Raw genomic sequence first — 228,950 nt, forward strand, 5'->3', positions numbered from 1 at the left:
GGCATAACTGCAGTTGCAGTGTTCTTTGCATTGGGCCCCATCTAAGGGCGGGGCCAATCAAAGTTATAGGGTCAAGCCGCACGAGCAATTAGTATTGGTTAGCTTAACGCATTGCTGCGCTTCCACACCCAACCTATCAACGTCCTGGTCTAGAACGACTCTTCAGGGGGGTCAAGCCCCCGGCAGATCTCATCTTGGAACGAGTTTCCCGCTTAGATGCTTTCAGCGGTTATCTCTTCCACACATAGCTACTCGGCAATGCCACTGGCGTGACAACCGATACACCAGAGGTGTGTCCACTCCGGTCCTCTCGTACTAGGAGCAGGCTTCCTCAAATCTGCAGCGCCCACGGAAGATAGGGACCAAACTGTCTCACGACGTTTTAAACCCAGCTCACGTACCTCTTTAAATGGCGAACAGCCATACCCTTGGGACCGACTACAGCCCCAGGATGAGATGAGCCGACATCGAGGTGCCAAACACCGCCGTCGATATGAACTCTTGGGCGGTATCAGCCTGTTATCCCCAGAGTACCTTTTATCCGTTGAGCGATGGCCCTTCCATACAGAACCACCGGATCACTATGTCCTGCTTTCGCATCTGCTCGACTTGTCAGTCTCGCAGTTAAGCACGCTTATGCCATTGCACTATCGTCACGATGTCCGACCGTAACTAGCGTACCTTCGAACTCCTCCGTTACGCTTTGGGAGGAGACCGCCCCAGTCAAACTGCCTACCATGCACTGTCCCCGATCCAGATAATGGACCAAGGTTAGAACCTCAAACACACCAGGGTGGTATTTCAACGTTGGCTCCATGAGAACTAGCATCCTCACTTCAAAGCCTCCCACCTATCCTACACAGATCTGTTCAAAGTCCAATACAAAGCTACAGTAAAGGTTCATGGGGTCTTTCCGTCTTTCCGCGGGGAGATTGCATCATCACAAACATTTCAACTTCGCTGAGTCTCAGGAGGAGACAGTGTGGCCATCGTTACGCCATTCGTGCAGGTCGGAACTTACCCGACAAGGAATTTCGCTACCTTAGGACCGTTATAGTTACGGCCGCCGTTTACTGGGACTTCAATCAAGAGCTTGCACCCCATCATTTAATCTTCCAGCACCGGGCAGGCGTCACACCCTATACGTCCACTTTCGTGTTTGCAGAGTGCTGTGTTTTTATTAAACAGTCGCAGCCACCTATTCTTTGCAACCCCGTTTAGCTCCGTTTGTACAACTTCACTTACTGAGGGCACACCTTCTCCCGAAGTTACGGTGTCAATTTGCCGAGTTCCTTCTCCTGAGTTCTCTCAAGCGCCTTAGAATACTCATCTCGCGCACCAGTGTCGGTTTGCGGTACGGTCGTGTGTAGCTGAAGCTTAGTGGCTTTTCCTGGAAGCTGGGTATCACTCACTTCGTCTGCAAGCAGACCCGTTATCACCCCTCATCTTAGCCCGGCGGATTTGCCTACCGAGCACGACTACAGGCTTGAACCAACATATCCAACAGTTGGCTGAGCTAACCTTCTTCGTCCCCACATCGCACTACACATCGGTACGGGAATATTGACCCGTTTCCCATCAGTTACGCATCTCTGCCTCACCTTAGGGGCCGACTTACTCTACGCCGATGAACGTTGCGTAGAAAACCTTGCGCTTACGGCGAGCGGGCTTTTCACCCGCTTTAACGCTACTCATGTCAGCATTCGCACTTCTGATACCTCCAGCATCCGTTACCAGACACCTTCACAGGCTTACAGAACGCTCTCCTACCACGCACAGTAAAACTGTGCATCCGCAGCTTCGGTAACTGGCTTAGCCCCGTTACATCTTCCGCGCAGGACGACTCGATCAGTGAGCTATTACGCTTTCTTTAAATGATGGCTGCTTCTAAGCCAACATCCTGACTGTTTTAGCCTTCCCACTTCGTTTCCCACTTAGCCCGTTTTAGGGACCTTAGCTGGCGGTCTGGGTTGTTTCCCTCTTGAGTCCGGACGTTAGCACCCGGTGCTCTGTCTCCCAAGCTGTACTCTGCGGTATTCGGAGTTTGCATAGGTTTGGTAAGTCGCCATGACCCCCTAGCCTAAACAGTGCTCTACCCCCGCAGGTAATACTTGAGGCACTACCTAAATAGTTTTCGGAGAGAACCAGCTATTTCCAAGTTTGTTTAGCCTTTCACCCCTATCCACAGCTCATCCCCTAGTTTTGCAACACTAGTGGGTTCGGACCTCCAGTACCTGTTACGGCACCTTCATCCTGGCCATGGATAGATCACTTGGTTTCGGGTCTACACCCAGCGACTTGTCGCCCTATTCGGACTCGATTTCTCTACGCCTTCCCTATTCGGTTAAGCTTGCCACTGAATGTAAGTCGCTGACCCATTATACAAAAGGTACGCCGTCACCCCTAAGGGCTCCGACTTTTTGTAAGCATGCGGTTTCAGGATCTATTTCACTCCCCTCCCGGGGTTCTTTTCGCCTTTCCCTCACGGTACTTGTTCACTATCGGTCGATGATGAGTATTTAGCCTTGGAGGATGGTCCCCCCATATTCAGACAGGGTTTCTCGTGCCCCGCCCTACTTGTCTGCAGCCTAGTACCACCAATGCGTTTTCACATACGGGGCTATCACCCACTATGGCCGGACTTTCCATTCCGTTTTGTTAACACACTGACTATCACTGCAAGGCTCTTCCGAATTCGCTCGCCACTACTATCGGAATCTCGGTTGATGTCTTTTCCTCTGGGTACTTAGATGTTTCAGTTCTCCAGGTTCGCTTCGACAACCTATGTATTCAGTTGCCGATACCTATTGCTAGGTGGGTTCCCCCATTCAGAAATCTCCGGATCAAAGTTTATTTGCCAACTCCCCGAAGCTTATCGCAGGCTATCACGTCTTTCGTCGCCTATCATCGCCAAGGCATCCACCACATGCTCTTAGTCACTTGACCCTATAACTTTGACATCTATCTCTAGATCTCAAGCCAAGAACCCAAGCAACTGCTTTGCGAGGTCTCTCACCTCGCGCGTTATGCCGTAATGTGAATATCTTTGCTGTAGACCTGGTCGCCCAAGTCCACATTCTTGAAGAATATTCGTCATTACTGAATAAAAATTGCTCTCGCAAAGTTTCATTCGTTTTGACGCAATCAAATTGTTGCTGGTGGCACGGTCTGCACTAAACCTTTACGAATGTGCAGTTTCCACCAGCAACGCTGATTTTCGACTCTATGAATTTTTAAAGAACAGCCGTGTTGATCCGGGAATCCGGAATCAACAACAAAACAGTCTCTTGCGAAACCGCTTTGGTGTTGAGTGATAAGTTATCAGTAAAAGTATTGGTGGAGGATGACGGGATCGAACCGACGACCCCCTGCTTGCAAAGCAGGTGCTCTCCCAGCTGAGCTAATCCCCCTGATTGCCTATAGCCGGCGCATTGCTTCGTTGCCCGCTGCTCACACACATCAGTGTGCTTCGCATCAGACGCCTCGCACTGCTTGGCTCTAGTCAATCAGAATCTACTCCGATTAACCAAAGCGGCATAAGCTCAACCTCTAAATCCGTTGGAATCTAATGGTGGGTCTAGTTGGGCTCGAACCAACGACCCCTGCGTTATCAACACAGTGCTCTAACCAGCTGAGCTACAGACCCATTCCACGCAGCGAGCTCTTGTGAGCTAGCCACCTGGCTTGTGTTCCAACAACCGATAAGTGTGGGCGTTCAATCTTGATTGCTTTTTTGGCTCCTGCCGTGCCGATGGCACTTAACTTTGTTTGCACAAAGTTAGCATCCACCGAAACAGCGAAGCTGTTTTCCAGAAAGGAGGTGATCCAGCCGCACCTTCCGATACGGCTACCTTGTTACGACTTCACCCCAGTCACGAACCCCGCCGTGGTAAGCGCCCTCCTTGCGGTTAGGCTACCTACTTCTGGCGAGACCCGCTCCCATGGTGTGACGGGCGGTGTGTACAAGACCCGGGAACGTATTCACCGTGACATTCTGATCCACGATTACTAGCGATTCCGACTTCACGCAGTCGAGTTGCAGACTGCGATCCGGACTACGACTGGCTTTATGGGATTAGCTCCCCCTCGCGGGTTGGCAACCCTTTGTACCAGCCATTGTATGACGTGTGTAGCCCCACCTATAAGGGCCATGAGGACTTGACGTCATCCCCACCTTCCTCCGGTTTGTCACCGGCAGTCCCATTAGAGTGCCCTTTCGTAGCAACTAATGGCAAGGGTTGCGCTCGTTGCGGGACTTAACCCAACATCTCACGACACGAGCTGACGACAGCCATGCAGCACCTGTGTTACGGTTCTCTTTCGAGCACATGTCCATCTCTGGTCACTTCCGTACATGTCAAAGGTGGGTAAGGTTTTTCGCGTTGCATCGAATTAAACCACATCATCCACCGCTTGTGCGGGTCCCCGTCAATTCCTTTGAGTTTCAACCTTGCGGCCGTACTCCCCAGGCGGTCAACTTCACGCGTTAGCTTCGTTACTGAGAAAGTTAATTCCCAACAACCAGTTGACATCGTTTAGGGCGTGGACTACCAGGGTATCTAATCCTGTTTGCTCCCCACGCTTTCGTGCATGAGCGTCAGTACAGGTCCAGGGGATTGCCTTCGCCATCGGTGTTCCTCCGCATATCTACGCATTTCACTGCTACACGCGGAATTCCATCCCCCTCTACCGTACTCTAGCTATGCAGTCACAAAGGCCGTTCCCAGGTTGAGCCCGGGGATTTCACCTCTGTCTTACATAACCGCCTGCGCACGCTTTACGCCCAGTAATTCCGATTAACGCTCGCACCCTACGTATTACCGCGGCTGCTGGCACGTAGTTAGCCGGTGCTTATTCTTACGGTACCGTCATCACTCTCCTTTATTAGAAGAGAGCTTTTCGTTCCGTACAAAAGTAGTTTACAACCCGAGGGCCTTCATCCTACACGCGGCATTGCTGGATCAGGCTTTCGCCCATTGTCCAAAATTCCCCACTGCTGCCTCCCGTAGGAGTCTGGGCCGTGTCTCAGTCCCAGTGTGGCTGGTCGTCCTCTCAGACCAGCTACAGATCGTCGGCTTGGTAAGCTTTTATCCCACCAACTACCTAATCTGCCATCAGCCGCTCTAGTAGCGCAAGGCCCGAAGGTCCCCTGCTTTCATCCTTAGATCTCATGCGGTATTAGCTACTCTTTCGAGTAGTTATCCCCCACTACTAGGCACGTTCCGATGTGTTACTCACCCGTTCGCCACTCGTCAGCATCCGAAGACCTGTTACCGTTCGACTTGCATGTGTAAAGCATGCCGCCAGCGTTCAATCTGAGCCAGGATCAAACTCTATAGTTCGATCTTGAATTTAAAGTCTCTCGACTACTCACTCACTTGACGGAATAAAAAAGATCCTAAGATCTTCATCATTACTGTTTAAAGTGAGCGCTTGTTTTGCTCCGAAGAACATATGGCAATCGCCACCAAACGCCCACGCTTATCGGCTGTTAATTTTTAAAGACCTGACCCAAGAGCCTCAACCCTCAGATCCCCTTCGCCGCGATCAGCGAAGCCTTGTATTGTAGCACAGCTTTTTGAACTGCTTGACAAAGTTTTTAGCGTTTCCGCTAGCCCCTTGTCAGCACCTCAAAAAAGCAAACCTTGCGAACCGCCCTCTTTCGAGTCTGGCAGCTTTGCAAGGCATCGTGCTGTCGATAGACGCTATTGTATAGGCGTTTTCCCGAGGCGTCAGGAAAACGTCCGTCTTTTTTGCAGGCGTGTGTCAGACGGCGCCTGCAACGGCCTTTTCCAGCGCTTCGATGAACATGTCACCCACCGGGAATCCGGCCTGCTGCTCGATCTCCTGGAAGCAGGTGGGGCTGGTGACATTGATCTCGGTGATGCGGTGGCCAATGATGTCCAGACCGATCAGCAGCAAGCCGCGCGGCGCAAGACGCGCGCCGATGTGCTCGGCGATGGCCCGGTCCTCGGGCTCCAGCGCTTGGGCCACGCCTTTGCCGCCAGCGGCCAGATTGCCACGCACTTCATTGCCCTGCGGGATGCGCGCCAAGCAGAACGGCACGGGCTGGCCGCCAATGATCAGCACGCGCTTGTCGCCCTTGGTGATTTCAGGCAGGTACTTTTGCACCATCACGCTCTGGGCACCGTCCAGGTTCAAGGTTTCGATGATGCTGCCCAGGTTCATGCCATCGGCACCGACGCGGAAGATGCCCATGCCGCCCATGCCGTCCAGGGGCTTCAAGATGATGTCCTTGTGCTCGGCGTGGAAGTCGAGGATATCTTGCGCGCTGCGGGTGACCAGGGTCACGGGCGCGTATTCGGCAAATTCCATCACGGCCAGCTTTTCGGGGTGGTCGCGCAAGGCGGCGGGCTTGTTGAAGACCTTGGCGCCTTCGCGCTCGGCCTGGCCGAGCAGGTGCGTGGCGTAGAAGTACTCGCTGTCGAAGGGCGGATCCTTGCGCATGACGATGGCGTCGAATTCGGCCAGCTCGGCCCGGCGGCCAGATGCTTCGTCAAACCAGCGCGTCTCGTCACCGGTCAGCACAATGTCGCGCACCTGGGCCGAGACCTTCTCGCCGCTGATCCAGCGGATGTGCCGCGGCTCGCAGACGGTGATGCGGTGGCCGCGCGCCTGGGCGCTGCGCATCATCGCGAAGGTACTGTCCTTGTAGATCTTGAAGGACTCAATCGGATCGGCAACAAAGAGGATATGCATGGTGTGGGTCGGCGGCCTGGGGGCCGCCCTGTGTATTCAATGGCCTTGCCTGCCCACCAGAGGGCCACGCAAGCAGAAACGAACAGAACTGGGCGCGCTCAAGCCGAGCGGCGCTTGCCGTAATGTTGCACAAAAAGCGCAAGGCTGCCTGCGGCCACGCCCCAAAAGGCCGATCCCACTCCGGCTATTGTTACGCCGCTCACCGCCACCAGGAAGGTGATCAGCGCCGCTTCGCGGTACTGCTCGCCTTGCAAGGCCGTGTGCAGCCCGCCCCCGATGGTGCCCAGCAGGGCAATGCCGGCGATCGCCACCACCAGCTCATGCGGGAATGCGGTCAGCAGTCCCGCAATGACGACCCCGAACCAGCCAATCAGCACATAGATGACACCGCAGACCACAGCGGCGGCATAGCGCCTGGCCTTGTCGGGGTGGGATTCCGGCCCCATGCAGATGGCGGCGGTGATGGCCGCCAGGTTGATGCCAAAGGCGCCAAAGGGTGCCAGCAGCAAGGTGGCCAGGCCCGTCATCGTGATCAGCTTGGAGATAGGCAGGTCATAGCCCGAGCCCCGGATGATGGCCACGCCCGGCAGGTTCTGCGAGGCCATCGTAACCACAAACAGCGGCAGCGCCAGGCTGATGGCGGCCTGCCAGCTGAAGCTGGGCATGGTGAACACCGGCATCGTCAGGCCCGGCTGCACGGCAGACCACTGGATCTTGTGCTGCAGCAGCGCCACCACAATGCCGACTGCCAAGGTGAGCATGACCGCATAGCGCGGCAGCAGGCGCCGGCCCAGCAGGTAGGTGACCAGCATGGCCACCACCAGCCAGGTATTGGTCTGCGCGGCGGCAAAGGCATCCAGGCCAAAGCGGGTCAGCACGCCCGCCAGCAAGGCCGAGGCAATCGCAATCGGGATGCGGTTCATCAGCCGCTCAAACCAGCCCGTCATGCCTACCAGCGCAATCAATACCGCACTGATGATGAAGGCGCCAATGGCATCACCCATGCCAAACGCCCCGGTGGCGCCGGCCGTGGCCAGCACCGCGGCCCCGGGCGTGGACCAGGCCACGACCACCGGCTTGCGCAGCAAGATGCTGGGCACCCAGCAGCACAGACCGACACCGATGCCCAGCGACCAGACCCAGGACGAGACCTGCGCCGGCGTGGCGCCAAAGCTTTGCGCCGCCTGGAACACAATCGCAATGGAGCTGGTCAGGCCCACCAGCACCGTGACAAAGCCTGCGATGAGCGCCGATGCGCTCATGTCCTTGAAAAACCGCATACACCCTTTCGCGCCGCCAAGGTGTTCGCTGGCCCGGGGTGCGCGCAGCGGGTGAGCAGCCCTGGCTGGTTAAATTTCGAGTTTCGAGCCCAGCTCCACCACGCTGTTGCTCGGCAGCAGCAGGAACTCTGCCGCACCTGCTGCATTGTGGTGCATCTGGGCAAACAACTTCTGCCGCCAAGGTGCCATGCCAGCGCTGGTCTTGTCCGTGGGCACAAACACATCGCGCGAGAGGAAGTAGCTGGTCACCATCTGCCCGGTATCGCAGCCATGGCCGCGCAGTTGGTGCAGCGCATTGGGCACATCCACATCGTTCTTGAAGCCGTAGTTCAGCTGCACGCGCCAGCAGTCGCCGCCCAGCGGCTCGATCACCGCGCGCTTTTCCAGGCCGATCCAGGGCACCTCGTGGTAGACGATGTTGACGAACATGTTCTGCTCATGCAGCACCTTGTTGTGCTTGAGGTTGTGCAGCAAGGCCGTGGGCACCACATGGGCGTCAGACGTCATAAACACCGCCGTGCCCGGCACCCGCGTGGGCGGCGCCTGCAGCACCATCTGCAGGAAGGACTGCAGGTCGATGCCATCGGCATGCAGCTTTTGGTAGACCAGCTCACGCCCGCGCTTCCAGGTCATCATCACGACAAACAGGCACAGACCGATGGCCAGCGGGAACCAGCCGCCATCGAACAGCTTGAGCAGATTGGAGGCAAAGAAAGTGATGTCTATACAGAAGAAGAACACCGTCGGCGCCAGCGCCATCCACAGCGCATATTTCCAGCCATAGCGCAATACAAAGAAGGTGAGCACCGTGGTGATGGTCATGTCCAGGGTCACCGCAATCCCGTAGGCCGCCGCCATATTGCTGCTGGATTTGAACAGGATCACTGCCAGCACAATGGTCAGGAACAGGCTCCAGTTCACAAAGGGGATGTAGATCTGCCCCGTGTCACGCACGCTGGTGTGCAGGATCTGGATGCGCGGCAGGTAACCGAGCTGGATGACCTGCTTGGTGACGCTGAACGCGCCGGTGATCAGCGCCTGCGATGCGATCACCGTCGCCATCGTCGCGAGCAGCACCAGGGGCAGCAGCGCCCAGCCGGGCGCCAGCATGAAGAAGGGGTTCTTCACTGCCTCGGCGTTCTCCAGCACCAGCGCGCCCTGGCCAAAGTAATTGAGCACCAGGGACGGCATGGCTACACTGAACCATGCCAGGCGAATCGGCTTGCGGCCAAAATGGCCCATGTCGGCATACAAGGCCTCCGCCCCGGTCACGCAGAGCACCACGGCGCCCAGAATGATGAAGCTGATGCCCGGATGCCGGCCGATAAAGCCCAGCGCATGGTGCGGGCTGAGCGCCCACAGCACCTGCGGGTGGTCCACAATGTTCCAGACGCCCAAGGCGGCAATGCAGATGAACCAGACCACCATGATGGGCCCGAAGAACTTGCCGATGCCCGCCGTGCCCCGCTTTTGCACCCAAAACAGCAGCAGCAAGACCACCAAGGTGAGCGGAATCACCCAGGACTTGAAGCCGGGCGAGACCACCTCCAGGCCTTCGACGGCCGAGAGCACCGAGATCGCAGGCGTGATCACGCCATCGCCGTAGAACAGGCAGGTGCCAAAGATGCCGACCAGCATCAGCACCGAGCGCAGCTTGGGCTTGTCCTTGACCGCTTGCGAGGCCAGTGCCAGCATCGCAATCAGCCCGCCCTCGCCGTTGTTGTCCGCCCGCAGCACCAGGACCACATATTTGAGCGAGACGATCAGCGTCAAGGTCCAGAACAGGATGGACAGCACGCCATAGACGTTGTCGTGGGTGAAAGGCACATGGCCTGAGCCAAACACCTCTTTGAGCGAATACAGCACGCTGGTGCCAATATCGCCATACACCACCCCGATGGCGCCTAGGGTCAGCGCGGGCAGTGCGGATTTATTGTTGTGTTGCACATCAAGCCTTTGTGCCATGCCGCATCAGGCATGCTTGTAGTGGATTGGTTTGCATTGTGCGCCTGTTGTTGCGCCCGCAGTGAAGCCGCGCATCCGGACAAGCCCGAATGGCGGATCAGGAGCGGGCGGCAATCAGAGGTTGTAGGAAGGCCGCAAACGGCTCAGTCGTAGATTTCGGCGTCCGGATCGGTCGCCTCGAGCTCATAGCTGGCCGCCAGCATCGCCAGCCGCGCCACCACGCCATACATATAGAAGCGGTTGGGTGCGCTGGCCCCCACCGAATCGCCCGGCGAGATGCCGTGCTCAAACGACAGCGGGATGAAATGCGCGCCGGGCACATTGAGGTTGTCCTCCGCGCCCTTGTCCGAGTGGGCGCGGTAGTAGCCGCCCACCACATAGCGGTCAATCATGTAGACCACCGGCTCGGCCGCTTCCTTGTCCATGCGCTCGACGGTCTGCACACCCTCCTGGATGATCATGTCGTGCACCTGCTGGCCGTCCTTGACCAGCGACATCTGGTTCTTGGTCTTGACCGACAGCTGCCGCAGCTCCTTGGCGTCATGCACGCTCATCACGCCCATGCCATAAGTGCCGTTGTCGGCCTTGACCACGACAAAGGGCGTTTCCTTGATGCCGTATTCCTTGTACTTGCGCCGTACTTTGGTCAGCATCACGTCGACATCTTCACGCAACTCATCGAGTGCATGCTCACTGCCGTCGGTGAAGTCCACGCCCTTGCGGCTGCTGAACATCGGGTTGATCAGCCAGGGATCGATCCCCATCAGCTTGCCAAAGCGCTTGGCCACCTCTTCATAGCTTTGAAAATGGCGGCTCTTGCGGCGCACGCTCCAGCCCGCATGCAGCGGCGGCAGCACAAACTGCTCGTAGACCTCTTCCAGAATGCCGGGTGCGCCGGTGGACAGGTCATTGTTCAGCAAGATGGTGCAGGGGTCGAAATACTTCAGGCCCACGCGGCGGCCATGGCGCAGCGCCGGCTCGATCACCAGCTCCTTGTTGCCCACCTTGAGCTTGATCGTCTCCTTGACTTCCGGATCGATCGAGCCGATGCGCACATTCAGCCCCGCCATCGAGAAGATATGCTGCAGCTGCACCAGATTGGCCAGGTACTGCGGGTTGCGCGTCTGGTTCTCGGGAATGATCAGCAGGTTGCGCGCCTCAGGGCAGATCTTTTCAATCGCAGCCATCGCCGATTGCACAGCCAGCGGCACCATCTCTGGCGTCAGGTTGTTCCAACCGCCAGGGAACAGGTTGGTATCAACCGGTGCGAGCTTGAAGCCAGCATTGCGGATATCCACCGACGAATAGAGCGGAGGCGTGTGCTCCATCCACTCCAGACGGAACCAGCGCTCGATCGCGGGCATGGCATCGAGCATGCGCTGTTCCAATTCGTTGATGGGCCCCGTTAGGGCTGTTATGAGATTCGGGACCATAAATGAATACTGTTTGAGGGCTCAAAAAAAACGAGCAAAAAACAATTGAGTACCAATTGTAGAGAGTTGAGGGCCAAAGTCACCAGAACTTTGCTGCCGCCCTACCTAGCAAGCACTCACCTTCTCCAGAAAGCCGGCGTCAACAGGGCCAGAAAGCTGAGAATCTCCAGCCGGCCCATCAACATGCCCAAGGTGGTCACGCTCAGCTGAAAGCTGGTCAGGCCGGCGAAATTGTTGCTGGGGCCCAGATCGCCCCAGCCTACACCGGCGCAGTTCACGCTGGCAAGCACAGCGCCCAGCGCGTTTTGCAAATCCATATCCGTGAACAGCAAGGCCATGGTCAGCACAGCGATGGTGGCGCAGTACACCAGCATGAAGGCGAGCACCGAAAAGATCACCCGCTCATCCACTGCCAGGCCCCCCACCGTCACCGGTTGCACCGCATTGGGGTGCACCAGGCGCCGCATTTCACGCCGGGTTTGCTTGAGCAGCAGCAGCATGCGGATCATCTTGATGCCGCCGCCGGTCGAGCCGGCGCTGGTGGCCACGCCTGACAGCAGCAGCATGAAGACGGGCGCAAAAGGCGGCCACAGCCCGAAATCGACGGCTGCATAGCCGGTGGTGGTCGCAACCGATACGGTGTGGAAAACGCCCATGCGCAGCGATTCCAGCGGGCCATACACCCCCTTGAACCACAGCAGTGCCGCCACCAGCAAGCCGCCACCCAGCAAGGTGCCGATGGTGGCGCGGAACTCAGGCTGCCGGTACAGCACCCAGACATTGCGCTTGCGGATGGCCACAAAATACAGCGCGAAGTTGCAGCTGGCCAGCAGCATGAAGACGGTGCAAATGCCCTCGATCAGCGGTGAATTGAAATAGGCAAAGCTGGCGTCATGGGGGGTGAGACCGCCCAGACTCACCGTGGTGAACATGACCATCACCGCGTCCAGCGGCGTCATGCCGGCCAGCCAGTAGGCCAGCGCGCAGAGTACGGAAAACAGGCCGTACACACCCCACAGCCCCTTGGCGGTTTCGGCCATGCGCGGCGTGAGCTTGGTGTCCTTCACCGGGCCGGCGGCCTCGGCGCGGAAGAGCTGGCTGCCGCCCATGCCGATCATCGGCAGGATGGCCACGGCCAGAATCAAAATGCCCATGCCCCCCATCCACTGCAAGAAAGTGCGCCAGATGTTGAGCGACACCGGCAGGGTATCCACATGGTTGAGCACGGTGGAGCCGGTGGTGGTCAGGCCCGAGACCGCTTCAAAATAGGCATGCTGCCAGCTCAGCGCCCGGTCGATGCGCTCAAAGCCCAGGTAGAGCGGCAGCGCCGCAAACAGCGGGAACACCATCCAGACAAAGGCGACCAGCATGATGCCGTGGCGCGCCTGCAGCTCGCGCTGCTCATGGCGCGCCATCCACCACAGCACCAGGCCGCAGGCCCAGGTGATGCCCATCGTGAGCGGGTAGACGCCAAACACCCCGTCATCGAGCCACCACGAGGAGATCGCGGGCACGGCCATCGTGCCGCCAAACATCAGCAGCAAAATGCCCAATACGCGCAGCACGGGTCGAAGATCAGTCATCGGCCGTGCCTAGAAAAAGGTCACCCCGACACGGAACAGGGCCTCGACCTCATGCACCAGGCGCTTGTTCGGCAAGAAGAGAATGACATGGTCATTGCTCTGGATGATGGTGCCGCTGGTGGGCACGATCACCTCCACCTTCTCGTCATCGCGCTCGTCTTCATCGCGCTCGGCCGCCTCGCTGCCATTGGTGTTGCGCGCATCGGGCGCGGGCAGGCCGCGCACAATCATGCCGATGTGCACATCGCGCGGCAGGCGCAGGCTGCCCACGCGCCGGCCCACGGCCCGCGAGGTTTTCGCATCGCCACGCGCCACAATCTCGATCGCCTCGGCCACGCCCCGGCGCAGGCTGTGCACGGCCTGCACATCGCCCTGGCGCACATAGGCCAGCAGCTCGCCCAGGGTGGCCTGGGCGGGCGACAGCGCAATATCAATCTGCGTGCCATGCATCAGGTCGGCATAGGTGCGGCGGTTGATCAGCGCCAGCACCCGGGTCGCGCCCAGCTTCTTGGCCAGCAGGCAGGACATGATGTTGTCTTCGTCATCATCGGTGATGGCCACGAACAGGTCCACATCCTCGACGTTCTCGTTCTCCATCAAGGTCTCGTCGGTCGCATCGCCCTTGAGCACCAGCACATCCGACGGCAGGCGCGAAGCCAGATAGACGCAGCGGTCCTCGCTTTTCTCGATGATCTTGACCTGGAAGCGCCGGGATTCCTTGGTCAGCGCGCGCGCCAGGCGCATGCCCACACGCCCGCCGCCGGCCACCATCACGCGGCGCACCACCTCGGCCTGTTCACCCACCTGGCGGTTGAAGGCTGCCAGCACATCGCCCAGTTGCTCCTTGTCCGACAGCACAAACACCTCGTCGCCCGGCTCGATGCGGGTGCTGCCCTCGGTCGGCACCAGGCGGTCGGCCTCGTGGTGAAAGCGGCGGTAGACGCCCACCACACGCACGGTGCCATGGGGCAGGTTCTGGCGCACATCGGCCACGCTCAAGCCCACCACCGGCGCGCCGCCGCGTGCGCGCACTGACGCCAGCGCCACATGGCCCTGGGCAAACTCGCGCACCTGCAGCGCCTCGGGGTAGGTCACCAGCTTGCCGATGTAGCCCATCAGCGCTTCTTCGGGGCAGAAGGCATGCGTCACCCCAAAGCCGGTGTCGGACAGCAGCTCGGCATGGCTTTTGAGTGCCACCGAGCGCACGCGCACAATGCGGGTGGGGATGTTGAACAGCACCTGCGCGATCTTGCAGGCGGTCAGATTGGTCTCGTCCTGGGAGGTACAGGCGATCAGCATGTCCGTGTCCGCCGCACCGGCCTCGGCCAGCACCTCGGGGCTGATGCCATTGCCCACCACGCCACGCAGATCGAAGCGGCCTTCGAGATCGCGCAGGCGCACACCATCCGTGTCGATCACGGTGATGTCGTTTTTTTCACTCAGCAAGCTTTCGGCGACACTCTCGCCCACGCGGCCTGCGCCGAGGATCAGAATTTTCATAGCATGAGGCGCCAGCCGCTAGGGAGCGGCCTGGCATGGCCGCATCATAACGTGGGCAAGAGGCGGCCGGTCAGCAAAGATCACCGACCAGCGAGCCAGAGCAGCTGGGAGCGACCGGCATCAGCCGCGCACTTCACCTTCGCCCAGCACAATGTATTTCAGCGAGGTCAGCCCCTCGATACCCACCGGTCCCCGGGCATGGAACTTGTCGGTGCTGATGCCGATTTCGGCGCCCAGCCCGTACTCAAAACCATCGGCAAAGCGCGTGCTGGCGTTGACCATGACGCTGGCCGAATCCACTTCGCGCAAAAAACGCTGCGCATGCATGTGGTCGCGCGTGATGATCGCATCGGTATGGTGGCTGGAGTAGTGGTTGATATGGGCAATCGCCTCGTCCACCCCAGCCACCACCTTGATGCTGATGACGGCGGCCAGGTACTCTTCGGACCAGTCCTGCTCGGTCGCCGCCTGCAGGCGGGCACCGGGCACGCCCTGCAGCAGCGCCAGCGCTTCGGCATCGGCACGCATCTCCACGCCCTTGGCCGCAAACACCGCGCCAATGCGGGGCAGAAAATCTGCCGCCACGGCGCGCGCCACCAGCAGGCTTTCGGTCGCGTTGCAGGGGCTGTATTTCTGCGTCTTGGCGTTTTCCGTCACCTTGACGGCCATGTCCAGATCACTAGGCGCATCGATATAGGTATGGCAGTTGCCGTCCAGGTGCTTGATCACCGGCACCTTGGCTTCGCGGCTGATGCGCTCGATCAGGCCCTTGCCGCCGCGCGGAATGATCACATCGACAAATTCGGGCATCGCAATCAGCTGGCCCACGGCCTCGCGGTCGGTGGTCTGCACCAGCTGCACGCCTGTGGCGGGCAAACCAGCCTCCTGCAATGCCTGCTCGACCAGGCGTGCCAGCGCCTTGTTGGAGTCGATGGCTTCGGAGCCACCGCGCAAAATGCAGGCATTGCCGCTCTTGATCGACAGGCTGGCCGCCTCGATGGTCACGTTGGGGCGGCTTTCATAAATCATGCCGAAGACACCCAGGGGCACACGCATCTGGCCCACGCGAATACCGCTGGGCATCTGCTTCATGCCCACCACCTCGCCCACCACATCGGCCATGGCCGCCAGTTGCTCGCAGCCCTGGGCACAGGTCTCCAGCACCTTGGGCGTCAGGCGCAGGCGATCGACCATCGGCGCAGACAGGCCGTTGGCCTGCGCGCGCGCCAGGTCCTTGGCGTTGTCGGCCTGCAAGGCCTCGGTCTGGTCGCGCAGCAAACGTGCCAGCGCCAGCAAGGCCTTGTTTTTGATAGCAGAAGGCGCTTTAGCCATCTGGGCAGAGGCTTGTTTGGCCTGGAGCCCCAGGGCCTGCATGGTTTCCGAAATGTTCAGGGCATTCATGGGGGCTATTGTCGGGCATTTGCGCCCGGGCGGCGAGGCTGCACGGCCAATGGCCCCTGGCAAATCCCAGGCTCGGCCGGCACAAAGGCCTCTACACTGCAGCCATGTTGAGCCACCAGGAGACCCCCATGCAATCCGCTGCGCTGCGCCAGTTGGGTGCCTTACAAGACGGACTGGACCATTTCGAGGCCGGCCACATGGATGCGGCGGCCCTGAGCCAGCAGGCACGCGGCTACACCGATTTGCTCGGCGCGCTGCCTGCGCAGTTCCAGGAGGTGTTGCTGCAGCTGCTCGACCGGCTCGAATCGAGCGCGCTGTTTGACGAGGAAAGCTGCTCGTTCAGCCGCAAAGACCTGGTGGACAGCCTGCGCCTGTGGCTGAAAAAGGCAGACGCTAGACTGAGCGCCACGGCCTGAGCGGGCCGCAGCACATACCAGCCTGCGGGGCCATCAGGCCCCCAGCCGTCAGGCCGTCAGGCCGTCAGGCGCTCCAGCGCTTCGCGGTACTTGGCCGCGGTCTTGTCGATCACTTCTTGCGGCAGGCGCGGTGCCGGGGCCGTCTTGTCCCAGGGCTTGCCATTGACCTTGGCCTGCTCGAGCCAGTCGCGCACAAACTGCTTGTCATAGCTGGGGGGGTTGGCGCCGGTCGCCAGCGCGTCGGCATAGCCTTCCACCGGCCAGTAGCGCGAGCTGTCGGGCGTCAGCACCTCGTCCATCAGCACCAGCTTACCGTCTTCATCCAGGCCAAACTCGAACTTGGTGTCGGCAATGATCATGCCCTTGGTCAGCGCAATCGCGGCGGCCTTCTTGTAGATAGCGATGCTGATGTCACGGATCTGCGCGGCCAGCTCGGGGCCCACCATCTCGACGGTGCGCTCAAAGGTGATGTTCTCATCGTGCTCGCCCGCTTCGGCCTTGGCCGCTGGCGTGTAGATGGGCTCGGCCAGCTTGGCGGAGTTGATCAGGCCAGCGGGCAGGGGCACGCCGCAGACCGCTTGCGATTCCTGGTATTCCTTCCAGCCGCTGCCCGCCAGGTAGCCACGCACCACCGCCTCGATCGGCACGGGCTTCAGGCGCTTGACCAGCATGGAGCGCAGATGCACCTGGGCCACTTCATCGGGCTGCACGGCGGACTCGGGCGCCTCACCGGTCAGGTGGTTGGGGCAGATGTCGCCGAGCTTGTCGAACCAGTACAGCGCCATCTGCGTCAGCAATGCGCCCTTGCCCGGAATGGGCTCGCCCATGATCACATCGAAGGCCGACAGACGGTCCGAGGCCACCATCAGGATGCGGTCGTTGCCGACGGCGTAGTTGTCGCGCACCTTGCCGCGGGCCAGCAGGGGCAGGGAATGGAGCTTGGAGGTATGCAGTGCAGAAGGTACGGGCTGGGTCATGGTGATGCAGAACTATGGACAGGCACCCTGCGGGAAAACGGAAGGCACGGACAGCCGCGCAACCTCGGCAAGGCAAGCGCTCGATTGTAGTCGTCACCCCCCATGACCTCGCCCGGGTTGCCGGGATGCCTTGGATTGCAGTGCAGTATTGGGCGCCGCAGCGCCTCGAACACGTAGGCCCTTACGTGCTGGCGCACCAAGTCAGCGCTGCTTGCCACTGGTTGCAATTGCGCCCAAAGCGCCATGCGCCGCGCATGGGCCCTCCATTTTTTGCAGCACGGCGCGGCGCATTTGTAACCAACGCGGCGGCCTTGCGCGGCCATCCCGGCCCAGAAACCCAGTGAACCGGGTTGTCATAGACTTGCAATTTTGCAGGTCCGGGCGCATCATGGTTTACACGCATGCATGTGTTTCCCCCTCGGGGTGGCTTGGGTTTTAAACGGCCTCAGTCACTTTTCTCGGTTTGCAGAAGGAGACTTATTCATGAACCTGACGATCAGTGGTCACCATTTGGCGGTGACCCCGGCGCTGCGCGAATATGTAACATCCAAGCTGATGCGCATTACGCGACACTTTGACCAGGTGGTGGATGCCAAAGTTTTACTTTCGGTGGAAAAGCAGAAGGAAAAGGAGAAACGGCAGCGTGTGGTGTGCAATCTGCGGGTGAAGGGTGATGAACTCTGTGTTCAGTGCTCTCACCACGATTTGTACGCCGCGGTAGATGCTTTGGTCGACAGGCTGGACCGTATGGTGGCCCGTCACAAGCAACGTGTTCAATCCCACTACAGCGATGCGTTGCGGCAAGCAATGGCGTAAACCCTCTGCTTTTTGCTGAGGAAAAAGATTCTGTTTGAGTACTGACCGATAATACGTGCAGCAACACCTGCATCCAGGTGTTGCTGCGTTCGTTTGATCATGCTCTCCAGTAGCTAGCCATATAGCCGCACTCCACTATGAACTGTCTTGCCTCTATCTTGCCTCCAGCTCAAGTGCTAGTGAGTGTGGATGTTTCCAGTAAAAAACGTGCATTTGAAGAAGCGGGCCTGCTGTTCGAGAGTCTGCACGGCCTCTCGCGCGCCTTGGTCACCGACAGCCTGTTTGCACGCGAGCGACTGGGCTCGACCGGTCTGGGGCATGGCGTGGCCATTCCGCATGGGCGTATCAAGGGCCTCAAGTCCCCGATGGCGGCGGTGTTCCAGCTCGAGCGCGCCATTGGCTTTGACGCCCCTGATGAGCAGCCGGTCAACCTGCTGATCTTTTTGCTGGTGCCCGAAGCGGCCACCCAGCAGCATCTGGAGATCCTCGGCGAGATTGCCGAGCTGCTGTCCAATGCCAGCCTGCGCGAGCAGATGAAGGCCAGTACCAATGCCGAGCAGCTCCACCAGATGATCGACACCTGGCAATCGTCTACCAACAACACCTCGACCGCCCACGCCTGAACGCCGCACGCCTGCGCCAGCAGGCCCAAGCAAGCACGCGTATCTGCCTTGAACCCCGTTTTTCCTGCTAGTCTTTCACACTGGCGGGTGGCTTTGCTGCGCGCTCTGGCTTTGAAAGGACTGCACCGTGAAACCCAATGTCGTAAGCGCAGATGTGTTGTTCGAGGAGTTCCGTGCCTCGCTGCGCTGGGAATGGCTGGCGGGCCTGGGGGCCTCCGAGCGCCGCTTTGACGAAGTGGCGGTGCGCAGCGCCCGCTCCAGCGCCGACCTGGTGGGCTACCTCAACTACATCCACCCCTACCGCGCGCAGGTGCTGGGCGAGCGCGAGATCGCCTACCTCACCAACTCCACCACCGAAGACTGCCGCCGCCGCATCGCCCGCATCGTGACCCTAGAGCCGCCGGTGCTGGTGCTGGCCGATGGCCAGGGCGCCCCTGACGAGCTGCTGTCCATGTGCGAGCGCGCGCACATCCCGATGTTCTCCACCAAGGAGTCGGCCGCCTTTGTCATCGATGTGCTGCGCGCCTTCCTGTCCAAGCATTTCGCCGACCGCACCACCATGCATGGCGTGTTCATGGACATCCTGGGCATGGGCGTGCTGATCACCGGTGAATCCGGCCTGGGCAAGAGCGAGCTGGGCCTGGAGCTGATCACCCGTGGCAACGGCCTGGTGGCCGATGACGCCGTGGACCTGTACCGCATCAACCAGACCACGATCGAGGGCAAATGCCCCGACCTGCTGCAGAACCTGCTAGAAGTGCGCGGCATCGGCCTGCTCGATATCCGCGCCATCTTTGGTGAGACGGCCGTGCGCCGCAAGATGCGGCTCAAGCTGATCGTGCACCTGGTGCGCAAGGAAACCATGGAGCGCGACTACGACCGGCTGCCCGCCGCACCGCTGACCCAGGATGTGCTGGGCATTCCGGTGATGAAGGTGGTCATCCAGGTGGTGGCCGGCCGCAATATCGCCGTGCTGGTGGAAGCGGCGGTGCGCAACACCATCTTGCAGCTGCGCGGCATTGACACCTACCAGGAGTTTGTCGACCGGCACCGCAAGGCCATGGCCAGCGGGCGTGAGTTTTAAAACCACCGAGGCCTGCAGCCTCAAACCAGCCGCAGGTCCTTGACCGCGGCCTGCGGAAACACCTGCTGCAGCTGCGCCGTTGACAGGCCGTACATGCGCGCAAACAGGCCGCCCAGCACGCTGCGGTACTCGTTGAGCACGGGGTAGTCGCGGTTCTGGAACAGATTCGCCTCGCTCACCTCGATCTGCTCGCCCACAATGCGCCCACCGGCCTGCGCCGACAGGCCGCCGCCCAATATCCAGTACGCGGTGCCATGGCCGTGGTCGGTGCCCTTGTTGCCGTTTTCACGGAAGGTGCGGCCAAACTCGCTGACCACCGCGACGACGGTGTGGCGCCAGGGCTCGGCGCCCATCTCCTGCGCAAAGGCGGCCAGGCCCCGGCCTAGGTCATCGAGCCGGTTGGCCAGGTTGCCGCTGGCATTGCCCTGGTTCACATGGGTGTCCCAGCCGCCCACATCGACAAAGCCCAGATCGAACTGGTCACGCATCAAAGTGGCCATGCGCTGGGCCACCAGGCTGAAGCCCTTGGCGCTGATGGCATCACGCCCGGCCTTGTCCATCTCCTCCTGCATGCCGCGCAGCACGGCCGCGCGCACCTCAAAGCCTTCGTTGACGGCAGGCGCCAGTGCGGTGCCGGCATACATCGCGGCAATGGCGCGGCTGCGGTTGGCATCCACGCCGCCCTTGCCGACATTGGCCAGCGCGGTATTGGCAATGCGGGCCGGCCCGCGCATGCACAGCGGCAGTTGCGCGGTAAACGCCATCGGCGCCAGGTCGCTGCGCCCCTGCAAGGTTTGCGCCAGGCGGTTCATGAAGCCGCTGCGCAAACTCGGGTGGGCATCGAGCGGCTGGCCCAGCTCGATCGAGTCCTGGGTTTCAAAATGGCTGCGGGAGAGGTCGTCGGTGCCGGCAAAGGGCACAAAGCAGGCCTGCTTGCTGCGCCACAGCGGCAGCACGCTCCCTTCCATCGCCGGGTGCAGGCCCCAGCGCGTATCCAGCGGCAGCGCGCCATTGGCCTCGCCCGGGCGTGCGATGGCGATCGTGGGGCGCGCGGCGTAGTAGAAGTCGCTGTGCGTGGGCACCAGCAGGCTGTTGCTGTCGTAGGCGCCGCGCAAGAACACCAGCAAAAAGCGCGGTGTATCGCTGCGGGGCGCTGCTGCGCGGGCCCGTGCCAGGCTGAAGGCCAGCGGCAGGCTGGCGGCGGCAGAGAGAAAGTGGCGTCTTTGCATGGCGTACCTCGTCAGCGAACCATCATTTCGGGGGCGGAGAGAAAGTAGGTATTCCAGTCGGGCACATTGCGCGCCTTGGCCAGCGCGTCGCGCGATGCCGCGCTCCACTGGGCCACGCGCGCCTGGGCGGTGGCACGCTGCGCCAGGTCCGGGTACGGCGGCTGCTCCAGCGCGGCCTGAGGTTCGGCGCGGAACAGCACGGCACTGCGTGTCGCAATCTGCCGCGCCACATCAAAGCGCGCGGCCATCTGTCCGGAACTGGCCCAGTCCGATTGCGATACGGGGTAGCCATCGGGCGTTTCATGGCCGTAGAGGGGCTGGCCCAGGCGGTTGATCCAGCCGATCACCGGGCGCACATCGCTGGCTACGCGCTCGTCATAGCCCAGGCGCACGGCGCCCAGCACATAGTGCATGGGGTCCTTGAAGCGCTGGCCTTGCTGGGCCAGCGCCTCGGGCGCGGTCAGCAGCGCACGCAAGGTGGTGGCCATATCGCCATGGCTGCGCGAGAAAGCCGCTGCCGTGCGCTGCACCAAGGCGGGTGGCGGGTTGTCGCTCATGAAGAACACTGCCAGCTTGCGCGCAATGAACTGCGCCGTGGCGGGCGAGGCCACGATGCGGTCCAGCGCCTCGTCCACCGCCGCCATGCCCTTGGCTCGCAGCGGCTGGCCCAGCAAGACCTGGGGCGCATAGTCGTGCCGCTTGGGGTTGAACTCGAAAAAGCCATCGCGCAGGTAATCGGCCTGCAGCTCGGGGTCCATCCGCGGCGGCGGTGCATCGGCATCGCGGGTGCTGAAACCCACGCCCGTCAGCACATGGGCCATGGCCTGCACATCGGCCTGGGTGTAGCCGCTGCCCACGCCCATGGTGTGCAGCTCCAGAAGCTCGCGGGCGTAGTTTTCGTTGATGTGGCCCTTGGCGTTGCTGGCGTTGTTCAGGTAGAGCAGCATCGCCGGGTGGCGCATGCTCGCTTCGAGCAGCGTGCGGAAGTTACCCAGGGCGTTGGGGCGGATCGCCCGCTCCTCGTAATCTGCTATCCACAGCCGCGTTTCGGCCTTGCGCGTGCTGACATTGAAGTGGTTCATCCAGAACCAGGTCATCTGCTCCTGCAGCTGGGCGGGCGAGTACAGCGCACGCAGCACCTGGCGCTGCTGGGCCTGGGCGGCGAGCTGGTTCAGGTGGCGCTGCACTTCCTGGCGCAGGCGCGCGCCTTCGCCCTCTCCCTGGCCTTGCTCGGTGGCGGTGCGGGCAGCCAGGCGCTGCGCAGCAATGTCGCGCTGCAGCTCCAGCATGCTGCGCTGGCTGATTTCCAAGGCCGCAATCTGCTGCTCGGCCTGGGCGGGCAGGCGGGGCGGCTGGCGCGGCGCGAGCTGCGCATCCAGCCAGCGCTGCAGGCCCAGGCGCTGGAGCTGCTGGTCGGCGCTGTCGCTCGCGCCCCAGCTGACGCGGTCCAGCCATTGCAGGCGCTGGGTGGCGCTCAGCGGCACCGCTGCCGTATCGGGCAACGCCGCCTGCGCGCTGGCCGCATCTGGCGGCGCATGGGAGGCGCAGGCGCCAAGCCACAAGGTGCCCGCCAAGGCGGCGGCGCTGAGGGTGAGCAGTCGGGGCAGTCGGTTAGGGCGCATGGGGAGTCTGGAGCCTGGTGCAGAAGGCCCCATGGTGCGCCTGTGCCGTCGCGCTGCTGTAAAGCTATGTGTGCAAAACGTAAAAAGCGAAGCGTTTTCGGCGCTTCGCTTTTCAGGTTCTGGCGGGCAGCGGTGGGATGCTGTGCTTATTTGGCCTTGACCGCGCACTCCGCGCATTGGCCGTACAGGGCCATCGAGTGGTCATGCACGATCCAGCCCTTGCTCTTGGCAATGGACTGCTGGCGCTTTTCGATCTCGGGGTCATAGAACTCCTCGACCTTGCCGCAGCTGGTGCAGACGAAATGGTCGTGGTGCTGGCCTTCGTTGAGCTCGTAAACCGCCTTACCGCTCTCGAAGTTACTGCGGATCAGGATGCCGGCCTGCTCGAACTGGGTCAGCACGCGGTAGACCGTGGCCAGACCGATGTCGGAGCGCTCTTCCAGCAGCACGCGGAACACATCTTCCGCCGTCATGTGGCGCTGAGCACCATTCTGGAAGATATCCAGAATCTTCAGCCGAGGCAGCGTTGCCTTGAGGCCAGTGCTTTTGAGTTCTTCAATATTTTTCATAACAAGGTCTTTCAAGTGGGCCCGATTGGTATACGGACTTCTGGAGAAGGCCTGGAGACCAGCCGCTACAATGGCCGATCATATCGCTATGTCTAAAACCATGCCTGAATTTGTTCGTTCCGGTGTCCGCATGGCGGCGCTGTTGGCCCTGGGCGCCAGTGTGGCCGCTTGCGGCTCCTTCAATGAAGCCAGCCGTAAGTTCGCCAGCGCCATCACCCCCTACAAGGTGGAGGTGGTGCAGGGTAATGTGATCACCAAGGAGCAGGTCGACGCGCTGCAAAAAGGCATGAGCCGCCAGCAGGTCAAGGATCTGCTGGGCACCCCGCTGCTGGCCAGCGTGTTCCACGCCAACCGCTGGGACTACGTGTTCACCATCAAGCGCAAGGGTGTGCCCGAGCAGGAGCGCCGCTTTACCGTGTACTTCAACGACACCGGCCTGGAGCGCTTTGAAGGCGATGAGATGCCCAGCGAGCAGGAGTTCGTCGCCTCGGTCACGACCTCGATCAAGAACCCCAAGGTGCCGCGCCTGGAAGCAACGCCCGAGGAGCTGGCCAAGTACAAGGCCGATCAGCCAGCCCCCGCCCCCAGCGCCGACACCAGCAGCAGCGACACGAGCACCGCCACGCCGCCTGCCAGCTACCCGCCGCTGGAATCGCCCCAGCGCTGATGCCATGGCGCTGGCATGCCCCCGTCCTGCACTGGCAGCGGGTGGCCAGCGCCGTCTTTGGGCCGTGTCCGATGTTTGCTGAGATGCCGCCCGTTTGAGCCCCAGGAAACTACCCATGACCGCCCCCCTCTCCCCCGACAACAGCCCCCGTATTGCCGTCGCCATTGCAGGCGCCAGCGGCCGCATGGGCCGCATGCTGATCGAAGCCGTGCTGGCCAGCACGGACCTGCAGCTGAGCGGCGCGCTCGATGCCGCCGGCAACCCCAGCCTGGGCACTGATGCGGGTGCCTTCCTGGGCCGCCACACCGGCGTGCAGATCACCGCCGACCTGGCCCAGGGCCTGCAAGGCGCCGATGTGCTGATCGATTTCACCCGACCCGAAGGCACGCTGGCCCACCTGGCGCTGGCGGCCGAGCGCGGCGTGGGCGTGGTCATCGGCACCACGGGCTTTAGCGACGCGCAAAAGACGCAGATCCGCCAGTTTGCCGACAAGACGGCGGTGATGCTCTCGCCCAATATGAGCGTGGGCGTGAACGTGACTTTCAAGCTGCTGGAGATGGCGGCCAAGGCCTTGCAAGAAGGCGGCTACGACATCGAGATCGTCGAAGCGCACCACAAGCACAAGGTCGATGCCCCCTCGGGCACGGCGCTGAAAATGGGCGAGGTGATTGCCGAGGCCCAGGGCACACAGCTGGCCGACCGCGCCGTCTACGAGCGCTTTGGCCACACCGGCGCGCGCGTGGCCAACAGCATTGGCTTTGCCAGCATGCGCGGCGGCGATATCGTCGGCGACCACACCGTGCTGTTTGCCGGCGATGGCGAGCGCATCGAGATCTCGCACAAGTCCAGCAGCCGCGCCGGTTACGCCAATGGCAGCCTGCGGGCAGCGCGCTACCTGGCGCGCCAGAAGACCGGCCTGTTCGACATGTACGACGTGCTCGGCCTGAAATAAACCCAGCCCGGCACACCCACCCCGCTATTACAAGGACGGCCAACCATGACGATGGGGCAATGGCTCTCGCAAGCAGACGGCGTCGCCCGGGCCACGGCCCTGGTCTTGTTGCTCATGTCCGTCACCAGCTGGGTGCTGATTCTCTACAAGGCCTGGTGGCTGGGCCGCGCCCATGGCGCCACCTTGCGGGCCACCGATGCTTTCTGGCAGGCCAGCAGCTGGGAGCAGGCACGCCTGGCGCTGCCAACCATTGACCGCGCCGCCTTGCTGACCCCGGTGGCCGATGCGATTGCGCACATTGTGGCGGCCGAGCCCGCAGCCAACCACAGCCTGGCTGTGGCCAGCGGCGCCCAGGTGCAAACCACCCGCGTGCTGCGCGAGGCGCTGCATGGCGCCAGCCACCGGCTGCAGTGGGGGCAGACGGTGCTCGCTTCCATCGGCGCCACCGCCCCCTTTGTCGGCCTGCTGGGCACCGTCTGGGGCATCCACCAGGCGCTGGCGGCGCTGGCTGGTGCCGAGCATGTCAGCCTGGAGCAGCTGGCCGGCCCCGTGGGCGAGGCGCTGGTGATGACCGCCGCCGGCCTGGCCGTTGCCTTGCCGGCGGTGCTGGCCTACAACCTGCTGGGCCGCAAACTCGCGCAGGTCGAGGAGCTGCTCGAAGGCTTTGCCCACGACATGCAGACCTGGGCCTTGCAGCAAGCCGCCCAGGCGCCACAGGCCTACGCCGGCATGCAGGCCCACAATGCCGTGGATAGCATCGCCCTGGTGGGCAGCCGCTGAGCCGCCGCCAACCCAGGCCCTTCGCACCATGGCATTCGGTCGCTTCAACAAAACCCCGGCCAGCGCGCCGATCAGCGCCATCAATGTGACGCCGCTGGTGGATGTGATGCTGGTGCTGCTGGTTATCTTCATCATGGCAGCGCCCTTGCTGGCCGCCTCCATCCGCCTGGACCTGCCCCAGGCCGCCAGCGCCACCCGGGCCAATCCGCCGGCGGCGATTGCGGTGCAGCTCAATGCCCAGGGCGCGCTGTTTGCCGATGGCCAGCCCACCGACATGGAGGCCCTCAAAGCGCTGTTCAAGCAGCAGGCCGAGCGCAATCCGCAGACCGAGGTGCAGCTGTCCATCGACCAGAGCCTGCCCTATGCCCGCGCCGTCGAACTGATGGATGCGGCGCAAAGCGCCGGCCTCAGCCGCATGGGCTTTGTGGCCCAACCCCAGGCTGCCGCCGCACGCTGAGCACCCCGGCCCGGTCTCGCCTGGCGGGCTCCGGCAGTATCGTTTGAAGCTACCTGAACTGGCGCATGCCCTGGCCCAGAAGCGTTTGGTTATATTGCAGGCTGTGTGCAGGCTGCCTGGGGCGGCTGCACCAGGGCCACCGCTGCACCGCCGTGCAAGCGGCCCACCAACGAGGAACAAACGCATGGACTCCACCCTGTACCAGGTCAGCGCCCAGTCGGCGCCAGGCGACCCGCGCATCGCGCCGCTGTATGCACTGGCTGTCTCAGCCGGTGCCCCGGCCGATCTGGCCCGCAAAATCCGCGCCGGCCTGCTGCTGGTGGCCGCGCTGCTGGTGGCCAGCGGGCTGATCTTCTGGGTGGCGGCCAACTGGCAGGCGCAGTCGCACTGGTTCAAGCTGGGCCTGATCGAGGGCACGCTGGCGCTGTCCGTGCTGGCCGCCTGTCTGTGGCCGCGCCTGCGGCTGGCGGCGCTGCTGTGCGCCACCCTGGTGCTGGGCGGCCTGCTGGCCTATGTGGGCCAGACCTACCAGACCGGCGCCGATGCCTGGCAGCTGTTTGCCGCCTGGGCGGCGCTCTCGCTCATCTGGGTGGCACTGGCTGCCAGCGATCTGCTCTGGTGCGTCTGGGTGCTGATCGTCGCAGCCGCCATCGTGTTCTGGACCGGCAAGCTCGACCTCTGGCAGGTCCTGGTCGCCGACCGCGATACCCTGCCCCAGCTGCTGCTGCGCCTGGCGCTTTGGCTGGCGCTGGCGCTGGTGCCGCTGCTGGTGTACTGCGTGCCGGCCCTGCGGGTGCGCGGCGGCATGGGCTGGTGGTCGCAGCGCCTGGCGCTGGGCGGCGCGCTGGCAGCCTGGTCGGCCATTGCCACCGTACAGCTATTTGACGAGGCCACGCGCCAGACCCTGGCGGCCTTTGCGCTCAGCGGCGCCTTGGTGGCTGCCAGCTTGCTGGTGGCGCTGTTCAGCCGTTTTCGCGACTTTATCTGCACTTGCCTGGCCACCTTGGCCGCCAATGTGCTGGTGCTGTCGCTGATTGCCCGCTGGATATTCGAGTGGCATGAGACCGAGGCCCTGCTCGCCTTTGCCGTGGTGGTGATGGTCTGCCTGGGCGCTTCGGTCAAGGCCTTGATGGCAGCGCAGCACTACCTGCATGCCCAGCAGCGCGACCACCAGGAGGTGCTGTGATGGCTGCTATCCGTCCTCTGTCATTTCTGCGCACGCAACCGGCCTGGTGGTCCCCGGCCCGCCAGCAAGGCCTGGTGCAAGGCGATGCGCCTGTGCAAGATCTGGATGAGCCCCCGGTCCTGGTGCTGGCGTTGGCCATGCTGGGTGCGCTGGCCAGCCTGGTGCCGCTGGCGGTATTTCTGGCGCTGGCGCTGGGCGAGCGTTTTGTCTTTGGTGCCGGCGGCGTGGTGCTGGGCCTGGTGTTTCTGGCCGCAGCCGGTGGTTTGATGCGCCAGTCCCGCCATGCCTTCCTCAACTGCGTGGCGCTGGTGCTCTGGTGCGCGGGCGGGCTGCTGGTGCTGGTCAACCTGGGCGATGTGGCTGACTCACGCCTGGGTGTGCTGCTGATTGGTACGGTCTCGGCGCTGGTGCTGATGCTGGGCGCCGCGCTGGCGCAGATGCGCTGGATCCAGTCGCTGATGGGCCTGGGCTGGGGCATGGCCGTGGTGGTCAGCCTCATGGCGCTGCAGTCCTGGCTGCCGGCCTTGCTGCCGCTGCAGCTCGATGCGCTGCTGCCCGCGCTGCTGTGGTGCCTGTGGCTGCGTGCCGAACCCGCGCGCCTGGCCACGCCGGCGCAGCGCTGGTCCCGGCCGCGCTGGGCCGCCTTTGCCGATGCGGCCATCGTCGGCGTGCTGATCAGCAATTTCGCCTCGGGTTATGTCGCCCGCGCCATCTTCTGGGAGCAGAGCGGCGACTTCATGCCCTGGGCCATTCCTGCCGGGCGCGCGCTGGCCGTGGTGGTGGTGGCGCTGTCGGCCTGGATGCTGGCCCGCCAATGGCGTGCGCGCGGCACCACCAACCGCCAGGGCGAGCACAGCCTGCTGCTGGCGGGCGCAATGCTGGCGCTGGCCGCCTGGTTCAGCACCGGGCTGGCCGTTGTTGGCCTGGTCGCCGCGGGTGCCTTGCTGGCGGCGCGCTGGCGAATTGCCGTACTCTGCGCGCTGCTGGCGCTGGTCGCGCTAGGCCAGTTCTACTACCACCTGGGTTGGTCGCTGGCGGCCAAGGGCCTGGGCCTGGCGCTGGCTGGCGCGCTGCTGCTGGCCTGCCTGTGGGCGCTGCGCCGCGCGGCCGATGCCGGCGCTGGCGCAGACACGCCGCCTGCAGCGCCGCAGCGCCGGCTGCAATGGGTCGGTCTGGTCGTGGGCGCGGTGCTGGCGCTGGGCCTGGTCAACTGGGATGTGCGCGGCAAGGAGCAGGTCATTGCCCATGGCCTGCGCATTCTGGTGCCGCTGATCCCGGTGGACCCGCGCTCCTTGATGCAGGGCGACTATATGGCGCTGAACTTTGCGCTGCCCTTTGAGATGCGTGAAAAGCTCAAGGACATCGTCAGCGCCAGCCAGCTGGTGCGCGCCAGCGTTGACGACCAGGGCGTGGCCACCATCTTGGGCTTGCTGACCGCGACCGAGCCCTTGCAAAAAGGCGAGGTGGCGCTGCCGCTCAAGCGCCTCAAGGGCCAGTGGGTGCTGGTGACCGATGCCTACTTCTTCCCCGAAGGCCAGGGCCGGCATTTTGAGCAGACCCGCTATGGCGACTTCCGCGTGCTGCCCGATGGCCGCGCGCTGCTGGTGGGCCTGGCCGATGGCTATGGCCAGCCGGTGCTGCCGCTGCCAGGCCGCTCGATCTGGGAAAGCCCGCTGGGCATCACCAGCCCGGAAGCGACCGGTGTGGCCAGCGAAGCGCCCGTGCCAGAGGCCGACGAGCCGGTGGCCGTGGCGCCCGAGCCGCTGCCCGAAGCGGTAGCGAATGTGCCCTCATCGTCGCCGTCACCCGTGCCAGCACCGGCCCAGGGGGCGCGGCGCTAGGCAACAGACACGATCAGCGCTGCAGGGCCTGCACTTCGTGCTGGCGCAGCGCCACCTGCATGTCATTGCCCGAGGGCACCTGGAACACGCGCAGGCCGAACTCCGGCAGGATGGCGATCAGGTGGTCAAAGATATCGCCCTGGATCGCCTCGTACTCGAGCCAGGCGGTGGTATCGGTAAATGCATAGATCTCGAGCGGCGAACCCTGGTTGGTCGGCTCCATCGCGCGGGCCATCAAGGTCATGTCCTTGCGCAGCTTGGGGTGGGCCTGCAAATAGGCATTGCAGTAGGCGCGGTAGGTGCCGATATTGGTCAGCTGGCGCAGGTTGACGATCTCGTCGGCCATGTCCGGCGCCTTGGCCGAGAAATCCTGGTTGTAGGCGGTGATCTCAGCGACCTTGCCTTCCAGGTAGGGGCGCAGCAAGGCGATGTGGCTGAGCTCAGCGATTTCGGCGCGGGTCAGAAAGCGCACCGAGGTGGTGTCGATGCACAGGGGCCGCTTGATGCGGCGGCCGCCCGATTCCGACATGCCGCGCCAGTTCTTGAAGCTGTCGCTCATCAAGCGCCAGGTGGGGATGGTGGTGATCGTGTTGTCCCAGTTGCGCACCTTGACGGTGTTGAGCGCCATGTCCACCACGGCACCATCGGCGCCGACCTGGTTCATCTCCAGCCAGTCGCCCACGCGAAGGATGTCATTGCTCGACAGCTGCACGCCAGCGGTAAACGACAGGATCGTGTCCTTGAACACCAGCATCAGCACCGCCGACATGGCGCCCAGGCCGCTGAGCAGAATCAGCGGCGAGCGGTCGATCAAGGTCGCCACCATCACGATGCCCGCGACCACCATCACCAGCATCTTGCCCAGCTGCACATAGCTTTTGACCGAGCGCGTGCTTTGGGCCGATTCCAGCTGGCTCTCGTTGGCCTGCTGGATGCCGTCCATGATGGCGCACAGCAGGCGCGCCACCTGCAGCGCCGTCACCGCAATCGCCACATTGCGGATCACCGTGCTGGCAATGACTGGCAGGTGCGGCACCGCGGCAATGCCCGTCTGAACCACCAGCGAGGGCACGATCTGCGCCACGCGCACCAGAATGCGGTTGTCCAGCAAGGTGCGCAGCCAGGCCGCGCCCAGGCTGGAGCGAAAGCGCGGCACGATCTGCAGCAGCGCCATGCGCACCACCAGGCGCAGTGCATAGGCCAGCAATACCAAGGCCGCCAGACCGGCGGCCGTTTGCATCCAGGGTTCGTATTGGTCCAGGGTTTCCCAGGTCACGAGGCAGAGTCCTTTCAAAGGGGGGATAAATCGGTTGGAAATGGGGGGATGCGGCCGGCGCCGCCCAGGGCGTCCCGCCAAGGGCAAGCCACCACCATATTGGCTATCAATAGAGAGATATTCATTTATTTTTACATGGCATGTATAACCGCACCCCAGCGTGCGGCACTCGCCATCCACGGGCAATGGCGATGGGCCTACAATCTTTGCCCAATTGACCTCGCCCCGGAAAGCCCGTGGGCGGCCGCTTTTTCCTGACCAGTTCCATGCAAGAAAAATACAACCACTCCGACGTAGAAGCCGCCGCGCAAAGCCAGTGGCAAGCCCAAGATGCCTACCGCGTGTCCGAGGACGCGGGCAAGAAAAAGTTCTACGCCTGCTCCATGCTGCCCTACCCCAGCGGCAAGCTGCACATGGGCCATGTGCGCAACTACACGATCAACGACATGCTCACGCGCCAGCTGCGCATGCAAGGCTACAACGTGCTGATGCCCATGGGTTGGGATGCCTTTGGTCTGCCGGCCGAGAACGCCGCGATCAAGAACAGCGTGCCGCCTGCGCAGTGGACCTACGACAACATCGCTTACATGAAAAAGCAGATGCAGGCGATGGGTCTGGCGATCGACTGGAGCCGCGAAGTGGCCACCTGCGACCCCGACTACTACAAGTGGAACCAGTGGCTGTTCCTCAAGATGCTGGACAAGGGCATCGCCTACCGCAAGACCCAGACCGTGAACTGGGACCCGGTGGACCAGACTGTGCTGGCCAATGAGCAGGTGATCGACGGCCGCGGCTGGCGCACCGGCGCGCTGGTGGAAAAGCGCGAGATCCCGGGCTACTACCTGGCCATCACCCAGTACGCGCAAGAGCTGCTGGACCATGTGCAGATGGGCAACGACAAGGCGACCTTGACTGGCTGGCCCGACAAGGTGCGCCTGATGCAGGAAAACTGGATCGGCAAGAGTGCCGGCGTGCGCTTTGCGTTCACGCATGGCGTGAAGAACGCCGATGGCAGCTTGATCGGCGAGGGCAAGATGTATGTCTTCACGACGCGTGCCGACACCATCATGGGTGTGACCTTCTGCGCCGTGGCCCCTGAGCACCCACTGGCCACCCATGCCGCTGCCTCCAACCCCGAGCTGGCGGCCTTCATCGAAGAATGCAAGAAGGGCGGCACCACCGAGGCCGAACTCGCCGTCAAGGAAAAGGAAGGCAAGCCCACGGGCCTGTTCGTCACGCACCCGATCACTGGCGCGCAGGTCGAGGTCTGGATCGGCAACTATGTGCTGATGAGCTATGGCGACGGCGCCGTGATGGGCGTGCCCGCCCACGATGAGCGCGACTTTGCGTTTGCCAACAAGTACAGCCTGCCGATCCGCCAGGTGGTGGCCGTCGAAGGCGAAGGCCCCTACGACAAGCAGCAGTGGCATGACTGGTATGGCGACAAGGAGCGCGGCGTCCTCATCGAATCCGGCGCCTTTGATGGCCTGCACTACAAGGAAGGCGTGCAAGCGGTGGCCAAGGCGCTCGAAGCCAAGGGCCTGGGCGAACTGAAAACCACCTGGCGCCTGCGCGATTGGGGCGTGAGCCGCCAGCGCTACTGGGGCACCCCCATCCCGATCATCCACTGCGAAGACTGCGGTGCCCAGCCCGTGCCCGAGAAGGACCTGCCGGTCGTGCTGCCCCAAGACCTGGTGCCCGATGGCTCGGGCAACCCGCTGATCAAGAGCGAAGCCTTCCACGCCGGCGTGGTCTGCCCCTGCTGCGGCAAGCCGGCCCGCCGCGAGACCGACACCATGGACACCTTTGTGGATTCGTCCTGGTACTTCATGCGTTATTGCGATTCCAAGAACAGCGAGAAGATGGTGGCCGACGGCGCCGACTACTGGATGCCGATGGACCAGTACATCGGTGGCATTGAGCACGCGATCCTGCACTTGCTGTATGCACGCTTCTGGACCAAGGTCATGCGCGACCTGGGTCTGGTCAAGGTCGACGAGCCCTTCACCAAGCTGCTCACGCAAGGCATGGTGCTCAACCACATCTACAGTCGCCGCACCGCCAAGGGTGGCAAGGAATACTTCTGGCCCAAGGATGTGGAGCAGGTGTTGGACGAGACCGGCAAGGTCGTGGGCGCCCAGCTCAAGGTGGCCGTGGACAGCGCCGATGGCCTGCTGCCCGTTGGCACCGCGATCGACTACGAGGGCGTGGGCACGATGTCCAAGTCCAAGAACAACGGGGTCGACCCGCAGGACCTGATCGAGAAGTACGGCGCCGATACCGCGCGGCTCTACACCATGTTCACCGCGCCGCCCGAGCTGACCCTGGAGTGGAACGAGTCAGCCGTCGAGGGCAGCTACCGCTTCCTGCGCCGTGTCTACAACTTCGGCAGCAAGCTGCATGCGCCTGAGTTCGATGCCGCCCGCGCCCAGGCGGCCAGTGCTGCGAACGCCGCCTTTGGCAAGGAAGCCAAGGCGCTGCGCCTGGAGATCCACACCGTGCTCAAGCAAGTGGCCTATGACTACAGCCGCATGCAGTACAACACGGTGGTGTCGGGCGCGATGAAGATGATCAACGCGCTGGAAGACTTCAAGGCCGTGGACAGCGAAGGCGGCCGCGCCGCGCTGGTCGAGGGCTTTGGCATTTTGCTGCGCGCGCTCTACCCGGCCACGCCCCACCTGACGCAGGTGCTGTGGGATGCGCTGGGCTACCAGCAGGCCTTTGGGGGCCTGCTGGACGCCGCCTGGCCCGAGGTCGATGCCCAGGCGCTGGTGCAGGACGAAATCGAGCTGATGCTGCAGGTCAACGGCAAGCTGCGCGGCTCCATCATCATCGCTGCCGGCGCCGACAAGGCCACGATTGAAGCGGCTGCTCTGGCCAATGAAGACTTCCAGAAAATCGCCAATGGCGCGACCCCGAAGAAAGTCATCATCGTGCCGGGCCGCCTGGTGAACGTGGTAGTCTAAGCGCCATGCAAAAACGCACGCTGCTTACTGCCCTGGCAAGCGTGCCGCTGCTGGCGGCATGCGGCTTCAAACTGCGCGGATCGGTGGATTTCGCGTTCAAATCGCTGTATTTGAACGGCAACGCCAATTCGGGCTTCCTCAAAGAGCTGCAACGCCACCTGGAGGCTGCCGGCAGCCTGCAGGTGCTGCGCGACCCGAGCCAGGCCACGCAGGCTGAGGCCATCTTCGATGACCTGGGCCAGCGCCGCGAGCGCGTCGTCGTCTCGCGCAATGCGGCCGGCGAGGTGCGCGAGCTGCAGATCCGCCTGATCACGCGTTTTCGGGTGCGTGATGCCAAGGGCGCCCTCTATGTGCCCGATTCCGAGTTGATGCAGTACCGCGAGATCAGCTACCTGGAAACCTACGCACTGTCCAAGGCGAACGAAGAGGACATGCTCTACCGCAACATGCAGACCGACATCGTTCAGCAGATCGTGCGGCGCCTGGCCATCGTCAAGTCCGTCACCCCTACCGAATGACAAGCGCTGCGGCCACGCCGCGCTGGAAGCGCCACCAAGCATGCAAGTGCCGTTGAATCAGTTGAGTGCCCAGTTGGGCAAGGGGCTGCGGTCTCTGTACACCGTGCATGGCGACGAGCCCCTGTTGGTGCAGGAGGCCGTGGATGCCATCCGTGCCAGCGCGCGCGCCAACGGTTACACCGAGCGCAGCAGCTTCACCGTCGCTGGCGCGCATTTTGACTGGAGCGCAGTGCTCGCTGCCGGCGGGAGCCTGAGCCTCTTTGCCGACAAGCAGATCATCGAAGTGCGCATCCCCAGCGGCAAGCCTGGCAAGGATGGCAGCACGGCGCTGCAGCAGCTGGTCAGCAGCAGTGTGGACAACGACAGCACCTTGACCATCGTGGTGCTGCCGCGCCTGGACAAGGCCACCAAGACCGGCGCCTGGTTTGCCGCGCTGGAGTCGCATGGCGTCACCCTGCAGGTCGACAGCATCGAGCGCGCCGCGCTGCCCGCCTGGATCGCCCAGCGCCTGCAGCGGCAGGAGCAGCATGTCAAAGCCGGCGAGGAAGGCCAGCGCACACTGGCCTTTTTTGCCGACCGGGTCGAGGGCAACCTGCTCGCCGCCCACCAGGAAATTCAAAAGCTCGGCCTGCTCTACCCGGCAGGCGAGCTCGGCTTTGAGCAGGTCGAACAGGCGGTGCTGAATGTCGCCCGCTACGACGTGTTCAAGCTCTCGGATGCCGTGCTCTCCGGCCAGGTGCTGCGCACCGAGCGCATGCTCAACGGCCTGCAGGCTGAGGGCGAGGCCGAGGTGCTGGTGCACTGGGCGCTGGCCGAAGACATCCGCGCGATGAAGCGGGTGAAAGACGCGCTGCGCAACGGCAGGCCCATGCCAATGGCCCTGCGCGAGAACCGCGTCTGGGGCAACAAGGAGCGCCATTTTGAGCGCGTGCTGCCCCGCATCAGCGATGCCACCGTCGCCCGCCTGCTGCACTCGGCCCACGCGGTCGATGGCATCGTCAAGGGCCTGAAGGTGCCCGAGTGGCCGGCCAATGGTTGGCAGGCACTGCACCGCCTGGCCCTGCAAACCTGCAAGGCCTGCACCAGCCGCTAAAGTCCCTCAGCCCCACTCCCTGCCGTGGTCTGAACACGGTCTCGGGCGTTCGGCAAGCGTGGCCCGCTGGTGCGGGTCCAGGAATATGTTCTAAAAAAAGGGCGCCCACCATGCAAGCACTGCAGTTCGGCTACACCATCGTCTATGTGCCCGATGTCGCGGCATCGTTGGCTTTTTTCTCGCAGGCCTTTGGCCTGGCCACCCGTTTTCTGCACCCCTCGGGCAGCTATGGCGAGCTGGAGACCGGTGCCACCACCTTGGCCTTTGCCGACCATGCGCTGGGCCATGCCAACTTCAGCGGCGGTCATGTGGCCGCGTCCGAATCGGCCCAACCGCTGGGGGTAGAGATTGCGCTGGTCAGCAGTGATGTGGCCCAGGCCTATGCCAGCGCATTGGCGGCCGGTGCTACGGCGCTCGCTGCCCCCACCACCAAGCCCTGGGGCCAGGTGGTGGCCTATGTGCGCTGCCCGGATGGCAGCCTGGTGGAGCTGTGCTCGCCGGTGGCCGGCGCCTAGCTTATCGCCTCCACCAGCGGTTGCGCATCAAACATCGTGCGCCGGGTGTTGGTGAAATGCGGCCGCACCCGCGCGCTCCAGGTGGTGCCCCGCACCGCCAGCCAGGCCGGGCAGCCCATCACCTCGGCATCGACCAGATCATAGCAGGCCAGCGACAGCGGGCCATGGTCCAGGTTCAGGTAGCGAAAGGCCTGGGCGGTGCCGGCCACGCTGGCCAGGCCGGGCAGATGCTCCTGGTCATACCAGGCAAACAACTCGTCCTGCCAACCGGCCTCGGGGTCCATCTCGACGGCGTAGTGCACGGGAGTGGCCTCGCCCTGGGCGGGGCCGATGCGCTGCATCACCAGCTGCAGGCGCGATAGCTCGCAGGCCGCCAGGCCGGTGCTGCCTGCGCTCTGCAAGCGGCGCTCGGCCTGCCGCGTTTGATCGGCGCTCAGCGGCTGCGGGCTGCCGAGTGCAAAGTACAGATAGGCGATGCCTTGGGGTTGCTGGGCCACACGCACCAAGCGCAGGTCAAGCTGCAGATCGGCCAAGTCCTGGCGCAGCAGCGCCAACGCGGTCTGCGCCAGCGTGGTGGCGGTTTCATGCACCACTGGCGTGCAGCGCAGCAGCAGGCTGTCGATGACAGGTGTGGACATCAGTGGCCAATCTCAAAGGCGTTCAAGAAGCGCGATACCATGTTGTAGGCGCCGATGGTGGCAAACAGCTCCACCTGCTCTTGTGCATTGAAGCGCGCAGCCACCTGCGCAAACAAGGGTTCGGGCACCTGCAGATCGCGGGTCAGCGCATCGGTCACCGCAATGGCCAGCTGCTGCAGGCCATCCCAGGCCGGGCTGGCGGTGGTGCCGGTATCGCGCGTTGCATCGATGGCGGCCTGCGTCACGCCGGCCTTGAGCGCATGCGGCACATGGGCCTCGAACTCATAGGCGGCCTGGTTGAGCATGGCCACCCGCAGGATGATCAGCTCGCGCAGCCCCGCATCGATGCTGCTGTAGTTGCGCACGGCAGAGAGCATCTGCTCCCAGCCCTTGGCAATGGCGGGGCTGTGCAGCAGCACCTGGTAGAGCGGCGAGATGCGGCCACGCTCGGCCTGGATCTGTTGCTCCAACTCCGCCAGGGCACTGCGGGTGCCTGGCTCAATCGCTTCAATGCGCATGGCAGTCTTTCAATCTCAATCGGGGGTGATGCGGTTGCGGCGGATGATGGCGGTCCACTTTTCCGTGTCGGTCGCCAGCTGCTGGGCCAGCGCTTCGGGGCTGGAGCCCACCACTTCGGCACCCGAGGCCTCGATCTTGCGCTGCACATCGGGTGCATGCAAGGCCGCATGGATGGCGCGGCTCAAAGCGGCTGCCACCGGGGCGCTGGTGCCCTTGGGCGCAAACACCGCATACCAGTTGTTCGAATCCACGCCCTTGTAGCCCAGCTCGTCAAAGGTGGGCACGTTCGGGTAGCGGGCGCTGCGCTTGGCAGCGGCAATGCCCACGGGCCGGAACTTGCCGCTGTCAATGGCGCCCACCAGGCCGGGAATATCGCCAAAGAAGCCATCGACATGGCCGGCCATCAGGTCAGTAATGGCAGGGGCCGCGCCCTTGTAGGGCACATGCATCAGATTCAGGCCGGCCGATTCATTGAGCTGGATGGCTGCCAGATGCGGCACGCTGCCGGTGCCGGACGACGCCATCGTCATCGGCTTGTCCTTGCGCTGGCTGGCGGCCTGCACAAAGTCCTTGGCGTCCTTGAAACTGGTCTGCGCATTGACCACCATGATCTCCACGTTGTTGACCACCAGCGAGACGGGCACCAGGTCGCTGGCGGGCTTGTAGTTCAGCTTGGGGTAGAGGGCAGGGTTGATGGCGACCGCACCCACGCTGGTCAGCCACAGGGTTTTGCCGTCGGGTGCTGAGCGGATCACGCTGTCGGCAGCAATCGCGCCGTTGGCGCCTGGCTTGTTTTCCACAATCACCGGGTGGCCCAATTCCTTGGCCAGCTGCTGCGACATCGTGCGCGCAATGAAGTCCACCGGGCCGCCGGGCGGAAAGGCCACCAAGAGGCGCGTCATCTCGCTTTGCGCCATGGCGCTGCTGGCGCAACCCAGCGCGGTGCCGAGCACGGCAGCGTGCAGCCACTGGCGGGCTGCGGGAAAGGCTTGGAATCTCATCGTTGTCTCCTTCAATAATCTTGCTTTATCCGCAGCGCACGGTCATACCGCCGTCCACCACAATCTCGGTGCCCGTCACAAAGCGCGATTCGTCACAGGCCAGAAACAGCGCCGCATTGGCGGTGTCGCGCCCATCGCCCATGAAGGGCAGCGGAATACGCGCCTGGCGCTGGGCCAGCAGCGCCTCGACATCGCCACCAGCGCGCTGGCCGGCCAAGCGGGTCTCGACCATCGGCGTGTGCAACTGGCCCGGCACGACGGTGTTCACGCGGATGCGGTGCGGCGCGTACTGCACGGCCAGCACCTTGGAAAACTGGATCACCGCCGCCTTGCTCGATGCATAGGCAATCTGGGCCGCACCGGTCCAGCGCATGCCCGAGGTCGACGAGATATTGACGATGCTGCCCGCGCCCTGCGCCTGCATCAGCGGCAGCACCGCCTTGCAACACAGGAACACGCTTTTGAGGTTGTAGTCCAGCTGGGCATCCCAGACCGCTTCGTCCATCTCGACCGGCCCGCCCTTGGCCGAGCCGCCCACGTTGTTGACCAGCACATCGATGCGCCCGAGCGCCGCCTGGCAGGCCTGCACCGATGCCGCTATCGAGGCCGCATCCATCACATCGCAGTGGCCGGCGACAAACTGGCCGCCCGCACTGCGGATGCTGCCCTCGGTCTCGCGCAGCGCCTGGGCATTGCGGTCCACACCAAACACCAGTGCGCCTTCCTGCGCAAAGCGGATCGCCGTCGCCCGGCCATTGCCCCAGCCCGCGCCAGCGGCCCCGGCACCGGTGATATAGACCACCTTGCCGGCGAGCCGGCCTTGCGGGTTGACGGGGGTATGGGCATCAAAAATCGCCATGCTTTTTTCCTTGCGAATATCTCAGGCTGGGAAGCGGTAGAGGCGCTGGGGGTTGTCCACCAGCAGGGCCTGCAGATGCGCCGGGTTGGGGCTGAACCGCGCGAGCGCATCGACCAGCACACCGTCATCGGGCACATGCGTGTGGTTGGGGTGCGGCCAGTCACTGCCCCAGAGCACGCGCTCGGGCGCATGGGCCACCAGCTCCTGCGCCCGCGCAATGCCGTGCAGGTAAGGCGGCGTCGCATCGATGCGGTCGATGCCGCTGACCTTCACGTAAAACAGCGGCTGCTCCAGAAGCCGCAGCAGTGCCTGAAAATCGGCGCCCTCCCGGCCCAACGCGGCATCCACACGGCCCATGTGGTCGATCACCACCGGGCAGGCCGATTGCTGCAGCACGGGGCCCAGGCTGTGGATCAGTGCGCTCTCAAAATGGATCTGCAGGTGCATGCCCAGCTCGGCGAGCATCGGTGTCAAGGCCACCACGTCCTCAACGGAAGCGCCAGTGTTCAGGTGCTTCATGAAGTTGAAGCGGATCGCCCGAAAACCTGCTGCGGCCAGACGCTGCAGCTCGGCACGCGTTACCGACAGTGGCACCAGCGCCACCCCCAGGTAGCGGCCGCCGCCATGCGCAATCGCATCCTCGACCACGCGGTTGTCATAGCCATGGCAGGCCGATTGCACGATCACGCAGCGGCTGATGCCCAGATGGCGGTGCAGCGCAAACAAGGTCTCCTTGCCCGCATCGGCGGGGGTGAAGCTGCGCGGCTCCGCATACGGAAATTCGTTCACCGGGCCAAACACATGCACATGGCTGTCGCAGCTGCCGGCGGGCAGCACCAGACTGGGGCGCGAGGGCGCCAGCGTATAGGTCTGTACGGGCTGCTGGAGGTGGGGGGTCGGGGCGTTCATGCAAGGCCATCAAAGAGTCGTCTTGAGCGCATTGTGGAACTGCCAGTTTTTTGATCGCCTATAAAATCCAAATATCAGATATAGAGGTGATGCATGGATTTTGTGCGCTTGCAGTACTTCATGGCGGTCGCCCAGGCACAGAGCTACAGCAAGGCCGCTGCGGCGCTGAACCTGAGCCAGCCGACCCTGAGCCGCCAGGTGCAGCTGCTGGAGGCCGAGCTGGGCCAGCCGCTGCTCGAGCGCCATGGCCGGGGCGTGCGGCTGACCGAATCGGGCAAGGCCATGCTGGCCCATGGGCGCAGCATCAGCGCGGCCGTCGATGCCGCCAAGGCCGACATGGCGGCGCGTCTGCAAAGCCCGCGCGGCAAGGTGCGCCTGGGGCTGCCGCCTTTGGTGGCCAGCCTGGTCACGCCCGATGTGGTGCAGCAGTTTTTGCAGGCCTGCCCCGATGCCTCGATCATTGTCGAAGAGAGCCTGAGCATTCGCCTGCGCGAATGGCTGCTGGCCGACCGCCTGGATGTGGCCGTGCTGTTTGACCCCAGCCCCACGCCGCAGCTGTTGACCGAGCCGCTGGCGCGCGAGCCCCTGGTGCTGATCAGCACCCGCCCCCTGCCCGAGCGGGTCAAAGTGGCCCAGCTGGTGGACTACCCGCTGGTGCTGCCCAGCCGCCCGCAGGCGCTGCGCATGATTTTTGACGACGCAGTCGAAGACCAGCAGCTGCCGCTACGCATCGTCGCCGAGGTCGATTCGATCAAGATGGTGCTGTCCCTGGTCGCCCGCAATGTGGGCTGCTCGGTCGTGCCCGCCAGCGCCGTGAAGACCTGGCCAGGCAGCGCGCCGGTGTTCACCGCCCAGGTCAGCCACCCTGTGATCCGCAACCGCATCGTGCTGGCCACACCGGCCGCGCGGCCGCACAACCGCCTGGTCAAGGCCGTGCACGGCATCCTCAAGCCGCTGATGAAGCAGCATTTCAGCGCCTGAATCCACGCCGCTTCAGCGCGCGCCCCAGCAGCATTTGCGCCAGCCCATGGCTGCTCGGCGGCTATTTGTTTCAGAAGTTCTTGAAATATCCGGTACACATCAGGCAGCGATGGACTTTATTTCTCACCACAATGGACATTTTTTCTCACACAAGACAAGGTCTGTAGCAGCGACTGCTTCGGGCCCTCTGCACAACGCCCCATCCCGGGCCTGGTGCAGAGGGCTGCTGCGCCTGCCAGGCCCAAGACAGATTCGAGGATCGATATGACACAACAAGCGCGTGTACCGTCACTGGCCGTGCGCCTGCTGCTCGGCGTGCTGGGCGCAGTGCTGGCCATCGCCGGCCTGGCCTTCCTGGTCGGCGGCGGCAAGCTCATCAGCCTGGGCGGCAGCTGGTACTTTTTGCTGGCGGGCCTGGGCCTGCTGCTGTCGGGCGTGCAGGTGCTGCGCGGCCGCCGCTCGGGCTGCTGGCTGTACCTGGCCACCTTTGCCGCTACGGTGCTGTGGGCCCTGGCCGAAGTGGGGCTGGACTACTGGAGCCTGGTCTCGCGCCTGCTGGCGATGACCTTTGGCGCAGCGGTGGTCAGCGCCTGCCTGCCGCTGCTGCAGGCGGGCGCCCCGCGCGCGCGCAGCAACAAGGGCCCGCTGGCTTTGGCGGGCGTGCTGCTGCTCGTGGGCCTGGTGAGCTTTGCATCCATGTTCCAGATCCATCCTGAGGTGCAGAACCAGGCGGCCATCAGCCGCAAGCCGGTCGATGCAGCCAGCGCGCAAAAGGACTGGAGCCATTACGGCAACGGCACGAACAACGACCGCTTTGCGGCGCTGGACCAGATCAATGTGGACAACGTCAACCAGTTGCAGGTGGCCTGGACCTTCCACACCGGCGATGTGCCCAAATCGACTGGCGCCGGTGCCGAAGACCAGACCACGCCGCTGCAAGTGGGTGACAAGGTCTTTGTCTGCACGCCCAGCAACAACGTGATTGCGCTCGATGCCGATACCGGCAAGCAGCTGTGGCGCCACGACACCAACTCGCATGTGGGCGGTGTCTGGGAACGCTGCCGGGGCCTGGCCTACTTTGATGCCAATGCGCCGCTGCCGGTGCCGCAGGTGGCGGGATCGTCGCCGGTGCAGCCCGTTGCGCTGCCCGCAGGCGACCAGTGCCAGCGCCGCATCGTGATGAACACCATCGACGCGCGCCTGTTTGCGATCAATGCCGACAACGGCGAGCTCTGCGCCGGCTTTGGCAACCAGGGCATTGTCGATCTGAAGCAAGGCCTGGGCGCCATTGCCAACCCCGCTTACTACACCCTCACATCGGCCCCCACCGTGGCCGGCACCACCATCGTCGTCGGCGGCCGTGTGGCCGACAACGTCCAGGTCGATATGCCCGGCGGCGTGATCCGTGGCTTTGACGTGATGACCGGCGCGCTGCGCTGGGCCTTTGATGCGGGCTCCAACACGCCCAACGAGGTGCTGGCCCCCGGCGCCACCTACACGCGCTCGTCCGCCAATGTGTGGGCCGGTACCACCTACGACCCCAGCTCCAACACCGTCTACCTGCCCATGGGCTCGCCCTCGGTCGATCTGTACGGCGTACCCCGTTCCGCAGCCGATCTGAAGTACGGCGCCTCCATCCTGGCGCTGGATGCCACCACCGGCCATGAGAAATGGGTCTACCAGACTGTGCACAACGACCTCTGGGATTTTGATATTCCGATGGCTCCGACCTTGATCGACTTCCCCAAAAAGGATGGCAGCACCACGCCCGCCCTCGTGGTGGGCACCAAGGCCGGCCAGATCTTTGTGCTGGACCGCCAAAGCGGCCAGCCGCTGACCCAGGTGGACGATGTGCCGGTCAAGCCCGCAGGCATTGCCGGTGAGAAATATGCCGCCACCCAGCGCGTCTCCGTCGGCATGCCGCAGATTGGCACCCGGACCCTGACCGAAGCGGACATGTGGGGCGCCACGCCACTGGACCAGCTCATCTGCCGCATCAAGTTCAAGTCGATGCGCTATGAAGGCCTGTTCACCGCCCCCGACACCGATGTGTCGCTGAGCTTCCCCGGCTCGCTGGGCGGCATGAACTGGGGCGGTATCTCGGCCGACCCGAACAACCACCTGATCTTTGTCAACGACATGCGCCTGGGCCTGTGGGTGCAGATGATGCCGCAAAAGCCCAAGGCCGCGCTGTCCGATGGTGGCGAGCAGCCCAACACCGGCATGGGCCAGGTGCCGCTGGGCGGCACGCCTTATGCCGTCATCAAGGACCGCTTCATGTCGCCGCTGGGCATCCCTTGCCAAAAGCCCCCTTTTGGCACGCTCTCGGCGATTGACATGAAGACCCAGCAAGTGGTCTGGCAGGTGCCCGTGGGCACCGTGCAGGACACCGGCCCGATGGGCATCAAGATGCGCATGCCGATGCCAGTGGGCCTGCCCACCCTGGGCGGCAGCCTGTCCACCCAGGGCGGCCTGGTGTTCTTTGCCGGCACGCAGGACTACTACCTGCGCGCCTGGAACACCGCCAACGGCCAGGAGATCTGGAAAAGCCGCCTGCCCGTGGGCAGCCAGGGCGGCCCGATGACCTACCAATCGCCCAAGACCGGCAAGCAGTATGTGCTGATCTCCGCTGGCGGCGCGCGCCAGTCGCCCGACCGTGGCGACTATGTGATCGCCTACGCGCTGCCTGACAAGGCCCAGTAAGCACCTGCATGGGGTCGGGCCACCAGCCCCTTGACCCACAACCCGCCATGGCCTGCACTGCAAGCCATGGCTTTTTTGTTGCCGACGCTCCGCGAAGGGCGCGCATGGTACGCTTGCCCGCTTGTGTCCACGGAGATCCGGCAGTGAGCAAGCAGCAAGGCCAGCAAGAGCCAACCTCTCAACCCCCCCAGACCGATGAGCCCGGCGCATCGGCAGGCATGCGCCAGGCCCTGCTCGACGCCGGCAAGACCGAGTTTGCCAACTATGGCTATGACGGCGCCCGGCTCGAACGCATAGCGGCCAAGGCCGGCTGCGCCAAGCGCATGCTGTACTACTACTTCGGCAACAAGAAGGATGTGTACCTGGCCGTCATCGAGCAAAGCTACACCGATATCCGCGCCTCCGAAGAAAGCCTGAACCTCGACGCGCTAGAGCCGTTGCAAGCGCTGCATGCACTGGCCCAGAAAAGCTTTGACTACCACGCCAACAACCAGGCCTTCACCCGCCTGGTGCTGCAGGAGAACTTCCAGGGCGGCGAAATGCTGGGCCAGATCTCCAACACCGAATCATTGCGCCGCGCGGCCCTCACCCCCCTGGAGCGCATCCTGGAGCGCGGCGTGGCCCAGGGCCTGTTCAAGCCCGAGGTCACTGCCACCGATGTGCACTACCTGATCTCTGCGCTGAGCGGCTTTCGCATCGACCACGCCGCCACCTGGCGCAGCCTGCTGCAGGTGGACCTGCTGGGCGACAGCTTGCGCGAGCGCCATCTGCAGATGCTGCTGGACCAGGTGGAAGCGCTGGTGTGTGTGCGGGCAGCGCAAGGCTGAGGGCGGACGCAGAAACACGGGCCGGTGTGCCGTGTTGTGCAGCAGATTTTGCACCGGCCTCAGCTTGGGCCAGTGCAACAACCATTGCCCGCTTGCGTGTGGAACCCAAGCACCGGGCAAGCGCAAGCAGCGATCACTGCGGACGTTGGCGTGGAGCGACGCGTGTGGACAGTGCAGGTGAGGTGTAGCTCGCATCAAAGCTACAGCCCTTGCCGTAGGTCGCTTCCAGGGCCAGGCAGGCACTGGCGATGCCGGAAGGCGTGGGCTTGGTGCCGGTGTTCACCCACTGCAGCAGCGCGTCCATCAGCGCGGGATAGGTTGGATCGCTGATAAAGCTGTGGGTGCCGTTTGTCGTGAAGGTCTGCACCAGACGCGCAGCACTGCCGCCTTCTTGCATCACCTCGCGGAAACGAGAATCGAGCTCTACAAATGCGGTCGGGTCGCTGATCCATTTGGTGGACAGCACCGGCACAGGGATCTTGCCGACCGGGTCGGTGTCGGTGGCGAACGTCTGGTAGGCGGCAGGGTTGGCTTTGTAGCGCAGCACGCCGGCGTTGAGGGCCGCATCGTCGGTAGAGCCGCTGTAGACCGCGCCTTCATTGCCGAACGGGCTCTCCCCGCCGGTGCGCTTGGCGGAGATATCCTGGAAGTGCATGGTCGCCCAGTTCATGTGCGACTGGATGGCGCTCTCCGGAATCTTGATCACATCGACGATGGTCTGGATCTTGGCCTTCTGCTCGGGTGTGCGCTCGGCAGCGGGCTTGTTGAGCGCCAGGCATTCGTTGACACGCAGCGCCACGTCCGCCTGCTTCATCGTGACATTGGCGGGCAGGCCGAGGTTGAGTGCGTAAGGCTGTTCGCTGGGACGTGGATGGTTACCACACAGGTACTGGTAGACCACGCGCAGATCAAGCCGGAAATCGTAGGAACGGGTGCCCCCGCCCAGCACGCCGCTGGTCAGCAAAACGCCATCGTAGGGACGCTCGCCGACGGTCTCTAGCGTGAACATCTCCGCGCCCTTGGCTGCCACGCCAGCGCCCCAGGACTGACCATGCAAGATGGTCTTGCTGGGGATCGCCACATGCTTGCGGAAGATGCCGCGCAGACGCTCCGTGTCTTCGGCGGCAGCGCGCACTTCCACTCCGCCCTGGCGGTAGGAGGAGCCCGCCCATGCGTAGCCTGACTTCACCATGATGGACCAGCGGGTCAGGTCTTCCATGGAGCGGTCCAGATCGGGGGCGGCCAGATCGGGGCCTCCATGCGCATGCATTACCAGGATGCCATTCCACTTTGCCGGCACTGCAATCATGTAGAACGCGCCCTTGGAGTCGCGGCCAGACAGGCATTTCGCGTCGCTGGGCACATCGGCAGGGCAAGTGGCCGTCACCGGCGCTGCCTCGTTGGAGGTGGACGGCCCTTGCAGCACCAGGGAGCCGTCGCCGCAGCCGCTGAGCGCGAGCAGCGCCAGCAGGGGCAGGCCGAGTTTGGAAAGAGGCGATTTCATGGTTTGTCTCCTATCAAGCGTTTTTTATGGGTGCGGCTCCCCGCAAGGCTGGCGGACCAGCGCTTGGTTGGCGAGGGCCTCCCTATTCTTGGTCGGCTTGCGAAATATTTCAAAGATTTCTAAGATATCAACTGCATACTTTTCAAATATATGGAACTGCGTCATCTCCGGTATTTTCTTGCGGTGGCCGAATGCGGCCATATCACGCGTGCCGCAGAGCGCCTGGGCATCCAGCAGCCGCCGTTGTCGCAGCAGATTCTGGCGCTGGAGAACGAGCTGGGCAGCGCGCTGTTTCGTCGCCATCCCAAAGGCGTGGATCTCACCGATCTGGGCCATGAGCTGCGCGCAGAAGCCGAGCGGCTGCTGGGCGACTTTGGCGCCATGCAGCAGCGCATCGAGGCGTATGCGCGCGGTGAGCGGGGCCATCTGCGCATAGGCTTCACCAGCTCGGCGGCGGCGCATGCCTTCACCCCGGAAGTGCTGCGCACCTGCCGCAAGTCGCACCCCGACATCTTGCTGAGCGTCAGCGAAAACAACGCCGCTGAAATCACCGAAGCCGTCGCGGCGCAACGTCTGCATTGTGGCTTTTTGCGCGTGCCGGTGGCTCACCCGGATGGATTGGCGTTCGAGCCCCTGCTCCGGGAAGAAGCGCTGTTGGCCATCCCGGTGGACCACCGGTTGGCGCACAACAGCGCCCAGCCCGTCATGCTGGAGGAGCTCGATGGCGAGAAACTGGTGCTGGTGCGCAGACCCGGTGCGCCAGGCCTGTATGCCAATCTGCTGGCGCTGTGTGCACAACGCCATGTCCATGTGGAAGTGGCCGCCGAAGTCGAGCGCATGATGACCAATGTGAACCTGGTGGCAGCAGGCGTGGGCTTGTCCATTGTTCCGGCGTCGATCAAAGGATCGCATCGCCATGCGGTGGTGTATCGCTCACTCGATCCGTCCCTCGACCTTTGGGCGCCGTTGACCTTGGTGTACCGCGCGCATGACTGCGATGGCCCGTTGGGCACGGTGATCGCCTTGGCCAAGAAGCTGGCCAAGCGCCATGCCTCCAAAAGCAGGTGAACCTATGTCCGAATGGCCCAAGCTGACCCCGGCAAACGCCCCACGATGGTCGCGAAGAGCCATGCTACTGAGCGGCTGGATGGGCGCATCGCTCGTGGCCACGGAGGGACTGGCCGCCCAGAAAAGGCCAGGCGCTGCGCTGAAGATGCTGGTGGCCTATCCCCCCGGCGGTGTCAGCGACCTGGTGGCGCGCGCCCTGGCCAAGGAGATGGCCGATCAGCGCCAGGCGCAGGTGATCGTCGAGAACCGGTCTGGCGCCAGTGGAACGCTGGCGCTAGAGCTCTTGCAACGCAGTCCGCCCGATGGCCAGATGCTGGTCTTTACCGCCGCCGCCGCATTGGGCCTGCTGCGCCACGCGGCCGCGCGGCGTGCCCGAGCGCCAGGGGGTGCAGCGCCATTGCCCCTGCAGCCCGTGGCGGGTGTCATGCGCACGCCGCTGCTGTTGGTGGGCACCTCCGCGCTCGCACCCACTGCGTTCGCCGACATGATCGACGAGGCGCGCAAGCACCCGGGCATGCTGCGCTGGGCAACGACAGGCGAAGGCACGACGGGGCACACCGTGCTGCAACGCGTGAGTCAGCTTGCGGGCGTGCGCATCAGCCATATTCCGTACAAGGGCGGCGGGCAGCAATTGACCGATGCGCTCGGTGGCCACTTCGAGCTGCTGTCGACCAACGTCGCACCGAGCCAGCTCGCAGCCTTGCGTGACGGGCGCTTCAAGGCCTTGGCGGTTGGCGCACCGCGTCGCCTGCCAGTGCTCCCAGAGGTGCCGACCCTCGCGGAACTAGGTTACCCATCCGCGAATCTGGATTCCCTGTTCGGGCTCTTCGCCCCACCGGGTACGCCCTCCCAGGTGGTGGTGCATCTGCATGCATTGATCGAACAAGCCCTTCGCTCGCCTGCCATTCGCCAGATCCTGCTCGATGCCAACAACCAGCCCTACGAGGGATCGGTGCAGGACTTTGCACGGCAGGTGGAGCGCGAAACCGATCGTTGATTCAAGCCGGTTGGAATGAAATGTTTGCACCAATAGATAGGGGCTGCACATCCGGATCGTTCGAGGTTTACACGCCCTCCGCATGGGAAATCCTTGCATTTGATCCGCAGACGCCTGCATAAGAAAGGCCTGCTTTTACAACTGTCGTTTCTCACTGAATTTTGAACTCCGCATTACGGTGAATCAAGCACTTGCGCGAAGATGGATCCTCAAGTTTTGAACTCGCTGATTACTGAGTCTTGAATTTTCAGGTCCACCGATCACTGAGTTTTGAACTTTGCGATCGCCTGACGACCTCGTTCGACCCAGAGTGGGAGCTACATATGGATGTTCTGGGATCCTCTGGTTGCCGCCTCTATCCCTGTCATAGACCTACTGAAGCTTGCTTTGGACCAGTTTTGATATCGCGAATAGACTCACTTTGGGCACTCCAAGGGCTGCCTGCAGGAAGCTATCGCACAGAATGATGCGCTGGGAATCAGGATCATGAAGACCATTCGTCTCAATGTAAGCGTAGACCCTACGCACCGCCTCCGCATGACTGATTCGCTCATGACCAATTATGAGAGCGAGGGATTGGGTCGGTGACAGCAGTTTTACTGTTGGTGCCGGAGAGGGCTCTCCTTCTTCATCTGCATCCAGGGAGCTATCAAGGCTCTCGCATGGAGAGTTCCCACAGCGCTCACACTTTTCCGAAGATGCGCCCTTGGGACTGACACGAACCTGCGAGTCCAGATGACCCTCAAAACACCCACGGCAGAGGACTCCAGACCAGTGCCATGGGCCATTCATTGCGCCATCGTCATCGTAGAAATCGCAGACCAAGTTGCTCATTCTTTCGCCTTCCTTTCGTGTGGGAACTTTACACGAGCCGGCGACAAGCAAGCATTCGCCCCGGCAACCACTCTGGCCGATCCTGATTTGTCTCCGAATTGAAATTTCAGTACGAAAATTCAAATCTCACGAAGAAACAACACCGTTTGTTCAATTAAACTCCGACTTATACTTTAAGTACATTGCTCTTGCCCTATCCACAATACTTCCAACAATTGGCTGGCCCTCCTCATCCAGCATTACTTCTACAAAAGAGCATTTACACCCTTTTATATTTTCTTCGTCACTCCAGAAGATTCGTAACTGGTCACCAGTAAAAAGCTGCCCATGACGCTCTGCATGCGATCGTCTAGTCGTAGCACTCAGTGCAGACAAATGCATAAATCGGTATCTATGCCCATACTTGCCTAAGTTCCTTTCAGTCTCTTCAATCCGTCTCATGCGTCGCTGATGAAGCCAGGCATCGCGTTGCTCCTGGGGGAGGCTGGAAAAATCCCTCGGTGCTGGAGAAATGGAGGCAGTGTTCGTGGGATCTACGCCTAGCTGTTGGACTTTTTCTTGCCAAGTCACACTCGGTTTTTTTGGGGGTGCCGGTGGAGGTGCCTGCAGCTGCTCGACTTCCCTCGAAGGTGCAGCCTTTGGGGTGGCTGAGTTTCTGAAAAGTGTTCTGAGTCGTTCGAGCATAGAGTTTCAAATTTATAGCTATTGACCAGGCGTTGTAGTGAACCAAGCGGCTTACCGCTACTGGCCATAAGGCGTCATCCTACCTTCGAATTTGCAGGCGCAACACCCCTGAAGCTACACGGGCCGGCGACAGGCTGGAAGCAGCCCCGGCCCCCCTAGGGCTCAGCTCAAAGCGCCCCGAGTTCAAAACTCAGTGAGAAAAATTCAAAACTCGCGGAGAACAGACAAGAACCGACACCTGCCCCCCTAGGGCTCAGCTCAAAGCGCCCCGAGTTCTCTAGGATCTCATTGATCTCGCAAATTCGGGTCCATGTAGATCAAGGACATTTGCAGAATCAGTGAGAACGATTGATCCAGCCATTCTCACACTCTTGCAAAGATCCTACAGGCCAATCCAAGCGTGCTCTGCGAACAAGCTGCTCGATGCCAGCTTGCGCAAAGATCTACGCCCCTGGCCAGCTGGCCGAGCTCGCTCTGATGGCGGCTTGCGACCCGTAGCAGCCATTCAATTGAACTGCTGATCTACCCACGCACTAAGACGCCTTGACGTAAGGTTGCGCCCTCCATTTGCCAATAGAGCTCTTTTGTATTCCATGGAATTCATCGTTGGACATGCATTGACTGCAGAAATGAATACTTCCGGCGGAACATACCAGTGCGTTGAGATGTAATGAACAATAGCCACAGGAGCCACGTAAATCTTGCCTTGGTATGGAACGAAGACGTTGTCAGAAAATTCGGGAGCGTCGTACTGGCATAGGCTGCAAGCATGCCTACCAGCAGCCACGACGGGTTGCCAAGGTTCTTTGCACAGCGATTTCAAGCGTTCAAGAAACTCGCGACTCACATGTCCATGCTCGATGTCCGAACTCAAATCAAGCCACCCGACAGCGACCAATTTCTCAGACGGCAACGGCAAATATGTGCATGGTTCCAAATCATCAATTCTGCTCATGCAAAAACTCCAACAGTCGGTTTGGCCAATTTGCAAGCGAGCATATCCGAAGCTAGAAAATCTCAGTTGAACTTCCGCTTCTGGCCGATAGCCGCCATCCTACCTTCGAATTGACTAGGCGCACCAGCAGCCTCACGGGCCGGCGACAGGCTAGAAGCAGCCCTGGCACCCCCTCGGTCTGAGCTCGAAGCGCCCCGAGTTCTGTAGGTTCTCAATGATCTCGCGCAAGCTTGTAGCGGCGAGCCATAGCACGCACGAAACTTGGTCGTAGTTCGGATGTCACTAGTCGAGCAAGGTAGTTTTCAGTGCTGTGCTTCCAGAGCAGCATTGAGCTCATTACGAAACAGCCGTAGGTGTGCTCGAAGCGCGTAATCCTGTTCGTCGAAGCATTGTTTCAGGATTTCCAGGTAGTTGTTCTGTTCCCTGAAACCATTGGGTTCGATGAGGTGCGATCGCATCACCCTGGCTAACGGCGCCAGGTGTGCAGTCACCTCCAGGTCCCGCAGGGTAGTGAGCGCCACACCAAGCAACTCTTCCTTGAGTCGGCGGGTCACGCGCGAAGACATCAGGATGGGTTTGATGACACCACCAATGGCTCCAGCGGCTTCGAAGGAAATGTATACGTGATTGCCTTCGCGTTGGCTGGGGGACAACACGTCGCCAGGCTTCGTCAGGTCCTTAGCATCCCTCACCCACACCGCAGTAGCGTCAACTACTTCGTATAGCAGGTAGGCCAGCGGCGTTGGGAACTCATGGTTCTCGTCATCCTGTCGAACTTCGCGAGCTCGGTCGATTAAGCGGCTAGCGAAATGAGGCATGTAGTGGAGCCATAAGTGGTCAGCAATACGTTGATGCAGCCCCTCCAATACCATGATCCTGAAGAACCAGATGCCGGCATATACCGGGTCGTGGTGCTTTCCAACATCTTGGAAGGTCAGCAACCGCCCATTGAGCTTCTTCTCAAGAACTTCATCCGCATCAATCCGCGCGAGGACGGCCTCACCAACGGAGCGGTAAACCCCGATACGTGCAGCGACACCTACGTCGGCACAATAGAACCGCAAGAGACGGTTCTCATCAGGCAGTGCCAAACGGTGCCCACCCTCACCAAAATTGTCGTTGTTATTGAGCTCGCTGTAGAAAATGCTGGACTCATTCCCTAATAGAGCGTCGAAGAACTCGTCTTGGAAGCCATCTACGACGAACGCTGCACGATCCATCATTTCTATACACTGATAGGGCCGAGCGATTGCAAGGTGTGCGATCAAGCGACGAGAGGACAGCAGCCGCTTAACGACGATGGTCGCGTGGCGCTGTACCCGCTGGGAAGGGCCAACTAGGTCGGCAAGCCATTCCCGAAAGCCAAACCAATTGCGTACTAACCAGTTCGACGGGGCGCCTTCTCCAAAAGTGATCGCCCCGTCAGATCGGAAGACAACTCGGAAGTCGGGACGGGCTGGGCGAAGGCTATTTGCAACGCGGTTTCGCACGCTCTTCGACGCTGCCAAGTCCAGTGCCGATTCGAGATGACGTTGTAGCAACTCGGCGAGTTCATCGAACTTCCCTACATGCAAGAGCGACGTGGTGAGGTCATCGAAAAGTCCAAGGTTCCACCGCGTCAACCTCGTCCTGCGCGACCGCCAGTAAACGAATGCGACGAGTAGCAAGAACAGCAAGTACTGGGTGGAACTCTTGTCGAAGCCCCACAACCAGGGTCCCAAATTAGGGAACCCAAGTGTGGTGAGTACAGGTTCGAAGAAGAACCCATTGATTATGAGCAACACGCCCCAGATGACCAGCCAGTCCAACCAGTTCAGACTTAAACGAAAGCTAAGCCTGGCGGTGCTTGGCACGACCGCCCACACCGCCGCAATCAAGCCCAGCATGGTGAGTAGTGCACTAGTGTCGATGCCTGCAGAGTTCATAGCGGGATGAATTTTGGGTAGAGCTGAAGGGGACAAGGGCTCTGCAGAAGCTCTTGTGGCAAGTACGGCGCAGCACCTTCGTCAAGGCAATGCAGATGGCAGAACCATCCTACCTTCGAATTGACCAGGCTCATCAGCAGCCTCACGGGCCGGCGGCAGGCTGGAAGCAGCCCTAGCACCCCCTCAGTCTGAGCACCAAGCGCCCCGAGTTCAAAACTCAGTGAGAAAAATTCAAAACTCGCGGAGAACCGACAACAACAAACTCCCGCCCTTTCCCATCTGCATTTTCCCCAAGTCTGCACAAATTAGAACGAGTGTGCTTTTTTTGCTGAAATTCAGCGCTTACCCTGTCGACATGGGCTGCCAGGCTTCCTATGCTCTGTCTTCGAGACAAGCCAGATTTGACGATCGTTCAAACAGCAACCCAAGGAGACAAAGCAATGAGACAAGCCAAGAAATGGATGTGGCTGGCGGCCACCGCCTTGCTCGCAAGCAGCGCTTATGCCCAAAAGGCAGGCGACTGGGTGTTAGGGGCCGGAGCGCTCAATTACTCGCCCCAGGACAAGAGCAAGCCGCTGACCTTTGTCGAGCCCTTTGAGCGCCAGATCCCTGGCTCGGGTGCCGATCTCAAGAGCGCCACCACCTTGGGCTTGAACGTGCACTACTTCCTGACCGACAACTGGGCAGTCGAAGGCGTGCTGGGCATTCCGCCGCGCCTCAAGCTCAACGGCGCCGGCACCCTGGAGCCCATTGGTGAGCTGGGCAATGCGCGCCTGTATGCGCCTTCCTTGCTGGGCAAGTACTTCTTTGGCAATGCCGATGACAAGTTCCGCGTCTCGCTGGGCCTGGGTGTCACCTACTCGCAGTTCCGCAGTGTGCGGCTGACCAGCGGTCTGCAAAACACGCTGGGCAGTGTGATCGGCGCGCCTCCAGGGGTTGCCAAGACCACGGCCAAGATCGACAGCCAATGGGCGCCGGTCTTCAACATCGGTGCCAACTACGCGATCGACAAGAACTGGGGCATCACCTTCTCGGTGTCCTATGTGCCGATGAAGACCGACGCCAAGCTGACCACCACGGTCAATGGCAACAAGGTGGCGGTATCGCAGACCCGCCTGACGCTGGACCCGATCATCCCGTTCCTCTACGTCACCTACAAGTTCTGATTTTTCCGAGAGGAGAAGCCCGTAGCGCCTGCGCTGCGCCCAAGATGTGGCCTGTATCCATGAATGCCACAGCATGCGATGGCTCCAAGCCATCTTTTGCCACCCTGCTCCACGAGCAGGGTTTTTTTTGCCCGCGCGCGCCGCCCTTGGCATCCGGGCCCGCCCGGCCCACAATGGCGCAGGCAGACCCGCCTGAACCCAACCTTTGGAGACCCTATGCCGGCCAAGAAAATCCTGATGATCTGTGGTGACTACTGCGAGGACTACGAAACCATGGTGCCCTTCCAGACCTTGCTGGCCGTCGGCCACCAGGTGCATGCGGTCTGCCCGGACAAGAAAGCCGGTGACCATATCAAGACGGCGATCCATGACTTTGAAGGTGCGCAGACCTACAGCGAAAAGCCCGGCCACAACTTCACGCTGAACGCAAGCTTTGCCGACGTCAAGGCAGAGGACTACGACGCGCTGGTGATCCCCGGTGGACGCGGCCCCGAATACCTGCGCAACAACGAAGCGGTGCTGGCCGCCGTGCGCCATTTCTTCACTGCCAACAAGCCCGTCGCCGCCGTCTGCCACGGCGCGCAGCTGCTGGCCGGCGCTGGTGTGCTCCAAGGCCGAACCTGCTCGGCCTACCCGGCCTGCAAAGCTGAGGTGGTGCTGGCCGGCGGCACCTATGCCGATATCGCCGTGGACCAGGCCCATACCGACGGCAACCTGGTGAGCGCCCCCGCCTGGCCTGCCCACCCGCAGTGGCTGGCGCAGTTCCTGGCCTTGCTCGGAACGCGTATTTCGCACAGCTAAACCGCGCGCGGTGGCAAGTGCTGGGCCGCCTGCAAGCCCTTGCCATCGCTGCTACCATCGCAGCCCCATGACCGCAGACAGCTACAGCCACCACCTCGCCACCGGCAACCAGTTCGTTGCCGAGGCACAAAAGATTGCCACCACCGATTTCGCTGCCGCCCGCGCGCTGTGGCAGCAGGCGGGCCAGGCGTTTTACCGCGCCCACCAGGCCGACCGCAACCAGCCCGAAGCCGCGCTGCGCCTGGCCCAGGCCTGGATGGCCGAGGCCCATGCCTTGCACAAGGAAGGCTCGCCCAATGCCACGGTGATGTGGCAAAACGCCGCCGCCCAGAACGAGCTGGCCTTTGACCTGGATCCGCGCAATGCCCGCATCGCCATGGCTGCGGCCAGCTGCCACCACTTTGCCGGCGATGCCGAAGCCGCCCAGGCCTGGATGCAGATCGGCCAGCACTTGGCATCGGGCGGCGACCAAGCCCCCGAACCTGGCGACCCAACAGACGACTGACCAGCTCCATATAGCGAATGGCGTCTTTGGTTATTCGATAATATTATTTTTTAATCTGAGCGATCGAACGTAGCATGTGGGCCCGTCTACCTGTTTCTGACTGCCCTCCATGCTCAAGCGCCATTTCACCCTCGCCGCCCTGCTGGCGGTTTCTGCCACCTTTGCCGCGCCTGCCTTTGCGCAGGACAAGCCCCTCAAGCTGGGCGTGACGGCGGGCCCCCATGCGCAGATTGCCGAGGCCGTCAAACAAGCGGCCGCCAAAGAGGGTCTCAGCATCCAGGTGATCGAGTTCAGCGACTTCATCCAGCCCAATGCCGCGCTGGTCGCCGGCGATCTGGATGCCAATGCCTACCAGCACCACCCCTATCTGGACCAGCAGGTCAAGGACCGGGGCTACAAGCTGGTGGCAGCCGCCAACACCGTGGTGCTGCCCATTGCGCTGTACTCCAAGAAAGTGAAATCGCTGGCCGACCTGCCCGCCGGCGCGCAGATCGGTCTGCCCAATGACCCCACCAACGGCGGCCGCGCGCTGCTGCTGCTGCAAGAGCATGGCCTCATCAAGCTGCACGCCTCGGCCGGCATCAAGGCCACACCGCTGGATGTTGTTGACAACCCCAAGAAGCTGCGCCTGCGCGAGCTCGATGCCGCCCAGCTGGTGCATGCGCTCAATGACCTCGATGCCGCCGTCATCAACACCAGCTATGCGATTGCCGCCAAGCTCAACCCCACCAAGGACGCCATTGCCCGCGAGTCGGCCAAGTCGCCCTATACCAATCTGATTGCCGTGCGCCAGGGCGACAAGGACAAGCCCTGGGTGGCGCGCCTGGTCAAGGCCTACCATTCGGACGAGGTGCGCCAGTTCATCGACAAGGAGTTCCAGGGCTCCATCGTCCCCGCGTTCTGACAGGGGCTGACACGAGCCTTGATACGTCGTTGCGATGCCTTGTCGTACCCTTGTACTGCCTGCGGTATCGCGCCTCGTCTCAACCGCAAACCTTGGGTTTGCTGGGCCGTCTTAGCCCCTCCGCAACCGTTCACCCCAGAGGCGCGCAAACGGGCGCGCCTTTTCCATCCTCCTCTTTCATAAAGCCAGCCCATGAGCGGACAGATCAGCTTAAACCGTGAAGGCCATGTCGCCACCTTGTGGATCGACAACGTGGCCAAACGCAATGCCATCAGCCACCAGATGTGGGTCCACCTGGCCGAGCAACTGGACGCGCTGGTGCAAGACAGCGATCTGCGCTGCATCGTGCTGCGCGGCGCCGGCACCCAGGCCTTTGGCAGCGGCGCTGATATCGACGAGTTCGAATCGCTGCGCTCATCCAAGGAAAAGGGCATTGCGTTTGCCGAGCAGGCGCACCGGGCCATGGCCCTGCTGCGCCACTGCCCCATTCCCACCCTGGCCGCGATCCGTGGCGCCTGCGTCGGCGGCGGGCTGGAGTTGGCAGCCTGCTGCGATCTGCGCCTGGCCAGCGACGACGCCCGCTTTGGCATTCCCATCGGCCGCCTCGGTGGTGTGCTCGCCTACCCGGAGCTCGAGGCGCTGGTGCATGTCGCCGGCCCCCAGGTGGCGCTGGAGCTGCTGCTCGAAGGCCGCCTGCTCGATGCCCAAGAGGCCCTCAGCAAAGGCCTGGTGACCCGCGTGGTGCCCCAAGCTGCCTGGGACGAGGAGCTGGCCCAGACCATCGCCCGCATCAGTGATCTAGCGCCGCTGTCGGCGCGCTGGCACAAAAAATTCATCGCCCGGCTGCAAAGCGGCACCCCATTGACGGATGCCGACCAGCAAGAGGGCTACGCCTGCTTTGACACGCAGGATTTCATCGAAGGCTACCGCGCCTTTTTGGACAAGCGCAAGCCGGTATTCACAGGAAAGTAACAGCGTTCATGCAGCCCTCCCCTACCCCGCGCACAGGCCCGCTGTCGGGCCTCGTTGTTGTTGAGCTCACCAATGTCATGGCAGGGCCCGTTGGCGGCTTGCTGCTGGCCGACATGGGCGCCGAGGTGGTCAAGGTCGAGCGCCTGCCCGGCGGCGACGACACCCGCCGCGCGATCCCGCCCGAGATCCAGGGCGAGTCCGCCACCTTCATGATCGTCAACCGCAACAAGCGCGGTATTGCGGTCGACCTCAAGCACCCCGATGGCCTGCAGGTGGTGCGCCGCCTGATCGACAAGGCCGATGTGGTGATCGAGAACTTCCGCCCCGGCACGATGGAAAAGCTCGGCCTGGGCTACGACGTGCTGCGCGCGAGCAACCCGGGCCTGATCTACTGCAAGATCACCGGCTTTGGCCTCAATGGGCCCTATGCCAAGCGCGCCGGCTATGACCTGATTGCGCAGGGCATGTCCGGCATCATGAGCCTGACCGGCGAAGGCCCGGGCCGCCCGCCCGTCAAGGTCGGCGTGCCGATTGGCGACGTGACCGCCGGCATCCTGGCCTCGACCGGCGTGCTGGCTGCCTACATCGAGCGGCTGCGCACCGGCGAAGGCCAGTATGTCGACACCTCGCTGTACGAGGCCTCGCTGGTCCACACCTACTGGCAGGTGGCCATGGCCTTTGCCACCGGAGAATCGGCCGGCCCCATGGGCTCGGCCCACCCGGTGGCCGCGCCCTACCAGGCGATACCGACGCAGGACGGCTGGATCAACATCGGCGCGGTGAGCCAGTCCACCTGGGTCGGCATGACCCGCGTGCTGCAGCTCGAGCACCTGCTCGAAGACGAGCGCTTTGCCAGCAACCGCGAGCGCATGGCCCACCGCGATCTGCTGATCTCGATCATCACCGAGGCCATGCGCAGCAACACCACCGACTACTGGGTCGAGAAGTTCGAGCAGGCCGGTGTGCCTGCAGGCCCGGTGCGCAAGATCAAGGACATGCTCGAAGACCCGCAGACGCTGGCGCGCGACATGGTGATCGAGGTCGACCACCCCGTCGCCGGCCAGGTGCAGGCGCTGGGCCTGCCGATCAAGTTCTCGCACGGCAATGGCGTCACGCGGCGCGGCGCGCCGCAGTATGGCGAGCACACCGCCGAGGTGCTGCAGGAGCTGGGCTACAGCAGCGACGACATCGCGGCGCTGGCCGCCAGCCAGGCGGTGCAGTTGCAAGGCCGCTGAGACTGTGCCGCAGCCCGGCCGCCACAGCGGCGGGTCTGGGCGCTAGGGATGCTCTGCAAAACCCTCGCCAAGCGGGATGGACGCGGATTGGGATGAGCCGCAAGGCGTCTTTTGCAGTCAATAGCCGTAGGTATTGACAAGGAAGACAACGCAGCGGATCGCCCGAGACCGCGTTCAGACCACGGCAGGGAGTTTTGCAGAGGGTCCCAAGGGCGCGGTGAATGATGCGCGGTATGCCCTGGGGGACACCCCCAGGCTGCGCTTGAACTGGTCGCGCAGCACCTGCACGCTGCGGTAGCCTGCCTGGTCGGCAATCTGCTCCACACGCAGGCTGGTGCTCTCCAGCAGCCGCCGCACTTCCTCCATCCGCGCCTGCGCCAACCAGGCGCTGGGCGCCATGCCGGTGCCTGCCGTGAAACGGCGCAAAAAGGTGCGCCGGCTCATCGCCAGCACCTCGGCCATCGCGGCCACCGTCCAGTCCCGCCGCAGATCGGCGCGCACCTGGTCCAGCAGCTGCGCCAGCTTGCCCGATGTATCGGCCACCAGCGGCTGCTCGATGAACTGCGCCTGCCCACCGCTGCGGTGCGCAGCAACCACCAGGCGCCGCGCCACGCTGTTGGCCGCCTGCACGCCAAAATCGCAGCGCACCAGATGCAGCATCAGGTCGAGCCCCGCCGCACTGCCCGCCGAGGTAAAGATGCGCTCATCCTGCACGTACAGCACCTGGGCATCCACGTCGATGGCAGGGTAGCGTTGCGCCAGCGCCTGGGCGTAGCGCCAATGGGTGGCGGCACGGCGCCCGTCAAGCAAGCCGGCGGCGGCCAGCACAAACGCGCCCGAGCATATCGATGCCAGGGTGGCCCCGCGCCGCGCCGCGCGCCGCAGGGCTTGTTGAAGCGCGGGCGGGACCGGCTCGTCCATGCCGCGCCAGCCGGGCACCACGATCAGGTCCGCCTGCTCCAGCAAGGCCATATCTGCACTGGCCTGCACCAGCAAGCCCCCCTGGGCCCGCAGCGGGCCCGGCTCAACGGCCACACTCGCAAAACGGTACCAGCCCTCACCCATCTCGGGCCGCTCCAGGCCAAACACCTCGGCCACCATCGAGAACTCAAAGGTGCAAAGACCGTTGTAGACCGGTGCGACGACCAGCGGGCCCAGCAAGCGTGCAGACATTGGCGCAAATCCTTCCCTTTATGTCTTCTGCGCCAATTGTAGGCAACAGGTTCGATCCGCAAAATCGCTGGCATGTTTACCAGGAGTACTTCATGAGCCGCTATGTCAGCCAGATTCCCGCTGCCGCCAGTGCCGATGCCGTGGCGCATTTTTCCCGGTCCTTCACGTTCGAGACCGACTGCTGGGATGTGCACGATGCCCTAGGCCATGGCCAGCCCGACTTTGTGCTGCTCGATGTGCGCAGCGCGGCACTGTATGCACAAGGCCATGTCCCTGGCGCCCTGCATCTGCCGCACGGCAAGATCGTTGCGAGCAAGCTGGCGGCCTGGCCCGCCGATACGCTGTTTGTGACCTATTGCGCCGGCCCGCACTGCAATGGCGCGGCCCGGGGCGCCTTGCGCCTAGCGCAACTGGGCAGGCCCGTGAAGATCATGGCCGGCGCATCACCGGTTGGCTGGATGAGGGGTTTGCGCTGGCAACCGCATCCTGACCGCCCGTCGCAAGAAAGGGGAGGCATAACATGCCGCCCCCTGAAAGCGTCTTCCCGCGTCAAGACCTCAGCGTGGGCTCCAAACGGCCTTCAGCTGCGCCGTCGTATGCAGCATCGCCTGCGGCCCGGCCACACCCAGCAGGTACCAGACCTGTGGATCCAGGAACACCACCCGGCCCTGCTGGCCCGCAGCGCTGTTGCGGATAGCGTCGTTGTTGAACAGCTCGGTGCTGGCGACGACCGGTTTGCCGTCGCGCCCGGTGGTGCTGCCGGTGCCGGCATTGCGGTCGATCACATAGAGCCAGGCGGGGTTGAGCTGGCGGATCTCTTCCATCTTCATCGGCACGCCGCGCGGCTTGCTGGCATCGGCGGGCAGGGCAGGTTGGACGCTCAGCACATCGTGCAGCAGGCCAAAGCGCGCGCCGGGAGGCTGGGCATTGAGCATGGTGCTGATGGCCAGCACCAACAGGCCCGGCGCTTGCTGCTGGGCCAGCGCGCGGGTACTGTCCACCTCGGCGCGTACGCGCTGCATCAGCTGCTCGCCCTGGGCCTCTTTGCCCCACAGCGAGGCGAGCGTCGTCACATTGCGCTGCATATCGGCCAGCAGCTGCTGGTTGTTGACGCTCAGGTCCACGGTCGGCGCAATCTTGCTCAGAATCTCGTACTTGCCGGCGCTGCGGCCCGCAACGACGATCAGGTCCGGCTGGATGTGGCTGAGCGCATCAAAATCGGGCTCGAACAAGGTGCCCGCTGGCAGGTAGCGCGCATCGGCATAGGCCTGCATATAGCTGGGGAAGTTGGCCTTGGCCAAGGCGGTCACTGGCAGGTTCAGTGCTTGCATGGTGTCGAGCGATGCCAGGTCGTAGACCACCACGCGCTTGGGCGCCAAGGGCACCACGGTGCTGCCCTTGGCGTGTTGCACGGTGATCGTTGCCGGGGCCTTGGGGGCGGGGGCTTGCGCAAAGGCTGCCGGGGCAGCAAACAGCGACGTGGCGAGGGCAGCACCGGCGCTGGCGCGCCAGCAGGCCGTGGTCAATGGCTGGGTCATGTCTTTCTCCAATGCATGTCAATCAAGTTGAGGCGGCGCCCGCAGGCATGCGGGGCGCCGCGCGGTGGTTTAGAACTTCAGGTTCATGCCGACCCAGTAACGGCGCCCATCCTGCACGGTGGCGTAGTCTTCGTAGTACACGTCCTTGTCGAACAGGTTGTAGATGCCGGCAAAGAAGGTGGTGTTCTTGTTGTAGTGGAACGAGCCGCCCACATCGAACATCGCATAGCTGCCAGCGACCCAGGTGCGGGCCGAGCGGCCGCCAGTGGGCTGGCTTTCCTTGCCCCGGTAGGACAGCTTGGTCCAGCCGTTCCAGCGGTCCGACGGCTTCCAGTCGAGCGCAACATTGAGCATGTGGCGCGGCAGCTGCGACAGCGGCTGGCCGGCGAACTCGCCGCTCTTTTGCTCGGAGCGGGTAAAGGTGTAGCTGGAGTTCAGGTCCAGGCTGCGCGCCAGCGGCATGGTCAGCGTTGCCTCGATGCCGCGCGTCACCGCCTTGTCGATATTGACATTGGTGGTGGGCGTGTTGCCGGACGAATTCAGCGGCCCACACTCGGGGCAGGCAATGCGGGTGATCTTGTCGCGGAAGTCATTGTCAAACACCGTCAGGCCCGCCGACAGGCCGGCGCCATCGTTGTAGAGCACGCCCACTTCCTTGGACAGCGATTTCTCCGGCTTCAGATCCGGGTTGCCATAGATATTGCCGCCTCGGCTGGCCTGGCCCCAGTCGCCCAGGGTCTGGCGCAAGGATGGGGCGCGGAAGCCGGTCGAGACGCCGCCCTTGACAGTCCAGCGCGGGCTCAGGTTCCACACGCCATACAGGCGCGGGCTCCATTGCGAGCCGCCCTTGCTGTCGTGGTCATAGCGCAGCCCACCGGTCAGCGCAAAGTCCTCGCGCAGGCGCCATTCGTCTTCGGCAAACCAGGCGTACTGGGTGCGGTCGGCGGTGGTGCGGTTGCTGCCGGGCAAGGTGTTGGTGGTGGTGTCGGTCAGGTCCTGCTTGTTGTAGTACAAGCCGGTGCTGACGATGTGCGCGTCGCCCACCGGAATCACCCAGCTGCTGTTGGCCACCGTGTTCTTGATGGTCATCTCGCGCGAGATATTGCGCGTCTTCTCATGCTGCACATAGGTATCGGACGAGGCCCAGCCCCAGCGGCCCTTGTGCTGCAGCGAGTAATTCTCACGCTCGAACTTGCGGTCCGACAGCTCGCCGGTCTCCAGCAAGGTCTTGCCGGGGGTGGAGATGAAGTGCTGCCTGGCCGAACCCACTTCGGCAATGATGTCGTGGTCCTTGTTGGGCGTGAGCGCAATGCGGGCATTGAGCGCCTTGGTATCGCTGTCGTTGTAGCCCTGGTAGATGCGGTCTTCGTCGCGCTTGCTGTAGTTGCCGTAGAGGCTGATGCCCAGCAGCTCGTCCTTGATCGGGCCCGAGAGGTAGAAGTTGCTCTGGTAGGCATTGCCCGATGCCGAGCGCTCCTGCAAGGTGGCGTCGGCACGCAGCGAGCCATGCCACTCTTTGGCGACCTTGCGCGTGATGATGTTGACCACGCCGCCCATCGCGTCCGAGCCGTAGAGCGAGGACATGGGCCCACGCACCACCTCGATGCGCTCGATCGCTTCGAGCGGCGGCACCCAGCTTTGGTCGGTCCCCGTCGAGCCATTGGTCTGCGTCTCGCGCGTGCTCATGCGCTTGCCATCGACCAGGATCAAGGTGTAGTTGGCACCCATGCCGCGCAGGCTGATGTCGTTGGAGTTGTTGTCCGAGGGCGTCATGATGACGCCGGGCACATCGCGCAGCGCGTCATGCAGGTTGCTGTACGCGCCCTGCTCGAGCTTCTCGCGCGGAATCACGGTGATCGAGGCCGGCGCCTGGGTCACTTCCTGCTCAAAGCCTGCAGCTGTCACCACCACGGTGCCCAGCGTTTTGTCGCTGGCAGCTTGCCCTTCGGCATCGGCCGCCTGCGCGGCCGCTGCGCCATGGACCAGCATGCCGGCCACCACGCCCGCGATGGCGCGCAGTGCATGGCGCTGGGGTGCCGATGGCAGTGGGTGGAAATCAAGACGCAGAGGCCGTGCTGGCGCGCGACCCGCTGCCAACGGGGCAGAGGAGGACATGGGAATAATCGGTAATCAGGTAGACAACAGCTCGCCCCAGGCGCCTGCAGATGGAGACCACCCGCAGGCACTGGCGGCGGGCCAGCGATGCTTCGCTTGTTGTGCAGGTCTGCGGTCACGGCGCTTGTCAGGGCGCCGTCCCGGGAAGGCATGGCTGCGCTATCGCGCGATAGGCAGCAAGAGGGACGCGAGACGTTTATATGCGAATAGTTCTCATTATATAGATTGATGAAGAATTGTTACGGTTTGCGAAGTTTCGCGACTGTAAAGTTATTTCGGGCGCAACCAATTCACCCCCTGTGCTGCCGCGTGACAGCCAGGCGGGGCGCGGGTTTGCGGCTGCTGGCGCCCCTGCGGTGGCGCCAGCAATTGGCTATGGTTTAAAAGCTACAGCCTTAGAACCTGTTCAAAGTCACTACGCAGCCGCGTTGGAGTGCAATCGGGATGAGTTCGAAGGGATGGAACGCAGCTTGCACCGGGGTGCAAGCAAGGGCCAGCGCGCAGAAATCGCCCGATTTCACTCCAACCCGTAGGGACAGTGGCTTTGCGGGCGCCCGGCTAGGGCCGCCCGGGCAGGGGCGGTCTGCGTTGTTGCAAATCCTCGCAATAGCGCGGCTATTGCTGCGGTGTTGCGCGGCTGGGCGCCCCCTAGCATCCCATCCCGCAAAGACACTGTCGCGGCGCGAGGATACTTTGAACAGGTTCTTAAAACCCGACCGTCACCTTGGCCCAGTACCGGCGGCCGTCATAGACTGCGTCATAGGTGGCGCTATCGACCCGCTTGTCAAACAGGTTGTAGATGCCGGTGCTCAAGCGCACATCCTTGCTGTAGGCATAGTTCAGGCCCAGGTCCATGAAGCTGAAGGACGGAGTGCCCTTGGCCATCGAGGTGCGGCTGAGGTAATCCGAGCTCTTGCCCCGGAAGTTGAGGCGGCTCCAGACGCCCAGCTTGTCCGTGCCCTGCCAGTCCAGGGTGGCGTTGAGCATGTGCTTGGGCATCTTGTTGAGGGGCTGGCCGGCAAAGCGGCCGCTCTTTTGCTCCGAACGGGTGAAGGTGTAGTTGGCCGCCAGGCGCAGCGCTTCGCTGGCCTTCCAGGTGGCGGTCGCCTCCACGCCGCGCATGGTGGCCTTGTCCACATTGGTGCGGTCGCTGATGAACTTGTAGGGCGTGCCCAGCACCGTGCAGTTGCCAGTGACGATGGCGCGGCCGCCGCCCTCGGTGTCCTCGCAGCTGCGCACCTCGGTGATCTTGTCCTTGAAGTCGGTGTTGAAGAGCGTCAGGCTGCCGGTGAAATCGCGGCGGTTGTCCCAGATCACGCCCAGCTCCTGGCTGGTGCTTTTCTCGGGCTTGAGGTTGGGATTGCCTCGGATGATGGCCGGGTCGCCGCCGCCGCCAGTAATCTGGCCCCAATCGGCCACCGCAGCGCGCAGGCTGGGCGATTTGAAGCCGGTGGAGATACCGCCCTTGACACTCCACTCGGGCGTTGCATGCCAGACGCCATAGACGCGCGGCGTCCAATCGGTGCCGTAGTTCTGGTCATGGTTCATGCGCAGGCCGGTGGTCAGCGCAATCGCATCGGTCACCTTCCATTCGTTTTCGGCAAACAGCGCCCACTGGTAGCGCTTGAGCGTGTTGATCGGGTTGTCGACCTTCATCTGGTTGCCGTTGTCCACGAGCTTTTCATGCTTGTAGCTCAGGCCCAAGGTGGTCAGGTTGCGCTCGCCGATCGGCACCACGATCTGGCTGTTGAACTCGGTGTTCTGGAGGTTCATCTGGCGGCCTGGGTTGTCGATCTCCTCGTGCTGCAGGTAGGTGGTCGAGGTGCCAAAGCTCCAGCGCCCGGTGTGCGAGAGGGCGATGTGGTTGCGCGCATAGTCCGAGTAGCTGGAGGCGCGGCTCGCGCTCTTGCCGGCCGTCGCATAGCGGTCCTGCAGGGTGCGGCCCACTTCGAGCGCCAGGTCGTGGTCCTTGTTGGGCGTGAGCGTGAGCTTGGCGGTGCCCGAGCTGCTGTCTTGCTCGTTGAAGCCGCCGACGAACCTGTCCTCCAGCCTGCGCGATTTCTGGCCGTAGATCTGCAGGCCCAGCACCTCGCTCTTGATCGGGCCGGCCAGGTAGAAGTTGCTCTGGTAGATATCACCCGACGATGAAGACTCCTGCTGCGTGGTCTCGGCGCTCAGGGTGCCGGTCCACGCTTTGGCCACCTTGCGCGTGATGATGTTGACCACACCGCCCATCGCATCCGAGCCGTAAAGCGAGGACATGGGGCCGCGCACCACCTCGATGCGCTCGATGGCGCTGAGCGGCGGCAACCAGCCTTGCTCGATGCCGGCGCCATCGCTGTTGGGGCGGGTCTCGCGCGAGTTTTGCGGCTTGCCATCCACCAGGATCATTGTGTAGTTCGAGGCCATGCCCCGGATGCTGATGTCGCTGGAGCTGCCGCCGCCGGTGATGACCACGCCGGGCACATCGCGCAGCGCATCGGTCACATCGCGGTAGGCCTTTTTCTCCAGCTCCTGGCGCGGAATCACCGTGATCGAGGCCGGTGCATCTTCTACCGCCTGCTCAAAGCCCGAGGCCGTCACCACCACGGTCGACAAGGTCTTGTCAGCCTCCGCCTCGGTCTGCGCCAGCGCAGGGCCAGCGGTTATTCGCGGGGGGTTGGCGCGGTCAGTCGCGGCGCGGCAGGGTCAGGACGGGCTGAGCCTGGGCCGCCCTGGCGTGCATGCCGGGCTGTGCGGCATGGAGATGGCTGGCGCCACCTGGCTGGGCAACGAAGAACGTGGATTGACGCTTAGCAAATGCGAATGCTTCTTATTATATAGAACAATAAAGAAGTGTTGACTAATGTGAAGCTGGCGTGAAGCATAGACGCCGCCCACTGTTGCGGTTTTACCTACACGGAGCCCGCACCCAGGTGGTTCACCAGCCAGCCCAGCCAGAACAGCGCAAAGCCGATCAGCCCGCCCACCAAGGTGCCATTGATGCGGATGTACTGCAGGTCGCGGCCAATGTTCCACTCGATCAGCTCGCCCAGCTCGCGCGCATCCCAGCGCTTGACGGTGTCGGCAATATGGGTGCCGAAGAACTGCGAAATCTCGGGCGCCAGCTCCCGCACCCACAGCTCCATGCGCGTATTGAGTGCGGTGCGCAGCGCCGCGTCGCCCGCCAGCGACTTGCCCAGCCACAGACCCATGCCGCGCACATTGCGCGCCATCGCCGAATGCTCGTTGGCCAGGTCGGCCTGCAGGCTGGCGCGCAGGCTTTGCCACAGCTCCTGCACATACTGGCCCACAGCAGGGTCGTGCTGCAGGTAGCGGCGCACTTCCTCGCCCTTGGCATGCCAGGCGGGGTCCTGGGCCAGCCGCTCCACCCATTCCTGCATGGTCTGGTCAAACTTGGCGCGCAGCACATGGCTGGGGTTGTCGGCAATGGCGTCGAGCAGGTGCTCCAGGCTGCTGGCAATCATCGCCGAGCCCTTGTCGCTGAGCCAGCCAGTGGGCAGCATCTTTTCCTTGAGCGGATGCTCGGTCTTGAGCCAATGCGCAATGGTCTGCGCGATCAGGGCGCGGGTCTCGGCCTCGTGCAGCAGCTCGACGAGCTTGTCCAGCGCCTGCGCCAGCAGCACCTGGTGGCGGCCGTTGTGCGTCAGCACCGCCAGCACCTTGGACAGCGACTGCGACAGATCGATCTGGCCGAGCAAGGTGCGCAGCGCCAGCTTGATGAAGCGCTCGACCTGCGCATCCTGCACCGTGGCCAGCGCAGCGGCGGCCAGGCGCGCCACCTGGTGGCCCAGCAGCTCGGCGTTGGCGGGCGACTTGAGCCACTGCGCCAGTTTGTCGGCCGGCTGGTGCGTGCGCACCAGTTGCACCAGCGAGTCGCCATCAAGAAAACGCTCGCGCACAAAGACGGCCAGGTTCTCGCCAATGCGGTCCTTGTTGCGCGGAATGATGGCCGTGTGCCGCGAGATCCACGGTATCGGGATGTGCTTGAAGAGCGCGGCCACCGCAAACCAGTCGGCCAGTGCGCCGACCATGCCCGCCTCGGTCATCGCCCGCAGGCAGCGCAGCGCCAGCTGCCAGTGGCGTGACTGCGCAAAGGGCTGGCCCAGGCACCAGCTGGCCACGATGAACAGCAAGGCCACCAGCAGCAGCAGCAGCAACGGGGTGAGCTTGGCGCGGCGCAGCAAACGCTGCTGCTCGTCGGTCAGTAGCAAAGGCATGGCGACCACTGTAGCGGCAAGCAGCGGGGCTTGCCAAGTCAGCCAACTGCGCGGCTTGCCTGCCATGCCCGCGGGTTTCCCTCCACCGGGCGAGGTGCCGACAAAGTGTGGACAATGGCGGCCTGTGCGGCCCAGGGCCGCGTTCTCTTCTGCACCCAACCATGACCGATACCACTGCCCGCCCCGAACTGCCCGACCACCTGTCCATCGACCCCAAGAGCCCGCACTTTGTGCGCGAGGTCTTCAACCATGACATCGGCATCCGCTTCAACGGCACCGAGCGCGTGGACGTCGAGGAATACTGCGTGAGCGAAGGCTGGGTCAAGGTGCCCGCCGGCAAGACCGTGGACCGCAAGGGCAAGCCCCTGCTGATCAAGCTCAAGGGCAAGGTCGAGGCCTATTACAAGGACTGAGTCCTGGCCTGACCGCCCCCGCTGGGCTGCATAGAATGCGGCCCGGTAAAACGAAAACCCCAGCCACGCTGGCCTTTCAAGGCGAGCATGGCTCGGTTTTTTGCATGTGGCGCGGTCGATGCCGCGCGCCTCAGCGCTTCAGAAGCTTGCGATCAGGCCAGCGCCTCGGCCGGGCCAAAGAACTCATAGCGCACCTGGGTATCGGGCACGCCGAGCTTGCGCAGCGAGGCCTTGACCGAGCGCATAAAGGGCTTGGGGCCGAGAAAGTAGACATCGGCATCGCGCGAGGCCGGCAGCCACTGGCCCAGCAGGTCCTCGGTCAGATGGCCCTGGGCAGCCACCGCCTCGCCGTCGGCCACCTTGTCGTACACATAGAGTGGCTGCAGCTGGCGGTGCGCCTGGGCCAGCGCATCGATCTGCGGGCGGAAGGCATGCACGGCGCTGTCCCGGGCGCAGTGGATAAAGGTGATGGGGCGCTCGGTCTGCAGCGCGGCTTCGAGCATCGGCAACGTGGGGGTGATGCCCACGCCGCCGCTGATCAGCACCAGCGGGCGCTCGCTCGCCTGCAAGGTGAAATGGCCGGCCGGTGCAAACAGCTCCAAGGTGTCGCCCACTTGCAGGTCATGCAGGTAGTTGGAGACCTTGCCACCGGGCTCGCGCTTGACGCTGATGCGATAGCTGCGGCCATTGCTCGGGGCCGACAGCGAGTAGTTGCGGCGCTGCTCGGTGCCACCCACGATGGCGCGCAGGCCGATGTACTGGCCCGGCTGGTGGGCAATCACGGCCTGGCCGTCGACCGGCTCCAGGTAGAAGGAGCTGATCTCGGCGCTCTCGGCCACCTTTTGCACCAGCTTGAAAGTACGCGCACCGCGCCAGCCGCCTTCCGTATGGGCAATGGCGTCATAGGCCTTGGCCTCGGCAGCGATCAGGATGTCGGCCAGCTGGGTGTAGGCAGCAGCCCAGGCATCGATCACCGCATCGGTGGCAATCTCGGCGCCCAGCACCTCGCGGATCGCGCGCAGCAGGCAGCTGCCAACGATCTGGTACTGGTCTGGCTGCACCTGCAGCGCCACATGCTTGTTGATGATCTGCGCGGGCAGGTCGCCCAGGTTCTCCAGCTTGTCGATGTGCTTGGCATACATCAGCACGCTATGGGCCAGTGCGCGGGGTTGGGCACCGCTTTGCTGGTGGGCCTGGTTGAACAGTGGGCGCACCTCGGGGTACTCGCTCAGCATCATCTGGTAGAAGTGCGTGGTCAGCGCCTCGCCGCCGGTCTCCAGCAGCGGGACGGTGGCCTGGATGATCTGTTTTTGGCTATCGCTCAGCATCTAACTCTCCTTGCATGTGGTTGGTTTTATCAATGCATGCAACGTGCCAACACCGAGTTTGTGGAATATCAATATCTTGCACAATGCATGCAGTCATACTGACAACACCTAAATGCTGTGTTTTTGACACCCCGAGTCGTTTTGACATCCTCCAAAATCCTCCACGCCGTGATTCCACTGGTGGCCGATCTGGCCCAGGAGCTGCCCGAGCGCGAGCGCCTGCGCCGCCTGCTCGCGGCCCTGCGCACCTTGTTGCCCGCCGATGCGGTGGCGCTGCTGCGCCTCAACGGCGAATGGCTGGAGCCGGTGGCCATTGATGGCCTGGTGCCCGATACCCTGGGCCGGCGCTTCAAGGTGGCCGAGCACCCGCGCCTGGCCCAGCTGCTGGCCGCCGGCCAGGCCATGCGCTTTGCGCCCGACAGCCCCCTGCCCGACCCCTATGACGGCCTGATCACCACCCCGGGCGAGCTGCATGTGCATGACTGCATGGGCTGCGTGCTGCAGACCGGCGGCCTGGCCTGGGGCCTGCTGACCCTGGATGCGCTGGAACCCGACCGTTTTGCCGATGGCAATGCGCTCGAACTGCTGCAGGCCTTCAGCAACCTGGCTGCCGCCACCGTGGCCACGGCCGAGCGCGTGCAGCAGCTGTCCCAGGCCGCCCGCAGCGCCAGCGCGCCGGCGCCGCGCAACCCGGGTGCGGATCGCAGCCGCCAGATCCTGGGCACCAGCCCGGCCATCCGGCAACTGCAAAGCAGCATTGCGCTGGTCGCCGCCAGCGACCTGTGCGTGCTGATCACCGGTGAGACCGGCACCGGCAAGGAGCTGGTCGCCCAGGCCGTGCATGCGCAGTCGCCGCGCGCGGCACAACCGCTGGTCAGCATCAATTGCGCAGCCCTGCCCGACAACCTGGTCGAGAGCGAGCTGTTCGGCCATGTGCGCGGCGCCTTCACCGGCGCGTTGAGCGAGCGGCGCGGCAAGTTCGAGCAGGCCCAGCACGGCAGCCTGTTCCTCGACGAGGTCGGCGAGCTGTCGCTGTCGGTGCAGGCCAAGCTGCTGCGCGTGCTGCAAAGCGGCCAGCTGCAGCGCCTGGGCTCGGACCGCGAGCACCAGGTCGATGTGCGCGTGATCGCCGCCACCAACCGCGACCTGGCCGCCGAAGTGCAGGCCGGCCGTATGCGCGCCGATTTCTACCACCGCCTCTGCGTCTACCCGGTCGTGGTGCCGCCGCTGCGTGCGCGGGACAGCGACACCCTGGTCCTCGCCGGCTGCTTTCTCGAAGAAAACCGCGCCCGCCTGCAGCTGGGCGGTCTGCGGCTCGATGCCGCCGCCCAGGCCGCCCTGCTGCGCTACCCCTGGCCCGGCAATGTGCGCGAGCTGGAGCACTGCATCAGCCGCGCCGTGCTCAAGGCGCTCAGCCGCACCCTGGGCCAGCGCAAGGACAGCAGCAAACCCCGCATGCTGAGCATTGGCGAGGAAGACCTGTGGGACGGCGCCGCCGCCGCGCCGCTGCCGCCCGGCCAGCAGGCAACGGGCCTTATCGCGCCTGTTCCCGCGTCCGAAATGGCCGAAGTGGCCGAAGGGCTAACAGCCAGTGCCGAGACCTTGGGCCTGCGCGCCCAGGTGGAACGCTACGAGCGCCAGCTGCTCAGCGCCAGCCTGGCCCGCCACAACGGCAACTGGGCGGCCGCCGCGCGCGAGCTGCAACTGGACCGCGCCAACCTGCAGCGGCTGGCCAAGCGGCTGGGGATTGAGCGACACTAAGCCGGACAGCATCCGCACATGAGGCACATGAAAAAGAAAAAGCACAGCCAGTCAACTGACTTTGTACCGCACCCGCGCTATGGAAGTGCACCCATGCCATCGCATGTGCAAGGCGTCTCAGAAGAGGCCATTTTGCAGTGCCATTGGTCCTATAAATCCGAGGAGATTTTTCCAGAATCGGTGCTGATGGCGGATACCAGCAAGCAGAATTTCAGCATCTTCCCGCGCGAGTGCTATGTCGACATGCGCAAAACCTGTCGTAGCTGCAAACGTCCCTTCATCTTTTTTGCGGCCGAACAAAGACACTGGTTTGAAGTGTTGCAGTTTTACGTAGACGCCGACTGCGTGCATTGCCCCGAATGCCGTGTGCAGCGCATGGCCGCCAAACGCGCGTTTCAACGCTATTCCGCTTTGACTCTGCTTGCCAAGCCGACCCCAGATGAGTTGCAGCAGTTGGTCGATGCATCGCTAACGCTGCATGCACAAGGCACGCTCAAGAGTCGTGATCGCTTAGGCCAGCTCAAAAATGCTGCGCTCCGGCTGATTCCGGACTACCCGGGCACCTTGGCCTTGGTGGAAGCGCTGCGCAACAAGGACGCATTGATGCCCACTGACAGTAAAAGCGACTAAATAAAAAGCCTCCGCGCCAGCAAGACGCGGAGGCTTTTTAGCTTGTGAGTAGCGGCGTTTACTGGCCCTTGATGCCCAGCAGTTCCACTTCAAAGTTCAGGGTGGCGTTGGGCGGGATCACGCCGCCCGCGCCACGGGCGCCATAGGCAATGGAGGCCGGGCAGGTCAGCTTGGCCTTGCCGCCAACCTTCATCAGCTGCACGCCTTCGGTCCAGCAGGGGATGACGCCTTGCAGCGGGAACTCAATCGGCTCACCACGCTTGTAGGAGCTGTCAAATTCCTTGCCGCTGTCGGGGAAGGTGCCTTTGTAGTGCACCTTGACGGTGTCGCTGGCCTTGGGGCTGGCGCCGGTGCCGTCCTTGATGCTTTCAAACACCAGGCCGCTCTTGGTCGTCACAGGCTTGCTTTGTGCCTGGGCAAAGCCGGCGGTCAGGGCGATGGCAGCGAACAGGGCGCTGGCGGTCAATGCTTTCATGGCGAAATCCAATCCAATGTTCTTCAGAAAAACCAGCATTCTGCACCCGGATAGCAGGCGCAGAACACGTTAAAAACACAAGTTAACCCTTGATACCCAAACCATCGAGCGCCTGGCGCAGATGGCCCACGGTGCGATCGACGTTATGCCATTTGTCGAGGCCAAACAGGCCGATGCGGAAGGTCTTGAACTCCGGCCCTTCGTCGCACATCAGCGGCACGCCAGCGGCGGTCTGCAGGCCCACGCTGGCGAACTTCTTGCTGTTCTGGATCTCGGGGTCGGTGGTGAAGCTGACGACCACGCCGGGCGCCTCAAAACCTGGCGCCGCCACGCTCGGAAAGCCGCGCGCCTTGAGCAGTGCGCGCACTTCCTTGCCCAGCTGGGTCTGTTCCTTGCGCAGCTTGTCCAGGCCATAGGCCTCGGCCTCCTGCATCACCTTGCTCAGCTGCACCAGCGAATCGGTGGGCATGGTCGCGTGGTAGGCATGCTGGCCCTTTTCGTAGCCTTCGGCAATCTGCATCCACTTCTTCAGGTCGCAAGAGAAGCTGCTGCTCTTGGTATCTTCGATGGCCTTGCGCGCACGCTCGGACAGCATCACCATCGCGCAGCAAGGCGGGCCGCTCCAGCCCTTTTGCGGCGCGGTGATCAGCACATCGACGCCTGTCTTTTGCATGTCCACCCAGATCGCGCCGCTGGCCACGCAGTCGAGCACCATCAGCGCGCCGACCTCATGCGCCGCGGCACTGATGGTCTGGATGTAGTCGTCGGGCAGCACAATGCCGCTGGCCGTCTCGACATGCGGGGCAAACACCACCTGGGGCTTTTCCTTGCGGATGGCGGCGGCTACTTCTTCGGCCGGGCATGGGGCCCAGGCATCTTGCGGGCCCGTGCCCTGGGGGCGGGCCTTGCAGATCACCGCACTGCCGCCCAGGCCGCCTTCGTCGAAAATCTGCGTCCAGCGGTAGCTGAACCAGCCATTGCGCACGATCAGCACCTTGGCGCGGTTGGCAAACTGGCGGGCGACAGCCTCCATGCCAAAGGTGCCGCTGCCCGGCACGATCACGGCCGTGTGTGCGTGGTAGGTGGTCTTGAGGATGCGCAGCACCTCGCCCATCACACCGATAAAGCGGTGCGACATGTGGTTGAGCGCGCGGTCGGTGTAGACCACCGAAAACTCCAACAGGCCATCGGGGTCAACGTCGGGTAGCAATCCTGGCATGGGGGTCTCCTGTCTATTTGAGGGGTACACAGAACAATCGGGGGCCAGCTTAGCACGCAGCTTCAAGCGCTGCTGCGGGGCTGGCGGGTTGGCAGAGGGGGCCCTTCAGTGGGCGCTGCCGTAGTCGCGCTGGCCAAAGATGCCGCTGCCCACACGCACCATCGTCGAGCCGGCCTCGACGGCGGCCTGCAGATCGGCCGTCATGCCCAGCGAGATGGTGTCCCACTGCGCCAGCTGCGGCAGGCCCAGTGCGGCGATGTCATCGAACACGGCCTTGACGCGCTGGTGCACGGCCAGCTGGGCGGCAAAGTCGGGCAGCACATCGGGGATGCTCATCACGCCGCGCAGCTGCAGCTGGGGCATCTGCGCAATCTGCTGCACCAGCGCCGCAGCTTCGGCCGGCGCGACGCCCGACTTGGTGATGCCGCCATCAACATTGAGCTGGATGCAGACCTGCAGCGGTGCCAGCTGCGCGGGCCGCTGGGCGGAGAGACGCTCGGCCGTCTTGAGCCGGTCCACCGTATGCACCCAGTCAAAGTGCTCGGCCACCAGGCGCGTCTTGTTGCTCTGGATCGGGCCAATGCAGTGCCAGATGAGGCCCTGGTCCTTCCAGCTGTCATGCTCGGCAAAATAGCGGATCTTCTCGACCGCTTCCTGGATGTAGTTTTCGCCAAAGGCGCGCTGGCCGGTTTCGGCCGCCTCGGCAATGGCGTCCACGCCAAAGGTCTTGGAGACGGCCAGCAGCTGCACGCTGCCCTCGGGCCGGCCGCTGGCACGACAGGCGTTGTCGATTTGCAGGCGAACCTGCTGAATTTTTTCGGGAATCGTGCTCATAATGTAAAAATATGCACGGCCTTGGAACTGGTTGACAACGAGGCCTTGCACGCAAAGCGTACCAAAACAACGAGGGAACTGCAGTGGATATCACCCAATTGCTGGCATTCAGTGTCAAAAATAAAGCGTCGGACTTGCACCTGTCTGCAGGCCTGCCGCCGATGATCCGGGTCCATGGCGATGTGCGCCGCATCAATGTCGATCCGCTGGACCACAAACAGGTCCATGCGATGGTCTACGACATCATGAGCGATGCCCAGCGCAAGCAGTATGAAGAGTTTCTCGAGGTCGACTTCTCGTTCGAGATCGAAGGCCTGGCCCGCTTCCGTGTCAATGCTTTCAACCAGAACCGCGGCTCGGGTGCCGTGTTCCGGACCATTCCGAGCAAGATCCTGACCCTCGAGCAGCTCAACGCCCCCAAGATCTTTGCCGACCTGTCGCTCAAGCCGCGCGGTCTGGTGCTGGTGACCGGGCCGACCGGCTCGGGCAAGTCCACCACCTTGGCGGCCATGGTCAACTACCTCAACGAAAACGAATACGGCCACATCCTGACGGTGGAAGACCCAATCGAATTCGTGCACGAGTCCAAGAAATGCCTGATCAACCAGCGCGAAGTGGGCCCGCAGACGCTGTCGTTCAGCGCCGCGCTGCGCTCTGCGCTGCGTGAAGACCCGGACGCGATCCTGGTGGGCGAAATGCGTGACCTCGAAACCATCCGCCTGGCGATGACGGCCGCAGAAACCGGCCACTTGGTGTTCGGCACCCTGCACACCTCCAGCGCCGCCAAGACCATTGACCGGATCATCGACGTCTTCCCCGCCGAAGAAAAGGAAATGGTCCGCGCGATGCTGTCCGAATCGCTGCAGGCTGTGATCTCCCAGACGCTGTGCAAGACCAAGGACGGCCAGGGCCGCGTGGCCGCCCACGAGATCATGCTGGGCACGCCCGCCATCCGCAACCTGATCCGTGAGGCCAAGGTCGCGCAGATGTATTCCACCATCCAGACCAGCAATAGCATGGGCATGCAGACGCTGGACCAGAACCTGACCGACCTGGTGCGCCGCAATGTGATCAGCCCGGCCGAGGCCCGCGCCAAGGCGAAGACGCCGGAGAACTTCCCGGGCTAATCGCCACAGTCACCAACTGACAAACGGTTGCACGAAGGGCACCAGCGGTCATTGCCAGTACCGCAGGTGCCCTTTATGCTTTGCGGGATCAAAGGAGACCCTGGGCCATGAACCGCTTGCATTCCGCATCCCCGGCAGACGATGCCGCCGAGGCAGACACCGGCTTCTTCCTCCATGGTTTCCAGCAGGCCAGCACATCGGAGGTCCCCTATGTGCTCTGGAGCCAGCGCCGCAAGGCCATCCACGCCCAGCTGCTGGCCCCGGCCGACCCGGCCACCGCGCTGCGCATGGTCTGGGCCCAGGATGCGGCACTGTCCTTGCTGCAATCGCCCTTTATCGACCAGATGGTGCAGTACCTGGAGTTCTACCAGGTGCCGGCCGGGCAAACCCTGATCCAGCAAGGCGAGCTGGGCGACTACCTGCTGATCGTGCTGAGCGGCCAGGTGCGGGTCGATCGGCAACTCGCCAATGGCCAGAGCGTGCACCTGGCCGACACCCACCCCGGCGAAGTGCTGGGCGAAATGTCTCTGTTTGACAGCAGTCCGCGTTTTTCTTCGTGCACCACCACCACCGACTGTGCACTGGCCGTGCTGAAGGCCGATACACTGGATGCCATGATGGAGTTGGACGCGTCCACGGCCGCCTATTTGCTGGCCCTGTTCACGCGCAAACTCTCCACGCGGCTGCGGCAGACCAGCGCCCGGATCGAACCCTGAGCCCCTCAGGGCGGCCGTTCCCAGGGCGCTTCTGCTGCATCCGCAACAATAACGGAGCGCAGAGAGGATTGTCATGGAACGGGATCAGGCCAGTAAGTTCATCAACGACCTGTTGAAGCTGATGGTGCAGCGCAATGGCAGCGATTTGTTCATCACCGCTGACTTTCCGCCGGCCATCAAGATCGATGGCAAGGTCACCAAGGTCTCCAGCCAGCCGCTGTCGCCCACCCACTCGCTGACGCTGGCCCGCTCGATCATGAGCGACAAGCAGGTCGCCGAGTTCGAAAAGACCAAGGAATGCAATTTCGCGATCTCGCCCTCGGGCATCGGGCGCTTCCGGGTCAATGCCTTCATGCAGCAAGGCCATGTGGGTCTGGTACTGCGGACCATTCCATTGACCCTGCCAACGATTGACGGCCTGGGCGTGCCCCAGGTGCTCAAGGACCTGGCGATGACCAAGCGCGGCCTGTGCATCATGGTGGGCGCCACCGGCTCGGGCAAGTCCACCACCTTGGCGGCGATGGTCGACTGGCGCAACGAAAACTCCTACGGCCACATCATCACCGTCGAAGACCCGGTGGAATTTGTCCACCCGCACAAGAACTGCATCGTGACCCAGCGCGAAGTGGGCCTGGACACCGACAACTGGGAAGCGGCGCTGAAAAACACCTTGCGCCAGGCGCCCGACGTCATCCTGATGGGCGAAATCCGCGACCGCGAAACCATGGAGCACGCGGTGGCCTTTGCCGAAACCGGTCACCTGTGCCTGGCCACCCTGCACGCCAACAGCGCCAACCAGGCGCTCGACCGGATCATCAACTTCTTCCCCGAAGAGCGCCGCGCGCAGCTGCTGATGGACCTGTCGCTCAACCTGCGCGGCCTGGTGTCGCAGCGCCTTTTGAGCAAGCAGGACAGCAAGGGCCGCGTCGCCGCCGTCGAGGTAATGCTCAACTCGCCGCTGATCTCCGACATGATCTTCAAGGGCGAAGTGGGCGAGATCAAGGAGATCATGAAGAAAAGCCGCAACCTGGGCATGCAGACCTTTGACCAGGCGCTGTTTGACCTCTACGAGGCCAACATGATCACCTACGAAGACGCGCTGCGCAACGCCGACTCGGTCAACGACCTGCGCCTGCAGATCAAGCTGGGCAGCCAGCGCGCCAAGCGCAGTGACCTGGCCGAGGGCACGGAGCACCTGACAATCGTTTAAGCTGTCAGCGTTTTGGGTTTTCAGCGACACGGCACCCAGGCCCGCCTTGGGTGCCGCTCTTTTTGGAGTCACCGCAATGGCATCGAGTATTCAAGCACGCAGCTATGACAGCACCCCTTCCCTGAACGTCGCCTTTTTGGGCCTGGGCGTCATGGGCTACCCCATGGCGGGCCACCTGGCCCAGGCCGGGCACGCGGTCACCGTCTACAACCGCACCGCGCAAAAGGCGCAAGGCTGGTGCGACGAATTTGCCAGCTCCAAGGCGCCCCGCCATGCGGCCACGCCGCGCGAGGCCGTTGCCGGCGCCGATATCGTGTTCTGCTGCGTGGGCAATGACGATGACCTGCGCTCGGTCGTATTGGGCGCCGATGGCGCGCTGGCCGGCATGAAGCCCGGCGCCATCTTTGTCGACCACACCACCGCCTCGGCCAATGTGGCCCGTGAACTTTATGCCGCGGCCCAGGCCCAGGGCCTGCACTTTATCGATGCGCCCGTCTCCGGCGGCCAGGCCGGGGCCGTCAACGGCCAGCTCACCGTCATGTGCGGTGGCGATGAGGCCGTGTTCAACACCGTCAAGCCGGTGGCCATGGCTTTCTCGCGCGCCTTCACCTTGCTGGGCAGCAGCGGTGCGGGCCAGCTGGCCAAGATGGTCAACCAGATCTGCATCGCCGGTGTCGTGCAAGGCCTGTCCGAGGCGATTGCCTTTGGCATGAATGCCGGCCTGGACATGCCCCAGGTGCTGGACGTGGTGAGCAAGGGCGCAGCGCAAAGCTGGCAGATGGAAAACCGGGGCAAGACCATGGTCGAGGGCAAGTTCGACTTTGGCTTTGCCGTGGACTGGATGCGCAAGGACCTGGGCCTGGTGCTCGACGAGGCCAAGCGCAACGGCTCGCGCCTGCCGCTCACGGCCCTGGTCGACCAGTTCTATGCCGATGTGCAGCAATCGGGCGGCAACCGCTGGGATACGTCCAGCCTGATCACCCGCCTGGGCAAGAAGGCCTGATACGGATCACCCTATGCAAAAAGGCCGCTGATGCGGCCTTTTTGCTGGAGGATCTGTGCAGATCAGGGCTTGGTCGTGAAACCATCATTGAGCGGTTGCACCGGCGTGGTGTTGACCGGCGAGGTGGTCACGCCCGTTGACACCGGCGCTGCCGCAGGCGCTGCCGGTGCGGCGGCAGGCGCGGGCACCACGGTCGCAGGCTGGGTGGTGATGGCCGATGCGCTGCTGTCGTTGACAACCGGGGCGGCATTGCCGGTGCTGCGGTTGTTGCTCAGCGACTTGAGCTCGTCCTCGCTGATCACCTCGAACACGCGCACCACCTTTTGCACATTGGCCACGCCCCGGGCGATTTCGGCCGCGCGCTTGGATTCGCGCTCGGTCACGCGGCCCATCAGGTAGACCACATTGCGCTCGGTCACCACCTTGATGGCGCTGGAGCTCAGGTCCTTGGCGTCGATGATGCTCGCGCGCACCTTGCCGGTGATGAGGGTATCGGTCGAGCGCTGCGACAGGCTGGAGTTGAACATCACGCCCACGTCGTTGACGACGGAGCGCACATTCTGCGCGGTCTTGGCGGCCTCTTCGGCCTTTTGCTTGAAGGCCTCGTTGGGCGCCTCACCGGTCAGCAGCACCTGGCGGTTGTAGCTGGTGACATTGATATGCCCGTCATTGCCGGCACGCTCGCGGATGGCGCTGGCCACGCGCATCTCAATGCTCTCGTCCTCCACCTGGATGCCGGCGGTGCGGCGGTCGATCGCCATCACCGTGCCGCCGACGGCAGCGCCGCCGATCACCAGCGGAACGCAGCCGGACACGGCCCCAGCGACGGCGCCGGTCGCCACCAGACACAGGGTCAATCGCTTCCAAGACACAGGCATCATTCCTCTTCTCCTAACAATTGGGTATCGATTCCGTCAATCAGACAGTGCAGCACCAGCTGGTGCACCTCGCGCACGCGGGTGCTGCGGTCATGCGGCACGCGCATCAGTACATCGGTTTCGCTCAAGGCATTGGCCAGCAGGCCGCCGGTGCGACCGGTCAGCACCACGGCCGACATGTCGCGCTCATGCGCCGCCTCGATCGCACCCAACAGGGCCCTGTCATGGCCATCGGCACTGATGACCAGCAGTAGATCGCCAGGCTGGCCCAAAGTTCGCACCTGGCGCGCCAGCGCCTGCGGCAGGCCTTCGGGCGTGAGGCTGCTGCCCAGCTGGGCCTGCGCCAGTGCATCGTTGTCGAGCACCAGGGCCGCCAGCTCGGGGCGCTCGCGCTCCATGCCGCTGACGCACATGGCGGCAAATTGCGCCGCCTGCGCCCAGGACAGGCCATTGCCGCAACACATCACCTTGTTGCCGCTGGTCACACAGGCGAGCAGCGCGTAGACCGCGCTGGCGACGCTTTCGCTCATCTCCTGTGACACCTGGTAGTGGAGATCGGCGCTATCGATAAAGTGCTGTTGGATGTGTTGCTCAAGCATGGAGGCCCGATGATAACCTTGGCCGGTTTCCCCCTTGGGTCGGGATGATGACTTTTCTCAGTCTCCATGCGCATGCAAAGCCCAGCAACTGCGCGCTTCAGGGCCCTTTGCACCACCCTCGCCCCATGGGATGGGCGCGGATCGGCCGAGCCCGCGTTCAGACCAAGCAGCGAATTTTGCAGAGGGCCCTAGCCCCCTTCTGGCACATCAAAGGCCGCCCGCAGCCAGACGATCTCCTGCTCGACCAGCACCGCATCGAAGCGGCAGGCCGGCTGCTGGCGCAGGCTGGCCAGGTAGTGGCGGGCGGCCAGTATGATGCGCCGCTGCTTGCTGCTGCCAATGCTGCCGCCCGCACCGCCAAAGCCGCTGTGCTGGCGCTGGCGCACCTCGACAAACACGACGGTACCATCGCGCTCCTGCATCACTAGATCGATCTCGCCGCCGCCGCGCCCGGGCGTGCGGTAATTGCGCGCCAAAAGGCGCAGCCCCTGTTGTTGGAGATAATGGAGCGCGGCATCTTCTGCCTGCTGGCCACGCAGCTTGCTTTTGTCTGCCCCTTCGCTGGTGGCGCCGGGCGATGCAGCAGACGGGCCCTGGCCGCGCCATTTTTCAAGGATCTTCCACGGTGTCTGCATCTTTCACCTCCGCTTTGCAAGCAGCCCAGGCTGCAGCCGGCACCCAGCACTACCCTGCCTCCACCCTGTATGTGGTGGCCACGCCCATCGGCAACCTGGCCGACATCACCCTGCGCGCGCTGCATGTGCTGGAGCTGGCCGATGCCGTCGCCTGCGAGGACACCCGCCACACCCACAGCATGCTACGCGCCTATGGCGTTGGCAAGTCGGGCGGCCAGCTGATTGCGCTGCACCAACACAACGAGGCCGAGGCGGCCGAGCAGGTCATCCACCGCCTGCAGCAAGGCCAGCGCATTGCCTATGTGAGCGATGCCGGCACGCCCGGCGTCAGCGACCCGGGCGCGCGCCTGGCCGCCGCTGTGGCGCGCGCGGGCCTGCGCGTGAGCCCCCTGCCCGGCGCCAGCAGCGTGACCGCGCTGGTCAGTGCCGCCGGTGCGGTGGCCGGTGAAGGCGCCAGCAGCGGCTTTGCATTTATCGGTTTTCTGCCCACCAAGGCGCAGGAGCGCCAGCAGGCCGTCGCCCAACTGGCGCAAGACCCGCGCACCCTCGTGCTGCTGGAGGCCCCCCACCGCATTGCCGACCTGGCCCAGGCGCTGGCCGTGCTGCAGGAGCGGCCCGTGACCTTGGGCCGCGAGCTGACCAAGCAGTTTGAAGACATTGCCACCATGGCTGCGGCCGATGTGCCCGGCTGGCTGGCGGCCGACCCGCACCGCAGCAAGGGCGAGTTTGCACTGCTGCTGCACCCGCAGGCGGTGCAAACCGATGGCCTGGCCGATGCCCACCGCGTGCTGGCGCTGCTGCTGGCCGAGCTGCCGACCAAGACCGCCGTCAAGCTGGCCGCCGACATCACGGGCGCGCCGCGCAATGCGCTGTATGACACGGCACTCGCCTGGAAGCGCGATGCCGAGCAAGGCGACGACTGATCGCCGCTGCTGCGCTGAGGTTTAAAGCGCCTGGCCGTGCACCAGGCCCGCCGCCACACCGCCAAACAGATCGCCCTCGACCTGCGGGGTATCGGGAAAAGCCTGCGCCAGCGCCGCGCGCAGCGGCTGCAAGGCCGATGAACCGCCGGTCAGGTAGATCGCATCGATCTGCCCCTGCTGCAGGCCGGCGGCCTGCACACAGTCCAGCGCGCACTGCGCCACCTGGGCCAGCAATGCCTGCAGGCATTGCTGCAGATCGTCGGGCCAAACCTCGGGGCTCAGGCCCGGCTCCAGCCAATCGACTTCGAGCTTTTGCACGCGCTGGTGGTTGGACAGGCCGATCTTGGTTTCCTCGACCGCGTTGGCCAGGCGGTGGCCCCAGTGCTCTTGCAAGAGCCGCACCAGCCGGTCATGCAGGGCCGTATCGCTGTAGCTGCTGCGCAGCGCCTGCACCTCGCGCTGGCGCTGCGGGCTGTACAGCCACTGGATCAGGTGCCAGGTGGAGAGGTCATGGAAGACCGCGCTGGGCACCTCGCGCCCGCTGGGCCCCACATGCTGCAGGCCCAACAGCGGCATGGCCGCCATCAGGCTCAGGCGCCGGTCAAAATCGGTGCCGCCAATGTGTACACCGGTGGTGGCCAGAATATCGCTGCTGCGCTCGGGCTTGTTGCGGCGCTCGGGGCCCAGGCGCACCACGGTGAAGTCCGAGGTACCGCCGCCGATGTCGACCACCAGCACCAGCGCCTCATTGGCAATGCGCTGCTCATAGTCCAGCGCTGCGGCAATCGGCTCCAGCTGGAAGCGCACGTCCTTGAAACCGGCTGCCTGCGCGGCATGCTGCAAGGCCGTTTGCGCCGCCTGGTCACGCCCCGCGTCCTCGTCAACAAAATGCACCGGCCGGCCCATGACGACGGTGCTGGGCAGATGGCCCATCTGGCGCTCGGCCGTAGCGGCCAGCTGCTGCACAAACAGCGCCACGATGTCCTGGTAGGCCACCAGCTTGCCGTGCACCACCGTTTTCTCCTGCATCAGCGCGCTGCCCAGCAGGCTTTTGAGCGAGCGCATCAGCCGCCCTTCAGTGCCTTCCAGATAGCGCGAGACGGCGTCGCGCCCATAGTGGGTGCTGTGGTCCTCGGTGTTGAAGAATACGGCTGTCGGCATGGCTTGCGCGGCGCCCTCGGCCTGCAACAGCGTCGAGGGACCGGGCGCGGCCAGGTCGGGCTTGAACGCCATGGCCGAATTGGAGGTGCCGAAATCAATGCCCAGGATGGCGGATGCAGATGACATAAAGACCAGATCCGACGCGGGAATCGGACGAAAAAATCAAGGCATGCCGGTTGCAAAAATGCAGATCCGGTGCCGGTATAAAAAGGGAAAAGCCTCTGTACCCTAGCGGATGCAGAGGCCCAAATGCGACTGGCCTGACACGGAGTCGGTTGACCCAGGCGTGCGCTGCAAGAACGGTCTTTGCGCGCCGCGACCGGAAAATTATAGGGCAAGCGCATGCAGCGACCGCAGGCAAACCATAACCCCTTAAGAACCTGTTCAAAGTCTCCTCGCGCCGCGACAGTGTCTTTGCGGGATGGGATGCGAGGGGGACGCCCAGCCGCGCAACACCGCAGCAATAGCCCAGCTATTGCGAGGATTTGCAACGACGCAGACCGCCCCTGCCCGGGCGGCCCTCGCCGGGCGCCCCTTCCCGGGCAGCGCAAAGCCACTATCCCTACGGGTTGGGGTGGAATCGGGCGATTTCTGCGCGCTGGCCCTTGCTTGCACTCCGGTGCAAGCTGCGTTCCATCCCTTCGAACTCATCCCGATTGCACTCCAACGCGGCTGCGTAGAGACTTAGAACAGGTTCTAATAGCCCTATACAAAGCCCATCGGCGTGCTGCTATGCTCTGCGCTCCCTGCACCACCGCTGGCAACGCCCATGCCCACCATGCAAGTCACCCATACCATCGCAGAACTCCGACAAGCCCTGGCCGAGCGCGGCCGGCCCGCCTTTGTGCCCACCATGGGCAATCTGCATGCAGGCCATATCTCGCTGGTGCATGAGGCCAAACGCCATGGCGCAGTGACGGTGGCGAGCATCTTTGTCAACCGCCTGCAGTTCCTGCCGACCGAAGATTTCGACAGCTATCCCCGCACCTGGGAGGGCGACTGCGCCCAGTTGCAGGCGGCCGGCTGCGACATCCTGTTTGCCCCGCGCGAGAAGGACCTGTACCCCGAGCCCCAGCTGTTCAAGGTGCAGCCCGACCCAGCACTGGCCGACATTCTGGAAGGCGAGTTCCGCCCCGGCTTTTTCACCGGGGTCTGCACCGTCGTGATGAAGCTGTTCAGCTGCGTATTCGCCAGCACCGGCGGGGGCGCGGCCATTTTTGGCTGGAAGGACTACCAGCAGCTGATGGTCATCCGCCGCATGGTGGCGCAGTTTGCGCTGCCCATCGAGATCATCGGCTGCCCCACCGCGCGCGCCGACGACGGCCTGGCACTGAGCTCGCGCAATGGCTACCTGAGCGCGGCCGAGCGCCAGCAGGCCATGGCCCTGTCCCAAGCATTGAAGGCGCTGGCCGCCGCCGCCCGCAACGTGCCCACCAACCTGCCTGCGCTCGAAGCCCAGGCCATGCAGTCGCTGCGGGCCCTGGGCTGGGAGCCCGATTACCTGACCGTGCGCCAGCGCCACAACCTGCTGGCGCCCGCCGAAGGCGAGCTGGCCAGCGCGCCGCTGGTGGCGCTGGGCGCGGCACGCCTGGGCAGCACGCGGCTGATCGATAACCTGGAGTTTTAAGGCGCTGCGCCAGCCCCATCGCTGTGGCCCATGGGCCAGCAGCCCGGCCGGGGTCTGGGCAGCCAGAGTGTGATGGGCGCACCCAACCTTAAAACGCTCCACTTTTGATAGCAATCAAGAAAGCACACAGGCGGCAGTGAAGGCTGCCTCTGGGCTGACAATTGTTTGCTGCATTCGCGCTGCAGTCGGGCAAAAACATACACGCCCAATCATCAATAGACAGTACATTCCCATTTAATTAATCAATACATTACCTGGATTGAACGTCCATGCATGGCTTTGTCGAGTGCCTGCATCGGCCATTACACGCCTGGTTTATGATTCATATTGATACATATAGCATCTACTAGTTACATTGCTGGATGAGGCTATGTGCTGCGTTTTGTGGCTGAGCAGATTCCATGGGAAGAGACATGACCAATCCATTGATGTTTTTCAGGCTGCTGCTGGCAGCTTTTTTGTTGAGCTTCGGCGCGCAGCATGCCCTGGCGCAAAAGGTGTTGCTGCTAACGACCAATATTGCAGGGCCCAATGCAGAGCAGGATGATGCAATCCGCGCATATACCAACCTGCAAAACGAGTTCTCTTCCCAACTCGCCAGCACCAGTGACCTCACTCGAATGTCCGTGCTGGGCAATGCCAATGCGATCTCGGCGACCACGTTCACCGATGCTCCTGGCCCTTACGACATCGTGATTGTCGCTGGCACCTACCGCTCGATCGATGATACCAATTGGGCCGTTCTGCAAAATGCAGTCGCCAACCGCTGGGCCAATTCCATAGTGTTCTTTGTCGATGGATGCTGTGAGGGACAAAATAGCGGCAATGCGAGAAGGATGGTGGCTACGCTGAACGCCGGTGCCCAGGCAAGTTTTACCTTGGGCGCCACGGTCAATGGATTTCAAGCCTTCTCACTGAACACCAACTCGCCCTATGCAAGCTCTTTTGCAGCGCTGAACCCTTTGCAAGGGGGCTACTACACCTATATCAATAACGTACCTGCCAACAATGCACTGTATGTACCCGGGGGCGCTCTCCCACCGACAGGATCTGCGCCATGGGACAACGTCTATGGCCTGCTGATTCCGACAGCCCAGTCCAATGCAGGCCGAGGCGCTTGCGTGTTTGCCGTGGTCGACATCTCGTTATTTGACGCTGCGCCATGGGCTGCCAACCAAGGAAAAATCGCTCCTGCCTTCCTGAGCGCCGCCACCTCCGAGACCGGTGCCTGCGGCCTGCCCAAGGTCAGCAAGAGCTTTGACAGGGCGGATGTCTATCTGGGCGGCAGCGATAACAACACGCTGCTGACCATCACCTTGTCCAACGGCACACCCAACCCCATCACCAACGTTAACCTGACCGACAACCTACCCGCGCCTTTGGTAGTGGCTGCAGGTGCGGTGGGCAACACCTGCACAGCAGGCAACCTCAGTGCTGCCGTGGATTCCAGCGTCATCAGCAACAACGGCTTTACCATCCCTTCCGGCGGTTGCACCATCACCGTGCCCGTGCAATGGCCCAACACCGATGCCGGCCGCCAGGCATGCATCAGCACCCCATCGGTGACCAACACCATCACGCCAGGTACCGACTTTGTCTCGCCCACCGGCCAGGTCAATACGCCAGCCACCGCAACACTCGCCTGCCATGCCGCGCAGCTTGCCATCTCCAAGCAGGTGGTCTGGCCCGCCAACGTCACGCCCGTGGATCTGACGGGCAGCAGCTTCCCGGTCTCGGTGGTCTGCACCGGCAGCGATGGCGTGGTCGCGCCAGCGATCAACACCTCGATCACGCTGGACACGGCCACCACCGGCAGCGTCTCCATCACGCCGGTGATCGCCAGCGGCAGCTGCGTGGTGACCGAGGGCACGCGCCCCACGCCGCCCGCCAACCATCTCTGGGAGGAAGACCCCGCGCCCAGCGTCTCCGTCACGATGGCAGCGCCCCCAGCGGCCAATAGCGCGCAGCTGGTCAACACCTTGGCACGCGCCAACACTGATATCACGATCAGCAAGACCGTGGCCGGCGGCCCGGCAGCGGGCATCAGCGGCAGCTTCAGCTTTAGCGCCAACTGCGGTGCAGACGGCAGCTTTACTACGGCAGTGAGCTTGAGCGGCAGCAACGCAGGCGCCATCGCCATCACCAACGTGCCCCAGGGCGCCAGCTGCACCGTGAGCGAAGCGCCCACCATGCCCGAGGCGCCAGCAGGCTACACCTGGAGCACCAGCCTGCCCGCGCCAGTGACGCTGGTCACCGCAGCCAATGGCAACACGGCCTCCTTCGTCAACACGCTGGTGCGCACGGCGCCTGCTGTGCCCGCTGCAGTGCCTGCGCTGGACACCATCAAGCTGCTGCTGATGGCCGTGGCGATGGCGCTGATGGGCATGCTGGTGCTGCGACGCGCGCAACGCCGCTGAGATGATGGCAGCGCGTGCCACTGACAGTGGTACAGCGCCCCACTATCAAAAAAAGGCCTGGGTTCGGCATGGTGCTGAACCCAGGCCTTGTGCCTTGGTGGCGGGACCCAACCCGGTGCTGCGCTGTCGCAGCGCGCCAGATCAGGCGCGGTTGCGAGCGGCGCGCAGGCTGGCAAAGCCTGCGACCAAGGCCGACAGCAGCAGCACGCCCCAAGGTGCATTGGCGGGAACCGGTGTTGGGGTGGATGGCGTGCTGGGCGCAGTGAAGGTCACGGTGGACACCTGCGGTGGGTTCAAGCCCGCCGATTCAATGTTGTCAGGCCCATTGGCATAGGCGCCAGCAGTGGCAGATGTGACGTTGACGGACACCGTGCAGGACTCCATCGCATCGGCCAGATTGCCGGTCACATCGATGCTGGTGGCACCGGCTGCTGCCGTCACGACGCCGCTGGGGCAGGTCGTAGCAGTTGCAGGTGTGGGCGCTACCACCAGGCCTGCAGGCAGGTTGTCGGTAAACGACCAGCCGGCCTTGGCGCCCAGCTCCGTCGTATTGGTGACCGTGAAGGTCAGCACGCTCACGCCGCCTACTGGCTGGGTCGCCGGGCTGAACGATTTGTCCAGGGTCGGGCTGACGTCCAGCAACTGGATATTGTCAAAGGCATGGTCATTACCGCCGCCACTGCCATTGGCATTGGTCATGCGGATGCCGACCGAGGCGCTGTTGACCAGTACACCGCCACTGGTATTGGTGCCCACCCGTGCACCTTGCCCCGCCGTCGCGGCGCCAGCAGCGCCCAGCGCTGGCATGTCCTGCAACGTGCCGCCACATCCATTGATCTGACCACCGGCAGCAACTGGGGTGCCGTCATCGAGCAAAGCAAACTGCAACTGCGGCGCGGGGGCCCGGTAGCAGTTGGCGGCAGCCACGTCTATACCCACGGCGATGAAGCGGCTGGGGATCGACAGCGTCAGGGGCGTCGCCGTTTCAAACTCCACATTGCCCGCGCCAGGATTGTTGGAGGTATAGGCCGACACGGCGAAATTGGTCGCGGGTGTCGCCTGGCCCTTGAAGGTGCCAATCGCCTGTGCCAGCTGCTGGGTCACATTCCAGGCCTCCTGGGTGCCACAGCTGGCGGTCTGGCCATCGGCTCCGGCAACCGGCTGGTCTGCCGAGGACATCAGCCCGTTGCAGCCTGTGAGCCAAGACGGGGCTGCCGTATAGGTTTGGCCCGTTACACCCACATAATCCGTCAGAATATCCCCGCTGGTGGCGGGCGAAATATTTTGAAAGTCTTCCGTGAATATTACGGGCGGCGCCTGCGGCACCCCTGGCACCGCATAACCAAATCCGATGCACCTAGCTACGGATAGGACAACATGGACAACCGCCCGATTAGCGGATTTTTCCGTTGCCTGGCGGCACGTAGCGCTGGCCTGGGAAGTAGACCCGTTCAATCTCGCGCAGCGAGCCCTCGCCCAGCGAGCGGATCTTGAGCAGTTCATGCGGGTAGGCCTGGCGCAGTTGCTCGGGGGTGGTGATGTCACCGCGCGCCAGTGCCCGGACAATGGCCACGGGCAGCGAGCCATTGAGGCAAGAGCCGGAGACAAAGGGCAGCTTGGGCCTCGAGTGCATGGGAACATAGGACTGGCCAGGCAAAAAGGCCTTTTCGATCTTGCGCAGCCGCAGCAGACCAATGCCCTTGATCGCGAGCAGCCCCAGCGGGTAGGCCTTGCGCACCGCCTCGACGCTATCGATGCCGTGGTGCACCAGAATCCGTACCAATGGCGCAGGCAGCTTCCCGTCTAGTGAAGTGGAGGGGTGGATCTCTGAACCATTTGCCATATTTATGAAATCATAATCATCTTTGCTTAATTGTGTTACTTATGGTTTTTCTTGATTTCATCGGCTCAAAGCGCTGCCCATCAAAAAACGTGGCCTCCACTTCGCGCAGCGCCTTGATACCAAAGCCCGTTATCTCCACCAGGCGCCGGGGATAGGCGGCGACCAGCTGCTGCACGGTCTTGATGCCATGCCGGCGCAGGGTGATCAATACGCGCCGGGACACCAGGCCTTCGAGTGAGGTGCCATCCAGATCTTCTGTCTCGATCGGTGCCAGCACAGGCACCTCATAGCGCCGCCCCGGAAAAAGCAGCGCCTCGATCTGCCGAAAACGCACGGGCCCCAGGTAGTGGATTTTCAGCAGCTTGGCCGGATACAGTGCGTCGACCTGGGCCAGCGTGGTGATGTCGTGCCTGGCCAGCAGCTTCCATAGATCTGGCGGCAGAAGATCCTGGAGCGGCTTATCAGGCCGGTCAGGCGGTGGGGATGGTGATGTAGTCATCTGTAACCATCGTAGCCCCTTGGCCTTGCAAAATATTACATGGGCGGCTGAAATTAGATTTGTTGACATGTCTTATACACAGAGCAGCATGTCCGCATGCCTTTTTTCCTGCCGCCATCGCTGTGGTTGGTGATGCCCAGTGCCAACAACCGCCTCATTCGGAGGGCGTGGAGGGCTTAGCGCTTACCGCTGCCTTGCGGCGCCCCATGGCGCCTGGCCACCTTGGCAATGTACATCGCCCCCAGAACGCACAGGCTCAGCGCCGGCCAGCCCACCAGGTACAGGCCCCACAGACCTTCCACAAAGAACAGCACGCAAATGCCTATCTGTATCGCGCCCCACCGGCGGCGCACGGGGGCCGCCGCCACGCCGGGAGCAGGCCTTGCCGCGGTGGTGCCGGTCTGTATCGCACCGTCGCTGCCTGCCCTCCCATCGGCGGCTGGGCTATGTCGCTTCTGCGGCCGGACCTGCTGCATGGCGCTGACTTCCTTTCATTGGGTGGTGTGAATGCTCGGATGCCATGGATCCGGGTCTGCATCGCCGCATGGCAGCGCCCGGCGGCCGCACCATATATAGCGAAATTACATTGGATTCCACATATTGCATTCTGGCCCATTCCACACCGGCACACAACCATAACTGTTGGATTTGAACTAGACAGATATGATCAATAAGAAGCTTGCCGAGAAGCCCCTGGCCCAACTGCTGGGCCAGCGCATTGCCCAGCTGCGCAAGTCGCGCCAATGGACGCAGGCGCAACTGGCAGAGCGCCTGCAGGTGGAGCCCGAGACCATCAGCCGCTTTGAACGCGGAGCCTCCGTGCCCTCACTGCATACGCTCGAAAGCCTTGCCTCGGTACTGCGCGTGGGCATCGCCGATCTGCTCGCCCACAGCTCCACCGCCCCCGATGACCAGGCCATGCGGATCAGCGCCTGGCTCTCCGAGCTGGAACCGGCCGACCGCGCCTTTGTGACCGGTATCGTGCAGCAGCTTTGTGAGCGGCTGCGTTCACACAGTGCTTGATCTAGGCGTCTTGTCGACCGCAGGACTGCAGCGTGCTGCCCACGCCCCCGGTTCAACGCAAGGCCGCACTCGTTTGCCATAGATCCATCGCTCACCTTTTGAGCGCCTTTCCCAAGCCATATCCTCCCCACCTCTCCATGTCACGTTTTTCGTGACGACAGCTTACCACAAAGTCACGAGACTCGTGACATGCCTTCCTTACTTACGCCTACCTCGACCGTTCTAGGCCGCCGCATGCGAGCCCGACGCGAAGACTTGGGTTGGTCGCAAGAAAAAGTGGGCGTGTTGATTGGCATCGATGAATCCGCAAGCCGTGCGCGCATCAGCCGCTATGAGCTGGGCACGCATGAGCCCCCCATCAAAACGGCACGTCTGATCGCCGATGCGCTGCAAGTGCCGCTGGCCTATCTGTACTGCGAGGATGATGACTCCGCTCAGCTGCTACTGGCCCTGGGAGCCATGAGCAAAACAAAGCGGGGCAAAGCGCTGGCACATTGGCTGAGTGAGATCGCCTGAATCCTTGAAGCCGAGATGGATAGATGAAGCGAATACCCCGCTTCAGCGTCCACACCTGCACGCCCTAGCCTTTAGCAAGAAACAAGCATGTCTGTCACCCCATGGCGACCACCCCAGCACATCAAAGTCAAAGCCCTTGGCCTGCACTGGCGCAATGGCCAATTGCTGGCGACCGAGGTCATGGATGATGCGGGCCGCCTGACAGGGGTGCGCCCCCTTGGCGGCGGCGTGGAGTTTGGCGAGCGCTGGCAGGCAGCGCTGCAACGCGAGTTCCTGGAAGAGCTGGGCGTGGAAGCGCAAGTCCAGGGACCACCCATCGTGATGGAGAACCTCTACACGCACCACGGGGCGGTAGGCCACGAGGTGCTGTTTATCGCCAATGTCGTGTTTGATGCAGCGCCCTTTGCGCACCTGGACCACATCTGCTTTCACGAAGACAGCGGCACCCTGTGCACAGCGCGCTGGTTTGACCTGGCGGCGCTCGATGCCCCGGGCGGCCCGGCGCTCTACCCGGCAGGGCTCAAGCAAGTGCTGCTTGACCGAGCTGCCGGCACGGCGCCGCCCAGCCGCTGAGCCCGCACCAGACGCAAAAAAGCCCATCACAGAGGATGGGCTTGGGAATGCGTTTGGTGGCCTGGCGCGGAATCGAACCACGGACACGCGGATTTTCAATCCAAAAAAAATCGATGAATTAAAGAACAAAAGCCAAAGATTTTTAAGAATTTTCTTCGCTTTATTTACCGGCAGTCCGAACTTGCTAACGAACCATTCAAAAATCGCGAGCTACCGATCTCATTTTCATCATGTATATCAACCAACTGGGGAGAGGTGCAGCCGATTTTAACCGAACTCCGCCAGCTTCAATCTTCTACGCTTCCGAAATTTTCGCTAGCGGCTGGAATGATAAGCTTAGCCACGATATCTCACAAAAATTCTTGAATATATGCAGGTCACATCCAAATAGCCTGAGACACAACTTCACGAATAGCTTGAATTTTTACCTCCCCAATATAGTCAATATCGTCAAGTTCTTTATCCGTAGCATTAGCAAGCTTCCCTACAGTTGTCATTCCTGCAGCTAGTAGCCGTTGAATGATAGGCTCGGTTAGTCCATAAGGATAAGCGGAAGACCTTCCAAGAACCTGAATATCTTTATCCAGTATTGCCAACCCAGTCTCAACCGGCAGTTCGGGCAACTTTATCGCACTAAATGAAGCTCCAGAAATATGCAATTCCGCAGGATCGGAGGAGGCTTGGAGCCACTCATCAATCATGTCAGATGTTAGACGTCGCGTTGGAGTTTCCTCAAGCAGACTGCATAAGTTGATCGCAAAGATAGGCCCTCTACCTCCGGATTTTAGCGCTCTAGATGCCTCACGTCTTGCGACGAAGCCAAGGTACTCCAAAATTTCAAATATTTTTAGATACGGGCTAACCATCTGCCTATGAATCAGAATACGGTCCTGCGCAATAGCTCGGGTGCTACTTTTAACTGTTTTTGTCGCATGGTCTACAATAACCTCAAAAACTTCTCTAGCAGGATCAATCAACGCCTCATAGATTCCTAACTTCGGCGCCACTTCATCCATCAACGGCCAAAAATAATCGGATGCCATTTCAAGCATACACTCGGTAACCTCGGGAATTCCTATTTTCTCCTTAGAATCAAATCGATTGCACGCCAATATAAATCCACGCAAATTTCCAACTACCGCACGCCCAATAATATTAGCAAATTGTGAAGGTGCTAATCGATCGGAAAAGGTTGTGCGCTCAGACAGTCGCGGATACCTAGCCTTAACTACATCGGGGAAAAATTCAGGTACAGACGCCGTATCGGATCGACCAATATCAATTACAGTAGAATCATTGAAGACATCAAATCGAACGCCAAATTTCGTGACACCGGGATATATTGAAGCCTTGCAAGATGTAAGATTACTCGACAAAGTTCGGTATAAATCAAAAAACACTTCAAGTGGCTTTTCGCGTCCAATGTGCGCTGCATCATCAAACAACAAAACAATTCTCATATTCAATGCTTGCGCAAGAGCTGTCAAGCTAAACTGAAGAGAAACTTGATCAGTTGCATCTGTAAAGTGATACTCCAGCTTCCGTTCGCGAAGCTCTTGCTGGATTGCCTGAGAAAGAAGAACACAAAAATGACCTATGTATTCGCTACCATCAGACTGAAGTAAAGGAAGGTAACGCAAACTTACATAAACTGGAAAAACATTCTCGGAGGCTCGCATCCGTCTAGACGCCTCAATCAATAAAGCACTCTTTCCGCTACCTCGTCCGCCTCTAACCAAAACTGGGCCGTGGGCGCTCAACTTGCGAATGATTACTTCGTCATGCGAAGAAAATTTATGATACTTTTCAAACTGACTTGATGGACATTCTTCAGCTGCGAGGATAAGCCCAGAGTCAAGGTTTATATTTTTATCTGCAATCAAGATAGGCTCCCTTTAATAGACTTATAGCAGTTGACCGCTTGATCAGGGGTGAGTGAGGCGTACGCAGTATGGACAAAATGGGAGACAAGGCCCAAATTCGCTGTAAGCAAAAATGTCTCTCTAATTGAGCTTTTAACAGTTGCCTCATCAAATACTAGGGCGGTTGTAAAGAACTCCCAATGTACACCTTTGGAAAGAGTTGAATACAGCTGAGCACTTTTACCCTTGGTTTCATCGATGAAACGATCTGGGTCTATATTGAGTAGATCAGATAGTAGAGGGTCGTGACCCAAACCAGAAATGTGATCAAGCATTTTGTTTAATGCAGGCTTCCAAAATATATGCTCAAAGTGTTTAGAAAAAAGTGCACGACTTATTTTAGGAAGTTCATGATCAATACTCCATAAAATTTGGGCACCTTTCTCATCAGGCATCACGTCACCTGACCAAGCAAATGCGGACTTCGCACGCTTACCCACCTCATACTGTGGCTGTGCTTGGAACTCGCTTAGATAGAGCATGCGGAATGAGTCGAGTCGTCCCACTAAAGCGGCACAGCCGTTCTCAAGGAGAACACGTGAGCAAAAAGGTCCAAAGCTTAAGGCTTCATCTGTGATTTCTTCATTCAGGAAGTGCGAGGCTTTTACGGAGAATTTTCGAAGCGAACTCGCTAGCTGATCAAGCGCAATTTTCCCAGTCCCTTCAGATTTGTCACCACAAAGGAGAAGTGCAATTTCATTCATTTTCTGTTGCTTTGCAAAACAAACCTAGCGAAGTTGGCAGTACTGGAAGTCGCGGAGCTTGTACACAATAAAATTCTGGTGAGATGGCAAATATCCAGTTTAGCAGCCCCGCCGATAGATCAACGAACATTTCTCACAATACTCTCCTCGCTTTATAGTTTAAAACTATCATTTAGGGTCTCTGCTTAGGCAGCTGACAACCCCGCTAAGACAGATTTCTGCACCGAACCTTTTAGAGTTCCCCTGACCGTCCACAGGAGGTCAGGGAGGATTGTTACCCTGAACAAGGGATGATCATCGAGCCCGCGTTCGATGCATCCTGCAATGTCTTAGCTGATAGATGTGCGTACCGCATTGTCACTTTGGGATCACTGTGCCCAAGGATCTGCTGCACTTCGAACAAGCTGCGTCCATTGGATACCAAAAATGAGGCAAATGAGTGGCGAAGATCATGAATGCGCAGATTCAGTCCGGCTAGCTTTCTAATTCGGTACCATTGATAAGTGAAAGCTGTGTACGGCTTGGCAGTGACTGGAGAGGGAAACAAATAGTCTGATTTTTCTTTACTATCCAGCTGGGCCAAGACCCACAAAGCAGAGTCGTTCAGGGGGATCGAACGGGACTTCTTGGACTTCGATCTTTTTGCTTCGACCTTCCATACTCGACCTTCCTCGCTGACATTTTTCCAGGTGGCCGTTAGTGCTTCATTCAAGCGGGCACCTGTGCTAAGCAGGAACATCAAAATGTGGCAGATCGGTCGGTTGTAGTCTGTTTTCAGGACATGCAGCAGACGCGCAAGCTGCTCGTCATCAAGATAGTTCTCGACTTGGTTATCAACGTTAAACAGCTTGATGCCCTTGAGCGCATTTTTCTCAATGAAGTCCCATTGCAAGGCTAAATTGAGAAACCGGCGCATTAGCTTGATCCCATGGTCCGCAGAAGCTGGGCTGAGCCCTTGAGAGCGCAGGTCAGTGTGGAACTTCTGCACCTCCAGCCGGGAAATGGACTGCAATGGCACATCCTTGAACCTGGGCGCGATGTGAACTCGGTACAGTGACTCATCTCGATTGATAGATCGCTTGTGCTGGGATGCATACGGCAGGTAGTAGTCATGAAAGAACTTGTCCAAGGTCATCAAGCCTGGGGTCTGCTTGATAGCCTCTTCCTCATTCTTCTCTATCTGATGCTCGCTTCGCACCTGAGCTGCCTTTTTCTTGGCCTGCGACAGGGTCAGGTCTTCGATCGTGCCCAGCTTCTTGTAGCAGTTGGTACCCTTTGGATTTTTCAGGCGCAAATACCAAGTTGGAATAGCAGTTTTAGATGTGCGGCACTCAACAAATAGGCCGGGTTCATCGGCCACGCTGTACTCGATCTTCTTCTTGTCTGAGGGGCATATCAGACCAGTAGCCATGAAGGCAGGGGTAAAACTAACGACAGGCATAAGGATCTCCTTTCGAAAATGGACATACATGCGGACACTGAGCCCGCAGTAAGGCGCAGCCATACCTCACCCCTGACAAAGGGGGCTTAATACGACTAGTGCGCCGTAAGGTATAGGGTTTAAAAAGTAGGGGCTTGGAGCAACGCTGCGTGATCCGATGCGAACCCCCACCAATGGCATTCACTGCCATCAAAAACATCAACTTAGTTAAAAAGCGGCGCTTCAGCGCACCGAAGAGGCGACGATAGACTTCTGCCTTTGCCAATGGACTAGATGTTTAAAAGTTTGGGATTGGCGGTTTACCCGTTTGCGGGGTGTTCTGTTTTGTCATCAACTTAGGAATTGCGAAGGGATCTTCGCTCGCAACAATTGAAGGTTTCAATCGCTCGTTGCTTTCGTCGCCGTCTGCAGAAAAGATTTGTTGGTATTCGTTTTCCGGCCGTGCTGGCGGAAACGACGAGGCGATTGGAGTTTCTTCCATCTCGTCTTGAGTGAGTAACACTGGCAGGTAACGCTCGAATGCCTGGAAAAAATGACGCATTTCGTATCCCTTTGGCGTATTGGATGGCCCGACACGTACAGTCTTTGGCTTAATTTCATAAGGTGCAAGGAACTTGGCTAACTGGCGGGCACTCAGTGGCTGTCCGTGGTTGTATCGGCACCAATCCATATCGAGATGATTGTGAAGTAATTCCAGCAGTTGCGCTGAGGCAATATACATTCCTTGATAATCTTGCAGTACTTCGCGTATATCCTCCAAGAGCTGATTAGAAGAGGATTTAGGCGGTTCAGTTTCAGCGGAAATTAACAATGCCGCTGCAGTTGCTTTTTCGCCCCATTCATGCCCCAATAGGTGAGCAATAGTCAATAGAGGCTCCCAGCAGTCTTGCTCTCGATCTCCAAGCTGTTCAGGTAACATAATAGTTGTACTTTCGAACTTCAGTGCGTTATCACGGATAAAGCGCAAGATACCTGATCGCAGATAAGCAACTTCTTCTTTATCCATACTGCGCAATCTTTGTACGGTGTCATCCTTGGTCTTGCGCTTCATTGGCACCTGAATTCCACGGCTCATCGTGGCTGATGGCAAATGCCGTTCCAAAGCTATACCCGCTAGTGCCTTAGGCCCAAAAACTTGGAACGCACAGCATATCTGCTCTCCACTTTTCGCATCAGACTCCATTCTCAAGACATAGCCTCCCTTTTCATATCCATTGTTTATAATCCCTGCCATTTCATCCTTACCTTTCATGAAGGTATCGGCCTCATCGATTAAAAGTGTTGGACGATGCTCATTGATTATCCTAAATAGCGATGCCGTACTAATATTCGCGGTTTCTAGCGGCGCAAAAGCCAATAACTTTATTAGTTTCAACAATTGCGTTTTTCCACACGCTCTTTCTGGAGCATTTATTAGCAGCAACGGAGATCTTTCAAAATACTCGTAACACCACGTATGAAAGATCCACAGTGCCGTGGCGAGAGCTGAGCTATCAGAAAGAAAAGCATATCTTTTTATGAAAGCAATCACTTCAGCTATAAGTTCTCGCGCTTGAAATTCGCCTTCCCGTGGTGCATCAATACCTTTAAATAAAAGATTGACAGTATTTGACTTGTGCTGAAGAATTTTTTTAGACATTGAAATTCCGAATGTTGAATGGTTAAACATGCCGCTTGCGAAAGACGGTTTGCACCTTACACACGGTTGGCCAACCTAATTTGCCTTGTGCAGACAGCAAATCTGAATCAATGATCGCACACATTTTTTTCGACCCGATTTGATGCGAATTCAATATTACTTACAAAATTTAACTCTTCAGAGATTTTTAAATGCCTAAGCCACTTCCAGAAGGAAAAATAAAAAATAAAGCTCATCCCGCTTTCGCTAGTAAAAAATAAAACTTACTAGCTAAAGCGCCTTCAGCAAGTAAAAAATAAACTCTAAGGAAAGAATTTCTTAAGGAAACTACCTATGCATGTTGATATAAAGATCTAAAGACCCCTAAAATACATAGACTTTTTAATTTGACATTCTTGGAGTTATGTGGTTGAACTTTAAGATTTCAGCCACAAGGTTTGCACCTGCAGCATTGCCTGGATTCGCTGTATGCAGACCGCGAATACACGCTCCATTTCTTAAAAAATTAAATATATATAGAGGATGTAAGGTCCAAGTCGCCCCTCATTGGTGAGTTCGCTCACCCGGATCTGCTCGCCACACACAGCCCCCTGTCCTCTTGTTGCCGCAACGTCCGCAACGCCGCAACGTTTCATGAAAGACATGGGATAGATCGTGGCGCTGTTGCGAGCGTTGCGGCACCCCGGGCGAGCCCCACCTCGCTTCCTGCACCCGGCGGAGGAGAGCGGGGGCGCGGCGCGGGCTCACACACCCGTAGCACCCTCGCGTGGTACCCAGGTTGGGCGCAGGCGTAGCGCACGTGGCGGGAGGATGGTCCCCCTACTTACCACCAGCCCGCGCCCGCCTGGGGCACACTATCGGAGCCGGCCAGCGCCGCCACCTCAGACAGGATGACCAGGGGCAGCAAGCGGTCAGGCAGGCCGTCCATATCCAGGGCACGTTGGGCGGCGTCAAAAATGCAGTCTTCGAAGTTCATGAGATTTCCTTTAAGTTATTAGCGCAGGTAGCGGTGCCAGACCGCCAGAGCTACGCCCGCGAGCACAAATACGAGAAGAAGTGGATATATAAAAGTGAGAGCTGCTGCTGCAGCAATAGCCATGGGCCGGGTGACGGTGAACCAGAGTCCCAGCACGAAGACAGTGACCAGGGCAGCGAGCAAGCCGACCGTCAAACAATCTCCTTTGCCCTTTTGCGCCGAGGTCGAGCGTCTTCTGGCTCTTGAATGCGCATCCGGGCTGCGACGACCTGCTCAAATGTGGCTTTGGAATTGTGTTCGTACTGGTTCCGATTGAATGGATTGGCTTGCACCAGTCCCAGATCAGCCAGTGCTGCCAAGATGAAGCCACCCGTGTTGACGGAGCGACCAGGGTGTAGATTGCAAAAACTCTTGGCGGTGAGACCTTGCTTGTCTGCCACCAAGGCTTCGATCTCTGAGGCCAAACTCCAGCCCTTGAACCACAGACCATTTCCTGTATTGCCAACGATGGCCAGATGCAAGGTGTTAGCTACTGCGTCTGTTCCGACCACATAGGTCAGGGTGCTTTTTCCTGACAGAGATGGGCAGTCATGGATGTAGAAGCTTTTGATGGTTGGTATTTCTTCGTCAGTTTCTGTCATTGATGTTCCTTCGTTAGTTGATGAGAGGGAAGCCTTTCAAATAAGGTGGCAAAACCCCCGCGTGCAAAAGAAAACCGCCCGGATGGGCGGCTGTGAGGGGGAAATTTCGTGGCTTGGCTCATAGCACGCCGATCTGAAAAATGCAGTAGTCCTTCAGTTCCTGACTGAGGTCTGGGTGCTTGGGCACATAGATCACGACACCGTATCCATCGTCGCTCAGGACCAGGGTCAGCTCATACCATTCAAGATGACTCTCAGCAGCATCGCAGGGGCGATCCAGCAGCGAGAAGCCCAGCACCCGGTAAACCTGCTCGGGGACGTCACTTGGCTCCAGCACGACGATCTTTACGAGGCCTGACAGATCCGGCATGCCATATCTCGCCAGCTCTTCAACGCGCAAGCCAATCAGGTCGCCCAGCTCAGACCCTTGGCGAGCAGCGCAGGCTCTTTGAAAAGATGCAGTGTTTGCATAAATGTGCATAGAACTCCTTCGAGTAGATAAAAGAAAACCCGCCGAGGATCGCTCCAGGGCGGGTCAATAAAGCGTCAATGACGCCATGCAATTGGTGCTATTAGTGATTGCGGGACTTGAGTGCTGCGATAGCAAACCCGGCCATAGAGACCAGAATCGGAGTGCCCACAAGAACGGCCAGTATGGGGTTCAGCTTGCCTGTGCCCACGATACCCACTCCCTTATCGATCAAAAAGTACGTGAGCATGTTGACCCAGTTGGCTTGGATAGAAATAACATGAAAAGCAAGTAGGCCGACAGCCAGCAGCAGCACCGTCAACCAGATCCATTTAAGTACCATGTAGCTAGGCTTGGGAAGAAAGGCACACCAACCAATTGCCGTCAGGATCAAAATTCCAACCAAAGTGCTTGGCCACAAGATCATCGGCACCAGCACCCAGACACACGCAGAGGCCGCCAGAGTGGTGACGATTCTTGCAAAGTATTCCGCTCTTGGCAGTTGATCGATAGCATGCCAGTAGCCCGTGTTCAGATGGGCTCCGAAAATCTTGAGCAGCAGCCCACACAGAGCTAATGCCAGGCTCAAGATGATGTTGACTAGTCGGTCATGCATCAGGCCCGAGTTGATCACTCTGCTGCCCCTCATACCCTCCACACTGACATCATTTCCTAGCGCCCATGTCAGCATGGCGATGCCGATGAACATGATTGCTGTCGAAACTCTTTTCATTCTTTGCCCCTTTGGTTTAATTCACCCTTGATCTGTGTCTCATAGCTCGACGTCACCCTGGAAAAGTAAATACCGCCAGCGACCCATAGGCCTAAGCCGAGCCACCACGCCTCAAAGAAGCCCCAGATTCCAGACATGAAGAAGATGGCGCACAACAGCTCCTGTACACCAGTGAATCTGGCTAGTGCTAACTTCTGGATATGAGCATCGACCTTCTTGTCCGCTTGCTCGCTCACTCGTTGCTCAGAGGCTGGGAACATAGGGGCACCTGATTTAGAGCCTGAGAGCTGGGCCTCAATAGCCTGGATGCGAGCTACTGCCTCTTTTGCAGCCAACTCCTCAAGCTCTTTAAGCTCAGTCTCCTTCTCGATGGCTTGTTGCCGCGCCTCTTCCCTCCTACGGGAAATTTCTGCAGCCTGTTCTTGCTGCAACTCGGCCCGCCGCTGTGCAATTTTTTGGTTCAGGTCCAATTTATTCCTCGCTGTTTAAAAGATTGCTAAGCACTGAACCAGCAACTGCAGATCCAGCGACCATTCCAGCCGCGCCGATGGCAGCATTGCGACCCTTTCGCTTGGCCAGTTCTTCGGCACGGATCACGTCATCGATGCAGCGCGATGATCTGGCCGCTCTTTCAGACTCGGGCACACGGCGCTCGAACGTCACCATCAAGGTTTCCCGGTCAGTAACAACGAGATGCCGCTGCATGACCTTTTCCATGAACACCAAGCGCCAGCCCTCTGAGGCCATGGCATTGATATAGGCCTCAAGCACCTCAGTCTCGATGCGGCCTTCGCCCAGTAGAAATGAACTGATCGCGCCATCCGCAACATCGATGACCTTGTATTCGTATTCCATTCAATTGACTCCTTAGTGGTTGGTGGATAGGTAGATGGACAGTGACAAACAGGGCGCCTTAGCGCGATGACGAAGTGCAAAGGCTGATGCAGTTCATGCCCCCACGTCTTTCTTCTCATCTCCCTGTGACGCCGACAGAGGCCTTCAGCATCAGCCATGGGTGGGAAAAGCCGTACATCAATGTCTCATCTGAGTTTTGCTGGCCTTGTAAGGGCTCCGCGGTCAATCAATCGTAATCTATTCAGTCGTGTTACGACTATTCCATATTCGACTAGACGATGCGTGGATGTCTACATCCCTGTATCACGCAGATTACGAGGCGCTGCGAGCAGCCCTTCGAGCCTTGCGCGTGCAGGCCGGACTGACGCAAACAGATATGGCAGCGGAGTTAGGAGTCGGGCAGTCTTACGTCTCCAAGTTGGAGCGCGGAGAGAACTACGTCGATGTGATTTTGTTTGCTCGCTGGTGCCAGATTTGCAAGGTCAGACCAGGGCTAGCACTGGATAGGCTGCTCAGGGTTTAGGCACATCTCAACTTGAGCGAGGATGTTGGCGGCTTTTCGAGTAGCTATGCCTACTCCAGCAGCGACACGTGGGGTGGAGTTGAAGGTCAGGTGGGCGGTCCGGTTACGGCCACAAGCAGACATCTGTTGTGAATGCTGCCATCCTGCAAACGAAGACTTGCTGTCAAAAATGAGTAAATCAATCATTCAACATTTGTTGTATGATTGATATATGGAAGAAGCTCAAGTTATCCGTTCCCTCTCTGCTCTGGCCCATGAAGCACGCCTGCGCGTTTTTCGTGCATTGGTCGTCGCAGGGCCTGAAGGTCTGACTCCCAGTGCATTGGCCGAACAGTTAGGTATAGCCCCCAACGCACTGTCGTTTCACCTCAAAGAGCTCTCCCACGCAGAGCTCGTGAGTCAGGAAAGACAAGGGCGCAATTTGCTCTATCGTGCAGCGTTTCCCGCGATGAATGGCCTGCTCGCCTACCTCGTCGAAAACTGCTGTCAGGGCAAGGTTTGCACGCCAAGTGCCTCGGCTTCGTGTCCTTGCTGAAGCTGTCTTTGCCAGGTGCAGTTCATCATGTTGACGGCAATTCTGATTTTCATCTTCACCTTGACTCTGGTGATTTTGCAGCCACGCGGCCTGGGCATTGGCTGGAGCGCCTCGCTGGGGGCCGGTATCGCACTGCTGTTGGGGGTTGTGCACTGGGCCGATATTCCCGTGGTCTGGAACATCGTCTGGAATGCCACGGCGACCTTTGTCGCGGTCATCATCATCAGCTTGTTGCTGGATGAAGCAGGATTTTTTGAATGGGCTGCGTTGCACTTTGCTCGCTGGGGTGGTGGCAGAGGCTTCAAGCTCTTTGTCTTGATGGTGCTGTTGGGCGCTGCCGTGTCAGCCTTTTTCGCCAACGACGGAGCTGCTCTCATTCTTACCCCCATCGTGATGGCAATGCTGGTCGCACTGGGCTTCTCCGCTGCTGCAACGCTGGCGTTTGTCATGGCGGCAGGCTTCATCGCCGATACAGCCAGCCTCCCGCTGATCGTCTCCAACCTGGTCAACATCGTCTCAGCCGACTTTTTCAAGATCGGGTTCAACGACTACGCATCGGTGATGGTGCCGGTCACGGTGGTATCGATACTGGCCAGCCTTGGTGTGCTGCTGCTGTTCTTCCGGGGAAGCATTCCTGCAAGCTACAAGCTCGATCAACTCAAGCAGCCTTCAGAAGCCATCAAAGACCTTGCCACTTTCCGCGCTGGCTGGATCGTCCTGGTCTTGCTGCTTGTGGGTTTCTTCGCGCTAGAACCCTTGGGCGTTCCCGTCAGCGCTGTGGCAGCGGTCGCTGCCGCGATCTTGTTGGTGGTGGCGGCACGCAGCCCTGTGATCAGCACGCGTAAAGTGTTGCGCGGTGCGCCTTGGCAGATCGTTGTGTTTTCGCTCGGTATGTATCTGGTGGTCTATGGGCTGCGCAATGCGGGTCTGACGGATTACATCGCGATGCTGCTGAACCAATTTGCAGCTGGTGGCGTGTGGACCGCATCACTTGGTACGGGAGTTCTGTCTGCGATTCTTTCCTCGATCATGAATAACATGCCAACTGTCCTGATAGGTGCCCTGTCTATCGATGCTTCCACGGCCAGCGGGGCAGTCAAGGAGGCCATGGTCTACGCCAATGTGATCGGTTGCGACCTCGGCCCCAAGATCACGCCGATTGGCAGCCTGGCCACGTTGCTTTGGCTGCATGTGCTCGCCAAGAAAGGCACAAGCATTGGCTGGGGCTACTACTTCAAAGTCGGTGCGCTGCTGACCATGCCCGTGCTGCTTATCACTCTTGCAGCGCTGGCCCTACGGCTCAGCCTGGCCTCATGAACCTTTGCAACGGAGATCAACCGCCATGAGCGATATCACGATTTACCACAACCCCGCTTGCGGCACTTCCCGCAATGTGTTGGCGCTGATCCGCAACAGCGGAGAGCAGCCTACGGTCATTGAATACCTCAAGACTCCGCCTGATGGCGCCACCCTCGTGGGCCTGATCCAAGCTATGGGAACGCCAGTGCGCGAGCTGTTGCGCCAAAAAGGTACGCCGTATGACGAACTTGGCTTGGGCGATTCCAAATGGACGGACGAGGAATTAATTGATTTGATGCTCCAGCACCCCATCCTGATAAATCGTCCCATCGTGGTCACCCCGCTGGGAACCCGCCTGTGCCGCCCATCAGAGGCTGTGCTGGACATCCTGCCGCAGCCTCAGCAGGCCTCATTCTCCAAAGAAGACGGAGAAGCCGTCATTGACTCAAATGGAAATCGAATTGGCAAACTCTGATCTACCGAACCTCGATGAACGAGCTTTCGAAAAGCCCTGCCTTAACGGCATATTGCCCGCACAGCGCGCGGCGCATGCGCCTCGCATTCTGCTGCTGTATGGCTCCGTTCGTGAGCGCTCCTACAGCCGGCTGCTGACCGAAGAGGCGGCGCGACTGCTGTGCAGGATGGGTGCCGAGACTAGGATTTTTGATCCAAGCGGTTTGCCTTTACCTGATGGTGCGCCGGATAACCATCCCAAGGTTGAAGAGTTGCGTGAGCTGGCCCAATGGTCAGAGGGTATGGTTTGGACTTCGCCAGAGCGCCATGGTGCCATGACCAGCATTCTCAAAGCGCAGATTGACTGGATTCCTTTGTCTGTCGGAGCTGTGCGGCCTACACAAGGGAAGACATTGGCCGTGATGCAGGTCTCGGGCGGCTCGCAGTCCTTCAATGCGGTCAACCAGATGCGCGTGCTGGGCCGCTGGATGCGCATGATCACCATCCCTAATCAGTCGTCCGTTGCCAAGGCATTCGCGGAGTTCGATGAGGCTGGCCGGATGAAGCCTTCCCCCTATTACGAAAGGGTGGTGGATGTGATGGAAGAGCTGGTTAAATTCACACTGCTCACCCGTGACTGTTCGGGCTATTTGGTGAATCGATATAGCGAGCGCCGCGAACGCGCCCAGGATCTGTCTAAGCGGGTCAACCAAGGCAGCATCTAAGACATATGGCAGATAGTCCCGAATTCCTTTGAGGCCAATCTAGCAGCCGCTTCGTTTCTTCTTGAAGGACGGCAATGGGTCGATTGCTGACCCTTTAAGAGCTCGCTACTGGAGGCAAGCAACTTGGACATTGAGTTGCTGCCCAACTTCTTGCGGAAAGCAAAAAGCCCATCGCAAGGGATGGGCTTCTGTGCATGAATCTGGTGGCCTGGGACGGAATCGAACCGCCGACACAAGGATTTTCAATCCTCTGCTCTACCAACTGAGCTACCGGGCCATCAAGCCAGCCATTATAGCGCGAAAAAGGAACTCGCCCAGAGATCAGCAGATACAAGAAAGCCTCCGCACCAGACTTGATGCAGAGGCTTGTTGTTTTGGTGGCCTGGCGCGGAATCGAACCACGGACACGCGGATTTTCAATCCGCTGCTCTACCAACTGAGCTACCGGGCCCACGAGTTGAATTATAGCCCGAAAAAAAGGGCGCTTTTTCAAAAAACTGAAATCAGTTCTTTTTATTGCGGCTCAGGTCCACGCCCAGCTGACGCAGCTTGCGGTAGAGGTGGGTGCGCTCCAGGCCGGTCTTCTCGGCCACGCGGGTCATCGAGCCGCCTTCGCGCGCCAGGTGAAATTCGAAGTAGGCCTTCTCGAAGCCGTCCCGTGCCTCGCGCAGCGGCCGGTCCAGATCAAAGCCCTGGTGGGCATTGGGCGCGGCGTCCGCTGCAGCTGCGGTGGCCACGGTGGCAACCACCGGGGCGCTGTAGCCTGTGGGGGTGAAAGTTGGCACCACCTTGCCCGGAACGGCAGCCGCCGGGGCTGCGGCGGGCGCGGGCACATTGCGCTGCAAGCCCTGCTCTACTGCCTTGAGCAGCTTTTGCATCGTGATGGGCTTTTCCAAAAAAGAGAACGCGCCAATGCGCGTTGCTTCGACGGCGGTATCAATGGTGGCGTGGCCACTCATCATGATCACGGGCATCGTGAGCAGGCCGGTCATCGACCACTCTTTGAGCAGCGACACACCATCGGTGTCGGGCATCCAGATGTCGAGCAGCACCAGGTCGTAGCCGCTTTCGTTGCGGGCCAAGCGCGCCTGTGTGGCGTTCTCCGCAACGTCCACGCTGTGGCCTTCATCGTTCAAGATCTCCGACAGGAGATCCCGAATTCCCAATTCGTCATCGACAACCAGAATATTTGCCATATTTTTTGAAAATCCAGTGCAGCAGGTGTGAGAGTTATTTCAAATCATCAACTCTTTTTCGATAGAGAATGATAACGACACTTGGGCACCTAAGATTTTTTCCCCCTCGACTCGATTAGAGATTTCTACGCGAGCGCCATGCTCGTCCGCAATTTTTTTGACGACGGCCAGGCCCAGGCCGGTACCTCGGGGCTTGGTCGTCACGTAGGGCTCAAATGCCTTTTGTAATATATGTTCTGGAAAACCGCAACCGCAGTCAGCAATTGTCAAACGCACGCGTTTGCTGTTGCCACTGAACCGGGTGGAGATCCGCACCGCCGGTGCTGATGCCTCCTTGCCCACCCAGGCCTGTTGCGTTGCATCCTGCGCATTTTGCAGCAAGTTATGGATGACCTGCCGCAACTGCTGCGCATCGCCCATGATACGTGGGGCCGCACTGTCCAGCTCCGCCTCCACCGGTACGACAGCATTTTCCGCGCCATATAAATGCAGCACGTCCATCACCAGCGCATTGAGGTCGATGGACTGCAGCTCGGCGGCCGGCAGGCGGGCGTAGTCGCGGAACTCGTTGACCAGGCGCTTCATCGCATCGACCTGGTCGACGATGGTGGTGACAGACTTTTTCAAAATCGCCTGGTCCTGGCCTTCGAGCTTGTTGCCCAGCTTGATCTCCAGCCGCTCGGCCGACAGCTGGATCGGTGTGAGCGGGTTCTTGATCTCATGGGCCAGGCGCCTGGCCACCTCGCCCCAGGCCTGGGCGCGCTGCGCCGAGACGATTTCGGAGATGTCGTCAAACACCAGCAGGCGGCGGTTGTCGGGCAAGGTGGCCCCGCGCGCCACCAGGTTGATGCTGTTCTGGTTGGGCAGCTGGCTGTCGCCATGGAGCTCATAGGGCTGCTGCCAGTGGTCCAGGTAGTGCTCGTCGGTGACATCGTGCAGGCGGGCAAACTGCCGGTCCACCTCTTGCGCAAAGGCCTGCAGGCCGGGCAGATCGCGCAGCGGGCGGCCTTCAAAGGCGGCCAGCGGCGCACGCAGAATGCGGGTGGCCCCGGGGTTGCTGGAGTGGATGACGCCCTGGGCATCAAGCACGATGACGCCGGCGGTAAGGTTGTCCAGAATGGTCTGCAGGCTCTGCCGCGCCTCATCGGTCTGGCGCATGCCGCGCTCGACCGCACGGCGCGCGTCGAGCAGCTGCTGGGTCATCTCGGCAAACGAGCGGGTCAGGCCGCTTAACTCGTCCTTGCTGGGCAGCACCGGTTTGGGTCGCAGATTGCCCGATGCCACCTCGCGCACGCCTTCGGCCAGCACCAAAAGCGGGCGCACCAGCTGGTTGCCCAGCAAGGCGGCCAGCACCACGGCGCCGAAAACGGCCAAGAACAGACTCAAGGTGAGCGTGCCGATGTACATGCGGCGCAGGCCGTCGCGCGCCAGCGCGCGTTCCTGGTACTCGCGGTTGGCCTCCTGCACCTTGAGGGCGTTGACCACCAAGGCCGCTGGCAGCGGCATGGTGGCCTGCAAAAAGCGGCCGTCGGGGATCACCCCCACATCGCCATTGGCGACCTGCACCAGGGTTTTGACGCGCACCTTGGACGGGTCGCCGGTGATGGCGCCGTTGATGTCGGCCACCTCTTCGAGGCCATCGATCTGATAGGCGCGCTGCTGCTGGGTGGCGGTGCGCAGCAACGCGGCCGAGGGCTTGTCGGGGTTGAGCACAAAGCGCGACTGGCCGGTGCTGGCAATGGCCTGGGAGCTGGCCGACCACAGCACCACATCATCGGCGCCGAGCTGGTCCTTGATGCGCTCGAGCACGAGGCCCGATGCGGCATCCGATATCTGGGACAGCTGGCTGCTGGCGGTGCGGGTGCGCTCGGCCATCGCCGTGGAGGTGGTGTCGAGCGTGATGCGCGCGAGGTTGACCCCGGCGTCCAGCGCGCCTTCGACCTTGACATCGAACCAGCTCTCGATCGAGCGCGAGACGAACTGGTAGGAGACGAAATAGATCACCACGCCGGGCAGCACGCCCACCAGCGCAAAGGTGGCAGCCAGCTTGAGCAGCAGCTTGCTGCCAAAGCGCCGGGCCACAAGGCGCCGCACCAGGATGACTACGCCCCACAGCACCACCATGCTCAGCACACAGGCCACGCCGATGTTCACGCCCAGCAGCACGCCGTAGTAGCGCTCGTACAGCACGCGGTTGTTGGTGGCGAAAGACAGCAAGAAGAGCAGCACCAGGCCGATGCCGATCATCGCCGACAGGCCAACGATCACCGACCAGCGCGCACGGCTGGGCGTGTAGGCCACGCGCATCGACGATGACTTTTCGATTTTCACGGCGCGCTCGCCTCGGGCAGCGGCAGCTGGCTTCTGAGCTGCAGGTTCAGGCCGCCATTGCTGAACGGCGCGAACTGGAAGATGCGCGGCAGCTGGCTGCTGTCGAGCCGGAAGCTGAACTTGACCAGGTAGTCCACATCGCTTGCGAGCTCATCGGCGCTGGCGATCTTCCAGTTGCGCACGCGCTTGACCACGAGCATCACTTCTTCGAGGCTGTCAAAGCTCTGGCCCAGCGAGGTCACCGCGCCGGCGTCGGTCAGCGGCATGCTCGAGACATGCAGGCGCCAGCGCCGGGTCAGCGGCTGGTAACTCACGCGCAGGTAGCGGGCGGTTTTCTTGACGGTCTTGTCGCGCCAGTACCAGCGCTCGGAGATGACCTCGGCCTCCTGCACAAAGTACAGCGCCACGCCTTTGTTGAGGGCATCTTCGATCTGGTCGGGCAGCGCAAACTGCAGCGCCACCGTGGCAAAGGCACCGTCGGCATTGCGCACCAGCTGCAGCTCGACCTTTTTCTCATTCTCCGACGCCATGGCCGGTGCCGCTGCGGCACAGCACAGCATCAGCGCAAGGAGGAAATGGTGGATCAATCGCATACGGACGGGCTCAACGAAGCGGCTTGTGCAGCAGCGCGTAGTAAAAACCGTCATGGTCGCGCGCCAGGCTGCCCAGGCTATTGTGACCGGCCTCGCGCAACTGTGGCAACAAATGCCCTGGCGCAGGCAGGCGTTGGGCATCGGCGTGGCGGCGGAGGAACTGCGCCACCTGGCCCTCGCCCTCTTCATGGAAGACCGAGCAGGTGCAGTACAGCAGCCGGCCGCCGGGCACGACCAGGGGCCACAGGGCTTCGAGCAGCTGGCGCTGGATGGCGGCGAGCTGCGCGATGTCGGTGGCGCGGCGCAGCCAGCGCACATCGGGCTGGCGGCGCACGATGCCCGAGGCCGAGCAAGGCGCATCCAACAAAATTGCATCAAATTGCTGCAACCCGTGGCGCGCTTGCACCGCCGGCAGCCAGCTGGCCACTTCGCTGCCGCTGGCCACCACCACATCGGCCTGCAGTGACAGCCGCGCCAAGGTATCGCCAATGCGTTCGGCGCGCTTGGCATCGATCTCCAGCGCCACCATGTCGATGGGGCGCTGGGGCGTGGCGGCTTCCAACAGATGCGCGGTCTTGCCGCCGGGCGCGGCGCAGGCATCGAGCACATGCAGCGCGCGGCCATCGTGCGGCTGCAAGCCATCGAGCAGCAGCGGCGCGGCCATCTGGGCGGCGCTGTCCTGCACCGAGACCCAGCCCTGCGCAAACTGCGGCAGCTGGTCCACCGGCACGCCGCGCGTCAGCACCAGGCCGGCCTCGCCCACGCCCACCACGGCCTCGATGCCCGCTTCATCCAGCAGCGCCAGGTAATCGGCGCGGCTGCAGCGCTGCAGGTTCACGCGCAAGGCCATCGGCGCCTGCGCATTGTTGGCCGCCACAATGGCCTGCCAATCTTGCGGATAGTCCTTTTGCAGGCGCCCCAGCCACCACTGCGGGTGGTTGTACTGCGCCACCGGCTCCTGGGCCACGGCGCGCAGCAGGTCATCGCGCTCGCGCAAAAAACTGCGCAGGCAGCCATTGATGAAGGCCGATTGCGACTTGGTGGCCGAGCGCTTCTTGGCCGCATCCACCGCCTGGTTCACCACGGTGAAGGCGTCGTAGCGCGGCACCTCGGGCAGCAGCAAGGCCAGCGCCGTGCACAGCAAGGCATCGACCGCGCTGGCAGGCTTGCGCGGGGCCAGCTCGGCACGCACGGCTTCTGCGGTGCCCAGCACGCGCAGCACATCCATCAGCAAGGCCTGCACGCCGGCGCGCAGCGCGGGCTCTACCCCGCCCAACACGGCGCGGGCAGATTGCCCCTGGCGCACATCCTGCAAGGCGCGCGCCACCGCCAGCAGCTGGGCGGACAGGCTGGGGCCCTGGTTGGTGTTGGGCGCTGTGGCGGCCCGGGAGGGTTGTCGTGGACGGGAAGGGAGGTTCATGCCGAAGGAGTGCAATGGCCTGGGTGCCGCTGCGGATCAAAAGGAATACTAATCGATATGCCCCAGGAGGCCTCTGCGCGTGCAGAGCCTGCCTGGTAAAGACGCTGTGCAAAGTGACCTGCTTCAGACACGAAATGGAGCAGAGGACTTTGCACAGAGCCATCATCAGGGCGCGTCAGCAGCCGGGCTGCCAGGCATTAAAAAACCCGTAATTCCGCGGCGCGAAATTACGGGTCTTGCTCAGCCCAACCTGACCGATAGGTATCGGTCAGGGATTGGCGGCTTAGTCAGCAGCAGGGTCTGCAGCGCTGTCGGCAGCGGCCACCGCTTCTTCCGACACACCGGCCAGATCGGCCGCTTCTGCATCGGCGATGGCGCGGCGCTCGGCCTCGTCCATCTCGTCCTTGGCCTTGCGTGCCTGGTGGTAAGCCAGACCGGTACCAGCGGGGATCAGACGACCCACGATGACGTTTTCCTTCAGGCCACGCAGCTCGTCGCGCTTGCCCATGATGGCAGCCTCGGTCAGCACGCGGGTCGTTTCCTGGAAGGAAGCGGCCGAGATGAAGGAGTCGGTCGACAGCGAAGCCTTGGTAATACCCAGCAACACGTTGGAGTAGACCGCTGGGATCTTGCCATCGCGCTGTGCAGCTTCGTTGGTGTTGAGCACTTCGGAGCGCTCGACCTGCTCACCCTGGATGTAGGAGGTATCACCTGGGGCTTCGATGACCACGCGGCGCAGCATCTGGCGAACGATCACCTCGATGTGCTTGTCGTTGATCTTCACGCCTTGCAAGCGGTACACGTCCTGCACTTCGTCAACGATGTAGCGCGACAGCTCTTCGATACCCAGCAGACGCAGGATGTCCTGCGGATCGGCTGGGCCGTCGACGATCAGCTCGCCCTTGTTGACCACCTGGCCTTCGTGCACCAGGATGTTGCGTTCCTTTGGAACCAGCTCTTCCCAGACCTTGCCTTCCAGATCGGTGATCTGCAGGCGCACCTTGCCCTTGGTTTCCTTACCGTAGGACACGGTACCGGTCATCTCGGCCAGCGCGCCCTTGTCCTTCGGCGTACGGGCTTCGAACAGCTCGGCCACACGTGGCAGACCACCGGTAATGTCGCGGGTCTTCTGGCCTTCCATAGGAATACGGGCCAGCACTTCGCCGGGGCCCACTTCCTGGCCATCACGCACCTGCAGCAGAGCGCCGACCTGGAAGCCGATCGTCACCGCGTGGTCGGTACCAGGAATCTTGACTTCCTGGCCGTTGGCATCAGCCAGCTTGACCTGCGGACGCACCACCTTGGCAGAACCACGGTGCTTCGGATCGATCACCACCAGGGTGGATAGACCGGTCACTTCGTCGACCTGCTTGGCCACGGTCAGACCTTCTTCCACATTCTCGAACTTCACCTGACCGGCGTATTCGGTAATGATGGGTCGGGTCAGCGGATCCCAGTTGGCCAGCACGGTGCCCGCCTTGATCTGTTGATCAGGCTTGATCGACAAGATAGCGCCGTAAGGCATCTTGTGACGCTCGCGCTCGCGGCCGTACTCGTCCTGGATCACGATTTCGCCGGAGCGGGAAATCACAACCAGTTCGCCCTTGTTGTTGGTCACATAGCGCATCTGTGGGTTGAAACCCACGATACCGTTGGACTTGGCTTCCACGCTGGAGGCCACAGCCGCACGCGAAGCCGCACCACCGATGTGGAACGTACGCATGGTCAGCTGCGTGCCAGGCTCACCGATCGACTGGGCAGCGATCACACCGACGGCTTCGCCGAGGTTGATCATGCCGCCACGGCCCAGGTCGCGGCCGTAGCAGGTAGCGCACAGACCAAAGCGGGTTTCGCAGGTCAGTGCGGTGCGCACCTTCACTTCGTCCACGCCAGCCGCTTCCAGATCTTCGATCAGGTCTTCGTCCAGCAGGTCGCCGGCCTTGGCCAGCACCGCGCGGGTTTCGGGGTGCAGCACTTCGTCCGCAGCGGTACGGCCGAGGATACGGTCGCGCAGCGATTCGATCACTTCACCGCCTTCCACCACAGCGCGCATCAAGGTGCCGTTGTGCGTGCCGCAGTCGAGCTCGGTGATCACCAAGTCCTGCGTCACGTCCACCAGACGACGCGTCAGGTAACCGGAGTTAGCCGTCTTCAGCGCCGTATCGGCCAGACCCTTACGGGCACCGTGGGTGGAGATGAAGTACTGCAACACGTTGAGGCCTTCGCGGAAGTTCGCGGTAATAGGCGTCTCAATGATCGAGCCATCGGGCTTGGCCATCAGACCACGCATACCTGCCAGCTGGCGGATCTGTGCGGCCGAGCCACGGGCGCCGGAGTCGGCCATCATGTAAATCGCGTTGAACGATTCCTGATCGACTTCGTTGCCATGGCGGTCAATGACCTTTTCCTTGGCCAGCTGGGCCATCATGACCTTGGAGACTTCGTCACCGGCCTTGCCCCAGATGTCCACCACCTTGTTGTAGCGCTCGCCAGCCGTCACCAGACCGGAGACGTACTGCTGCTCGATTTCCTTCACTTCCGCTTCGGAGCGGGCGATGATCTCGGCCTTTTGCGGTGGCACCAGCATGTCGCCAATGGCGATCGAGATACCGGAGCGCGTTGCCAGACGGAAGCCGTTTTGCAGCAGCTTGTCGGCGAACACCACGGTTTCCTTCAAGCCACACTTGCGGAACGAGATGTTGATCAGCTTGGAGATTTCCTTCTTCTTCAACGTCTTGTTGATCGAAGAGAAAGGCATACCCTTGGGCAGAATCTCGGACAGCAGCGCGCGGCCCACGGTGGTTTCCACCAGCTTGGTCGTCGGCTCGAACTCACCCGAGGCCTTGTTCTTGTTCCACTCGGTCAGACGCACGCTGATCTTGGTGGCGCGCTCGACCTGCTCGGCATCCAGTGCGCGTTGCACTTCGCCGATGTCGGAGAACACCATGCCTTCGCCCTTGCCGTTGATCCGCTCACGGGTGGCCTGGTACAGGCCCAGCACCACGTCCTGAGAAGGAACGATCGAGGGTTCGCCCGAAGCGGGGAACAGCACGTTGTTGGAGGCCAGCATCAGGGTGCGGGCTTCCATCTGTGCTTCCACCGACAGCGGCACGTGAACAGCCATCTGGTCACCGTCGAAGTCAGCGTTGAATGCCGCGCAAACCAACGGGTGCAGTTGCAGGGCCTTGCCTTCGATCAGGATAGGCTCGAACGCCTGGATACCCAGACGGTGCAGCGTAGGCGCACGGTTGAGCATGATCGGATGCTCGCGAATCACCTCTTCCAGGATGTCCCACACCACGGGGGTGCCGGTTTCCACTTCCTTCTTGGCGGCCTTGATGGTCGTGGCGATGCCACGCGCTTCGAGCTGCGCGAAGATGAAAGGCTTGAACAGCTCCAGCGCCATCAGCTTGGGCAGACCGCACTGGTGCAGCTTGAGCGTTGGGCCCACGGTAATCACGGAACGACCGGAGTAGTCGACGCGCTTACCCAGCAAGTTCTGACGGAAACGACCGCTCTTACCCTTGATCATGTCGGCCAGCGACTTGAGGGCACGCTTGTTCGCGCCGGTCATGGCCTTGCCACGGCGGCCGTTGTCCAGCAGCGAGTCGACCGCTTCTTGCAGCATGCGCTTTTCATTGCGGGCAATGATCTCTGGGGCCTTGAGCTCCAGCAGGCGGCGCAGACGCGAGTTACGGTTGATGACGCGGCGGTACAGGTCGTTCAGGTCGGAGGTCGCAAAGCGGCCGCCATCCAGCGGCACCAGCGGACGCAGATCGGGAGGCAGCACAGGCAGCACTTCCATAACCATCCAACCGGGCTTGATGCCGGACTTCTTGAACGCTTCGAGCAGCTTCAGGCGCTTGGCATTCTTCTTGACCTTGACTTCGGAGCCGGTCAGGTCGTTGCGCAGGCGCTCGATTTCCGAGTCGATCTCGATGCCTTCGAGCAGGTCCTTGATGCCTTCGGCGCCCATCTTGGCCACGAATTCATCACCGTACTCTTCGACGTTCTTGTCGTACTCGTCTTCCGACATGATGCTGAACTTCTTCAGCGGGGTCATGCCGGGGTCGGTCACCACATAGGCTTCGAAGTACAGCACGCGTTCGATGTCGCGCAGGGTCATATCCAGCACCAGACCCAGGCGCGATGGCAGGGACTTGAGGAACCAGATATGGGCGCAAGGCGCGGCCAGGTCGATGTGACCCATGCGTTCGCGGCGCACCTTGGTCTGCGTGACTTCAACGCCGCACTTCTCGCAGATCACACCGCGGTGCTTCAAGCGCTTGTACTTGCCGCACAGGCATTCGTAGTCCTTGATCGGGCCAAAGATCTTGGCGCAGAACAGACCATCGCGCTCGGGCTTGAAGGTACGGTAGTTGATGGTCTCGGGCTTCTTCACTTCACCGAAAGACCACGAACGGATCTTTTCGGGCGAAGCCAGGCCGATTTTGATGGCATCGAAATGCTCATCAGGCGTGAATTGTTTGAACAGGTCGAGTAGCGATTTCATAGACTCTTTCCCCCTTCAATTAAGAACGTTCCAGTTCGATGTCCAGGCCCAGGGAACGGATTTCCTTGACCAGCACATTGAACGACTCCGGCATGCCGGCTTCGATAGCGTGTTCGCCCTTGACGATGGATTCGTACACCTTGGTACGGCCCACCACGTCATCGGACTTCACGGTCAGCATTTCCTGCAGCACATAAGCGGCGCCATAGGCTTCCAGCGCCCACACTTCCATTTCACCGAAACGCTGACCACCGAACTGGGCCTTACCGCCCAGAGGTTGTTGCGTCACCAGCGAGTAAGGACCGGTGGAGCGGGCGTGCATCTTGTCATCGACCAAGTGGTGCAGCTTCAGGTAGTGCATGTAGCCGATCGTGGTGGGACGCTCGAAGCGCTCACCGGTGCGGCCGTCATACAGGTAGGCCTGCGTGCGTGGCTCGGTCAGACCCTTGCGTGCCTGGATGTCATCCGGGTACGCAAGCTTGAGCATGTCCTTGATTTCCTGCTCGGAAGCACCGTCGAACACCGGCGTTGCGAAAGGCACGCCGTTCTTCAGGTTCTCCGCCATGAACATGATCTGGTCATCGGACAGTTGCTTGAGGTCTTCCTTGCGACCGCGGCTGTTGTACACCTCTTCGAGGAAGGAGCGCACTTCAGTGGCACGGGCTTCGGCCTGCAGCATGTCACCGATACGCTGGCCCAGGCCCTTGCCGGCCCAGCCCAGGTGGACTTCGAGCACCTGACCGATGTTCATGCGCGAAGGCACGCCCAGCGGGTTCAGCACGATGTCGGCGGTGGTGCCATCGGCCATGAAAGGCATGTCTTCCACCGGCACGATCTTGGAGACCACACCCTTGTTACCGTGACGGCCGGCCATCTTGTCGCCAGGCTGCAGACGGCGCTTGACGGCCAGGTAGACCTTGACCATCTTGAGCACGCCAGCGGGCAGCTCGTCGCCTTGCGTGAGCTTCTTGCGCTTTTCTTCGAAAGCCAGGTCGAAGTTGTGGCGTTGCTGCTCGATGGAGTTCTTGATGGACTCCAGCTGCGCGGCGACGTCGTCTTCGGCAGGGCGGATATCGAACCAGTGGAACTTCTCCACGCCGTCCAGATAGGCCTTGTCGATCTTGGTGCCCTTGGCCAGCTTTTGTGGGCCGCCATTGGCCACGCGGCCGTTGAGCAGCTTGGCGATACGATCGAACGCATCGGCTTCCACAATACGCAGCTGGTCGTTCAGGTCCAGACGGAAACGCTTGAGTTCGTCGTCGATGATCTGCTGGGCGCGCTTGTCGCGCGTGATGCCTTCACGGGTGAAGACCTGCACATCGATCACGGTACCTTGCGAGCCCTGGTCCACGCGCAGCGAGGTGTCCTTCACATCGGACGCCTTCTCACCGAAGATGGCGCGCAGCAGCTTCTCTTCTGGGGTCAGCGTGGTCTCGCCCTTTGGCGTGACCTTGCCCACCAGCACATCGCCGGGCTGCACTTCTGCACCCACGTAGATGATGCCGGACTCGTCCAGACGGTTGAGTTGCTGCTCGGACAGGTTCGGGATGTCGCGTGTGATTTCCTCGGCACCCAGCTTGGTGTCACGGGCCATCACCACCAGCTCCTCGATGTGGATCGAGGTGTAGCGGTCTTCAGCCACCACGCGTTCGGAGATCAGGATCGAGTCTTCGAAGTTGTAGCCGTTCCAGGTCATGAAGGCGATCAGCATGTTCTGACCAATGGCGATTTCGCCCAGGTCGGTCGATGCACCGTCGGCAATCACGTCACCCTTGGCCAGCTTGTCGCCGCGGCGAACCACGGGACGCTGGTGGATGTTGGTGTTCTGGTTGGAACGCTGGTACTTGATGAGGTTGTAGATGTCCACACCCACTTCACCGGCCACAGCTTCTTCGTCGTTCACACGGATCACGATACGGGTCGCGTCCACGTAATCGACGATACCGCCACGGGTAGCCGTCACGACGGTGCCCGAGTCGACCGCTGCAACGCGCTCGATACCGGTACCAACCATGGGCTTTTCAGGGCGCAGCACAGGCACGGCCTGGCGCGACATGTTGGCACCCATCAATGCGCGGTTCGCGTCATCGTGCTCGAGGAACGGAATCAGCGACGCAGCCACCGACACGATCTGTGCGGGCGACACGTCCATGTACTGCACGCGCTCGGCGGACAGCAGGGTCGATTCACCGTTTTCACGGGCAGAGACCAGGTCACCGGTGAGGCGGCCTTCGGCGTCGAGCTCGGCATTGGCCTGCGCGATCACGTACTTGCCTTCTTCGATGGCCGACAGGTAGTCCATCTGATCGGTCACCTTGCCATCGATCACGCGACGGTAAGGGGTTTCGATGAAACCGTACTCGTTCAGACGCGCGTACAGAGCCAGCGAGTTGATCAGACCAATGTTGGGACCTTCAGGCGTTTCGATCGGGCAGACGCGGCCGTAGTGGGTCACGTGCACGTCACGCACTTCGAAGCCTGCGCGTTCGCGGGTCAGACCGCCTGGGCCCAGAGCGGAAACACGGCGCTTGTGCGTGATTTCAGCCAGGGGGTTGGTCTGGTCCATGAACTGCGACAGCTGCGAGGCGCCGAAGAATTCCTTCAGGGCGGCCGAGATCGGCTTGCTGTTGATCAGGTCGTGCGGCATCAGGGGCTCTTGCTCAGCCTGGCCCAGACGCTCCTTCACAGCCTTTTCGATACGTGCCAGACCGGTGCGGTACTGGTTTTCGGCCAGCTCGCCCACGCAACGCACGCGGCGGTTGCCCAAGTGGTCGATGTCATCGACTTCACCCTTGCCGTTGCGCAGATCCACCAGGATCTTCACGACTTCGAGGATGTCTTCGTTGGACAGCACCATGGGGCCGATCGCGGTGTCGCGGCCGATCTTGGCGTTGAACTTCATACGGCCGACACGCGACAGATCGTAGGTGTCTTCGTTGTAGAACAAACGCTGGAACAGCGCCTGCACGGCGTCCTCGGTGGGAGGCTCACCAGGGCGCATCATGCGGTAGATGGCAACGCGTGCAGCGAACTCGTCAGCGGTTTCATCGGTGCGCAGGGTCTGCGAGATGTAGGCGCCGTGGCTCAGCTCGTTCGTGTAGATGCAAGCCAGATCCTGGATGCCAGCTGCGCGCAGCTTCTTGAGCAGCGCTTCGGTCATCTCTTCGTTGGCCTTGGCGATGATTTCACCGGTGTCAGGGTCAACGATGTTCTTGGCAGCGACGCGGCCGAGCAGGAAGTCTTCAGGCACGCTGATGAACTTGGTGCCCGATTGCTCCATCTCGCGGGTGTGGCGCGCGGTGATGCGCTTGTCCTTGGCGACGACGACCTTGCCCGACTTGTCGGTAATGTCAAAGCGCGCGACTTCACCCTTGAGGCGTTCAGCCACAAATTCCATTTGCGCGCCGCTGTCCATCAGGCGGAAGTTGTCGTTCTCGTAGAACGTCGCCAGGATGGACTCGGGCGTCATGCCGATGGCCTTGAGCAGAATCGACACCGGCATCTTGCGGCGGCGGTCCACACGGAAGAACAGCAGGTCCTTGGGGTCGAACTCGAAGTCCAGCCAGGAGCCGCGGTAAGGGATGATGCGAGCCGAGAACAGCAACTTGCCCGAGCTGTGCGTCTTGCCCTTGTCGTGTTCAAAGAACACGCCTGGCGAGCGGTGCAGCTGCGAGACGATCACGCGCTCGGTGCCGTTGACGATGAATGAACCTTTGTCCGTCATCAGGGGCACTTCGCCCATGTAGACTTCCTGCTCCTTCACTTCCTTGACCACCTTGGATTGGGGCGTGGAGGATTCACGGTCATAGATAATCAACTGCACCTTGGCACGCACAGCGGACGAGAAGGTCAGACCACGGGTCTGGCATTCGCGCACGTCGAAAGCGGGCCTGGCGAGGTTGTACTCGACAAACTTCATCTCCACAAAACCGTTGTGCGAGACGATGGGGAAAGCCGAGTTGAAGGCAGCTTGCAAGCCTTCATCAGTACGCTTTTTGGGGGCCGAGTCTGCTTGCAAAAATGCGGTGTAAGCATCTTTTTGCATTTGCAGCAGGTAAGGCACTTCGAGCACGCTATCGCGGCTGCCGAAACTTTTGCGGATTCGCTTGCGTTCGGTGTAAGAATAGGCCATGAGATCTCCGGGCAAAGACATGAGTCCTGGGTCTTCGACGACACCCCCGCGAGGGGGTTGCAGCTTGGTGGGTTGGCCACTACCAACCATGGCAGACGGTGGTGCATTGCACACCACCCGAACCAAGGGGTTTTCTAGTGTCGGATGTTAGAAAACACTAAAAATCAGCCATCAACAGCCAGTTTTTGGTGTGCTCTAGCGAACGATATTCCAGAAGCGCCAAAGGCTGGAGCACCTTTTCGGGTACTCCAGCCTTGAAAAAGCCCTCAATTACTTGAGTTCGGCCTTTGCACCAGCGTCCACCAGCTTCTTAGCAGCGGCTTCAGCGTCAGCCTTAGGCATAGCTTCCTTCAGAACCTTAGGAGCGCCATCGACCATGTCCTTGGCTTCCTTCAGACCCAGACCGGTGATTTCACGCACGGCCTTGATCACGCCAACCTTGTTAGCGCCGGCTTCCAGCAGCACCAGGTTGAACTCGGTCTTTTCTTCAGCAGCAGCAGCGGCACCGCCACCACCAGCAGCAGGAGCGGCCATAGCAGCAGCGCTCACGCCAAACTTCTCTTCAATTGCCTTGACCAGGTCGTTCAGTTCCAGAACAGTCATGCTGTCCAGGGAGGTCAAGAATGCGTCTTTATCGAATGCCATTTTGATTTCCTAAATATATCGGTTGGTTTTGCCGCGCTTAAGCTGCAGCGACTTCGGCGACTTCCGCGCCTTCGCCCTTTTTGGCCGCCAATGCGCCCAGCACAACGGCCGTACGCGAGATTGGCGACATGAGCAAGCCACACAATTGGGCCAGCAGCACTTCCTTGGAAGGCACGCTTGCCAGTTGCTTAACGCTGTTAGCGTCCAACGCCTTTCCTTCGAATGCACCACCGCGAATCACCAACTTGTCGTTGGTCTTCGCGAAATCGGCCACTACCTTGGCAGCGGCGATTGCATCTTCAGAGAAACCGTAGATCAGCGGGCCGGTCATCTGGTCAGCGACCACTTCAAAGCTGCTACCAGCAACAGCGCGACGAGCCAGGGTGTTCTTCAGAACACTCAGCGTCACGCCTTGCTTGCGTGCTTCCACACGCAGCTTCGTCATGTCAGCGACCGTGATGCCGCGGTATTCCGCGAACACAAGCGTTTGAGCTTTAGCGGCGAGGCTGGTCACTTCATTGATGACCGCTTCTTTCTCACTGCGATTCAGACTCAAGGTCTACTCCTTCAAATGCGCATTAGGAGCGAACTCCACCTGCGCGCTCTTGTTGCAGCGACCAACTGTTTTGGAAATTCATCCATCTGCAGCGGGATCGCCATCTGCGTTGGCAAAAAGATTTAAGTGATCGAATCACACCAACGGTCTTGGATGGCCTGGCATGGCGTCTTTTTCAAAACCCCTTGCCAGCCCACCACACCAGACAGGTGCAAGCACCTGCCTGACGATTTTTTAGCAATTACGCTGCGATGGTCTGTGCATCGACGCGCACGCCGATACCCATCGTCGACGACACCGCCACCTTGCGCAGGTACAGACCCTTGCTGGTAGCTGGCTTTGCCTTGTTCAGAGCGTCGATCAGGGCTGCCAGGTTGCCTTGCAGCTTGTCGTTCTCGAACGAGCGGCGGCCGATGGTCGAGTGAACGATACCAGCCTTGTCAACGCGGAACTGCACCTGACCTGCCTTGGCGTTCTTCACAGCCGTAGCGACGTCGGGAGTCACGGTGCCCACCTTGGGGTTAGGCATCAGACCACGTGGGCCCAGGATTTGACCCAGGGTACCAACGATACGCATGGCGTCAGGCGCAGCGATCACGATGTCGAAAGGCATGTCACCAGCCTTGACCATCGCGGCCAGCTCGTCCATACCCACGATATCGGCACCAGCGGCCTTGGCTTCTTCAGCCTTGGCGCCTTGTGCGAACACGGCCACGCGGGTGGTCTTGCCGGTGCCGTTAGGCAGCACGACAGCGCCACGAACCACTTGGTCCGACTTCTTGGCGTCCACGCCCAGCTGGATAGCCACGTCGATGGATTCGTCGAACTTGGCCGTTGCTGCGTCCTTGACGATTGCAACTGCATCAGCGAATGCGTACAGCTTGGTGGTGTCCACCTTGCCTTGCAGGGCCTTTTGCTTCTTGGTCAACTTTGCCATCTTAGAGGCCCTCCACCGTAACGCCCATCGAACGGGCGGAACCAGCCAGCGTGCGCACAGCGGCGTCAACGTCAGCAGCGTTCATGTCCTTCAGCTTGGTCTTGGCGATCTCTTCCAGCTGAGCGCGGGTGATCTTGCCGACCTTCGTGGCCAGAGGGTTCGAAGAGCCCTTGTCCAGCTTGATCGCCTTCTTGATCAGCACCGTTGCGGGCGGGGTCTTGATGACGAACGTGAAGCTCTTGTCCGCAAAAGCGGTGATCACCACAGGCAGTGGCAGACCTGGCTCGACACCTTGGGTCTGGGCGTTGAACGCCTTGCAGAATTCCATGATGTTGAGACCACGTTGACCCAGCGCTGGACCAATGGGTGGCGATGGATTGGCTTTACCAGCTGGCACTTGCAGCTTGATGAAGCCGACAATTTTCTTTGCCATTTATAGCTCCTTACGGGTAAAAACGCCCGCACTGCATAGCGCGGGCTCCCCGGGGGTTAAGACTCTGTTTAGGCACCGAGTCCGTAAGTGCATGAAAATGAATCAGGTTTTTTCGACCTGCGCAAATTCCAGCTCAACCGGAGTTGAACGGCCAAAGATCATAACAGAAACGCGAAGTCGACTCTTTTCGTAGTTTACTTCTTCGACAGATCCGTTGAAGTCCGTGAACGGACCTTCCTTGACGCGGATGAATTCGCCCACCGTGAATTCGATCTTGTGGCGTGGCTTGTCCGAGCCTTCTTCCATCTGCAGAACGATCTTCTGAACTTCTGCTTCGGAGATGGGTGCCGGACGGTTCTTGGCACCGCCCACAAAACCCGTCACCTTGCTGGTGTGCTTGACCAAGTGCCAGGTGTCGTCATCCATGACCATCTCGACGAACACATAACCGGGGAACAGGCGGCGCTCGGTGGTCTTCTTCTGACCATTGCGCACTTCCACCACTTCCTCGGTAGGCACCAGGATGCGACCGAACTTGCTTTGCATGTCCGAGCGGTGAATGCGCTCCAGGATATTGCGCTCGACGGCCTTCTCCATGCCCGAGTAGGCATGCACGATGTACCAGCGCAGATCGGGATTAGCAGCACTCATAGGCGCCTCAGCGCCTGTGTTGGTTGTTTCGTCCGTGTTCGACATTACTTCCTCCAGCCCAGAACCAGGTCATACAAGACCCATTCCAGCGTTTTATCAGTCATCCACAAGAACAAAGACATGATGACCACAAACGCGAACACGTAGGCGGTCATCTGCAGCGTCTCTTTACGCGAAGGCCAAACAACCTTCTTGACTTCACGCCAGGAGTCCTTGGCAAAACCAACAAATTGCTTACCTGGTTCAGACACCAGAAAAACGGTGACAGCCGCAATGAGAGCCACAATCAGCACGGCCCACTGGGCAATCGCACCTTGTTTGGCCAACAGGTAAAAGCCGGCGATACCAGCTATGACCAATGCAGCTACGGCGAACAGCTTGAGCTTGTCCGCACCAGAACTAACAGTTTCAACTTGTGTAGCAGCCATGTCGACAATTCAGAGATGAAAATAGGCATCACTCAAGACGCCGAAGCCCGCCTTGTAATCAGGCGGGCTTGGTTGACCACTTATTCAGTGGCAGGGGCAGTAGGAATCGAACCTACAACCTTCGGTTTTGGAGACCGACGCTCTGCCAATTGAGCTATACCCCTACGAAATCAATACTTACGCAATGATCTTGGCAACCACGCCAGCGCCCACGGTACGGCCGCCTTCGCGAATAGCGAAACGCAGACCTTCTTCCATAGCGATGGGGTTGATCAGCTTGACGGTGATCGACACGTTATCGCCAGGCATCACCATTTCCTTGTCAGCTGGCAGCTCGATGGCGCCGGTCACGTCCGTGGTACGGAAGTAGAACTGAGGACGGTAGTTGTTGAAGAAAGGGGTGTGGCGGCCGCCTTCGTCCTTGCTCAGCACATACACTTCAGCGGTGAAGTGGGTGTGTGGCTTGATCGAGTTAGGCTTGCACAGCACTTGGCCACGCTCCACGTCTTCACGCTTGGTGCCGCGCAGCAGCAGGCCAACGTTGTCACCAGCTTGACCTTGGTCCAGCAGCTTGCGGAACATTTCCACGCCGGTCACGGTGGTCTTGACGGTATCCTTGATACCGACGATTTCGATTTCTTCGCCGACCTTGATGATACCGCGCTCGATACGGCCGGTCACCACGGTACCACGACCGGAGATGGAGAACACGTCTTCCACGGGCATCAGGAAAGCACCGTCCACAGCGCGCTCTGGCGTTGGGATGTAGGTGTCCAGCGCTTCAGCCAGACGCAGGATAGCGGGTTCACCCTTGTCGGATTGGTCGCCTTCCAGAGCCAGCTTAGCCGAGCCGCGGATGATGGGGGTGTCGTCACCTGGGAAATCGTACTTGTCCAGCAGTTCGCGGACTTCCATTTCCACCAGCTCCAGCAGCTCTTCGTCATCCACCATGTCGCACTTGTTCAGGAACACGATGATGTAAGGCACGCCCACCTGGCGAGCCAGCAGGATGTGTTCACGGGTCTGGGGCATGGGGCCGTCAGCAGCCGAGCAAACCAGAATAGCGCCGTCCATCTGGGCAGCGCCGGTGATCATGTTCTTCACATAGTCGGCGTGACCTGGGCAGTCCACGTGAGCGTAGTGGCGGTTAGCCGTTTCGTACTCAACGTGTGCGGTATTGATGGTGATGCCGCGTGCCTTTTCTTCAGGAGCAGCGTCGATTTCGTCGTACTTCTTGGCTTCGCCGCCGAACTTGGCAGACAGCACGGTTGCGATAGCAGCCGTCAGCGTGGTCTTGCCGTGGTCCACGTGACCAATGGTGCCCACGTTCACGTGCGGCTTGGTGCGCTCGAATTTTCCTTTTGCCATTCTAGACTCCGAAAAAACCTAAACCTAATGGGATATAGCGCAACAAGAACCGTGCGCACTTAAATATGGTGCCCATGGGCAGGATCGAACTGCCGACCTCCCCCTTACCAAGGGGGTGCTCTACCACTGAGCCACATGGGCAATTTTTTCAAATTGCAACAGGATCGCTTTACTGCAGACTGGAGCGGGAGACGGGAATCGAACCCGCGTCATTAGCTTGGAAGGCTAGGGTTCTACCATTGAACTACTCCCGCATCAACCGCGCCAGAAGCGCAATTGCTGCAAAGCTTTCTTCTTCAACCATTTCTGGTGGAGGGGACTGGATTCGAACCAGTGTAGGCGTAAGCCAACAGATTTACAGTCTGCCCCCTTTAGCCACTCGGGCACCCCTCCGAAGAAGAACTAGATTGTAGCATCATTTTTGGCTGTTTTTAGAAACTTCCGATTTCTCGCAAATTTCTTCAAGGGACGCAACCCGAACAAACCCGAAAACAATGCTTCACTCTATATAAAAAGCCCCGAGACCTGAATCTCGAGGCTCTTAACTGGTGCGGCTGGCAGGAATCGAACCCACGACCCCTTGGTTCGTAGCCAAGTACTCTATCCAGCTGAGCTACAGCCGCTAAGCTGCATATTGTAGGCGGTTTTTGAGTGCCTCAGACGAATCGGCCAGGTTTTTTCAAAAAATCGTGCGAAAGCTGTGCGATCCGTCGCAGCGATGGCGCACATGGGGCCTCTTTCCTCTTTAATACCTGCAGAGACACATAGCAATGCCCAACCAGCGACACGCAAAGGCCTGGTAGCCACCGCTGCGCAACGCCTCCCTCCGCAGAATGCAGCCCCATCTGCAGCCGGGCAACCCAACAACCGCACACCAGCAGCACCCAATAGGCACCAGGCACCAGGCACCAGGCAACAAAAAACCCGCACTGCGGCTCCACAGGCGGGTTGGCGCTGCTCTGGCAGCGCACAAAGAAGGCGTTGGTGCGGCTGGCGGGGATCTAAAAAATCTTCTCATCCCGCATAAAATCATGACTGCACTGAGAACTCATCAAAATATACCAACAAAAATACCAACACTTTTCAAAGTGCCCTACATCTGCTGCGACCCAGTTGATGTCTTGAGCTACTCACCCATAACCGACCTTCACAGCACATCGACGCGGGCGTTTAGCCAATGACAGGTTTCATGTGAGCAACTGACGGTAGCTGTCAGGCAGCCAGAGGGCGTTGTTGCACAAATACCGGTCATGGCTGCGGTAGGCTGAGAGGATGAGTGAGACGAACTGGGGTCGGCGCAAATACCGGACAACGAACTGGAAGGCGTACAACGCAGCGTTGAAGGCGCGAGGGGAGCTGACCATCTGGCTGGATAAGAACATGCAGTGGCTAGCCCCACCCACTGGCAAGCGTGGGCGCAGTCCCACCTTCTCAGATGCGGCCATTCAGTTTTGCCTGACCATCAAGTGCTTGTTTGGCCAGCCTTTGCGCCAGACGCTGGGCCTGGTGCAGTCGCTATTACGTATGGCGGGCCTGCCTTGGAGCGCTCCAGAGCGCTCCCGACTACAGCACGGTGTGCCGCAGGCAAAAGAGCTTGGAGGTGCAGGTGCACTACAAGGCAAGCACCAAGGGTTTGCACATGCTGGCTGACTCCACGGGCATCAAGTTCTTGGGTGAAGGTGAGTGGAAGACCAAGAAGCACGGCGCAGAGCGCCGCCGCCAGTGGCGCAAGGTGCATCTGGGCATCGATGCCCAGACGCTGCAGATTAGGGCTATTGCAGTGACCACCAATGAAGTGGGCGACTCGCCCATGGCCGTTGACTTGCTAGGTCAAATCCCTAACCATGAGCAGGTAGTCAGCTTTACCGGTGATGGGGCCTACGACACCAAGGATGTACATGAGGCCTGCTACCTGAGGGGAACCATACCAGTCATCCCGCCACGCAAAGGAGCGAAGCTACGCAAAGGCTTGGCATTCGCTCATCGCAATGAAGCGGTCAAGGCGTGTAGGCAATTGGGGCGGGCTATCTGGAAACGCTGGAGCGGCTACCACCGAAGGTCTCTGGTGGAGACCAAGATGAATTGCTTCAAGCGCCTGGGCGAGAAGGTGATGGCCAGGACGTTTGAGCGGCAGGTGGCCGAGCTCAATATCCGCGCATCTATTCTCAATCAATTTACCGCGCTGGGCACACCCCAGACGGTCGCTGCTGCGTAAATCCATTTGGGATTGGGGATGTCTTGCCCTATGGCCGATTTATGCAACAACGCCTTGCCACCCGGCTGTAAGCATCGCCGAACAACAGATCACCTTCCCAATGTCCCGGCACTGCACGATCCTCGATGCAAGCCGGGCGCTCGCTGACGGGTACGGCATCGAGCGGGACTACCACGTGAATCGATTGAAATTCACCGATGAGACTGCTGACTTCTTAAACGCAGTGCATTGAAGATCACAGACGCCGAACTCAGGCTCATAGCAAGTGCCGCGATCATGGGCGACAGAAGCCACCCTGTGAACGGATACAGAACTCCCGCTGCAATTGGCACACCAATTCCGTTGTAGATGAAGGCAAACAGCAAGTTCTGTCGCATATTGCGCACTGTGTCAGTTGAGATTTCACGAGACTGGGCAATGCCACGCAAATCACCCTTGACCAGCGTGATCTGACCGCTGTTCATTGCTACGTCGGTCCCTGTTCCCATGGCTACACCTACATCAGCTTTTGCCAAGGCCGGCGCATCGTTGATTCCGTCACCAGCCATGGCAACCACATGGCCTTCACTTTGCAATCGCTCCACGAGAGCTAGCTTGTCGACGGGCTTGACTTCGCCATGGACTTCATCAATTCCAAGCTTGGCACCAACAGCCTTGGCTGTGGTCAGACCATCTCCGGTTGCCATGACAATTCGCAAGCCGCTTGCATGAAGCGTTTGAATGGCATCCAAAGTGCTAGCTTTGATAGGGTCTGTTACTGCCAGGATGCCTGCGAACTTCCCATCAGCCGCTAAATGCATGATGCTTGCACCCTCTCCTCGCAGGCGTTCTCCGTCCGATTGCAAGGAAGATACAGAAACGCCTTCTTGAGCCATCAGTGTGGTGTTGCCTAATGCCAAGCGCCGCCCCTCAACGGTTCCACGTACACCAATACCGCTGGCGGAATCGAAGTCCACAGGTTTAGCGAGTTGCAAGCCTTGTTCACGTGCAGCTCGGACGATGGCATCCGCAAGTGGATGCTCGCTACCCTGATCCAAGCTAGCGGCAAGCCTCAAAACTTCGTCAGCGGTGAAATCTGGAGTAGGAATCGCTTTATCGAATGCAGGCCGACCTTCTGTAAGGGTGCCCGTTTTATCTACGATGAGCGTATCCACTTCACGCATCTTTTCTATGGCGCCTGCGTCACGGAACAAAACGCCTTGCTCTGCAGCGCGCCCTGTTGCCACCATTACTGACATGGGTGTGGCCAAACCTAGCGCGCATGGGCAGGCGATGATGAGTACCGCGACGGCATTGATCAACCCAAACACCCAACTGGGCTCTGGGCCAAAAATTCCCCAGACGAAGAAGGTCACTACAGCGACTAGCACGACAACCAGAACAAACTTTCCAGCCACTACGTCGGCCATTCGCTGCATCGGTGCCTTCGACCGTTGGGCCGATGCAACCATCTGAACGATCTGGGAAAGCATGGTGGCAGCCCCCACCTTTTCTGACCTCATGACCAGAGCTCCACTCGTATTGAGTGTGGCGCCGATCAGTTTGTCGTCAACGCGCTTTGTCACAGGTATTGGCTCGCCCGTGAGCATCGATTCATCAACGGCGCTTTGCCCTTCCGTGACAATGCCATCCACGGGTACTTTCTCGCCTGGACGTACGCGCAGCAGGTCTCCGACATGCACGTGGCTAAGGGGAACATCTTCCTCACTGCCATCTTCATTGATACGCCTTGCCGTCTTAGGAGCTAGGCTAAGCAATGATTTGATAGCGGCTGAGGTCTGAGAACGAGCCTTCAGTTCGATGATCTGTCCCAACATGGTCAAAGAAATGATGACCACCGCTGCCTCGTAATAAACCGCTACACGGCCCATGGATACGAACGAGTCGGGAAACACGCCGGGTGCCAGCGTCGCTACGAGGCTGTAGACAAAGGCAGCTCCCGATCCCAAGCTGATCAACGTCCACATGTTCGGACTGCGGTGGATGATTGACTGCCAGCCTCGAACAAAAAAGGGCCAGCCCGTCCATAGCACCACGGGCAGTGAAAGTGCCAACTCGACCCACGTTTGGGTCTGCATAGTGAACCAGCCGAACTTGTGTCCGAACATGGCCAGAGTGGTAACAATCAGCGTGAGTGGCAGCGTCCACCAGAATCGCCGTTGGAAGTCTTGCAACTCACTGTTGTCCTCTTCTCCAACCGGGATCAGTGGCTCAAGAGTCATTCCACACTTGGGGCAGTTTCCGGGATGATCTTGCCGGACCTCCGGATGCATCGGGCAGGTATAGATCGTTCCGGTCGGAACCACGCCCGATTCATCAAACGATTTCTGATCTGAATGACTTGCAGCCACATGAGCATGTTCGTGCGAGCTGAGCAACTGGGCCTCAGGCACCAAATGCATTTGGCACTTTGGGCAGCGCCCCGGATGATCTTGATGGACTTCAGGATGCATTGGGCATACATAGACCGTGTCCCCTCCTGCGTGATCAGCCTGTTCGTTACTCGATATGAATTGCGCGGGGCCATGAGCAAATTTTTGCTGGCAACCGTTACTGCAGAAGCGATAGATCCGTCCTTCGTGAACTATCCGATGGGGCGACTGTAGAGAGACAGTCATGCCGCAAACTGGATCCTTCAGAAGCTCGGCCTCAGTCTTGGTGTTTTCCAACTCAACTGACTCTGAAGAAGATCGATGCTGATGATGTTGCATGCAGATGGCCCTTCGCGATGTTCGATCGATTCTTGGCTCTTACACCATGTGAATGTCAAGCCAGAATCTGCTCGAGAAATAACTCTGTCCGCCTCTTCTGAGGTCCCGCAACCTGAGTACGGTGCTTGTGGTCATCTCAATCCAAGAAATGATTCTGGGGTTGAGGTGGCCTTTGTCATGACTACCTGACACGGAGATCATCCAAGCACGAATCCTCCGAAGCGATGTACCCTTCCTCTCCGTATGTAGTTCTGCCTTGTGCAGTCCCCGTGTCAGCTGTCGGTGGGTGATCTAAAGGTTCAAATTCCTTTTGGCGAAAGAATCCCTAACCAAGCCACACTCGCCAAAACCAGAACTGCCAGTGTTGCTTCCATGAACAGGCTCTGGCGTAGCTTAGCGACTGCTTGTGCATGATTTCCAGAGGTCAACGATGCCTCCAGACTTGGACTTAGCCGGAACCGATTTGCCGAAGCCAAAGCAAGCATTCCGAGAACCAGCAACAGCTTGCCTAACAGCAACTGACCATAGAGTGTCGAAACAAGCGGATCAAGCGAAGGCCCTGCGATCAATACGTAGTTGAGTACACCACTGATCCCCAGAACGACCACGATCAGCGTCCCGACCTGGGCGAAGCCATTTGATGTTCGGCTCAATATTGCTACTGTGTTTGATGCCTTATTCGCACTCGATACGGCCAAGATCAAAAAGGCGAGTAACGCACCGACCCATGCCCCTGCAGCCCAGAGGTGCGAGATGTCCGAAGCCAGGTGGATGTATCCGCGCACTCCATCGTCCATCGCACCATGACCAGTCCAGGCCAGGGTCGCGAGTGCCACACCGCTAGATACGGACATGGCAACAAAGCGCAATGTTGGATTGAATTTCACCAATGCGATCAAGATGCAAAGCACAAGTGCAAGAATACGAATGCACCAAGCTAGGCCCATGTGGGTGCCGGTGATGAGCATCTCGAACACATGCGTTGATAACTCGGTATATGTTTGCGCACCGGACATTGCCTTGGCAAGGACTGTCATGCTGACCACGGACAGCCCAATTCCGAATGCTGCAAATGCACCGACACATATTCGATAGCTGCGCGCAATTGCCAAGGATCGCTCGTCACGGCCAAGGGCATAGACGCCAAACATGGCAACGCCAAAAGCCGCTGCCATGTCCAGATAAAGCGCAAGGCGCAATACGATGGTGAACCAATCCTCGGCCATGTGCTTACTTCACCTGGAATGTGACGTTGCCATTGATAGGGTGTGTATCTGACGACACGGCACGCCAATCCACACGATAGGCACCAGGCTGAAGCGTCTGGGCAGGAGTAATGACCATGGTTTTGCCATCGCTAGCGCCAGAGACGCTTGCGCTGACCTTCATTGCGCCGTGATTTGGCATTCCGGGCATCCCCGTCATGATCAAGTTCGCTGCGGAGAACTGAGGAACCAGCGTCTCAGAGAACTTCAACTCAATCGTTGCAGGGGCCGCGACCTGCGACTTATCCGCAGGCGAAGAGGAAACTAACGAAGGATGTGCAAATGCTGCGGAAGCGAACATTGTTGCGGCGATTGGCGCGATGAATTTTGCGACCAGGCTTGAGCGATGCATGAGGACTCCTATTTAAGTGTGATAGTGGTTTGAAAGGGATGTCGAATCTAGGACGGAGGAGTTGGCGCACCCAAGGACGCGCCAACTAGGAGTAAGACATTGGACAGGCTAGAACCAGAAACGGACACCGGCCACCCAACGTGTTTGCCGAGCACGGCCGCCTTCTGCGCGAACGAGATCTGCGGTACGCCCGAAACTTCCCGCACGTTCCACACCGATATATGGAGCGAACTGACGGCTGAACTCGTAGCGCAGTCGCAGGCCAGCAGATGCTTCGGCTAGGCCCTTGCCGATATGGCGCTCTGGATCATCCTTGCCGTAAAACTGCATTTCAGCTCTAGGCTCAAGGATCAGGCGCTGAGTCAGCAATAGTTCGTAGCTTGCATTTAGGCGAAGCGCAGTTCTGCCACCACTGCCAACATAGGCTGTGGCCTCCAGCTCGAACCAGTAAGGGGCTAAGCCCTGTACACCAAATGCTAGCCATTGACGGCTAGGCCCCACTCCGTTGTCTAAGCGCACACCGAGTTGCGTATCCCAGTAGGTTGTGACCGCCCTGCTCCATAGCAGCTCGGTGCGAGCCTCTTCGAGCTTTCCTTTGGCGACGTCACCTTCTGCCTTTAAGACAGCTTTGTTGTATGCGGTGCCATACCATGCTTGCAAGTCATAGGCCGTCGAATCCTCGCCTCTACGCGAAAAACGGCGTTCCAGGGTCTCACCTCGCAGCGAGGCAAAGGTATGCTCGTCCGCAAGCATCAAGCGTGGGACGCCAGGCACCGCGTAGTCGCCCGATCCCAAGGTCAACCCATTGGAGTACCCATGAGGGTCACGAGCATCTGGAGGTGCGGATCCCCCTTGCATCTGCATGCTGCCGTGATCCATCGCAGGGGCACTTGCGGCGCTTTCAGTCATAGCGCCATGACCGGCGTGTGGATCAGCTGCAGTTGTGGCGGGGCTTGTCGGCGCTTCCATTTGCATACCGGCTTGACCATGCGATGAATGGTCGCTTTGGGCCTGTGCCGCAATGCTCACAAGAGCAAGGACTGCAGTGGACAATGCACGAATAGGGAGTGCTTTGGACATTTTTGATCTTCCTTGTGATGTTTGTTCAAGACACTACGACTTCGCGGAACATGCCAGCATCCATGTGGAACATCAGGTGGCAATGCCAAGCCCAGCGTCCGAGAGCATCTGCCGTCACCAAGAAGCTGATGCGTTGTGCAGGCTGTACTGGCAAGGTGTGTCGACGGGCAAGGAAGCGACCATCAGGGCTCTCCAGTTCACTCCACATACCATGCAAATGCATTGGGTGAGTCATCATGGTGTCGTTGTGTAGGATGACCCGCAAACGTTCACCGTGACGGAAGTGAACAGGTGTTGATTGCCCGAACTCCAAACCATCAAGAGACCAGGAATAGCGTTCCATATTGCCGGTCAGGTGCAACTCCACCTCACGTCCTGGACCGCGCGAGTCCATTGGACCTGAAGGCGTATGCAGATCTGCCAAGGTCAGCACCCGTCTGCCGTTATTGCGCAGACCGATGCCCGGATCGTCGAGATTGGTGCGTGCCATATCGACCCGCATATCAGTGCTCGCCCCATACTCCGTTCGGGCATGGCGTGCGGTAGTGCTGGGCACAGCCAATCCTCCTGCTGACATGGCATGCTGACTATGGTCCATCGCCATACCACCGTGATTCATGCCGCCCATCGCACCATGAACCATGCCGGCCATTGCCCCCGACATACCAGCCATGCCCGTCATCCCAGACATGCCGGTCATCTCCATGTCGGCACCGGAAGTACCATGGCTCATGGCGCCCATCATGTCGCTCATACCCAGCCATTCGACGGGATCGAGTGCAGGGACAGGAGCTTGCAGACCTTCGCGCACTGCTAACGTAGCGCGTGCATAGCCTGTTCGGTCCATCGACTGAGCAAAGATCGTATAGGCGTCATCACGTGGCTCGACAATCACGTCTATGGTTTCGCCAGGGCCGAATCGGAATTCATCGACAGTCACAGGCTCTACGTCGACGCCGTCAACATGCACCACAGTGAGCTTCAGACCCGGAATACGTACGTCATAGAAGGTATTGCCCGCACCATTGACCATGCGCAATCGGACACGCTCGCCCGGACGGAAAAGAGCAGTCCAATTGCCTGCAGGTGTGACGCCATTTGCGAGGTAGGTCAAAGTCGCAGAAGAGAGGTCGGCTAAATCCGTTGGACTCATGCGCATCTCGTTCCACATCTTGCGCTTGTCTAATGCCGCCGACACTCCATCACGCGATACATCACGGAAGAAGTCGAAGATCGTGGGCTGGTTGTAGTTGTAATAGTCGCCCTGAACCTTGAGTTTTGCGAAGACGCGCATGGGGTCTTCGTCAGTCCAGTCAGAGAAGAGCACGACATGGTCACGATCTGCACGGATAGTCTCAGGTCCTGCGGGATCGATGATGATTGCTCCGTACATGCCGGTGAGCTCCTGCATGCCTGAATGTGAATGATACCAGTAGGAACCGCTTTGCTGAACCTTGAAACGGTAAGTGAACGTCTCTCCAGGAGGAATGCCCGCAAAGCTGATGCCTGGAACTCCGTCCATCTGGTAGGGCAAGATAATGCCGTGCCAATGAATAGAAGTGGCCTCGCGAAGCTTGTTCGTGACTCGAATCGTCACCGTCTCACCCTCTCGCCAGCGCAGGGTTGGTGCAGGAAGCGATCCATTGATCGTTGTCGCCATGCCAGGCTTGCCTGTAAAGTTCACGGCGGACTCGGCGATCACCAGATCGAACTCGTTACCCTTCAGCACCGGAGCGGCCCCACGGACTGTGGAGCTCTGCTGAGCGAATGCCATGAGCGACTGCGTTGACAGGCCCGCCAGCACGCCCCCCGCTGCCAGCCCCTGAACGAAGCGCCGACGAGAGAACCCCTGAGTGGGAGTGACAATAAATGGCGAATGACGCGGCATACGGTGAAATCCTCCAGAGCTTTCAACAAAATCGTTTTCAGCGACGCTGCCTGAAACAACAATCGCTCGATATGTTCAATATACTAGGGCGCACCGAATTTCGATGAAGTGACTCACGCATTACATTCATGTAATGCTCGCGTCATGTTCTGTGCGACTGGGGGCGTCTATCCATAAAAGCGTTCGTTGCCACCGGGAGGCTCACGCTGCTCGCCACGATTGACGACTTCCCAGGAGGGAACAACAAGGCCGTGTTGAGCCTTTCTATCGCCAGGATTTCATGAACATTACATTTTTCTTATCTTCATGTCAGAGTGCATCAAACTCGGCACACTCTTGATCGTCCACTGCAGCGGAGCGAGTACATGAGGATTTTGATTGTCGAAGATGAGCCTAAAACAGGTGAATACCTGCGCCAAGGACTGACCGAGGCTGGCTACATTGCTGACCTCGTCTCAAATGGCTCAGACGGCTTACATCTGGCTCTGCAAGGTGAATACTCCTTGGTGATCTTGGATGTCATGCTGCCGGGCCTCAATGGTTGGCAGGTGCTCCAGTCTCTGCGTGATCGGGGACTACATATGCCGGTCCTGTTTCTTACTGCACGGGACCATGTCGAGGACCGTGTCAAAGGACTAGAGCTCGGCGCAGATGATTACCTGGTAAAGCCGTTTTCGTTCGCAGAGCTACTCGCCAGAGTTCGCATCATTCTTAGACGCGGACATCCGGCCAATGAAGGTACTACTCTGACTGTTGCAGATCTCGAGCTAGACCTGCTGCGTCGCCGCGTATCTCGCAACGGCAAACGTGTTGACCTCACAGCCAAAGAGTTCGGACTCTTAGAGTTGCTGATGCGCCGACATGGTGAAGTGCTGCCACGTTCATTGATCGCATCGCAGGTATGGGACATGAATTTCGACAGCGACACCAACGTCATTGAGGTGGCCATGCGCCGTCTGCGGGCCAAAATTGACGAAGGCCACTCGATCAAACTGATCCAGACCGTACGGGGAATGGGCTATGTGCTTGAAGTCCCCGAGGAGGAATAGGTGCAGCGTCTCACTCGCAAGGTAAAGCTCTCTTTAACGAGTCGCTTGGCCCTCTGCTTCACGGCTGTTGCGGCAGCCGTAGTGCTAGGTTTAGGCGGCCTATTTCTAGTCGTTACAGAAAAGCATTTCGTGGAATTGGACCGAATGACGCTTCAGGACAAGCGCCATTTAATCGAGAAAATTCTCCAGAACACCAAGTCAGTCGATGATGCTCGTTGGCGTTTAAATGAGGCACTGAACTATCACGAGGATCTTCAAGTCCAGGTGAAAGATGCCCAAGGAGAAACCGTATTTCAATCGCCCGCATCCGGCTTCGCAGTGCCGGATCGCAATTCGGCTTTTATCGACAAGGAAGGATCGTTTGGTGTGTGGCGGCATGCAGACGCAGAATTCCACATATTAAGCTTTGAGACGCTACCGGCCTACGCACCATCACCATTAAAGGTACTGATCGCTGCAGACACCAAGCATCACATCCAATTTCTCGACGGAATTCGAGCAAGCTTCGCCATCTATGTAATTGCAGCAATTTTTTTGTGCTCACTGCTATCTTGGCTCGCTGCGAGACAAGGGCTGGCACCGTTGCGTGAGATGAAATCACGGGCAGCTGTTGTGACAGGACAGAAGTTGAGTGAGCGCATGCCGGTCGAGGCTGTGCCCGTTGAAATGGCTGACCTGGCGCATGAGCTCAATCGCATGCTGGATCGGCTGCAGGACGATTTTCAGCGCCTGACAGATTTCGCGTCTGATTTGGCTCATGAACTACGTACGCCCATCAGCAACCTGTTGACGCAGACTCAGGTTGTGCTGGCATCCAAGCGTGATGCCGCGACATACCGAGACATTCTTGCCTCAAATGCCGAAGAGTTTCAGCGTCTGGCTCGTATGGTGTCAGACATGCTATTCCTGGCCAAAACCGAACGAGGCGTAAGCTTGCCGCGCAAAGAGCAATTCTCCGCAAAGCAAGAAGCATATGTATTGCTGGAGTTTTACGAGGCTGTCGCGGAAGAAAAGCAAATTCATTTGAAGCTAAAAGGCGATGGACGCGTTGATGGTGATCGGTTGATGTTCCATCGTGCTGTGAGTAATTTGCTATCTAATGCTTTGCGCTACACGCCGCAGGCAGGGACGGTCACCATCGACATTGCGGCCTCCACCTCCTGGACACTTGTCACTGTGGAAAATACAGGGCAGGACATTGATCCCAAAGTCCTGCCCAGGTTATTTGACCGCTTCTATCGCGCTGACCCCTCCAGGGCACATCCGGACTCAGACGGTAGCGGATTGGGTTTGGCGATTACCCGAGCGATTGTTGAAGCCCATGGTGGCGCCATTGCAGCAACTTCAGCCGATGGACGAACTCGCTTCACCTTGAAATTTCCCACTCCGCAGCCGACTTCCAAAGCAGATCAGAAAACAGGTTTTTCTTGAAAGAAAGAAGACACTATCCGCAGCAAGATGTCTTTGCTGAAGTTGAGCCGCAGCATTTCGTCTGCGGCTTCTCAGCGTTAGCCTCCTCGGCTGTGGCTAACGCCAATAATTCTGGAGCGTATCCAGCGGTCTGAATAGCCAACATGTAGTCGGTGTCGCTCAGATCGCCGGAGACGTGCACTGTTTTATCCTGAGGATTCACTCCGATCTTTGCGGCATCATCTATCGCCAAAATGGAGCGCTGGATCCGCGCGGCACAGACACCACATTTCATGTCATTGATGCGAAAAATAGCCATTACGTACTCCTTTAAAGCTTGTGGCTAAAGTTTCATTCTTCACATGATGTGAATGTCAAGCATCTGTCTGCACAAGCACTGGAGCACGCTGTGTACGTCAAGTACGTTGGCCTTCACTTTTCGCTTTGGCATTATTGGTGTGCAGATTTGGGGCGTTGTTGCATAAATGCCGGTCGCAGGTGAGGTAGGCTCGAGAGATGAGTGAGACGAGCTGGGGTCGGGTTAAGTACCGCACAACGAACTGGAAGGCGTACAACGCAGCGTTGAAAGCGCGGGGAGACCTGACCATATGGCTGGATAAGGACATGCAGTGGCTGGCCCAGCCCAGGGGCAAGCGTGGTCGTTGCCAGAAGTTCTCAGATGCGGCCATCCAGTTTTGCCTGACCATCAAGGGCTTGTTTGGGCAGCCCTTGCGCCAGACGCTGGGCCTGGTGCAGTCGCTATTGCGTATGGCAGGCCTGCCTTGACCAGTGCCCTACTACAGCACTGTGTGTCGCAGACAAAAGAGCTTGGAGGTGCAGGTGCGCTACCGAGCAAGCGACAAAGGCTTGCACCTGCTGGCTGACTCCACGGGCATCAAGTTCTTGGGCGAAGGTGAGTGGAAGACTAAAAAGCACGGCGCAGAGCGCCGCCGCCAGTGGCGCAAGGTGCATCTGGGTATTGATGCCCAGACACTGCAGATTCGGGCTATCGCAGTCACAACCAATGAAGTAGGTGACTCGCCCATGGCCGCTGTCGTACTGGGCCAGATCCCCAGCCATGAACAGGTAGCTAGCTTCACTGGTGATGGGGCCTATGACACCAAGGATGTGCATGAGGCCTGCTACCTGCGGGGAGCCTGTTGATTTCCATGCAAACCTGACCCACCATTTCCATCCAATCTTGACCCACTCTGATTCGTGAGTTGTTGGCTCACGATGAGGCTAGAGTTCTGCTGGTCCTCTCCTTCTTCACGGTAGTTGGTGGTTGCTGTGCGGAGCTGTTCTTGAAGCGAAAGCTATCATTGCCAGTCTCCAGAATATGACAGTGATGCGTGAGCCGGTCCAGCAAAGCCGTAGTCATCTTTGCATCTCCGAATACGCTGCCCCATTCACTGAAACTCAAGTTGGTGGTGATCACCACGCTAGTGCGTTCGTAGAGTTTGGACAATAGGTGGAACAGCAATGCCCCACCAGATGCGCTAAAGGGTAGATAGCCCAGCTCGTCCAAGATGACCAAGTCTGTATACGACAACCTGGTTGCAAGGTGCCCAGCCTTGCCCTGAGCCTTCTCTTCCTCCAACACATTCACCAGCTCGACCGTCGAGAAAAAGCGTACCCGCCGATGGTGATGCTCAATGGCCTGAACACCGAGCGCTGTGGCAATGTGGGTCTTGCCTGTTCCTGGTCCTCCGACCAGAACCACATTGTTGGCATCCTCCAGAAATTCGCATCGATGCAACTGACGCACCAGCGCTTCATTTACTTCGCTGTGGCGAAACTCAAAGCCAGCCAGATCCCGATACGCAGGGAATCGGGCTGCTTTGAGTTGATATGCTACTGCGCGTACCACTCTCTCTGCTGTCTCTGCTTTAAGCAATTGGGACAGGATAGGTTGAGCGGCTTCAAACGCAGGAGCGCCTTGTTCGGCTAGCTCACTGACGGCCTGGGCCATGCCGTGCATCTTGAGCTCGCGCAGCATGATCACTATGGAGGCGATGGCTGGGTCATGACGCATGGCGTACCTCTCTGAGTTGGTCATAGCGGCGCACGTTGGCCTGGGGCTCTACCGACAACTGAAGTGCTTGTGGAGATGTGACAGGCGCTGGAGCGGTGGTTCCATCGAGCAACCGGTGCAGCACATTCAGTACATGGAGCTTGCTGGGCACACCCGCTTCCAAGGCCAGCTCCACTGCGGCAAGCACCGCTTGTTCATCGTGGTGTAGAACCAAAGCTAGGATCTCCACCATCTCTCGGTCACCGCCAGGGTGCTTAAGCAAAATAGATTGCAGCCGCTTGAAAGCAGCGGGTAGCTCTACGAACGGAGCTCCATTGCGCAATGCGCCTGGCTTGCGCTGCAGCACAGCCAGATAGTGGTGCCAGTCGTAGATGGTTTGGCCAGAGCCATCGTGGCGGCGATCAATGATGCGCTGGTGCTCACAGACTATCTGACCTTCGGCAGCAACTACTAGACGATCTGCATAGACGCGCAGACTCACAGGCCGATTGGCATACGGCGCAGGAACGCTGTAGCGGTTGCGTTCAAAGTGAATCAGGCAGGTGGGCGAGACGCGCTTGGTGTGCTCCACAAATCCATCGAATGGCCGTGGAGCAGGCATCAATGAAGTTTGCTCTTGGGCCCAAACATCGGCAATGCTGCCTGGTAGTTTGCCGTGCTCAATCTCTCGCCATAGCGCAAGGCAGCGCTCTTGAAGCCACGTGTTGAGTGCAGGTAGATTCGCAAGAGGTGGAACAATCTGCCATAGGCGGTGGCGGGCGTCTCGTACGTTCTTCTCCACCTGGCCCTTCTCCCAGCCCGAAGCAGGATTGCAGAACTCAGCCTCAAACAGGAAGTGGCTGACCATTGCAGCAAAGCGTGCGTTAACGTCCCGCTCCTTACCGCGTCCGACACGATCCACTGCGGTGCGCATGTTGTCGTAGATGCCCCTGCGAGGCACTCCGCCCAGAACAGCGAAGGCATGGTTATGCGCATCGAACAGCATCTCGTGCGTTTGCAGAGGATAGGCTCGCACGTAAAACGCACGGCTGTGGCTGAGCTTAAAGTGCGCCACCTGCAGCTTTGTGCGCACGCCGCCAAGCACAGCCCAGTCCTCACTCCAGTCAAACTGGAAGGCCTCACCAGGCCCGAAGACAAGGGGAACGAAGGTGCCTCTACCTGTAGTTTGCTGCGCCAGAACGTGCTGTTTATGCCAAACGCGAGCAAAAGCAGCCACGCGGTTGTAGGAGCCCTGATAGCCCAAAGACTGCAGGTCCAGATGCATTTGCTTGATCGTGCGGCGCTGCTTGCGAGAGCGTGTCGCCTCAGTCTTGAGCCAAGCAGAGAGCTTGGCCGTGAACGGATCAAGCTTGGAAGAGCTGACCCGCTTGGCATAACTGGGCTCAGCTACGTCTGATCGCAGGTACTTGCGGATGGTATTGCGAGACAGGCCGGTTCGGCGAGAGATCTCGCGGATGGACAACTGCTCACGCAATGCCCAGCGGCGGATGACACTTAGGATTGCCACGTCTATCACTCCTGGTCTCCTGCTGCTCAACATAGCTGCAGGCTAGGGTTAGTGCGTGGGTCAGAATTAGATGGAAATCCTGGGGGTTAGTGGGTCACTTCTGTGTGGAAATCAACAGGGAGCCATTCCAATCATCCCGCCACGCAAGGGGGCGAAGCTACGCAAGGGGCTGGCATTTGCTCACCGCAATGAAGCGGTCAAGGCGTGTAGGCAGTTGGGGCGGGCTATCTGGAAACGCTGGAGCGGCTACCACCGAAGGTCTCTGGTGGAGACCAAGATGAATTGCTTCAAGCGCCTGGGCGAGAAGGTGATGGCCAGGACGTTTGAACGCCAGGTGGCCGAGCTCAACATTCGCGCTTCAATCCTCAATCAATTTACCGCTCTGGGCACGCCCCAGACGGTCGCTGCTGCGTAAATCCGTCTGAGGTTTGGGGTAGCTCGGCCTCAGGGTGATTTATGCAACAACGCCCCGCAGCTAGACCAAGCCGACAACTTCTGCGTGAAGTCGGCGGAGGTGTTGGTCGGACATGTCCAAGATAGGCTCGTACATGAACGAGTTCAGATGAATGTTCTCCGGCGTCATGAGCAGGACACGCTGGATAACGCCAACATTGGCTAGCTCCGCAGGGAAGTCGGTTCGGTAGCGCTTGAGGAGCGCGGGAGTCTGATTGGCGGTAATACCGGCCAGCCAAACCGCGTCGTTGATTCTGGCGGCCATGAACCGCTCAGCCTGCAGGCGGGTAGCGATCGCCAACACGACCTTGTTCTCGAAATTGATGCCGTCCGGTGCCTGCAGACAGGTAGCGACCTCTGCGGCAAGAAGATCAACGACACGGGCCGCGGGGTTACCCGACTGTCCGGCGGCGCCAAACAGTCTGGCATAGATGCCATCAAGATCTGCAACGGTGATCTGATCCGTGCTGACTTTCCAGTGAAGCAACGAAGTGAGGAGCAGGTAATCGGGGTCGGCCTCGCCTTTCGTGTACTCGATGAGGTTGCGCATGAAGGGCACGCAGCAGATCTTCTTGCGGTTGTCGGCAAAGAACGCTGGTTTCCAGGCATTGATAAAGACGTTGCGTACGCCCTGAGCCGCCTCGAGCGTAACGCCGGCAGTCGTCTTTGACACCATGAAGCAGTTCTTCCGTTGAACGAGGCGACGGCTCTCGATGGTCCTGTAGAAATCGAAGTTGTGGGTCAGGATGAGCAGCTTGAAGTGCCGATCCTCAGCCAAGTCGGAGAGATACTGAACGATGGCGTACTTGTTCTTGTAGTCAAAGGAGTCCGCGATGTCGTCTACAACAAGAAGTGTCTGCTGGCCAGCCGCACGACGCACCTCTATGTCGAACAGCATGTTCAGGACGTGGAACGCTCTCTTCTCGCCGGTGCTGAGTGTTTGCAGCAGGGCGTCCCGCTCGACTGGCGCATGGTCGTTGCCATCCTTGAATACGAAGCCCAGGCGCGGTGCCATCTCCTTACCCAGCACCACCTGGATCTTGTTGGCCACTTCAAGATGGAAAGGAACGATGAAGCGGTTGTTGAACATGTCAATGACGTCTTGCCATTGCGTGTGTTCCTGGCCGGCTTGCGCTTCGATCTCGGCTGACCGCACGGCAGCTTGTTCGATCTTGATTATCAGGTCTACGTACAGAGCGTGGTTCGCCTTAAGGTACGACATCCAGAGCTTCTTGTTGAAGGCAGCTAGGTCGGCGAGCTCTGGCAGCAGATCTTCGTGCCCTTGCAAGTACGACTCGAACTCGCGGAGCTGAGCGTTCTTCTGTATCTGCTTCTCGAGCTCCTCATACTTCTGGCGCAGCGCGGCGTCCTCAGAAATCTTGGCGCGCTCGGCATCAACAAGGGCTTGGAGCTCGGCCTCAGAGTTGATCTCCTTTTTTTCTTCGCCGTTGAGGTTCACAGAATGCTTGGCCTTGAAGAAGCCGCTGACCTTCAACTCTTTGGCCACGTTGGTGGCCGCGTAGTAGTTGAAACCGCCTTTCTTGAAGTACTTAGAAGCCGCTAGCAGTTCGTTGTACTTCTTCGTGTAGTCATTGATAGCCGTGCGGAAATCACCTTGTGCTAGGAACGCGACGACCCGTTCGTCGTTCAGTACGTCGTACGAAACGTTCTTGAATACGGGCTCCCAGTCTTTGGCTAATTCCTCTTTCAAGCTGGAAAGCGTCGCATCGAAATCCCCGTCGGTAGGTGCGAACGCCGACAAGATCTCGCGCTCAATCGGTCGTTTGGTTTTTGCGGTGGCCTTGACTGCGGTTATCAGGGCAGCCCGCGCAGCAGTGACACCCGCGTGCAACGCTTCGTATTCCTGCCGGAGCTCGGCATTTACCAGGAGGGTCGCAGTGGCGTTTCCTTTGCTGGAAAATTCCTCGTAAGGCCTTAGCACGAGCACATTGGCGGCACCAATGTCGGCACTGTTCTCATCCTGGACCACACGCACAGTGGCGCGGTTCGGGAAAATTCGGTCCCGAGATGCGTTGCCATCGGCGATGTCCTGGAAGGTGCTGGCCAGCGAACTCTTCATCGAACCGTTGGGCGCGTAGATGGCGACCGCAGCACTTTTATCGAAGTTCAGCACAACGTCAAGTTTGCGGATTCCATAGCAGTGCTCCAATTGGAGCTTCAACTTATCCATGTTCTCTCCCTCGTTGTGGTTCTAACGTACAGCATTCCCACCGCTATTCCAATTCGTACTTCACCGGAAGCGAGGCCGCGAGACCGATTAGTCGAGGCCTCGAAGGCAATGGTCAACTGGGTTCGACATGAGCCTGGAGAGGTAAACGGGATCGGCCGTTCATGCTGGCACATGCCTGTACCGCGATCAAGTGACGGGTGGTGGATACGAAGCCGCCGGCAGGTGCCCGCGGCCATCAATGACCGGTTCCCGTGCATGCTGCCGGTCAGGCGTTGGCCTGAGAATGACTCAGATCAGCCTGAACCAGACTTCAGCCTACAAGGTTGAGTTCACAAGTGATTGTGGCCAACGCCTGGCAAAGCTCGAACGGCAGTGATCAGCTACAAAGCTGTCATCTCCACATGCATAAGGATCAGGCGTCTTTGACTCAGTCGGGCCGACTCAGCTGCGCACAATACATCTTCAAAGGCTCCCTTCCCATACGGCAGCCGTCTCAATTACCTCGACAAGTCGCGCAGCAGAAAAGCCATCCGGATATAGAGTGTCATCTTTGTAGGGTTTCTCATAATCATCAGGCGGGTGAGCACGGTCGGCATGACCGGCAAATAGCCCATGAGGTTGATTTAGCAGCATCCTTTCATCTCGCAGCGCAATCAGTACCTCTTCCAGAGATATCTTGAGGAAACCTCGGAAAAGTTGGTGATCCCATTCGGTTGAGGTATCAACGATCCAAGCTATGACCGTGGGCTGGCCGTTCTTAAGACCGAGCGCATTCATTAACTCCATGTCTTGCCCAAGTGCCCGCTGGACAACAGGCACTTTTCTGCTCAACTGCAGCCCAGCCTTTCGAAGCGTAGAAGTTCGATGCGCCCAAGCCTCCTTTATAGAGCGGCGTTGGTAGGTTGATTTGAGTTCCAAGATGAGTACATGACCGTCTCGAGCACAAATTAAATCAATTTCTCCCGCATTGGCATCCTCTGCAACCTCATACCCAACAAGCACCTGAAACCCGCGTTTTCGAAACAGTGCTCCCAGCCGCTCTTCAATTCGACGTGTCTCTTCCTTGGTTTCATTTCGCCGAGAGCCCAACCGCCGTAGGTTATTGATTACAGCCGCAGAGTTATTTTGTACAGCCATCATCCACGGCAACTGAAGCGAGAGCCGCCCCATCTTGAAAATAGGCCGCTCTTGCCAGCGGGGCCGCAATGCCATCTCACCGGCGCGCAACTGCTTCGCCATGGCAGCCCAGTCACATGTCATGAAGTCCAAGATTGTCTCGGCAGCTGGTGAGGAGCCACTCGGTTGCTTTGCCGTAGCCGTCCAAGGCTTAATGCGCTCAACTTTGGCCGTTCTATCCGACCATGTGAGTGGGAAGCGATTTTGCAAGTCTGGCTGAAGCAAACCACTAAATGCCAGCCGTCCCAAAGCGAGAAAAGAATTTCCGGTCTCGGAAAGGGACTGCTGATATGGCCGGAGGTAGTCTTCAATGAAAAAGGCTGTCATCAGTTCGATGGTCATCAGCACATGAAAGACCATTGCAGATGAGCCAGTGTCTGTTCGGACCTGCTCGGCCATGCCATAGACTTCTTGCAAGCGAAGCCATGTGCCCATCGCCTTGGCCAGAGCCTGAAGATTGGCTTCAAGGTTTGCAGGGCTTACACGGGCTAGCAGATCCGGAGCGTTCAGGAGGGCATCCATCCCCCGGTACAACCAGTACTGGTGTAAAAGGTCGAACTTCTTGCCATCACGACGCCACGCCGCTATGGCATCGGCATCCACTTCGACGATCTCTAGGTGATCTCCACATCGTTCAAACCGAATAGAGTCGTCATAGCTGAAGGCGTCAGCAGATCTATGCACAAATGCATTCAGTTCGACCTGTGCGCCAAGCAATGTAAGAAATGCCTGATAACAATCGTGTCGTGGCCTATCCGCAGACGGGAATAGAAATGGAATCAGATGCTGCCGCAATGATGAAGCGAGTGATGTTTCGCTCAATTGCAGGTCCGACTCATCGCAGCTGGCGAGTTTCCAGGCCAATATGTCGTCAATGGCATCCCATGCCTCTTGAACATCGGGCAAATTTGGTCGCGACCGACCATCAAGCAAATTTGGTATTTGGTGCTCAAAGGCGAACAGGCTGGCATAGATCAGCAAATCTAAAGGAGCGAGCTCACGCAAGGGGTTGCGTAGACGCGCCACTTCATCAAGCCGAACTTGGTGAGCTTCGCGGAATATGAGAAACACGCGCGTCAGTTCAGCGAGCGCCTCATGCTGATCCGCATCCAGCTTGCTGATCTCCAACCAACGCGGAGAGTCCTGTCGCATCACGAGGTCAGAATGGCGGGTAGCCCACATCAGCACATCGGGAGCGATGGCGGCAACCCGCGCCACAAGCTCGGGACAGGCAACTCGATCTTGCGCTAAGTATTGCGTTAAAGCTAAGCGAAGGGGCTCTTGGCTCCAAACATCAGCGGGTAAAGCCTTCAGGAACTCGGAGCTCCAGAGGGCTGTGTGTCGATCTCTACCACTCCACCTTTTCTTGCCCTGACCCATCGGCTTTCCGTCAAGAAATGCCATCGCTGCTTCGTCCGCTGCTGCTGAGATCGTCAAGCCTTTTTCGCGGGCTGCTGAGAACAATGTGTCGTAGTAGTGCTGGTTCATCACCTAATGCTATCTTGGCTTAGATCGCCGCTGTGAATCGAAAAACCCATTCTAGGCAGACATTGGACTGTTTTGTCCACGGGAAGATTTCTGCAGAAGCCTCGGATCAATGACTGCTCTGCGTATCAGCAGTCACGGGTACTTCAGAGTTGACTCACTGCAATCAGCCTTAAGCTGGCATCGAGATTGAAATGTGGTCGAAATGGTTTCTAGACGCCTCCTCTTCACACCACCCCTACGGGGTGAGTTTTCAAAATAAATATTTCTCAGCAATTTTGATTCGTCTGACGGATGTCAGAGTCACCGCCCGAGCACCCCCAGAAAAGACGCCATACCGATCCCTTGCATGTAGTCCAAAATTTTGCTCTCCTGTGCTTGCGAAGCAAGGCCAAGCATGCGATGCGGCTGGTTGTACTTCATCAGCGTTTGCTCCTGTCCCTTGACATCTTTAGCTTGTATCTCACCATATGTGATCACCGGCTGCCCTTCGGCATTAACTATCCACTGGAAGATTTCTGATGTGCCTTGGTACACAGGATGCCGTGCCATTGCTTCCTTTCTCAGAAGCTCTGTGTCATTCCGCTTTTGAGCGGTTAGGATGTCGTCTTCAGCGCTTTGTAGTTTTCGTTTTGCTTCGCGCCGACTTACCTCTAAACCCCTTTCATATTCTTCGATTTCGAACCGAAGGCCCATGATCTGGTCCCGTTGCAAAGATCGCTGCTCAGGTAGCGCTTGGATCCGCTCAATTGCTCGCTGCGCGCGTTCGATCAGATTTCTTTCATACGGAAAATCTTCTTCAATTCGCTTCGCCGCGCTTTCGCGATCTCTCATAGCGCTGACGACAGATTGTTCTGCAGCCTTCGTGATGCGCTGCAGATAGTCCTCTCTCATTTCTTTCTGAAAGTCTTCACCATCGATGATGGTGCATTTGTACTGCACCACCACGCGGCTCTTCCCATCCTTGAAACTATCCCAATCGATACTTTTACAAAGGGGCCGCTTGCCCAGACCGTTGGCAACTGTCGTGGTGCGAGCACCGTCGATATAGCTGGACTTGACGATGTCAACGGGGCCCTTGCTGCAAGCAGAAAGAGCGATAGCGGAGCAAGCCACAACGAGGGTGAGATTTTTCATAGGTATGTGAAAGGTGAATGGGGCCACTGCCGCGGACCATGAAGCGAAGCCTTAGAGAGACTTCCAAGGGAAATAGCTGGCACGGATGAGGCTCATCCAGTCTCCCACGCACTGCGATAGGTCACTGTCGAGCCGAGCGGCATCGCATTGCCAGGCGCGGGCGTGATGCGGTAGGCGCACCCAAGCGCATGCGCGCACTCCTTTTCTTGGTATTCAGTACTCGGAGATGCCCCGCTGATGCCGGATTGGGTTTCTTTCCGCATTAATATGTGAAGCAAACTCCGTAGATGTAAATGTATCAGAAACCGATGCTAGGAGGGTGTCTGCCAAACCCACTCCTCCCACTCATCTTCCCGATCCCGACAACCTGCGCGATGTTTTTGCGTACTGGGTGCGTCTCAAACGGGTCGAGAAAGGCTGGTCGCAGGAGCGACTGGCACTGGAATGCGAATTGGACAGGACGTACGTATCAGCCGTGGAGCGATCGCGCTGGAATGTGTCGCTGGCCAATATCGAGCGCATTGCGCAAGCGCTGGACGTGAAGGCCTGGACATTGATCAAGCCGCCGGAGACGCACCGGTAGCACCGGCATTGCCATAGCCGCAGAAGAAAAAAAGAATCAGAAAGGATGGACCCGGCGCTAGCCGGGTTCATCCTTTTCTCTTCTCACGTCGCATGTTGCGAATGCTTGGGCACGATGGTCACAACCTCCACACACCGGCCTTGCAATCGCGCTCCGTCCACAGAGCAGAGAATGCATTGCCCAAGTGCGCCCCATAAGACACGAGCGCCAAACCCGCTACCCCACGGCGCGCTCCACGCGTGACTGGCAACCAGTGCGGCCCTGATGGTATGCCTGGGTCGGGATAAGCTACCCTCTACCGTTGCAGGCAACTCCATCATCTCCACACCCACCACCCAGACCCAGCAGACGGTGTCCTCCAACGTGCCACATTGCCTGCGATGCAATACCAGCTTGAGCAATGCACAACCACCATGCTCCAGAATTACTCCCAGACAATTCATCGACTCGGTTCCGGTGGCCGTGGCGCTCCGGATCTCACATACCGGAAACAGCTCTTTCCACCCACGACGGTCATCTTTGGGTGTGCTCAATGACGGAGAGACAGCAATGCTGCGAAGAGGTCGTTGCGTCATCACTGCCGCACAGCGCCTCAAGCACCATTCCAGGCCTCCCGGATTCGATACGCTGCCGCGATCCGTATCTGGAAACATGTAGCTCCAGCGCCTGCGCCCCGACGGGCTTGTCACCCGATACTCCCATGGTCCTTCAAACCGGATGCCATACATGTAGCGGTGGATGAGCCCCTTGCCCGCAGAGTCAGCCATGCTGCTTGCTCCTCCCCCTCTCGGGTTGATGCATCTCCTGCATATGCATCCCCTGCCCCGTGGACTCTGTTGCCTGCGGATAGAACTCTTGCACGATCTCTGTCGCCTCCTGCTCCAGTTCCTCAAACAGCCCCAGCGCATAACCATCTCTCGCAGCTTGCTCCAGCGCTTGCTGGTCGTAGCCCACCTTCTGCGCATATTCCGCAGCCTGCGCTGCCTGGCTGATGGCTGCGTCAAGCGGCATTCCATTGCGGATACCGAGGTCCACGTAGTAGATCGGAGTGCGGTGCGACATGGCCGTGGATTTGGCGCGCAAGCGCAGCTCCAGTGGGAGATATGCCAGCAATCCGCCACTGGCCGCCTGCAGGTACTGCATGCGGGTCATCAGAGTGCGCAGGGAGTTGATCCCGGTGGTACGCAGCACAAAGGTGCTCATGGCGTCGGCCTGGTTGTCCGGGTGGTCAATGCGCATGTGGAAGCGTCCAAACGGCTTGCACCCGCCTTCAATGGCCAGGGCACACAGATCCGGGCCTTCGCAGGGGTGTGCCTCAATGCCCTTGGCGGTCGTGCGTTTGCAGGTGCGTTTGCAGGTCTGCCCATCTCCCACACAGAGGGGCCGCGCCGTGGCTCGGTCGAACAGGGTGTAGTTGGCCCGCAGGTTCAGTGCTGGGTCGTTGAAGAGAACGCGGATAGGGATGCTGCGCAGCTTAGGTTTGGCAGTATGGGCATAGGTTGGCGCATTGCCATCGGCTGGATTGACAGCCTCCGTCATCGCCTTCTGCGCCGGGTTGGTGCCTTGCTCGCCATCTCCATTTGTGGTCTGAGAAGGATTTGCTGCCCTGGCCCGCCTGGCGAGCTTGTCCTGCAAGGTCTGCTTCGGTTGTTGCGCTACACCTTCGAACTCTGGCGGCAGTGTCTGCAACTCCGTCACCTCCACGCCTGTTGTCATCAATGCACGGTCGGCGATCTCCGCGCGCAGGATGGCATCCATGGGGTGTAGTACCCAGCCCCTGCGGCTTTGGACCTGGGTGGTGATGGTGAATTCGTCATCTTTCTCCGGCAATCGCTTGCCATTGCGCTCGATGACCTTGCCGATGGAGATGCGCCCTACCACAGGGGGCGTCATCATCAGTCCTTTGATCATGGTGTTTCTCCAGAAATGCAAAAGCCCCTTGCTCCAGTGAAGAAGCAAGGGGCTGATGGGTTGAATTGCTGACCGCTGATTGGCGATCGGATATTGGTGGCCAGTGATTACGGGGTGTTGAGCTGAACTGCAAGCTCAGCCCGATTCCTGCAGCAGGAATCGCCGTGATCCGGCTTTGACGCTCGTATAGGCCTTGGCCAGCTCCGGATGGACTTTCTCGAATGCAGCAGTGTTGAAGGCCTTGCCGTCCTTGGAACGCTTCCAGCTCACCGAGCTACCAGGGAAGGTCGCGTACGAGGCCACACCCATGCGCTGCTGGATCTGGTGTTTCAGCAATGCTTCCTGGACCTCCCAGTCCTGCAGGAGCTTGCGAACATGAAGCAGCTTGGCAAATGCATGGCAAGCACTCTCGTCCTCGGACAGATCGACGGTGTCGCCACTGTCCTGCGAGTACAGGCTGCGCAGCGCAACTGCCGTGCTGTCCGACGCATCTGCGTCTGGCGCCTGTCCAGTCTCAACTCGTTCCCAGAACTGCGCCTCCAAGGCCATCAATTGGGTGATCATGGTCTCGTCCCGCTCGATGCGGTGGATTTGCAACTCCTGCCCGCAGATCAGGACGGCCACATCGGCGGCCTGCTTGCCTGTCACGGCCAGTTGGTGCATGACCTGCAGCTGGATGTATTCCGGAACGCCATCTCTCCAGAGCTTGGCACCGTTGATGCCTGCAGTCTTGCATTCCAAGATCTGGACATCAGAAGCTCCCACCACTTCCCGGTCGATGTTGGCGAGCATCCAGGGAACCTGGGGGTGGCCCAGTACGGCATTGACCCGGCGCACCTTGTTGCCGGTGCGCTTGGTGTAGTGGGCGGCGACAATGGGTTCGAGCAAGGTGCCCCAGTACATGGGGCTGGTCTCGTCGTTGGGATCCACGGTCGGCAGGAGGTGGCCCTTGCCTGTCTTGTGCATCCACAACTCCAGTTGGGACTGATAAGGGTTCAATCCCACGGAAGCTGCAGCATCGGAGCCGCCGATGCCTTGGCGGCGCACGTCCAGCCAGGTCTCGCGCGGCATGTCCCGAGTGGAAACGAGGCGCAGTGCGGGGCGTCTTGCCTGTGAGGCTGATACAGGGTTAAAAACAGGTGTCGACATGGTGCCTCCAATGAAATGGGTGAAGAAATAGACAAAGAAACAGACAAGGAAAGACCAATGCAGGCGATTGCCTTCCTTCTCCAGTCCCCTGCCCACAAAATCTCGAAAGCACAAAGCCCTCACCGCAGTGGTGAGGGCCTATGACGTCGAGAGGCTTTGAATGAGAAAGGAAGGGACAGAGGGAGAAGGCCTAGGGCCGAAAGGCGAAAGGCGCGCCACAAGCCGGTGGATTCAGGCCACCAGTTGCAAGGCGTGTTCCAGTGCACGCTGCTTGACGGCAGCCCCCACACCGAACCAGGCACTGTCCAGGCGGTTGTCCTGGCTGCGAGCCCGGCGTTCATGGTCCACATACTCGGTGATGGAACAGAGCAAACCCCAGGCTGTGCCCTGGGCTGCGGACAAGGTGGCGCCGCGCCCATGGCCGTCAAAGAGCATTTGCGCCTTCTGCAAGGCCCGCTCATTGGTCAAACCCGTGGACTGCCCTGCTCCGCCGATACCGGGTTTGTCTGATGCGCACAGCACCTTCAGGAAGAAGTTCATGGCCTCGTGGCTCTTGACCTTGCGTTCTGCCAGGGTGCGCATCTGGTACATGAAGGAATCCCACTGGCCCACGGCAATACCCAATTGACGTTTGACGGCCTGGGCATCAAAGCGGGTGGAGTGGGAGACCTTCACGGCATTGGTCGCTCCCTGCAAGGCAATCGCCAGGGTGTTGTTGCAAACTACCCGCACGGTGGTGGGCATGGCGACCGTGGCCAGGGTGCCATCACAGGAAGTCGCCAAGAGCAGGTAGCCATGTACGACATCATCGCCTTTGAGGGCAACTGATTTGCCAGTCCGGGCCAAGGCCCAGAACTTGCGACCTGCCTTGAGCACACCGGCCGTCTCCAGTTCATAACCAGCAAGCTCCGTGAGATCCCGGTAGAACTCCAGCACATCCCGGGGTTGCACCACCTGGTAGCGGTTGCTGACCACTGACAGGGGTGCCTTGGTGTCACTGCGGTAGAGCACCTTCTGGTCGGGGAACTCCATGGGCTCGGCGTACATGGCAGAAGACGCTTCCGAGCTGTCAGCTGCCAGATAGCGCACCGGCGTTTCGAGGATCTGCCACTGCATGCCTGCGGCTTGAGCCCAGACATCGAGGGATTGCTTGCGAGGCAGGTGGCTGCCCAGTTGGTGCCAGGGGGTCTGACCTGCGTAGGCCATGGTTTCGACGAGATGGGACATGGTGATCTCCTTGCATCAAGCCTTGAACGAATTGCCGCAGCTCAGGCATTCGTAGTTGTCCAAATAGGTCTCATCGATCTGCTCGCCAATGCGGCCTCCGACTTCGTGACCGACGGTGCCGCCGACAACACCACCGATGATGGCGCCGAGCAAGGAGCCGAGGACGCCACCTACGGGGCCGGCCACAAACCCGACAGATGCACCAGCAGTGGCGCCTTGCATGGCTCCAGCGATACCCGTGGCTGTACCAGCGGCAGAACCGACACGCTGGCCTAACTCCTTGGCGACGCTCTTGGCGCGGACGTTCAATGAATGGCAATGGGGACAATGGATAGACATAGAAACTCCTGACGTAAAGAAAAGCGCCCCGGGCTCGAAAGCCAGGGGCGCTGAATAGATAGAAGAGAGAAGTGAAATCAATGCGGAACAGCTCGCTTCGCAGCAAACCGTTCCTGCATCACATCAGGGATATATGACTGAAGAGATTTGGGATCAGAGGAGCAGGGCTATTTCTTTAAACACGCTAGCCAGCAATGGCTCGCTTAGAGAACAGGCAAACCGAACGCTCCTAAAAAATGAGTAGAAAGTTCATATACGGCAAGCTACAGCGCAGAAAGATACGTGATACACGGTACCTCATCAATTTTTTATTGATACACGTGTTCCCCTGTGCTGCAGATGAATCCCGATACTCCGTTTCGTCAACAACCACTAACGGAGTTCAAAGTGAACCAATTTTCCCCAAATGAGCGCCCTTTCCGCGTTGTGCGCATGCAAAAAGTCAAGGAAATGACGGGACTTGCACACAGCACGCTTTTCGCAAAATATGACCCAACGAGCCCATGCTTTGATCCTACGTTTCCCAAACGTGTCCGGCTAGGTTTGCGCTCCGTAGGTTGGATTGAATCGGAAGTGGTGGACTGGGTTCAAAACTCCCGTGTCCACTAATGCGCCTATGCCTCATCGCTGCTGATCTATTTCTTGGCTAGAAATAGGTCACTGCCAACCTCAGCAATAGCATCTAGCGCACGTTCAGTTGTAAATAAACCAGCCACCCTTAATTTTCCACTCCAAATAGAAATGCACCCGATGACTCCTATGAGAATCGGGTGCAATGGGGGTTTTTATCCATTTATTTCCAAAAAGGCCAGAATCATGAAAAGCTACACAATCTCAAACAATGCCTCCCAAATAAGCATAGATACTTCTACTGTTTATATTGACGAGCCTGAGAAAATTATCAACTCGCTTGCTTCATTCAAACAAGCCATTCATGCCGTTCAATCCGAAATCCAGTCTCCGGTAGGCATGGTCTTTGGCTCAGCACTTTCCATGGCGGCTAGCTGCACTCAAGGCCTATTCGATGTCGCCTGTCCAGGCGGTGGCCGTAGCCCTACAAGCTTGTTCATTCTCACGATCGCCGAATCTGGTGAGCGCAAGACGTCTACGGATGCGAAGTTCATGCGCATTGTTTCCGATTTTGAGCAAGAGAAAAATGATGGTATTTGCTTAGAGCCTGCAGCGCATAAGGTTGAATACGACGTGTGGAAGTCCCAACGCAAGGCTTACCAAAAACTGCTCGACAGTGCAGTTGATCAGGGCAATGAAGCATCAATCTTGAACCACAAAACCAAGCTGCTCGCACACTATGAAAAGGAACCACGAACTACTCCAGCGCTTCGCATTATTTTTGAGGACACCACCATGTCGGCTCTACTGGAGAGCCTTGCTAATACCTCTCCCAATGCAGTTCTTAACTCCAGCGAAGGAGGAATTCTTTTTGAGAGGGCAAATTTGGGCTTTCTTCTTCGTGCCAATAAGGTGTGGGATGGTGGAGATGTCTTTGTAGACCGATCCTCAAAGCCAAGCTATACCGTGCGAAATGCACGCTTGACCATCTCCGCCATGATCCAGAAAAAAACATTTGAACATGCCCTCAAACGCAAAGAAAGTGGTGCACGCTCTTCTGGCTTTTTTGCCCGATTCCTCGTCACCGAGCCTGATTCGACACAGGGCACGCGTTTTAGTAATTTTGCACCTACTCAAGAGTCTCAGAAAACCAAAAACCAAGAGTACATTGACTGGCTCCGAAACCGAGCACTTGAGCTGCTGCATGAATCCCTGGAGACCGATGGTCAACCTAGAAAACTAGTTCACTTCTCACCTGCTGCTGCCAAAGTCTGGAAGAATTTCTATAACGAAGTTGAGTCAGCCCTCGCTCAAAACGGGGTTCTTTCAGACATCAAAGATTTTGCATCAAAGATTTCCAACAATATGTCCCGCATTGCTGCCGTATTGCATTGCTTCTGTGGTTTAAAGGGCGATATCAGTGCCGAGACTGCGCAGTTTTCTGCTGATCTTTGTAAGGTTTACATTGCAGAATTCAAGAAGCTATTCGGATTCAAAGATCCGATAGCAATCGCCCACTCGAATGCTACAAGGGTATACGAATTTCTTTGCAAAAATCACCAAAAATGGAAATATTACGGATTTCCAAAATCATGGCTACTTCGCCACGGACCATACGGCTGTCGCTCAAGCATTGAGCTTGATACTGCTTTGGGAATTTTGGAGAGTAAAAATTTAGTGCGTGTAGAAAGGCAACACGGTGGACGTAGCAGCTGTAGTGTCATTCTCAACACCACGGGTTTCAATGGACAGATCTCAATCCCAAAGTTGAGTCCCCCAATGGAAGATGTCTGGAATAGTTTGCTCCAGAGTAAGACTCCCAACATTTCCCTGATCCAACTTCGCATCTGAGTTCACAAAGTGGCTGCTACACCTGCTACGTAGCAGGTGTAGCAGCCTTTTGCATTTGATAGAGCGATTCCCAAGCACGTCTATTGCTGAAGGATAGAAAAATTATAAAGACAGGAATCAGCATCATCTAGGATGTTTGTTTTACCGAGTGGATTTTAAAATGAAAATTCCACTTTATGGATGTACCCAGCAAGAATACCTATCACTATTAGTGACTTCACCCCAAGCAACAGTGTATGTTTAAGTATTATTAATAAATAAAATATTAATAAACAAGATCAAACTCAACTAACGAGATCAGTAAACAATCAACTCAATCGCATCAAAGGAGTGGTGAAATCAACTAAGCCAGTGAGCTCCTAGTGATTGGCACATCTACTCCCCAGCTGAACCCATCCAGTATAAGAAAATGAGAAAAAAATATTGAGATTTATAGAAAGCTTCGAAGGGTATGTCCTAATAACCGCAAGATACAACTCATGAAGCGTAATCCACTCAACACAAATCACCATCTGCATCATGAACCTTTCTATCAAGGACATGAAGTGCAAATCAATCATGGGCCATTAATTAAGGAAAATCTTGCGCGATCACTAAATTGCTTCGAAAAAGCATTAAGCAAATATCCTCGCGTATGCTCGATGCGATTCGATCTGCACATTCCCGACAACTATTTTTCAGCAGGATTAAATGACAATGACTTAATCAATAAATTCTTTTCATCTTTGCGCTCTCAAATCCAGAGCTCTCAAAGTAGAAGTCGGAAGTTGGGCAATCGCGTGCATGACACGGACGTACGATATACATGGGGTCGAGAAGTAAGTAGTACCGGAAGGGTTCACTACCATATAAACCTTCTATTGAATAACGATGCATATGCCCATATCGGGAAGTTCAATCTAGATAACGACAACATGTATAGCCGTATTCATAAAGCCTGGGCAAGTGCCTTAGGTGTTGTGATGAATGATCTGGTGGGATTGATTCACATTCCCCAAAATCCCACGTATTTGATCACAAAGGATGACGCTCAGTCTTTCGATGAAGCCTTCTTTCGATCCAGTTATTTGTGCAAGTTGGAAACCAAGGAGTTTGGGCACGGCTTCCACACTTTCGGATGCAGTAGGATATAGCAGCATTTAGACATAGAAGCACTACTTTTCACGCCAGCAGTGTTTTTCATTTGGTGGCTTTTAGTGCTTTAAGTTAATGAATTGCGATACTGCATTTCTATAAGCATCATCACTTTTCAGATATTTTTTAAAATTTCTATCAATATGCTCAATATCAAAATACTGCTGATCTACGTTGCTTTCCTGCATTAAATGATAGCGAATTTGAAAATCATTTTTAACTTCTCTTATTGCAGATGATATTGTTTTAAACCTCTCTCCGCGATGTTCATATTTCTCTGCCAGAAGCTCCAACAACACCTCTTTTACTTCTGCTTTATAATACAATCTTTCGGATTTTTTAGATTTGCGCTCAACAGTCTCCGCCTTGATTTTATTTTGTTCAAAATAGTGAGCTAGAGCATGCATCTTACCAATATTTATATACATATATCTCAGCAACACAAAGTAGTCTTCTTCGCAAATAAACCAAATTTTCTTTTTCTTTTTTTGTTTTTTATCGTCCTCTTTCTTTTCAGCTTCTTTTTCTTCTTTTGTTTTTTCGTCCTCAACTCCATTCAGGGAATCACCGAGGGTAAAGTAAGCTCGATAAAAACACTTTCTGTAGTAACGTATAAGCTCCAGCATCTCTCTGCATATACGCACTGCGTAGGACTTGGTTAAACAAAAATCCCTGAATACTCCGGACTCAAGCAAAAATTGAGATGTACGGATTCGCTCTATAAGAGCCATGCGGTCATCTTCAGAAAAAAAGACATTCAATTCTTTCTCTGTAAAGACTTGCAGTTCCATTAACTCAATACAAAGACTATTTACTTGATGTTTAATTTTAATTAATTTGTCATAGGGATCCGATGCATAGGGGTCCGCATTTTTTATGTTATCACCGTGAGAACTGACATCTGTATGGTTTACCTCTTCAATCTCGGCGCAGTATTCGACAACAGGGTCCAATGTAGCCTTCCCGATAACATCCGGCCGAGGCGATACAAGGCTTTCTATTGGAGGTTTGAAATTCATTTTTTACAGTATTATAAAGTTGATATTTCAATCAATTCATCGAAATAGCAAATCCTGGCCACAATGCAAATTCATACATCTATGCTGTCTTTAATGGTACTAGTTCAGCACCTTGCTTTAGGTGATTAAGATAATCTGCCCATTCACCCATCATCCGACGACGTTGATCCATGAATTCGGCGCGATCGTAAGCAGCTCCCAAAGGGCCAGATTTTCCATGCGCAAGTTGGGCCTCAATCACATCGGCATGGATGCCTGGTAAGCGCTCGATCATCATCGTACGAGCCATCGCTCGAAAGCCATGGGCGGTCATCTCTTCTCCACTGTATCCAAGGCGGCGCAACGCTGCGTTGATGGTCATATCTGACATAGGTCGCCCTTCACCCCTTGTCGAGGGGAACACAAACGTCCGGTACCCAGTGAGCGGCTGAATTTCTCGAAGAATCTCCACCGCCTGCGGAGCTAACGGAACAAAGTGAGGCCTTCCATTGAGCTTTTGCACTACCGTGCGCTTCATCGATGCCGATGGAATGGTAAGCATCCCAGCCTCAAGATTGATCCAGCTCCACTCCATTTTGCGGATATTCGCAGGCCGCTGAAACAGTAACGCAGACAGTTGCAGTGCCGCTTTGGTGATCGGCTGACCGCTGTAGCTATCAAAAGCACGCAAGAGTTCGCCCACCTTCAAAGGCTCCAACACAGCAGGCATATGCTTGACGACAACTGGCTCCAGAGCCCCTTGTAGGTCAGGCATAGGGTTTCGCTCACAACGTCCCGTCTGAATGCCGTAGCGAAACACCTGTCCAGAATTCTGGCTCAGCGTATGGGCAGCATCTCGATTTCCCCGACGTTCTACCTTGCGAAGAGCATTCAACATCAGTGGGGCAGTGATGTCGATGAGTTGCATGCTACCCACATAGGGGAATATGTCTTTCTCTAGCCCACGTAGCCACTTGATGGCGTACTTTTCGCTCCACCCACCTTTTTTTACTCCATGGTACTCACGCGCCACTGCCTCAAAGGTGCTTTCGCCCGCCACAGCCCTCGCGGCTTTCTCCGCCTGCTTAGCAATGCTCGGATCAATGCTTTCCGCTAGCTTGATTCTTGCATCGTCTCGCCGACGTCTAGCTTGTGCGAGTGTGACCGCTGGATAGACACCAAGCGCCAATGTCTTTTGCTTACCGCCAAACCGGTAAGCCATGCGCCAATACTTGCCAGCGGCCATGATGTGCAAATACAAGCCCCCGCCATCGCTGTGCTTATCCCCTGCAGGCTTGCCGGAGTGCTTGGCCTGTTTCACGAAGGTGTCTGTGAGCGGCATTGTTGGTATGTGTCGTTGTTGGTATGAGAGATACCAGCAAAAATACCAACTTTGTCGCTAGATGTCCATAGACAAGGCAAGAGTACATTGGACAAAAAAAACCCGCAATGCTTGTAAACATGCGGGCTTGAGAGATTTCCTTGGACTACCTTGGATAGCAAAGTGGTGCGGCTGGCGGGGATCGAACCCACGACCCTTGGCTTCGGAGGCCAATACTCTATCCACTGAGCTACAGCCGCACAAGCTGCAGACGCCAGGCGCTGCAGATCAACCCGCAGATTATGGCATGGCTTGGATGCCCTGGCCGTTCAGTTGTCGCGCGGCATCGCACCTGTTGCCGGCACCACCAGCCTTCAGGCACCCGCAGGCAGCTTGCCGGGGCCAAAGCCCAGGCCTGCCAGATAGGCTTCGACCGCTTTTTCACCCATGCTGCGCAGCGGAAAGTTGCCTTCATTGAGCACCCAGCCATGGATCAGCCCCACAAACAGGGAGTGCAAGCCCAGCGCCGCCTCCTGGGGCGTCATCTGCATCTGCACCCGGTCCCGGCTGGCGGCCTCTTCCAGATCCGCGGCAAATTTGCGCTGCGAGCAGGCAAAACTCTCGACATGGCCTTCGCGCACACTCTCTAGCTCACCGACGTATTCGAGCTTGAACAGCGCCGTGTCAAATACCTTGCGGCGGCGTTCATCCCCATCCATACTGTCGAACACCGCATAGATGGACCGGCGAATGCGGTCCAGCGGTGCGAGGTCACCGTATTTGTCATCACAAATTTCCTCGAAGGGCATGCAAATGCGATCGAGCATCGATGAAAACACATCGACCTTGTCTTTGAAGTGCCAGTACACCGCCCCGCGGGTCGCACCTGCCCGCTGGGCGATTTCGTTGAGTGAGGCGCGCGCAACGCCTTTCTCAAAGAACACCTGTTCTGCCGCATCCAGCAGCTTGATGCGGGTCTCATCTGCCTCTGCTTTGGTACGTCGGGCCATCGCGTGTATTCCGTTCTTGCAAGCACATGACCCCTGTTTGTCAACCCAAAGGCCATGCGTTATTTATCAAATTTCGACAATTATACATTTGCGCATGTATGTATAATCGCGCAGCAATTTCATGGGAATTGAGGATCATCCGCGCCCGGATGTGAGACAAGCCCTAGAGGAACCTCCGGGTTCTCCATCTTTACCATTTCTCATCTACCGAAGGGACTTTCATGCAGCAGATGTATGAAGCAAACCAATCTACCGGGAACCGCCCAGCCGCTACCAGCCCACGCCGCAAAACCGGCGTGCTGGCCCTGACGCTGGTCGCTGCCCTGGTCTTGACCGCCTGCGGCAACAAGAAAGACGAACACGCAGCCCCACAAGGAGGCGCGCCCAAGCCGCCTGAGGTCAGCGTTCTGACGGTGAAGCTGGAGAGCATTCCCGTGGTCTCCGACCTGCCCGGTCGCCTGGAGCCCGTGCGGGTGGCCCAGGTCGGCGCGCGCGTAGCGGGCATCTTGCAAAAGCGTCTGTTCACCGAAGGCTCGGACGTCAAGGCCGGCCAGGTGCTGTTCCAGATCGATAATGCGCCCTACCGGGCCAACTTGGAAAGCGCACAGGCGACTCTGGCCCAGGCCCAGGCTACGCTGGCCCAGGCGGCATCCACCGCCCGCCGCTACAAGCCCCTGGTGGAAGCCAACGCCATCAGCAAGCAGGAATACGACGTTGCCGTCGCCAACGAAAAGGCCGCACAGGCCCAGGTCGCGGCCGGCAAAGCTGCAGTCACCAATGCCAACATCAACCTGGGCTATGCCTCGGTGACGGCTCCGATCTCCGGCCGCATTGGCCGCTCTTTGGTGACCGAAGGCGCGCTGGTGGGCCAAAGCGGTGTGACCGAACTGGCCGTGATTCAGCAGATCAACCCGCTGTATGTGAACGTGACGCAGTCGTCGTCCGACATCCTGCGCATGCGGGAGGCGCTCAAGTCCGGCAAGCTGGCCAAGGCCGGTGACAACGCCGCCAAGGTCATCGTCTACACCGACGACGGCAAGCCCTATGCCCACCCCGGCAAGCTGCTGTTCACCGATCTGACGGTGGACCCTGCCACCGGCCAGGTGAGTGTGCGCGCCGAGCTGCCCAACCCCGAAAACCTGCTGCTGCCGGGCATGTATGTGCGTGTGCACATCCAGGAAGCCCAAGTGGAAAACGCCGTGCTGGTGCCCCAGCAGGCCGTCACCCGCAATGAAAAGGGCAACACCGTGATGGTCGTCGCTGCCGATGGCTCGGTCAGCCCACGGCCGGTGCAGATCAGCCAGTCCAAGGGCACGAACTGGGTGGTCAGCGAAGGCCTCAAGGCGGGCGACCAGGTCATGGTCGATGGCTTCATCAAGCTGGGCATGGGCGCGACACACGTCACGCCGGTGCCATGGAAGAACCCGAGCGACAAGGCGGCAGCGCCAGCGGCTCCCGCAGCCGGGGCAGCGCCCCAGGCTGAGGCACCCGCTGCGGACAAGCCCGCCGCCTCGCCAGAAGCTGCAGGCAACACCGCCGCCAGCAAATAAACAGGACACAGCGGAATGTCAAAGTTCTTTATTCACAGACCGATTTTTGCCTGGGTGATCGCGATCTTCGTGGTCCTCGCAGGTATCGTGTCCATTACCCGACTGCCGGTGGCGCAGTTCCCGAGTGTGGCGCCGCCCACCATCACGGTGACGGCGACCTACCCTGGCGCAACCGCGCAAACCCTGACTGACTCGGTGCTGCAACTGATCGAGCGGGAAATCAACGGCGCCGAAGGCCTGATGTACATGTCGTCGTCCGCCTCTGCCACCGGCAGCGGCGAGTTGACCGTGACCTTCGAGCCCGGCACCAACCCCGACCTGGCCCAGGTGGATGTGCAAAACCGGCTGGCCCGCGCCACGCCACGCCTGCCCAGCATCGTGCAATCGCTGGGGGTGCGTGTCGACAAGTCGATGAGCAACTTCCTGATGATTCTGACTTTCCAGTCGGACACCGGGGAGACCTCGCGTGACGAAATCTCCGATTACGTCAACCGCAATGTGGTGCCGGAAATCCAGCGCCTGAACGGCGTGGGCAAGGCCCAGCTGTTTGCGGCCGGCCGCGCGATGCGCGTCTGGGTCGATCCTGCCAAGCTGCAGGGCTACAACATGTCGATCGCGCAGATCAATGCCGCCATTGCCGCGCAGAACCAGCAGATCTCGGGCGGCGCGCTGGGCGATACGCCGAGCCTGCCAGGCACCATGATGAACGCCACGATCGTCGTGCCAGGTCAGCTCTCCACGCCCGAAGAGTTTGGCGAGGTGGTGCTGCGCTCCAACTCGGACGGCTCGACCGTGCGCCTCAAGGACGTGGCCCGCGTGGAGCTGGGCTCCGAGAGCTATGCCACCAACTCGCGCCTGGATGGCAAGCCCGCCGTGGCTCTGGCCGTGCAGCTGACCTCGACCGCAAACGCGATGGCCACCGCCAAAGAGGTCTACAGCAAGATGGACGAGCTCGAACCCTTCCTGCCAGCCGGCGTGAAGTGGGCCGCGCCGTATGACACCTCCAAGTTCGTCAAGATCTCGATTGAAAAAGTGCTGCACACCTTGCTCGAAGCCATCGTGCTGGTGTTCATCGTGATGCTGATCTTCCTGCAGAACATCCGCTACACCTTGATCCCGACCATCGTCGTGCCCATTGCGCTGCTCGGGGCCTTTGCGGTGATGTACAGCGTGGGGCTGACCATCAACATTCTGTCGATGTTCGCGATGGTGCTGGTGATCGGTATCGTCGTGGACGATGCGATCGTGGTGGTCGAGAACGTCGAGCGGATCATGTCCGAAGAGGGTTTATCGCCCAAGGAGGCGACGATCAAGGCCATGGGCCAGATCCAGGGCGCCGTGGTCGGTATTACCGTGATTCTGGTGACCGTGTTCATCCCGCTGGCCATGTTCTCGGGCGCGACCGGCAATATCTACCGCCAGTTCTCGCTGGTGATGGCGATCTCGATCTTCTTCTCGGGCTTCTTCGCGCTGACCCTGACGCCTGCGCTGTGCGCCACCATGCTCAAGCCCATTCCCAAGGGCCATGCGCATGACAAGAAGACCGGCCTGCTGGGCCCCTTCTACAACTGGTTCAACCGCATGTTCGGCAAGGCCACCAAGGGCTACCAGAAGACCCTGGTCGGCGTCGTCAAGCGCACTTTCATGGCCTTCCTGGTCTATGCAGCGGTGATCGTCGGTGTGGTGTTTGGCTTCAAGGCGCTGCCCACCGCGTTCCTGCCGGTGGAAGACCAGGGCTATGTGATCTCCTTGGTGCAGCTGCCCCCAGGTGCCACCCAGGAGCGCACCAGCGAGACCATGAAGCAGCTCGAAGACTTTGCCCTGGCGCAACCTGAGACGGCCAACATCGTGAGCATTCTGGGCTTCAGTTTTGCCGGTCAAGCGCAGAACATGGGTCTGGCCTTCACGGTGTTCAAGGACTGGTCAGAGCGCACCGCGCCGGGCTCGGATGCCTCGTCGTTCGCCGGCCGTGCCATGGGCGCGATGATGAGCCTGCGCGATGGTTTCATCTACACCCTGGTGCCGCCGTCGATCTCCGAGCTGGGCAACAGCGATGGCTTTACCTTCCGTCTGCAGGACCGGGGCAACCATGGTCACGCCGAGCTGCTCAAGGCCCGCAATGACCTGATCGCCAAGGCCAGCAAGAGCCCGATTCTGACGGGTATGCGCTTTGACGGTGTGGACGATGCGCCGCAATGGCAGGTCGATATCAACCGCAATGCGGTGTATGCGCAAAAGGTCAGCATGGGCGATATCGCCACCACCTTGTCGACAGCACTGGGCTCGAGCAACTCGACCGACTTCCCGAACAAGGGCTATATGCAGCGCGTGACCATCCAGGCCGACGCCGCCACCCGCATGCAGCCCGAGGACGTGCTGAAGCTGACCGTGCCCAATGCGGACGGCAAGCTGGTCGAGCTCTCAACTCTGGTGACGGCCAAGTGGATCACCGGCCCGATGCAGATGTCGCGCTACAACGGCTATCCGTCGATGAGCATCACCGGCCAGGCCAAGCCCGGCTACACCACCGGTGACGCGATGGCAGAGATGGAAAAGCTCTCGGCCGAGCTGCCCCAAGGCTTTGGCTATGAGTGGACCGGCCAGTCGCTGGACGAAAAGAAAGCCGGCTCGTCGGCGATGATCCTGTACGCGTTCTCGATCCTGGCGGTCTTCCTCTGCCTGGCAGCGCTGTATGAGAGCTGGAGCATTCCGCTGGCCGTGCTGCTGGTGGTGCCGCTCGGTGTGTTGGGCGCCGTTGCCGGTATGCACCTGCGTGGCATGCCCAACGACATCTACTTCCAGGTGGCGCTGATCACCGTGATCGGCTTGTCTGCGAAGAACGCCATCTTGATTGTGGAGTTCGCCAAGGACCTGCACGACCAGGGCATGAGTGCGCTCGATGCGGCGCTCGAAGCCGGTCACCTGCGTTTCCGCCCGATCCTGATGACCTCGCTCGCGTTCATCCTGGGTGTGGTGCCGCTGTACATCGCCTCGGGCGCCAGCGCCGTGAGCCAGCACGAGATCGGCACCGGCGTGTTCTGGGGCATGATCATCGGCACCTTCCTGGCCGTGTTCCTGGTGCCGGTGTTCTTTGTCGAGGTCTTCCGTCTGTTCGGCCGCAAGGGCGAGCAGAACCAGGGACCGCAAGGCAGCCCGCCCGCGCCGCATTCGCCTGACCGCGGACATGACGCCGTTCTGTCTGCCAATGTGGGGAAAGGAACCCACCATGAATAAGAAACTGATCCCAACCGTTTTGGCTGCAGCGCTGCTGGCCTCGGGCTGCTCGCTGATTCCCTCACTGGACAAGCCCGCCAGCCCGGTGGCGGCGCAGTACCCGGTGGCCACGGAAGAGACGCAGCAGGCCGCTGCCGATATTCCCTGGCAGAACTTCTTCACCGATACGCGCCTGCAGCAGCTGATCCAGACCGCGCTGGACAACAACCGTGACCTGCGCGTGGCGGTGCTCAACATCGCCCAGGCCCGTGCGCTCTACCAGATCCAGGACGCCCAGCGCTTTCCGGAAGTGGGCGTCTCGGGTGCGGCCTCGCGCCAGCGCAGCCAGATCACTGGCGGCTATGCGAATGCCTTCAGCGTAGGTGTCGGCATCCAGAGCTGGGAGATTGACTTCTTTGGCCGCATCAGCAGCCTCAAGGAGCAGGCTCTCGCCCAGTACCTGGCCACCGAAGAAGGCCGCAAGTCGGCCCAGATCAGCCTGGTGGCCTCGGTTGCCAATGCCTGGCTGACCCTGCAGGCCGACGAGGAGCTGATCGACATCTCGCGCCGCACCTTGGAGACGCGTGAGGAATCGATCAAGCTGTCCAAGCTGCGCCTCGATGCCGGTGTGGCCTCGGAGCTGGACTACCGCCAGGCCCAGTCGCTGACGGAAAACGCCAAGGCCACCTTGGCCCAGCAACTGCGCCAGCGCGCGCTGGACGTCAACGCCCTGACCTTGCTGCTGGGCCAGACGCCACCGGCCGAGCTGCTGCCCAGCCTGCAGGGCAAGCGCCTGACCGATCTGCCGGTGATGGCCGATGTACCAGCGGGCCTGCCCTCGGACCTGATGCTGCGCCGCCCCGACCTGCGCCAGGCCGAGCAGACCATGATCGCCGCCAATGCCAACATTGGCGCGGCGCGTGCGCTGTTCTACCCGGCGATCTCGCTGACGGCCAGCGCCGGCTTTGCCAGCTCCGAGCTGTCCGACCTGTTCGACTCCAAGTCCAAGGGCTTCACGATCGCGCCTTCGCTGTACCTGCCGATCTTCAATGCCGGCCGCAACCAGGCCAACCTGGAAGTGGCGCAGGTGCAGACCCAGATTGCGGCTGCGCAGTATGAGAAGGCCATCCAGACGGCGTTCCGCGAAGTGTCGGATGCCCTCGTCAGCCGCCAGACGCTGTCCGACCAGCTGCAGTCGCAGCAAGCCCAGGTCGAGGCCGAGTCGGCACGCCTGAAGCTGTCGGACCTGCGCTACAAGAATGGCGTGGCCAGCTACCTGGACCTGCTCGATGCGCAGCGCTCGCTGTTCACCTTGCAGCAAGCCGTGGTGCAAGTGCGCCTGACCCAGCTGCAAAACCAGGTCGGCCTGTACAAGGCACTGGGTGGCGGCTGGACCGATCCGGCACCGGCCGACACTGTCGCACAGGCGGCCCCGACTGCTGGCAAACCATAGGTTCCTGCCCGCGACTGCGGCCCCACAATGGCTTGCCAGACCTGCTGGCAAGCCATTTTTTTATGCGCGCGCGGTGCAACTGTGGTTGTTTACCTGCAGGTATTTGCCCGGAGGCCCTGCCAAAAAACCCGTCGATATAATGATTTTGGCCTCTGCACGATGAACAACAAGCCCACAGAGAATTTGAGGAAGCCATGAGCGACATCCAGCAAGAAGAAGCACATACAGGCCCCGTCAAATCACCCAAGCAATTTTTGTGGACGGTGATCTTTGCTTTTGTGATCCCGGTATTTGCCATCATTGGCCTGGTGACCTTTGTGACCTCGGCCAACAAATCCGGCCCTGGCGCGGCCGATAACGCAGGATCCATCGAAAGCCGGCTGCAAAAAGTGGGCTCGGTCGAAATACGCGACGCCAACCGCCCCCTCAAATCCGGCCAGGAGGTCTACCAGGCGCAGTGCGCCACCTGCCATGCCACCGGCGCCGCCGGCGCCCCCAAGTTTGAAGATGCTGCTGCCTGGGCGCCGCGCATCAAGACCGGCCTGGAAGCGCTGTTGCACTCGGCCCTGGCCGGCAAGGGCGCCATGGCCCCGCAAGGCGGCGGTGACTTTGAAGACACCGAAATCGCGCGCGGCGTGGTCTACATGGCCAATGCTGCAGGCGCCAAGTTTGACGAACCCCAGCGCCCGGCCTCTGCCAGCGCCGATGCGGCGGGCAGTGCCACCCCCGCCACTGCTGCTGCGGCTGCACCGGCTGCCACTAGTGCCCCTGCTGCGGCAGCCTCCGAGCCAGCAGCGGCCGTAGCCGCAGCGCCCGCAGCCGCTGCTCCCACAGCCAACGCCGCCGCCAATGGCAAGGCGCTGTATGACAAGGCCTGCTTTGTCTGCCATGCCGCTGGTGTGGCAGGCGCGCCCAAGTTCGGTGACAAGGCCGCCTGGGCACCCTATATCGCCCAGGGCATCGACAGCATGGTGAAGATTGCCATCAGCGGCAAGGGCGCAATGCCCCCGCGCGGCGGCTCCAGCGCATCGGATGAAGAGATCCATGCGGCGGTGCAGTACATGGTGGAGCAAGCGCAGTAACCAAGCCGCCCACCGCGCGACCTAAAAGATCAAGCCTGGCCCGCCGCCTTCAGCGCAGCGGGCGAGCGCACAAAGCCATAGCGCTTTTCCAGCAGCACGCTGGCCACTTCGGTCGGCTCGGGCAGCAGGCCCTGCTCGAGGGCCTGCGACACATCCAGCACATCCTGCGTATGCACAATGCCCAGCCCCTGGTCCGTGTGCAGGTAGACGGCGCCTTGCTCATCGGCCAGCACGGCCTGCACCTGCGCAGGCGCCAGCACGGCGCCGGTATGCGCATGCAGATGCAGCGCGCCATCGCGCCACTGCGCACGCCAGACCCAGGGCGTAGCCTCCAGCTCCACAAACACCTGCTGCGGGCCATTCTGGAAATACCAGCAGCCCTGGGCATCGGCGAGGTAATTGCGGGCAATGAACTGCGCGAGCTTGTCGTGCTCCACCCGCGAGCCCTTGGCGCCTGGCAGGCCACTGGTAAAAGCACCGGCGGCCTGGGCCTGCGCATCGCGCAGCCACCAGTTGCCGCGCGCATCCAGCGCCAGCCAGCCCCAGCAGGCGGGCACGTTGGGCCATTTGGCCATGGCTTGTTTCACGATATCGTCCATCTGCTGATCCTACTGCATGCGCTGACGCCGGCATGCCGGTCATGCGCCCCTCAGACCGTCAATAATCGCTGACAATGGGCCGCTGCCAGATCGGTAACAATGGCGGCTCTGAACATGGCGAGGAGCCCTCATGAACGCATGGAAACGATTTCTGGTGGTAGCAGCCGCAGCGCTGGCACTGACGGGCTGCGGCTATAACGATTTTCAACGGCTGGACGAAGAATCCACCGCCGCCTGGAGCGAGGTGCTGAGCCAGTACCAGCGCCGTGCGGATCTGGTGCCCAACATCGTGGCCTCCGTCAAGGGTGAGGCCAACTTCGAGCAGGACACGCTCACCAAGGTGATCGAAGCGCGGGCCAAGGCCACCTCGATCCAGGCCACGCCCGAGCTGGTGAACAACCCCGAGGCTTTCAACAAGTTCCAGCAGGCCCAGGGCGAGCTGTCGAGCGCGCTGTCGCGCCTGATGGTGGTCTCGGAGCGCTACCCCGAGCTCAAGGCGAACCAGGCTTTCCGCGATCTGCGCGTGACGCTGGAAGGTACAGAAAACCGCATTGCCGTGGCGCGGGACCGCTATATCGGCACCGTCAAGGCCTACAACATCAAGGCCCGCGTGTTCCCCACCAACCTGACGGCCAAGGTCTTTGGCTACCAGCCCAAGGCCAATTTCACGGTGCAGAACGAGGCCCAGATTTCCCAGCCGCCTAGCGTCGACTTCTCGTCCGAGCGGAAGTAAGCGCATGGCCCGGATGCCCGCTTGGCGCCCGCCGCTGGCCTGGGTGCTGGCCCTGGCAGTGGCCGTGCTGCTGCCCTGGCTCAGCGCGCCAGCGCGCGCTGCCGTGCAGCCGGTGCCCGCACTCAGCGCCCATGTGATCGACCAGACCGCCACCTTGAGCGCGCAGGACCAGGCCCAGCTCGAAGCGCAGCTGACGGCGCTGGAGCGCGACACCGGCGCGCAGGTCGTGGTGCTGATGGTCGCCAGCACCAGCCCCGAAGACATTGCCGCCTATGCCCAGCGCGTGGCCAGCACCTGGAAGATTGGCCGCAAGGAGGTGGGCGATGGCCTGCTGGTGCTGGTGGCCAAGGACGACCGGCGCATGCGCATCGAGGTCGCCAAGACCTTGGAAGGCGCGATTCCCGACCTGCGCGCTGCGCGCATCATTGACCAGACGATGGCACCGGCTTTCCGCGCCGGCAACTTTGCCGCCGGCATTGGCGACAGCCTGGCCCAGATCAGCGCGCTGATCAAGGGCGAGGCGCTGCCGCCGCCCCGCAGCACGCCCCCCGCCCGCAACCAAGCGTCGTCGGCCTTGCCCGATGACCCGGCGCAGCTGCTGCTGTTCTTCTTTATCTTTGTGATGGTGGGCGGCAGCGTGTTGCGCAGCATGCTGGGCCGCGCGCTGGGCTCGCTGGCCACCGGCGGCGCAGCTGGCCTGGTAGCGGCCTGGCTCACCTCCAGCGTGCTGCTGGGCATTGGCGCTGGCGTTGCTGCGCTCTTTGTGGTCTTGCTGGCCGGCAGCATGCGAGGGGGCAGCTCGATCGGCGGCGGTGGTGGAGGCTTTGGCGGCGGAGGCGGCTTTGGCGGGGGTGGATTTGGTGGCGGCGGCGGTGGAGGCGGCGGATTCAGCTCCGGCGGCGGCGGCAATTTTGGGGGCGGTGGCGCCTCGGGGAGCTGGTGATGGGCCATTGGTTGCAACGCTGGGGCAGGCAACTGCGCCACCGCTTTCTGGAGCGCGATGCGTCCCATGCCTTGCCCGATGACGCAAGGCAGCGCCTGGCGCAGGCCATCGCGGCATCGGAGGCCAGGCACAGCGGCCAGATCCGCGTCTATGTGGAAAGCGCCCTGCCCTGGAGCTATATCCGCCGTGATGCGCCCGCGCGCGAGCGCGCGGTGATGCAGTTTGGCAAGCAGCGCGTCTGGGATACCGAGCACAACAATGGCGTGCTCATCTACCTGCTGCTGACCGACCATGCGATCGAGATCGTCGCCGACCGGGCCGTCTCGCGCTGCGTCAGCGGCCCGCAGTGGCAGGCGATGGTCGACAGCCTGGCTAACGACCTGCGCAGCGGCCAGTACGAAAAGGCCTTGCTGGCGGCCATTGGCCAGGTTTCGCACCATCTGGAGCAGCAGTTCCCACGCGGCGCCGCACCCTCGGCGGCAGGTAACGAACTCGATGACCAGCCGCTGATCGGCTGAGCACGGCGCACGGGAGGCGAATTTCTGCCTCCCAGCCCAACCGGGCAGTCGATATAAATGATAATGCGCAATCAATATCATTTGATACACCTTTCGCCCGCCCTTCTCGCCTGCCTGCTCCATGTCCTCCGACACCCCCATCCTCCCCCGCAGCCCTGCTGCCGTTCTGCCGGGCGCCAGCCGCCTGCAATCGATTGACGCCCTGCGCGGCCTGGTCATCCTCTTCATGCTGATCGACCATGTGCGCGAGACCTTCTACCTGCACCACCAGGTGCCCGACCCGATGGATGTCTCCGCCACCGCACCGGAGCTGTTCTTCAGCCGCTTGCTCGCCCACCTGTGCGCGCCGGTGTTTGTGCTGCTCACGGGCCTGTCGGCCTTTTTGTACGGCAGCAAGTACGAAGATGGGCGCGCGGCGGCCTCGGGCTTTCTGTTCAAGCGCGGGCTGTTTCTGGCGCTGCTGGAGGTGACCGTGGTCAACTTTGCCTGGACCTTCCAGTTCCCGCCCACCAAGATCTTCCTGCAAGTGATCTGGGCCATTGGCCTGTCGATGCTGATGCTGTCGGCCCTGGTGTGGCTACCGCGCCGCCTGATCATTCCACTGGGCCTGCTGCTGGTGGCCGGCCACAACCTGCTCGACCACCTGCACTTTGCGCCCGACCATGCGCTGCACACGCTGTGGGCCGTGCTGCATGACCGGGGCTGGATCGAGGTGAGCGAGACCCTGCGCCTGCGCACCTCTTACCCCCTGCTGCCCTGGATCGGCGTGATCGCACTGGGCTATGCGATGGGCCCCTGGTTTGCCAAGGGTGCCGATGCACTGCAGCGCCAGCGCCGCCTTTTGACCTGGGGCCTGGGCCTGTTGGTGGGTTTTGTGCTGCTGCGTGCCACCAACGTCTATGGCGACAAGCCCTGGGTGGTGGACGATTCGTTCCTCGTGAGCGCCATGGGCTTTTTGAACATCACCAAGTACCCGCCATCCCTCTTGTTTCTGGCGCTGACCCTGGGCATCGGCCTGCTGCTGCTGCGCGCCTTTGAGCGCCGGCCACAGATGCGCTGGCTGGCACCGCTGACGGTGTTTGGCGCCGCGCCGATGTTCTTTTATGTGCTGCACCTCTATGTGCTCAAGTTTCTCTACCTGGGCGCGCAGGCGATCTGGGGCAACAACCAGGGCGAGCTGTTCGGCTTTGGTTCGATGTGGATGGTCTGGCTCAGCACCCTCGCCCTGGGCGTTGCGCTCTACCCGCCGGTCAAGGCCTTTGCCGCGTTCAAGGCCCGCCGGCGCGATATTGCCTGGCTCAAGTACCTGTAAGCCGCCGTGATAGCTTAAGCCGCAGGGCCCGCGCCGCTGCGGCAATCCTTGCACTGGCCGTACAAGGTGATCTCATGGCCCTCCACCAGAAAGCCCGGCGGTGCCATGCCCTTGAGGTCGCCCGGGCAGGCCTGGATATCAAACACCCGCCGGCAGCTGTTGCACTGGAAGTGGTGGTGGTGGTCATGCGTGGCCGGCTCATACAGCGGCAGGCCACCGGGCAAGGTGACCACGCGCAGCAGGCCCTCTTCGGTCATCAACTTGAGGTTGCGGTAGACGGTCGCAATGCCCAAGGCCGGCAGCGCAGCACCCGCAATCTCCAGCACCTCTTGGGGTGAGAGTGGACGGCCTTGCGATGCAAAGGCATCGGCGATGGCGGCGCGCTGGCGGGTAGGACGTTGCATGGTCTGACAGGGGCGTTCCGAAGAACGGATGGGCAATCGGGGGAGCGCCCATCATAGCCGCTTGGGCTGCGGCCTGCAGCCAGGCAGCGCTGGCGGGCAGGCCACTGCCCGCCATTGCCCTCAGTGGCCCTCCGTCGCCGCGCTGGTGCCTCAGAAAATCTGCAAGGGCATCTCCGCCAGCAGCCGCACCTGGTTCACATTGAGCTCACCCTGGGTTTGGTTGGCCCGGTGCACGCCGTAGCGCAGCTGCAGCGCCAGCCCCTTGGCCTGGCCTTGCTGCACGGTGTAGCGCAGCAGCATGTCGCGCTCCCAGTGGCGGCCGCCACGGCCGCTGGCGCCCAGGTAGTTGGCGTACACGCTGCCGGCGCGGCTGTAGTCAATGCCCGAGCCGCGTGTATAGGCGACGCCCGCGCGCAGGCCCGGTGTCAGCCACTGGCCCAGATCGACCTCGTACTTGAGCTGCCAGGACGCCTCATGCGGCGCATTGAAGTCCGACAGCTGCATCGCGTTGTCCAGCCAGATGGAGCCCCGGTTGACATAGTCGAACGGCGTATCGCCATCGACCTTCTGGTAGCCCAGGCCCAGCTGGTGCATGCCGGCCGCATAGGTCGCCATCAGGCTCCAGGTCAGGTTGTCCACCCGGCCAGCCTTGGCCGCGCAGGTGTCCTTGTTGCGGTACAGGTTCAGGCTCAGCGAGAGGCTTTTCTTCTCGGCCAGCGCCTTTTTGTAGACGCCGCCCAGATACCAGGTGTTCCAGACATCCTCGTATTGGCCGACGTAGCTCGACAGGCTCAGCCCGCTCCAGGGCGTAGTCCAGCTGCCGCCGGCAAAGCTGAAGGCATCGCCTTGCACGCCCGAGTAATTGGCCAGCAGGGGCTGGCCATTCTTGCGCGCATTGCGGTCGGCCCAGCGGGTAAAGCGACCGGCCTGCAGCGTCAGCTGCGCAATATCGTCGCTGCTTATCTGCCAGCCCCGGTTGGTCTCGGGCAGCAGGCGGGTGTCGGACGAGTGGAAGATCGGGTTCTTGGTGCGCATCTCACCCACCTTCAGCTCGGTCGACGACCAGCGCAGCTTGAGCGCCGCCCCTGCGCGGCCAAAGCTGTCCTGCAGGTCCGTGCCGTCCTTGGCGATATAGCGCGGGTTGCTGCGCACCTTGTCGGCCTCCGAGCCCAGGTTGATGCCGCCATAGGCATGCGCATCCAGCCCCAGGCCGACCACCCCCTGCGTGTAGCCCGAGCTGAAGTTCATCATCAGCCCATAGGCTGCTTCGGCGGCCTTGTCCGAGCGCGCGCCGCCGGACACCACGCGCGTGCTGTCGCCACGCCGGTAGTCCAGCTGCTCATAGACCATGCGGTTGACCATGCCCAGGCTCGCGCCTTCGATGAAGCCCTTAGCCTCGTCCTGCGCGCCCGCCTGCACATGGCCTGCCGCCAGGGCCAGCGCCGCCAGGCCGCTGCTGCGCGCCATCCATTTGAAATAAGTCATTGTCTTGTGTTGCCCAAAATTGCGATAGCGGTTCAGCGCGGCGCCGAGGCACGGCTGACGATGTCCTTGAAGCGCTGCTGCGCGCGCTCGGGCACCTCGGCGGGCACCTGCAGGCCGGGCAGCGGCGCATCGCCCACCTGCACCAGCATCACCATGCCCATGGCGTAATGGGGCAGGCACTGCACGCCATACAAACCTGCGGCATCAAAGCTGACCTCGATCTCCTCGTTGATCTTGCCCTTGAAGGGCTTGGCACCGGCGGGCGCCATGCCCGGGATGCTGACCGCATCGTGACCGCTGCTGCTAGCCAGGAACTTGACCTTGTCGCCCGGCTTGATCTGCAAAAACTCGGGCTCATAGGTCATTGCGCCGGTGGCGCTGCGGTTGCGCATCTTGACTTCAAAAGTCTCTGCGCCCGCCTGGCTGCACAGCAAGCTGCTCAACACAACAGGTAGCCAGATTCGGTGGTTCAGGGTGGGCATATCGGCTCACAGTCAGGAAGAAGAAAGCGGGCGAAAACGCAGCACGCGGCTGCCGTCCCAGGGGTCGACCAGCGCGCTGGCCTCGACGCGAAAAACTTGCGCCAGCAGCGCGGCATCGAGCACCTGCTCGGGCCTGCCCAGCGCAACGAGCCGGCCTTGCTGCATGACGGCCAGCCGGTCGCAGGCCAGCGCCTGGTTCAGGTCATGCAGGGCCACGACCTTGGTGACGGGCAAGGCGCGGATCAAGGCCATCAGCGACAGCTGCTGGTGGATATCGAGGTGGTTGCAGGGCTCATCGAGCAGCAGCACACCGGGCTGCTGCGCCAGCGCGCGTGCGATGTGCACACGCTGGCGCTCGCCGCCCGAGAGGCTGTGCCAGGCGCTGTGGCGGCGGTCCGCCATGCCCACGGCATCCAGGGCCTGCTGCACGGCCTCCCAGTCCTGCGCGGCAAAAGGCTGCAGCGCCGACAGCCAGGGCGTGCGCCCCAGCGCCACCGCGTCTTCGACGCTGATGGCATCGTGCGTCTCGGCCATCTGCGCCACCAGGGCCAGCTCGCGCGCAATGGCGCGGCGCCCCCTCTTGTGCAGCGGCTGACCCTGCAGCAGCACCTGGCCCTCGTTGGGCCGGATCACACCGGCGAGCAAGCGCAGCAGGCTGGATTTGCCCGAGCCGTTGGGGCCGATCAGCCCCAGCATTTCGTGGCGCTGCACCGGCAGGCTGAGCTGCTCGACAACCGGCCGGCCCTGCAGGCGCAGGCCCAGAGCACAGGCCTGCAACACGGGTTGATCCGCCGAGACCAGAGGTGCCGCCGTCATCCGCGCCTCCGCTGGCTTTGGAGCAGGATGACGGCAAACACCGGCGCCCCGACCAGGGCGGTGATGACGCCAATGGGCAGCACCTGGCCCCGGATCAGGGTGCGCGAGAGCACATCGGCGGCGATCAGAAACACCGCGCCCATCATCGCGCTGGCAGGCACCAGTCGCCGGTGGCTGACGCCGACCAGCATGCGCGCGGCATGTGGAATCACCAGGCCGACAAAGCCGATCGCGCCAACGATGGAGACCATGACGGCCGTCATCAGCGCCGCGGCCAGCAGCAGCACCAGTTGCACACGGCGCACCGGCACGCCCAGCGCGGCCGCCGATTCGCTGCCAAAGGTGAAGGCATCGAGCGCGCGCGTATGCAGCAGGCACAGCAGCAAACCGGTGATCGCGATGCAGGCGGTGAGCACGGTATCGGGCCAGCGCACGCCGCTCAGGCTGCCCAGCAGCCAGAACATGATGCCCCGGGCCTGCTCGGCACTGCCCGACTTGGTGATGATGAGCGAGGTCAGCGCATTGAACAGCTGCGAGCCCGCAATGCCGGCCAGCACAATCTGGCCGCTGTTGCGCAGCCCGCCGCTGCCGGCGGCGTGGGCCAGCAGGGCGACCAGTGCAAATGCGCAGAGCGCGCCAAAAAAGGCGCCCACGGTCATCGAGATGGCGCCCGCGCCGATGCCCACGACGGTCACCAGCACTGCGCCGGTGGAGGCCCCGGCAGAGATGCCGAGCAAATAGGGTTCGGCCAGCGCATTGCGCAGCAGCGATTGCAAAATGACGCCCGAGACCGCCAGGCCCGCGCCGCAGCTGGCCGCCACCAGCGCGCGGGGCAGGCGGTAGTTCCAGACAATGCCCTGGCTGATGGGATCGATGGCGTAGTGGGCACCGGCCAGCTTGTTGGCCAGCACCTGCAGCACCAGGCTGGGCGACAGCGCCGTCTCGCCAATGGCGATGCCCAGCGCCACGCTCAGCAGCATCGCCAGTGCCGCGCCCAGGCACCAGGCGGCCCCATGCAGCGGCCTGCGCAGCGCCGATGGGCGCGCTGATGCCGTTGCCACCATTATGCAGAGCCTTGCATCAGCGGCTGATCAACGCGCGGCCGCTGGGCCGAGCTTGCGTACCGCATCGCTGATCTGCTCCATGCCATCGACCAGGCGGATCGAGCCTTGCAGCGCATCGGCATCAACAATGACGATGCGGTTGTTCTTGACCGCATCCATGTGCTGGGTGACCGGGTCCATCTTCAGAAACTCCAGCTTCTTTTGGTAGTCGTCCGCAGGGAAGCGGCGGCGGTCCATGCGGGCGATCACCAGGACCGAGGGGTTGGCCTTGGCAATCGTCTCCCAGCCCACGGTGGGCCATTCTTCGGACGAGTCGACGATATTGCGCAGGCCCAAGGTCTGCAGCATGTAGCCGGCAACGCCATTCTTACCAGCCATATACGGGTCGATGGCCAGATCGGCGCTGGAGAACCACAGCGCAGCCGAGAGGTTCGGCTGCTGCGCCGCCTGGACCTTGGCGACCGCTTTGGCCTGGCGCTCGCGCAGGTCCTTGACCAGGCGCTCGCCCTGGGGCTGCACATCAAAGAGCTGCGCCAGTTGCGTGATGCTCTTGTAGAGCGCCTGCACATCGTAGGCCGCGGTGCGGGTGCCATCGGCGCCCTTGAGGTTGTTCTTGCCTTCACAGTCGGAGGGCATCGCATAGGTGGCAATGCCCAGGTCATGGAACTGCTCGCGCGTGCCCACGACGCCGTCCTTGCCGACCATCCACTCGAACTGCGACACCACCAGTGCCGGGCGCTTGCCGATCACCGACTCGAAGCTCGGGTCGTTGTCCGCAAGGCGTGGCACCTTGTCATTGATCGCCTTGAACTGGGGCAGCACGGCGTTGAACCACAGCGAGGTGCCCACCAGCTTGTCGCCCAGACCCAGCGCATACAGCATCTCGGTGCCGGCCTGGCCGATGGTGACGACCGAGGCGGGCGCCTGCTTGAGGGACACCGCGTAGCCGCAGTTGTGCAGCTGCATCGGATAAGGGGCAGCCCAGGCGGACAGCGAGGTGAATACACAGGTAGCCAACAGGGCAGGCAGCGCAAAACGGCGAACAGGCATCGGAATCGTCTCTCTAGGTAGAGGCTGGGCATGCGGGCCGTGCGAGCCGATCCGGTGCGGGGCGCTGCCCGGTGGAGCCAGGACAGGCTTGCGCAGACGAGACGCTGCTCACCGCCCGGACACCCCGCCGGTCATGATCAAAACACACGCACATCCGCCATGAATGGGTTTGCATCACCGGTGTTTGCGATGTTCGCCTTGCAGCGCGCAAACCGGTGGCATGCCTGTTTCTCTGTGCAAACCAGGGGCTTGCCAGTGGGTTGTGAATGCATGACCTTGGCAGGTCTCCTGACTGGCCGGTCTGCGCAGACCATCGCCTTCCCGAACCGCAGTTCAGTGGCGCATGGATGGCCTGCTCGTGGCCTACAGTTGCGGGGGCAGTTCCGTTTGGGGCGCTGGCTGCCGGCTCGCGCTCCCTGGATTCCCTCATGCCCCGGCACCCTGCCGTGCGCATGTTCTTGCGAAACCAAAGTGGCTGTACTGTAGCCGATTTACAGGGCCTGCATGCTAAGCTGCAGGCCGTTTGATGGCCATGAACCACCCACCCACTACACCCAGCGCATACGGCATCCGCCGCGTTGAACATCTCGCGCCGGTGGCGGCCTTTTTGCAGGCGGCGCGCCAAACCATGTTTGGCGATCGGGTCGATACCAACACGCCGCAGGCCGACCTGCGCGACTTTGCCTCGGTCTACGCATCGCCCGGCGGCTGCATGCTGGCGGCCTGGCAGGGCGACCGCGTCATCGGCAGCATTGCCTACCGCGCCTATGACGGGCGCTTTGCCCATCTGACCGTGCCCAGTGCAGGCACCGCCGAGGTGGTGCGCTTGTATGTGGACCCGGCCTGGCGCCGGCAAGGCCTGGCTGGCGTGCTGTTCGCGCAGCTGCGTCAGCGGGCGCTGCAGCAGGGTGTGCAGCGGCTCTACCTGCACACGCATCCTTTTTTGCCAGGCGCGCAAACCTTCTGGCAGCGCCAGGGTTTTATCACCCTGCACCAGGATGCCGACCCGCTGTGGCAAACCATCCATATGCAGCAGGTGCTGCAGACGGGGCCTGCTCCGACGCATCCGGTACGGGCGTAAAAAAACCACCGCATGCGGTGGTTTTCCTGTGGCAGTTGCGCAAACAGCGGATCAGCGCTTCTTGCGGTATTTTTGCAGGGCGGCAATCTGGGCGGCCATGACGGACAGCTCGGATTGGGCCTTGGCCAGGTCAAGCTCGCCCTTGGCGTTCTTGAGGGCTTCTTCAGCCTTTTGCTTGGCTTCAACCGCTTTTTGCTCGTCCAGGTCCTTGCCGCGCACAGCGGTGTCGGACAGCACGGTCACGCAGTCGGGTTGCACTTCGAGAATGCCACCAGCCACGAAGATGAACTCTTCGCCGCCGTCGGCCTTCTCAATGCGCACCGAACCCGGCTTGATGCGGGTGATCAACGGCGTGTGGCGGGCGTAGATACCGAGTTCGCCCATTTCACCAGGCAAAGCCACAAAGCGGGCTTCGCCGGAGAAGATGGATTCTTCAGCACTGACCACATCAACGTGGAAGGTGTTCATCTTTGATCCTCAGAGTGAAAAAGAAACTAGTTTGCGAGCAGGGCTGCGTGCGGCAGCCCGTTCTGCAAAGCTTAGATCTTCTTCGCCTTCTCGATGGCTTCGTCGATCGTGCCAACCATGTAGAAGGCTTGCTCGGGCAGGTGGTCGCACTCGCCGTTGACGATCATCTTGAAGCCGCGGATGGTTTCCGACAGCGGCACGTACTTGCCTGGAGCGCCCGTGAACACTTCAGCAACGTGGAAAGGCTGCGACAGGAAACGCTGGATCTTGCGAGCGCGGGCCACGACGAGCTTGTCTTCGGGAGCCAGTTCGTCCATACCCAGAATCGCAATGATGTCGCGCAGTTCGGTGTAGCGCTGCAGGGTACCCTGCACTTGGCGGGCGACCGAGTAGTGCTCTTCACCGACCACTTGGGGGTCCAGCTGGCGGCTGGTCGACGCCAGGGGGTCCACCGCAGGGTAGATACCCAGCGAAGCAATGTCACGCGACAGCGCCACGGTGGAGTCCAAGTGGGCGAAGGTCGTTGCTGGCGATGGATCGGTGTAATCGTCCGCTGGCACGTACACGGCCTGGATCGAGGTGATCGAACCCACCTTGGTCGAGGTGATACGCTCTTGCAGACGGCCCATTTCTTCGGCCAGCGTAGGCTGGTAGCCCACGGCCGAAGGCATACGGCCCAGCAGTGCGGACACTTCGGTACCGGCCAGCGTGTAGCGGTAGATGTTGTCCACGAAGAACAGCACGTCCTTGCCTTCGTCACGGAACGCTTCAGCCATGGTCAGGCCGGTCAGCGCCACGCGCAGACGGTTTCCTGGTGGCTCGTTCATCTGGCCGTACACCATGGCAACCTTCGAGTCGTTGAGCGACTCCTGGTTCACCACACCGGCGTCCGACATTTCGTGGTAGAAGTCGTTACCTTCACGGGTACGCTCACCCACGCCGGCGAACACGGACAGACCGCTGTGCGCCTTGGCGATGTTGTTGATGAGCTCCATCATGTTCACGGTCTTGCCCACACCGGCACCACCGAACAGACCGACCTTACCGCCCTTGGCGAACGGGCACACCAGGTCAATCACCTTGATGCCGGTTTCCAGCAGTTCCTGTGCAGGGGCCAGCTCGTCATAAGCGGGCGCCTTGCGGTGGATGGAAGCGGTCAAGGTCTGGTCCACAGGACCGCGTTCGTCGATGGGGTTACCCAGCACGTCCATGATGCGGCCAAGGGTTGCCTTGCCCACGGGCACGGTGATCGCCTTGCCGGTGTTGGTGACCATCAGGCCACGCTTGATACCGTCCGACGAGCCCAGCGCAATGGTACGCACCACGCCGTCGCCCAGCTGCTGCTGCACTTCCAGCGTCAGGGCAGTGCCTTCGAGCTTCAGTGCGTCATACACGTTAGGCACGCTGCCGTGGGGGAACTCAACGTCCACCACCGCACCGATACATTGAACAATCTTGCCTTGTACTTGAGCCATTTGTTGCTCCAATATTGATTTCAGTCGAGCTGTATTACACAGCCGCGGCGCCTGCGACGATTTCCGACAACTCGGTCGTAATCGCAGCCTGACGCGTCTTGTTGTAGATCAGCTTCAACTCGTTGATGACGTTGCCGGCGTTGTCGGTAGCGGCCTTCATGGCCACCATGCGCGCAGACTGCTCGGAAGCCATGTTGTCTGCAACGGCCGAATAGATCAGCGATTCCGCATAACGCACGAGCAGCTCGTCGATCACACTTTGCGCATCGGGCTCGTAGATGTAGTCCCAGCCGTGGGATGCAGCCGGTGCCGAGCCCTGGATCGCTTCTTGCGACAGGGGCAGCAACTGCTCCACAACCGAGTCCTGCTTCATCGTATTGATGAACTTGGTGTAGCACAAATAGACCGCGCTCAGCTTGCCCTCAGCGTACTGGTCGAGCAAAACCTTGGCCGGGCCGATCAGCGCATCCAGATGCGGCGTATCGCCCAAGGCGGTAGCGTTGGCCACCACCTTGACACCCACGCGCGTCAGAAAGCCCAGACCCTTGCTGCCAATGGCCACGGCTTCCGTGCTGACACCCGCAGATTGCAGTTCCTTGAGCTTGTTCGTCACGGCACGCAGCACATTGGTGTTCATGCCGCCGCACAGGCCCTTGTCAGTCGTCACCACGATCACGCCCACCTTCTTGACGTCATTCGACACCATGAAGGGGTGGACATATTCGGGGTTTGCCTGGCTCAGGTGAGCTGCAATTGCGCGAATCTTCTCGCTGTATGGACGGGCTGCCTGCATCCGCTCCTGCGCCTTGCGCATTTTGGATGCGGCAACCATTTCCATGGCCTTGGTGATCTTCTTGGTGTTTTCCACCGATTTGATCTTGCCGCGTATTTCCTTGCCTGCTGCCATGATGACTCCTCGACCGGATTAAGCGAAGGACTTCTTGAATGCAGTGATCGCTGCAGTCAGTTCAGCTTCGTCCTTGCCTTCCTTGTCGAAAGCCTTCTTCTCGTTCAGACGGTCCACCAAGGCGCCGTAGCTGGTCTTGAGGAACTGGTGCAGACCCGATTCAAAAGGCAGGACCTTCTTGACTTCGATGTCGTCCATGAAACCCTTGTTCACGGCAAACAGCGAAGCGGCCATCAGAGCGACGGGCAGAGGGCTGTACTGGGCTTGCTTGAGCAGCTCGGTCACGCGGGCACCGCGGTCGAGTTGCTTGCGGGTTGCATCGTCCAGGTCAGAAGCGAACTGCGCGAAAGCAGCCAGTTCACGGTACTGCGCCAGGTCGGTACGGATACCGCCGGACAGGCCCTTGATCAGCTTGGTCTGAGCGGAACCACCCACGCGGGACACCGAGATACCGGCGTTGATAGCGGGACGGATACCGGCGTTGAACAGGCTGGTTTCCAGGAAGATCTGGCCGTCGGTGATCGAGATCACGTTGGTAGGCACGAAGGCCGACACGTCACCGGCTTGGGTTTCGATGATGGGCAGAGCCGTCAGCGAACCCGTCTTACCCTTGACTTCACCCTTGGTGAAGGCTTCCACGTAGTCCGCGTTCACGCGGGCTGCGCGCTCGAGCAGGCGGCTGTGGAGATAGAACACGTCGCCAGGGAACGCTTCGCGGCCTGGTGGACGGCGCAGCAGCAGCGACACTTGGCGGTAAGCCACGGCTTGCTTGGACAGGTCGTCATACACGATCAGGGCGTCTTGGCCACGGTCGCGGAAGTACTCACCCATCGTGCAACCCGAGTAGGCCGACACGTACTGCATGGCAGCGGATTCAGAAGCGGTAGCGGCCACGACGATGGTGTATTCCATCGCGCCGGCTTGCTCCAGCGCACGCACCACGTTCTTGACCGACGAAGCCTTCTGACCAATGGCCACGTACACGCAGGTAACGCCTTGGCCCTTTTGGTTGATGATGGCGTCGATCGCGACAGCGGTCTTACCGGTCTGGCGGTCACCAATGATCAGCTCGCGCTGGCCACGGCCCACGGGCACCATCGCGTCGATGGACTTGATACCCGATTGCAGGGGCTGGTCCACAGATTGACGGGCGATAACACCAGGCGCAACCTTTTCGATCACGTCGGTCATCTTGGCGTTGATAGGACCCTTGCCGTCGATAGGCTGGCCCAGGGCGTTCACCACGCGACCGACCAGTTCCGGGCCCACGGGCACTTCCAGAATACGGCCGGTGCACTTGACGATGTCGCCTTCCGAGATGTGGGTGTATTCACCCAAGATCACGGCGCCAACAGAGTCACGCTCCAGGTTCAGAGCCAGACCGAAGGAAGGTTGACCATCGGCGGTGGCTGGGAATTCCAGCATTTCGCCGGCCATCACATCGGACAGGCCGTGCACGCGCACGATACCGTCGGTCACCGACACCACCGTACCTTGGTTACGGATATCGGAATTGCCTGACAGACCCTCAATGCGGCTCTTGATCAGTTCAGAAATTTCTGCGGGATTGAGTTGCATTACTCACTCCTTTTCATGGTTTAGCCGAATCCTCGAACTGCTTTAAGCAGTGAGGGTTGCTTTCATTTGTTCCAGACGGGCCTTGACCGAGGTGTCAAGCACCTCGTCACCCACCACAACGCGAACGCCGCCAATCAGCGACTCGTCCACGGTGGTGCTCAGATTCAGTGGGCGGCCAAAGCGTTTTTCCAGCACGGTGCCCAGCGCATTCAATGCGGAGTCATCCATGGGGAAGGCGCTGTACACCAGCGCATCGGAGGAACCGTTGTTACGGTTCACCAGCGCGCGAAATTGCGAGGCCACTTCAGGCAGCGCATCCAGACGGCGGTTTTCCACCACCGTGCGCAGGAAGTTGCGCGCCAGGTCTGACAAGGCCCAACCGCGTGCCAGCGTCACACCGGCCATCACATCGATCACCTGTTCGTTGGTGACGTTGGGATTGTCGGCCAGCAGGCGCATTTCCGGATCGGCGGCAATCGCCGCCAGTTCGTCCGTCCAAGACAGGGCATCGTTCAGGCCAACACTCTTTTCAGTGCAGGCCTTGAACAAGGCTTCAGCGTAAGGACGGGCAATGGTGGCGAGTTCTGCCATTTCGTTGCTTCCTTACAGCTCAGTCTTCAGGCGATTGAGCAAATCACTGTGTACCGCAGGATTGACTTCCTTGCGGAGAATCTGCTCAGCACCCTTGACAGCCAAAGCAGCAACTTGCTCGCGCAGCGATTCGCGCGCCTGGATCACTTGCTGCTCGGCATCTGCACGAGCGGCGGCAATGATCTTGTTGCCTTCTTCGGTAGCACGGGCCTTGGCCTCTTCTACGATTGCTTGGGCACGACGGTCTGCGTCCGCGATACGCGACGCTGTCTCATTGCGGGTTGCGGAAAGTTCTTCCTCAACGCGCTTGTTCACAGCTGTCAACTCGGACTTTGCCTTATCGGCAGCAGCAAGACCATCGGCGATTTTCTTTGCTCGCTCATCCAACGCCTTGGCAATAGGTGGCCACACGAATTTCATCGTGAAGAGCACCAGAATCAAGAAGACAATGGCCTGAACGAACAGGGTCGCGTTAATACTCACGGCAACACCTTTCTATCTACGGCGTTGATCGGAGCTTAGGCCAGTTGGAACGGGTTGGCGAAAGCGAACAGCAGAGCGATAGCAACACCGATCAGGAATGCAGCGTCGATCAGACCAGCCAAGATGAACATCTTGGTTTGCAGTTCGTTGATCAGCTCAGGCTGACGTGCCGACGATTCCAGGAACTTGCCGCCCATCAGAGCAATACCGATCGAAGCGCCAATAGCGCCCAGACCAACAATCAGACCACAAGCCAGAGCGACGAGACCGAGAACGTTTTCCATGATGACTCCTGAGAAAAAAAAGAAAGGTTAAGAGAAAAAGGAAAGGGAACAGTTAGTGAGCTTCATGTGCCTGGCCGAGGTAAATCAGCGTCAGCATCATGAAAATGAAGGCCTGCAGAGTAATCACCAGAATGTGGAAGATCGCCCAGATTGTGCCTGCAATGATGTGCCCCACGGGGAGCAACACACCAGAGAGCGACATAGCGGCTGCGCCACCCATCAGGGCAATCAGCATGAACACCAACTCACCAGCGTACATGTTGCCGAACAGTCGCATACCGTGCGACACCGTCTTGGCAACGTATTCAATAATCTGCATCAGCAGGTTGACGATGCCGAGAATCACGGCAAAGACAGGATTCTTGCTGGTACCAAAAGGTGCGGACACCAGTTCGTGCGCCCAGCCGCCCAGACCCTTGATCTTGACGCTGTAGTACAGGCACAGGATCAGCACGGCCGTCGACAGACCCAGGGTGGTCGACAGATCGGCGGTAGGCACGACACGCAGATAGGCGTGGTGGTCACCGGTAGCGCCTTGCCACAGCAGGGGCAGCAGGTCGACCGGCAGCATGTCCATCGCGTTCATCAGGAAAATCCAGACGAAGACGGTGAGCGCCAGAGGAGCGATGAACTTGCGCGATTGGGCGTTGTGGATATTGGCCTTGGCCTGGTTATCCACCATCTCGACCAGCATCTCGACTGCTGCCTGGAAACGACCAGGCACGCCGGAGGTGGCCGTGCGCGCGGCCAGCCACATCACAAAGATGCCCAGCACGCCCAGGATCACGCTCACTGAGATCGAATCAAGGTTGACCACCGAGAAATCGATGATCGACTTTTGCTTGATATTCTGAAGATGCTGCAAGTGGTGAACGATGTATTCACTTGCAGTGGGTGCATTCGCTTCTGCGGCCATCGGACAACTCTTCTTCTCAATTACAAAATTTTTGCAGATCTGGTCAGCAGCCAAAGCGCCAACCAGTACGTCTTCATCACTACAACCAGACCCAACACCAGCGCCAACCAGTTGAGTCCCGGCACCACCAGGGGCGCCAGCAGTAGCAGCACCACGGTCAGCACCAATTTTGCGATCTCCAAACCAAAGAACCGGACCATCGCAAGATTCTCTTGCCCAGCCCCCAGATGCAGCCGCAATCCACGTGCAAAAAAGGCAGCAGGAATCACCACCGCCGCCGCACCGTATGCCACCGACCACATCCATCCGGCCCGTTGCGTCACCAGACCCACCAACACGGTGAGCACCACCCCGACAACCAGCTGCCACTTCACCACACGCACCACCGATACCGGCGGATGGCGCTGGCGCCACTCTGCTGCTTCTTGAGCAGTCAGGGGCTTGAAGTCCGATTCTTCGGCCACATGTTCTTCTTGTGGAGCATTTGTTGTCATAGTGTTGGCTCCCGGGCAGAACAACCTAGCCAAAGCCTGCGATTATAAGGATAAACCCGTTGCAAACGGGAAGCGTTTTGTTGCGCGTCTGTTTTTTTGCGGCACACAAGCCCCCATCCAGCCCCTTTTGACGTCAGCTGCATCCGACAAATTCCACACCATGAAGATGGCTTATCGACTGATGGCACATCACTTGCAAGCTTCTGTTTTAATAGCAAAATGAGCACCAACACACCTGCTGCAGACCCCAGCGATTCCGGCACCGATCCTCGCAAAGATTCCCTGATCGAATACCCCTCAGACTTTCCGATTAAAGTGATGGGGCTCAACCAGGACGGCTTTGTCCACGCGGTCACCGCCATCGCCAAGGAACACGACCCTTTCTTCGACGCCAGCAAGGTAGAGCTGCGCCCCAGCAGCGGCGACAAGTACCTGGGTGTCACCATCACCGTGACGGCCACCAGCCGCGAACAGCTCGACAACCTCTACCGGGCGCTCACCTCCAGCCCCCTGGTCAAGGTCGTACTGTAAGCGCACCTTGTTGTCACCTTTGTGAACCTTGCCGGCCCGTTGCGGCCGCTTTTCGCCATGCAGACCCGCTTTCTTGGCCAGGCCGATTACGAGACCACGCTGCACGCCATGCAGCAATTCACTGCGCAGCGCACGCCGCAAACGCCCGATGAGCTGTGGATGTGTGAGCATGCGGCCACTTTCACCCAGGGCATTGCGGGCCTGCCCAGCCATCTGTTGCATACAGGCGACATTCCAGTGGTACAAACCAACCGGGGCGGCCAGGTCACCTACCATGGCCCGGGGCAAGTGGTCGCTTACCCGCTGATCGATCTGCAGCGTGCCGGCTACTTCGTCAAAGAATATGTGTTCCGCATTGAAGAGGCGGTGATCCGCACCCTCGCCTCGCTGGGCGTTACCGGCCACCGCGTGGCGGGGGCCCCCGGCATCTATGTGCGCCTCGATGACCCCTTCTCCCACGCGATGCTGGCCCAGCGCCCGGTGCAGCGCGATGGCACCAGCCCCGCACCCGAGCCGGTGTTTGACGGCCTGGGCAAGATTGCCGCGCTGGGCATCAAGATCACCCGCCACTGCAGCTACCATGGTGTGGCCCTGAATGTAAAGATGGACCTGGAACCCTACCACCGCATCAACCCTTGCGGCTATGCCGGGCTGCAAACCGTCGATCTTTCTACAATTGGGGTTAACGCCGACTGGGAGGACGTGGCCAAGACCTTGGCGCGCGAGCTGTCCTCCCGCTTGGCGACTGCCGGTTCTGCATAAGCGGGTGCCGCAGCGCACGCCCTGGTCCCCACCAAGGGGCGGCGCAGCAGCCTCGGGCCGTTCTTGCTCAGAGCCTACGGCCCCAGCGGGTTTGTGCGTGCATCTCGCACAGAACGCGGTGAAACAACTAAAGTGAGCATCATGAGCACCAATGAAGTCGTGCGCGAAGCACAGTCCGCTGCCACCTACAACCCGCTGGCCAAGCAAAAGGCGGCCGCCAAACTGGCGCGCATCCCCGTCAAGGTCCAGCAAGCCGAGGTGCTGAAAAAGCCCGATTGGATCCGCGTCAAGGCCGGCAGCCCCACGACCCGTTTCTACGAGATCAAGGACATCCTGCGCCAGAACAACCTGCACACCGTCTGCGAAGAGGCCAGCTGCCCCAACATCGGCGAGTGCTTTGGCAAGGGCACGGCGACCTTCATGATCATGGGCGACAAGTGCACGCGCCGCTGCCCGTTCTGCGACGTGGGCCATGGCCGCCCCGACCCGCTCGATCTGAACGAGCCGCTGAACCTGGCGCGCACCATTGCCGCACTGCGCCTCAAGTATGTGGTGATCACCAGCGTCGACCGCGATGACCTGCGCGACGGCGGCTCGGGCCACTTTGTCGAGTGCATCAAGAACATCCGCGAGCTCTCGCCCACGACCCAGATCGAGATCCTGGTGCCGGACTTCCGCGGCCGCGATGACCGCGCGCTGGAAATCCTCAAGGCTGCCCCACCCGATGTGATGAACCACAACCTGGAAACCGCACCGCGCCTGTACAAGGAAGCGCGCCCCGGCTCCGACTACCAGTTCAGCCTGAACCTGCTCAAGAAGTTCAAGGACCTGCATCCGAGCGTGCCGACCAAGAGCGGCATCATGGTCGGCCTGGGCGAGACGGATGAGGAAATCCTGCAGGTGATGCGCGACATGCGCGCCCACAACATCGACATGCTGACCATCGGCCAGTACCTGGCTGCCTCGAACAGCCACCTGCCGGTGCGCCGCTATGTGCACCCCGACACCTTCAAGATGTTTGAAGAAGAGGCCTACAAGATGGGCTTCACCCATGCCGCCGTGGGCGCGATGGTGCGCTCGAGCTACCACGCCGACCAGCAGGCACACGCGGCTGGCGTGTAAACGCGCGGTGTTCATCACAGCAAAAGGCTGCCTACCGGGCAGCCTTTTTGCGTTGGGGCTCGCGCCAGAGTCGCAGTCTTAACCCAGCGCCGCGCTGCTGCCCACCACCACCGCATACAGGTCGCCGATGGTGGCCATCGCGCTTTGGTGCAGTTGCACGGCAGAGACCGAACCGGCAGCCGACTGCAGCGCGCGGGTGGCACAGGCATTGGCAACGACGGTGGCGCGCTTGCCGCGCAGGAAGGCGCCTTCGGCGGTGAAGGTGACGCACATATGGCTCATGAAACCGATGATCACCAGCTGCGCGTTGCCGGCAGCATCGACGTGCTCGGCCAGATCGGTGTTGTGGAAGGAATTGGGAGCGGTCTTGACGACGACCGGCTCCCCGGCCTGCGGCGCCACGCTGGCATGGATCTGGCCGATCTCGGCGCGGATGTCATACGGCGAGCCCGCGCCGCCATCATGCATCACATGGATCACCTTGGCGCCGACCGCGCGGGCCTGGGCCAGCAGGCGGGATGCGGCGTCCAGCGCGGCCTCCCAGCCTTCGAGCGCCATCACGCCCTGGGTGTAGGTGTTCTGGTAGTCGACCAGAATCAGGGTCGACTGGGCCAGGACCGCGGGCTTGGCGTCAAGTTGGTTGAGTTCGCGTAAAGTGCTGGTATGCATGGTGGTGGCCTGGTGTAGAGGGTTGACCGCCACCGGCAGTGGTGGCGGCATGGATGCATCTTAGGGACAGCCCCCGCTTCGGACAATGCCGTCTTTGCCGCAGAAACCGACACCCGCCTTGAACGAAAGAACGCATGCCGCACCCTGAACGCCTGATGGTGATCGTGTTGTTTGACCGGGTTGACCTGCTCGACATCAGCGGCCCGCCCGAGGTATTTGCATTGCTGCAGCGCGAGATGGAAGCGCCCTGCGGCTACCAGGTGCTGCTGGCTGCAGAGTCACTGGACCCGGTCACCACCGCTGCAGGCGTGCGCGTGCTGCCCGACATACGCCTGGATAGCCTGCAGCACCAGGCCATTGATACCTTGATCGTGCCGGGCTCGGTCGACACCGATGCCAAGGGCCGCGTGCAGGCGCTGGCCGATCCGGCTGTCGTCCAATGGGTGCAGACGTTGGCGGGACAGTCCCGGCGCGTGGCCTCGGTCTGTGTCGGCGCCCATATTCTGGCCGCCGCCGGCCTGCTCGACGGCAGGGAGGCCACAACGCACTGGTCCACGGCCGCGCAGCTGGCCCAGGACCATCCCGGCATCCGCGTCGATGCCGACCGCATCTACATCCAGCAGGGCCACATCTGGACCGGTGCGGGCCTGACCACCTGCCTGGACCTGGCGCTGGCCTTGGTGGCCGAGGATTTTGGCAACACCTTGGCGATGCGCGTGGCGCGCCAGCTGGTGATGTTCTTGAAACGCCCCGGCGGGCAGAGCCAGTTCAGCGTGATGCTCGAGCCGCTGTCGAGCACGCGCCGCATGGACAAGCTGCGCCAGTACATCGCCGAGCACCTGGGCCAGCCGCTGTCGATGCCCGACCTGGCCGAGCAGATGCATGTGAGCGACCGGCAGCTGGCCCGTATCTTCAAGACCGAGCTGGGCATGACACCGGCCGCCTACCTGGAAGCTGCGCGGGTGGAGGCAGCCCGCCAGCAGCTCGAGGCCACCGATGCCCCGCTGGAGCGGGTGGCCCAGACCTGCGGCTTCAACACCACCGACACGCTGCAGCGCGCGTTTCGCCGCCAGCTGGGCACGACACCGGGCCAGTACCGCAACCGCTTTCGCACGCCGGCGGAGTAATCCCTGCGAAGGCCTTAGCTCTCCAACAGATCGGCCGGATTCTCGGCATCGACGACCTGCTGGGCCCAGCCCACCAGGCGCCGCGTATCGGCCCGCAGCACCTGCTGCTTGATGGCCAGGATCTGCGCGGGCTGCATCGAAAAGCTGCGCAGCCCCAGGCCCAGCAGCAAGCGGGTCATCGCGGTATCGCCGGCCATTTCGCCGCAGACGCAGACATCCTTGCCGGCGGCGTTGGCCGCCTGGATGACCTCGGCCACCAGGCGCAGCACGGCGGGGTGGAAGGGGTCGTAGAGCTGCGACACCGCCTCATCGGCCCGGTCGATCGCCAGCGTGTACTGGATCAGATCGTTGGTGCCGATCGAGAGGAAATCGAAGTACTTCAAAAAGGTGCGCACCGTCAGTGCTGCGGCCGGTATCTCGATCATCGCGCCCAGCTTGACCAGGCCCTGGGGCACATTGCGCTCGCGCAGCTCCTGCGAGGCTTGCTCGACCAGCGCCAGGGTCTGCTTGATCTCGCTGACATGGGCGAGCATTGGAAACAGCAATTGCACCGGGCCGTGCGCTGCGGCGCGCAAGATGGCGCGCAGCTGGGTGCGGAACATGTCCGGGTCGGCCAGGCTGAAGCGGATGGCGCGCAAGCCCAGCGCCGGGTTGAGGTAGTAGTCCTTGGGCTGGGCCTTGTCCAGCGGCTTGTCGGCGCCCACGTCGAGTGTGCGAATCGTCACCGGCATGCCCTGCATGCCCTCGAGCGCTTCGCGGTAGGCGCGGTACTGCTCTTCTTCATCGGGCACCTTGCCGCTCCGCCCCATGAAGAGAAATTCGGTGCGGAACAGCCCCACGCCCACGGCACCCGCTTTAACTGCGGCCGGGCCATCGCCGGGTTGCTCGATATTGGCCAGCAGCTCGATGCGCTCGCCATCGATGGTGATGGAGGGCGTATCGCGCAGGCGCGAGAGGCGCTCGCGCTCCAGGCGCATCTGGCGCTGCTTGAAGCGGTACTCCTCCAGCAGGATCGGCGAGGGATCGACAATCACCTCCCCGGCATCGCCGTCGATGATGACCCAGTCATCGGCGCGGATGAGCTGGCTGGCCGTGCGTGCGCCCACCACGGCCGGAATATCCATGCTGCGCGCGACGATGGCGGTGTGGCTGGTCTTGCCGCCCACGGCCGTGACGAACCCGGAAAACACGCTTTGCTTGAACTGCAGCATGTCGGCCGGCGAGAGGTCATTGGCGATCAGCACCATCGGCGCATCGCGCTCATCGGCCACCCAGTCGTGCTGCCCCTCCTGCACGCCCAGCGGCGTGCTGACGGGCGCCGCCACCGGGCTGGAGACGCCACGCATATGGCGCAGCACGCGCTCGACCACCTGCTCGAGATCGCCTTTGCGCTCACGCAGGTACTCGTCGTCCATCTCGTCAAACTGGCGGCACAGCAGCTCCAGCTGCGCGGTCAGCGCCCATTCGGCGTTGTAGAGGCGCTCGCTGATCAGCTGGCGCACGCCCGAGGACAGCATGTCGTCCTGCACCAGCATCAGGTGCACATCCAGGAGCGGCTCGAGCTCCTGCGGGGCATCGACCCCCAGGTCGCCGCGCAGGCGCTGCAGCTCTTCGATCACTGCCAGCCGCCCTTTGCGCACACGCTCGATCTCGCGCGCCACCTGGTCGGGCTCGATCAGGTAATGGGTCACCTCCAGGTGGCTGGACGCCGCCATGACGGCCCGGCCAATGGCAATCCCCCGGGCCACTGCAATTCCATGGATGGCAAATGTCATGCGGATCTTCCTCTTCGCTGGCGCGCTCGTTGCGCCAAGCTGATTTATACGCCTGTCTCAGAAGACTGTACAAGCACGGGGGCTGGTAAAGCGCAGGGAAAGGCGGGCGTTCAGGTAAAGAGCGGCGCATGCCAGTGCCAGCTGGGCAACCTGCCAGCACCGACAGGCAGCGGCGTGCCTGGAAGGTCGTGGCCGGTGCGAAAAGCGAGCCCGCGCCGCTGCAGACGCCAGGCTGCGCCTTATTCGCCTTCGCCGAATTTGTCGTTGATGAGGGCCAGCAAGGCATCCATGGCCTGCTGCTCATCGGCGCCATCGGTCTCGATGGTCACCTCGGTGCCGATGCCGGCGGCCAGCATCATCACGCCCATGATGCTTTTGGCATTGACGCGGCGCTCGCCCCGCGTGATCCAAACCTCGCAGGCAAAACTGCCGGCCAGCTTGGTGAGTTTGGCAGACGCACGGGCATGCAGGCCCAGTTTATTGCTGATGGTGACTGCGGTCTTGATCATGTGCTCGGATATTTTGGTTCTGTGGCGTGTTCTGCGTCACCTGCATAATGCCCTGGCTGCCCCCTGCAATCGCCCGGGCCACGAGGCTGTCCAGCGCTTCTTGGCGATAGCACAGCGCGCGCAGCAGCATCGGCAGGTTGACACCGGCCACCAGCCTTGTAGATGCGCGGCGCTTGGCCAGCTCCTGGGCAATATTATGCGGGGTTGCGCCAAACACGTCGCTCAGCACCAGCACGGGGCCGCTGTGGCTGTGGTCGAGCATGGCCCGCGCCTCCTGCAGGCAGGCCACCGGATCGGCGCTGGCAGGCACATCCAGCGCCATCAGGTGCTCTCCGCTGTCGGGGAACACATGCGCGGCGCATTGCGCCAGCGCCTGGGCCAGCGGTGCATGGGCGATCAACAATATCCGGTTGCTCATCAAATCAAAAACCCAGAAGTTCTGTGAATGGGCATGCAGCAGGCGGCAATCCCGGCCCAGCCGTACCCTGCACCAGTGTAGCGATTTTGCGGCACTGCAACATTGGTAGTGTTGCTTAGCCAAGCGCCCGGGCTGGCCCGTGGCCAATCCGGCGACTCCTAACGCAGCTGCAGACCTTGGACAAAGCTCTGCAGCGCCTCAGCGGCCAAAGGCTCAGCGGACAGCACCAGGGCCTGGTACACGCGCACCTGCGGCCCTTCGGCGCGCGCAAACCAGCGTGCATTCGCATACACGGTGCGCCCCTGGTCATTGCGGCCCTGCCACTGCAGCTGGCGTGCCTGGGGCAGCGCCAAGGTACCGGGCAGTACAAAGGTCTCGCCGGGCAGCGGCTGCCAGGCATCGGCGATCTGCAGCTGCTGGTGCAGTGCCTTTTGCCAGTCAACCATCACCGAGGCCGCATCCTGCGGCTGCGCCAGGGCCACATGGGCCAGTGCATAGGTCGCCCCGTCGGCCTTGCAGCCTACCATCGACACGGCCAAGGTCTGCGTGCCCCAGGCCAGCTCACGCACCGCACGGTCAGGCTTGCAGGGCAGCATCAGGTCCAGCGGTGCATCGGCCAGGCGCACCACGCGCCAGTTCAGCGCCGGGCTGCAGGCGGCCAGCAGCATGGCAGTGGTGAGGATCAGGCGGCGGGCCAGGGGCATCCGGCCATTATGGGCACGGCACTGTGATGGTCAAGCCGTGCGCGCAGGTATGGCCAGCTTACTGCGCCCGTCAGCAACACTGGTCGCATAATGACCACAGCGCCGAACTTTCGGCACCGCCTTGACTCCGAGCACCATGTCCCGAAAAACCTCCACCACCGTCCTCACCACGCTGGCCATCGCTGCGGCGATTGGCATTGGTGCCTTTGTCTACCAGGGCACGGGGCAGGCGGCCGCGCCCGAGAGCCGGTTTGTGCTGCTCAACGGCAGCACGCAGACGACGGCCGACATGAAGGGCAAGGTCACCCTGGTGAACTTCTGGGCCACCAGCTGCACCACCTGCGTGGCGGAAATGCCCGAGATCATCAAGACCTACGACAAGTACAAGGACCGTGGCTACGACACCATGGCAGTGGCCATGCACTACGACCCGCCCAGCTATGTCGTCAACTTTGCAGAGTCGCGCAAGCTGCCTTTCAAGGTCGCGATCGACAACACCGGCCAGATTGCCAAGGACTGGGGCGACATCCAACTCACCCCGACCACCTTTGTCGTGAACAAGCAGGGCCAGGTGGTCAAGCGCTATGTGGGCGCGCCCAATTTTGAGGAGCTGCACAAGCTGATCGACAAGCTGCTCGCAGAGACCTGAACCTTTGCAGCACCCCCCCAAGAAAACCGCCCTTGATAGGCGGTTTTTCAATGGCGCCTGCGATGGCGCGGGCGCTACACTGCACATTCCTTGACTAAGCGCCGCCGCTGTGGACCGACCTGAGATAACGTTCCTGCACCCCACCACACCGGAAGAGCTCGCCGTGACCCGCGAGATCTTTCGGGAATATGCCCAGTCACTGGATATTGATCTGGGTTTCCAGGGTTTTGAGGAAGAGCTGGCCGAGCTGCCCGGCGAATATGGCGACCCACGCGGCGACCTGGTGCTGGCGCTGGTGGAAGGCTCGGTCGCCGGCTGCTGCGCGCTGCGGCCCATGGACGACGTGGACTACAGCAACGCCTGCGAGATGAAGCGCCTCTATGTGCGCAAGGCCTTCCGGGGCTTTGGCCTGGGCCGCCAGCTGGTGGACTACACCATGGCCAGCGCGATCCGCCTGGGATATGACTGCATCCTGCTCGACACGTTGGACAGCATGGAGTCGGCCCGCGCGCTCTATGCCGATTTTGGCTTTGAAGAGATTCCGCCCTACTACCACAACCCCGTCGCCGGTACGCACTACCTCAAGGCCGACGTCCATCCCTGACCGCTGCGCTAGGAACAGCGCACTGCAGATACCGCTGCCAGCCACAAAAAAGCACGCCCAGGCGTGCTTTGTGCATTCCGGCCAGGCCCTGCAACGCCTTGCAGCGCAGCAGCAGCCCGATGTGGCCTTAGGCCTGCTTGGCTTGGGCCAGGATGGTGTCGGCATCGCTGACCGTGAACTGGCCAGGGGCTTCCACGTTCAGCTGCACCACCTTGCCATCCTTGACCAGCATGGAGTAGCGGTTGCTGCGCAGGCCCAGGCCCTTGCCGTTGAGGTCCAGCGTCAGGCCGGTGGCCTTGGCAAAGGCGGCATCGCCGTCACCAATCATGCGCACCTTGCCTTCGGTGTGCTGGTCCTTGCCCCAAGCGCCCATCACAAAGGCGTCATTGACGGACAGGCACCAGATTTCATCCACACCGGCGGCCTTGAAGGCGTCTGCCTTTTCCACGTAGCCAGGCAGGTGCTTGGCCGAGCAGGTCGGCGTGAAAGCGCCGGGCACCGCAAACAAAGCGATGGTCTTGCCAGCCGCTTCCTTGCTCACATCAAAGGCATTGGGGCCCAGGCTGCAGCCATTGCCTTCGACCGCCACAAACTCGCTCAGGGTTGCAGAGGGAAGCGAATCGCCAACTTTGATCATGGTGTACTCCTTGTAAATTGCCCATCAGGCAGTGATCCCGCCGGCCGGAGGGCCAAAACGGGCATAAAAAAACGACCCACAGATTGTGGGTCGTTTTTGAAGTTACGTTGGTGCAAGTCGCAAAAGACTTAAACCAAAGCAGCCTTTTGCACCAAGCGGGTAGCAACCCAGTTCTTGGTCTTGGAGAGCGGACGGCTCTCGGTGATCTCGATCGTATCGCCGGTGTTGTACTCGCCCTTTTCGTCGTGGGCGTGGTACTTGCTGGACTTGATCATGATCTTGTCGTAGATGGGGTGCTTCACGCGACGTTCTACCAGAACGGTCACGGTCTTTTCACGCTTATCGCTGACCACCTTGCCAATCAAGGTGCGCTTGAGGGATTTTTTAGCTTCCGTCATGTCGGCTCCTATTACTTGGCGGCTTGCTTTTCAGCAAGAATGGTCTTGGCACGTGCCACATCGCGGCGGGTAGCCTTGATGGTAGCGGTGTTGCCCAGTTGTTGCGTTGCCTTTTGCATGCGCAGACCAAAGTGAGCCTTTTGCAAGGACTTGATCTCGGCTTCCAGGCCAGCAACGTCTTTTTGGCGCAGTTCAGCAGCTTTCGTCATATCGATTTCTCCTGAATTTAAGCGCCAAGCTGACGGGTAACGAACGTGGTGCGCAGCGGCAGCTTGGCAGCAGCCAGGCGGAACGCTTCGCGGGCCAGTTCTTCGGGCACGCCAACGATTTCGAACACCATCTTACCGGGCTGAATTTCAGCCACGTAGTACTCTGGGTTGCCCTTACCGTTACCCATACGGACTTCGGCTGGCTTGGTCGAGATTGGCTTGTCAGGGAACACGCGGATCCAGATACGGCCGCCACGCTTGACGTGACGGGAGATTGCACGACGTGCAGCCTCGATCTGGCGGGCCGTCAGGCGGCCACGGTCCGTGCATTTCAGGCCGAAATCACCGAACGCTACCGTGTTACCACGGGTTGCGATACCAGTGTTGCGACCCTTTTGCTCCTTGCGGTATTTGCGGCGAGCAGGTTGCAGCATAGTTATTCTCCTTTACCGTCCGCTGCTGTAGCGGGCGCGTCAGTCTTGCGAACGCGCTTAACGGAATCAGCACCAGCGCCGGCGGGCTTGTCGCTGCCGTCTGCAGGAGCCGTGTTACCACCAGCGGGGCGACGAGGGCCACGCGATGGACGATCGCCATTGCGGTTGTCACGACGAGGACCACGTGGACGACGCTCTTCTTCAGGACGTGGCGTTTCTGCGGCTGGCAGATCGTTACGACCCAGAGTGTCACCCTTGTAGACCCACACCTTCACGCCGATCACACCGTAGGTGGTCTTGGCTTCGGAGGTGCCGTAATCGATGTCGGCGCGCAGGGTGTGCAGTGGCACACGACCTTCGCGGTACCACTCGGTACGTGCGATTTCGATACCGTTGAGACGGCCCGACGACATGATCTTGATACCTTGAGCGCCCAGACGCATCGCATTCTGCATCGCACGCTTCATGGCGCGACGGAACTGGATACGCTTTTCGAGCTGCTGGGTGATCGAGTCAGCGATCAGCTGGGCATCGATTTCAGGCTTGCGCACTTCTTCGATGTTCACAGCCACTGGCACGCCCAGGCGAGCAGCGAGTTCCTTCTTCAGGGCCTCGATGTCTTCACCCTTCTTGCCGATCACCACACCAGGACGCGCCGAGTAAATGGTGATGCGGGCGTTCTTGGCAGGACGCTCGATCAGAACGCGTGCCACGGCAGCGTTCTTCAGCTTCTCTTTCAGGTACTCACGAACCTTGATGTCTTCGGCCAGCATGCCGGCGAAATCACGGTTGCTTGCGTACCAGCGGCTAGACCAGTTACGGCTGACCGCCAGACGGAAGCCGGTAGGATGGATTTTTTGTCCCATGTTCTTCCTTTAGGCCTCAGTTACCCACGGTCACATAAATGTGGCAGGTAGGCTTGCTGATGCGGTTGCCGCGGCCCTTGGCGCGAGCGGTAAAACGCTTGAGCGTGGTGCCTTGCTCGACGAAGATGGTCTTGACCTTCAATTCGTCGATGTCAGCGCCGTCGTTGTGCTCAGCGTTGGCGATAGCGGACTCCAGAACCTTCTTGACGATCACGGCAGCTTTTTTCTGCGTGAATTCGAGAATGTTCAGAGCTTGGTCAACCTTCTTGCCGCGAATCAGATCCGCAACCAGACGGCCTTTGTCAACCGACAGGCGAACGCCGCGGAGGACTGCACGTGTTTCAGACATGGTCTACTCCTTATCGTTTCGCTTTTTTATCAGCGGGGTGACCCTTGAAGGTGCGCGTCAGGGCGAATTCGCCGAGCTTGTGGCCCACCATCTGGTCGGTTACATATACCGGTACGTGTTGCTTGCCGTTGTGCACGGCGATGGTCAGACCGATGAAATCGGGCAGAACCATGGAGCGACGCGACCAGGTCTTCACTGGTTTCTTGTCCTTGGTGGCGATGGCCTTTTCGACCTTTGCCAGCAAGTGATGGTCAACAAACGGACCCTTTTTAAGAGAACGAGTCATTTGCTACCCCTTACTTCTTACGGCGCGACACGATCATGGTCTGTGTGCGCTTGTTGTTACGGGTACGGTAGCCCTTCGTCAGATTGCCCCATGGGTCAACTGCGTGACGGCCTTCACCGGTCTTGCCTTCACCACCACCGTGTGGGTGATCGACAGGGTTCATCACCACACCGCGGACGGTAGGACGAATACCCATCCAACGCTTGACACCGGCCTTGCCCAGTTGGCGCAGGCTGTGTTCTTCGTTGGCGACTTCACCGATGGTTGCACGGCATTCGATATGGATCTTGCGAACTTCGCCCGAACGCATACGCACTTGGGCGTAAACGCCTTCGCGAGCCAGCAGGGTAGCCGAGGTACCAGCGGAACGGGCGATTTGTGCGCCAGCGCCGATCTTCAGCTCGATGCAGTGAATGGTCGAACCCACAGGGATGTTGCGGATCGGCAGGGTGTTACCCACGCGGATCGGTGCTTCAGAGCCACTGATGATGGTTGCGCCCACTTCCAGGTTACGCGGAGCGATCACATAACGACGCTCGCCGTCTGCGTAGCACACCAGAGCGATGTGAGCGGTACGGTTTGGATCGTATTCAATGCGTTCCACCTTGGCGGGGATGCCGTCCTTGGTGCGCTTGAAGTCCACCACACGGTAGTGGTGCTTGTGACCACCGCCCTTGTGACGGGTAGTGATGTGACCGTTGTTGTTGCGGCCTGCCTTTTGGAACTGAGGTTCCAGCAGAGGAGCGAAACCTTCGCCCTTGTGCAGATGGCCACGGGTCACCTTCACCACATGGCGTTGGCCGGGCGAAGTTGGTTTGAGCTTAATAACAGCCATGATTACGCAGCCTCCCCAGAGAGGTTCAGCTCTTGACCTGGCTTGAGCAGCACATAAGCCTTGCGCACGTTGTCGCGGCGGCCGATGGTCTTGCCAAAGCGCTTGGTCTTGCCCTTGGTGTTCACCACAGACACGCCCTTCACTTCGACCTTGAACAGCAGCTCAACAGCGGCCTTGATCTCGGGCTTGGTGGCGTTCTGCAGCACCTTGAATGTCACAGCGTTGGACTTTTCAGCAACCAGCGTGGCCTTTTCGGACACGATAGGAGCAACCAGCACTTGCATCAGACGACCTTCGTCGAACTTGCGTTCGGCGGGAGTAGGGTTCACACGGCTCATGCGAACATCTCCTTGAGTTTGTCGAGAGCGCCCTTGGTAACGAGCACTTTCTTGAATTGCACCAGCGACACTGGATCAGCGTAACGTGGCTCAACCACGAACACATTCTTCAGATTGCGCGAAGCGAGGTACAGGTTTTCGTCCACTTCGTCGGCGATCACCATCACCGAGTCCAGGTTCATGGACTTGAACTTGTCAGCCAGTACCTTGGTCTTGGGCGAATCAACCGTCAGCGAATCAACCACAGCCAGGCGGCCTTCACGGGCCAGCTGCGAGAAGATGGATGCCATACCGGCGCGGTACATCTTCTTGTTGATCTTCTGCGTGAAGTTTTCATCAGGCAGATTCGGGAAGATGCGACCGCCGCCACGCCACAGAGGCGAAGACGACATACCAGCACGTGCACGGCCAGTACCCTTTTGTTTGAAAGGCTTGGCGGTGGTGTGACGGACCTGTTCGCGGTCCTTTTGAGCGCGTGTGCCTTGACGGCCGTTGGCGCGGTAAGCAACGATGATCTGGTGAATCAGGTCTTCATTGAAATCGCGACCAAACACGGTCTCAGGAGCGTCCACTTGGGAGGCTGCCTTACCTTGTTCGTTCAGGAGTTCGAGCTTCATTAGTTCGCTCCTTTAGCGGCTGCCTTGACAGCAGGACGCACGGTCACGAAGCCATTCTTCGAACCGGGGATTGCGCCCTTGATCAGCAGCAGTTGACGGGCTTCGTCGATACGAACCACGTCGAGATTCTGGGTAGTCACGGTCTCATCGCCCATGTGACCGGTCATGCGCTTACCGGGGAACACGCGACCTGGGTCTTGTGCCATACCGATCGAGCCGGGAACATTGTGCGAACGGCTGTTACCGTGAGAAGCACGTTGCGACTTGAAGTTGTGACGCTTGATGGTACCGGCGTAGCCCTTACCGATCGAGGTACCTTGCACGTCGACCTTTTGGCCCACTGCGAAGATCTCGGTCACTGGCAAGGATGCACCTGCGGCGTACTTGCCGGCGGTGTCAGCTTCAACGCGGAATTCCTGGGTGATTTCACCAGCTTCCACGCCTGCCTTGGCCAGGTGGCCAGCGGCTGGCTTGGTCACGCGCGAAGCGCGGCGTTGACCAAAAGTGACCTGCAGGGCCACGTAGCCGTCGTTCTCTTGGGTTTTGACCTGGGTCACGCGGTTGTTAGACACATCCACCACGGTGACAGGCACTGCATCGCCGTCATCCGTGAACAGGCGCATCATGCCTACCTTACGGCCCAGCAACCCGAGGGAGTTGCTTTGACTCATTTGTTGCTCCAAAACTTCCGCCACCGAAACTGCAATTGGCTCGGTGTTGCCCCTGGGTTTGACGCCACAGGCACGAAAGAAGGTTAATAAAAACTTCGCCTCTTACCACCAAAATGCCAGGCACATTGGATGTATAGATCACGAAGCCATAAATTCTAACGCGAACTTCCCAAATAGGCAAGTTCGCGTTAGAAAGGACAAGCAGCCACACCGGCAGGTGTGGCTTTCAGGCCTTATTGCAGTTTGATTTCGACGTCCACGCCGGCAGCCAGGTCCAGCTTCATCAGCGCGTCAACGGTCTTGTCGGTAGGATCGACAATGTCCATCAGGCGTTGGTGGGTGCGGATTTCCAGCTGGTCACGCGAAGTCTTGTTCACGTGGGGCGAACGCAGAATGTCAAAACGCTTCATGCGGGTTGGCAGTGGCACTGGACCCTTGACAATCGCGCCGGTGCGCTTGGCGGTTTCAACGATTTCAGCAGCGGACTGGTCGATCAACTTGTAATCGAAAGCCTTCAGGCGGATGCGGATTTTTTGCTTGGACATGGTTAATTCCCAGTTGTGCTAAGAATTAAGCAATGATCTTGGCAACCACGCCAGCGCCCACGGTACGGCCGCCTTCGCGAATAGCGAAACGCAGACCTTCTTCCATAGCGATGGGGTTGATCAGCTTGACGGTGATCGACACGTTATCGCCAGGCATCACCATTTCCTTGTCAGCTGGCAGCTCGATGGCGCCGGTCACGTCCGTGGTACGGAAGTAGAACTGAGGACGGTAGTTGTTGAAGAAAGGGGTGTGGCGGCCGCCTTCGTCCTTGCTCAGCACATACACTTCAGCGGTGAAGTGGGTGTGTGGCTTGATCGAGTTAGGCTTGCACAGCACTTGGCCACGCTCCACGTCTTCACGCTTGGTGCCGCGCAGCAGCAGGCCAACGTTGTCACCAGCTTGACCTTGGTCCAGCAGCTTGCGGAACATTTCCACGCCGGTCACGGTGGTCTTGACGGTATCCTTGATACCGACGATTTCGATTTCTTCGCCGACCTTGATGATACCGCGCTCGATACGGCCGGTCACCACGGTACCACGACCGGAGATGGAGAACACGTCTTCCACGGGCATCAGGAAAGCACCGTCCACAGCGCGCTCTGGCGTTGGGATGTAGGTGTCCAGCGCTTCAGCCAGACGCAGGATAGCGGGTTCACCCTTGTCGGATTGGTCGCCTTCCAGAGCCAGCTTAGCCGAGCCGCGGATGATGGGGGTGTCGTCACCTGGGAAATCGTACTTGTCCAGCAGTTCGCGGACTTCCATTTCCACCAGCTCCAGCAGCTCTTCGTCATCCACCATGTCGCACTTGTTCAGGAACACGATGATGTAAGGCACGCCCACCTGGCGAGCCAGCAGGATGTGTTCACGGGTCTGGGGCATGGGGCCGTCAGCAGCCGAGCAAACCAGAATAGCGCCGTCCATCTGGGCAGCGCCGGTGATCATGTTCTTCACATAGTCGGCGTGACCTGGGCAGTCCACGTGAGCGTAGTGGCGGTTAGCCGTTTCGTACTCAACGTGTGCGGTATTGATGGTGATGCCGCGTGCCTTTTCTTCAGGAGCAGCGTCGATTTCGTCGTACTTCTTGGCTTCGCCGCCGAACTTGGCAGACAGCACGGTTGCGATAGCAGCCGTCAGCGTGGTCTTGCCGTGGTCCACGTGACCAATGGTGCCCACGTTGACGTGCGGCTTGGTCCGTTCGAATTTACCTTTTGCCATGAGAATTCTCCAAATAAAGAGCAAAACCTGTGTTGGGTTTAACGTCTACACCGAATTGCTGGGTCGCTTCGCACAGGAAACAAAGCGGCACCCGGTCGTAGACAAAAAAGCGATCCGCACCTGGCAAGCCAGGTGCGGGCGCATATTTTAGGCCTTTGCGCGGGAAGCGACAATAGCCTCGGCCACATTACGTGGGGCTTCAGCGTAGTGCTTGAACTCCATCGTGTACGTAGCGCGGCCTTGCGTTTGCGAACGCAGCGACGTGGCGTAGCCGAACATTTCGGACAGTGGCACTTCTGCCTTGATGGCCTTGCCGCCACCGACCATGTCGTCCATGCCCTGCACCATACCGCGGCGGGAAGACAAGTCACCCATCACGGTACCGGCGTAGTCTTCAGGCGTTTCCACTTCCACGGCCATCATGGGCTCGAGGATCACGGGGCTGGCCTTGCGAGCAGCTTCCTTGAAACCGAAGATAGCGGCCATCTTGAACGCCATTTCGTTCGAGTCCACATCGTGGTACGAACCGAAGGTCAGCGTCACTTTGACGTCCACCACAGGGTAGCCAGCCAGCACGCCGGAGGTCAGCGCTTCGATCACGCCCTTTTCCACCGCAGGGATGTATTCGCGAGGAACCACACCGCCCTTGATGGCGTCGACGAACTCGAAGCCCTTGCCTGGCTCTTGCGGCTCAACCGTGAACACCACGTGACCGTACTGGCCCTTACCGCCGGACTGGCGAACGAACTTGCCGTCCACGTCCACCACCTTTTGGCGAATCGTTTCGCGGTAGGCCACTTGGGGCTTGCCCACGTTGGCTTCCACGTTGAATTCACGCTTCATGCGGTCAACGATAATTTCCAGGTGCAGCTCGCCCATACCGGCGATGATGGTCTGACCCGATTCTTCGTCGGAGCGCACGCGGAACGATGGATCTTCTGCAGCCAGACGCGACAGAGCGATACCCATCTTTTCCTGGTCGGCCTTCGACTTGGGTTCCACAGCCTGTGCAATCACGGGCTCTGGGAACACCATGCGTTCGAGCACGATAGGCGAAGCCACGTCGCACAGGGTTTCACCGGTGGTCACGTCCTTCAGGCCCACGCAAGCGGCGATGTCACCGGCGCGGATTTCGTCCACTTCGATACGGTCGTTCGCCATCATCTGCACGATACGGCCGATACGCTCTTTCTTGCCCTTGACCGAGTTGTACACGGTGTCGCCCTTGGACAGAACGCCGGAGTACACACGCACGAAGGTCAACTGGCCCACGAACGGGTCGGTCATCAGCTTGAACGCCAGAGCGGAGAACTTTTCGCCGTCGTCCGCCTTGCGGGTCAGCTTCTTTTCTTCGTCTTCTGGGTCGGTACCAGCCACGTCAGGGATGTCCACTGGCGAAGGCAGGTAGTCGATCACGGCGTCCAGCATGCGCTGCACACCCTTGTTCTTGAACGCGGTGCCGCACAGCATAGGCTGGATTTCGGTCGACAGCGTGCGGGCACGGATACCGGCCTTCACTTCTTCTTCCGACAAGGTACCTTCTTCCAGGTACTTGTTCATCAGCTCTTCCGACGCTTCGGCAGCCGATTCCACCAGGTTTTCACGCCACTTGTTGGCGGTCTCGACCAGGTCTGCAGGAATGTCAGCGTATTCGAACTTCATGCCCTGGGACGCTTCGTCCCAGATGATGGCCTTCATCTTGACCAGATCGACCACGCCGGTGAAGTTGTCTTCAGCGCCGATTGGGATCACCACGGGCACGGGGTTGGCCTTCAGGCGCAGCTTCATCTGGTCGTAGACCTTGTAGAAGTTGGCACCGGTACGGTCCATCTTGTTCACAAAGGCCAGACGTGGCACCTTGTACTTGTTGGCCTGACGCCACACGGTTTCGGACTGGGGCTGCACGCCACCCACAGCGCAGTACACCATGCAAGCACCGTCGAGCACGCGCATGGAACGTTCCACTTCAATCGTGAAGTCCACGTGGCCGGGGGTGTCGATGATGTTGAAGCGGTGTTCTGGGTAGGACATGTCCATACCCTTCCAGAAGCAGGTCACTGCAGCGGAAGTGATGGTAATGCCACGCTCTTGCTCTTGCTCCATCCAGTCGGTGGTAGCAGCGCCGTCGTGCACTTCGCCCAGCTTGTGGGTCACGCCGGTGTAAAACAGGATACGTTCGGTCGTGGTGGTTTTACCTGCGTCGATGTGCGCAGAAATACCGATATTGCGGTAGCGCTCGATGGGGGTCTTGCGAGCCATGGTTGATCCTTTGTTGATCAGTAAGTGTGGAGGCGATGCGGACTGGCGGATTGCGCAGGCATCAGCCTACGATGTGAGGGCAGTCTCAATCCGAGCAAGGCCGCAGGCAAAAATTGTTGCATGCGGCCTTTGCAATATCGAGACAGATCTCGCGCAGCTTAGAAGCGGAAGTGGCTGAATGCCTTGTTGGCTTCGGCCATACGGTGCACTTCGTCACGACGCTTCATCGCGCCGCCACGGCCTTCGGTGGCTTCCAGCAGTTCGTTGGCCAGGCGTTGGGCCATGGACTTTTCACCGCGCTTGCGAGCAGCTTCCTTGATCCAGCGCATGGACAGAGCCAGACGACGGACAGGACGCACTTCCACTGGCACCTGGTAGTTGGCACCGCCAACACGGCGGGACTTCACTTCGACCATGGGCTTGACGTTGTTGATGGCAACAACGAAAGCTTCCAGCGGGTCTTTATCAGGGTGCTTCTTCTCGATCAGTTCCAGAGCGCCGTAAATGATGCGCTCAGCAACTGCCTTCTTGCCGCCTTCCATGATCACGTTCATGAATTTGGACAGCTCTACATTGCCGAACTTTGGATCCGGCAGAATTTCACGTTTGGGGACTTCGCGACGACGTGGCATTTCTTTACCTCTATCTTTGCTTCAGTTGGCATCTTTTCAGACACCGCGAGAGCCAATCAAGGACTCCCACTTACTCGACCCACACAAAACACTTGCGCTTGGGGTCACTACGCTGAATCTCGCGCCACGCGGGACACAGCACCTTTGTATTCGTTCAAAAAACCAGGGCTTACTTGGCCTTAGGCTTCTTGGCACCGTACTTCGAACGGGACTGCTTACGGTCCTTGACGCCTTGCAGGTCAAGCGAACCGCGCACGATGTGGTAACGCACACCTGGCAAGTCCTTCACACGGCCACCGCGCACCAGCACAACGCTGTGCTCTTGCAGGTTGTGGCCTTCACCGCCGATGTACGAAATGACTTCGAAACCGTTGGTCAGACGAACCTTGGCCACCTTACGCAAAGCCGAGTTAGGCTTCTTAGGCGTCGTGGTGTACACACGGGTGCACACGCCGCGGCGCTGGGGGCAGTTTTCCATAGCAGGGCTCTTGGATTTAACAACTTCTACCGTGCGGCCCTGACGCACGAGTTGGTTAATGGTTGGCATTAATAAACGTCCCTAAACGTGAAATTACCGTGAACTTACCGTGATTTGCTGCCAGCCCCTTGCCCCAAAGGCAAAGACGGCAGCCCCTTCGGAAATTCCGAAAAGCCCTCTAATGTACCACCTGACTCCAAATTGAGCAAATGGTTTGGACCCAGGGCCACTGCCCGGTGGCCGCCATCGGGGCACTTTCTTCAGGCAGCGCCCAACAGCTCTGCTTTAGCTGCTCTCATTTTTGCAAGCACAGAAACCACAAAGCGTGCCAGGGGCACGCTTTGCAGAGGGGTGGACTGGGCGTCTGCCGGGCCTTAGAACCTGTTCAAAGTCTCCTCGCGCCGCGACAGTGTCTTTGCGGGATGGGATGCTAGGGGGGGGCGCCCAGCCGCGCAATACCGCAGCAATAGCCCGGCTATTGCGAGGATTTGCAACGACGCAGACCGCCCCTGCCCGGGCGGCCCTAGCCGGGCGCCCCTTCCCGGGCAGCGCAAAGCCACTGTCCCTAAGGGTTGGAGTGAAATCGGGCGATTTCTGCGCGCTGGCCCTTGCTTGCACCCCGGTGCAAGCTGCGTTCCATCCCTTCGAACTCATCCCGATTGCACTCCAACGCGGCTGCGTAGAGACTTTGAACAGGTTCTTATAGGGCCGGCATCAGCACCGCTTTACTTGATCCACAGACGGATCGCATCCCAGGCGCGGCCAAAGATGCCCGCTTCTGCGACATCGTCGAGCGCCACCAGCGGCACCTCGGCCACTGGCTGGCCGCCTGCCATCACCTTCAAGGTGCCCAGCTTCTGGCCCTTGGTGAAGGGCGCAATCAGCGGCTCCTGGCTCACCACCTGGGTTTCGAGCTTGCCGCCGGTGCCCGCTGGCACATTCACGACGATGGGCGCCACGCTGCCGATCTTGACGGTGTCCTGCGCGCCCTTCCAGGCCTTGGGGGTCGCCACGGCCTGGCCGCCATCGAACAGCTTGACGGTGTCGAATGCGGTATAGCCCCAGTTCAATAGCTTCTGGCTTTCGTTGGCGCGGTCCTTGTCGCTGGCCGCTCCCAGCAGGATGGAGATCAGGCGGCGCTCGCCCGCATTGGGTACCTGGCGCTTGGCCGTAGAGACCAGGCAATAGCCGGCGGCATTGGTGTGGCCGGTCTTGAGGCCGTCCACCGTCGGGTCGCGGAACAACAAAGTATTACGATTGGTGCCGTTGGACTTGGGCGTGCCGGGGTAGAACCACTGCTTGGTCGCGTAGTAGTGCATGTACTCCGGGAAGTCCTTGATCAGGCGGTTGGCCAGAATGCTCAGGTCCTTGGCGGTCGTCGTGTGGCCCGGCTCGGTCAGGCCTTCGGGGTTCTTGTAGACCGTGTTGGTCATGCCCAGCGCCTTGGCCTGCTCGTTCATCAGGCGCACAAAGTTCTCGGCCGTGCCACCCACCGCTTCGGCCAGCGCCATCGTCGCGTCGTTGCCGGACTGCACAATCATGCCGTGCAGCAGGTCATCCACCTTCACCTGCATCTTGGGGTCGATGAACATGCGCGAGCCGGGCATCTTCCAGGCGCGCTCGCTCACCGGCATGGTCTGCTCCAGGCTGATCTTCTTGTTGCGCAGCGCATCGAACACCACATAACCCGTCATCAGCTTGGTGAGCGAGGCCTGCTCGACCGGCGCATCCACATCCTTGGCCGCCAGGATCTGGCCGGTGGTCACGTCAAACAACAGGTAGTTGCGCGCCGCGATCTCGGGCGGCTGGGGCGCTGCCAATTGGGCAAAGGCCAGGGTGGGCGCCAGCAGCGCTGCTGCAGCCCAGTTACGCAGGGTGGGCATCAAGCTCGATTTCATGTCGTTCAACTCTTAGAAACAAGTGCCTGCAGCGCAGGATGGCTGGCCGCAGGATATCAAAAACAATAGCAATACTACACCACCATCACAAGGCGGGGGCCAGCAGGTGGCGCGTGACCAGGCCTTTGAGCAGCGGTAATTGTCCGTGGAAAAAATGCCCGCCTCCGGGCACAACCGTAACCGGTAGTATCTGAGGCCGGGCCCAGTCCATCACCGCCGACAGCGGCACCGTGTCATCGGCCTCGCCATGCACCACCAAGGTGCGCTCATGGGCTTCGGGCGGCAAGGTCGCCACCGTAAAGCGCGATGCGGCCGTGCCCACGAACACCGCCTTGTCGATCTGGCGTTGGGGCCAAAGTTCCGCCAACGCATGGCTCATCACAAAGGAGCCAAAAGAAAAACCGGCCAGCGCCAGATTCCCCTGGGGCGCGAGCTGCTCGACCACGGCCAGAAAATCATCTCGCTCGCCGCGGCCTTCGTCATAGCTGCCTGCCGACTGGCCGACACCGCGAAAGTTGAAGCGCAGCGCCGTCCAGCCGCTCGCCACAAAGGCCCGCGCCAGGGTCTGCACCACCTTGTTGTCCATCGTGCCGGCAAACAGCGGATGGGGATGGGCAATGATGGCCGTGCCGCGCTGTGCGCCATCGGGGCTGGCGGCCAGATCACGGGCCACTTCCAGAATGCCGGCCGGCCCGTGGATGGTGAAACGTTCGGTTTGCGCGTTCATGCTGCGGTCTACTCCATGGCGGGCCACCCACCGCCTGCAGCGGCAGTGGCGCCCTGTGTCTGTGCGGAAAAAAATCGGGGGAGGGAAAAAGTACGCGCTCAGCGCCCCACGTCGGGCGGGGTCAGCAAGCGCTCGACCACCTTGCCGTTCTTCAGGTGCGACTCGACGATTTCATCGATATCGTCATTGTCGATATAGGTGTACCAGACGCCCTCGGGGTAGACCGCCATGATGGGGCCGCCTGCGCAGCGGTCCAGGCAGCCAGCCTTGTTGACGCGCACCTTGCCCGGCCCGCTCAAGCCTTCGGCTTTGACGCGGGCCTTGCAGTGGTCAAACATGTCCTTGGCGCCATGGTGGGCACAGCTGTCTTCACCGTTGACGCGGTCATTGAGGCAGAAGAACACGTGGTGCTGGTAGTACTGGCCGTCGTTGCCAGGTTTTTGCTCGCTCATGCCAAGCTCTCTTCGAATGCGATCCCCCATTGTGGCAGCTTGGCGCCCGCCTGGCGCCCAGAGGCCGCAATACTGCCACGGGCTACTGCGTTTAGCCTTGCTCGGGCGGTGTGCTGGAAGCCGCGCGCTGGTCCAGGCGTTGGCGCCGGCGCGCCGCCACCACCGCAGGCAGCCGGCCCAGGCGCAGCAGCACATAGGCGATCACCGCAAACGGCCACAGCCAGCTGAGCCACTGGCCCAGGCCAAAAAAGCGGATAAAGCGCCCCTGCTCCCAGGACTGCAGGGCATCGGCGTAGTAGGGGTTGGGCGGCGACTGGTTGAGCAAGTTGACATCGATCATCAAGCCCATCAGCAGCAGCAGCACGCAGTAGCGGCGCGGCAGGCCCACCTGCAGCAGCGCCAGCGACACGGCCAGCGCAATGCCCAGGCGCGTGGTCTGGTCCAGCCAGTCCCAGGCATAGCTGGGCCCGTAACTCAGCGAGGACGACAGCGCCGAGAATGCAATCCCTGCCAGCACCACCAGCGCCACCATGGCCATGCGCCGCGTCACGCTGCCCATCACGCTGAAGGCGAGCCAGCAGGGAATCAGCAGGCCCAGCAGCACGGCCATCAACTGGCCGATGGGCGACAGCGGCTCGGTGGCCTGCATGAAGTTGGGCATCCAGTGCTCGAAGGCCGAGTTCTCCAGCATGTCGACCAGCCACATCTCCAGCCGGTCAAAGACCTGGCCCAGGCCAAAGGGCTGCGCGGCCGGGAACAGCAAGGCCAGCGGCCACAGCATCAGCAGCACGATCGCGCCCCGCGCATCGGCATCGAACCAGCGCGCCCGCACATCGCGCCAGCGCCGCAAGATACCCAGCCAGGCCAGCAGGGGCACGGCCAGCGCGCCCAGCAAGGTGCCGATGCTGTTGAGCAGCCAGTCCATGTTGCTGGACACCCGCAGCGGCAGAAAAATCTGCAGGAACTCCATCGCGAGCGACAGCAGGCTGCCCACGCACAAGGCCCAGAGCCAGCCCGTTCTGACCCAGCCATGGCGCCACCAGCCCAGGCTCAGCAGCAAGCCCAGCGGCGCATAGCCGGCCACATTGATCCAGACATCGAACCAGGTCCAGTACGGCGGCGGAATGCGGGCGAGCAAAAACTCCGCCGGCGAGATGCCCTGGGTGCGCCAGCCCGCAAAGGGAAAGAGGCTGGCAAAGACGATCAGCGCAATATACACCGGCACCAGCGGCCAGGCGATGGTGCGGTGCTCGCCGGCCGGGGCCGGCTCTTGCAGGTTGAGGGGAGCGGGGCTGCTGTCAGGCATGGTGCGTGGACCCTGGTGCGCAGATGGTGGTGCGTTCGGCGGTACCCGAGTGTGCGCGGATTAAAAGGGTTTGACGACGACCAGCACCACGATGATGACCATGGCCAGCACCGGCACCTCGTTGAACCAGCGGTACCAGACATGCGAATGCCGGTCCGTGCCATTGGCGATCTTGCGCAGCAGCACCGCGCAGGCATGGTGGTAGCCGATGACCAGCAGCACAAAGAACAGCTTGGCATGCAGCCAGCCGCCTGCGCCGCGCCACCAGCCCAGCCACAGCCACAGGCCCAGGCCCAGCGCCAGCACCGCAATCATCGTCATGAAGCGCAGGAGCTTGCGCGCCATCAGCAGCAGGCGCTCGCGCTCGGCCTGCGAGTCGGCCGGCACCATGGCCAGGTTCACGAAGATCCGGGGCAGGTAGAACAGGCCCGCAAACCAGCTGGCCACAAACACGATATGAAAGGCTTTGATCCACAGCATGAGCATGCGCCACAGTGTAGTGGCTGGCACGATGGCCCAGCGCTGGACCCCGGCTTAAACACGGTTCGATGCCGCGCTCAGGTCGGGGCTTGATCTGGCGCAAGCCAGGCACAAGCCCAGCGTCCATTCCTCCATGCCCAGCGCAGTCTCTCGGGCCCGCGCTGTGCAGCCTGGCATTGATCTGGCGCACAATTGCTGCATGCATCTGTCCAGCCCCACCCCCTTTCCCCATAACCGTCCGCGCCGTCTGCGCCGCGATGCCTTCACCCGCAACCTGGTCCGCGAGAACGTGCTCACCCCGCACGACTTCATCTATCCGGTCTTTGTGCATGAAGGACAAGGCAAGCGCGAGCCCGTGCTGTCCATGCCGGGCGTTGACCGCCTGAGCCTGGACCTGTTGCTGCCGGTGGCCGAGCAGTGCGTGGCGCTGGGCATTCCGGTGATGGCCCTCTTCCCCCAGATCGACACGGCGCTCAAGACCCCCGACGGCAAGGAGGCGCTCAACCCCGAGGGCCTGATCCCGCGCGTGGTGCGGGCGCTGAAAAAGGAATTCCCCCAACTGGGCGTGATGACCGATGTGGCGCTCGACCCCTACACCAGCCACGGCCAGGATGGCCTGCTCGACGAGACCGGCTACATCCTCAATGACGAAACTGTCGAGATTCTCGTGGGCCAGGCGCTCAACCATGCCGAGGCCGGTGTCGACATCGTCGCCCCCAGCGACATGATGGACGGCCGCATTGGCGCCATCCGCGAGGCCTTTGAATCCCAGGGCCACATCTACACCCGCATCATGGCCTACAGCGCCAAGTACGCCAGCGCCTTCTACGGCCCCTTCCGCGATGCGGTGGGCACGCGCGGCGCGCTGGGCAAGGCCGACAAGAACGTCTACCAGATGGACCCGGCCAACACCGACGAGGCACTGCGCGAAGTGGCGCAGGACCTGGCCGAAGGCGCCGACATGGTGATGGTCAAGCCCGGCATGCCCTACCTGGATGTCGTGCGCCGCGTCAAGGACGAGTTCAAGGTGCCCACCTTTGCCTACCAGGTCAGCGGCGAGTACGCGATGCTCAAGGCCGCCGCACAAAACGGCTGGCTGGACCATGACCAGGTGATGATGGAGTCGCTGCTGGCCTTCAAGCGCGCCGGCGCCGACGGCATCCTGACCTATTTCTCGCTGGATGCCGCACGCTGGCTCAAAGAGAAAAACTGATAGCAAAAATACCAGAACGGGCTTGCACAGGCCCGTTTTTTTTGCCATGCTGCGCCTGAACCGTTCGAGGAATTCCGGTGAGTACACCCAGCAGCATCCGCATCTTTCACATCGTCGGCAACGAGGCCAGCGAACTGGCCGCCGTGCCCTATGAACTCCCGGACAAGGGCTTTTTGTGGCTGGCCTGCACGCGCGGCTACTTCAGCGAGCAGCTGGGCAGCCTGCAGCTGGCGCTGCAAAAGCTCAGCGGCGCGCCGCTGGTCGATCTGCATGTCTCCGACCTGCTCAATGCCCAGCTCCCCTCCCACTACGATTACACCTCGCAGTACGACCTGCTGGTGATACGGCGCCTGGCCAGCACCCCCTCGCAGGCGGGCACCGCCGCCTTGGCCGCCGCCCGCCGCACCGCCGCTGCCAAGCCCATCAATGAGGCGCCCCACATCAGCACCATCCCGGTGGGCTTTGCCGCCTGGGAGCGGGTGCTGCTGTCGGTGCACCCGGAGGACTGCACCGTGCGCGACGCCTATGCGCGGCGCCTGCTGCAGTTTGCCAAGGCCGGCGCGCCCGCCCCGCAGGATGCCAGCGCGCCCGACCTGGGCCAGATATCGCATGCCACGCAAGAGCGCCTGGCGCGCGAGGACAAGGCCTTTCGCAACCCCGGCAGCAGCCCCACGCCGGGCGGCCTGCAGCCCATCCGCCTGCCCATGTCCCCGGCCGATCTGATGATGCGCGTGGTCAACATCATTGTGGACAACTACCTGGACCTGCGCCGCGAGCTCTCGCGCCACCTGGACCAGTGGCAAAGCGCGCTGCTGTCGCCGCGCAAGCGCATTGCCAACTGGCAGGCGCTGCTCGAAGCGCGCCTGTCCCTGCACCAGCTCGACGAGATCTGCGAGGACCAGCGCGCCGCCGTGCAGGACTGGGTCGATGCGCTGGAGACCTGGCCCCAACCCGAGGCGCCCAGCGCCCAGCGCGAGCTCGAAGCGCTCAAGGTGCGCAGCCGCGATGTGCTCGAACATATCGAGCGCGTGGTGCACCATGTGCGCCGGCTGGAGCAAAGCACCGAGACCGCCGTGCAGATGCATTTTTCGGTGCAGAGCAACCGCGCCAACGACATCATGCGCACGCTCACCACCATCACCGCCATCTTCCTGCCGCTCAACCTGATTGCCGCGATCTTTGGCATGAACTTCGAGTTCATCCCGCTCATCCACAAGGAAGACGGCTTTTGGTGGGCGATGGGCGTGATGGCCTTCATCACCGTGGCGCTGATCGGCTTTTTCTCGTACAAGCGCTACCTGACCCACACGGGCCGATAGCGCTGTACAGCCCCCAGCAGCGGCGCATGGCGCGCCGCTGCTGGACGGCTTACTGGCCCAGATCAATGCGGTAGACCGCGCGCTGCGTGCCCGTGCCGTCATCGGCCTTGTCCAGCGAGACATTAGCCAGGCCCGCCGCCTGCGCCACAGGCAACGCGTTGGCCGCCGACGTGAACAGCACCTTGCCGGCGGTCGGGGTCTTGGCAAAGCGCCAGCTGTGGGCAGCGCCGTTGGCCGCGCGGCTGATCTGCGGATGCTCCTTGATGTAGGAGATCACCACATCGCGGTTCGCATCGGGCGAGGCATAGATCGTGGCGCGGCCATCGAGCTCAGGCAGAAAGCTCTTGCCGCTGGTGACGCGGTAGTTGTTGGTGGCGATCACAAAGTCCTGCGCCGGGTCGATGGGGGCGCCCTTGTACTGCAGATCCACGATGCGGCTGCCGACGGGCTGGGTCACATCGATCTGGTAGCGCATGTCGGCGGTGGTGAACATGTCAAAGTTGTAGCCGGGGAAGCTGCTGATCAGCCACTGGTCTGCGGTGTCAGCCGGGTCGATGCGGTTGAAGCGCTGGGCAGCGGCCTCGAGCCAGCGCTTGAGCTGCGCGCCGTTCACTTTTACCGCGTAGACGGTGTTGGGGTAGAGATAGAGGTCGGCCGCGTTGTAGATCGCCAGCGGGCCGGCGGCCACATCGGTGTAATCGCCACCGCCCTGGAAGCCCGACTTGAAAGGCGCGCTCACCGACAGCACCGGCAGCTGCGCATACTGCGGCAGATTGGCCTGCACATAGCGCTGCACATAGTCTTGCTGCGCCTGGTTGACCAGCTGGATCGCGCCGGGATCGCCCACATCGGCAAACTGCGTGCCCATGCGAAAGTCCGTCTGGCCCACCGGCGTCTTCACATAGCTGATCGCCGCCTGGTGCTGGCTCTCCACCACCGGTGCAATGCTGCTGTCGACGGCGACATAGCTGGTCTTGCCGGCGGCATCCTTGCCGGTGGTGGTGCTGCGCAGCTCCGACTTGCTCTGCGTCTTGTCCACGCTCCAGGCCTTGCCGTCCCACTTCAGCGCCAGCGCCACCACGCCCAGCGCCTTGCCCCAGCTGCTGGCCATCACCGCCGGCACACCGTTGATGGTGCCGGCCTTGTTGTCGACCCCCGCCATGCTGAAGGCCGGTTGCGCGGCCGTGTCGGGGAACACGCTGTGCTGGTGGCCCATCACCATCGCATCGATGCCCGCCACCTGGCTCAGGTAGAGGCCCGGGTTCTCCATGTCGACACGGTATTCCGAGGCGTCCAGGCCGCCGTGCAGCAGCGCCACAACGATGTCGGCGCCCTTGCTGCGCAGCTCGGGCACATACTTTTGCGCCGCCTCGACGGCGCCGGTCACCTGCACCTTGCCTTCCAGATGGCGCTTGTCCCAGCCGAGGATGCCGGGCGTGGTAAAGCCGATCACGCCGATCTTGATGGGCAGCTTGACGGCCTTGCCGTCCCTGTCGGTGCCGCTGATCTCGCGCTCCAGCACCACATAGGGCGACACCAGCGGGGCCTTGGTCTGGCTGCTGATCACATTGGCCAGCGCCATCGGGTAGCCATTGCCCGCGCACTTCTTGCTGGCATCGACGCCATCGACCTGGAGGCCGCCACCGAGCACCTGGTTGAGAAAGGGCAGGCCATAGTTGAACTCATGGTTGCCCAAGGTGCCGGCATCGAACTTGAACACCGCCATGGCCTTGTACATCGACAGCTGCTGGTCGCAGGCAATCGGCGCCACCTGCGCCTCGTAGTCGGCCAGCGCCGTGCCCTGGATGGTGTCGCCGTTGTCCACCAGCAAGGTATTGGCATAGTCGCTGCGCGCCTGGCGGATCAGGGTGGCCGTGCGCTCAAAGCCATACGAGGGGTCATCGGCCAGCTTGAAGTAGTCGTAGCTGCGGATGTTGAAGTGCAGGTCGGTGGTCTCCAGCACCGCCAACGTGGCCGTGGCCGCTTTGGTGCTGCTGGAGCCGCCACCGCCGCAGGCCGTCAGCATGGCGGCAGCGGCCAGCGCGGACAAGGCAGGCGGCGCCATCCGCAGGTCGGTGGCACGGAAAAAGGGGGTACGCATGGTGCTTATCGTTGAAAGTGAGCGATGCGCGCATCATCTGCAGCCCCTATGACGACGGTGTTACGAACGGCCCCCGAAAATGCAACAAAGCCTTGCAGGCTGCGGGCCGGCAAGGCTTGGTGCGGAGCACAGCGGGAGTGACCGCTCAGCCTACATGCTTGGCAAAAAAGGCCATGCTGCGCGCCCGTGCGGCGGCCGATGCTGCTGCATCGTACGAGCCGCGCTGGTCGCAGTTGAAGCCGTGGTCGGCCACGTAGACATAGACCTCGGCCTCGGGGTGGGCAGTGCGGAAAGCGTCCACCGACGCCAGCGAGATCCAGTGGTCCTTGTCGCCAAAATGGGCCATCACCGGGCACTTGGGCGTGCGCGCGATCTCCTCGCCCGTGGTCATGCCGCCGCCGTAGTACGGCACCGAGGCCGACAGGCCCTGGAGCTCACAGGCTGCGCGCCAGGCCAGCAGACCGCCCCAGCAAAAGCCGGTGATGCCGACCTTGCCGCCGCTGCGGCGTGCGCCTTCGTCAATCGCAGCCTGCAGGTCCAGCAGCACACCGGGCGCCACCGCAGGCGCTTCGGCAGCGGCCTTCAAGGCCACGCCGGCTTGCATGTCGGCCTCGCTGTAGCCCAGGTCCACACCGGGCTTGATGCGGGCAAACGTGGCCGGCGCAATCGCCACATAGCCGCTTTGGGCAATGCGGTCCGCCACCGAGCGGATGTGCGAATTGACACCAAAGATCTCCTGCACCACCACGATGGCGCCGCGCGCCTGGCCTTCAGGCTCGGCGATGTAGGCCGGAAACACCTGGCCGTCGGCCGAGGTCAGATCTACAAAATGTCCCATAGCGATCACTCCTTGCTAAACAGATTCGACAGATGCGAGATTGGGGGCCTGGTCGATTATGGCGTTGCGCAGGCCGCTGCCGGCGCCGGACGCGCCAGCATCGTCAGCCAGGCGGCCGCTAGCAGCAAGGCCAGCCCGCCATAGACCGCCGCCAGGCCCAACCCGGTCTGCGGGTTCACCAGGTGGATGCCCAAGGACGCGAGCAGCGAGGTCAGCAAAAAGGCCAGACCGCCGGCAATGCCGCCCGACAAGGCAGCGTGTTTGGGGAACATCGACAGCACATTGGCGAAGTGGATATTGAACACCAGGCCCGCTGCCACATGGATGCAAAAGGCGACGGCCGCCATCACTTCCAGCGATGGCCAGGACGCGGGCAGCCAGGCCGTCAGCGCCAGCAGTGCGATGAAACCAGCCATCGCCAACAGCGCAGCCTGGTGCTTGGCCGCCAGCGAGCGCGCCATCGCCGCGCGGGCGATCAAGCCGCCGCCCATCCAGGCCAGGCCCATCAGCAGCGCGAGCGACCCCGTCGTCGTGGGCGGGCGGTGGTACACGGTCTCGACGATAAAGGGCGAGGCCATGCTCCAGCCCATCACCATCGCATACGCAGCGCTGACGCAGAGCACGCCGCGCGCAAAGGCGCGGTTGCGCATGATCTCCCAGGCCCGGCTGGCCACTTCACGCGGCCGGATGGGCTGGGGCTGGGCGAGGGTCTCGCCACCGCCCAGCAGCTCCAGCACCAGCGCAACCACCGAGAACACGGCCAGCACCACAAAGTTGGCGCGCCAGCCCCAATGGGTCTGCACAAAGCCGCCGATAAAAGGCGCGCAGATGGGCCCCAGCGACCAGACCACGGTCATCCAGGTCAGGTAGCGCTGCAGTGCCGGGCCCCGGAACACATCGACAAAAAAGGTGCGCTTGCCCACCACGGCGACCGCGCCCAGCAGGCCTTGCAGCAGGCGCAGCGCGCAGATGACCACGATGTCGTCACTGACGGCAATGGCCGCGCTCGACAGCGCAAACAGGGCCAGCGCCACCATCGTGGGCCGCCAGCGGCCAAAGCGGTCCAGCAGCACGCCCACCACCAGCTGGCCCAGGCCATAGCCGGCGATGAACAAGGTCAAGGTCAGCTGGATCTGGGACGCGGTGCCGCCCAGGCTCTGGGCCATGGCGGGCATCGAGGGCAGGTAGATATCGGTGCCGATGCCCGAGAGCGGGATCAGCAAAAAGGCCAGAAAAACGCCGAATGTGGCGTTGTCAGCAGTGATTCTTCGCATGGGAGTCTGCGCCTGAAAATAAACAGGGCGCCAGTGTGTTATGTTTTTTAGACTGGTACAAGATTCTGCTTAGCCTAGGCTTGAAAGACCTATACTGCACTGCACCATTGACCGCGAGACTAGCGCCCCATGACATTGTTTGCAGCCCCCCCACCCCATGACCCGCCTGCTGTCGCGGCCTCTGTCCGCTCGCAGGAGCTGGGCCACTTTCTGCGCGCGCGGCGCGAGAGCCTGTCGGCCGACGCCATGGGCCTGGCGCGCCACGGCCGGGTGCGCACCCCGGGCCTGCGGCGCGAAGAGGTCGCCCAGCTCGCCGGCATTGGCGTGACCTGGTACACCAAGCTCGAACAGGGCCGCGAGGTGCAACCGTCGCGCCAGGCGATCGAGGCCATTGCCCGGGCGCTGCAATGCAATGACGACGAACTGCGCCACCTCTTGGCGCTGGCGGGCATCAAGCTCGACCAGGCTGCACCCTCCGCCGACGACGCCCCGGGTGCGCTGCACATGCAGCTGCTCGACAAGCTGCTGCCCTACCCCGCCCAGATGCAAAGCGCGGCCTTTGACCTGCTGGCCGCCAATGCCGCCTATGAGCGGCTAATGGGCGTGTCGCTGCAGCAGTTGCCTGCCTTGGAGCGCAACTGCCTGCACATGAACCTGTTCAACCCCCAGTGGCAGCGCGTGGTGCGCCACGAGCCCCAGGCCATTGAGCGCATGGTGGCGATGTTCCGGGCGGCCTCCACCCAGCAAAGCGGCGATCCAGCCATTGCACAGCGGCTGGACTACTTTCTCAGGCACTCCGAGGTCTTCCGCCATGCCTGGGAGCGCTACCAGGTGCGCAGCCCCGAGAACAACGAAAAGACCTTTGACCACCCTACGCTGGGCATCATCCATCTGCGCCAGACCTACTGGTGGTCGGCCCCGCGCAACGGCATGCGCATGGTGGTCTACCTGCCCGTCAGCGACCAGGACGCCGAGGCGCTGGACCGGCTGGCCGCGCTGCCCGCGCCTTGAATGCGACCTGGGCAGCACAGTGGGCAGCGGCCGCAAGCTCGCCTAAGAACCTGTTCAAAGTCTCCTCGCGCTGCGACAGTGTCTTTGCGGGATGGGATGCTAGGCGCAGTGCGCAGCCAATAGCCAGCTATTGGCAAGCGCTGCAACGCCGCAGACCGCCCCTGCCCGGGCGGCCCTAGCCGGGCGCCCGCAAAGCCACTGTCCCGAAGGGTTGGAGTGAAATCGGGCGATTTCTGCGCGCTGGCCCTGGCTTGCACCCCGGTGCAAGCTGCGTTCCATCCCTTCGAACTCATCCCGATTGCACTCCAACGCGGTTACGTAGTGACTTTGAACAGGTTCTAAGATAGGGCCTCTTTTGCGAGCCGACATGCCATGACCTCAATCGTCCTTATCACTGGTGCCAGCCGTGGCATCGGTGCCGCCACCGCCGTCCTGGCCGCCCAGCATGGCTGGGATGTGGCCGTGAACTACAGCAGCAATGAAGCTGCGGCCCAGGCCGTGGTGCAGGCGGTGCAGGCCCTGGGCCGCCGCGCCATCGCCGTGCAGGCCGATGTGGCCGACGAGGGCCAGGTGCTGGCGATGTTTGCGCGCGTGGACAGCGAGCTGGGGCGCATCACGGGGCTGGTCAACAACGCCGGCGTGGTGGACCGCGCCCAGCGCCTGCAGGATATGGACATGGCGCGCTGGCGACGCATGTTCGACATCAATGTGCTGGGCAGCTTTCTCTGCGCCCGCGAGGCGGTGCGCCGCATGAGCACCGCCGAAGGCGGCGCGGGCGGCAGCATCGTCAATGTCTCGAGCCGCGCCGCCTGCCTGGGCTCGGCCCACCAGTATGTGGACTATGCGGCGTCCAAGGCCGCTATCGACACGATGACCCTGGGCCTGGCCCATGAGGTGGCCGCGCAAGGCATCCGCGTCAATGGCGTGCGCCCGGGCCTGATCGAGACTGACATCCACGCCAGCGGCGGCCAGCCCGACCGCGTGCAGCGGCTGTCGGCAGGCGTGCCCTTGGGGCGCGGCGGCACCGCAGACGAAATCGCCCAGGCCATCTACTGGCTGATGTCCGAGCACAGCAGCTACTGCACCGGCTCCTTCATCGATGCCGGAGGCGGCCGCTAGGCCGCCCGTTCTGACGGAACCCACCATGCGCCCTGCTCCCCATGTTCTGCTGCTGGAAGACGATCCAGCCATTGCCCGCACCGTCTGCTATGCGCTCGAGCGCGATGGCATCGGCTGCACCCACAGCCTGTTGCTGGCCGATGCCCGCGCGCAGTGGGCCAGTGGCCACTTTGATGCGCTGCTGCTCGATGTGGGCCTGCCCGATGGCAATGGCCTGGACTGGTGCCGCCAGCTGCGCGCTGCTGGCTCGCCCGCGCCCATCCTGGTGCTCAGCGCCCGGGGCGAAGAAGTCGACCGGGTGCTGGGCCTGGAGCTGGGCGCCGATGACTACCTGAGCAAGCCCTTCAGCCCGCGCGAGCTGGTGGCCCGCACCCGCGCACTGCTGCGCCGCGCCCAGCAATTTACGCTGGCGCCGGCCAGCGCCAGCAGCGCCCCGCCCCATGCCGCCAGTGCTGCCTTCCAGCTCGACGAGGCCGGCCAGTGCGTGCGCCTGCAGGGCGTGCTGCTGGATCTGACGCGGCGCGAGTTCCAGCTGCTCAGCAGCCTGCTGGCCGCGCAGGGCCGCATCCTCAGCCGCAACCATCTGCTCGATGCCGTCTGGGGCCTGCACAGCGACAGCACCGACCGCACGGTGGACACCCACATCAAGACCCTGCGCGCCAAGCTGCGCGCCGTGGTGGCCGACCGCGACTTCATCACCACGCACCGCGGCATGGGCTACAGCCTGCGCGATGGCGACTGAGGACCGGCCATGCGTCTGGGGATCCGCCTGCTGTTTGCGTTCTTCCTGATCAACGGGCTGGCGGCCTTTTTTGTGCTGCGCGTGTTCATGGCCGAGATCAAGCCCAGCGTGCGCAAGGTGACCGAAGACACGCTGGTCGAGACCGCCTACTTGCTGGCCGCGCAGGCCAGCGATGACCTGGCCGATGGAAAGCTGGGCAGCGGTAGCGGCAGCAGCACCAGCCGCTTTGCCCAGCAGGTGCAGGCCGCCTTCCAGCAGCCGCTGCGGGTGTGGATCTGGGACACGCGCAAGGCCGCACTCGACCTGCGCGTGACCGTGACCAATGCCCAGGGCCGCGTGCTGTTCGATTCCGCCGGGCTGGATGTGGGTGCCGACTACTCCCGCTGGCGCAATGTGGCGCTCACCTTGCGCGGCGAATACGGCGCCCGCACCTCGCGCGAAGTGGCCACCGACGAGGCCACCAGCGTCATGTATGTTTCCGCGCCCGTCGTGCAGGGCGGCACCATCCTGGGCGTGCTCACCGTCTCCAAGCCGGCCAACGCGGTGCAAAGCATCATCGACAGCAGCGAAAGCAAGATGCTGCGCGGCGGTGTGCTGTTTTTGCTGCTGTCGGCGGCCGTCGGCTTTGCCATCACCTGGTGGCTGGTGGTACAGGTGCGCAAGCTGCGCAGCTATGCCCAGCAGGTGCAGGGCCCCACCTTGCAGGAGGCGCAAGGCAGCCGCATCACCCGCGCGCCCAAGACACCCGAGGTGCCCAATGTCCCCGGCGAGCTGGGCGACCTGGCCCAGGCCATGGATTCGATGCGCCGGCGCCTGGAGGGGCGCGACTACATCGAAGGCTATGTGCGCGCCCTCACGCATGAGCTCAAGAGCCCGGTCGCCGCCATCCGGGGCGCGGGTGAGCTGCTGCAGGACGAGCTGCCCGCCGCCGACCGCGCGATGTTTGCCCAGCAGGTGGTGGACCAGAGCCTGCGCCTGCAAAACCTGATCGACCAGCTGATGCAGCTGAGCCAGCTGGAGCAGCGCAGCGCGCTGGCTACGGTCAGCCAGCACACCAGCCTGCGCGCCTGCGCCGAGCAGGCCATCGCGCAGCTGCAGGCCACGGCCTCGCAAAAAGGCATACAGCTGGTACTGCAAGGCGATGACAGCCAGGGCGCCTGGGATGCGGCCCTGGTCACGCTGGCGATCAGCAACCTGCTGGCCAATGCGCTGGATTTCTCGCCTGCCCACAGCCAGATCGTGCTGACCTTGGCGCCCCAGCGCCTGGCCGTGCAGGACTGCGGCCCGGGCGTGCCGGCCAGCCTGCTGCTCCGCCTGGGCGAGCGCTTTTTCACCACGCCGCGCCCCAACGGCGAGCGCAGTGGCAGCGGGCTGGGCCTGTCCATCGTGCAGCGCATCATGCTGCTCCATGGCGGCCGGCTGCAGTTTGCCAATACCCATCCGGGCCTGCGCGCCAGCCTTGATTTCTCGGCCCAGGACTGAGCACTTCCGCCGCAAGCCGCTGCACTTCACACTGCCTTCACAGACTTCATGCTCGGCTCACCGGGGCCGCAGACACTCGCCGCACCGATACACAGAGCAACGAGGAATGCATGAAAAACAGACTGGTGCAAAAGGCCCTGAGCCTGGCCATCACTATGGCGCTTTTGCTGGTGGCGCTAATGATGATCAGCGATGTGGTGCGCGACCGCATCTACAACCGCGACCGCGCGGTACAAAGCGTGGTCAACAGCACCGCAGGGTCGCAGACCCTGTTTGGCCCGGTGCTGGCCCAGCGCTGCAGCCGTGAAGTGAGCGGCAAGGACAGCGAGGGGCGTGTGGAGACCCGCCTGGTCAGCTTTCAGCGCTACGCGCTGCCCGATGAGATCAGCCACCAGACGCGGGCCGAGATGCAGCCGCGCGCGCGCGGCCTCTACCAGGTCAACACCTTCCTCATGCACGACAAGCTGGTGGCCCGCTTTGCGCCCGGCAACCAGCTGCAAGGCAAGCCCGAGGGCGGTGCCGTGCGCCACTGCGATGCGCCGCGCCTGGTCCTGCCGCTCAGCGATCCGCGCGGCATCCGCAGTGCGACTTTGCAGGTCGATGGCAAGCCGCTGCCGCTGGAGCCAGGCACCGGCCACGGCGTCTACACCCGGGGCCTGCAGACCAAGCCTATGACTGCTGCCAGTGGCAACGACAGCAGCGCCATCGAAGTGGTCGTGCTGCTGCAGTTGATGGGCACCGAGCGCCTGGCCTTTGTGCCGCTGGGCGGCACCAACCAGGTCAGCATGCAGGCCGACTGGCCCCATCCCTCGTTTGGTGGCAACTTTCTGCCGCTCAGCCGCGAGATCAGCGACCAGGGCTTCAACGCCAGCTGGAGCATCCCGGCGCTGGCCTCATCGGCGCGCCAGGCCTTTGTGCAGGAGCGCTCGCTGTGCAGCCTGGGCACGCCCGACACCACCTACGCCCATGCCTCCGACGAAAGCCAGTGCCTGGAGCAGTTTGGCACCAGCTTCATCGACCCGGTCAACCCCTATAGCCTGAGCGACCGTGCCACCAAGTACGGCCTGCTCTTTGTCGTGCTGACCTTTGTCGCCGTGGCCATGTTCGAGGTGCTCAAAAAGCTGCGCGTACACCCGGTGCAGTACCTGCTGGTGGGCTCGGCGCTGTGCATTTTCTTCCTGCTCCTGATCAGCCTGTCCGAGCACCTGGGCTTCAGCCAGGCCTATGCCATTGGCGCGGGCGCCTGCGTGCTGCTGCTGGGCTACTATGCCAGCCACATCCTGGGCAGCCTGCGGCGCGGCCTGCCGTTTGCCGCGCTGATCGCAGTGATGTATGGCCTGTTGTTTGTGCTGCTGCAGCTCGAACAAACCGCGCTGGCCGTCGGCTCGCTCGCGCTGTTCGCCGTGCTGGCGATCGTGATGGTGGCCACCCGCAAGGTCGACTGGTATGCGTTTGGCAAAGGCGACGCCCCCAAGCCAGTTCCCACCCCAGCCTCCAAGACTTTTGGCCCACGCACCCAGGAGAGCGCATGAACACCGACACCCGCATGGATCAACAGCGCCAGCAATGGCGCCAGGCCCAGCACCAGATGAGCCGCAGCCAGTTGCGCGCGCTGCGTGACCAGTGGCTGGAGCGCGGCAGCCAGCTGCCGTTGCAGGCCAATGCCCGGCGCCTGATGTGGCTGCGGCTGCGCTGCTCGCTGTTACTGGCGCAGCAGCGGTTCTGAACGCCTTTTCACACCCCAACGCAACAAGGCAGCCCTCGGGCTGCCTTGTTGCTTTTTTAAAAATGAGAGCCTATTTGGCAGGCGGTACGCCGCTGCCCCGGCTGATGGCGCGCAAGCGAGCTTCCGGCGACAGGCCGCGCACGCACTGCACATTGGCGTCGCCCAGCAGGCTGTCGCACTTGCGGATGGCGGTGTCCAGATCGGCTTCGCGCTGGCGCTCGGCCTCGCTCTTGGGTGGCGTGAAGATGGACACCTCGCTGGCCGCCTGCTGGTGGGCCTCCTGGATGCCGGCTGCGCGCTGTTGCTTGGCCCCGCGCAGGCACTCCTGCTGCGCGCTCTTGCTGTCCTTGTCGTTGCCGGCATGGCCGGTCTTGCAGTCCTCGACCGCCAGCGCATAGCGGCGGTTCACCTGGGCGGCCAGCGCCTTGAAGCGGTTGTTGCCGCTGGGGTGGCGGCGCGCCTGCAGCTGGGCGGCGTCGACCTCGTGCTGGGTCTGGGCCTCGGCGGTGCAGCGGCGCTGCGCCGCCGAGCCGGTGGCCAGGCGCTTGCAATGCGCCAGGGCTTTGTCTGCGCGGGCATCGAGCTGTGCCACCGCCTCGCGGTAGGCATCGTCATCCATCGCGGCTGCCAACAGCGGCAGCACGGCCACGGCGCCTATCACCCAGGCAGCGGCCAGGCGCCACAGCGGGCGCATCACTGCGCCGCCCATCAGCGGTTTTGTTGGCGCAGCCAGGTATCGAGCTGCTGGGCCACCTGGTCCGTGGCCGAGGCCAATGCGGCGGCGGCACCAGCCGCATCGGCGCTGGCGGCGGGTTGCTGGGCCTGGAACACCTGCTGGGCCAGCCAACGCTCCCCCTTGGGGGTGATTTCGCTCAGCGTGGCGCGCAGGCGCAGCACGCCCTGGCTCGACTGGGCCGAGTCGAAGACCTGGCTGAAATCCACCACTTCGAGGCGCAGCATCGCCGGGTAACCGCTCTTGCGCAGCAGCTGGGTGGCGCCATCGTCATCGAGCACGACGGCGCGCTGGCCACTGAGCACATCGCGCATGCGCTGCTGGATCAGCTGCATGGCCGGCAGCACCCAGCTGGCCTGGGTGTAGGGCCGCAGCTCGCGCACATCGGCATAGGCCAGGCGGTAGTAGATGGCGGCGCTGGCATCGGGCACGCCCGCGGCGCGCACATTGGCCAGCACCAGCGGCTCGGCGCCGGCAGCTGCCGCGCTGGGTGAGACCGGCGCGGCTGCCGGGCCAAAGTCATAACGGGCGACGGGTTGGGGCTTTTGCGGCAGGGCCGAGCAAGCGGCCAGCACCGCCACGGATGCAGCCACCAGGGCTGCACGGCCTGCGCCTTGCAGGCGGCGGCCCCATGGTGCACGCAGGGAAGTAGAAATCATGGCATCCATCCTATCGGCCGCTGCCTGCGGCGGCAGGGGCTACAAAACCTGGCTCGCCAGGGCCCGGCAGCGCATTGGAGCTGCCATAAATCAGAGACTGCGGGTTGTTCTTGAATGCATCGGCCGTATCGCCCATGCGGCGCGCGGCCGAGCCCACGTCATGCATGGTGCGGCCCATCGCCGGCAAGGTGCTGCGGTTGAAGTTGTCGGCCGCGTCGCTCACCTTCTCGACCGCCTGGCCCATCTGGTCCACCACGCCGCCCTTGGCCGCCAGGCTGCCCACTGCCGTGCTCACGTCATTGGAGGTCTTCTGGATACCCGCCAGCGTCTTGCGCGTATCCTGCGCGATGGCAGGAAGGCTGGCGAGTGCAGGGTCGAGCTTGGTGTCGACCGTCACCATCAGGCGCTTGCTCAGCTGCTCCATGCTCTGCGCTGCCTGGCCCAGGCTCTTCATGCTGTCCACCAGCACCTGCTGGTTGTCCTCGCTGAGCAGGTCGTTGACCTTGCGCGTCGCGTCTTCCACCTGCTGCAAGATGATGGGCCCCTGCTCGGCAATCTGGCCAAACGGCGAGGGCTTGACGCGCAGGCGCGGAATGCCGTCGGGGCCGGGGGGCAGCGGCGTGGTCTCGGTGTTGTCGTCATCGAGCTGGATATGGGCCAGGCCCGTGACACCCTGGTAGCCCAGCATCGCGTAGGTGGTTTGCGTGATGGGCGCTTCCGCGTTGACCGCAATGATGATCAGCACCGTGCCGTCGCGGGCCGGGTCGAACTCGATCTTGGTCACGCGGCCCACGGCCACCCCCTTGTAGCGCACCGCCGCCTGCGGCTGCAGGCCGCTGACGGTCTCGCGGGTGGACAGTTCATAGCGGATGTAGTTCGTGTTGTCCCGGCCCATCCACAGGCTCAGGAAGATGACCAGCGCCGTGAGCAAGACCACAAACAATCCAGCCGCCAGTGCGTGTGATTTGTTTTCCATAGCTATTCCTTCACCCCACCAAGCGCCACTGGAGCCATTGCACGGCGTCCACGCTCACCCAGGAAGAAATGTTCAATAAAGGAGTGCTTGAACTGCACCACATCGGCCGGTGTGCCCGAGACAATCACCTTTTTTTCGGCCAGCACCGCCACGCGGGTGGACAGTGCAAACAAGGTATCGAGGTCATGGGTGACCATGACCACGGTCAGCCCCAGCTCGGCATGCAGGTCCTTGAGCAGAGCGCAGAACTCGTCCGAGCTGTTGGGGTCGAGCCCGGCCGTGGGCTCGTCGAGCAGCAAGAGGGGCGGGTCCATGATCAGCGAACGGGCCAGCGCCACGCGCTTGATCATGCCGCCCGACAGGTCAGAGGGCATGCGGGTGGCATGCTCGGGCTTGAGGCCCACCATCTGCAGCTTGACCATCGCCGCATCATGCACCACGGATTTGGGCAGCGTGCCCTGCTCGCTGAGCGGAAACGCGATGTTCTCGAGCACATTGAAGGCCGAGAACAGCGCGCCCTGCTGGAACAGCATGCCGATGCGCGAGGCCGCGCCGCGCAGGCTCAGCTCCTTGACGGGCTGGCCCATCACCAGCACCTCGCCCTTGGCCGGGTGCAGCAGCCCCAGCATCTGGCGCAGCAGCACCGATTTGCCGGTGCCCGAGCCGCCCACCAGGGTCAGGATCTCGCCCCGATAAACCGTAAGGTCCAGGTCCTGGTGGATCGCAAAGGCCCGGTCGCCCTGGCCAAACACGGTCCAGAGCTTGCGGATATCGACCACTTTCTCATCTCTGGTCGGCGCGCTGGGGGGTTGGGAGATGGCATGGCTCATCGCTAGAACCCCACCTTGCGGAACGCGATCGCAAAGATCGCATCGAGCACGATCACGGCCGTGATCGAGATCACCACCGACGAGGTCGTGCCCCGGCCCAGGCTCTGGGTGTTGGGCTCGACCTCCAGCCCCCAGTGGCAGGCAATCAGCGCAATCGCCACCCCAAAGGTGACCGACTTGGCCAGCGCCAGGTAGAGGTTGGCAATATCGACCGCGCCGGGCATGGCCTGCAGAAAATAGGCGGGCGATACGCCCATCGCGGCATCGGCGGCCATCATGCCGCCCACTAACGCGCAGACCGTGGTCCACATCGACACCAGCGGCATGGCCAGCGCCAGCGCCAGCGCGCGCGGCATTACCAGGCGGTAGCCCTGCGCAATGCCCATCACCTGCATCGCATCGAGTTCTTCGTTGACGCGCATCACGCCGATCTGTGCGGTAATGGCCGAGCCGGTACGGCCGGCCACCAAGATGGCGCCCAGCAAGGGCCCCAGCTCGCGCACCAGCGAGATGCCCAGAATATTGACGATGAAGGCATCGGCACCGAACTGGCGCAGCTGCAGCGACATCAGGTAGGCGAGCACAACGCCAATCAAAAAGCCCACCAGGGCCGTGATGGGCAGCGCGGTGGCCCCCATCGCATACAGATGGCCCGATACATCGCGCCAGGGGCCGCGCAGCGGGTTCTTGATGAGGCGCAGCACATCGAGCAACAGCTGCCCCACCATCTCGACCATGCTGCGCACATGGGCCATGAAGCCCAGCAGCACCAGGCCCAGTTGGATCAGCCAGCCCCACCAGTTGACCTTGGTCTCCGGCGGGCAGCCCATCGTCAGCGACGCGACCCGTTCGAGCATCTGGCGCTGCAGCTCGGTGGTGCGCAGCTGCGCGGGCCACTGCTGGCCCCAGTGGTCCCACAGGAGCTGCGCGCCCACATGGTCGAGCCACTGCACCTCACTGAGGTCCCAGCCTTGATCGGCGCTGGGCGCGGCGCCATCGAGCTGGCGGCGCAACTCGCGCCCCATCGGGCGTTGGCCCAGCTCTGCCGCACCCCAGCGCCCACGCAGCTGCGCCCAGCGCTGCGTGCCGTCCTGAAGTTGCTGTAGATGAGGGGCTGTATCGTCCATGGGGTCCCAAAACAAAGCGTGTCGCCCTGCGCGCACGCCATTCGCACTATAGCCGGTCTGTCACCCAGGCGCACCCAGCGGGCTGGCGATCACAGCGCGTGCCGCTGTAGGAAGGCATCGCCGAGCCACGCTTGTGCGGCATCTACACCACGCTGGGCGGCCAAGGGCAGGCAGTAGGCGCGATGGGTGACAGGGCATTGGTTTTCCCGCTTGGCAAGCCCGGCATACTGCTCACAAACTTGCCGATTCGATGGACCGAGGGAGCCCCATACTCCCAATGAGAAAAAGACCGCACATGCAATCTGGAGACAACACAAGTTTCGACTACATCGTCATCGGGGGAGGCACGGCGGGCGCACTGCTGTGCAACCGCCTCAGCGCCAAAACCCACAACCGGGTGCTGCTGATCGAGGCGGGCCGGCGCGATGACTACCACTGGATCCACATCCCCGTGGGCTACCTGTACTGTATCGGCAACCCGCGCACCGACTGGCTGTACAAGACCGAGCCCGATGCCGGGCTCAACGGGCGCAGCCTGCTCTACCCGCGCGGCAAGACGCTGGGCGGCTGCTCCAGCATCAACGGCATGATCTACATGCGCGGCCAGTCGCGCGACTACGACCACTGGGCCGAGCTGACCGGCGACGCCCGCTGGCGCTGGAACGACACGGTGAACTACTTCAAGCGCCATGAAGACCACTGGCGCCTGGACCAGGAAGGCGAGACCAGCCCCAGCTTTGCGCAGTGGCATGGCAACCGCCGCACCGGCAGCACCGGCGAGTGGCGTGTCGAGAAGCAGCGCCTGCGCTGGGACATTCTGGATGCCTTTGCGCAAGCCGCCCAGCAAGCGGGCATCCCCGCCACCGAGGACTTCAACCGGGGCAGCAACGAAGGGGTGGGCTACTTCGAGGTCAACCAGAAAAACGGCTGGCGCTGGAACACCGCCAAGGCCTTTTTGCGCCCCACCTGCTACGGCCGCTCCAACTTCGAGATGTGGACCAATGCCCAGGTCTCGCGCCTAGTGCTGGAGCGCCAGGCCGGCGGCCAGCTCGCCTGCACCGGGGTGGAGGTCTGGACCGGCACCGAGATGACCATCGTCAAGGCCGACAAGGAGGTGGTACTGAGCGCGGGCGCCATCAACTCGCCACAGATCCTGCAGCTGTCGGGCATCGGGCCCGGCGCCTTGCTGCAGCAGCATGGCATTGCCGTGCAGCATGACCTGCCCGGCGTCGGCGCCAATCTGCAGGACCACCTGCAGATCCGCTCGGTCTTCAAGATAGATGGCGCGCCCACCTTGAACGTGCTGGCCAGCAACCTCTGGGGCAAGGCCCAGATCGGGCTGGAATACCTGCTCAAGCGCAGCGGCCCGATGAGCATGGCGCCTTCGCAACTGGGCGCCTTCACCCGCAGCAGCGCCAGCCAGCCCCACCCCAATATCCAGTACCACGTGCAGCCGCTGTCGCTCGACGCCTTTGGCCAGCCGCTGCACAGCTTTCCTGCCTTCACCGCCAGCGTCTGCAACCTCAACCCCACGAGCCGCGGCACCGTGCAGATCAAGAGCGCGGATTTCCGCACTGCGCCGGCGATCGCACCCAACTACCTGTCCACCGCCGAGGACCGCCAGGTCGCAGCCGACAGCCTGCGCGTGACCCGCCGCATCGCCGCGCAGCCCGCGTTGGCCAAGTACCAGCCGGTAGAGTGGAAGCCCGGCGCGCAGTACCAAAGCGATGAGGATCTGGCGCGCCTGGCCGGCGATATCGCCACCACCATCTTCCACCCGGTGGGCACCACCAAGATGGGCGCCGACCACGACCCAATGGCCGTGCTCGACAGCGAGCTGCGCGTGCGCGGCGTGCGGGGCCTGCGCGTGGTCGATGCCGGCGCCATGCCCACGATCACCAGCGGCAACACCAACTCGCCGACCTTGATGCTGGCCGAGCGGGCCTCGGAGTGGATACGCGCCAGCCATGGGCCATGATGGTGCGCCGCAGAGTTTCAGCGCGGTTACCGCGCCCACCGCACTGACCCTGCCCTCTTCAAGGGCAATCAAGCGCCCAGCACGCCCTGAAACGGCAGTTTTGTCTCATTTTTTGCCGTTATGGGGCGGCTGGGCGCAGGAAAGGGGCAGAAATCGGTCGCATCCTGCAATCTGCACCAAATCAGTTACCTTTGGGGTAAATCCCAATGCACCATGCAGGTGCGATGACCTATAGTAGAGGCACTCGAGGCACTGAAACAGTGCTCTGCGAGAGGACCGAGGAGACATCTCTACAATTCGAACATTTATAAAAAGCATCAATAAAAATGAGATGCTCCTTCAAAGCGCCTTCGGGCGCTTTTGTTTTTCTGGCGCCGCATTCGCCGCTGCCCGCACCCGCACCCGCCGGCCAGCCCATCACGGCCTGGCACCACCGCCCCTTCTGTTCCGCTGGCAGCGCTGCATTTAGCGGCCCTGGTACGGTGCTGCACCCCACGCGGCGATGCGACAATCTCGCCCCATGGAATGGATCTTCGTTACCTTCGCGTCGATGTTCGCGGGCTTTGTGGATGCGGTCGTCGGTGGTGGCGGCCTCATTTTGGTGCCCGCGCTGTTTGGCGCTTTCCCCTCTGCGCCGCCGGCCACCTTGCTGGGCACCAACAAGAGCGCCGGCGTCTGGGGCACCTTGATCTCGGCGCGCCAGTACGCCAAGCGGGTGGACATGCGCTGGGCCGCCATTGCACCGGCCGCAGGCGCCGGGTTTGTGGCCTCGCTGCTGGGAGCCTGGGCGGTCACCGTGGTCGACCCCAGCATGCTGCGCAAGGCCTTGCCGGTCATCCTGGTTGCCGTGCTGGCCTACACCTTGTACAAAAAGCAGCTGGGCCAGACCCATGCGCCGCGCTACAGCGGCCGCGCCGAAGCCTGGGTGGCCTCGGCCATTGGGGCCACCATCGGCTTCTACGACGGCTTCTTTGGCCCGGGCACCGGCAGCTTCTTCGTCTTCCTGATGGTGCGCTGGCTGGGCTATGACTTCCTGAATGCCTCGGCCAGCGCCAAGATCCTCAACATCGCCACCAATATCGCGGCGCTGATCCTGTTCACCGCCAAGGGCCATGTCTGGTGGCACTTCGCGATTCCGCTGGCCGCAGCCAACATCCTGGGCAGCATGCTGGGCACCTGGATGGCCTTGAAAAAAGGCTCGGGCTTTGTGCGCGGCATGTTCATCGTCGTCGTGGCGGCACTGATCCTCAAGACCGGCTACGACGCGTTCTTGCGCTAGAAACCGGCACTCAGCGCGAAGGCCGGCCTCGTTATTGCCCCGGCTCGGCGGCCGGCTTGAGCTGGATATCTTCGACCCTGCGCGGCGTGCCCATTGGCGCGCGGCCTTCACCTCGCTGCATTGCGGCCATGTCGGCCTCGCTGGGGTACTCGCCCAGCAGCCAGTAGTCCATGATGCGGCGGGCAATCGGCGCGGCCGAGCCGGCACCAAAACCCGCATTCTCGACAATCACGCCGACGGCGATCTTGGGGTCATCGGCCGGTGCAAAGGCGATGTACAGCGCATGGTCGCGCTGGCGCTCGGCCAGGCGCGCGGCGTTGTACTTTTCCTTCTGGCCGATGCTGATGGCCTGGGCCGTGCCGGTCTTGCCACCGGCCGTGTAGCGGGCCGTGCCAAAGGAGCCGCGCCCGGTGCCGCCCGTCACCACCGACACCATGCCGCGCTTGACGGCCTCGATATTGCTTTGCTTGTAACCCAGGTTCACGGGTGGGGGCTGCTCGATGGGGCGGCGCTCGCCGGTGACCGGGTCGATCAGCGAACGGCCCACATGCGGCACCCGGCTGTTGCCATTGTCCAGGATCGTGGCCAACGCATGGGTCAGCTGCAAGATGGTGAAGTTGTTGTAGCCCTGGCCAATGCCCAGCGAAATGGTCTCGCCCGCATACCAGCGCTTTTGCTCGGGGCGTTTGTAGGTGTCGCGCTTCCAGGTGGTGCTGGGCAGCACGCCGCGCACTTCACCGGGCAGGTCGATGCCGGTGATCTGGCCAAAGCCCAGCGGCTTCATGAAATCATGGATCGCATCGACCCCCATCTCATTGGCCAGCGTGTAGAAGTAGACATTGCTCGAGTGCTGGATCGCGCGGTTCAGATCGACCGGGCCCAGCGCATGGCCGGAGCGGAAGGTGTGGCCGCCAAAGGTCCAGCTTCCGCCGTCCTGGATGATGGTCGAGGGCGTGCGCTTGCCCGTCTCCAGCCCTGCCAGGCCCATGAAGGGCTTGTAGGTGGAGCCGGTGGGGTAGGTGCCGCGCATCGCGCGGTTGAGCAAGGGGCGGTCGATGGATTCGTTCAGCGCCTTCCAGCTTTCCTGGTCAATGCCTTCGACAAAGATATTGGGGTCGTACGTGGGCTTGCTGACCATGGCCAGCAGCTCGCCACTGCGCGGGTCGATCGCCACGGCCACGCCCCGGCGGTCGCCATACAGGTCTTCGACCATCTTCTGCAGCTTGATGTCCACCGACAGCACGACGCTCTCGCCGGGGGTGGCCGGGGAGCTGTCGAGCTTGCGCACCGCATGGCCGCCGGCCGAGGTCTCCATGCGCTCCACGCCGGTGTGGCCATGCAGCTCCTTTTCGTAGCTGGCTTCGACACCGGTCTTGCCGATGTACTCGGTGCCCCGGTAGTTGGCCGCTTCGTCGGAGTCGTCGATGCGCTCCTTCTCGCGCTGGTTGATGCGGCCGATATAGCCGATCAGGTGGGCACCGGTCTCGCCCATCGGGTAGGAGCGAAACAGCCGCGCCTTCACATCCACGCCGGGAAAACGGTAGCGCTGGGCGGCGAACTTGGCCACTTCCTGGTCGGTCAGGCGCGAGCGGATCGGCAGCGAGTCGAAATTGCGCGAATCCTCGCGCAGGCGCTTGAAGCGGCGCCGGTCGCGCGGCGTGATCTCGATCAGCTGGGACAGCGCATCGATGGTCTCTTCCACATCACCGACCTTGTAGGGCGTGATCTCCAGCGTGTAGGCTGAGTAGTTGGTGGCCAGCAGCACGCCATTGCGGTCATAGATCTGGCCCCGGTTGGGCACGATGGGCACCACCGCCGTGCGGTTGCTCTCGGCCTGTGCCAGCAGGTCATCATGGCGTTCGACCTGCAGCACATACAGGCGCGAGAGCAGAATGCCAAAGCACAGCACCACCACCAGACCGATGACGATCACCCGCAGCCGAAAGCGGCTGAACGCGCGGTCTGAATTCTGGATCTCGGTCATGGTCTGCGCAAACGCCCCCGCTTACAAAGGGCGGTTTTCGTCATCGTCGGGCGGCTGGCGCTGGGGCAGCTGCAGCAGCCAGCTCACCAGCGGCCACAGCACCACGCACCACAGGCCGGGCGTCAAAAAGCCCCAGCCCGGAAAACTGCCGCGCAGCAACATGCGCAGCAGCATCAGCACCACGTCGGACGCGAGGAACAGCGGCATCACCTGCACCGCCTGGGCCATCACGCTCAGCCAGGTGATGCGCTGGCGCAGCAGCGCCACGCCATACAGCACGGCCGAATACACCAGCGCATGCAAACCCAGCAGGGACGACTGGTGCACATCCATGCACAGGCCCAGCACAAAGGCCCAGCCCATGCCGATCTTGCCGGGCTCGTGCACGCCCCAGTACACCAGCACCAGCAGCAGCACATCAGGCAGCCACAGCGCGCGGCCCAGCGGCAGCATATTGATCATCAGCCCCAGCACCAGGGTCAGCGCAATAAAGCCCGGGGGGACAGGGAGCAGCAAGGGCTGCCCACGCGGCATGATCATGGCTGCATTCCTGGTGTGGGGTTCATCGTAGCGGGCATCATCCGCGCTTGCCCTTGCGGGGGGTGGAGGCCGGGCCTTCCTGGGTCTTGGTCTCCACCGGCGGGCGCGGAGGCAGCGCGTCTTCGGGCAGCGGGTTGATCACCATCACAAACTGCGTGCCGAACATCTGCGCCAGCGGCTCGCAGTAAACGCGCGAGAAAGGCGAATCGGCACGGCGCTCGATCTTGACGATGCGCGCCACCGGCAGGCCCGGCGCATAGACGCCATCCACACCGCTGGTGGTGAGCAGATCGCCTTCCTGGATATCGGCATTGCTGGGCATGAAGCGCAGCTCCATGCCGCCGCCATAGGCATTGGTCGGGTCGCCATAGGCCACGGCCCGCGCGCCGGTGCGCGGGTTGAGCACGGGGATGGCCTGCTCCCGGTCGGTGAGCAAGGTCACCTCGGCCGACATCGGA

At 60.9% G+C, this 228,950-nt stretch carries 206 protein-coding genes, 10 tRNA genes, 2 rRNA genes, 5 pseudogenes and 1 riboswitch (1 of these 224 running past the window's edge); of the genes and pseudogenes, 78 read left to right on the forward strand and 145 right to left on the reverse strand.

Annotated elements, in window-relative coordinates:
• Positions 1-67 precede the first annotated feature (67 nt).
• The 11 genes from F0Q04_RS00005 to F0Q04_RS00055 form a co-directional block, all read right to left on the reverse strand.
• Positions 68-2,946: ribosomal RNA gene (locus F0Q04_RS00005) — 23S ribosomal RNA — on the reverse strand.
• 388 nt (positions 2,947-3,334) lie between these two features.
• Positions 3,335-3,410 (reverse strand) — tRNA-Ala (locus tag F0Q04_RS00010).
• A gap of 159 nt (positions 3,411-3,569) precedes the next feature.
• Positions 3,570-3,646 (reverse strand) — tRNA-Ile (locus F0Q04_RS00015).
• Positions 3,647-3,813: 167 nt separating this feature from the next.
• Positions 3,814-5,342: ribosomal RNA gene (locus F0Q04_RS00020) — 16S ribosomal RNA — on the reverse strand.
• The 16S and 23S rRNA genes sit together here with 2 tRNA genes alongside, the layout of an rRNA operon.
• A 424-nt stretch (positions 5,343-5,766) precedes the next feature.
• Positions 5,767-6,720 (reverse strand): glutathione synthase, encoded by a 954-nt coding sequence (gene gshB, locus F0Q04_RS00025; protein WP_182343853.1) that lies wholly within the window; start codon positions 6,718-6,720, stop codon positions 5,767-5,769.
• A 98-nt stretch (positions 6,721-6,818) separates the two neighbouring features.
• Entirely contained in the window at positions 6,819-8,000 is a 1,182-nt protein-coding gene (locus tag F0Q04_RS00030) for a benzoate/H(+) symporter BenE family transporter (protein WP_182343855.1), read from the reverse strand.
• 69 nt (positions 8,001-8,069) lie between these two features.
• Positions 8,070-9,947, reverse strand: coding sequence for a potassium transporter Kup (locus F0Q04_RS00035; RefSeq protein WP_232539464.1), 1,878 nt, complete (start codon positions 9,945-9,947; stop codon positions 8,070-8,072).
• 161 nt (positions 9,948-10,108) lie between these two features.
• Positions 10,109-11,398, reverse strand: coding sequence for a glutamate--cysteine ligase (gshA, locus tag F0Q04_RS00040; protein ID WP_021026705.1), 1,290 nt, complete (start codon positions 11,396-11,398; stop codon positions 10,109-10,111).
• 116 nt (positions 11,399-11,514) lie between these two features.
• Positions 11,515-12,981: a TrkH family potassium uptake protein gene (locus tag F0Q04_RS00045; protein WP_182343859.1), complete on the reverse strand. Its 1,467-nt coding sequence runs from the start codon at positions 12,979-12,981 to the stop codon at positions 11,515-11,517.
• A 9-nt stretch (positions 12,982-12,990) separates the two neighbouring features.
• Positions 12,991-14,481, reverse strand: a complete 1,491-nt coding sequence (gene trkA, locus F0Q04_RS00050; protein ID WP_116927814.1) for a Trk system potassium transporter TrkA — start codon at positions 14,479-14,481, stop codon at positions 12,991-12,993.
• 120 nt (positions 14,482-14,601) lie between these two features.
• Positions 14,602-15,933 carry a glutamate-5-semialdehyde dehydrogenase gene (locus F0Q04_RS00055; protein ID WP_260720303.1) on the reverse strand — a complete coding sequence of 444 codons (1,332 nt, stop codon included), beginning with the start codon at positions 15,931-15,933 and terminating at the stop codon, positions 14,602-14,604.
• Between the two features lie 77 nt (positions 15,934-16,010).
• Between F0Q04_RS00055 and F0Q04_RS00060 the strand changes: the two genes are divergently transcribed.
• The gene (locus F0Q04_RS00060) at positions 16,011-16,298 is read left to right on the forward strand and encodes a hypothetical protein (protein ID WP_232539465.1); all 288 of its coding nucleotides are present in this window, start codon (positions 16,011-16,013) and stop codon (positions 16,296-16,298) included.
• A gap of 56 nt (positions 16,299-16,354) precedes the next feature.
• Here the strand turns inward: F0Q04_RS00060 and F0Q04_RS00065 are convergent, their stop codons facing one another.
• Positions 16,355-17,275, reverse strand: coding sequence for a phosphoribosylaminoimidazolesuccinocarboxamide synthase (locus F0Q04_RS00065; RefSeq protein WP_021026709.1), 921 nt, complete (start codon positions 17,273-17,275; stop codon positions 16,355-16,357).
• Between the two features lie 483 nt (positions 17,276-17,758).
• Here F0Q04_RS00065 and hpf point away from each other — a divergent pair, with 483 nt between their 5' ends.
• The 3 genes from hpf (at position 17,759) to hprK (ending at position 19,798) form a co-directional block, all read left to right on the forward strand.
• A complete protein-coding gene (gene hpf, locus F0Q04_RS00070; RefSeq protein WP_116927826.1) occupies positions 17,759-18,091 on the forward strand; it encodes a ribosome hibernation-promoting factor, HPF/YfiA family in 333 nt (110 codons plus the stop codon).
• 137 nt (positions 18,092-18,228) lie between these two features.
• Positions 18,229-18,714: a PTS sugar transporter subunit IIA gene (locus F0Q04_RS00075; RefSeq protein ID WP_116927816.1), complete on the forward strand. Its 486-nt coding sequence runs from the start codon at positions 18,229-18,231 to the stop codon at positions 18,712-18,714.
• Positions 18,715-18,841: 127 nt separating this feature from the next.
• Positions 18,842-19,798 carry an HPr(Ser) kinase/phosphatase gene (hprK, locus tag F0Q04_RS00080; RefSeq protein ID WP_021026712.1) on the forward strand — a complete coding sequence of 319 codons (957 nt, stop codon included), beginning with the start codon at positions 18,842-18,844 and terminating at the stop codon, positions 19,796-19,798.
• 20 nt (positions 19,799-19,818) lie between these two features.
• Here the strand turns inward: hprK and F0Q04_RS00085 are convergent, their stop codons facing one another.
• The 3 genes from F0Q04_RS00085 to fur all read right to left on the reverse strand — a co-directional run bounded on the left by F0Q04_RS00085 (position 19,819) and on the right by fur (position 23,218).
• Positions 19,819-21,027 (reverse strand): DUF1501 domain-containing protein, encoded by a 1,209-nt coding sequence (locus F0Q04_RS00085; RefSeq protein ID WP_182343861.1) that lies wholly within the window; start codon positions 21,025-21,027, stop codon positions 19,819-19,821.
• A gap of 11 nt (positions 21,028-21,038) precedes the next feature.
• The gene (locus F0Q04_RS00090) at positions 21,039-22,649 is read right to left on the reverse strand and encodes a DUF1800 domain-containing protein (RefSeq protein WP_182343863.1); all 1,611 of its coding nucleotides are present in this window, start codon (positions 22,647-22,649) and stop codon (positions 21,039-21,041) included.
• A 146-nt stretch (positions 22,650-22,795) separates the two neighbouring features.
• On the reverse strand, positions 22,796-23,218 hold the full coding sequence (fur, locus tag F0Q04_RS00095; RefSeq protein WP_021025553.1) for a ferric iron uptake transcriptional regulator: 423 nt from the start codon (positions 23,216-23,218) through the stop codon (positions 22,796-22,798).
• A 100-nt stretch (positions 23,219-23,318) separates the two neighbouring features.
• On the opposite strand from fur, the gene F0Q04_RS00100 reads away from it, so the two are divergent.
• The 6 genes from F0Q04_RS00100 (at position 23,319) to F0Q04_RS00125 (ending at position 29,101) form a co-directional block, all read left to right on the forward strand.
• On the forward strand, positions 23,319-23,885 hold the full coding sequence (locus F0Q04_RS00100; protein WP_182343865.1) for an outer membrane protein assembly factor BamE: 567 nt from the start codon (positions 23,319-23,321) through the stop codon (positions 23,883-23,885).
• A gap of 115 nt (positions 23,886-24,000) precedes the next feature.
• Complete coding sequence (dapB, locus tag F0Q04_RS00105; RefSeq protein WP_182343866.1) at positions 24,001-24,837, forward strand: 4-hydroxy-tetrahydrodipicolinate reductase; 837 nt, start codon at positions 24,001-24,003, stop codon at positions 24,835-24,837.
• Between the two features lie 51 nt (positions 24,838-24,888).
• Complete coding sequence (locus F0Q04_RS00110) at positions 24,889-25,617, forward strand: MotA/TolQ/ExbB proton channel family protein (RefSeq protein ID WP_182345507.1); 729 nt, start codon at positions 24,889-24,891, stop codon at positions 25,615-25,617.
• A 28-nt stretch (positions 25,618-25,645) separates the two neighbouring features.
• Positions 25,646-26,074, forward strand: a complete 429-nt coding sequence (locus F0Q04_RS00115) for an ExbD/TolR family protein (protein WP_116927822.1) — start codon at positions 25,646-25,648, stop codon at positions 26,072-26,074.
• A 184-nt stretch (positions 26,075-26,258) separates the two neighbouring features.
• Positions 26,259-27,260 carry a DUF2157 domain-containing protein gene (locus tag F0Q04_RS00120; RefSeq protein ID WP_165841256.1) on the forward strand — a complete coding sequence of 334 codons (1,002 nt, stop codon included), beginning with the start codon at positions 26,259-26,261 and terminating at the stop codon, positions 27,258-27,260.
• A complete protein-coding gene (locus F0Q04_RS00125) occupies positions 27,260-29,101 on the forward strand; it encodes a GDYXXLXY domain-containing protein (protein ID WP_182343868.1) in 1,842 nt (613 codons plus the stop codon). Before F0Q04_RS00120 ends, F0Q04_RS00125 begins: the two co-directional genes overlap by 1 nt.
• Before the next feature lie 13 nt (positions 29,102-29,114).
• Here F0Q04_RS00125 and F0Q04_RS00130 read toward each other — a convergent pair whose 3' ends face one another.
• The gene (locus F0Q04_RS00130) at positions 29,115-30,341 is read right to left on the reverse strand and encodes a mechanosensitive ion channel family protein (RefSeq protein ID WP_182345508.1); all 1,227 of its coding nucleotides are present in this window, start codon (positions 30,339-30,341) and stop codon (positions 29,115-29,117) included.
• Positions 30,342-30,643: 302 nt separating this feature from the next.
• Between F0Q04_RS00130 and leuS the strand changes: the two genes are divergently transcribed.
• The 4 genes from leuS (at position 30,644) to F0Q04_RS00150 (ending at position 35,469) form a co-directional block, all read left to right on the forward strand.
• Positions 30,644-33,343: a leucine--tRNA ligase gene (gene leuS, locus F0Q04_RS00135; protein ID WP_182343870.1), complete on the forward strand. Its 2,700-nt coding sequence runs from the start codon at positions 30,644-30,646 to the stop codon at positions 33,341-33,343.
• A 5-nt stretch (positions 33,344-33,348) separates the two neighbouring features.
• Positions 33,349-33,861, forward strand: a complete 513-nt coding sequence (gene lptE / locus F0Q04_RS00140; protein ID WP_116927635.1) for an LPS assembly lipoprotein LptE — start codon at positions 33,349-33,351, stop codon at positions 33,859-33,861.
• A gap of 40 nt (positions 33,862-33,901) precedes the next feature.
• Positions 33,902-34,954 (forward strand): DNA polymerase III subunit delta, encoded by a 1,053-nt coding sequence (holA, locus tag F0Q04_RS00145; protein WP_182343872.1) that lies wholly within the window; start codon positions 33,902-33,904, stop codon positions 34,952-34,954.
• Between the two features lie 119 nt (positions 34,955-35,073).
• Positions 35,074-35,469, forward strand: coding sequence for a VOC family protein (locus tag F0Q04_RS00150; protein ID WP_182345509.1), 396 nt, complete (start codon positions 35,074-35,076; stop codon positions 35,467-35,469).
• Here the strand turns inward: F0Q04_RS00150 and F0Q04_RS00155 are convergent.
• From F0Q04_RS00155 to F0Q04_RS00175, 5 genes are read right to left on the reverse strand one after another with little or no spacing between them, the layout of a single operon-like run.
• Complete coding sequence (locus F0Q04_RS00155) at positions 35,466-36,107, reverse strand: hypothetical protein (protein WP_182343874.1); 642 nt, start codon at positions 36,105-36,107, stop codon at positions 35,466-35,468. The two genes, F0Q04_RS00150 and F0Q04_RS00155, sit on opposite strands and share 4 nt — an antisense overlap.
• Positions 36,107-36,625 carry a carboxymuconolactone decarboxylase family protein gene (locus tag F0Q04_RS00160; RefSeq protein WP_182343876.1) on the reverse strand — a complete coding sequence of 173 codons (519 nt, stop codon included), beginning with the start codon at positions 36,623-36,625 and terminating at the stop codon, positions 36,107-36,109. The genes F0Q04_RS00155 and F0Q04_RS00160 overlap by 1 nt, the downstream gene beginning before the upstream one ends.
• A gap of 15 nt (positions 36,626-36,640) precedes the next feature.
• On the reverse strand, positions 36,641-37,627 hold the full coding sequence (locus F0Q04_RS00165; RefSeq protein ID WP_182343878.1) for a Bug family tripartite tricarboxylate transporter substrate binding protein: 987 nt from the start codon (positions 37,625-37,627) through the stop codon (positions 36,641-36,643).
• A 25-nt stretch (positions 37,628-37,652) separates the two neighbouring features.
• Positions 37,653-38,486 carry an SDR family NAD(P)-dependent oxidoreductase gene (locus F0Q04_RS00170; protein ID WP_116927639.1) on the reverse strand — a complete coding sequence of 278 codons (834 nt, stop codon included), beginning with the start codon at positions 38,484-38,486 and terminating at the stop codon, positions 37,653-37,655.
• Positions 38,487-38,507: 21 nt separating this feature from the next.
• Positions 38,508-39,395 (reverse strand): amidohydrolase family protein, encoded by an 888-nt coding sequence (locus tag F0Q04_RS00175; protein WP_182343880.1) that lies wholly within the window; start codon positions 39,393-39,395, stop codon positions 38,508-38,510.
• A 93-nt stretch (positions 39,396-39,488) separates the two neighbouring features.
• Here F0Q04_RS00175 and F0Q04_RS00180 point away from each other — a divergent pair, with 93 nt between their 5' ends.
• From F0Q04_RS00180 to F0Q04_RS00190, 3 genes are all read left to right on the forward strand, one after another.
• A complete protein-coding gene (locus F0Q04_RS00180) occupies positions 39,489-40,376 on the forward strand; it encodes a LysR family transcriptional regulator (RefSeq protein ID WP_182343882.1) in 888 nt (295 codons plus the stop codon).
• A 264-nt stretch (positions 40,377-40,640) separates the two neighbouring features.
• On the forward strand, positions 40,641-43,079 hold the full coding sequence (locus F0Q04_RS00185) for a membrane-bound PQQ-dependent dehydrogenase, glucose/quinate/shikimate family (protein WP_182343884.1): 2,439 nt from the start codon (positions 40,641-40,643) through the stop codon (positions 43,077-43,079).
• A gap of 143 nt (positions 43,080-43,222) precedes the next feature.
• Positions 43,223-43,906: a TetR family transcriptional regulator gene (locus tag F0Q04_RS00190; protein WP_182343886.1), complete on the forward strand. Its 684-nt coding sequence runs from the start codon at positions 43,223-43,225 to the stop codon at positions 43,904-43,906.
• A 133-nt stretch (positions 43,907-44,039) separates the two neighbouring features.
• Here the strand turns inward: F0Q04_RS00190 and F0Q04_RS00195 are convergent, their stop codons facing one another.
• Positions 44,040-45,410, reverse strand: coding sequence for a hypothetical protein (locus F0Q04_RS00195; protein ID WP_182343888.1), 1,371 nt, complete (start codon positions 45,408-45,410; stop codon positions 44,040-44,042).
• Positions 45,411-45,560: 150 nt separating this feature from the next.
• Here F0Q04_RS00195 and F0Q04_RS00200 point away from each other — a divergent pair, with 150 nt between their 5' ends.
• Both F0Q04_RS00200 and F0Q04_RS00205 read left to right on the forward strand, forming a co-directional pair.
• Positions 45,561-46,478, forward strand: coding sequence for a LysR family transcriptional regulator (locus tag F0Q04_RS00200; protein WP_182343890.1), 918 nt, complete (start codon positions 45,561-45,563; stop codon positions 46,476-46,478).
• A gap of 4 nt (positions 46,479-46,482) precedes the next feature.
• Positions 46,483-47,475, forward strand: a complete 993-nt coding sequence (locus F0Q04_RS00205) for a Bug family tripartite tricarboxylate transporter substrate binding protein (RefSeq protein WP_182343892.1) — start codon at positions 46,483-46,485, stop codon at positions 47,473-47,475.
• A 372-nt stretch (positions 47,476-47,847) separates the two neighbouring features.
• On the opposite strand, the gene F0Q04_RS24275 is transcribed toward F0Q04_RS00205, so the two are convergent.
• From F0Q04_RS24275 to F0Q04_RS00220, 3 genes are all read right to left on the reverse strand, one after another.
• Entirely contained in the window at positions 47,848-48,309 is a 462-nt protein-coding gene (locus F0Q04_RS24275) for an SWIB/MDM2 domain-containing protein (protein ID WP_182343894.1), read from the reverse strand.
• A gap of 1,189 nt (positions 48,310-49,498) precedes the next feature.
• Positions 49,499-49,948 (reverse strand): hypothetical protein, encoded by a 450-nt coding sequence (locus tag F0Q04_RS00215; protein ID WP_182343896.1) that lies wholly within the window; start codon positions 49,946-49,948, stop codon positions 49,499-49,501.
• A gap of 302 nt (positions 49,949-50,250) precedes the next feature.
• Positions 50,251-51,873, reverse strand: a complete 1,623-nt coding sequence (locus tag F0Q04_RS00220) for a hypothetical protein (protein WP_182343898.1) — start codon at positions 51,871-51,873, stop codon at positions 50,251-50,253.
• A gap of 440 nt (positions 51,874-52,313) precedes the next feature.
• Here F0Q04_RS00220 and F0Q04_RS00225 point away from each other — a divergent pair, with 440 nt between their 5' ends.
• The 6 genes from F0Q04_RS00225 (at position 52,314) to F0Q04_RS00250 (ending at position 57,456) form a co-directional block, all read left to right on the forward strand.
• Complete coding sequence (locus F0Q04_RS00225) at positions 52,314-53,039, forward strand: OmpW/AlkL family protein (protein WP_182343900.1); 726 nt, start codon at positions 52,314-52,316, stop codon at positions 53,037-53,039.
• Positions 53,040-53,255: 216 nt separating this feature from the next.
• A complete protein-coding gene (locus F0Q04_RS00230; RefSeq protein WP_116927648.1) occupies positions 53,256-53,840 on the forward strand; it encodes a DJ-1/PfpI family protein in 585 nt (194 codons plus the stop codon).
• A 67-nt stretch (positions 53,841-53,907) separates the two neighbouring features.
• Complete coding sequence (locus F0Q04_RS00235) at positions 53,908-54,345, forward strand: hypothetical protein (protein ID WP_116927649.1); 438 nt, start codon at positions 53,908-53,910, stop codon at positions 54,343-54,345.
• 109 nt (positions 54,346-54,454) lie between these two features.
• A complete protein-coding gene (locus tag F0Q04_RS00240; RefSeq protein ID WP_182343902.1) occupies positions 54,455-55,249 on the forward strand; it encodes a MetQ/NlpA family ABC transporter substrate-binding protein in 795 nt (264 codons plus the stop codon).
• A 192-nt stretch (positions 55,250-55,441) separates the two neighbouring features.
• Positions 55,442-56,221 carry an enoyl-CoA hydratase-related protein gene (locus F0Q04_RS00245; protein ID WP_182343904.1) on the forward strand — a complete coding sequence of 260 codons (780 nt, stop codon included), beginning with the start codon at positions 55,442-55,444 and terminating at the stop codon, positions 56,219-56,221.
• A gap of 8 nt (positions 56,222-56,229) precedes the next feature.
• A complete protein-coding gene (locus tag F0Q04_RS00250; RefSeq protein WP_182343906.1) occupies positions 56,230-57,456 on the forward strand; it encodes a CaiB/BaiF CoA transferase family protein in 1,227 nt (408 codons plus the stop codon).
• 174 nt (positions 57,457-57,630) lie between these two features.
• Here F0Q04_RS00250 and ftrA read toward each other — a convergent pair whose 3' ends face one another.
• Positions 57,631-58,629, reverse strand: coding sequence for a transcriptional regulator FtrA (gene ftrA / locus F0Q04_RS00255; RefSeq protein ID WP_116927653.1), 999 nt, complete (start codon positions 58,627-58,629; stop codon positions 57,631-57,633).
• A 92-nt stretch (positions 58,630-58,721) separates the two neighbouring features.
• Here ftrA and F0Q04_RS00260 point away from each other — a divergent pair.
• A pseudogene (locus tag F0Q04_RS00260) lies at positions 58,722-59,119 on the forward strand (rhodanese-like domain-containing protein).
• A gap of 67 nt (positions 59,120-59,186) precedes the next feature.
• Here the strand turns inward: F0Q04_RS00260 and F0Q04_RS00265 are convergent.
• The 4 genes from F0Q04_RS00265 to F0Q04_RS00280 all read right to left on the reverse strand — a co-directional run bounded on the left by F0Q04_RS00265 (position 59,187) and on the right by F0Q04_RS00280 (position 66,502).
• The gene (locus tag F0Q04_RS00265; RefSeq protein ID WP_182343908.1) at positions 59,187-60,167 is read right to left on the reverse strand and encodes a siderophore ABC transporter substrate-binding protein; all 981 of its coding nucleotides are present in this window, start codon (positions 60,165-60,167) and stop codon (positions 59,187-59,189) included.
• A gap of 69 nt (positions 60,168-60,236) precedes the next feature.
• Positions 60,237-62,282 (reverse strand): ligand-gated channel protein, encoded by a 2,046-nt coding sequence (locus F0Q04_RS00270; RefSeq protein WP_269780254.1) that lies wholly within the window; start codon positions 62,280-62,282, stop codon positions 60,237-60,239.
• Positions 62,283-62,987: 705 nt separating this feature from the next.
• Entirely contained in the window at positions 62,988-64,931 is a 1,944-nt protein-coding gene (locus F0Q04_RS00275; protein WP_182345511.1) for a ligand-gated channel protein, read from the reverse strand.
• Positions 64,932-65,176: 245 nt separating this feature from the next.
• The gene (locus F0Q04_RS00280; protein ID WP_021025983.1) at positions 65,177-66,502 is read right to left on the reverse strand and encodes a DUF445 domain-containing protein; all 1,326 of its coding nucleotides are present in this window, start codon (positions 66,500-66,502) and stop codon (positions 65,177-65,179) included.
• A 161-nt stretch (positions 66,503-66,663) separates the two neighbouring features.
• Here F0Q04_RS00280 and F0Q04_RS00285 point away from each other — a divergent pair, with 161 nt between their 5' ends.
• Complete coding sequence (locus F0Q04_RS00285) at positions 66,664-66,915, forward strand: DUF3297 family protein (protein ID WP_133858265.1); 252 nt, start codon at positions 66,664-66,666, stop codon at positions 66,913-66,915.
• A 152-nt stretch (positions 66,916-67,067) separates the two neighbouring features.
• On the opposite strand, the gene hmpA is transcribed toward F0Q04_RS00285, so the two are convergent.
• On the reverse strand, positions 67,068-68,243 hold the full coding sequence (gene hmpA / locus F0Q04_RS00290; RefSeq protein WP_182343910.1) for an NO-inducible flavohemoprotein: 1,176 nt from the start codon (positions 68,241-68,243) through the stop codon (positions 67,068-67,070).
• Positions 68,244-68,384: 141 nt separating this feature from the next.
• Here hmpA and norR point away from each other — a divergent pair, with 141 nt between their 5' ends.
• Entirely contained in the window at positions 68,385-70,004 is a 1,620-nt protein-coding gene (gene norR / locus F0Q04_RS00295) for a nitric oxide reductase transcriptional regulator NorR (RefSeq protein WP_182343912.1), read from the forward strand.
• 27 nt (positions 70,005-70,031) lie between these two features.
• Positions 70,032-70,634, forward strand: a complete 603-nt coding sequence (locus tag F0Q04_RS00300; protein WP_165841247.1) for a zinc-ribbon domain containing protein — start codon at positions 70,032-70,034, stop codon at positions 70,632-70,634.
• A gap of 58 nt (positions 70,635-70,692) precedes the next feature.
• Here the strand turns inward: F0Q04_RS00300 and F0Q04_RS00305 are convergent, their stop codons facing one another.
• The 3 genes from F0Q04_RS00305 to F0Q04_RS00315 all read right to left on the reverse strand — a co-directional run bounded on the left by F0Q04_RS00305 (position 70,693) and on the right by F0Q04_RS00315 (position 73,162).
• Positions 70,693-71,109: an FKBP-type peptidyl-prolyl cis-trans isomerase gene (locus tag F0Q04_RS00305; protein WP_116927672.1), complete on the reverse strand. Its 417-nt coding sequence runs from the start codon at positions 71,107-71,109 to the stop codon at positions 70,693-70,695.
• Between the two features lie 82 nt (positions 71,110-71,191).
• Entirely contained in the window at positions 71,192-72,328 is a 1,137-nt protein-coding gene (locus F0Q04_RS00310) for a pyridoxal-phosphate-dependent aminotransferase family protein (RefSeq protein ID WP_116927661.1), read from the reverse strand.
• A gap of 105 nt (positions 72,329-72,433) precedes the next feature.
• On the reverse strand, positions 72,434-73,162 hold the full coding sequence (locus tag F0Q04_RS00315; RefSeq protein WP_182343914.1) for a YggS family pyridoxal phosphate-dependent enzyme: 729 nt from the start codon (positions 73,160-73,162) through the stop codon (positions 72,434-72,436).
• Between the two features lie 83 nt (positions 73,163-73,245).
• On the opposite strand from F0Q04_RS00315, the gene F0Q04_RS00320 reads away from it, so the two are divergent.
• The 4 genes from F0Q04_RS00320 (at position 73,246) to F0Q04_RS00335 (ending at position 77,218) form a co-directional block, all read left to right on the forward strand.
• Positions 73,246-74,289, forward strand: coding sequence for a type IV pilus twitching motility protein PilT (locus F0Q04_RS00320; RefSeq protein ID WP_021027363.1), 1,044 nt, complete (start codon positions 73,246-73,248; stop codon positions 74,287-74,289).
• A gap of 107 nt (positions 74,290-74,396) precedes the next feature.
• Positions 74,397-75,005 carry a cyclic nucleotide-binding domain-containing protein gene (locus F0Q04_RS00325; RefSeq protein WP_021027362.1) on the forward strand — a complete coding sequence of 203 codons (609 nt, stop codon included), beginning with the start codon at positions 74,397-74,399 and terminating at the stop codon, positions 75,003-75,005.
• A gap of 73 nt (positions 75,006-75,078) precedes the next feature.
• A complete protein-coding gene (locus F0Q04_RS00330; RefSeq protein WP_116927663.1) occupies positions 75,079-76,215 on the forward strand; it encodes a PilT/PilU family type 4a pilus ATPase in 1,137 nt (378 codons plus the stop codon).
• 76 nt (positions 76,216-76,291) lie between these two features.
• Entirely contained in the window at positions 76,292-77,218 is a 927-nt protein-coding gene (locus F0Q04_RS00335; RefSeq protein ID WP_021027360.1) for an NAD(P)-dependent oxidoreductase, read from the forward strand.
• A gap of 218 nt (positions 77,219-77,436) precedes the next feature.
• Here the strand turns inward: F0Q04_RS00335 and F0Q04_RS00340 are convergent.
• The 3 genes and pseudogenes from F0Q04_RS00340 to F0Q04_RS00350 all read right to left on the reverse strand — a co-directional run.
• Positions 77,437-78,096: pseudogene (locus F0Q04_RS00340) on the reverse strand (BON domain-containing protein); the annotation flags it as partial.
• Positions 78,096-78,695, reverse strand: coding sequence for an SIS domain-containing protein (locus F0Q04_RS00345; protein WP_116927665.1), 600 nt, complete (start codon positions 78,693-78,695; stop codon positions 78,096-78,098). The gene F0Q04_RS00345 and the pseudogene F0Q04_RS00340, both read right to left, overlap by 1 nt.
• A gap of 188 nt (positions 78,696-78,883) precedes the next feature.
• Positions 78,884-79,330, reverse strand: a complete 447-nt coding sequence (locus F0Q04_RS00350) for a YraN family protein (RefSeq protein ID WP_182343916.1) — start codon at positions 79,328-79,330, stop codon at positions 78,884-78,886.
• On the opposite strand from F0Q04_RS00350, the gene rsmI reads away from it, so the two are divergent.
• Positions 79,321-80,253, forward strand: coding sequence for a 16S rRNA (cytidine(1402)-2'-O)-methyltransferase (rsmI, locus tag F0Q04_RS00355; protein ID WP_182343919.1), 933 nt, complete (start codon positions 79,321-79,323; stop codon positions 80,251-80,253). The two genes, F0Q04_RS00350 and rsmI, sit on opposite strands and share 10 nt — an antisense overlap.
• Before the next feature lie 21 nt (positions 80,254-80,274).
• Here rsmI and F0Q04_RS00360 read toward each other — a convergent pair whose 3' ends face one another.
• A complete protein-coding gene (locus F0Q04_RS00360) occupies positions 80,275-81,540 on the reverse strand; it encodes an Hsp70 family protein (protein WP_116927807.1) in 1,266 nt (421 codons plus the stop codon).
• A 652-nt stretch (positions 81,541-82,192) separates the two neighbouring features.
• Between F0Q04_RS00360 and panC the strand changes: the two genes are divergently transcribed.
• Together panC and F0Q04_RS00370 are read left to right on the forward strand one after the other, a co-directional pair.
• Positions 82,193-83,041 carry a pantoate--beta-alanine ligase gene (panC, locus tag F0Q04_RS00365; protein ID WP_182343921.1) on the forward strand — a complete coding sequence of 283 codons (849 nt, stop codon included), beginning with the start codon at positions 82,193-82,195 and terminating at the stop codon, positions 83,039-83,041.
• Positions 83,042-83,454: 413 nt separating this feature from the next.
• Positions 83,455-85,458, forward strand: coding sequence for a DUF5979 domain-containing protein (locus F0Q04_RS00370; RefSeq protein WP_182343923.1), 2,004 nt, complete (start codon positions 83,455-83,457; stop codon positions 85,456-85,458).
• A gap of 141 nt (positions 85,459-85,599) precedes the next feature.
• Here the strand turns inward: F0Q04_RS00370 and F0Q04_RS00375 are convergent, their stop codons facing one another.
• The 4 genes from F0Q04_RS00375 to F0Q04_RS00390 form a co-directional block, all read right to left on the reverse strand.
• The gene (locus F0Q04_RS00375) at positions 85,600-86,637 is read right to left on the reverse strand and encodes a hypothetical protein (protein ID WP_182343925.1); all 1,038 of its coding nucleotides are present in this window, start codon (positions 86,635-86,637) and stop codon (positions 85,600-85,602) included.
• Positions 86,638-86,851: 214 nt separating this feature from the next.
• Positions 86,852-87,301 carry a hypothetical protein gene (locus F0Q04_RS00380; RefSeq protein WP_133248234.1) on the reverse strand — a complete coding sequence of 150 codons (450 nt, stop codon included), beginning with the start codon at positions 87,299-87,301 and terminating at the stop codon, positions 86,852-86,854.
• A 16-nt stretch (positions 87,302-87,317) separates the two neighbouring features.
• The gene (locus tag F0Q04_RS00385; protein ID WP_116927803.1) at positions 87,318-87,869 is read right to left on the reverse strand and encodes a DNA-directed RNA polymerase subunit alpha C-terminal domain-containing protein; all 552 of its coding nucleotides are present in this window, start codon (positions 87,867-87,869) and stop codon (positions 87,318-87,320) included.
• A gap of 107 nt (positions 87,870-87,976) precedes the next feature.
• Positions 87,977-88,114 carry a hypothetical protein gene (locus tag F0Q04_RS00390; RefSeq protein ID WP_182343927.1) on the reverse strand — a complete coding sequence of 46 codons (138 nt, stop codon included), beginning with the start codon at positions 88,112-88,114 and terminating at the stop codon, positions 87,977-87,979.
• A 349-nt stretch (positions 88,115-88,463) separates the two neighbouring features.
• Here F0Q04_RS00390 and F0Q04_RS00395 point away from each other — a divergent pair, with 349 nt between their 5' ends.
• The 3 genes from F0Q04_RS00395 (at position 88,464) to F0Q04_RS00405 (ending at position 89,912) form a co-directional block, all read left to right on the forward strand.
• Positions 88,464-88,823: a helix-turn-helix domain-containing protein gene (locus F0Q04_RS00395; protein ID WP_116927801.1), complete on the forward strand. Its 360-nt coding sequence runs from the start codon at positions 88,464-88,466 to the stop codon at positions 88,821-88,823.
• Positions 88,824-89,057: 234 nt separating this feature from the next.
• On the forward strand, positions 89,058-89,339 hold the full coding sequence (locus F0Q04_RS00400) for a helix-turn-helix domain-containing protein (protein WP_232539467.1): 282 nt from the start codon (positions 89,058-89,060) through the stop codon (positions 89,337-89,339).
• A gap of 87 nt (positions 89,340-89,426) precedes the next feature.
• The gene (locus F0Q04_RS00405) at positions 89,427-89,912 is read left to right on the forward strand and encodes an NUDIX hydrolase (protein WP_182343929.1); all 486 of its coding nucleotides are present in this window, start codon (positions 89,427-89,429) and stop codon (positions 89,910-89,912) included.
• Positions 89,913-90,289: 377 nt separating this feature from the next.
• Here F0Q04_RS00405 and F0Q04_RS00410 read toward each other — a convergent pair whose 3' ends face one another.
• The 11 genes from F0Q04_RS00410 to F0Q04_RS00460 form a co-directional block, all read right to left on the reverse strand.
• A complete protein-coding gene (locus F0Q04_RS00410) occupies positions 90,290-91,795 on the reverse strand; it encodes a hypothetical protein (protein WP_182343931.1) in 1,506 nt (501 codons plus the stop codon).
• Positions 91,792-92,538: a hypothetical protein gene (locus F0Q04_RS00415; protein ID WP_182343933.1), complete on the reverse strand. Its 747-nt coding sequence runs from the start codon at positions 92,536-92,538 to the stop codon at positions 91,792-91,794. Before F0Q04_RS00415 ends, F0Q04_RS00410 begins: the two co-directional genes overlap by 4 nt.
• 274 nt (positions 92,539-92,812) lie before the next feature.
• A complete protein-coding gene (locus F0Q04_RS00420; RefSeq protein WP_182343935.1) occupies positions 92,813-93,979 on the reverse strand; it encodes a tyrosine-type recombinase/integrase in 1,167 nt (388 codons plus the stop codon).
• A gap of 277 nt (positions 93,980-94,256) precedes the next feature.
• Entirely contained in the window at positions 94,257-95,618 is a 1,362-nt protein-coding gene (locus F0Q04_RS00425; RefSeq protein WP_182343937.1) for a DUF3631 domain-containing protein, read from the reverse strand.
• A gap of 823 nt (positions 95,619-96,441) precedes the next feature.
• The gene (locus F0Q04_RS00430) at positions 96,442-96,594 is read right to left on the reverse strand and encodes a hypothetical protein (RefSeq protein WP_182343939.1); all 153 of its coding nucleotides are present in this window, start codon (positions 96,592-96,594) and stop codon (positions 96,442-96,444) included.
• 18 nt (positions 96,595-96,612) lie between these two features.
• Positions 96,613-96,789 (reverse strand): hypothetical protein, encoded by a 177-nt coding sequence (locus tag F0Q04_RS00435; RefSeq protein ID WP_182343941.1) that lies wholly within the window; start codon positions 96,787-96,789, stop codon positions 96,613-96,615.
• Positions 96,786-97,235, reverse strand: a complete 450-nt coding sequence (locus F0Q04_RS00440; RefSeq protein WP_182343943.1) for a hypothetical protein — start codon at positions 97,233-97,235, stop codon at positions 96,786-96,788. The genes F0Q04_RS00435 and F0Q04_RS00440 overlap by 4 nt, the downstream gene beginning before the upstream one ends.
• A 118-nt stretch (positions 97,236-97,353) precedes the next feature.
• Entirely contained in the window at positions 97,354-97,716 is a 363-nt protein-coding gene (locus F0Q04_RS00445) for a hypothetical protein (protein ID WP_182343945.1), read from the reverse strand.
• Between the two features lie 91 nt (positions 97,717-97,807).
• Entirely contained in the window at positions 97,808-98,413 is a 606-nt protein-coding gene (locus F0Q04_RS00450; protein WP_182343947.1) for a hypothetical protein, read from the reverse strand.
• A 20-nt stretch (positions 98,414-98,433) separates the two neighbouring features.
• Positions 98,434-98,907: a DUF3784 domain-containing protein gene (locus tag F0Q04_RS00455; protein ID WP_182343949.1), complete on the reverse strand. Its 474-nt coding sequence runs from the start codon at positions 98,905-98,907 to the stop codon at positions 98,434-98,436.
• Between the two features lies 1 nt (position 98,908).
• Positions 98,909-99,292 (reverse strand): DUF4177 domain-containing protein, encoded by a 384-nt coding sequence (locus F0Q04_RS00460; RefSeq protein WP_182343950.1) that lies wholly within the window; start codon positions 99,290-99,292, stop codon positions 98,909-98,911.
• Positions 99,293-99,578: 286 nt separating this feature from the next.
• Here F0Q04_RS00460 and F0Q04_RS00465 point away from each other — a divergent pair, with 286 nt between their 5' ends.
• From F0Q04_RS00465 to arsH, 5 genes are all read left to right on the forward strand, one after another.
• Positions 99,579-99,815, forward strand: coding sequence for a helix-turn-helix domain-containing protein (locus F0Q04_RS00465; RefSeq protein ID WP_182343952.1), 237 nt, complete (start codon positions 99,579-99,581; stop codon positions 99,813-99,815).
• A gap of 211 nt (positions 99,816-100,026) precedes the next feature.
• A complete protein-coding gene (locus F0Q04_RS00470; RefSeq protein WP_182343954.1) occupies positions 100,027-100,350 on the forward strand; it encodes an ArsR/SmtB family transcription factor in 324 nt (107 codons plus the stop codon).
• A 27-nt stretch (positions 100,351-100,377) separates the two neighbouring features.
• Positions 100,378-101,667: an arsenic transporter gene (locus tag F0Q04_RS00475; RefSeq protein WP_182343956.1), complete on the forward strand. Its 1,290-nt coding sequence runs from the start codon at positions 100,378-100,380 to the stop codon at positions 101,665-101,667.
• A gap of 25 nt (positions 101,668-101,692) precedes the next feature.
• A complete protein-coding gene (gene arsC / locus F0Q04_RS00480) occupies positions 101,693-102,124 on the forward strand; it encodes an arsenate reductase (glutaredoxin) (protein WP_182343959.1) in 432 nt (143 codons plus the stop codon).
• Entirely contained in the window at positions 102,111-102,827 is a 717-nt protein-coding gene (gene arsH, locus F0Q04_RS00485) for an arsenical resistance protein ArsH (protein ID WP_232539622.1), read from the forward strand. The genes arsC and arsH overlap by 14 nt, the downstream gene beginning before the upstream one ends.
• Positions 102,828-103,028: 201 nt before the next feature.
• Here arsH and F0Q04_RS00490 read toward each other — a convergent pair.
• The 20 genes from F0Q04_RS00490 to F0Q04_RS00585 form a co-directional block, all read right to left on the reverse strand.
• Positions 103,029-103,104 (reverse strand) — tRNA-Phe (locus tag F0Q04_RS00490).
• 98 nt (positions 103,105-103,202) lie between these two features.
• Positions 103,203-103,278 (reverse strand) — tRNA-Phe (locus F0Q04_RS00495).
• 52 nt (positions 103,279-103,330) lie between these two features.
• A complete protein-coding gene (locus F0Q04_RS00500; RefSeq protein WP_182343962.1) occupies positions 103,331-104,023 on the reverse strand; it encodes a response regulator in 693 nt (230 codons plus the stop codon).
• Positions 104,024-104,062: 39 nt separating this feature from the next.
• Positions 104,063-106,330, reverse strand: coding sequence for a sensor histidine kinase (locus F0Q04_RS00505; protein ID WP_116927808.1), 2,268 nt, complete (start codon positions 106,328-106,330; stop codon positions 104,063-104,065).
• Between the two features lie 20 nt (positions 106,331-106,350).
• On the reverse strand, positions 106,351-106,947 hold the full coding sequence (locus F0Q04_RS00510; RefSeq protein ID WP_165841254.1) for a DUF4390 domain-containing protein: 597 nt from the start codon (positions 106,945-106,947) through the stop codon (positions 106,351-106,353).
• 10 nt (positions 106,948-106,957) lie between these two features.
• Positions 106,958-108,367, reverse strand: coding sequence for a 16S rRNA (cytosine(967)-C(5))-methyltransferase RsmB (gene rsmB / locus F0Q04_RS00515; RefSeq protein WP_182343965.1), 1,410 nt, complete (start codon positions 108,365-108,367; stop codon positions 106,958-106,960).
• A 283-nt stretch (positions 108,368-108,650) separates the two neighbouring features.
• Positions 108,651-112,880 carry a DNA-directed RNA polymerase subunit beta' gene (rpoC, locus tag F0Q04_RS00520; RefSeq protein ID WP_116927795.1) on the reverse strand — a complete coding sequence of 1,410 codons (4,230 nt, stop codon included), beginning with the start codon at positions 112,878-112,880 and terminating at the stop codon, positions 108,651-108,653.
• Between the two features lie 19 nt (positions 112,881-112,899).
• Positions 112,900-117,012 (reverse strand): DNA-directed RNA polymerase subunit beta, encoded by a 4,113-nt coding sequence (gene rpoB, locus F0Q04_RS00525; RefSeq protein WP_182343967.1) that lies wholly within the window; start codon positions 117,010-117,012, stop codon positions 112,900-112,902.
• A 270-nt stretch (positions 117,013-117,282) separates the two neighbouring features.
• Complete coding sequence (rplL, locus tag F0Q04_RS00530; protein WP_021025386.1) at positions 117,283-117,657, reverse strand: 50S ribosomal protein L7/L12; 375 nt, start codon at positions 117,655-117,657, stop codon at positions 117,283-117,285.
• Positions 117,658-117,694: 37 nt separating this feature from the next.
• Positions 117,695-118,213, reverse strand: coding sequence for a 50S ribosomal protein L10 (gene rplJ, locus F0Q04_RS00535; protein ID WP_021025387.1), 519 nt, complete (start codon positions 118,211-118,213; stop codon positions 117,695-117,697).
• Positions 118,214-118,454: 241 nt separating this feature from the next.
• Complete coding sequence (gene rplA, locus F0Q04_RS00540) at positions 118,455-119,150, reverse strand: 50S ribosomal protein L1 (RefSeq protein WP_021025388.1); 696 nt, start codon at positions 119,148-119,150, stop codon at positions 118,455-118,457.
• Position 119,151: 1 nt separating this feature from the next.
• A complete protein-coding gene (gene rplK / locus F0Q04_RS00545) occupies positions 119,152-119,583 on the reverse strand; it encodes a 50S ribosomal protein L11 (protein ID WP_021025389.1) in 432 nt (143 codons plus the stop codon).
• A gap of 102 nt (positions 119,584-119,685) precedes the next feature.
• Entirely contained in the window at positions 119,686-120,279 is a 594-nt protein-coding gene (gene nusG / locus F0Q04_RS00550; protein ID WP_021025390.1) for a transcription termination/antitermination protein NusG, read from the reverse strand.
• Positions 120,279-120,662 (reverse strand): preprotein translocase subunit SecE, encoded by a 384-nt coding sequence (gene secE, locus F0Q04_RS00555; protein ID WP_021025391.1) that lies wholly within the window; start codon positions 120,660-120,662, stop codon positions 120,279-120,281. The genes nusG and secE overlap by 1 nt, the downstream gene beginning before the upstream one ends.
• Before the next feature lie 88 nt (positions 120,663-120,750).
• Positions 120,751-120,826, reverse strand: a tRNA-Trp gene (locus F0Q04_RS00560).
• A 13-nt stretch (positions 120,827-120,839) separates the two neighbouring features.
• Positions 120,840-122,030, reverse strand: coding sequence for an elongation factor Tu (tuf, locus tag F0Q04_RS00565; protein ID WP_116926819.1), 1,191 nt, complete (start codon positions 122,028-122,030; stop codon positions 120,840-120,842).
• Positions 122,031-122,096: 66 nt separating this feature from the next.
• Positions 122,097-122,171 (reverse strand) — tRNA-Thr (locus F0Q04_RS00570).
• A gap of 39 nt (positions 122,172-122,210) precedes the next feature.
• Positions 122,211-122,284: transfer RNA gene (locus tag F0Q04_RS00575), tRNA-Gly, on the reverse strand.
• Positions 122,285-122,337: 53 nt separating this feature from the next.
• Positions 122,338-122,423: transfer RNA gene (locus F0Q04_RS00580), tRNA-Tyr, on the reverse strand.
• A 153-nt stretch (positions 122,424-122,576) separates the two neighbouring features.
• Positions 122,577-122,653 (reverse strand) — tRNA-Arg (locus F0Q04_RS00585).
• A 649-nt stretch (positions 122,654-123,302) separates the two neighbouring features.
• Between F0Q04_RS00585 and F0Q04_RS00590 the strand changes: the two are divergent.
• A pseudogene (locus F0Q04_RS00590) lies at positions 123,303-124,245 on the forward strand (IS5 family transposase).
• Between the two features lie 191 nt (positions 124,246-124,436).
• Here the strand turns inward: F0Q04_RS00590 and F0Q04_RS00595 are convergent.
• The 5 genes from F0Q04_RS00595 to F0Q04_RS00615 form a co-directional block, all read right to left on the reverse strand.
• The gene (locus F0Q04_RS00595) at positions 124,437-126,956 is read right to left on the reverse strand and encodes a heavy metal translocating P-type ATPase (RefSeq protein WP_148293166.1); all 2,520 of its coding nucleotides are present in this window, start codon (positions 126,954-126,956) and stop codon (positions 124,437-124,439) included.
• Positions 126,957-127,255: 299 nt separating this feature from the next.
• Positions 127,256-128,182 carry a copper homeostasis membrane protein CopD gene (gene copD, locus F0Q04_RS00600; protein WP_021027124.1) on the reverse strand — a complete coding sequence of 309 codons (927 nt, stop codon included), beginning with the start codon at positions 128,180-128,182 and terminating at the stop codon, positions 127,256-127,258.
• 4 nt (positions 128,183-128,186) lie between these two features.
• Complete coding sequence (gene copC, locus F0Q04_RS00605) at positions 128,187-128,573, reverse strand: copper homeostasis periplasmic binding protein CopC (protein ID WP_021027125.1); 387 nt, start codon at positions 128,571-128,573, stop codon at positions 128,187-128,189.
• A gap of 108 nt (positions 128,574-128,681) precedes the next feature.
• Positions 128,682-129,653 carry a copper resistance protein B gene (locus tag F0Q04_RS00610; protein WP_021027126.1) on the reverse strand — a complete coding sequence of 324 codons (972 nt, stop codon included), beginning with the start codon at positions 129,651-129,653 and terminating at the stop codon, positions 128,682-128,684.
• A 25-nt stretch (positions 129,654-129,678) separates the two neighbouring features.
• Complete coding sequence (locus F0Q04_RS00615; RefSeq protein WP_182343969.1) at positions 129,679-131,541, reverse strand: copper resistance system multicopper oxidase; 1,863 nt, start codon at positions 131,539-131,541, stop codon at positions 129,679-129,681.
• Positions 131,542-131,906: 365 nt separating this feature from the next.
• Between F0Q04_RS00615 and F0Q04_RS00620 the strand changes: the two genes are divergently transcribed.
• On the forward strand, positions 131,907-132,590 hold the full coding sequence (locus F0Q04_RS00620; protein WP_021027128.1) for a heavy metal response regulator transcription factor: 684 nt from the start codon (positions 131,907-131,909) through the stop codon (positions 132,588-132,590).
• Entirely contained in the window at positions 132,591-134,021 is a 1,431-nt protein-coding gene (locus F0Q04_RS00625; RefSeq protein WP_182343971.1) for a heavy metal sensor histidine kinase, read from the forward strand.
• Between the two features lie 13 nt (positions 134,022-134,034).
• Here F0Q04_RS00625 and F0Q04_RS00630 read toward each other — a convergent pair whose 3' ends face one another.
• A complete protein-coding gene (locus tag F0Q04_RS00630; RefSeq protein WP_084635807.1) occupies positions 134,035-134,319 on the reverse strand; it encodes a heavy-metal-associated domain-containing protein in 285 nt (94 codons plus the stop codon).
• A 197-nt stretch (positions 134,320-134,516) separates the two neighbouring features.
• Between F0Q04_RS00630 and F0Q04_RS00635 the strand changes: the two are divergent.
• Positions 134,517-135,158 (forward strand): annotated as a pseudogene (locus F0Q04_RS00635) (IS5 family transposase); the annotation flags it as partial.
• A 73-nt stretch (positions 135,159-135,231) separates the two neighbouring features.
• Here F0Q04_RS00635 and istB read toward each other — a convergent pair.
• Positions 135,232-136,035: an IS21-like element helper ATPase IstB gene (gene istB / locus F0Q04_RS00640; RefSeq protein ID WP_182343973.1), complete on the reverse strand. Its 804-nt coding sequence runs from the start codon at positions 136,033-136,035 to the stop codon at positions 135,232-135,234.
• Positions 136,025-137,551: an IS21 family transposase gene (gene istA, locus F0Q04_RS00645; RefSeq protein WP_182343975.1), complete on the reverse strand. Its 1,527-nt coding sequence runs from the start codon at positions 137,549-137,551 to the stop codon at positions 136,025-136,027. The genes istB and istA overlap by 11 nt, the downstream gene beginning before the upstream one ends.
• A 106-nt stretch (positions 137,552-137,657) precedes the next feature.
• Here istA and F0Q04_RS00650 point away from each other — a divergent pair.
• A pseudogene (locus F0Q04_RS00650) lies at positions 137,658-137,957 on the forward strand (transposase); the annotation flags it as partial.
• Between the two features lie 60 nt (positions 137,958-138,017).
• Here the strand turns inward: F0Q04_RS00650 and F0Q04_RS00655 are convergent.
• The 3 genes from F0Q04_RS00655 to F0Q04_RS00665 all read right to left on the reverse strand — a co-directional run bounded on the left by F0Q04_RS00655 (position 138,018) and on the right by F0Q04_RS00665 (position 143,984).
• On the reverse strand, positions 138,018-140,186 hold the full coding sequence (locus F0Q04_RS00655; protein WP_182343977.1) for a phage infection protein: 2,169 nt from the start codon (positions 140,184-140,186) through the stop codon (positions 138,018-138,020).
• A gap of 462 nt (positions 140,187-140,648) precedes the next feature.
• Positions 140,649-142,850 (reverse strand): hypothetical protein, encoded by a 2,202-nt coding sequence (locus F0Q04_RS00660; protein ID WP_182343979.1) that lies wholly within the window; start codon positions 142,848-142,850, stop codon positions 140,649-140,651.
• Between the two features lie 300 nt (positions 142,851-143,150).
• Positions 143,151-143,984 carry a hypothetical protein gene (locus tag F0Q04_RS00665; protein ID WP_021027132.1) on the reverse strand — a complete coding sequence of 278 codons (834 nt, stop codon included), beginning with the start codon at positions 143,982-143,984 and terminating at the stop codon, positions 143,151-143,153.
• A 319-nt stretch (positions 143,985-144,303) separates the two neighbouring features.
• Between F0Q04_RS00665 and F0Q04_RS00670 the strand changes: the two genes are divergently transcribed.
• Entirely contained in the window at positions 144,304-144,567 is a 264-nt protein-coding gene (locus tag F0Q04_RS00670; RefSeq protein WP_021027136.1) for a helix-turn-helix domain-containing protein, read from the forward strand.
• 759 nt (positions 144,568-145,326) lie between these two features.
• On the opposite strand, the gene F0Q04_RS23905 is transcribed toward F0Q04_RS00670, so the two are convergent.
• From F0Q04_RS23905 to F0Q04_RS00690, 4 genes are all read right to left on the reverse strand, one after another.
• Complete coding sequence (locus tag F0Q04_RS23905; protein ID WP_232539468.1) at positions 145,327-146,478, reverse strand: phage capsid protein; 1,152 nt, start codon at positions 146,476-146,478, stop codon at positions 145,327-145,329.
• Positions 146,479-146,613: 135 nt separating this feature from the next.
• Positions 146,614-147,627: a YqaJ viral recombinase family protein gene (locus F0Q04_RS00680; RefSeq protein ID WP_182343981.1), complete on the reverse strand. Its 1,014-nt coding sequence runs from the start codon at positions 147,625-147,627 to the stop codon at positions 146,614-146,616.
• 231 nt (positions 147,628-147,858) lie between these two features.
• Complete coding sequence (locus tag F0Q04_RS00685) at positions 147,859-148,854, reverse strand: DUF932 domain-containing protein (protein ID WP_182343983.1); 996 nt, start codon at positions 148,852-148,854, stop codon at positions 147,859-147,861.
• A 15-nt stretch (positions 148,855-148,869) separates the two neighbouring features.
• Positions 148,870-149,193, reverse strand: coding sequence for a hypothetical protein (locus F0Q04_RS00690; RefSeq protein WP_182343985.1), 324 nt, complete (start codon positions 149,191-149,193; stop codon positions 148,870-148,872).
• Between the two features lie 432 nt (positions 149,194-149,625).
• On the opposite strand from F0Q04_RS00690, the gene F0Q04_RS24280 reads away from it, so the two are divergent.
• From F0Q04_RS24280 to F0Q04_RS24285, 3 genes are all read left to right on the forward strand, one after another.
• Positions 149,626-149,802 carry a helix-turn-helix transcriptional regulator gene (locus tag F0Q04_RS24280; protein ID WP_373604922.1) on the forward strand — a complete coding sequence of 59 codons (177 nt, stop codon included), beginning with the start codon at positions 149,626-149,628 and terminating at the stop codon, positions 149,800-149,802.
• 207 nt (positions 149,803-150,009) lie between these two features.
• On the forward strand, positions 150,010-151,614 hold the full coding sequence (locus F0Q04_RS00700) for a YfjI family protein (protein ID WP_182343987.1): 1,605 nt from the start codon (positions 150,010-150,012) through the stop codon (positions 151,612-151,614).
• 479 nt (positions 151,615-152,093) lie between these two features.
• Complete coding sequence (locus tag F0Q04_RS24285) at positions 152,094-152,747, forward strand: inovirus Gp2 family protein (RefSeq protein ID WP_043340216.1); 654 nt, start codon at positions 152,094-152,096, stop codon at positions 152,745-152,747.
• A gap of 60 nt (positions 152,748-152,807) precedes the next feature.
• On the opposite strand, the gene F0Q04_RS00710 is transcribed toward F0Q04_RS24285, so the two are convergent.
• From F0Q04_RS00710 to F0Q04_RS00725, 4 genes are all read right to left on the reverse strand, one after another.
• Positions 152,808-153,767, reverse strand: coding sequence for a hypothetical protein (locus tag F0Q04_RS00710; protein ID WP_182343989.1), 960 nt, complete (start codon positions 153,765-153,767; stop codon positions 152,808-152,810).
• A gap of 79 nt (positions 153,768-153,846) precedes the next feature.
• Positions 153,847-155,088 carry a tyrosine-type recombinase/integrase gene (locus F0Q04_RS00715; RefSeq protein ID WP_182343992.1) on the reverse strand — a complete coding sequence of 414 codons (1,242 nt, stop codon included), beginning with the start codon at positions 155,086-155,088 and terminating at the stop codon, positions 153,847-153,849.
• A gap of 163 nt (positions 155,089-155,251) precedes the next feature.
• Positions 155,252-155,327: transfer RNA gene (locus F0Q04_RS00720), tRNA-Arg, on the reverse strand.
• A gap of 114 nt (positions 155,328-155,441) precedes the next feature.
• On the reverse strand, positions 155,442-156,077 hold the full coding sequence (locus tag F0Q04_RS00725; RefSeq protein ID WP_116926847.1) for a TetR family transcriptional regulator: 636 nt from the start codon (positions 156,075-156,077) through the stop codon (positions 155,442-155,444).
• Between the two features lie 221 nt (positions 156,078-156,298).
• Here F0Q04_RS00725 and F0Q04_RS00730 point away from each other — a divergent pair, with 221 nt between their 5' ends.
• From F0Q04_RS00730 to F0Q04_RS00745, 4 genes are all read left to right on the forward strand, one after another.
• Positions 156,299-157,627, forward strand: a complete 1,329-nt coding sequence (locus tag F0Q04_RS00730) for an efflux RND transporter periplasmic adaptor subunit (protein WP_420093969.1) — start codon at positions 156,299-156,301, stop codon at positions 157,625-157,627.
• Positions 157,628-157,642: 15 nt separating this feature from the next.
• On the forward strand, positions 157,643-160,861 hold the full coding sequence (locus tag F0Q04_RS00735) for an efflux RND transporter permease subunit (RefSeq protein WP_116926846.1): 3,219 nt from the start codon (positions 157,643-157,645) through the stop codon (positions 160,859-160,861).
• Complete coding sequence (locus F0Q04_RS00740) at positions 160,854-162,293, forward strand: efflux transporter outer membrane subunit (RefSeq protein WP_182343994.1); 1,440 nt, start codon at positions 160,854-160,856, stop codon at positions 162,291-162,293. The genes F0Q04_RS00735 and F0Q04_RS00740 overlap by 8 nt, the downstream gene beginning before the upstream one ends.
• Positions 162,294-162,487: 194 nt before the next feature.
• Complete coding sequence (locus tag F0Q04_RS00745; protein ID WP_116926844.1) at positions 162,488-163,375, forward strand: c-type cytochrome; 888 nt, start codon at positions 162,488-162,490, stop codon at positions 163,373-163,375.
• A gap of 29 nt (positions 163,376-163,404) precedes the next feature.
• Here F0Q04_RS00745 and F0Q04_RS00750 read toward each other — a convergent pair whose 3' ends face one another.
• Positions 163,405-163,974: a DUF2946 family protein gene (locus F0Q04_RS00750; protein ID WP_116926843.1), complete on the reverse strand. Its 570-nt coding sequence runs from the start codon at positions 163,972-163,974 to the stop codon at positions 163,405-163,407.
• 130 nt (positions 163,975-164,104) lie between these two features.
• Between F0Q04_RS00750 and F0Q04_RS00755 the strand changes: the two genes are divergently transcribed.
• The 4 genes from F0Q04_RS00755 to F0Q04_RS00770 all read left to right on the forward strand — a co-directional run bounded on the left by F0Q04_RS00755 (position 164,105) and on the right by F0Q04_RS00770 (position 167,480).
• Complete coding sequence (locus tag F0Q04_RS00755) at positions 164,105-164,707, forward strand: LemA family protein (RefSeq protein ID WP_021027151.1); 603 nt, start codon at positions 164,105-164,107, stop codon at positions 164,705-164,707.
• 4 nt (positions 164,708-164,711) lie between these two features.
• Positions 164,712-165,650, forward strand: a complete 939-nt coding sequence (locus F0Q04_RS00760) for a TPM domain-containing protein (protein ID WP_182343996.1) — start codon at positions 164,712-164,714, stop codon at positions 165,648-165,650.
• Positions 165,650-166,168 carry a TPM domain-containing protein gene (locus F0Q04_RS00765; protein ID WP_182343998.1) on the forward strand — a complete coding sequence of 173 codons (519 nt, stop codon included), beginning with the start codon at positions 165,650-165,652 and terminating at the stop codon, positions 166,166-166,168. The genes F0Q04_RS00760 and F0Q04_RS00765 overlap by 1 nt, the downstream gene beginning before the upstream one ends.
• A gap of 121 nt (positions 166,169-166,289) precedes the next feature.
• Positions 166,290-167,480 carry a DUF1624 domain-containing protein gene (locus F0Q04_RS00770; protein WP_182344000.1) on the forward strand — a complete coding sequence of 397 codons (1,191 nt, stop codon included), beginning with the start codon at positions 166,290-166,292 and terminating at the stop codon, positions 167,478-167,480.
• A 14-nt stretch (positions 167,481-167,494) separates the two neighbouring features.
• Here the strand turns inward: F0Q04_RS00770 and F0Q04_RS00775 are convergent, their stop codons facing one another.
• The 6 genes from F0Q04_RS00775 to F0Q04_RS00800 all read right to left on the reverse strand — a co-directional run bounded on the left by F0Q04_RS00775 (position 167,495) and on the right by F0Q04_RS00800 (position 172,781).
• A complete protein-coding gene (locus F0Q04_RS00775) occupies positions 167,495-167,884 on the reverse strand; it encodes a Fur family transcriptional regulator (RefSeq protein ID WP_116926839.1) in 390 nt (129 codons plus the stop codon).
• Between the two features lie 150 nt (positions 167,885-168,034).
• Positions 168,035-169,369: an OprD family outer membrane porin gene (locus tag F0Q04_RS00780; RefSeq protein WP_198424339.1), complete on the reverse strand. Its 1,335-nt coding sequence runs from the start codon at positions 169,367-169,369 to the stop codon at positions 168,035-168,037.
• A 32-nt stretch (positions 169,370-169,401) separates the two neighbouring features.
• Positions 169,402-169,851 (reverse strand): pseudoazurin, encoded by a 450-nt coding sequence (locus F0Q04_RS00785; protein WP_182344002.1) that lies wholly within the window; start codon positions 169,849-169,851, stop codon positions 169,402-169,404.
• Positions 169,852-169,863: 12 nt separating this feature from the next.
• Positions 169,864-170,667, reverse strand: coding sequence for an ABC transporter ATP-binding protein (locus tag F0Q04_RS00790; protein ID WP_182344004.1), 804 nt, complete (start codon positions 170,665-170,667; stop codon positions 169,864-169,866).
• On the reverse strand, positions 170,664-171,731 hold the full coding sequence (locus F0Q04_RS00795; protein WP_182344006.1) for a FecCD family ABC transporter permease: 1,068 nt from the start codon (positions 171,729-171,731) through the stop codon (positions 170,664-170,666). Before F0Q04_RS00795 ends, F0Q04_RS00790 begins: the two co-directional genes overlap by 4 nt.
• A gap of 27 nt (positions 171,732-171,758) precedes the next feature.
• Positions 171,759-172,781 (reverse strand): ABC transporter substrate-binding protein, encoded by a 1,023-nt coding sequence (locus F0Q04_RS00800; protein WP_116926834.1) that lies wholly within the window; start codon positions 172,779-172,781, stop codon positions 171,759-171,761.
• 260 nt (positions 172,782-173,041) lie between these two features.
• Positions 173,042-173,267: riboswitch (cobalamin riboswitch) on the reverse strand.
• A 46-nt stretch (positions 173,268-173,313) separates the two neighbouring features.
• Here F0Q04_RS00800 and F0Q04_RS00805 point away from each other — a divergent pair.
• Entirely contained in the window at positions 173,314-173,862 is a 549-nt protein-coding gene (locus F0Q04_RS00805) for a GNAT family N-acetyltransferase (protein ID WP_182344008.1), read from the forward strand.
• A 51-nt stretch (positions 173,863-173,913) separates the two neighbouring features.
• Here the strand turns inward: F0Q04_RS00805 and F0Q04_RS00810 are convergent, their stop codons facing one another.
• The 9 genes from F0Q04_RS00810 to F0Q04_RS00850 form a co-directional block, all read right to left on the reverse strand.
• Positions 173,914-174,330, reverse strand: coding sequence for a F0F1 ATP synthase subunit epsilon (locus F0Q04_RS00810; protein ID WP_021025621.1), 417 nt, complete (start codon positions 174,328-174,330; stop codon positions 173,914-173,916).
• A 71-nt stretch (positions 174,331-174,401) separates the two neighbouring features.
• Entirely contained in the window at positions 174,402-175,805 is a 1,404-nt protein-coding gene (gene atpD / locus F0Q04_RS00815) for a F0F1 ATP synthase subunit beta (RefSeq protein ID WP_116926833.1), read from the reverse strand.
• A gap of 34 nt (positions 175,806-175,839) precedes the next feature.
• Positions 175,840-176,712 (reverse strand): F0F1 ATP synthase subunit gamma, encoded by an 873-nt coding sequence (gene atpG / locus F0Q04_RS00820; RefSeq protein ID WP_021025619.1) that lies wholly within the window; start codon positions 176,710-176,712, stop codon positions 175,840-175,842.
• Positions 176,713-176,730: 18 nt separating this feature from the next.
• Positions 176,731-178,290, reverse strand: coding sequence for a F0F1 ATP synthase subunit alpha (gene atpA, locus F0Q04_RS00825; RefSeq protein WP_116926832.1), 1,560 nt, complete (start codon positions 178,288-178,290; stop codon positions 176,731-176,733).
• Positions 178,291-178,332: 42 nt separating this feature from the next.
• Positions 178,333-178,881, reverse strand: a complete 549-nt coding sequence (locus F0Q04_RS00830; protein ID WP_116926831.1) for a F0F1 ATP synthase subunit delta — start codon at positions 178,879-178,881, stop codon at positions 178,333-178,335.
• Between the two features lie 12 nt (positions 178,882-178,893).
• Positions 178,894-179,364: a F0F1 ATP synthase subunit B gene (locus tag F0Q04_RS00835; protein ID WP_021025616.1), complete on the reverse strand. Its 471-nt coding sequence runs from the start codon at positions 179,362-179,364 to the stop codon at positions 178,894-178,896.
• 35 nt (positions 179,365-179,399) lie between these two features.
• The gene (gene atpE, locus F0Q04_RS00840) at positions 179,400-179,648 is read right to left on the reverse strand and encodes a F0F1 ATP synthase subunit C (protein WP_021025615.1); all 249 of its coding nucleotides are present in this window, start codon (positions 179,646-179,648) and stop codon (positions 179,400-179,402) included.
• Positions 179,649-179,700: 52 nt separating this feature from the next.
• The gene (gene atpB, locus F0Q04_RS00845; protein WP_021025614.1) at positions 179,701-180,564 is read right to left on the reverse strand and encodes a F0F1 ATP synthase subunit A; all 864 of its coding nucleotides are present in this window, start codon (positions 180,562-180,564) and stop codon (positions 179,701-179,703) included.
• A gap of 20 nt (positions 180,565-180,584) precedes the next feature.
• Complete coding sequence (locus F0Q04_RS00850) at positions 180,585-181,058, reverse strand: ATP synthase subunit I (RefSeq protein ID WP_021025613.1); 474 nt, start codon at positions 181,056-181,058, stop codon at positions 180,585-180,587.
• 219 nt (positions 181,059-181,277) lie between these two features.
• Here F0Q04_RS00850 and F0Q04_RS00855 point away from each other — a divergent pair, with 219 nt between their 5' ends.
• From F0Q04_RS00855 to lipA, 3 genes are all read left to right on the forward strand, one after another.
• Complete coding sequence (locus F0Q04_RS00855) at positions 181,278-181,589, forward strand: YbeD family protein (protein ID WP_116926830.1); 312 nt, start codon at positions 181,278-181,280, stop codon at positions 181,587-181,589.
• A 57-nt stretch (positions 181,590-181,646) separates the two neighbouring features.
• Positions 181,647-182,351: a lipoyl(octanoyl) transferase LipB gene (lipB, locus tag F0Q04_RS00860; protein ID WP_116926829.1), complete on the forward strand. Its 705-nt coding sequence runs from the start codon at positions 181,647-181,649 to the stop codon at positions 182,349-182,351.
• A gap of 141 nt (positions 182,352-182,492) precedes the next feature.
• Complete coding sequence (gene lipA, locus F0Q04_RS00865; protein ID WP_182344010.1) at positions 182,493-183,473, forward strand: lipoyl synthase; 981 nt, start codon at positions 182,493-182,495, stop codon at positions 183,471-183,473.
• Between the two features lie 78 nt (positions 183,474-183,551).
• Here lipA and F0Q04_RS00870 read toward each other — a convergent pair whose 3' ends face one another.
• Entirely contained in the window at positions 183,552-184,142 is a 591-nt protein-coding gene (locus F0Q04_RS00870; protein ID WP_116926860.1) for a cysteine hydrolase family protein, read from the reverse strand.
• A gap of 134 nt (positions 184,143-184,276) precedes the next feature.
• Between F0Q04_RS00870 and F0Q04_RS00875 the strand changes: the two genes are divergently transcribed.
• Positions 184,277-185,269 (forward strand): GlxA family transcriptional regulator, encoded by a 993-nt coding sequence (locus F0Q04_RS00875; RefSeq protein ID WP_182344012.1) that lies wholly within the window; start codon positions 184,277-184,279, stop codon positions 185,267-185,269.
• A gap of 14 nt (positions 185,270-185,283) precedes the next feature.
• On the opposite strand, the gene ptsP is transcribed toward F0Q04_RS00875, so the two are convergent.
• From ptsP to F0Q04_RS00895, 4 genes are all read right to left on the reverse strand, one after another.
• Entirely contained in the window at positions 185,284-187,044 is a 1,761-nt protein-coding gene (gene ptsP, locus F0Q04_RS00880) for a phosphoenolpyruvate--protein phosphotransferase (protein WP_116926827.1), read from the reverse strand.
• A gap of 239 nt (positions 187,045-187,283) precedes the next feature.
• A complete protein-coding gene (locus F0Q04_RS00885) occupies positions 187,284-187,553 on the reverse strand; it encodes an HPr family phosphocarrier protein (protein WP_116926826.1) in 270 nt (89 codons plus the stop codon).
• Positions 187,522-187,971, reverse strand: a complete 450-nt coding sequence (locus F0Q04_RS00890) for a PTS sugar transporter subunit IIA (RefSeq protein WP_116926825.1) — start codon at positions 187,969-187,971, stop codon at positions 187,522-187,524. The genes F0Q04_RS00885 and F0Q04_RS00890 overlap by 32 nt, the downstream gene beginning before the upstream one ends.
• Before the next feature lie 158 nt (positions 187,972-188,129).
• Positions 188,130-188,675 (reverse strand): hypothetical protein, encoded by a 546-nt coding sequence (locus tag F0Q04_RS00895; protein ID WP_116926824.1) that lies wholly within the window; start codon positions 188,673-188,675, stop codon positions 188,130-188,132.
• A gap of 136 nt (positions 188,676-188,811) precedes the next feature.
• Between F0Q04_RS00895 and F0Q04_RS00900 the strand changes: the two genes are divergently transcribed.
• Both F0Q04_RS00900 and F0Q04_RS00905 read left to right on the forward strand, forming a co-directional pair.
• On the forward strand, positions 188,812-189,324 hold the full coding sequence (locus F0Q04_RS00900; RefSeq protein ID WP_116926823.1) for a TlpA family protein disulfide reductase: 513 nt from the start codon (positions 188,812-188,814) through the stop codon (positions 189,322-189,324).
• Between the two features lie 109 nt (positions 189,325-189,433).
• Entirely contained in the window at positions 189,434-189,928 is a 495-nt protein-coding gene (locus tag F0Q04_RS00905) for a GNAT family N-acetyltransferase (protein WP_116926822.1), read from the forward strand.
• A gap of 127 nt (positions 189,929-190,055) precedes the next feature.
• Here the strand turns inward: F0Q04_RS00905 and F0Q04_RS00910 are convergent, their stop codons facing one another.
• From F0Q04_RS00910 to F0Q04_RS01010, 21 genes are all read right to left on the reverse strand, one after another.
• Positions 190,056-190,565: a peroxiredoxin gene (locus F0Q04_RS00910; protein ID WP_116926821.1), complete on the reverse strand. Its 510-nt coding sequence runs from the start codon at positions 190,563-190,565 to the stop codon at positions 190,056-190,058.
• Positions 190,566-190,693: 128 nt separating this feature from the next.
• Positions 190,694-190,963, reverse strand: coding sequence for a 30S ribosomal protein S17 (gene rpsQ / locus F0Q04_RS00915; RefSeq protein ID WP_021025601.1), 270 nt, complete (start codon positions 190,961-190,963; stop codon positions 190,694-190,696).
• Positions 190,964-190,974: 11 nt separating this feature from the next.
• Positions 190,975-191,172 (reverse strand): 50S ribosomal protein L29, encoded by a 198-nt coding sequence (gene rpmC / locus F0Q04_RS00920; RefSeq protein ID WP_021025600.1) that lies wholly within the window; start codon positions 191,170-191,172, stop codon positions 190,975-190,977.
• Positions 191,173-191,189: 17 nt separating this feature from the next.
• A complete protein-coding gene (gene rplP / locus F0Q04_RS00925) occupies positions 191,190-191,606 on the reverse strand; it encodes a 50S ribosomal protein L16 (RefSeq protein ID WP_021025599.1) in 417 nt (138 codons plus the stop codon).
• A 2-nt stretch (positions 191,607-191,608) separates the two neighbouring features.
• Positions 191,609-192,472: a 30S ribosomal protein S3 gene (gene rpsC / locus F0Q04_RS00930; RefSeq protein ID WP_021025598.1), complete on the reverse strand. Its 864-nt coding sequence runs from the start codon at positions 192,470-192,472 to the stop codon at positions 191,609-191,611.
• 16 nt (positions 192,473-192,488) lie between these two features.
• Entirely contained in the window at positions 192,489-192,821 is a 333-nt protein-coding gene (gene rplV / locus F0Q04_RS00935; protein ID WP_021025597.1) for a 50S ribosomal protein L22, read from the reverse strand.
• Positions 192,822-192,831: 10 nt separating this feature from the next.
• Positions 192,832-193,107: a 30S ribosomal protein S19 gene (gene rpsS, locus F0Q04_RS00940; RefSeq protein ID WP_027010580.1), complete on the reverse strand. Its 276-nt coding sequence runs from the start codon at positions 193,105-193,107 to the stop codon at positions 192,832-192,834.
• Positions 193,108-193,117: 10 nt separating this feature from the next.
• Entirely contained in the window at positions 193,118-193,942 is an 825-nt protein-coding gene (gene rplB / locus F0Q04_RS00945) for a 50S ribosomal protein L2 (protein ID WP_021025595.1), read from the reverse strand.
• Positions 193,943-193,944: 2 nt separating this feature from the next.
• Entirely contained in the window at positions 193,945-194,280 is a 336-nt protein-coding gene (rplW, locus tag F0Q04_RS00950; RefSeq protein ID WP_021025594.1) for a 50S ribosomal protein L23, read from the reverse strand.
• The gene (gene rplD, locus F0Q04_RS00955; protein WP_021025593.1) at positions 194,277-194,897 is read right to left on the reverse strand and encodes a 50S ribosomal protein L4; all 621 of its coding nucleotides are present in this window, start codon (positions 194,895-194,897) and stop codon (positions 194,277-194,279) included. Before rplD ends, rplW begins: the two co-directional genes overlap by 4 nt.
• Positions 194,897-195,568 carry a 50S ribosomal protein L3 gene (gene rplC, locus F0Q04_RS00960; RefSeq protein WP_021025592.1) on the reverse strand — a complete coding sequence of 224 codons (672 nt, stop codon included), beginning with the start codon at positions 195,566-195,568 and terminating at the stop codon, positions 194,897-194,899. Before rplC ends, rplD begins: the two co-directional genes overlap by 1 nt.
• A gap of 233 nt (positions 195,569-195,801) precedes the next feature.
• Positions 195,802-196,113, reverse strand: coding sequence for a 30S ribosomal protein S10 (gene rpsJ, locus F0Q04_RS00965; protein ID WP_021025591.1), 312 nt, complete (start codon positions 196,111-196,113; stop codon positions 195,802-195,804).
• A 25-nt stretch (positions 196,114-196,138) separates the two neighbouring features.
• On the reverse strand, positions 196,139-197,329 hold the full coding sequence (tuf, locus tag F0Q04_RS00970) for an elongation factor Tu (protein ID WP_116926819.1): 1,191 nt from the start codon (positions 197,327-197,329) through the stop codon (positions 196,139-196,141).
• Between the two features lie 147 nt (positions 197,330-197,476).
• On the reverse strand, positions 197,477-199,588 hold the full coding sequence (fusA, locus tag F0Q04_RS00975; RefSeq protein ID WP_182344014.1) for an elongation factor G: 2,112 nt from the start codon (positions 199,586-199,588) through the stop codon (positions 197,477-197,479).
• A gap of 158 nt (positions 199,589-199,746) precedes the next feature.
• A complete protein-coding gene (gene rpsG, locus F0Q04_RS00980) occupies positions 199,747-200,220 on the reverse strand; it encodes a 30S ribosomal protein S7 (RefSeq protein WP_021026534.1) in 474 nt (157 codons plus the stop codon).
• Positions 200,221-200,389: 169 nt separating this feature from the next.
• On the reverse strand, positions 200,390-200,767 hold the full coding sequence (rpsL, locus tag F0Q04_RS00985; RefSeq protein WP_012202325.1) for a 30S ribosomal protein S12: 378 nt from the start codon (positions 200,765-200,767) through the stop codon (positions 200,390-200,392).
• Between the two features lie 656 nt (positions 200,768-201,423).
• Positions 201,424-202,596: a D-alanyl-D-alanine carboxypeptidase family protein gene (locus F0Q04_RS00990; protein ID WP_232539469.1), complete on the reverse strand. Its 1,173-nt coding sequence runs from the start codon at positions 202,594-202,596 to the stop codon at positions 201,424-201,426.
• A gap of 85 nt (positions 202,597-202,681) precedes the next feature.
• Positions 202,682-203,323 carry an alpha/beta hydrolase gene (locus F0Q04_RS00995; protein ID WP_116926817.1) on the reverse strand — a complete coding sequence of 214 codons (642 nt, stop codon included), beginning with the start codon at positions 203,321-203,323 and terminating at the stop codon, positions 202,682-202,684.
• 98 nt (positions 203,324-203,421) lie between these two features.
• A complete protein-coding gene (locus F0Q04_RS01000) occupies positions 203,422-203,775 on the reverse strand; it encodes a (2Fe-2S) ferredoxin domain-containing protein (protein WP_021026531.1) in 354 nt (117 codons plus the stop codon).
• A 91-nt stretch (positions 203,776-203,866) separates the two neighbouring features.
• Complete coding sequence (locus F0Q04_RS01005) at positions 203,867-205,081, reverse strand: VanZ family protein (RefSeq protein WP_182344016.1); 1,215 nt, start codon at positions 205,079-205,081, stop codon at positions 203,867-203,869.
• A gap of 60 nt (positions 205,082-205,141) precedes the next feature.
• The gene (locus F0Q04_RS01010; RefSeq protein WP_182345516.1) at positions 205,142-205,561 is read right to left on the reverse strand and encodes a CopD family protein; all 420 of its coding nucleotides are present in this window, start codon (positions 205,559-205,561) and stop codon (positions 205,142-205,144) included.
• 199 nt (positions 205,562-205,760) lie between these two features.
• On the opposite strand from F0Q04_RS01010, the gene hemB reads away from it, so the two are divergent.
• Together hemB and F0Q04_RS01020 are read left to right on the forward strand one after the other, a co-directional pair.
• The gene (gene hemB / locus F0Q04_RS01015; RefSeq protein WP_021026528.1) at positions 205,761-206,774 is read left to right on the forward strand and encodes a porphobilinogen synthase; all 1,014 of its coding nucleotides are present in this window, start codon (positions 205,761-205,763) and stop codon (positions 206,772-206,774) included.
• A 71-nt stretch (positions 206,775-206,845) separates the two neighbouring features.
• Positions 206,846-208,093, forward strand: a complete 1,248-nt coding sequence (locus tag F0Q04_RS01020) for a magnesium transporter CorA family protein (RefSeq protein WP_420093981.1) — start codon at positions 206,846-206,848, stop codon at positions 208,091-208,093.
• 49 nt (positions 208,094-208,142) lie between these two features.
• On the opposite strand, the gene F0Q04_RS01025 is transcribed toward F0Q04_RS01020, so the two are convergent.
• The 3 genes from F0Q04_RS01025 to F0Q04_RS01035 form a co-directional block, all read right to left on the reverse strand.
• On the reverse strand, positions 208,143-210,194 hold the full coding sequence (locus F0Q04_RS01025; RefSeq protein ID WP_182344018.1) for a bifunctional 2',3'-cyclic-nucleotide 2'-phosphodiesterase/3'-nucleotidase: 2,052 nt from the start codon (positions 210,192-210,194) through the stop codon (positions 208,143-208,145).
• Positions 210,195-210,339: 145 nt separating this feature from the next.
• Positions 210,340-211,032: a dienelactone hydrolase family protein gene (locus tag F0Q04_RS01030; RefSeq protein WP_116926814.1), complete on the reverse strand. Its 693-nt coding sequence runs from the start codon at positions 211,030-211,032 to the stop codon at positions 210,340-210,342.
• Positions 211,033-211,088: 56 nt separating this feature from the next.
• Positions 211,089-212,306, reverse strand: coding sequence for an MFS transporter (locus F0Q04_RS01035; RefSeq protein WP_182344020.1), 1,218 nt, complete (start codon positions 212,304-212,306; stop codon positions 211,089-211,091).
• Between the two features lie 129 nt (positions 212,307-212,435).
• Here F0Q04_RS01035 and F0Q04_RS01040 point away from each other — a divergent pair, with 129 nt between their 5' ends.
• The 6 genes from F0Q04_RS01040 (at position 212,436) to F0Q04_RS01065 (ending at position 218,386) form a co-directional block, all read left to right on the forward strand.
• Positions 212,436-213,317, forward strand: coding sequence for a helix-turn-helix transcriptional regulator (locus F0Q04_RS01040; protein WP_116926812.1), 882 nt, complete (start codon positions 212,436-212,438; stop codon positions 213,315-213,317).
• Positions 213,318-213,689: 372 nt separating this feature from the next.
• A complete protein-coding gene (locus F0Q04_RS01045) occupies positions 213,690-214,436 on the forward strand; it encodes an SDR family oxidoreductase (protein WP_182344023.1) in 747 nt (248 codons plus the stop codon).
• Positions 214,437-214,461: 25 nt separating this feature from the next.
• A complete protein-coding gene (gene creB, locus F0Q04_RS01050; protein WP_182344025.1) occupies positions 214,462-215,178 on the forward strand; it encodes a two-component system response regulator CreB in 717 nt (238 codons plus the stop codon).
• Between the two features lie 9 nt (positions 215,179-215,187).
• Complete coding sequence (gene creC, locus F0Q04_RS01055; protein WP_116926809.1) at positions 215,188-216,660, forward strand: two-component system sensor histidine kinase CreC; 1,473 nt, start codon at positions 215,188-215,190, stop codon at positions 216,658-216,660.
• Between the two features lie 110 nt (positions 216,661-216,770).
• Positions 216,771-218,192, forward strand: coding sequence for a cell envelope integrity protein CreD (gene creD, locus F0Q04_RS01060; RefSeq protein ID WP_182344027.1), 1,422 nt, complete (start codon positions 216,771-216,773; stop codon positions 218,190-218,192).
• Positions 218,189-218,386 (forward strand): hypothetical protein, encoded by a 198-nt coding sequence (locus F0Q04_RS01065; RefSeq protein WP_116926807.1) that lies wholly within the window; start codon positions 218,189-218,191, stop codon positions 218,384-218,386. The genes creD and F0Q04_RS01065 overlap by 4 nt, the downstream gene beginning before the upstream one ends.
• Positions 218,387-218,456: 70 nt before the next feature.
• Here the strand turns inward: F0Q04_RS01065 and F0Q04_RS01070 are convergent, their stop codons facing one another.
• From F0Q04_RS01070 to F0Q04_RS01090, 5 genes are read right to left on the reverse strand one after another with little or no spacing between them, the layout of a single operon-like run.
• Positions 218,457-219,080 (reverse strand): hypothetical protein, encoded by a 624-nt coding sequence (locus tag F0Q04_RS01070; protein ID WP_182344029.1) that lies wholly within the window; start codon positions 219,078-219,080, stop codon positions 218,457-218,459.
• A gap of 14 nt (positions 219,081-219,094) precedes the next feature.
• Entirely contained in the window at positions 219,095-219,778 is a 684-nt protein-coding gene (locus F0Q04_RS01075) for an ABC-type transport auxiliary lipoprotein family protein (RefSeq protein ID WP_116926857.1), read from the reverse strand.
• A 10-nt stretch (positions 219,779-219,788) separates the two neighbouring features.
• On the reverse strand, positions 219,789-220,754 hold the full coding sequence (locus F0Q04_RS01080; protein WP_182344031.1) for an MlaD family protein: 966 nt from the start codon (positions 220,752-220,754) through the stop codon (positions 219,789-219,791).
• 2 nt (positions 220,755-220,756) lie between these two features.
• Positions 220,757-221,584 carry an ABC transporter ATP-binding protein gene (locus F0Q04_RS01085; RefSeq protein WP_182344033.1) on the reverse strand — a complete coding sequence of 276 codons (828 nt, stop codon included), beginning with the start codon at positions 221,582-221,584 and terminating at the stop codon, positions 220,757-220,759.
• A gap of 2 nt (positions 221,585-221,586) precedes the next feature.
• Positions 221,587-222,711 (reverse strand): MlaE family ABC transporter permease, encoded by a 1,125-nt coding sequence (locus tag F0Q04_RS01090; protein WP_182344035.1) that lies wholly within the window; start codon positions 222,709-222,711, stop codon positions 221,587-221,589.
• 295 nt (positions 222,712-223,006) lie between these two features.
• Here F0Q04_RS01090 and F0Q04_RS01095 point away from each other — a divergent pair, with 295 nt between their 5' ends.
• Together F0Q04_RS01095 and F0Q04_RS01100 are read left to right on the forward strand one after the other, a co-directional pair.
• Positions 223,007-224,689 carry a GMC family oxidoreductase gene (locus tag F0Q04_RS01095; protein ID WP_116926802.1) on the forward strand — a complete coding sequence of 561 codons (1,683 nt, stop codon included), beginning with the start codon at positions 223,007-223,009 and terminating at the stop codon, positions 224,687-224,689.
• Between the two features lie 520 nt (positions 224,690-225,209).
• Complete coding sequence (locus F0Q04_RS01100) at positions 225,210-225,968, forward strand: sulfite exporter TauE/SafE family protein (RefSeq protein WP_116926801.1); 759 nt, start codon at positions 225,210-225,212, stop codon at positions 225,966-225,968.
• A 31-nt stretch (positions 225,969-225,999) separates the two neighbouring features.
• On the opposite strand, the gene mrdA is transcribed toward F0Q04_RS01100, so the two are convergent.
• The 3 genes in view from mrdA to mreC are tightly spaced (at most 37 nt apart) and all read right to left on the reverse strand, a layout consistent with a single transcriptional unit that may run on beyond the window.
• Entirely contained in the window at positions 226,000-227,952 is a 1,953-nt protein-coding gene (gene mrdA / locus F0Q04_RS01105; RefSeq protein WP_116926800.1) for a penicillin-binding protein 2, read from the reverse strand.
• Positions 227,953-227,973: 21 nt separating this feature from the next.
• On the reverse strand, positions 227,974-228,492 hold the full coding sequence (gene mreD / locus F0Q04_RS01110) for a rod shape-determining protein MreD (RefSeq protein ID WP_116926799.1): 519 nt from the start codon (positions 228,490-228,492) through the stop codon (positions 227,974-227,976).
• 37 nt (positions 228,493-228,529) lie between these two features.
• Positions 228,530-228,950 carry the 3' end of a rod shape-determining protein MreC gene (mreC, locus tag F0Q04_RS01115; RefSeq protein ID WP_116926798.1) on the reverse strand. It continues 521 nt past the right edge of the window, so only the last 421 of its 942 coding nucleotides appear in the window; its start codon lies off the right edge, out of view; its stop codon occupies positions 228,530-228,532.

The sequence above is a fragment of the Comamonas koreensis genome, from assembly GCF_014076495.1.
Classification (GTDB): domain Bacteria; phylum Pseudomonadota; class Gammaproteobacteria; order Burkholderiales; family Burkholderiaceae_C; genus Comamonas; species Comamonas squillarum.

Bases quoted from the DNA above. Each gene is read 5' to 3' on its own strand.
- gshB (WP_182343853.1), bottom strand. From the start codon at position 6,720: ATGCATATCCTCTTTGTTGCCGATCCGATTGAGTCCTTCAAGATCTAC.
- F0Q04_RS00030 (WP_182343855.1), bottom strand. From the start codon at position 8,000: ATGCGGTTTTTCAAGGACATGAGCGCATCGGCGCTCATCGCAGGCTTT.
- gshA (WP_021026705.1), bottom strand. From the start codon at position 11,398: ATGGTCCCGAATCTCATAACAGCCCTAACGGGGCCCATCAACGAATTG.
- F0Q04_RS00045 (WP_182343859.1), bottom strand. From the start codon at position 12,981: ATGACTGATCTTCGACCCGTGCTGCGCGTATTGGGCATTTTGCTGCTG.
- trkA (WP_116927814.1), bottom strand. From the start codon at position 14,481: ATGAAAATTCTGATCCTCGGCGCAGGCCGCGTGGGCGAGAGTGTCGCC.
- F0Q04_RS00060 (WP_232539465.1), top strand. From the start codon at position 16,011: ATGCAATCCGCTGCGCTGCGCCAGTTGGGTGCCTTACAAGACGGACTG.
- F0Q04_RS00065 (WP_021026709.1), bottom strand. From the start codon at position 17,275: ATGACCCAGCCCGTACCTTCTGCACTGCATACCTCCAAGCTCCATTCC.
- hpf (WP_116927826.1), top strand. From the start codon at position 17,759: ATGAACCTGACGATCAGTGGTCACCATTTGGCGGTGACCCCGGCGCTG.
- F0Q04_RS00075 (WP_116927816.1), top strand. From the start codon at position 18,229: ATGAACTGTCTTGCCTCTATCTTGCCTCCAGCTCAAGTGCTAGTGAGT.
- F0Q04_RS00085 (WP_182343861.1), bottom strand. From the start codon at position 21,027: ATGCAAAGACGCCACTTTCTCTCTGCCGCCGCCAGCCTGCCGCTGGCC.
- F0Q04_RS00090 (WP_182343863.1), bottom strand. From the start codon at position 22,649: ATGCGCCCTAACCGACTGCCCCGACTGCTCACCCTCAGCGCCGCCGCC.
- fur (WP_021025553.1), bottom strand. From the start codon at position 23,218: ATGAAAAATATTGAAGAACTCAAAAGCACTGGCCTCAAGGCAACGCTG.
- F0Q04_RS00100 (WP_182343865.1), top strand. From the start codon at position 23,319: ATGCCTGAATTTGTTCGTTCCGGTGTCCGCATGGCGGCGCTGTTGGCC.
- dapB (WP_182343866.1), top strand. From the start codon at position 24,001: ATGACCGCCCCCCTCTCCCCCGACAACAGCCCCCGTATTGCCGTCGCC.
- F0Q04_RS00110 (WP_182345507.1), top strand. From the start codon at position 24,889: ATGGGGCAATGGCTCTCGCAAGCAGACGGCGTCGCCCGGGCCACGGCC.
- F0Q04_RS00115 (WP_116927822.1), top strand. From the start codon at position 25,646: ATGGCATTCGGTCGCTTCAACAAAACCCCGGCCAGCGCGCCGATCAGC.
- F0Q04_RS00120 (WP_165841256.1), top strand. From the start codon at position 26,259: ATGGACTCCACCCTGTACCAGGTCAGCGCCCAGTCGGCGCCAGGCGAC.
- F0Q04_RS00125 (WP_182343868.1), top strand. From the start codon at position 27,260: ATGGCTGCTATCCGTCCTCTGTCATTTCTGCGCACGCAACCGGCCTGG.
- F0Q04_RS00130 (WP_182345508.1), bottom strand. From the start codon at position 30,341: ATGCAAACGGCCGCCGGTCTGGCGGCCTTGGTATTGCTGGCCTATGCA.
- leuS (WP_182343870.1), top strand. From the start codon at position 30,644: ATGCAAGAAAAATACAACCACTCCGACGTAGAAGCCGCCGCGCAAAGC.
- lptE (WP_116927635.1), top strand. From the start codon at position 33,349: ATGCAAAAACGCACGCTGCTTACTGCCCTGGCAAGCGTGCCGCTGCTG.
- holA (WP_182343872.1), top strand. From the start codon at position 33,902: ATGCAAGTGCCGTTGAATCAGTTGAGTGCCCAGTTGGGCAAGGGGCTG.
- F0Q04_RS00155 (WP_182343874.1), bottom strand. From the start codon at position 36,107: ATGTCCACACCTGTCATCGACAGCCTGCTGCTGCGCTGCACGCCAGTG.
- F0Q04_RS00160 (WP_182343876.1), bottom strand. From the start codon at position 36,625: ATGCGCATTGAAGCGATTGAGCCAGGCACCCGCAGTGCCCTGGCGGAG.
- F0Q04_RS00165 (WP_182343878.1), bottom strand. From the start codon at position 37,627: ATGAGATTCCAAGCCTTTCCCGCAGCCCGCCAGTGGCTGCACGCTGCC.
- F0Q04_RS00170 (WP_116927639.1), bottom strand. From the start codon at position 38,486: ATGGCGATTTTTGATGCCCATACCCCCGTCAACCCGCAAGGCCGGCTC.
- F0Q04_RS00175 (WP_182343880.1), bottom strand. From the start codon at position 39,395: ATGAACGCCCCGACCCCCCACCTCCAGCAGCCCGTACAGACCTATACG.
- F0Q04_RS00180 (WP_182343882.1), top strand. From the start codon at position 39,489: ATGGATTTTGTGCGCTTGCAGTACTTCATGGCGGTCGCCCAGGCACAG.
- F0Q04_RS00185 (WP_182343884.1), top strand. From the start codon at position 40,641: ATGACACAACAAGCGCGTGTACCGTCACTGGCCGTGCGCCTGCTGCTC.
- F0Q04_RS00195 (WP_182343888.1), bottom strand. From the start codon at position 45,410: ATGAAATCGCCTCTTTCCAAACTCGGCCTGCCCCTGCTGGCGCTGCTC.
- F0Q04_RS00200 (WP_182343890.1), top strand. From the start codon at position 45,561: ATGGAACTGCGTCATCTCCGGTATTTTCTTGCGGTGGCCGAATGCGGC.
- F0Q04_RS00205 (WP_182343892.1), top strand. From the start codon at position 46,483: ATGTCCGAATGGCCCAAGCTGACCCCGGCAAACGCCCCACGATGGTCG.
- F0Q04_RS24275 (WP_182343894.1), bottom strand. From the start codon at position 48,309: ATGAGCAACTTGGTCTGCGATTTCTACGATGACGATGGCGCAATGAAT.
- F0Q04_RS00215 (WP_182343896.1), bottom strand. From the start codon at position 49,948: ATGAGCAGAATTGATGATTTGGAACCATGCACATATTTGCCGTTGCCG.
- F0Q04_RS00220 (WP_182343898.1), bottom strand. From the start codon at position 51,873: ATGAACTCTGCAGGCATCGACACTAGTGCACTACTCACCATGCTGGGC.
- F0Q04_RS00225 (WP_182343900.1), top strand. From the start codon at position 52,314: ATGAGACAAGCCAAGAAATGGATGTGGCTGGCGGCCACCGCCTTGCTC.
- F0Q04_RS00230 (WP_116927648.1), top strand. From the start codon at position 53,256: ATGCCGGCCAAGAAAATCCTGATGATCTGTGGTGACTACTGCGAGGAC.
- F0Q04_RS00235 (WP_116927649.1), top strand. From the start codon at position 53,908: ATGACCGCAGACAGCTACAGCCACCACCTCGCCACCGGCAACCAGTTC.
- F0Q04_RS00240 (WP_182343902.1), top strand. From the start codon at position 54,455: ATGCTCAAGCGCCATTTCACCCTCGCCGCCCTGCTGGCGGTTTCTGCC.
- F0Q04_RS00245 (WP_182343904.1), top strand. From the start codon at position 55,442: ATGAGCGGACAGATCAGCTTAAACCGTGAAGGCCATGTCGCCACCTTG.
- F0Q04_RS00250 (WP_182343906.1), top strand. From the start codon at position 56,230: ATGCAGCCCTCCCCTACCCCGCGCACAGGCCCGCTGTCGGGCCTCGTT.
- ftrA (WP_116927653.1), bottom strand. From the start codon at position 58,629: ATGTCTGCACGCTTGCTGGGCCCGCTGGTCGTCGCACCGGTCTACAAC.
- F0Q04_RS00265 (WP_182343908.1), bottom strand. From the start codon at position 60,167: ATGACCCAGCCATTGACCACGGCCTGCTGGCGCGCCAGCGCCGGTGCT.
- F0Q04_RS00270 (WP_269780254.1), bottom strand. From the start codon at position 62,282: ATGTCCTCCTCTGCCCCGTTGGCAGCGGGTCGCGCGCCAGCACGGCCT.
- F0Q04_RS00280 (WP_021025983.1), bottom strand. From the start codon at position 66,502: ATGCCTTTGCTACTGACCGACGAGCAGCAGCGTTTGCTGCGCCGCGCC.
- F0Q04_RS00285 (WP_133858265.1), top strand. From the start codon at position 66,664: ATGACCGATACCACTGCCCGCCCCGAACTGCCCGACCACCTGTCCATC.
- hmpA (WP_182343910.1), bottom strand. From the start codon at position 68,243: ATGCTGAGCGATAGCCAAAAACAGATCATCCAGGCCACCGTCCCGCTG.
- F0Q04_RS00300 (WP_165841247.1), top strand. From the start codon at position 70,032: ATGAAAAAGAAAAAGCACAGCCAGTCAACTGACTTTGTACCGCACCCG.
- F0Q04_RS00305 (WP_116927672.1), bottom strand. From the start codon at position 71,109: ATGAAAGCATTGACCGCCAGCGCCCTGTTCGCTGCCATCGCCCTGACC.
- F0Q04_RS00310 (WP_116927661.1), bottom strand. From the start codon at position 72,328: ATGCCAGGATTGCTACCCGACGTTGACCCCGATGGCCTGTTGGAGTTT.
- F0Q04_RS00315 (WP_182343914.1), bottom strand. From the start codon at position 73,162: ATGAGCACGATTCCCGAAAAAATTCAGCAGGTTCGCCTGCAAATCGAC.
- F0Q04_RS00325 (WP_021027362.1), top strand. From the start codon at position 74,397: ATGAACCGCTTGCATTCCGCATCCCCGGCAGACGATGCCGCCGAGGCA.
- F0Q04_RS00330 (WP_116927663.1), top strand. From the start codon at position 75,079: ATGGAACGGGATCAGGCCAGTAAGTTCATCAACGACCTGTTGAAGCTG.
- F0Q04_RS00335 (WP_021027360.1), top strand. From the start codon at position 76,292: ATGGCATCGAGTATTCAAGCACGCAGCTATGACAGCACCCCTTCCCTG.
- F0Q04_RS00345 (WP_116927665.1), bottom strand. From the start codon at position 78,695: ATGCTTGAGCAACACATCCAACAGCACTTTATCGATAGCGCCGATCTC.
- F0Q04_RS00350 (WP_182343916.1), bottom strand. From the start codon at position 79,330: ATGCAGACACCGTGGAAGATCCTTGAAAAATGGCGCGGCCAGGGCCCG.
- F0Q04_RS00360 (WP_116927807.1), bottom strand. From the start codon at position 81,540: ATGTCATCTGCATCCGCCATCCTGGGCATTGATTTCGGCACCTCCAAT.
- panC (WP_182343921.1), top strand. From the start codon at position 82,193: ATGCAAGTCACCCATACCATCGCAGAACTCCGACAAGCCCTGGCCGAG.
- F0Q04_RS00370 (WP_182343923.1), top strand. From the start codon at position 83,455: ATGACCAATCCATTGATGTTTTTCAGGCTGCTGCTGGCAGCTTTTTTG.
- F0Q04_RS00375 (WP_182343925.1), bottom strand. From the start codon at position 86,637: ATGTCCTCGGCAGACCAGCCGGTTGCCGGAGCCGATGGCCAGACCGCC.
- F0Q04_RS00380 (WP_133248234.1), bottom strand. From the start codon at position 87,301: ATGGCAAATGGTTCAGAGATCCACCCCTCCACTTCACTAGACGGGAAG.
- F0Q04_RS00385 (WP_116927803.1), bottom strand. From the start codon at position 87,869: ATGTCAACAAATCTAATTTCAGCCGCCCATGTAATATTTTGCAAGGCC.
- F0Q04_RS00395 (WP_116927801.1), top strand. From the start codon at position 88,464: ATGATCAATAAGAAGCTTGCCGAGAAGCCCCTGGCCCAACTGCTGGGC.
- F0Q04_RS00400 (WP_232539467.1), top strand. From the start codon at position 89,058: ATGCGAGCCCGACGCGAAGACTTGGGTTGGTCGCAAGAAAAAGTGGGC.
- F0Q04_RS00405 (WP_182343929.1), top strand. From the start codon at position 89,427: ATGTCTGTCACCCCATGGCGACCACCCCAGCACATCAAAGTCAAAGCC.
- F0Q04_RS00415 (WP_182343933.1), bottom strand. From the start codon at position 92,538: ATGAATGAAATTGCACTTCTCCTTTGTGGTGACAAATCTGAAGGGACT.
- F0Q04_RS00420 (WP_182343935.1), bottom strand. From the start codon at position 93,979: ATGCCTGTCGTTAGTTTTACCCCTGCCTTCATGGCTACTGGTCTGATA.
- F0Q04_RS00425 (WP_182343937.1), bottom strand. From the start codon at position 95,618: ATGTCTAAAAAAATTCTTCAGCACAAGTCAAATACTGTCAATCTTTTA.
- F0Q04_RS00430 (WP_182343939.1), bottom strand. From the start codon at position 96,594: ATGAACTTCGAAGACTGCATTTTTGACGCCGCCCAACGTGCCCTGGAT.
- F0Q04_RS00440 (WP_182343943.1), bottom strand. From the start codon at position 97,235: ATGACAGAAACTGACGAAGAAATACCAACCATCAAAAGCTTCTACATC.
- F0Q04_RS00445 (WP_182343945.1), bottom strand. From the start codon at position 97,716: ATGCACATTTATGCAAACACTGCATCTTTTCAAAGAGCCTGCGCTGCT.
- F0Q04_RS00450 (WP_182343947.1), bottom strand. From the start codon at position 98,413: ATGTTCATCGGCATCGCCATGCTGACATGGGCGCTAGGAAATGATGTC.
- F0Q04_RS00460 (WP_182343950.1), bottom strand. From the start codon at position 99,292: ATGGAATACGAATACAAGGTCATCGATGTTGCGGATGGCGCGATCAGT.
- F0Q04_RS00465 (WP_182343952.1), top strand. From the start codon at position 99,579: ATGTCTACATCCCTGTATCACGCAGATTACGAGGCGCTGCGAGCAGCC.
- F0Q04_RS00470 (WP_182343954.1), top strand. From the start codon at position 100,027: ATGGAAGAAGCTCAAGTTATCCGTTCCCTCTCTGCTCTGGCCCATGAA.
- F0Q04_RS00475 (WP_182343956.1), top strand. From the start codon at position 100,378: ATGTTGACGGCAATTCTGATTTTCATCTTCACCTTGACTCTGGTGATT.
- arsC (WP_182343959.1), top strand. From the start codon at position 101,693: ATGAGCGATATCACGATTTACCACAACCCCGCTTGCGGCACTTCCCGC.
- F0Q04_RS00500 (WP_182343962.1), bottom strand. From the start codon at position 104,023: ATGGCAAATATTCTGGTTGTCGATGACGAATTGGGAATTCGGGATCTC.
- F0Q04_RS00505 (WP_116927808.1), bottom strand. From the start codon at position 106,330: ATGCGCGTGGCCTACACGCCCAGCCGTGCGCGCTGGTCGGTGATCGTT.
- F0Q04_RS00510 (WP_165841254.1), bottom strand. From the start codon at position 106,947: ATGCGATTGATCCACCATTTCCTCCTTGCGCTGATGCTGTGCTGTGCC.
- rsmB (WP_182343965.1), bottom strand. From the start codon at position 108,367: ATGAACCTCCCTTCCCGTCCACGACAACCCTCCCGGGCCGCCACAGCG.
- rpoC (WP_116927795.1), bottom strand. From the start codon at position 112,880: ATGAAATCGCTACTCGACCTGTTCAAACAATTCACGCCTGATGAGCAT.
- rpoB (WP_182343967.1), bottom strand. From the start codon at position 117,012: ATGGCCTATTCTTACACCGAACGCAAGCGAATCCGCAAAAGTTTCGGC.
- rplL (WP_021025386.1), bottom strand. From the start codon at position 117,657: ATGGCATTCGATAAAGACGCATTCTTGACCTCCCTGGACAGCATGACT.
- rplA (WP_021025388.1), bottom strand. From the start codon at position 119,150: ATGGCAAAGTTGACCAAGAAGCAAAAGGCCCTGCAAGGCAAGGTGGAC.
- rplK (WP_021025389.1), bottom strand. From the start codon at position 119,583: ATGGCAAAGAAAATTGTCGGCTTCATCAAGCTGCAAGTGCCAGCTGGT.
- nusG (WP_021025390.1), bottom strand. From the start codon at position 120,279: ATGTCGAACACGGACGAAACAACCAACACAGGCGCTGAGGCGCCTATG.
- secE (WP_021025391.1), bottom strand. From the start codon at position 120,662: ATGGCTGCTACACAAGTTGAAACTGTTAGTTCTGGTGCGGACAAGCTC.
- tuf (WP_116926819.1), bottom strand. From the start codon at position 122,030: ATGGCAAAAGGAAAATTCGAGCGCACCAAGCCGCACGTGAACGTGGGC.
- F0Q04_RS00595 (WP_148293166.1), bottom strand. From the start codon at position 126,956: ATGCAACATCATCAGCATCGATCTTCTTCAGAGTCAGTTGAGTTGGAA.
- copD (WP_021027124.1), bottom strand. From the start codon at position 128,182: ATGGCCGAGGATTGGTTCACCATCGTATTGCGCCTTGCGCTTTATCTG.
- copC (WP_021027125.1), bottom strand. From the start codon at position 128,573: ATGCATCGCTCAAGCCTGGTCGCAAAATTCATCGCGCCAATCGCCGCA.
- F0Q04_RS00610 (WP_021027126.1), bottom strand. From the start codon at position 129,653: ATGTCCAAAGCACTCCCTATTCGTGCATTGTCCACTGCAGTCCTTGCT.
- F0Q04_RS00615 (WP_182343969.1), bottom strand. From the start codon at position 131,541: ATGCCGCGTCATTCGCCATTTATTGTCACTCCCACTCAGGGGTTCTCT.
- F0Q04_RS00620 (WP_021027128.1), top strand. From the start codon at position 131,907: ATGAGGATTTTGATTGTCGAAGATGAGCCTAAAACAGGTGAATACCTG.
- F0Q04_RS00630 (WP_084635807.1), bottom strand. From the start codon at position 134,319: ATGGCTATTTTTCGCATCAATGACATGAAATGTGGTGTCTGTGCCGCG.
- istB (WP_182343973.1), bottom strand. From the start codon at position 136,035: ATGCGTCATGACCCAGCCATCGCCTCCATAGTGATCATGCTGCGCGAG.
- F0Q04_RS00655 (WP_182343977.1), bottom strand. From the start codon at position 140,186: ATGGATAAGTTGAAGCTCCAATTGGAGCACTGCTATGGAATCCGCAAA.
- F0Q04_RS00660 (WP_182343979.1), bottom strand. From the start codon at position 142,850: ATGAACCAGCACTACTACGACACATTGTTCTCAGCAGCCCGCGAAAAA.
- F0Q04_RS00665 (WP_021027132.1), bottom strand. From the start codon at position 143,984: ATGAAAAATCTCACCCTCGTTGTGGCTTGCTCCGCTATCGCTCTTTCT.
- F0Q04_RS23905 (WP_232539468.1), bottom strand. From the start codon at position 146,478: ATGATCAAAGGACTGATGATGACGCCCCCTGTGGTAGGGCGCATCTCC.
- F0Q04_RS00680 (WP_182343981.1), bottom strand. From the start codon at position 147,627: ATGTCGACACCTGTTTTTAACCCTGTATCAGCCTCACAGGCAAGACGC.
- F0Q04_RS00685 (WP_182343983.1), bottom strand. From the start codon at position 148,854: ATGTCCCATCTCGTCGAAACCATGGCCTACGCAGGTCAGACCCCCTGG.
- F0Q04_RS00690 (WP_182343985.1), bottom strand. From the start codon at position 149,193: ATGTCTATCCATTGTCCCCATTGCCATTCATTGAACGTCCGCGCCAAG.
- F0Q04_RS24280 (WP_373604922.1), top strand. From the start codon at position 149,626: ATGCAAAAAGTCAAGGAAATGACGGGACTTGCACACAGCACGCTTTTC.
- F0Q04_RS00700 (WP_182343987.1), top strand. From the start codon at position 150,010: ATGAAAAGCTACACAATCTCAAACAATGCCTCCCAAATAAGCATAGAT.
- F0Q04_RS24285 (WP_043340216.1), top strand. From the start codon at position 152,094: ATGAAGCGTAATCCACTCAACACAAATCACCATCTGCATCATGAACCT.
- F0Q04_RS00710 (WP_182343989.1), bottom strand. From the start codon at position 153,767: ATGAATTTCAAACCTCCAATAGAAAGCCTTGTATCGCCTCGGCCGGAT.
- F0Q04_RS00715 (WP_182343992.1), bottom strand. From the start codon at position 155,088: ATGCCGCTCACAGACACCTTCGTGAAACAGGCCAAGCACTCCGGCAAG.
- F0Q04_RS00725 (WP_116926847.1), bottom strand. From the start codon at position 156,077: ATGGCCCGACGTACCAAAGCAGAGGCAGATGAGACCCGCATCAAGCTG.
- F0Q04_RS00730 (WP_420093969.1), top strand. From the start codon at position 156,299: ATGCAGCAGATGTATGAAGCAAACCAATCTACCGGGAACCGCCCAGCC.
- F0Q04_RS00735 (WP_116926846.1), top strand. From the start codon at position 157,643: ATGTCAAAGTTCTTTATTCACAGACCGATTTTTGCCTGGGTGATCGCG.
- F0Q04_RS00740 (WP_182343994.1), top strand. From the start codon at position 160,854: ATGAATAAGAAACTGATCCCAACCGTTTTGGCTGCAGCGCTGCTGGCC.
- F0Q04_RS00745 (WP_116926844.1), top strand. From the start codon at position 162,488: ATGAGCGACATCCAGCAAGAAGAAGCACATACAGGCCCCGTCAAATCA.
- F0Q04_RS00750 (WP_116926843.1), bottom strand. From the start codon at position 163,974: ATGGACGATATCGTGAAACAAGCCATGGCCAAATGGCCCAACGTGCCC.
- F0Q04_RS00755 (WP_021027151.1), top strand. From the start codon at position 164,105: ATGAACGCATGGAAACGATTTCTGGTGGTAGCAGCCGCAGCGCTGGCA.
- F0Q04_RS00760 (WP_182343996.1), top strand. From the start codon at position 164,712: ATGGCCCGGATGCCCGCTTGGCGCCCGCCGCTGGCCTGGGTGCTGGCC.
- F0Q04_RS00765 (WP_182343998.1), top strand. From the start codon at position 165,650: ATGGGCCATTGGTTGCAACGCTGGGGCAGGCAACTGCGCCACCGCTTT.
- F0Q04_RS00770 (WP_182344000.1), top strand. From the start codon at position 166,290: ATGTCCTCCGACACCCCCATCCTCCCCCGCAGCCCTGCTGCCGTTCTG.
- F0Q04_RS00775 (WP_116926839.1), bottom strand. From the start codon at position 167,884: ATGCAACGTCCTACCCGCCAGCGCGCCGCCATCGCCGATGCCTTTGCA.
- F0Q04_RS00780 (WP_198424339.1), bottom strand. From the start codon at position 169,369: ATGACTTATTTCAAATGGATGGCGCGCAGCAGCGGCCTGGCGGCGCTG.
- F0Q04_RS00785 (WP_182344002.1), bottom strand. From the start codon at position 169,851: ATGCCCACCCTGAACCACCGAATCTGGCTACCTGTTGTGTTGAGCAGC.
- F0Q04_RS00790 (WP_182344004.1), bottom strand. From the start codon at position 170,667: ATGACGGCGGCACCTCTGGTCTCGGCGGATCAACCCGTGTTGCAGGCC.
- F0Q04_RS00795 (WP_182344006.1), bottom strand. From the start codon at position 171,731: ATGGTGGCAACGGCATCAGCGCGCCCATCGGCGCTGCGCAGGCCGCTG.
- F0Q04_RS00800 (WP_116926834.1), bottom strand. From the start codon at position 172,781: ATGCCTGTTCGCCGTTTTGCGCTGCCTGCCCTGTTGGCTACCTGTGTA.
- F0Q04_RS00805 (WP_182344008.1), top strand. From the start codon at position 173,314: ATGAACCACCCACCCACTACACCCAGCGCATACGGCATCCGCCGCGTT.
- F0Q04_RS00810 (WP_021025621.1), bottom strand. From the start codon at position 174,330: ATGAACACCTTCCACGTTGATGTGGTCAGTGCTGAAGAATCCATCTTC.
- atpD (WP_116926833.1), bottom strand. From the start codon at position 175,805: ATGGCTCAAGTACAAGGCAAGATTGTTCAATGTATCGGTGCGGTGGTG.
- atpG (WP_021025619.1), bottom strand. From the start codon at position 176,712: ATGGCAGCAGGCAAGGAAATACGCGGCAAGATCAAATCGGTGGAAAAC.
- atpA (WP_116926832.1), bottom strand. From the start codon at position 178,290: ATGCAACTCAATCCCGCAGAAATTTCTGAACTGATCAAGAGCCGCATT.
- F0Q04_RS00830 (WP_116926831.1), bottom strand. From the start codon at position 178,881: ATGGCAGAACTCGCCACCATTGCCCGTCCTTACGCTGAAGCCTTGTTC.
- atpE (WP_021025615.1), bottom strand. From the start codon at position 179,648: ATGGAAAACGTTCTCGGTCTCGTCGCTCTGGCTTGTGGTCTGATTGTT.
- atpB (WP_021025614.1), bottom strand. From the start codon at position 180,564: ATGGCCGCAGAAGCGAATGCACCCACTGCAAGTGAATACATCGTTCAC.
- F0Q04_RS00850 (WP_021025613.1), bottom strand. From the start codon at position 181,058: ATGACAACAAATGCTCCACAAGAAGAACATGTGGCCGAAGAATCGGAC.
- F0Q04_RS00855 (WP_116926830.1), top strand. From the start codon at position 181,278: ATGAGCACCAACACACCTGCTGCAGACCCCAGCGATTCCGGCACCGAT.
- lipB (WP_116926829.1), top strand. From the start codon at position 181,647: ATGCAGACCCGCTTTCTTGGCCAGGCCGATTACGAGACCACGCTGCAC.
- lipA (WP_182344010.1), top strand. From the start codon at position 182,493: ATGAGCACCAATGAAGTCGTGCGCGAAGCACAGTCCGCTGCCACCTAC.
- F0Q04_RS00870 (WP_116926860.1), bottom strand. From the start codon at position 184,142: ATGCATACCAGCACTTTACGCGAACTCAACCAACTTGACGCCAAGCCC.
- F0Q04_RS00875 (WP_182344012.1), top strand. From the start codon at position 184,277: ATGCCGCACCCTGAACGCCTGATGGTGATCGTGTTGTTTGACCGGGTT.
- ptsP (WP_116926827.1), bottom strand. From the start codon at position 187,044: ATGACATTTGCCATCCATGGAATTGCAGTGGCCCGGGGGATTGCCATT.
- F0Q04_RS00885 (WP_116926826.1), bottom strand. From the start codon at position 187,553: ATGATCAAGACCGCAGTCACCATCAGCAATAAACTGGGCCTGCATGCC.
- F0Q04_RS00890 (WP_116926825.1), bottom strand. From the start codon at position 187,971: ATGAGCAACCGGATATTGTTGATCGCCCATGCACCGCTGGCCCAGGCG.
- F0Q04_RS00895 (WP_116926824.1), bottom strand. From the start codon at position 188,675: ATGCCCCTGGCCCGCCGCCTGATCCTCACCACTGCCATGCTGCTGGCC.
- F0Q04_RS00900 (WP_116926823.1), top strand. From the start codon at position 188,812: ATGTCCCGAAAAACCTCCACCACCGTCCTCACCACGCTGGCCATCGCT.
- F0Q04_RS00910 (WP_116926821.1), bottom strand. From the start codon at position 190,565: ATGATCAAAGTTGGCGATTCGCTTCCCTCTGCAACCCTGAGCGAGTTT.
- rpsQ (WP_021025601.1), bottom strand. From the start codon at position 190,963: ATGACGGAAGCTAAAAAATCCCTCAAGCGCACCTTGATTGGCAAGGTG.
- rpmC (WP_021025600.1), bottom strand. From the start codon at position 191,172: ATGACGAAAGCTGCTGAACTGCGCCAAAAAGACGTTGCTGGCCTGGAA.
- rplP (WP_021025599.1), bottom strand. From the start codon at position 191,606: ATGCTGCAACCTGCTCGCCGCAAATACCGCAAGGAGCAAAAGGGTCGC.
- rpsC (WP_021025598.1), bottom strand. From the start codon at position 192,472: ATGGGACAAAAAATCCATCCTACCGGCTTCCGTCTGGCGGTCAGCCGT.
- rplV (WP_021025597.1), bottom strand. From the start codon at position 192,821: ATGTCTGAAACACGTGCAGTCCTCCGCGGCGTTCGCCTGTCGGTTGAC.
- rpsS (WP_027010580.1), bottom strand. From the start codon at position 193,107: ATGACTCGTTCTCTTAAAAAGGGTCCGTTTGTTGACCATCACTTGCTG.
- rplB (WP_021025595.1), bottom strand. From the start codon at position 193,942: ATGGCTGTTATTAAGCTCAAACCAACTTCGCCCGGCCAACGCCATGTG.
- rplW (WP_021025594.1), bottom strand. From the start codon at position 194,280: ATGAGCCGTGTGAACCCTACTCCCGCCGAACGCAAGTTCGACGAAGGT.
- rplD (WP_021025593.1), bottom strand. From the start codon at position 194,897: ATGAAGCTCGAACTCCTGAACGAACAAGGTAAGGCAGCCTCCCAAGTG.
- rplC (WP_021025592.1), bottom strand. From the start codon at position 195,568: ATGAGTCAAAGCAACTCCCTCGGGTTGCTGGGCCGTAAGGTAGGCATG.
- rpsJ (WP_021025591.1), bottom strand. From the start codon at position 196,113: ATGTCCAAGCAAAAAATCCGCATCCGCCTGAAGGCTTTCGATTACAAG.
- tuf (WP_116926819.1), bottom strand. From the start codon at position 197,329: ATGGCAAAAGGTAAATTCGAACGGACCAAGCCGCACGTCAACGTGGGC.
- fusA (WP_182344014.1), bottom strand. From the start codon at position 199,588: ATGGCTCGCAAGACCCCCATCGAGCGCTACCGCAATATCGGTATTTCT.
- rpsG (WP_021026534.1), bottom strand. From the start codon at position 200,220: ATGCCACGTCGTCGCGAAGTCCCCAAACGTGAAATTCTGCCGGATCCA.
- rpsL (WP_012202325.1), bottom strand. From the start codon at position 200,767: ATGCCAACCATTAACCAACTCGTGCGTCAGGGCCGCACGGTAGAAGTT.
- F0Q04_RS00990 (WP_232539469.1), bottom strand. From the start codon at position 202,596: ATGAAATCGAGCTTGATGCCCACCCTGCGTAACTGGGCTGCAGCAGCG.
- F0Q04_RS00995 (WP_116926817.1), bottom strand. From the start codon at position 203,323: ATGAACGCGCAAACCGAACGTTTCACCATCCACGGGCCGGCCGGCATT.
- F0Q04_RS01000 (WP_021026531.1), bottom strand. From the start codon at position 203,775: ATGAGCGAGCAAAAACCTGGCAACGACGGCCAGTACTACCAGCACCAC.
- F0Q04_RS01005 (WP_182344016.1), bottom strand. From the start codon at position 205,081: ATGCCTGACAGCAGCCCCGCTCCCCTCAACCTGCAAGAGCCGGCCCCG.
- F0Q04_RS01010 (WP_182345516.1), bottom strand. From the start codon at position 205,561: ATGCTGTGGATCAAAGCCTTTCATATCGTGTTTGTGGCCAGCTGGTTT.
- hemB (WP_021026528.1), top strand. From the start codon at position 205,761: ATGCATCTGTCCAGCCCCACCCCCTTTCCCCATAACCGTCCGCGCCGT.
- F0Q04_RS01025 (WP_182344018.1), bottom strand. From the start codon at position 210,194: ATGCGTACCCCCTTTTTCCGTGCCACCGACCTGCGGATGGCGCCGCCT.
- F0Q04_RS01030 (WP_116926814.1), bottom strand. From the start codon at position 211,032: ATGGGACATTTTGTAGATCTGACCTCGGCCGACGGCCAGGTGTTTCCG.
- F0Q04_RS01035 (WP_182344020.1), bottom strand. From the start codon at position 212,306: ATGCGAAGAATCACTGCTGACAACGCCACATTCGGCGTTTTTCTGGCC.
- F0Q04_RS01040 (WP_116926812.1), top strand. From the start codon at position 212,436: ATGACATTGTTTGCAGCCCCCCCACCCCATGACCCGCCTGCTGTCGCG.
- F0Q04_RS01045 (WP_182344023.1), top strand. From the start codon at position 213,690: ATGACCTCAATCGTCCTTATCACTGGTGCCAGCCGTGGCATCGGTGCC.
- creB (WP_182344025.1), top strand. From the start codon at position 214,462: ATGCGCCCTGCTCCCCATGTTCTGCTGCTGGAAGACGATCCAGCCATT.
- creC (WP_116926809.1), top strand. From the start codon at position 215,188: ATGCGTCTGGGGATCCGCCTGCTGTTTGCGTTCTTCCTGATCAACGGG.
- creD (WP_182344027.1), top strand. From the start codon at position 216,771: ATGAAAAACAGACTGGTGCAAAAGGCCCTGAGCCTGGCCATCACTATG.
- F0Q04_RS01065 (WP_116926807.1), top strand. From the start codon at position 218,189: ATGAACACCGACACCCGCATGGATCAACAGCGCCAGCAATGGCGCCAG.
- F0Q04_RS01070 (WP_182344029.1), bottom strand. From the start codon at position 219,080: ATGCGCCCGCTGTGGCGCCTGGCCGCTGCCTGGGTGATAGGCGCCGTG.
- F0Q04_RS01075 (WP_116926857.1), bottom strand. From the start codon at position 219,778: ATGATTTCTACTTCCCTGCGTGCACCATGGGGCCGCCGCCTGCAAGGC.
- F0Q04_RS01080 (WP_182344031.1), bottom strand. From the start codon at position 220,754: ATGGAAAACAAATCACACGCACTGGCGGCTGGATTGTTTGTGGTCTTG.
- F0Q04_RS01085 (WP_182344033.1), bottom strand. From the start codon at position 221,584: ATGAGCCATGCCATCTCCCAACCCCCCAGCGCGCCGACCAGAGATGAG.
- F0Q04_RS01090 (WP_182344035.1), bottom strand. From the start codon at position 222,711: ATGGACGATACAGCCCCTCATCTACAGCAACTTCAGGACGGCACGCAG.
- F0Q04_RS01095 (WP_116926802.1), top strand. From the start codon at position 223,007: ATGCAATCTGGAGACAACACAAGTTTCGACTACATCGTCATCGGGGGA.
- F0Q04_RS01100 (WP_116926801.1), top strand. From the start codon at position 225,210: ATGGAATGGATCTTCGTTACCTTCGCGTCGATGTTCGCGGGCTTTGTG.
- mrdA (WP_116926800.1), bottom strand. From the start codon at position 227,952: ATGACCGAGATCCAGAATTCAGACCGCGCGTTCAGCCGCTTTCGGCTG.
- mreD (WP_116926799.1), bottom strand. From the start codon at position 228,492: ATGATCATGCCGCGTGGGCAGCCCTTGCTGCTCCCTGTCCCCCCGGGC.